The following is a 230,686-nucleotide window of genomic DNA, read 5'->3' as shown; positions in this document are numbered from 1 at the left end:
AGTCAACAATCACCGGGTTCAGCAAGTGATACTCTTTTACCAGACGAATCAGACGCCCAAGGTTGAACGGCTCTTTCGCCTGGGCCAGCTCTTCCTGCCAGTTATCCAGATTCAGGCCATGAATATTGGTCAGCAGAGCTTTCGAGTTCGCAATTCCACATACACGCAGATCGATATGCTTTTGCTTCAACCAGGCCTGCTGACGTTTCACCTGCTCAACTAATGCAGCACCCACTCCGCCCACGCCAATCAGGAACACTTCGATAACCTGGTCGGTATTGAATAGCATCTGGTGAGTCACACGCACACCCGTTGTCGCATCGTCGTTACTGACCACAACCGAGATAGAACGCTCGGATGAACCCTGCGCGATGGCGACGATATTGATGTTGGCGCGGGCAAGGGCTGCGAAGAACTTAGCGGAAATACCGCGCAGAGTACGCATACCGTCCCCGACGACAGAGATAATGGCCAGATGCTCCATGATCGCCAGTGGTTCAAGCAGACCCTCTTTGAGTTCGAGATAGAACTCATCATCCATCGCACGACGCGCACGTACGCAATCCGCCTGCGGCACACAGAAGCTAATGCTGTATTCAGAGGATGACTGAGTAATCAACACCACCGAAATTCCAGCGCGGGACATAGCAGCAAAGACGCGTGCCGCCATACCAACCATCCCTTTCATTCCTGGGCCTGAAACGTTAAACATCGCCATATTATTCAGGTTAGTGATGCCTTTAACCGGCAGATCATCTTCATCACTTTCTGCACCAATTAAAGTGCCAGGCGCTTGCGGGTTACCCGTGTTTTTAATCAGGCAAGGGATTTGGAATTGAGCAATCGGGGAAATAGTACGTGGATGAAGAACTTTGGCGCCGAAGTAAGAAAGCTCCATGGCCTCCTGATACGACATCGATTTTAGAAGCCTTGCATCCGGTACCTGACGTGGGTCGCAAGTATAAACGCCATCAACATCAGTCCAAATTTCACAACAGTCCGCGCGTAAACAGGCAGCCAGCACGGCCGCTGAATAGTCAGATCCATTACGACCCAGAACGACTAACTCGCCTTTTTCGTTCCCGGCAGTAAAGCCCGCCATCAGGATCATATGGTCAGCCGGAATACGGCTGGCAGCAATGCGACGAGTTGACTCAGTAATATCTACAGTGGATTCAAGGTAATGCCCGACAGCGAGAAGTTTCTCTACCGGATTGATAACCGTCACATTGTGACCGCGAGCTTTAAGCAATTCAGCCATGATAGCGATAGAGAGCTTTTCGCCACGGCAGATGATAGCGGCGTTGATGCTGTCCGGGCATTGCCCCAACAGGCTGATACCGTGCAGAACATGCTTTAGCTGCGCAAACTCCTTCTCAACAAATCCCTTGAGTTGCACGACAGGGAAACCCGGCTGTGCATCTGCGAGACCATTCAGAAGTTCGCTGAAAATGCGTTCTGCATCGCTGATATTCGGTAAGGCATCCTGGCCGCCAATTGTTTTTTCAATCATGGCAACGAGGTGATTGGTAATTTTCGCCGGGGCAGACAGCACGGTCGCAACCTGCCCCTGTTTGGCATTGCTTTCCAGGATATCGGCAACACGCAGAAAACGCTCCGCATTTGCCACTGAAGTACCACCGAATTTCAACACTCGCATTTATTATTACCCTTGAGTTTTTAGTCCAAAAAAAAGCCCGCACTGTTTAGGTGCGGGCTTTTTTCGTTTTTCCTGGTATGCGTCAGCCCGCACCGTTACCTGTGGTAATGGTGGTTGTAATAATTGTTGTCATTGGGCTGATGCGAATCATGGATGTTGTGTGCTCGTAATATGATTTACCTATATTGACTAAAGTATCCGGCAATCTAAGTCAATTTATTTTTAATTTTACCACTATTAGTGACACAGCTTCTGAACGCTGAAAAAGCAGCAAAAATCGCGCTTATTACGCTGAAAAAACGGGGGAATCACACCCCATCCTCACTGCTTTTAAAGCGGTTTCCAGCATTATTCTCTGGCAGTTTTTTTTCGATATCATGCAGCAAACGGTGCAACATTGCCGTATCTCGCTGCGCTAACAAGCCAAGACGCTGCTGTAACCAATCAACCATTTTTTGGTCGCTGCTCGCCTCAACACGCTCAAGCAAGGCAGTGATACGAGAACGTAATGCGCTTAGCTGTTTGGCATCCACCACATCATGTTCTGGCGCAGGGAGCTGCATAAGTGCTGAGAGCTGATAACAATAGACCATTACAGCCTGGCCAAGGTTAAGCGACGGATAATCCGCAACCATCGGTACGCCGGTCAGAACATCTGCCAGTTCGAGTTCTTCATTGGTTAGCCCCGAATCTTCACGACCAAACACCAGTGCCGCAGTCCCTACCCAGGTTCGCTTTTCTTCAAGTAATGGAACCAATTGTTGCGGTGTGGCGTAGTAATGAAATTTAGCGCGGCTGCGCGCAGTGGTTGCAATCGTAAAATCGACATCATGCAAGGCTTCCGCCAGCGTATTAAAATGCTGTGCATTATCCAGCACATCACCAGAACCATGCGCGACCCAGCGTGCTTCTGGTTGTCGATCGGCTTCGCTATCAACCACACGCAAATCAGCAAATCCCATGGTCTTCATCGCTCTAGCTGCTGCACCCACATTTTCAGCTCTGGCTGGTGCGACCAAAATAATTATAAAACGCATTAAAACTCTCTTTAAAAAAGTGCCCGTTATTGGACATTCACAAATTTCAAATGATAATACGCATCAAAAATTTACATTAAAGTAACATTCGTATATAAAATGCATGTAATACGAATCATAAGCACCTTGAATACATATTGGTGGTTTGACCAGCAAGCAAAGATGCAGTAAAAAGCATTATCTCATTGTTTTAAATAACAAAAAAACCATATTAACACCATCATCAATCTGATTTATGTTCTTTACTAATCAATTCATGTAACTATATATATTATTAAAATATTGTGATGAAATGTGGCAAAACGCTACGATGATTTCATCAAACTGTTAACGTGCTACAATTGAATTTGATATATGTCAACGAAGCGTAGTTTTATCAGATGTCTAAAGCGGTCCTGCCTGTTATGTTGCTGTTAAAATGGTATAGGATAACAACCGTTTTTGACACCGTCGGGTCCAGAGGGAAAAGTGCCCACGACCAAGCTAATGATGTTGTTGACGTTGATGGAAAGTGCATCAAGAACGCAATTACGTACTTTAGTCATGTTACGCCCAGCATGTTAATTTTTGGCATGTATTAGGCAGGTCAGGGACTTTTGTACTTCCTGTTTTGATTTAGTTGGCAATTTTAGGTAGCAAACATGCAGACCCCGCATATTCTTATCGTCGAAGACGAATTAGTAACACGCAACACGTTAAAGAGCATTTTTGAAGCTGAAGGTTATGATGTTTTTGAAGCGACTGATGGCGCTGAAATGCATCAAATCCTTTCCGATAATGACATCAACCTGGTCATTATGGATATCAATTTGCCAGGCAAAAATGGCCTGCTGCTGGCGCGTGAATTGCGTGAGCAAGCCAATGTGGCATTGATGTTCCTGACGGGTCGCGACAACGAAGTCGATAAAATTCTTGGCCTTGAAATCGGCGCAGATGATTACATCACTAAGCCATTCAATCCACGTGAATTGACTATTCGTGCACGCAACCTGTTGTCTCGTACTATGAACCTGGGTGCAATCAGCGAAGAACGTCGTTCCGTTGAAAGCTACAAGTTCAATGGATGGGAATTGGATATCAACAGCCGTTCATTGGTCAGTCCAAATGGTGAGCAGTACAAGTTGCCGCGTAGCGAATTTCGCGCCATGCTGCACTTCTGTGAAAACCCAGGGAAAATTCAGTCCCGTGCTGAATTGCTGAAGAAGATGACAGGTCGTGAGCTGAAGCCGCACGATCGTACCGTTGACGTCACAATTCGTCGTATTCGTAAGCATTTCGAATCGACCCCAGACACACCTGAAATCATCGCTACGATTCACGGCGAAGGTTATCGCTTCTGCGGCGATTTACAGGAATAAACCTGTAATCAAACATGAATGTGAAAGGGCGGATTTTTAATCCGCCCTTTTCTTTTGTCTCGATTATCTATCTATTTCCACAAGCGGAACCGCTCCGGATCTTTCTGCATCTCGCCATTTTCTGGCACCTGTACTTTTCTTCTCATTCCGTACCAGTCGATATTTCGTGTCAGTAACATAATGGCTGAGAGTGCTGCAAAAAGGACCCCAGTTCCGAGCAGCAGAGCACTGTCTTCAGACTGCAATAGCTGCCAGAGCACCGCATCCAGCATCAATAATCCCAGAGTGAACATTGCACTCGCTTTCCCGCTATTGAGTACAGCCTTAAGGTAAAAACCGCTAATTCCGGCACAAACCAGGCTCGCCAGCAGCCATGCTCCGTTAAATCCAATGTGCTCCGATACGGCCAGTAGAACGAGATAGAACATCACGAGCGATAGCCCAACCAGCAAATACTGCATCGGGTGAACACGCAGTCCGGTCAGTGTCTCCAGCAAGAAGAAGCTCATAAATGTTAGACCAATCAGAAGGATGGCATATTTTACTGCGCGGTCAGTCAGTTGATACTGGTCGACCGGGTTCGCTACCGTGACGCTAAAGGCTGGCAGACGGTCGACGTCAACCCGCTGACCATCATAGAAACTGGTATTCAGATTGTTAGCAAACCAGGTGCTTTGCCAGCTGGCGCTAAATCCACTATCAGTGACAGTCCGCTGCTGCGGCAAAAAATCGCCCATAAATCCAGGATGCGGCCAGTTGCTGGTTAAGTTGAACTGGCTATTACGACCAACAGGCACGACGGCAAGCTGTTTAGTTCCCATCAAATCCAGGTTAAAACGCAGCGTGAGTTTCTCATCCTGAAGACGTTTTACAGGGAGAATGGCATGTAGCCCCTGCCCCACTCCTGGTAGGTTGCTACCAGGTTCAATCGGATAAGACTCACCGTTGATATCAAGTTCACCCACTTTACCAATCCCGCGTGAGTCGCCGACTGCCAGCACCACGTATGGCGTACCAATAAGAGTATCGGGACCTATCTCGTTTGAGAGCAATTGGCGATTAAACGTGGCATCAAACGTGATAGCTGTGCGCCAGATTTGCCCCTCATAAATACCGATATGGCGTGGTTCAACGGTTTGCTTCCCCACAATACTCAAGTTCTCTGGCAGGTAGTAACGAATGAACCGGCGCTCTTTCTTAATCTCTTTATTGTCTTCCATAACGGTCGTCAGCTCCGTTATGGGGATGGCGATCAGTGGACCAGTAATGGTTTGCGGCCCACTGGCACTTTGGCGCAGTGACTGTTCAACATCATCCCGATAACTGCTGCGTTCATTAACTAACGAACTCAACATATTTAAGGGAATCAACAACACCACCATACATCCCAACAAGGTCATGACTTTCCAGAACAACGCAGATTTAAACATAATCCCCTCCATTTTTGATGGGCAGAGGATAGCGAGCGTTTGTGGGGGCTAAATGAAGTTATGTGAAGGGACGGTGAAGTGCGGGAGTTATTTTTCAGGCAGTGCCAATCGAACTTGCACACCACCTTCAGGACGATTCTCAAGAGTTATGGTTCCACGATGCAAACGTGCGACTTCATGAACAAATGCCAGCCCTAAGCCACTGCTTTTTTGCCCGTTGCTGCGCGGCAATGAGTAAAAACGTTCGAATACGCGTTCTTTTGCATAATCAGGTATCCCGCTTCCTGTATCAGAAACCAAAATAGTGATCTGTCCAATATGTTGTTCAACACTTAAAACCACCTCCCCAGCGGGCGGAGTAAAATCGAGCGCATTATCCAGCAAATTCCCAACAGCTTGCTCAAGCAAAGCCGGATCACCTTCCACGGTAAGATCTTCGGGAACATTTTTATCGATTCTTAACGAGATTTGTTTACTGCGGGCGAGCACTTCGCGGCTATCGCATAGCGAAGAAAATAACGCTGGCAGATTTATCGACTGAGCCGTAATTTCAACCCGGCTTTCCAGTTTTGCCTGGCGTAATAGATTATCGACCAGCTGTTGCATGCGCAGATTTTGCTGAAGAATGTTCGCAGAGAACTTCTCGACAATTTCTGGCGGCGGGCCTTCACGTAAAATTTCTGCCGCACCACGAATCGCCGCCATCGGGCTTTTCAACTCATGAGTCAGGGCATGAACGTACTGCTCTATATACGTTTTCCCTTCGAGTTTCAGCCGCATACTTTCCAGCGCCAACGCCAACTTACGCAATTCGCTACTGCCAGGTTTAGGTAGCGGTAAAGGGTGCTCGGTGGTGACCGAGTCTGCATAGCGAACCAGCTTTCCGATTGCCCTGTTAATCCACAACACAAACCCAAAACCAATCAGCAAAGCAATGCCCAGTAATGCCACGCCCGCCCACAGAATGCGCCGCTCACTGCGGCGTATAACCGGGTCCATAGCGCTGTTTGGCTTACCAACACTCAACACACCAATGATGTTTTGCCCGTCACGCACGGGTGCTGCCACATACATCACGGTGCTTTCAGGGTTGTTAGCGTTTACTGGAGTGCTGCGTGCACCGTATTTACCCTGTAGCGTCAGCCAGACATCGTTCCAGCGGGAGTAATCTTCACCTGTTGCATTGCCACTGGAATCAAATAAAACGATCCCTTTCGTATCAGTTAGATAAACACGGTATTCATTTTTGGATTTGGTAATGCCACTGATATTGGCCTTGAAGGAGTGTTGATTAAGCCGGGAGAATGCCTGCGCGAGCTGGCCGTTTTGTGCATTTCCCGCCAGCATATCGGCTTTAGCAAATTCGGCCAGTAGCGTAGCGGTATCAATTAACGTGCCTTCCGTTGCGCGCCGAACGCCTGGCTTCACTTCCTGTAAAAAGATCGACAGTACAAACCAGGCCGCAATCGCCACAATCAAAAAATAGCCCAGCAGCAGGCGCATCCCGATACGCATTAATTCACACCAAGACTGTAGCCTAAGCCACGATGCGTGTTGATCGGTGAAAGATCGGGGTTGATCGCCCGCAGTTTGGCACGCAGCGTTTTAATATGCGTGTCGACCGTGCGATCAAAACTTTCTTCGGCAGTACTCCACACCAGATCCATCAATTGTTGGCGGGAAAATACTCGACCAGGCCACTGTAAAAAAGTCTTTAATAACAAGTATTCATAGCGAGTCAGCTGCAACGACTGCTGGCACCAGGAGATCTGCGCGGCCATTTCATTGAACTCGAAAAGGCCAATCCGCTGGGTGCTCCCGGCTAAAGCCTGCCGTTGTTTTTGCAGGCGACGCAGTACCGTTCGAACCCTCGCGCAAACTTCACGTGGGGAAAACGGTTTGGCGATATAATCATCAGCGCCAATCTCAAGGCCAATCAGTCTGTCGACTTCTTCACTGCGCGCGGTAAGAAACAGCAGCGGAAGATCCGGGTAATCAGCCAGCAGGCGGCGACATAATTCAAAGCCGTTAATATCAGGCAGGCCAACATCCAGAATAGCCAGATCCGGGCGTTCTTCATGTGCAGCTTCCAGCACAGGCAAACCGCGATCGAAGGCACGCACCGAAAACCCCTCTTGCTGTAACGTGTAGATCAACGTATCAGCAATACTGGTTTCATCTTCAACTAACCAGATAGTGGCCTGGTTCATCGCATGCTCCCTGTTACTTCCACGGCATAATTGGCACCGCACTCAGCGCATTTTTTGGTGAGCCTTCAACCACTTTGTCGGAATACGCCAGATAGGCCAGAGTGTTACGTTTAGCATCATAGAAACGCACGACTTGCAGTTTCTTGAACACCAATGATGTCCGTTTCTGGAACACAACATCACCCTGAGTTTTGCCAGCTTTTATTTTTTCGCTTAGCTCTACTGGCCCAACTTGCTGGCAAGAAATCGCCGCATCTGAAGTATCTTCTGCTAGCCCTAGCCCACCTTTAATGCCACCCGTTTTTGCACGGCTAATATAGCAAGTGACGTTTTTAACATCCGGATCGTCAAATGCCTCAACAACAATTTTATGGTCAGGGCCAAACACCTTGAAAACGGTATCGACTGAGCCGATCACTTCTGCCCGAACACCCAGTGAAATAAACAGCAATGAACTCAGCGCGACTAAAACTTTATATTTCATATTGTTACCATTAGTTAATGATTGCCTTAAGCGACTATTCACACCCTGGACTAAAAAACCGTTAAATATCACGTTATTAATAAAATTGTTCGAATGAGTAACTGATTTTGGCACGTCTTGTTAAAAAAAACTCTGAATGTCATGACAACAAAAAGTGCTATCATCGCCCAAATTGACGGCACTCACCGTGTCAGGATGAGGATATTATATGGATCAGACAGGGATCATTCGCGATCTATTAACTTGGCTGGAAGGCCACCTGGATCAGTCACTGTCTCTGGATAATGTGGCGGCAAAAGCAGGTTATTCCAAGTGGCATCTACAACGGATGTTCAAAGATGTTACGGGTCATGCCATCGGTGCATACATCCGCGCACGTCGTTTATCAAAGTCAGCAGTGGCGTTGCGTCTAACCGCTCGACCTATCCTTGATATTGCTTTGCAGTATCGCTTTGATTCTCAGCAGACATTCACTCGCGCCTTCAAAAAGCAGTTTGCCCAAACACCGGCACTCTATCGTCGCTCACCTGACTGGAGCGCATTCGGTATGCGTCCACCGTTGCGTTTAGATGAGTTTACTCTTCCTCAAGCGCAATTTGTCACTCTGCCAAAAACCCATTTGGTGGGGGTCACGCAAAGTTACAGCTGTACGCTCGAGCAAATCTCTGATTTCCGTAATGAAATGCGTATCCAGTTCTGGACGCAATTCCTCGGGAATTCTCCGACACTGCCGCGCGTATTGTACGGTTTGCATGAGCCGCGCCCAAGCATCGAGAAAGACGACGAGCAAGAAGTCTTCTATACCACTGCGTTAACACCTGAAATGGCGAATGGGTTCTTACCCGACTCTCATCCGGTCAGCCTTGAAGGTGGGGATTACGTACAGTTCGACTACGAAGGGCCGGGCACGGGTTTGCAGGAGTTTATCCTGACCATTTACGGAACCTGCATGCCGTCCCTGAATCTGACTCGTCGCAAAGGCCAGGATATTGAACGCTTCTTCCCGCAAGAAGAAGCGCGTGTTCATGACCGTCCAATGCAGATCAGATGTGAGTATCTGATTCCTGTACGTCGCTAATTAACGCTGAAGTTCATCCAACGCAGGGGCATCTAAATGCGAGATATCCCCTGCTGTTTCAACCACCCAGCCGGAAGCCAACCACGGGCTTTGCTGGTGATCCACACGGGAAATTGAACAGTTTCTTAAACGTAAGCGACGTTCAGCCCAGGCCGGTAATCCCAGAATCGTACTCACCAGGCAGCCTAACGCCATACCGTGGCTCACCAGCAATGGGCGACTGCCAGCAGGTAAATTCAGGCAAGCATTTAAAGCCGCATGCATACGCTCACTCATCTCGAGCATGCTTTCCCCTTCGGGAATACGCCCATCAGCGGTGCCATTAACTAACTGACGACGCCAGCTCTCTTCTTCTTCGCTTAGCGTGTCCAGATTCCGGCGTTCTAGCACGCCCATATCCAGCTCACGTAAACGCGCATCCAGCGTGACATCCACACCACATGCATGCGCGATTATCTCAGCGGTGCGGCGCGTACGCCCCAGATCGCTGGCAATCACATGCGTAATGCCTAACGTTTTAACCCGCTCGGCCACCTGCTCGGCCTGACGTTCTCCTTTTTCAGTCAGCGCACTGTCTGACTGGCCCTGAATGCGGCGCTGCGCATTCCACTGCGTTTCGCCGTGGCGAACAAGGTATACCTGTAACATGCGTTTTTTCCGTTATACTGCGGCAACAATTTCTTGAGAGTTTCACTGATTATGTACCATGTCGTCTGCGCAACAACTAATCCAGCCAAAATTCAGGCAATTCACCAGGCATTCGACGATATCTATGGGGAGGGATGCTGCCATATTGAACCCGTCGCCGTCGATAGTGGTGTGCCTGAACAGCCATTTGGAAACCATGAAACGCGAACTGGCGCACGATGCCGAATTATGAACGCCCGTCAGGTGCGCCCGGAAGCTGATTTTTGGGTGGCGGTTGAGGCGGGAATTGATGATGACAGTACATTCAGTTGGGTTGTGATTGAAAACCAAAATAAGCGTGGTGAAGCCCGTTCAGCAACGCTCCCACTTCCTGCCATCATTCTTGAAAAAGTACGTGCAGGCGAAGCATTAGGGCCTGTGATGTCCGCCTATACTGGTATCGATAAAATTGGTAATAAAGAAGGCGCGATTGGCGTGTTTACTGCCGGAAAATTAACTCGCAGTAGCGTTTACCACCAGGCGGTTATTCTGGCCTTGAGCCCATTTCATAACGACGTTTATCGTTAATCTTTAGCACTCAATAATTCCTGCTCCAGCCACGCACGCAGCGCTGGTGGGGCAGATTTCAAGCTATTTGAGCCACGGGTAATAGTCGCAATCCCCGCACCCAGTTCATTTTTAAGCTCACGCTGGCTCATTTCGCCGCGCAGTAACTCTTCGACAATTCTGACACGAGTCCCAAGCGCTGTGCGTTCGTCTGGTGTCAGCAGCAACATAAGCAACGGCATATGCAGTTGCTTATCGAAAGATTGCTGGAGCAGCTCCACAAAGCGGAGCCACTCTTGATTGCTTTGTTCGGCGTGTTCTGCCGAGTATTGAGAGTGCTGAGTCATGTTATGCCACCCTACTTCATACTAATTAACTAGTACGATAGCATAACATGGACACCCCAAAATCAATAACGGCGTTGCCACTCAGTGTCCGTCAGCAACGGTGCGGATTTACCCATGAAGTATTGATAATACGCATCATAAGCCAGCACGTTTTTCACATATCCGCGCGTTTCTGAGAAGGGAATACTCTCAACAAACGCAACTGCATCGATGCGCCCTGCACTGTTACCAAGCCAGGTTCTGACTCGGCCCGGCCCCGCGTTATAAGCAGCTGACGAGAAGATCCTATTGTTCTCGAATTGCTGATAGACGGACTGCAAATACGTCGTACCAATATTGATATTGGTTTCAGGGTCGAGTAACTGAGAGGGGCTGCTGTAACCTGGAATGTTGAACACTTTCACAGTATGCGCAGCCGTAGCCGGCATAACTTGCATCAAGCCGCTGGCTCCAACAGGTGATTTCACTTTCGGGTTCCAGGCACTTTCCTGACGCGCAATCGCCATTGCATAGCTTTGCGAGATATCTTTATCGCTGACATAACGAGAGAAAACATCCTTATACGCCAGAGGGAAACGCTCTTCGAGATGATCCCAAAGCTTCCCGGCGATCGTTGCCTGCACGCTAAGATCCCACCAGTTTTGATCAAACGCATAACGCGCCAATCCTTCCTGCTCTGGTTTGCTGCGGCTGGTGATTAAATTCGCCCATTCGCTGCGCGCAGTGTTATCCATCTGCCAGTACATTAACTCGCGAACTCGCGCCATTTCTGGTCCCTGGACCAGCGCTGGATTGACCGCTACCGCTTTGTCTACCCGCAACGGGTATTCTTCCCCTAAACGCTGGGCTGCCACCATTGGGTAAAATCCGCGTTGCTGCATCAAAGAATGTAGGATCTCTTTGGCTTCCACATCACGGCCACGTTCCAACAATAGATCTGCCTGCCAGTAACGCCACTCATCTTTCTCTTTGGCTTCCATCGGTAAACGCGCAAGCCAGGTATTCAGGCCAGTACGATCGCCCGTTCCCAGCGCCATACGTACACGTCTTTCAACTAGCGTCGTTGATTCTGAACGCATAATGGCATCATCGCGCCATGCAGCCTGTTCGGCCGTAACATCATTGCCCATCAAGCGCCAGGCGACGGTATCTCTGAGCTCCTGAGCCTGAGAGTCATTAAGTTGCTGCGCTTGCACCAGTGACGGGATCATCATGCGCGCATTTTCTACGTCATCCCGGGCCACTCGGGTAAAAGCTATTGCCGCAGCCTGACGCGTAAAGTCTGTTGCACCCACAGTTTGGGCAAATGTCAGCACCGAATTGGGGTTATTTTGCAGATTTATTAGCGCGCTGGAGATGGTTTGGTAATCCGCAGGCATTTGGCTTGCGAGGCTATTGACCAACGAGGTATTGCCCTCTTTCATCGCCAGGCGAATACGCTCCAGATAGGCCAACGGATCTTGAGTCCCTGAAGAGCGCCACGCCGAGAATAAACGGTCACAGCTTGACGGCAGATTCTTCCCCGTCAGCCACAAATCTTTGGCTCCCACCCATGCGGCATCCGCCTGGCCGGTATTCCATTTTGCGTAGTAATAATTACATTTAGATTCGGTCGTACCCGGCTGCTCAGGGCTAAATGCCAGCAAGCCACGCCAGTCTTCACGACGGGCGAGTTCATTCACAAAGCGTGACTTCAGGGAGCGAGCTGGCGGCAGCGTTGGATTTGCCTCAATAAAGCGACTAACGACAAGCGTTGGCTCATTCATTAAGTCGTCTGTAATCTGGCGATATTCTAGATAAGGATAGAGAGGATAATCCTGCAACGTGGGCATCATTCGCTGCACCACATCCATTTGCTTGCTATCCCACGCTTGTTTGATTTGTGCGTATCGGCTGCGTTGCTCATCGAGCGAGTCCGCACGAACTGCATGAGTTAATGCCGCAAGGCTTACAATTGCCACCAGCAATTGTCCCGCGACTTGTTTGGCTTTCCCCACAAGTTCTCCTCACATATTTACAGGCAGCATCATGCCGCCATTGGTTACTTCATGCTAACTCTGCTATTGCTGTTTCGCCACGCCAGAGCACGTTATTTTGGGTATAACACTGTCCAGAGTGTTTCGGGTAACACATCCTACTTCCCCTGCTGGGATTACCTGCTGAAAACGGCTACACTTCGCCTTTGATACGAACCATCTTAAATCACGAAAAAGAGGCGAAGTCGCACTGTGGCTCAATTCGTTTATACCATGCATCGAGTCGGCAAAGTTGTTCCGCCGAAACGTCATATCCTGAAAAATATCTCTCTCAGTTTCTTCCCTGGCGCCAAGATTGGCGTACTGGGTCTGAACGGTTCCGGTAAATCCACGCTGCTGCGCATTATGGCCGGCATTGATACCGACATCGAAGGCGAAGCGCGCCCACAACCTGGACTAAAAATCGGCTATTTGCCGCAAGAACCGCAACTCAACCTTGAACATACCGTCCGTGAATCGGTTGAAGAAGCCGTAGCTGAAGTCGTTAATGCCCTGAAAGGCCTCGACGAAGTGTATGCCAAATACGCTGAGCCGGACGCCGATTTCGACAAGCTGGCTGCCCAACAAGGTAAGTTTGAAGAAATCATTCAGGCACACGACGGTCACAACCTGAACGTGCAACTGGAACGTGCTGCTGATGCGCTGCGTCTGCCAGATTGGGATGCGAAAATTGCTAACCTGTCCGGTGGTGAACGTCGCCGTGTAGCACTTTGCCGCCTGCTGCTCGAAAAGCCAGACATGCTGCTGCTCGACGAACCAACGAACCACCTGGATGCTGAATCCGTGGCGTGGCTCGAGCGCTTCCTGCACGACTTCGAAGGCACCGTTGTGGCTATTACCCACGACCGTTACTTCCTCGATAACGTTGCAGGCTGGATTCTGGAACTTGACCGCGGTGAAGGTATTCCGTGGGAAGGTAACTACTCCTCCTGGCTTGAGCAGAAAGACGAACGTCTGGCTCAGGAAGCCTCTTCGGAAGCGGCTCGCCGTAAATCCATCGAGAAAGAGCTGGAGTGGGTACGTCAGGGTGCGAAAGGCCGCCAGTCTAAGGGCAAGGCGCGTCTGGCTCGCTTTGAAGAGCTTAACAACACTGAATACCAGAAACGTAACGAAACCAACGAACTGTTTATTCCACCAGGCGCACGTCTGGGCGATAAAGTCGTTGAGGTTACCAATCTGCGTAAATCCTACGGCGACCGCCTGCTGATTGAAGATCTGACATTCTCTGTACCGAAAGGTGCAATTGTCGGGATCATCGGTCCTAACGGCGCGGGTAAATCTACCCTGTTCCGTATGATGTCCGGCCAGGAACAGCCAGATAGTGGCACCATTGAACTGGGCGAAACCGTCAAACTGGCGTCTGTCGATCAGTTCCGTGACGCAATGGACAACAGCAAAACCGTGTGGGAAGAAGTTTCCGGCGGCCAGGACATCATGCGCGTCGGTAACACCGAAATGCCAAGCCGTGCGTACGTTGGTCGCTTTAACTTCAAAGGCGTCGACCAGGGTAAACGTGTCGGTGAGTTATCCGGTGGTGAGCGTGGTCGTCTGCACCTTGCAAAATTACTGCAAGTTGGCGGCAACGTACTGCTGCTCGATGAACCAACCAACGACCTGGATATCGAAACCCTGCGCGCGTTAGAAAACGCCCTGCTGGAATTCCCAGGCTGTGCCATGGTTATCTCGCACGACCGTTGGTTCCTTGACCGTATCGCCACGCACATTCTGGATTACCAGGATGAAGGCAAAGTGGAGTTCTTTGAAGGCAACTTTACTGAGTACGAAGAGTACAAGAAACGCACCCTGGGTGCGGATGCGCTGGAACCTAAGCGTATTAAGTACAAGCGCGTAACGAAGTAATAAAAAAGGGGGCGCTTGATGCGCCCCCTTTTTTGACAAGCCCGATTATCCCCGCTCGCCAATCATGTTCTTCACCAAATCAACACAGCGCAAGAAGCGAGAATCGTAGTCAGGTTCTTCTACATGAACGTAGCTGATGTTGTTCTCATCAAGCATCGACACCAAAAGATTCTGGAACGATTTCCTGTCGGTATCACTGCCCAGGCTACGCAAGCCATCGGCTACCCACGGCGTGTTGTTTTCCAGCAAAATCACCAGATCAAAGCGGTACTCATCAATCAGCGCCTGCACAAAAGGGTGCTCACGCCCTTCATATTTTTTGCAGAATGCCTGAGTGGTAACAAAGTCAGTATCGATAAAAGCGACTTTATTGGCATATTTAACTGCAAAATCAACGTACTGCGCATGGCCGATGGCAATTTTATCGTAGTCAGAATATTGCAATGCCATCTCATCGCCACCCAGATGGGAAAAGACATAGTCACGCCCGTATTCCCAGGCGCTGGTCGTGTTGAAAATGTTGGCAAGCTTATTCACCATCCACGACTTACCGCTCGACTCACCGCCCAGAATCGCAACGGTTCGGACAAAGAACGGTTTCACTTCAGTTGGAATGTATTCCCAGTAGCGGAACGGGTTTTCGCGGATCTGCCCACCGCTGATATTCATGAAGGTGCGCTTCGGGTCTATCAGCACCGTTTCAATACCGAGCTGTTCGTTAAACCGTGGCGCATCATTCTCTTCAGAGGTGTAGATACAGTCAGGATTGATGCCTTTGCTTTCCATGAAAGCTTTGATGCCACGGCTCCAGACATCCCAACCATGTGGATACGGCTCCATCCCTTCTTCGTTAAACGAATGAATACGAATGTTTTTCTGGTACTTAAAGGTCTGAAGCAACCAGCGCAGACGGTCGCCGGTTGTCGGCTGTTGCGACATGGCACTGTCTTCAAACAGAAGACGATCGCGGGTTTCGTCATAGCCCATAATGATATGTAACTCATCAACCTGGCTTGCGGCGCGTTGAATCAAGTAGATATGGCCGGTATGCAGTGGATAAAACTTCCCGAATACAACACCGACCTTTTTCTCACGGCGGGGAAACTCCAGGCCGAGGAAACGGTGCAGGGCTTCAAGTTTTTGAGCGCTTGGGCTTTTGATTTTGGCGTTAAGTAGCTGGCTCAGATAGCCCTTGGTCATACCGCAGGATTCCGCAACTTGCTGCAGCGTAACGTTCTGCTGGCGAATTGCGGTTTTTAAATACTCAAATGACGACATGCTGCCTGCCTCCTGCAAAATTGGGCGAATATACAATTATAAGTCTTGTAAGTCGTCAAACACTGACAGCGCATCAGCAAGTTTTTTCACCCCGAAGACCTGCATCCCTTCCGGTAATTTTTTCGGCACATTGGCCTGCGGCACAATCGCACGTTTAAAACCGTGTTTTGCGGCTTCAGAAATACGCTCCTGCCCGCTTGGCACCGGGCGAATTTCACCTGCCAGCCCGACTTCACCAAACACCACTAAATCTTGTGGCAGAGCCCGGTTGCGCAGACTTGAAACCATCGCCAGTAAAAGCGCGAGGTCAGCACTGGTTTCGGTGACTTTCACACCGCCAACCACGTTCACAAATACATCCTGATCGGCCATTTGCAGGCCACCGTGGCGGTGCAAAACGGCCAGCAAAATCGCCAGACGGTTTTGCTCAAGACCAACAGCAACACGACGCGGGTTGGACATCATAGACTGATCCACCAGCGCCTGAATCTCTACCAGCAGCGGACGAGTCCCTTCCCACACCACCATCACTGAACTACCGGGAGTCACTTCATCACCACGGCTCAGGAAGATAGCTGAAGGGTTACTCACTTCGCGCAGACCTTGTTCCGTCATGGCAAACACACCCAGCTCGTTCACCGCGCCAAAGCGGTTTTTATGGCTGCGCAAGGTGCGGAAACGGGAATCGGCATCGCCATCAAGCATCACCGAGCAGTCGATACAGTGTTCGAGAACTTTTGGCCCGGCAAGTGAACCGTCTTTGGTGACGTGGCCGACCATGATAATTGCCACACCGCGCGTTTTGGCAAAGCGCGTCAGGTAAGCGGCAGACTCACGCACCTGCGCCACGCTGCCCGGCGACGATTGTACGTCGGCCATGTGCATCACCTGAATGGAGTCGATTACCATCAGCTTCGGCGCTTCTTCTTCGGCAATCATGCAGATTTGCTCGATACCGGTCTCCGAAAGCATATTCAGGTTGTTAGTCGGTAAGCCTAAGCGGTGGGCACGCATTGCGACTTGTTGCAGCGACTCTTCACCCGTGACATACAGCGTTTTCATCTGTTCGCTGAGTTTGCACAGTGTTTGCAGCAGCAGCGTGGACTTACCCGCTCCTGGGTTACCGCCAATCAGAATGGCGCTACCCGGCACAACGCCGCCGCCCAGTACGCGGTCGAACTCTTTAAAACCAGTGGAAAAACGCGGCAGCTCTTCGAGGCTGATATCAGAGAGTTTTTGTACTTTGCTGACGCCCGCACTGCCGGCATAACCAGACAAACGCTCGTTACGCGCAACTGTCGGCGAGGCGGCAATACGCACCTCAGTGATAGTGTTCCACGCCTGACAGGCGCTACATTGCCCTTGCCAGCGAGGATAATCTGCACCACATTCGTTGCAGACAAATGCACGTTTCGGCGCTTTCGCCATTAGCGTTCTTCCTGAATAAGACTGCCTGAAAGAATACAGAATACACCCATCAAATCAGCATGACGGATGGTGATTTCTGTTTTCTCATTAACCTTAGGTTTCGCGTGATAAGCGATACCCAGCCCGGCAGACAGAATCATTGGTAAATCATTCGCACCATCACCAATTGCCACAGTTTGCGCGACAGGGATTTCATATTTATCCGCAAGGCGCTTGAGCGTATCTGCTTTGAATTGGGCATCAACAATTTGACCAATGACTTCACCGGTCAGTTTGCCGTCGCAAATTTCCAGCTCATTTGCCACAACCGCATGTAAATGCAGTTTATCGCGCAGATACTCTGCAAAGAAGGTGAAGCCACCGGAAGCGATAGCCACTTTCCAGCCTAGCGATTCGAGCTTAAGCACCAGAGAAGTCAGCCCTGGCATCAGCGGCAGTTCATCACGCACCTGGCGCAAAATAGATGCATTTGCCCCTTTAAGGGTCGCAACGCGTTGCTTCAGGCTTGCCGCGAAGTCCAGCTCGCCACGCATCGCGCGCTCGGTCACTTCCGCTACCATTTCACCGGTGCCCGCCAGTTTAGCGATTTCATCGATACATTCGATTTGGATGGCGGTGGAATCCATGTCCATCACCAGCAGACCTGGCGTGCGCAAGTGTGGGATTTTACCCAGCGGCGCGACATCCAGCCCAGCATCGTGGGCAAGTTTGGTAGCTCGCGGCGTTAATGAACCCGCCAGGCGAATAACCTGATAGTCTTCAACACACCACGCGGTGACGATAACCATCGCCGCGCCTAGCTTTCGTTGATAGCGATTCAGGCACTCTTTATCCAGATTCCGACCATACAGAAGCCAGCCGCTGCGGCCAGCACGGTAATCGAGTGGCATAACTTCATCACCACTTAGCGATAGTGGCAACCCAGGCCAGAGGGAGACATCGGTCGGCAGGTCGCACCAGGTCAGACTATTTGGCATCACAGCTCCAGAAAAAAGATAAAGGCCAGAGTAAAAGATCGCATGAGGCTACCTTGTGAACGTTGCTTCTGGCAACATTAAAGTACGCAATTTTCCTAAGGTGCATTATGGCTCGGGCAAAAATGAAATTCAGGCTGCATCGTGCAGTGATTGTGCTTATCTGCCTCGCACTTTTAGTCGCGCTGATGCAGGGAGCATCATGGTTTAGCCAGGGGCATCAACAAGCCCGCAATGTGCAGCTTGAAGAGCTGGCCAAAACGCTGGCGCGTCAGGTGAGTTACAACCTGGCGCCACTGATGAAATCCGAAAACCCTGATGAGAAAAAGATTTCAGCCGCCCTCAAGTTACTGACCCAGGATAGCCGTATTCTTGATGCGGGCGTTTATGACGATAGCGGCGGCCAAATCGCGCGAGCAGGTGAAGGAATTGGCGTGCGTGACAGGCTGGCGCTGGATGGCAAAAAAGCAGGCAGTTATTTCAATCAGCAAATTGTTCAGCCGATTGAAGATAAAGACGGGACGGTTGGCTATCTGCGAATCACACTAGATACCCACACGCTCGCTACTGAAGCCAAACAGGTGGATAACACCACCAATATTTTGCGCCTGATGATGTTGCTGGCGCTGGCAATTGGCATTGTGCTGACGCGTACTCTTTTGCAGGGCAAACGCACCCGCTGGCAGCAGTCTCCTTTCCTTCTCACTGCGAATACCGAAGTGAAAGAAGATGAGGAAGAACAGGCTGACAATAAGCTATAAATAAGAAAGGATTTCTACGATGACGACCTTACGACTACTGATTTCTGACTCTTACGATCCCTGGTTCAACCTGGCCGTAGAAGAGTGTATTTTCCGCCAGATGCCTGCAACTCAGCGCGTGCTCTTTTTATGGCGTAACGCAGATACCGTAGTTATTGGCCGGGCGCAAAACCCCTGGAAAGAGTGCAATACCCGTCGAATGGAAGAAGACAACGTGCGGCTGGCGAGACGCAGCAGCGGCGGTGGCGCGGTGTTCCACGATCTGGGCAATACCTGTTTCACCTTCATGGCTGGAAAACCGGAATACGACAAAAGTGTATCTACCGCTATTGTGGTTAATGCACTCGATTCACTGGGAATTAGCGCGACTGCTTCCGGGCGCAACGATCTGGAAGTTGCCACTGCTGAAGGGCCACGCAAAGTTTCAGGTTCCGCGTATAAAGAAACCATGGATCGCGGCTTCCATCATGGCACACTGCTGCTCAACGCAGATTTAAGCCGCCTGGCTAACTACCTCAATCCAGATGAGAAAAAGCTGAAAGCCAAAGGGATAACGTCTGTGCGTGGACGCGTGGCAAACCTCAGCGACCTGCTACCTGGCTTAACCCATGAGCAAATATGCGATGCTGTGTGCGAATCATTCTTTGCCTGGTACGGCGAGCGCGTTGAAGCGGAACATATCTCGCCTGATGCCCTGCCCGACCTACCCGGATTTGCGGAAACCTTTGCCCGCCAAAGCAGTTGGGAATGGAACTTCGGCCAGGCTCCGGCGTTTAGTCATCTGTTGGACCAACGTTTTAGCTGGGGCGGCGTCGAACTGCATTTCGATGTCGAAAAAGGCCATATCACACGCACGCAAATCTTCACCGATAGCCTGAATCCGGCCCCGCTGGAAGCGCTGGCGGCGCGTTTGCAAGGTTGTGTGTATCGAAGCGACATGCTGCAACAGCAGTGCGAAACGCTGATTGCCGATTTCCCAGAGCAAGAAATGGAACTGCGTGAACTGAGCGCGTGGATTGCGCAGACGGTGCGCTAGGCAAGGCGCTTAACGCTGGCTTCAACCGCATCCAGTTCAGTTGACATTGCACGACTCAGCTCGCGAAAACCTTCGCTAATCCCTTGATTCTGGCTTGCATCAAGCCAGAACCGGCGAGCATAGGGCAGCATTTCCAACCACACCTCGCGCGGCACAACGGGATCAATCTGCGGTTTTACCGGTTCTCTGCGCATATTCCCGACGCTGTTCGGGGCAAAAGCCATGGGTAGCATGTCGTAGACAGGAGCCAGCCGCAGTGGCATATCAGACAGATAGAACGAAAGATTCCCTGCGTGCATATCGCTGTTGGCTATCAACCGACCAAATGCCCAGAGGCGTTGCGTCAGGCGCAAAGTTGCAGGTTCAACCGACTTTTGGACGAGTAATTTTTCCATCGTGACGGGCCAATGCTGTGCCCCGCTGGCAAACTCACTCTGTACGGCTTCAAGTGAGACAATTCCTCTGCGGCCCTGCTCACCAATGCAGTCAAAACGAATGACTTCAAGGAATGTTTGGCTTTGCGTATTGGTCAGAACTTTTGCCGTCGAGGCGGGGATACCGGCCTGAGCCAGAGTGTTGAGCGCTAAAGCTTCCGCATAAAGCAAATCAGACCAGCGCTGGCTATTCTCGTTTTGTAGCAACGGGGTAAATTTAACGATGACATGCGCCGGCCCGGTCGTAGTTTGTGCATAACAGGTAAATTTAGGCTGTTCGCCACCCGCTGACGACCCAACGATATCGCCCGCCAGTGCGCTACTCGCCAGTTCGCTATAAACCGATAATTTATCAGCATCCGCAATCACCGGAGGCAAAGGCGTATCAAACCAGCGCCGATAGCTTTCCTCGCCGACTAACCAGCCACCCAGGTTTTCCGCTACCTGCTGTGATAGCGCCAGTAGAACATCTTCCTCCTGCCATAAGCGGATATCTTCCGGTAGCCCCGCTTGCTGCGCTAATTTGCGCCCCCACGTTCTTCCCAAAAAACCCTGTGGGCGAAGGTCGGTCAAATACCATGGGATCCCGTCAAACCACTGCGCAACACCATTATTCAGAATGACCAGACAACTGCCCTGCGGCCAAATGGGATACAACTCACCAAAGCGCCATGCCTGCCCGAAATCATCAATTTGCCACAACGGGAACTGGTGAATCTGACGAACAGGGCGGCTCAGGGCGTAGCGAGTCGCTCTGGCGGCACCCGCTTTAATCACATTGCTCTGAGCATTTACAAGACGTGAAAACGTCGCCTGGCTGACACCCAAACGCTGCCGCAAGGAGTTTGCAGTTTGTGGCCCATGGAGTAATAAATCAGTCAAAGTGCTCATGTGAATAGATTTGTGAATAGATACTTGAATAGATTTATAGCGCTATATAGTTGAAAGGTAAAGTAGGTGAGTAGAATGAGGGAGTTTAAGTGAATAGATACTTCGAAGGATAAAGGGTGCCGAAGCACCCTTTAAAATCTTACTCTTTGTCGCCCAGTAACACAGATTCAAGAGCAATCTTGATCATGTCGTTAAAGGTGGTCTGGCGCTCTTCGGCAGTAGTCTGCTCGTGAGTACGGATATGGTCAGATACAGTACAGATAGTCAGTGCTTTAGCACCGAACTCTGCTGCCACGCCGTAGATACCTGCCGCTTCCATTTCCACACCCAGGATGCCGTATTTTTCCATTACATCAAACATGGTTGGATCTGGCGTGTAGAACAGGTCTGCGGAGAAGATATTGCCTACGCGAGCGTCTACGCCCAGCGCTTTAGCTGCATCAACAGCATTGCGAACCATATCGAAGTCAGCGATAGCTGCGAAGTCGTGGTCTTTGAAACGCAGACGGTTAACTTTAGAGTCGGTGCAAGCACCCATGCCGATAACCACGTCACGCAGTTTCACATCCGCACGAACCGCGCCGCATGAACCCACACGAATGATTTTCTTCACGCCGAAATCAGTGATCAGCTCTTTGGTGTAGATGGAGCAGGACGGGATACCCATACCGTGACCCATTACGGAGATTTTGCGACCTTTATAAGTACCGGTGAAGCCCAACATGCCACGCACGTTGTTCACTTCACGAACATCTTCAAGGAAAGTTTCTGCAATGTGTTTTGCACGCAGCGGGTCGCCAGGCATCAGTACTACGTCAGCGAAATCACCCATCTCTGCATTAATGTGTGGAGTTGCCATATCTATATCCTTGTTTTAAGAGGTAAACGTCTGGGCGGATAAAACATCTCACCCAAATCTGTAATCCATATACCCTAAATAATTCGAGTCGCAGGTAGGCGGCAAGAAAGCGAATCCCCAGGAGCTTACTTGAGTAAGTGACTGGGGTGAGCTTTTGCAGCCAACACCCCTGCGGCTCGAAGAATGACGAGTATCACAGCATGTTCTTACCGTAGTCCATCGGGGATGTACCGAAATAGCTAGCAACGGTCTGGCCGATGTCCGCGAAGGTTTCACGGTGGCCCAGAGATCCAGCTTTCACTTTCGGGCCGTAGACCAATACCGGAATGTGTTCACGAGTATGGTCTGTGCCTTGCCAGGTTGGGTCACAACCGTGGTCAGCGGTGAGGATCAGAATGTCATCCTCTTTCAGCAGTTCCATCAATTCAGGCAGACGGCGGTCAAACAGTTCTAGTGCTGCGGCATAACCCGCAACGTCGCGGCGGTGGCCGTAAGATGAGTCAAAATCAACGAAGTTGGTGAACACGATAGTGTCATCACCCGCTTCTTTCATCTCTTTAATGGTGGCATCAAACAGCGCATCCAGGCCCGTCGCTTTCACTTTTTTGGTGATACCGACTTCAGCGTAGATATCCGCAATTTTGCCCACGGAAACCACCTGGCCATTTTTCTCATCAACCAGTTTTTTCAACACGGTTGGTGCTGGTGGTTCAACAGCCAGGTCATGGCGGTTACCAGTACGCTGGAAGTTACCCGCTTTATCACCAACAAACGGACGCGCGATAACACGGCCAATGTTGTAGCCACCTTCGGTCAACTCTTCACGTGCGATTTCGCACAGCTCATAGAGTTTGTCCAGGCCGTAAGTTTCTTCGTGGCAAGCAATCTGGAACACAGAGTCAGCAGAGGTATAGAAAATCGGCTTGCCGGTTTTCATATGCTCTTCGCCCAGCTCATCCAAAATCACAGTACCGGAAGAGTGGCAATTACCGAGGTAACCTGGCAGGTTTGCACGCTCAACCAGTTTATCCAGTAACTCTTGTGGGAAGCTGTTTTGCGTATCGGAGAAGTAACCCCAGTCGAATAACACAGGAACACCAGCGATTTCCCAGTGACCAGACGGAGTGTCTTTACCTGATGACAGTTCATGCGCCCAGCCATATGCGCCGATAACTTCTGCATTACCGTCCATACCTGCTGGGATTTTGCCGGTAGAGCCTTCGGCGGCTTTTACCAGACCCAGGCGGGTCAGGTTTGGCAAATTCAGTGGTCCTTGACGACCTTTGTCTGCTTCGCCTTTGGCACAAGCCTCTGCAATGTGCCCGAAAGTATCAGAGCCAACATCGCCAAATTTTGCTGCATCTTCTGTTGCGCCGATACCGAAAGAGTCCAGCACCATAATAAATGCACGTTTCATAATTTCTCCTGCGTCGTTGCGCCTGAAACGCCCGGAGGCGTTTCAAAAAGTGATCAGATCAGTATGCCAGCAATTAGCTAATACGGCGATACACATCTGGCGTTTGTGCCGGTGCGGTCTCGTTAACTTTAATTGCCGCTTTAACAGCATGTGCCGCTTCCTGCCATTGAGCTTCACTTGCTGCATGAATCACTGCCAGTGGACGTGAGGTATCTACACTCTCGCCCAGACGAGCCATGTCGGTAAAGCCGACGCTGTAGTCGATGGTGTCAGAAGCCTGGCGACGACCACCGCCCATGGAAACGACCGCCATACCTAATGCACGAGTGTCCATCTGATTTACGAAACCAGCACGGTCTGCGAATACAGGTTTGCTCAGAACCGCGGTTGGCAGGTATTTCGCGTAGTTTTCGACGAAGTCTGCCGGCCCTTTTTGAGCTGCAACCATACGACCAAATACTTCTGCCGCTTTACCGTTATCCAGCACAGCTTGCAGTTTGGCACGCGCTTCAGCGTCGTCTTTCGCAAGGTTGCCGGAAAGTAACATTTCCACGCACAGCGCCATGGTCACTTCATGCAGACGTGGATTGACGTATTCGCCAGTAAGGAACTGCACCGCTTCACGAACTTCAACAGCATTACCCGCGCTGGATGCCAGCACCTGGTTCATGTCGGTGAGTAGCGCCGTGGTTTTAACGCCCGCGCCATTTGCCACGCCAACAATCGCTTCAGCCAGTAATTCAGAAAGCTCATAAGTAGGCATAAATGCGCCACTGCCCACTTTCACATCCATCACTAACGCATCCAGGCCTTCTGCGAGTTTCTTCGCAAGAATTGATGCGGTGATCAGCGGGATGGAGTCTACGGTCGCGGTAATGTCACGCGTCGCGTAGAAACGCTTGTCAGCAGGAGCCAATGAGTTTGTCTGGCCGATAATCGCCACGCCGACATTTTTAATAATGTCGCGGAAACGGTTATCGTCCGGGAAAATATCAAAGCCTGGGATCGCTTCAAGTTTATCGAGCGTACCGCCAGTGTGGCCTAAACCGCGGCCAGAGATCATTGGGATATAACCGCCGCATGCCGCCACCATTGGGCCAAGCATTAAGGACGTCACATCACCCACGCCGCCCGTTGAATGTTTATCAACGATTGGGCCATTTAGGTTAAGGCTCTTCCAGTCCAACACGGTTCCTGAATCTCGCATCGCCATGGTCAGTGATACGCGTTCAGGCATAGTCATGTCGTGGAAGAAGATAGTCATTGCCAGTGCGGCAATCTGCCCTTCGGAGATGGTGTTATCTCGAATACCATTAATGAAGAAACGAATCTCCTCATCGCTGAGAGCATGACCATCACGTTTTTTACGAATAATTTCTTGAGCGAGGAACAAGGTAACCCCCTGAGTTTATCAGGTGAAATGCGGCGGGGAGCCCGCCGCAAGGAAGAGATTAGTAAGCGCTTGTGCTTTTGCCGTCACCATGACCCAGCGCTTTTAACAAGCTTGCGAGCAGGCTGGAAGCACCAAAGCGGTAGTGACGGGAATCAGCCCAGTCAGAACCAAACAGATCATCAGCGATAGACAGGAACAGCGCTGCATCTTCAGCAGTACGCACGCCACCAGCTGGTTTAAAACCAACCGTTTTTTCAACGCCCATATCACGAATAACTTCCATCATAATGCGTGCGCTTTCAGGTGTTGCGTTGACTGGCACTTTACCAGTAGAGGTTTTGATGAAATCAGCGCCTGCTTTGATGGAGATTTCGGAAGCTTTACGAATCAGCGCTTCTTCTTTCAGCTCACCCGTTTCGATGATGACTTTCAGCAAAACGTTAGCCGCGGCACAGGCTTCTTTACAAGCTTTCACCAGTTCGAAACCAACTTGTTCGTTACCGGCGATCAGCGCACGGTATGGGAACACCACATCAACTTCGTCTGCGCCATAAGCGATAGCAGCACGAGTTTCAGCCAGCGCTATTTCGATGTCGTCGTTGCCATGTGGGAAGTTGGTCACCGTAGCGATGCGAATATCAGGAGTGCCCTGAGCATTCAGAGTTTTACGCGCGATTGGGATGAAACGCGGGTAGATACAAATAGCTGCGGTGTTGCCCACTGAAGTTTTTGCCTGATGACAAAGTGCGATCACTTTTTCATTAGTGTCATCGTCATTCAGAGTGGTCAGATCCATCAGTTTCAGGGCACGCAGGCTGCTTGCAGTTAAATCGGTCATAACATTCTCCAACAAAAGATATAGAATCAGTTGCGATGTTATAATTATAACATTCACAACCCTGATGGTTTTGCGGATAGCTTCACAAAAGCCACGATGAAATTACATAATTTGTACAGTATATGTGATTTAACAACGAGCGATAACGGAAAATTCATCGCCAGATATAAAAAATGGCCGACGCAAGCGCCAGCCATTGATTTCACAGAGATGTTATAATTTTAACATCTCTTTTTTATAATGACAGGAAGACCCCGGCAATTGTGGCACTCATCAGGTTTGACAATGTACCTGCTGCTACAGCCTTAAGACCTAACTGTGCAATATCATGACGACGGTTTGGAGCCATGCTTCCAAGTCCACCAATCAGGATAGCGATAGAAGAAAGGTTAGCAAAACCACACAGAGCGAAGGAGATAATTGCTTTGGTGTGATCTGACAGAACTTGCAGACCTGCTGCCGCTACAGTGGCGTCATCTTTCAGGTATTCCCCGAAGTTCAGGTAAGCAACAAATTCGTTGATGATTAACTTCTGGCCGATGAAGGAACCAGCAACGTTAGCTTCACTCCACGGTACACCGATAATCCATGCCAGCGGTGAGAACACCCAGCCGAGAATCAGTTCCATAGATAGTTGCGGATAGTTGAACCAACCACCAATGCCAGAAAGCATGCCGTTAAGCAGCGCTATCAAAGCAACAAACGCCAGCAGCATTGCACCCACGTTCAAAGCCAGTTGCATACCAGAAGCTGCACCTGATGCCGCCGCATCCAGCACGTTTGCCGGGCGGTCTGGATCGTTTTTCAAAGAGTCCAGTTCAGGTGAGTCGTTTGGCGTTTCTGTCTCAGGCAAGATAATTTTGGCGAACAGTAACCCGCCAGGGGCTGCCATGAATGAAGCGGCAATCAGGTACTCTAGTGGCACGCCCATTTGCGCGTAACCTGCCAGTACTGAACCTGCAACAGAAGCCAAACCACCACACATAACAGCGAACAGTTCTGAACGCGTCATAGTGGCGATATAAGGACGAACAACCAGCGGAGCTTCAGTCTGACCAACAAAGATGTTTGCTGTTGCAGAAAGAGATTCTGTACGAGAGGTTTTCAGAATCTTACGCAGACCACCGCCGAGAATACGAATAACAAACTGCATAATGCCAAGGTAGTACAGCACAGCAATCAGTGAGGAGAAGAAGACGATAATTGGCAGAACACGCAGTGCGAAAATAAAGCCACCGCCGCCAAAGACTTCGAACATTTTGTCTGAAACTAAGCCACCGAACAGGAAGGAAATACCGGCGTTACCGTAACCAATTACGTTAGCGACCCCTTCGGACATAGCGAGCAGAACCTGGCGACCGACCGGAACATACAGGATTAGCGCCCCGATACCGACCTGAATAATCCATGCACCTAAAACAGTACGCAGATTAATTGCTTTGCGATTACTGGAAAGTAAAACGGCGATCAGCAGCAGAACGATCATGCCGATCAATCCCATGAGTAGTTGCATACAGAATCCCTGTGTATTGAATGAAAAAGGAAAACGAACTAAAAAACGACAGCGGGCGGGATTATAACGGTAGGGAGGCCAGTAAATGGAATGGCAATCACGTATTTATAGACATCCACGGAAACGTTTGTCTTATTAAGTGAGCTAGGTCACATTTTGTTACTTACTATTTCATTTCAAATAATTCATTGCAGTTATTAATAATCGCATTCGCGATAACTTCGGGAGATTCTGAACGCAGCATAGAAAGTGTCTGAAACACATTAACTATGCGTTCCGGGCGATTCGGTTGCCCCTGCCAGCCGTTAAGCGGCATATCAGGTGCATCCGTTTCCAGCACCAGCGCGCTAAGGGGTAAGCGCGCCATTACATCGCGCGTTTTGCTGGCGCGTGGGTAAGTAATCGTTCCACCCACACCAATTTTGTAACCCATCGCCACAAAACGTTCGGCCTGTTGCAGGCTCCCCGAGAAGCCATGTACCACACCAGTGCGCGGTAAATTATGACGCTTCAAATGCGCGGCAAGTTTGTCGTGCGTACGACGGGAATGGAGAATGACAGGTAAATCATAACATTTTGCCAGTTTTAGCTGGGCATCCAGCACCGCTTCTTGTTTATCAAAAAGCGGATTTTCCATATAAAGATCGAGTCCTATCTCACCAATAGCCACTAATTTTCCCGGCCGCTGTTTCAGGTGATGTTCGAGCAACGCCAAAGACGCATCCTGATGCTTGTGAATCACTATCGGATGCAAACCTAACGCGGCATATAGCGCCGGATAGTTGTCTGCCAGCGCCAACACCGTGCTAAACCGCTCAGCCTCGATTGCCGGAACAATGATTTTTGTTACGCCCGCTTGCGCGGCGAGGGCAATGCTGTTGGCTTCATCATCGCTAAATGGCGGAAAGTCGAAGTGACAATGGGTATCGTAAAACGTCATCGTCACGCCGTATCTTCGTTATTGAAAGAGGAGTCGTTAGCTTCTGGTGTTTCAATCACCGCTTTAGACAATGGCTCAGTGACCACGGCCTGTGGAACGACCACCGGCCCCGGAACCACAATACGCGGATGATGACGTTTTATTGGCGGCTTATCCGACAGCCATTTCCCTACGGTTGCGAGAAAGTAACGCCCGCATAAACGTCCAGTTTTATAGTCGGTATTTAGCGCAGGTAATCGACTGCCCAATGCAGAGCTCATCAATGGTTTCGGCGGGTAAATCTCGAAGATACGCAGTTTACCTGGCGGCTTTTCAATGAAGTTTTGAATCTCGCGATAGCTGGCTTCATGGTGATGCACCAGGTTTAATAAGGGCTGCAGGCTACTGTCACCCAACCAACGCTCCATGCGTTTAAACCATTCAGGTGTGTAATACATTTGCGAAGGGACGGTGCGAATCACCACCAGTGTATCAGCCCCCAGGCGTACAGCTTCTCTCACCGGAACCGCATCGCTTATTCCACCGTCCTGGTAACCGATGCCGTCAATCTCCACCCCGCTACGGTAAAAACCTGGAATCGCGCTTGAGGCTTTCAGAAGATTCAGCCATGTGCCGCTGTCCGGGGAAAAATATCCCGGCGTGTAGTCGTCACTACGACAGGCGCACATATAAAATTCCTTACCAGATTCAAATAGCTTTTCGGCCGTCGTCATTGAAAGCGGGATTTTGGTGGAAGTGGATTCCACGAGCCAATCGAGGTCTATGAGATGCCCGCCACGCACAAAGCGCAGAGGATCAAAAAATTCGCGAGTTGTGGTAAATCGAGTAATGACTCTTCGAGCGTATCCCGGCTGGTGACAAACGTAAGCCGAAAGGTTTTGCGCACCGGCAGAAGTGCCTAAGAAGAGGTCAAACGGGTTGAAATTAGCGCGCATAAATTCGTCCAGCACGCCAGCTGTGAATATCCCACGCTGCCCGCCGCCTTCACAAACAATGGCGAGTTTTCCGGGACGAAACTTTGGAAGCGCAAGCGGCGAAATATTGCCGAGCGTTACGGGTATTCTTTGTCCCACCCTGCTTTCCTTGGTTCTTTATCCTTCATCTTTTAAGTCGCAGGGGTGTTGGCTGCGCTCAATCACCCCAGTCACTTACTTCAGTAAGCTCCTGGAGATGCTCTCCCTGGCCGCCTACCTGCAACTCGAAATCTAAAGGATAATTATTATTAGATATTGGTTATTTGATAGTCGCTTAAAAACGCGAGAGCCAGTCTAAATTAGACTGGCTCTCTGGTCTGTCTCAAAATGATTATATACCCAAATAATTCGAGTTGCAGGAAGGCGACCAGGCCGTAAGTCCCCAGGAGCATAGATTACTATGTGACTGGGGCGAACGGGTGCAGTCAACGCACCTGCGGCTCAAAGTATGACGGGTATGCTATGGGCGTTTTCGACCCATAAACAGGCTAACCAGGAACAGAATAATACCTACCACGAAGACAATTTTTGCTGCACCTGCCGCAGTACCCGCGAGAGTACCAAAACCCAGTGCTGCTGCAATCAACGCAATGACCAGAAAAATAATGCCCCAACGAAACATAAGCTTCTCCTTAACCATAATGAACCCGAATCGCTTCTGGATGAGTGCCAGATACACACTCATTGGCGATATTGAGTAACGATGTTGCTGACCTACTCCCCCGGCATTACACCGAAGGAGAAAGTTTCTATATGCCCTGTTACTTCACTTTCAGGTCGTTTTTGACGCTTTTCACGCCATCAACTGCTTTAGCGATACTCTCGGCTCGAGCAGACTGCGCATTCGATTCCACGGTACCGGATAGCTGTACAACACCTTCAGTGGTTTCCACTTTCACGTGACGTGAAGGGACGATGTCATCAGCTAAAAGTTTAGCTTTAATTTCGCTAGTGGTCGCAGTATCGCCTGCATAACCGCTGACAGATTTATCAGACCCGTTACGCACATGAAGTTTATCGCTCACGGAAGAAACCCCTTCCACGCCTTTTGCGACAGTGACGGCCTGTTCGGCCTGCGCCTGGCTTTCAACAAAGCCACTTAGCGTTACCACTTTCTTGTCCGTTTTCACTGAGATATCAGTGCTTTTGATGCTGTCGTGATCGACCAGTGCAGCTTTTACTTTCGCAGTAATTGCACTGTCATCCATGAAATTACCGACGTCTTTCACGGAGCTATCGATTTTTTCGCCTGCTGTGTCCGCTGTTGATTCGGTTTTGTTAAGCATCTTGTCTTCTGCTAAAGCGCTACCGCTTGCCAGCACAGAGCCAAGAACAACAGCTAACAGAGTTTTAGAAATCTTAGTCGTAGTCATAGTCATCGATTAATTCCTATAGTTTTGCTCACTATTTGAGCACAAGCCTTTACGTAACGGCTTTCCTTAAAAATTGGGCTAACGCTTACAGCCCAAAAATTTTCCGTTCAGTTTTTAATAGCGCCAGGAAAAATGAGTACAAATGAACTCGCCAGAAATCTTCATTTACGTGGCGTTTTCAACCAACCAATTTGTCACTGGTTTGTTAAATATAGACAACAATCACGGAATTGCATGGCGGAATGGGATGAACATGAGGGAAAAGCAGGAAATTAAGAACAATCCGTAAGGGATTAATAAGACGGGAAAAGTAGCAGGACGCGACGGCTGCCGCGCCCTGAGAGACGATTAGTGCTCGCGGGTTTTACGGAAGGTGACTTCCGGGTAGCGATCTTGCGTCAGGTTCAGGTTGACCATAGTTGGAGCGATATAAGCGAGGTTGTCGCCGCCATCGAGAGCCAACTGCATTTCGTTTTTCCGTTTGAATTCTTCAAACTTCTTAACGTCCGTGCTTTCTACCCAACGCGCCGTTGAGACGTTGACCGACTCGTAAATCGCCTCAACGTTGTATTCGCTTTTCAGGCGCGCCACAACCACGTCGAACTGCAGTACACCGACCGCACCAACAATCAGATCGTTGTTCGCGATTGGACGGAATACCTGTACCGCACCCTCTTCAGAAAGCTGTACCAGACCTTTAAGCAACTGCTTCTGCTTTAATGGATCACGCAGACGAATACGACGGAACAGTTCCGGTGCGAAGTTCGGGATACCGGTGAACTTCATCATTTCGCCTTGAGTAAAGGTATCACCAATCTGAATAGTGCCGTGGTTATGCAGGCCGATAATATCGCCTGGATACGCTTCTTCAACGTGTGAACGGTCACCCGCCATAAAGGTCAACGCATCAGAAATCACCACATCTTTACCGGTACGAACCTGGCGCAGTTTCATGCCTTTTTCATACTTGCCGGAAACCACACGCATAAAGGCAACGCGGTCACGGTGTTTCGGGTCCATGTTGGCCTGAATCTTAAATACGAAGCCGGTGAACTTATCTTCTTCCGCTTTCACTTCGCGGGAATCCGTTTTACGCGGCATTGGCGCTGGCGCCCAATCAACCAGGCCATCGAGCATGTGGTCAACACCAAAGTTGCCCAATGCAGTACCGAAGAAGACTGGTGTCAGCTCACCTTCAAGGAACAGCTCACGATCAAATTCGTGGGAAGCACCCTGAACCAGTTCCAGCTCATCACGCAGTTGCGCTGCCAGATCTTCACCGACAGCAGCATCCAGCTCTGGGTTATCCAGCCCTTTAACGATGCGCACTTCCTGAATGGTATGGCCTTTACCTGTCTGATAAAGATAAGTTTCGTCTTTATAAAGGTGGTAAACGCCTTTGAACAGCTTGCCGCAACCGATAGGCCAGGTGATTGGTGAACAGGCGATTTTCAGCTCGCGTTCAACTTCATCCATCACTTCCATCGGGTCGCGGATATCGCGGTCGAGTTTGTTCATAAAGGTGAGAATTGGCGTATCGCGCAGACGGGTAACTTCCATCAACTTACGGGTACGATCTTCTACACCTTTCGCGGCGTCAATAACCATCAAACAGCAGTCAACAGCGGTCAGAGTACGATAAGTATCTTCGGAGAAGTCTTCGTGCCCTGGGGTATCGAGCAGGTTAACCAGGCAGTCGTGATACGGGAATTGCATTACAGATGTGGTAATTGAGATACCACGCTGCTTTTCCATCTCCATCCAGTCAGATTTAGCATGCTGGCTGGAACCACGGCCTTTTACAGTACCGGCGGTCTGAATTGCCTGTCCGAACAGCAACACTTTTTCAGTGATGGTCGTTTTACCGGCATCGGGGTGAGAAATGATCGCAAAAGTGCGGCGTTTCCCCACTTCTTGCAAAAAAGGAGACAAAGTCATAATGAAATCTTCTGTGAATTGCGCACAGATATCACTGCGCGGCAAATGAACGTTACCTGACGGCTATTCTACCCATCAGGTGAGGTTTAACAATCGGCTGTAAGCAGTCATTAGTTACACAACAATCGCTCCAGTTCACTTAATGTGGTCACTTCCCAGGTCGGCGTGATGCCTTCCGGTAAGCTTCGTCCATGGGCATTGAGCCAGCAGGTGGCAATGCCTGCGTTCATGCCGCCTAAAATATCTGATTCCGCAGTGTCACCAACCATCATTACTCGGTCGCGTGGCGGCTGGCCCATTTGCTCAAAAGTGTAATCAAAAATCTTACGATCGGGTTTCGCGACGCCGACCTGTTCAGAAATCACCAGCAAATCGAAATAATCGCGCAGACCGGTACGCTCCAGGCGAATTTGCTGCAACGCAGTAAAACCGTTGGTGATAATACCGATTTTCACTTTATCTTTTAACGCATTAAGCAGCGAAACAGCACCAGGCAGCGGCACGCAAATTTCGGCCATAGCGTTAAGAAATGCTGCATTAAGGTCACCCGCAGGCACTGATAATCTTTCGGACCACCCCTGGAAACGCTGATGCTGTAAATGAAGCGCGCTAATGGTTCCATTCTGGTAATCGGTCCACAAAGGTTTGTTAACCGCCTGGTAATCCTGGAAATCTTCAGCGGTAAAGGTCACGCTATAATCGAGAAACATCCGCTGCAAGCCGCCGAAAGCGTCAAAGGTAAATAGCGTTTCGTCAGCATCAAATAAAATCCAGTCCCAGTTCATCAACACACCTTTTTCAAATTAGCCTAACGGTAACGCCATGATGATGGCGTCTTCGCGACCCTCTTTTGTGGGGTAGTAGTTACGGCGAATCGTCGCCTCGTTAAAGCCCAGACTTTCATAAAGTGCGATCGCTGCCGTATTTGAGGCGCGCACTTCAAGCCACAGGGTAAACACATCACGCTTTTCCAGTTCGCTGATTAAATGCTCCAGCAACTGGCGGCCCAATCCCTGACGTTGAAAATCAGGATCGACCGCAATATTAAATAATGTCGCTTCATCCAACACGACTTGCGTCACCGCAAACGCCGCCATTTTGCCGTCTACGTCGAGACGAAAATTCAAATAGCGTTCACCTTCGTTACTGGCGAAGGTTTTTTCACTCCATGGGAAAGCATGGCTGCGAAGTTCAATGGCGTATGCCGAGCTTAAGTCACTGGTGGTGAGGGAAGAAATCGTTTTCATGTTCGCAAATTTGCAGCCACAGCGCTTGTCGTGCCGCGCCATTTTCATAAAGCTCGTTTAATTCGGGAGTCGCCAACTGCGCACCGGGAATGGGGAGTTGTTCACTCACACCCAATCGCCAGCTATTACAGCGGCTGTCAGTTGGCAGCATCGCGGCTCGTTCAGGCGTCAGTTGCATCACTTGCTGTGCGCACAGATTCAAACTGCGCAAAACATCGTTAACCAACGGATCGCTTAAATCTGGAAGGTCTTCGGCAACCATCAGCAATTTGACGTTTTCATGCAGCGAGACGGCAATTTCGCCCTGTAACGCAGCCGGGCGTCGCAGCTCCCATTGAGTAATGCCCAGTTGTTGTAACAACCAGTCACGTCGCAAAGGTATTTGAGGCATAGCGAAACCTATTGAGAGTGCCAATTGGGGCGCAAATATAGCAAATTCATCGAATATGCGCCATTAAAGCTCTATAATCGCCGCTCTGTTTTATGAGGAGTGTTCTGATGTCTGCGTTAACCCCGGCAAGTGAAGTGCTGCTGCGCCATAGCGATGATTTTACCGAAAGCCGCGTGCTGTTTGCCGGTGACTTACAAGACGATCTGCCAGCCCGTTTCGAAACGGCAGCAAGTCGCGTTCATACCCAACAATTTCACCACTGGCAGGTATTGAGCGCTCAGATGGGCGAAGATGCACAATACGGCCTGGTGGCGGATGCCAGCACCCTTGGCGATTGCAACACCCTGATTTACTACTGGCCGAAGAATAAGCCAGAAGCGCAGTTCCAGCTGATGAACATTTTGTCTTTAATGCCGATTGGCAGTGACATTTTTGTGGTGGGTGAGAACCGTAGCGGCGTTCGTAGTGCCGAGCAAATGCTCGCCGAATTCTGCCCGCTGAATAAAATCGACAGCGCGCGTCGTTGCGGCTTCTATCACGGTCAACTGGAAAAACAGCCACAGTTTGATGAGAATTCCTGGTGGGATGAGTATCAGCACAATGATATGACCATCAAAACGTTGCCGGGCGTGTTCAGCCGTGATGGCCTGGATACCGGCAGTAAATTGCTGCTTTCCACGCTGACTGCGCACACCAAAGGTAAAGTGCTGGATGTAGGTTGTGGCGCTGGCGTGCTGGCGGTAACCCTGGCTAAACATTCTCCAAAAGTCCGTCTGACTTTGTGTGATGTTTCTGCTCCAGCCGTTGCAGCAAGCCGCGCAACGCTTGCAGCCAACGAGATCGCAGGCGAAGTCATCGCCAGTAACGTCTATTCCGAAGTGAATGGTCGTTTTGACATGATTATCTCAAACCCACCGTTCCATGATGGTTTGCAAACTAGCCTTGATGCAGCTCACCAGCTGATTCGCGGCGCAGTCCGCCATCTGAATATGGGCGGTGAATTGCGTATCGTAGCGAACGCCTTCCTGGCCTATCCGGACGTGCTGGACGAAACCTTTGGTAACCACGAAGTGATCGCTCAGACAGGGCGTTTCAAAGTTTACCGCTCAGTTGTGATGCGTGGCGTGAAGAAGCGTTAATACAACACAGTGCCGCTTTTTCCAGCGATTAGAAAAGCGGCACCAAATTAACTGTTGACGACGCGCAGAAAACATCTAGAATGCGCCTCCGTGGTTACAATACTTCGGTGTTGTGGGTATGCGAAGGTGGCGGAATTGGTAGACGCGCTAGCTTCAGGTGTTAGTGTTCTTACGGACGTGAGGGTTCAAGTCCCTCTCTTCGCACCATTAACCACGCAAGATATCGTTCGCACTGCGCGAAGGTGGCGGAATTGGTAGACGCGCTAGCTTCAGGTGTTAGTGTTCTTACGGACGTGAGGGTTCAAGTCCCTCTCTTCGCACCAATGCGAAGGCGATATCAGATAAGTTTTGAATTGCGAAGGTGGCGGAATTGGTAGACGCGCTAGCTTCAGGTGTTAGTGCTCTAACGGGCGTGAGGGTTCAAGTCCCTCTCTTCGCACCAATTCTTATCAACTTCCCAGCAGTACTCTTTTATCCCTCAGTTTTATCTCGCTATTTCATCGTTCCCATATTCATCATCACCAAAGCAAGCCCACTGGCAAATGCAACGCATGACGGTAGCAGCACAAAATGACGTAACCGTTTATGGTACAGCATGGCTGCGGTCACCAATAATCCTAATACAATCAAGACGCGCCACTGACTAAAAGAAAGATCTAGATACAGTAACGCGGCGACGATACCTGCCGGCACCAGCACACCCCATGCACTTTCTAACTGACGTTGTAACATCATCGCTATCTCATCAATTGGTAATGATAACCAATATCATATGATATTATTTCTCGTTTGTCAGCGATAGCGTATCGTCAGTTTTACATTAGAAATGTTAAGCTTTCTGTATCATCAGATGACATGTATTCAGTAAGGTGATAGATTGGCCCAGAATGTTAAATCTCTGATTAACACCGAATACATATATGAAGTAATCACTTTACGGATATATTTTCCTACTTCATTCCCAGCATAATGTCGGCATGAGTCGAAAGAACTATTTTTGATATGACAGCAACAAATTGGTCCACTTTACTCAAAGGGAAACATCAACTCTCTTTGCGTTTATTTTTATTATTGAATGCGTTTTCTGCCGGATTTAGCATGATATCCCCGGCAACTAATACGCAACATATTACAGTACCCATTGTTCTGGTGCTGGTGGTAAGCCTGTCCTGTCTACTCTGGCAGCTAGTAAATAAAAAGAAATTAATTAACATTAACTTCATTTCGTTAATAATTGGCTTACTCTGGGCGGGGCATATCTATATAAAAGTCTCTGCAATGCCAAATAAAGACGTTTCTTTTTTAATTATTGCCTTGTTGGCAATATTATTTATTGGCACAATCTCTTTTATTAATAATATACAAGCATTTATTGCCGCATGCCTGCCTGCCACCTTAATCATATTCTGGCTTGATCAAGGGGCCAACTGGCCGCGCCTGTTGTATTCAATTGTTCTGCCTAGCGTGGGGATTACCATTCAACATATCATTCATCAGCGTCATGATAACTTTACGCGTCGTTTGATGAATAAGCTGCTTGAAGAAAAAGAAACCCTTAACGATCTTAGTATGTTAGATCCGCTTACCGGTTTGAATAATCGCCGTGGGTTCCAGAACCGTTTTGACACTCTGCTCTCAGTCAGCAGCGGCCAGCATTATATACTGCTACTGGATATCGACCATTTTAAAGACTACAACGATAACTATGGTCATAACATGGGCGATAAGGCACTGACGCATGTCTCTGCGGCCATTCGTGACGCTGTTCGTTCACGTGATGTCGTCACGCGTTATGGTGGCGAAGAGTTTATGGTTTTACTGGTTGATGTTGATGCTGAACAAGCCCTGCAAACAGCAGAGCGCATTCGCCAACGCGTTTATGATTTAAATATTCAGCACATGTTTAATAAAAGCGTGGCGACCCATCTTACAATAAGCATCGGCCTTGCAGCACTTGAGCAGCACGACATTGAAGAAGCATTGCGCAAAGCTGACGGCGCACTTTATCGTGCCAAACGACAGGGCCGTAACAGCATCTTTGTCAGCGACACTCTCCTTCAAACACCAACAGAACCCGCTCATCTTTAACGGCTAAATACCTTGAACACAAAACAACCTTGCTAAAGGCATTATCTATAGATAGGATTGGCAATCATTATCATTTGTATTAGTGGTTCTGTTTGCCGATGTCGTTTCAGTCTTCACAGTTTATTAATGATTTTGCATGGCAGCCGCCATTTACGAGCTCGCAACCGCCGCTTGCAGATGAGCTACGCGCGCATTTTGCTGTGCATCGACCGTACTTCAACGACATCATCAAACTCAATGAACCTGTGCCTCACACCAGCCAGGCTCTGCATCAGTGGGCACAACCTGCGGCCTTAACTTCATTTCTCGCCTGCTACAGTGACCACATTTACCGGAACCAGCCGCAGCTTGCGCGTGAAGGGAAGCCGCTAAAATCGCTATGGGCACAATGGTATCTTGGTTTGTTGGTTCCACCGCTGGTCATGGCATTGATTACCCAACCTCGTGCACTGGATATCGACCCGCAACACATCCATGTTGAGTTTCATGAAACAGGCAGAGCTGCTACTTTCTGGCTAGACGTTCAGGAAGATAAGATGGCAACAACAATGCCGTTAACCCAACGCCTTGAAAAGCTGCTTATTAAAGGGTTAATGCCCGTCGTTGAGGCACTGGAAAAAAGTGGTGAAATCAATGGAAAACTCATCTGGAGTAATACGGGATATCTGCTGAACTGGTTTTTTGGCGAGCTCAGAGAGTTGCTGAATGAATCGACAATTGCCGAGTTGCGTCATGCCTGTTTCTTTGAAAAACAGCTGCAGGATGGTCAGGATAATCCCCTCTACCGTACCGTCATTCTCCGTGAAGGTTTGCTAGTACGTCGCACCTGCTGCCAACGCTATAAACTGCCAGATGTACAACGCTGCGGTGACTGCACGTTAAAGTAAAACGGTGGGTTTCCCCACCGTTTCATTGCACTCATCGCTCTACTGTTAAGCAGCCTGTTGGCTCTCTTCTCCAGATGATCTCTGTGCTTCTTCCGCTTCTTGTTCCAGCAACTGCTTCTCGTACACTTTGAAGAACGGGAAGTAGATGATGGCGGAAACGACAGCCAGCAGAATAACCAGAATCGCCGCGCGGAAATCCCAGCCCAGAGCCCATGCTGCACCAATTGGTGCAGGAGCAGTCCACGGCACAACTGAAATCACACGACCAATCAAGTCCATCTTCATTGCGCCCCACGCCAGCACTGCGTTAACCATTGGTGCCAGCAGGAACGGAATAAAGAACACTGGGTTCATAACAATTGGCGTACCGAAAATGACCGGTTCGTTAATGTTAAAGAAACTTGGAACCACGCTTAGTCGCCCAATAGAGCGCAGATGAGCTGATTTACTACGCAGATAGCAAATCACCAGCCCCATGGTTGCACCCGAACCACCAATCACGATAAAGAACGTCCAGAACGCTTCCATAAAGATGTGCGGCAGTGGTGCACCTTGTGCCAACGCGCTCTGGTTCATGCCGAGGTTGGTCAGCCAGAACATTTGCAGCATGCCAGAAATAATGGCCGCGCCGTGAATTCCTGCAAACCAAAGCAGATGGCCAATCAACACCGCCAGCAAAATAGCAGGTAGTGAGTCCGCCGCAGAAACCAGCGGTTTGAACAGTGACATAATGGCTTGTGGAATCAACATGCCAAACTCAGACTGAATGAACAGGCTCAGTGGGTAGAGCGTTAGCACCACAACCAGAACGGGGATCAGAAGATCAAAGGAGTTTTTGATCATCGGTGGAACCTGGTCCGGGAGTTTGATTCCGATATTGTGCGCTTTCAGGAAACGCATCATTTCGACACAGTAAATCGCCACCAGAATTGCAGTGAAAATCCCTGTCCCTCCCATACTGTCTACCGGCATCGTGCCTTTAGTTTTTGGTGCCGCCACCAGCAGAAAAGCCATGAGTGAAAGCATTGCGCACATGAATGGGTCCAGGCCGTGCGACTTCACATAGTGCTTACCGAGGTTGTAGGCAATAGCCGCACAAATGTAGATAGACATAATGCCCATCGTCATATCAAACGGCGTAAGAATTTGCCCTTCAAACTGTTTCGCCATATCCAGCCATGCGCGAGCAAACCCCCAGGTGGTGGTTGGCGAGAATGGAGGGTATGCAAACACCAGCAAGAACGAACCGACAATCATAAATGGCATCGCAGAGATAAACCCATCACGAATCGCCATAACATGGCGCTGTGAAGAGATTCGTCCCGCAACGGGACTAACGTAGTTTTCTACAAAACGGAAAATCAAATTAAAAGCTGCATGATTCGTAGACATATCGGAACTCCAGTCAGGCTATCAACGCGAATGTAGCCGCGGGAAAAGTATCGCCGCGCAACAGTCCGTAATTCATAGAATTCATCCCCGAAACCGGGACCTTTTTAGATACAGCTTTCAATTCGACATCAGTGGCACAGCATAAAAAAATCGGTTTCATAGGCTGCTCTTATTATTGGGTACAGGTGTGTGACCGTTTAAGTATTCATCGCTAATTCACGCACTGCAACCGGTTACTGAAACCGGTTGCAGTGAATGTGAAGAAGATCCAGAAATCACTGAAACTTTAGCTTCTTTAGGTATTTCACATCACAACGTCGCCCTTTCATTCGACACAATCAGGGTCGGTTTCACTGGTTTACATATAGCACATACTTATGCCAAATTATTTGCTGAACAGAATGGGAGAAAAGCATGAGCCTGCAGTCCGTCCGGCAATTCTTTGCCGAAAACGCCCCCGATATCGACATCATTGAATTGAATCAAAGTACAGCAACTGTTGCTTTAGCTGCGGTAGCCCATAACGTCGAGCCTGGGCAGATTGCTAAAACATTGTCGTTGAAAGTGAAGGATAGAGTGGTGTTGGTTGTCGCGAAAGGTGACGCACGCCTAGATAATAAAAAACTTAAAACTGTTTTTGGGGCCAAGGCCCGCATGCTTAGCAGCGATGAGGTTGTTACCTGGACAGGCCACCCCGTGGGCGGAGTGTGTCCTTTTGGACTCGAAAATCCGTTAGCAGTTTACTGCGATATTTCACTTAAACAGTACGAGGAGGTTTTACCTGCTGCCGGAGCCATCCATAGCGCGGTGCGCATTTCACCTGCTCGTTTGGCTGAACTCACCGCTGCACATTGGGTAGATGTGTGCCAATAATCAGGAGACTGAGGAAGGATTTGAGCTCCTCAGTCGTACCCCATTATTTTCATACTCACTGTTTATAAGGTGGAATATTTAACTCCCGCTTTCCATGTTCACTGAATAGCCAGGTATACATTTCGGCATCTGTTTTAATTTCCAATCGGCGCATAGCGCTTTTTTTTTGTGCACTAACGGTTTTATAGTTTTTTTCAAGTAGCGTCGCAATTTGCACCAACTTCCAGCCTTTACTGATCAGCCGTAAAACTCGGCATTCTGAAAAAGTTAACCTCGTTTTGACCATATCATTAACAGATGCCTGTGCAGCTCTATCTTGCAAAAGACAGTTGCTGATTCTTTCAACATCACTAGCGTTATTAAATACATGCTCGATAATGCTGTTCATTGGTTCATGTAAAGAAAGCAATGAAGTTTTGGTTGTCAGCAATCGTTCAATAGCGAGATTGAGCAGATGTTGAGGCATAATAAATATCCATCTTACATGCTGAGATTCATTTTTCAGATGGCTCAGAAAGTCACATTGCTCTATGAATTCCTGTTGCGAACTATCCAGCTCAAGCATGACAACATCCGCCTGATCGAGAATTTCTGAATTTAGCTCTAAATAATCTGCCAACAAAATCTGTGAAGATTCTGCCGCTTTTTCTTTCATAACGATCTGCACACCTTCTCTCATCAATGGCCGTTTACTAATAACTACTGCACGACAAAAAGGATTATGCAAAAAGATCGTTTCCTTGTTTTCCGTCATCAAAATATCCTTATAATAACAATTAATTGCCTGTTAGCTCACAGCGAAAAACATGTAGGTCTTTATCACAGTGAAATCCCAGCTTTTCCATTGCATGTCTTTTATGTGAGCTTACTGTTCTGATATCGCGCCCCAAACGCTTTGCTACCTGGGTAACGTTACGTCCTAAAAATAGTTGCTCGATTACCTCCATCTCGCATTCCGTCAATTCACCAGGTATCTGCTCCCGCAGAACAGTTTTAATCATTGGGCTGTGTAGGGTTATATTACTAGATAGTGATTTTATTAACAGCTCCATAAATATTGAGGCTGATTCATACTGAGATATAATAACTCGAACACCCAGAGATGAAATATACTTCAGAATGCTGACCTTATGATTATGAGTGTAAATAACAATATTTTTATTTGGTTTTGCCTTTCGATACCATTTAATAAACTTTATCTCCTCAGCCAATTGCTGTGATGATTTACTAATATTTAAGATGATAGTGGGATGGGGGATTTTTAACACTTCATCATAAGCGCCATGAATATCTTTAATAATATTAATTGAATTTTTAAATTCTGGTCTGGCATTTAGCTGATGAATTATCCCTTCCACCATTAATACACAAGGTATAACAACCATTACTTGACTCGATACATTATTTATAGTGATATTATTTTCCATATCATTCCCTTGATCAATATATCAAAAAACATAAAAACAAAGGATAATAGATATACATGAAAAGCAACATGCAACGCCAATTTAAATAGCATTCACCCCATTATATTTATTAGCAAAAATCCAATGGAGTATTGAAAGAGAAAACAATAATTTAATATAAACAATTCCTGTAAAACAGAAAACCGACTTAAAGATCCCGAATTGGATGTTTACGAAAATCTTTTGGCGTAGTTGCCATATGGCGACGGAAAAAACGTGAAAAGTAGGTTGAGTCACTAAAACCAAGATAATCAGAGATTTGACTGACTGTCATGCTGGTGTAGAGCAAACTGCGTCGGGCTTCAAGCAACAGCCTTTGATGCAATACGTTTAGTGCGCTGTAGCCATAAAACTCATGGCACAGATTATTTAAATGCACACTGGATAGCCCTACGGCACTTGCATAATGCGTTACCGAAAGTTGCTCACGATAATGTCGTTCAACGAGTTGGTTAAACTGATGAATCACTGAACGTTTTCGCTCAATACGCGAACTGCCACTCGGGGCTGGAGTACATTGCCGATTAAGCCAAACCAGCAAGGCGCTAATCAGTGAATGCAACATCATATCGCGCGCTTCACCCTGGCCTTCATACTCACTTTGCAGAGTGCTAAACAGAGTATTAATTTGCCTGCGAGAGCCTTTCACCGGCAGGCAGGTGGCTTGTGAGAGCACCTGCAAAGGGCGACCAAACTGTTGTTCAAACTGCGTTATTAAAGGCGCTGAAAAAGACAGTGAATAGCCTTGTGCTCCGGGCGAAAATTTAAAACCGTGCACGCACAAGGCCGGAACAACTTGAATGCAGGCATGCGTCACATGGTGAGTACAGCCCTCAATGTCTATCTCCACCTGCCCTTTATGCAAATAAAGCAGTTGAACTAAATCCGCATGTTGATGCGTACGAATATGCCATTCATAAAGGCTACTGCGGCTGTGGATGGACTCGCAATGCAGCAAATCAGATGCAGGCCAGTTCCGGCTTTCACCATAAAGTTTGAATACCGGAATGCTGGTGTTAAGGCTCATGACATCCTCTTTAATCCTACGCTGAATAAGTATAGTTTATTCAACAAGTTCGAATGGCAATCCAACATAGTTTTCAGCAATCGTTGTCAACCCTGCGCGCGAAGCCAAATAATATTCACGATCGGCCTGCTGCATCTTACGGTCAAACTCATCCATGCCTTCGAAATCATGAAGCAGATTAGTCATAAACCAGCTAAAACGCTCCCCTTTCCATACTCGACGCAATGCCATTGGTGAATAAGTCTCCAGCAAATCAGTTCGCCCTTCGTGATACACCTTGCTCAAAATCCGATACAGGTAATTCACATCAGATGCGGCAAGATTTAATCCTTTTGCTCCGGTCGGCGGCACAATATGAGCCGCATCGCCCACCAGGAAAAGATTGCCATATTGCATCGGCTCCACCACAAAACTACGTAACGGGGCGATACTTTTCTCAAGTGAGTGACCAGTCACTAACTTCTCAGCCAGCTCTTTAGGCAACCGCAGCTTTAGTTCGCCCCAGAAGCGTTCATCTGACCAGGATTCAACATTGTCACTAAGTGGGACCTGTAAATAGTAGCGGCTTCGAGTTAGTGAGCGCTGACTACACAAAACGAATCCCCGCTCATGATGAGCATAAATAAGCTCATGGTTAACTGGTGGCGTATCCGATAACAACCCAAGCCAGCCGAACGGATAAACACGTTCGTACTCACGAGTGACTTCTTCAGGAATAGCCTTACGGGAAACACCGTGAAAGCCATCGCAACCCGCAATATAGTCACAATCGATACGGCAAGTTTCACCCTGCTTCTCAAAAGTGACATAGGGACAATCACTTTTGACATCAAATAATTGCACGTTGCTAACGCCGTATATGGAAATAGCATCAGTTGCTCGCCGCGCTTCCATCAAATCATGAGTCACTTCCGTCTGGCCATACACCATCACCGTCTTCCCGCCAGTCAGTTCTTTTAGCGGAACAGGGATACGTTTTCCATCAACCAAAAACTCAACACCCTCATGGACTAACCCTTCCACATCCATTCTTTGACTGACCCCTGCCTCACGCAACAAATCTACGGTGCCGCTCTCCAGGATGCCCGCACGAATACGTCCTAAAACATGTTCGGGTGATTGTCGTTCAAGCACCACATTGCTGATGCCTGCGTTATGCAGTAATTGCCCCAACAGCAAACCCGATGGACCAGCACCAATAATCACTACCTGAGTTTTCATAGGATACGTTCTCTGATGTGCGTTATTAAAATGTTATTTTTATGTTTAACAATTGCTCGTTAATGCATTTTTAACGTCATCAGAGGGAAAAAGAAGGCCAATATCGGTCTAAAACGTGCACTTTTCGAAAGTCATGCAAAGAGTGTGGACGAGTTCATAGTTCGCCGAAAAAGTGTGCGAAATAGGTTATTTGGTTAAATGTTGATCTGGAGCGCCTGAGTCCTGGTAGTGGCATATGCTAATAATAAAGGATGTTAAAATTTGAGCGGCTATCGTCGCTTCTACCTTTCATAGGACAGGTATGTCGGAAGATGTAAACACGCAACGGGACGTGACTCGCCTTTGCATCCAGTGTGGGCTTTTTTTGCTGCAACATGGTGCCGAAAGCGCACTGGTAGAAGAACTTTCCTGTCGCCTGGGCATTGCCTTAGGTATGGATAGCGTTGAAAGCTCAATTTCAGCAAATGCTATTGTGCTAAGCACCATAAAAGATAATCAATGCCTTACCACCACGCGTAAAAACACTGACCGCGGCATCAACATGCATGTGGTGACAGAAGTGCAACACATTGTGATTATGGCCGAGCATAAGCTTCTGGATCATAAAGATGTTTTGAAACGTTTTGCGCATATAAAACCGCTGCGCTATCCACGTTGGCTAGTGGTGCTGATGGTTGGCCTATCTTGTGGCTGCTTCTGTAAGCTAAATAAAGGCGGTTGGGACGGTGCCTTCGTCGCCTTTCTTGCCAGTTCTGTAGCGATGTATGTTCGCCTGGTGTTTACCGCACGCCATCTACACCCGCAAATTAATTTCTGCATTACGGCGTTTGTTGCCACCACAATTTCTGGGTTACTCATTGCCAAAGGCCCATTTGCCACGACATCCAATATTGCCATGGCGGCAAGCGTGCTGCTGCTGGTGCCGGGCTTTCCGCTGATTAACGCCGTGGCCGATATGTTTAAAGGTCACGTCAACACGGGGCTTGCAAGATGGGCAATGGCGAGCCTACTAACGCTTGCTACCTGTATTGGTGTCGTGATGGCCATGTCACTATGGGGGCTGCGCGGATGGGAATAATCGATTTTTTACTGGCGTTGCTACAAGACATGGTACTTGCGGCGATTCCCGCACTAGGCTTTGCCCTGGTGTTTAATGTCCCGCAGCGTGCTTTGCCTTACTGCGCTCTGCTCGGCGCGATTGGCCACGGTTCCCGAATGGCAATGATGGCGGCGGGTATGAACATCGAATGGAGTACGTTTATCGCCTCCCTTCTGATAGGCACGATTGGAATACAGTGGTCGCGTTGGTACCTGGCGCATCCTAAAGTATTCACCGTGGCTGCGGTAATTCCCATGTTCCCAGGAATTTCTGCCTATACCGCGATGATTTCAGCGGTGAAACTCAGCCACTTTGGTTACACCGAAGACCTCATGATTCAGCTGCTCACCAACTTCCTGAAGGCCTCGTTTATCCTCGGTGCACTGTCAATTGGCTTATCTATTCCTGGCCTGTGGCTTTACCGTAAACACCCGCGAGTGTGATGTGTTTCAGGGCTTCGCTAACTCATCAGTGCTTTGCCCGCGCAAACTTGTTTTAATGTCATCAGGCCAGGTCTGTTACCCGCGGTCTGATGACATTAAGGAGCCTTGCGTGGAAACCCACGAAATTTATCTTCCTGAGCGTTTTGATGACGCCAGTCTGAAAGAAAAGATTTTCTTCAGCGCCATTAGTTTGTTCGCTGAATTTGGCCTTAACGGCGCACGCATGGAACAGATTGCCGAGAAAGCCAACACCACAAAGCGGATGGTCGTCTATCACTTCAAAAGCAAAGAGCTGCTCTATGTTCAGGTGCTTGAGTATGTGTATACCCAAATTCGCAGCTGTGAGCGCAAGCTCAATCTCTCAGACCAGCCGCCGGTAGAGGCAATGGTGGAACTGGTGGAATGGACATTTGATTTCCATGCCACGCACCCAGATTTTATTCGCATCATCTGTATGGAAAACATGCAGCGCGGGCGTTTCGTAAAAGAGTCCGCTTACCTGCGGGAAATTAACCGCAGCGCACTGGAATTACTGGAAGATGTGTTAACCCGTGGGCAAGAAAAACAGCTGTTCAATAAGCAGGTTTGCGCCAAAGACGTTCACCGCCTGATCAGTAGCTTTAGTTTCTACCATGTTGCTAACAGCTATACCTTCTCCAACTTCTTTGAAGACGGAGCCGAACCGACTGACAGCACCAGCCATTACCGTGAAATGGCGGTAAAAGTGGTACTGCGCTACATCGGGCCGTAAATAACCGTATTTTTGGATGCTTTAAGAACTCTCCGAACCTCAACAGGCCCAGAGAAAGCGGTATACTCGGCGGAAATTCTCCTGCAATGCAGGTTATCGAAAAAGAGTATAAAAGATGAAAGCAAGCAATCGTGTTATATGCGCTCTGGCGCTGGCAACGTCCGTGTTTACCGGCCAGGCGATGGCATCAAGCTGGCAAGATCAACTCTCCAGCGCGGCAACAGAGTTAAGCAAAACCACCACCTCCAGCAGTAGCACCGGAACAACCGGCAACTCTATGGCGTCATTGACCAGCCTGCTTGGCGGCGGCACTAAAGCCCTGAGTTCAGACAGCATGACGAATGCGGCAGGTATTTTGCAGTACTGCATGAAGAACAAACTGGTATCAGCAACCAACCCTGAAAACATCAAAAATCAGTTGATGGATAAATTAGGTTTAGATAGCGGCACAAAGCAAACTCCACCAGAAGATTACACTCAGGGTTTGATGGGCTTGCTGAACACCGGCAAAGGCCAGCAATTGGATCTGAAAACCATCGGTAATTCACCGCTGGCAGAAAAAGTGAAAACTCAGGCGTGTGATTTTGTCCTGAAGCAAGGCGTAAATTATCTGTCTTAATCAGATTACCTGCCCCTGATACCGGGGGCAGATTCAGGATTTCACATTAATTTCCAGCACCGCATAGACACCATCACTGGGTAACGTAACGGTGACATTTTTCAAATCGACACCCGCTGCAATAATAATATCTCTTAGCTCAGGCAATGTGCGCGGATAGAGTGTGGGCCAGCCGATACAGCGCAATAAAAAGGCAAGCTGTGGGCTAGTAGTCAGCATATTGGAAATAATCAACACGCCGCCTGGTTTAACTAAGCGCAACGCATGGCGAATAAAACTCACCGCTTCAGATGTCGAAAAATATTCGAAAATCCCCAGTCCATCAACGAGCTCAGCTGATTGTTCACCCAGTTCCTGAACCAGCTTGTCACTGAAAATCATCCGGTCGAATAAATTCCTCATTAACAGCTGAAAATGATGCCCTTCCACCAGGCCATATTGCGTCGCAAGTCCACGGGCAAATTTCAGCGACTGCCTGTCGTGATCAACCAGCAATATGGTGAATTTCTGCGCGCGTAATTTCGCACCACGCAATGCTCTGAGCACGGGTACCGCTGCACCACAGGCAAGACTTATCCAGTTGCCGGTAACATGATTATTGATATACACATCAGCAATCGCCGACATCACTTTCGCTCGTGAACGAACACCTTGAGCATCATTGGCATGTATAAACCATGCCCGGCTGTTGCTATCTATTTCCCTTCCGCTTATCAGGCGCTCAGCAAGCGGATGCTGCACAGACCATAGTGAAAGAGCGGTAGGAACCAACTGGCAACGCCACTCTTCAAGTGCGGGACGATTTATAAAAGCTTGTTCTGACAGCTTGTTTCGGTAGCGTATCCGTCGCATTCCCTGGCCATCCAGAAAAATTTCCGGGGCTTCGAGTGTCGGATCACCTTCTAACTGCTGGTTGATATCATCAATCTGCTCTAAAACCTGATCTTTCATCGGCCAGCTATCGCTTATATCACTGTAAGAGATATGTTTAATGGCCAGATCCGCAGGTACAGAGCCCGGGATCACTGAGAGAAAAGGCTGCCAGGACATGTTAAACCTCAACACACGTTTTCTTTCAGTCTAGAAAACCCAGGGTTATTCACCGTCAGCAGAAAGTTGTAATTTACGGGCACCCTCACCCTGCTTTACACAGGATGAGGGCTGGGAATTTAACGTAAAAATGACTCGGTCAGTTTGACCCAATATGTCGCGCCACCCGAAATGCAGGCATCGTTAAACTGATACAAAGGATGGTGAACCGAGTAATCATTATTGCCGGTTGCCGTACCAAGCCATAAATAGCAGCCCGGAACTTCTTCAAGCATGAATGAAAAGTCTTCACTGCCCATCGCACTTTTCACCTGCGCAGGATCGGCAACTTTATCGGATCCAAAAACGTCGCGTGCTATCTGGAGTGCAAACTCAGTCTGTTGAGGATCATTCACCGTCACCGGGTAGCCGAAGTCCACCGCGATTGACGCCTTCACTCCGAAGCTTTCCGCCTGAGCGTGCACCAACTTATCAATACGCAGCTTTACCGCCTCACGTACTTCAGCTTTGAAAGTACGCATATTCAGTTTTAGCACCGCACTGTGAGGGATGATGTTGTGCGTAGTACCGCTTTGCAGACTCCCCACCGTCACTACAGCAGAATCCTGCGGATCCACATTGCGCGACACAATGGTTTGCAACGCCATCACGATCGAGGCACCTGCTACGGTAGGATCAATACAATGTTCAGGCATCGATCCGTGGCCGCCTTTGCCTTCAAGAGTGATCGTCATGCTGTCTGACGAGGCCATCAAGGCACCGGGTTTGGTGGCGATCTCACCCGCAGGCAGCAATGGGAAGTTGTGCAGACCAAATACCGCATCACAAGGGAATAGCTTAAATAAACCATCATCAATCATGCGCTTAGCCCCACCGATGGACTCTTCCGACGGTTGGAAAATCAGGTGCAGCGTGCCGTTGAACGGGCGGTGTTCTGCCAGATACCGTGCCGCCGACAGCAAAATCGCGCAGTGCCCATCATGCCCGCAAGCGTGCATTTTCCCCTCGTTCACGCTCGCCCACGGCAACCCAGTTTGCTCCTGCATCGGCAGTGCATCCATATCGGCACGGATCCCCAGACGCTTACCGCCATTCCCGACTTTTAACGTCCCTACCACGCCTGTTCCGCCCAGGCCGCGATGCACCTCGTAACCCCATCCCGTCAGCAACTGGGCGATACGATCGCTGGTGCGGAACTCCTCAAAACCTAATTCCGGGTGTTGATGAAAATCACGGCGGATAGCAATCATCTCTTCTTCGTGGTCGAGAATTTCTTTAATCAGCATAGGGTTATTCCTTTTTATTCATCACAGAAAGTTTTGCGTTCATGCCAGGCAATCAATGCACCGAATGTCACTACCGCGCAGAACATCAAATACCAGGCCGGAGCCATCGGTTGCCCGGTGACTTTTAACAGCCAGGTCACGATCAATTGCGCGAATCCCCCAAACAGCGTGACACCAATGGCATAAACCATAGCCATACCAGAAGCACGAACCGCTTTCGGGAAGGCTTCGAGGATCAACAAGAAAAAGGCGGCGGAACTGATATTGGCGAGGATCTGATCCACGGCAATCAGCGCCAGGGTAATACCGAGCGGCGCACCGTGCAGAATGGTGGCAAAGATCGGCCAGATCAGGGCAAATGATCCTAATGCGCAGGCGATCAAAATCGGTTTGCGCTTAGGTAATCTATCTGCCAACTTGCCACCGAAGAATGGCACCACCAGCGTTAATGCCGCTGCCGTCAAACTCACCCACCACGACGTGCTGGCAGGCATATGCAGCGTGTTAACCATATAAGCGGGCATGTAGTAGATGATGATGTAAAACGTAGTGGTGCCTTTCATCACCAGCAAAATGCCCAGTAACAAAGCACGGCGGTGTTCACGCCATAATGTGAGAGTCGGGCTTTCTGCGCTAACGGTTGGCGTCACTGTGTGAGTTTCAGCAAGCTGGCGGCGGATATACAAGCCAATCGGCATAATCGCCAGGCCAACAATAAACGGGATGCGCCAGCCCCAGTCGTAAAGCTGCTGCTCGCTCAGGACATGGCTTAAGCCCGCGCCCATCGCCGCACCAAAAAGTGCCGCACCGCCCTGGCTTGTCATCTGCCAGCTGACACGCGCGCCGCGACGAGATTTGTCCCCGGCTTCCATCAACCATGAGGTCGCCGCCCCTACTTCCCCGCCTGCAGAGAAACCCTGCAGCATGCGCCCGGCAACCAATACGACAGGAGCTAAGATCCCCGCCTGGTTATAGGTCGGCGCAAAGGCCACCATCATTACCCCCAGGGACATGAGCCCGAGGATCAGCGTCATCGCCGATTTACGTCCATGTTTGTCGGCATAGCTCCCTAACACCATGCTACCTAGTGGGCGCATCACAAATCCAACCCCAAAGGTCCCCACCGCCAGCAGTAACGAGGTGTAGTCATTGGAGCTTGGGAAAAAGAGATGACCAATGATCACCGAGAAAAAGCTGTAAACCGCAAAGTCGTAAATCTCGAGGCCATTGCCGAGAGTAACTGCCACCAACGACTTAGCGTTAGCGCGCTCCGGGACCAACGGCGCATCATACGGAAGCGAGGCTGACATCTCGGCATCCACTTGGGCATAGCTGACACGCTGTTTCATGCTCACGTCCTTCTTTGTTACTCAGATGTAAACAACTGGGAGGGGTTGTTTTAACTATCTGCATAAAAAAAGAACATTACAATCATAAAAATTAGTTATGCCTTTGGTTATCTTATTTGTATTGTAAGAGAGCAAATTTTGCACCACGGTGATGATTCTGGCGGGACGGAAAATTGAAAATCAAACTAAATCAGTTAGATATTTTGTTGGAAGTTGCCGCGCAAGGCAGCATCGGTAAAGCGGCAAAGGCGTTACACCTCACACAACCCGCGATTTCTAAAACAATTCAGGAAATGGAAGCTGAAATCGGCATGCCGATTCTGCAACGCTCATCACGCGGCGTAACATTAAATGAGTATGGGCAGGTTTTGCTGCGTCATGCACGGGACATCGATCGTTCGCTACATCAGGCACGGGATGAAATCGACAATCTGCTTGGCAAAGCCATGCGCCAGTTACGGGTAGGTTTTACTTCTGCCGCATCCTACGGGCCATTTACCAACACGCTGATTCAATTTCAGGCGCGTTATCCCGGCGTGAAACTCATTGTGATGGAAGGTCGCCCGCAGCAAATTCACGACGCGCTTGAGAACCAGCGACTGGATATCGCAGTGATAACCACCGCCAGCAATGCGGTGCAAAACGGTATGTATTACGAAACGCTATACGCTTTGAGCAACACAGTGATTGCCGGAATTAAGCACCCCGTAACGCACACCACCTCTTTGAAGAAATTGATGGATTACCCGTGGCTGGACTGGGACGAACCCGGTGAGCATTCGATTCTTGGGCAAGTTTTTCGTCGTTATAACCTACCGCTACCGCAAAACATTATTCACTGCTCATCGCCGTGGATTATGGCCCGTATGATGGAACAGACGGATGCGGTAAGTATGTGGACGTCAGTGCGCCTGCGCTTTCCCGGCTACAGCCCGAACCTGCGTCCGCTGGTGTTACGCGAAGTGCTTCCCGCCAGCAGCATCTGCATTTTGTGCCCCAATATCGCTCGTCTCTCAACGGCTGGAAATACCTTTATGGAGATGCTACGGATTAATACACGCGACTGGTTGCAGGATAGCGATGCTCTGGAGATGGTGGTGCGGGTTTAAATGTTTTACTGCGGGCAGGCTACAAAGCCTGCCCGCATGACGCACAAGTTAGCTCAAATCAGAACCGTTACTGGCAATCACTTTCTTGTACCAGTAAAACGATTTTTTGCGCGTGCGGGCGAGCGTGCCGTTACCCTGGTCGTCGCGGTCAACGTAGATAAAGCCGTAACGCTTGCTCATTTCCCCGGTCGAAGCCGATACCAAATCAATGCAGCCCCAGGATGTGTAACCCATAACCGGGATACCGTCGTCGATAGCATCTGCCATCGCTTTGATGTGTTCACGCAAATAACTGATGCGATAGTCGTCGTTGATTTCACCCTGCTCGTTAATTTCGTCTTTTGCACCGAGTCCATTTTCCACCAGGAATAACGGTTTCTGGTAACGGTCGTACATCATGTTCATGGTGATGCGCAGACCCAGAGGATCAATACCCCACCCCCATTCACTCGCTTGAATATGCGGGTTTTTCAGGGATTTCACGATGTTTGCCGCATTGCTGTTTTGATCGTTCATATCAGCCGAAGCGCAACGCGAAGCGTAGTAACTGAATGAGACAAAATCGACGGTATTTTTAAGGATTTCGTCATCACCAGGCTGCACTTCAAGCTCAAAACCTTTCTCGCGGAACAAGCGTTTGGTATAAGCCGGATAAGCACCACGCGCCTGTACATCAATAAAGAACAAGTTCTCACGGTCTTTTTCCAGCGCCGCCCAGACATCTTCAGGCTTGCAGGAGTACGGGTAGAAATTCCCACCCGCTAACATACAACCCACTTGGTTGTTAGGATTCACTTCGTGGGCGATTTTAGTCGCCAGGGCGCTTGCCAGCAGTTCGTGGTGCGTCGCCTGGTACTTCACTTGTTCTTTATTATCGCCTTCTTCGAATACCAGACCTGCGCCAGAGTATGGGCTGTGCAGCAAGATATTTATTTCGTTGAAAGTGAGCCAGTATTTCACCAGGCCATCAAATGCTTCAAAACAGGTGCGCGCATAGCGGGTGAAAAACTCCACCATTTTGCGGTTACGCCAGGAACCATACTCTTTAACCAGATGCATTGGCACATCGAAATGGCACAGCGTGACCAGCGGTTCGATGCCCTGTCTTTTGCACTCGGTAAACATGTCACGGTAAAAAGCGATGCCTTCCGCATTAGGTGCTAACTCGTCACCATTCGGATAAATACGGCTCCAGGCAATGGAAGTACGAAATACGGTGAAACCCATTTCAGCCATCAGCGCGATGTCTTCTTTGTAACGATGATAGAAATCGATACCGACATGACTCGGGTAGTATTCGTCATCACGCAAGCTAAAACGCTTTTCGATACCCAGTTTTACCGACATTCGGTCTTTACCATGCGGGATGGTATCAACCGTGGTTAGCCCTTTACCGCCTTCAAGATATGCGCCTTCAGCCTGGTTCGCCGCAATCGCACCGCCCCATAAAAAATCCTTCGGAAATATAGATTCGCTCATGAGATTCCTCTTCTAAATTAATTAGCGCTTACGGATGCAACAACAGCGTTTTGCTGTACTTGTTCTTTCTCTTTACTTTGCTCTTGTTCAACCGGGATATCTTCGAAGCCCAGTAACAGTGTCAGGAAGAAAGAGAGCACAACCGCCAGGATCATCACGCCAAACACCCATACGATGCTCATTGGATTCGCCGGGTCAAAGAACTGCACGCTGGTAAATAAGCCTGGTGAGGCCATTGAATGGCTCGCAAGCCCGCCAATTCCGGCGACCGCACCGCATACAAAACCACTGATAAGTGCCGCAATCAGTGGACGTTTCAGACGCACCGCCACACCGTAAAGTGCAGGTTCAGAAATCCCCGCCACAATCGCCGATGCTGCTGCAGCCAGCGCCGTCTGGCGCAATTCCGGGTTTTTCGTTTTCCATGCCACAGCCAAAGATGAACCGCCGAGTGACAAGTTGGCACCGATTTCAGATGGCATAACCATCCCTTCTTTGCCTGTCTCTGCAATGGTTTGAATAATAGATGGTGTAAATACACGGTGCATACCGGTCATCACCAGCAGCGGCCACAGCGCGCCCATAATCGCAACCGACAGCCAGCCCAAATAGCTATGAATGGTGTAAACCAGTGATGAAATACCGGTACCAATCCAGATACCCAACGGACCAATTAGCATGATGGCAATCGGTGCGGAGATAAGCACAATCAGCATCGGCTTGAGGAAGTTTTTCGTTACTGCAGGTGTAATGCGATCAACCCATCTTTCGATATAAGAGAGAATCCATGTCATGCACAGCGCTGGGATAACGGTATAAGTGTATTTCACCGCAGTGACCGACATCCCCATAAATTCAACGTGTTGGCCTTGTGCTGCCTTCGCCATCAAATCAACAAAGTTTGGGTGAACCAGCACGCCAGCAATGGCGATAGCCAGCGACATATTGGTTTTGAATTTAACCGCCGCAGAAGCCGCGACCATGACTGGCAGGAAGAAGAACGCGCCATCACCAATCACATTCAGAATGACGAGTGTTGAGGAGCCTTTTTCAAAGACGCCCGTCATGTCCAGAATCATGGCGAGCAATTTCACCATCGAGCCACCAATAATGGCTGGAATCAGCGGTGACATGGTGCCAATCAATGCATCCAGAATCCCGGCACCAATGCGTTTCAGGGTGATTTTGCCTTTCCCTTGTGCAGGCTCGGCTGGCTGCATACCTTCTGGCAGGAGTTTTAGCACTTCAGCGTAGGCCTGAGAAACCGTGTTACCGATAATCACCTGGCACTGATTTTCACTACGAACAACACCCATCACGCCATTGATAGCTTTCAGTTTTGCAGTATCTACGATGCTGTCGTCATTGAGTACGAACCGCAAACGCGTCATGCAATGAGTCACCGCGCCAACGTTACCTGCGCCACCAATTGCGTCGACTATCGACTGAGATACTGCCGCATAATTCTTAGCCATGAGTTATCACTCTTTTTATTTAAATTCATGATGTTATGAATATATTTTCCGGTGACACCGCATCGACTTGTAGGGAGTCCGAGAAATAGGTAACCGGTTCCACATTAGATTGACCAAGCAAAACAAACATATCAAACACTAATTTTACATATTGTTAATTTTGTGATTACGATCGCCATAATCTGCCTTTTAAGGCCACTAACACCGCTTTCATACCCTAAATAATTCGAGTTGCTTCGAGGCGGCAAGGGAATGAGTCCCTGGGAGCTTACTTAAGTAAGTGACCCGGACGACATCACGCAGCCAACAAAGAAGCAGCTTGAAATATGACGGGTATGGGGCAGTATTTTGTCGCCGCGGAATGTGTAAAATGGCCGCATTCATAAAAGCCAGGAAGCTCCAATGTCGACAATGCTAGAAGTGGCAAAAAAAGCCGGTGTCTCAAAAGCCACCGTTTCACGTGTTCTGTCCGGGAAGGGATACGTCAGCGAAGCCACGAAAGAGCAAGTCTATAAAGCCATTGAGGAGGCGGGGTATCGGCCCAATTTACTGGCGCGTAATCTGGCGACGAATAAATCGGAATGCATTGGTTTAGTGGTCACCAACACGCTTTATCACGGCAGTTATTTCAGCGAAATACTTTCTCAGGCGGCGAAGAAATTAGAAGACAATGGTCGCCAGCTTATTCTGGTCGATGGTAAACACAGTGCGCACGAAGAACGGGAAGCTATTCAGTTTCTGCTCGATTTACGCTGCGATGCGGTCATTATTTACCCGCGTTTTTTAACCATTGATGAAATGGATTTGATTATTGAGCAGCATAAAAAACCCATTATGGTGGTTAACCGAAAATTAAGAAAAAACCAAAGCCACTGCGTTTTTTGTGATCATAAAGGCTCCAGTTTCCAGGCAACAAAATATCTTATTGAACGCGGGCATCGCGATATTGCCTTTATTACCGGCTCAATGGACTCCCCTACCGCTATTGAGCGTTTATCAGGCTATAAAGAAGCATTAAATCAATATGATATTGGTGTAAATGAAGATCTGATTGCACAAGGAAAATGGACGCCAGCCAGCGGAGTTGCGGCAGTTGAAACGTTGCTTGCGCGCAAAAACAAGATCAGCGCAATCCTCGCCAGTAACGATGAAATGGCGGTTGGTGCAATGAAACAATTAAACGATATGGGTATTTCTGTTCCTCATGAAATATCAATTATCGGTTTCGATAATATACCTACCGCACCTTATCTCTCACCTGCTTTAACCAGTATCAAAGATCCGGTGAGCGATATGATAAGCGAGGTGATCAACCGCTTAATATCGATGCTAGATGGTGGATATTTGTCGAAAGAGAATGTGTTCACATCGGATTTGTTAGCGAGAAATTCAGTGATTGACGGGCCATTTAAAGATAAATAAAAGCGGCGCGAACTGCGCCGCTTTATACATCACTCTGCGACTTTAACAATCACCTTGCCAAAGTTCTTGCCGCTCAACAGACCGCGGAATGCTTCCACGCTGTGTTCCAGGCCATCAACAATATCTTCGCGGAACTGGATTTTTCCTTCCGCCAGCCACTGGCTCATCTGCTTAAAGAATTGCGGGTAGCTGTCGCTGTAATCCTGAGAAATAATAAAGCCTTGCACGCGCAGGCGTTTTTTAAGGATCGTGCCCATCAGCAGCGGTAATCTGTCCTGTTCAAACGCACTATTAGCCCCGTTGTACTGGCTGATAACACCACATACCGGTACACGTGCTTTGGTGTTCAGCAGTGGCAGAACCGCATCAAACACGGCGCCGCCGACATTTTCAAAATAGACATCAATGCCTTTGTCACAGGCTTTTTTCAGCTGTTCGGCAAAATCCGGGGCTTTGTGGTCAATGCAGGCGTCAAATTTCAGCGTTTCAGTGACGTAACGGCATTTATCCGCGCCCCCTGCAATCCCTACGACTTTTGCGCCCAGCAGTTTTGCCACTTGCCCGACAACCGAACCCACTGCACCGCTGGCTGCCGCGACCACCACGGTTTCTCCGGCTTTTGGCTGGCCAATATCGGTCAGTCCCATATACCCGGTAAAACCAGGCATGCCGAGCAAACCAAGCGCATATGAAGGGTGCTGCATATTCGGATCGAGTTTTTGCACATCGCTGCCATCAGACAACGCGTAATCCTGCCAGCCGGTATAGGCCAGAACCAGGTCGCCATCTTTATAGTCCGCATGTTGAGATTTTTCGACACGGCAGACGGTGCCTGCACCAATGACATCGCCAATAGCCAGCGGTGCGGAATAAGACTCGGCATCATCCATACGCCCGCGCATATACGGATCAAGAGATAAATAGAGCGTACGCAGCAGTAATTGTCCTGCAGCGGGTTGCGGGACAGGCGCTTCTTCCAGCTTGATATCTTGACTGGTCGGCATGCCTTGCGGGCGTTTCGCCAGCACAAAGCGGCGGTTAATCTGGGACGACTGAGTCATAACGCTCTCCATTGATAGGGTCGTGAGTAAAAATTCAATTAGTCCCAGACTAGCTAATAATCCACCGACATGGGGTGAAAAATGTGCCATTTAACATCAATGCAAAACCGTCACGGCATCTTCCAGACGCGTTGCCCGATGTTTCACCATCGCCGACACTTCTGCGCTTTCTTCGACCAGCGCCGCATTTTTCTGCGTGATGGCGTCCAGTTCTGCGACCGCACGCGTTAAATCAGAAAGCCCTTCCGCCTGTTCGGAAGTGGCGTGGCTAATTTGCCCCAGCAACTGCGTGACGTTGCGCACCTGCTCCACAATGTCATTCATGGTGCGCCCCGCGGCGTGAACCTGAATGGTGCCGGACTGTACTTTACTGGCGCTGGCATCAATCAGTTTGCGGATATCGTTTGCCGCCGTGGCACTGCGTTGCGCCAGGTTTCTCACTTCTCCGGCAACTACAGCAAAGCCTTTGCCCTGCTCTCCGGCTCGTGCTGCTTCCACCGCCGCGTTAAGCGCCAGGATATTGGTCTGGAAGGCAATGTCATTGATAAGGCTGGTAATGGAGCCGATACGTTGCGTACTGTCGGCGATGTCATCCATGGTAGTCACAACAGTTTCCATCGCCTTGCCACCGTGGGCTGCGGCCTCGCTCGCGGAACTTGAAAGCTTATCAGCGGCTGCGGCAGTTTCTGAATTGTTCTGCACCGACACCGCCATCTGGCCCATAGTGGTAACGGTTTGCTGCACGTTGACCACCGACTGGCGCGTGCGCTCATTGAGCTCCACATTGCCCTGGGCCAGCGTTTCGCTGCCGCTGCGCACGTTCTCAACCTGATGGCTGACATCATGAATTAGCCAGCGGCACATCAAACCTAGCTGGCCAATGGCACGCAGCGTCATACCAATTTCATCCGTTCGCGCAAGATGCTGCACACGCTGTTGATTTCCGGTGGCGACTTCCAGCGCCTGGCGGGCGACATTTTCCAACGGGCGGGCAATTTGCCATTCGAGCAGCAAGCAAGCCACCACACTCGCCAGCGCGCTAATCAACACCGGAAGCGAACCCAGACCTAACGATAAAGAAGCGGCCATCATCAGCACAAACACGCAACTCATGATCATACGAATACGGCCCCGCAGCCGTAACGCGGGTAATTTCCCCAGCCAGCCTTTACGCAAAACCAGGCCTTTAAACAGGCTACGTTTGCAGCGCCCTTCTTTGAGCGCTTTATAGAGCGGCTCGACCGCGGCGATCTCTTCAGGCTTCGCTTTAGTGCGAATTGACATATAGCCCGTCGTCTTGCCATTGCGAACCACCGGCACAACATTCGCCCTTACCCAGTAATAGTCGCCGTTTTTGCGCTGATTTTTAACGATACCGGTCCAGGGTTCTCCTTTTTGCAGGGTGAACCACATATCGGCAAAGGCGGCTTTGGGCATATCGGGATGCCGCACGAGGTTGTGGGGCTGCCCGGTGAGTTCATGAAGCTGGTAACCACTCACCTGCACAAATGCGTCGTTCGCATGGGTGATTGTGCTTTTTAAATCGGTTGTCGACATCAATGTCGTGTCGTCATCAAGCAGGTATTCATGCTGTGTAGCAGCCGCGCGCGCAGTCATAGCAACTCCCTTGGCAGGTTATCCAATTGTTAATATTTTTAGTTGTATTGTTATTTCGGCGCTGCAAAATTTTACTTTAGCGGTTAAACTTGACGGCGATCACACTTTTTTAACTAAGCCATATTTTTTATAATGATTTTGGATGGGGAGCACATTTCCCATTAATTTCATGAAGTTATTAATGAAAATGTCATAGTGACGCTAAGTGCTGGAGTTTTGACCTTCAATTTGCAATCGGCACACTACACTTAGTACGGGGCCGTTTCGCCCCCGCAAGGAAAAAGAGGATAATAATGTTAAAAAGGAAAAAGAAAGTCAGACCTATTAAGGTCAGTGACGTCACCATCATCGACGATAGTCGCCTTAAAAAGGCAATTACCGCCGCCTCGCTTGGCAATGCGATGGAATGGTTTGATTTCGGCGTATACGGCTTTGTTGCTTACGCCCTCGGTAAGGTTTTCTTCCCGGATGCCAGCCCTAGTGTGCAGATGATTGCCGCACTGGGTACCTTCTCCGTTCCCTTCCTGATTCGCCCGTTGGGTGGCCTGTTCTTCGGCATGCTCGGTGACAAATATGGGCGCCAGAAGATCCTGTCCATTACCATCATCATTATGTCATTGAGTACCTTCTGCATTGGCCTGATTCCGTCGTACGCGACTATTGGTATCTGGGCGCCAATCCTGTTGTTACTTGCGAAAATGGCGCAAGGGTTCTCAGTGGGTGGTGAATACACTGGTGCTTCGATATTTGTCGCCGAATACTCACCAGACCGTAAACGCGGCTTTATGGGCAGTTGGCTGGACTTCGGTTCCATCGCCGGTTTTGTCTGTGGTGCGGGTGTCGTGGTGCTGATTACCGCTATCGTCGGTGAAGCTAACTTCCTTGAATGGGGCTGGCGTCTGCCGTTCTTCCTGGCGTTACCATTAGGGATTATCGGCCTGTATCTGCGCCATGCACTGGAAGAAACTCCAGCGTTCCAGCAGCACATCGAAAAGCTTGAACAAGGCGATAAAGAAGGTCTGACTGATGGCCCAAAAGTCTCGTTCAAGGAGATTGCGACCAAACACTGGCGCAGCCTGCTGACCTGTGTCGGTATCGTGATTTCGACCAACGTGACTTACTACATGTTGCTCACGTACATGCCGAGCTACCTGTCGCACAACCTGCATTATTCCGAAGAACACGGCGTGTTAATCATCATCGCCATTATGATTGGGATGCTGTTTGTGCAGCCGATGATTGGCCTACTGAGTGACCGTTTTGGCCGCCGTCCATTTATCGTCGTCGGTAGCCTGGCATTGCTTGTTCTGGCGATCCCGGCCTTTATTCTGATTAACAGTAATGTGCTGGGGCTGATATTCGCCGGGCTGCTGATTCTGGCAGTCGTGCTGAACTGCTTCACTGGGGTGATGGCTTCGACTCTGCCCGCCATGTTCCCGACGCATATTCGTTACAGTGCCTTAGCCAGTGCCTTTAATATTTCGGTGCTGGTTGCGGGTGTGACCCCAACGGTTGCGGCGTGGTTAGTGGAATCGACCGAAAACCTGATGATGCCAGCGTATTATCTGATGGTGGTGGCGGTTGTCGGTTTGATTACTGGATTGACGATGAAAGAGACGGCGAATAAACCGTTAAAAGGCGCAACACCTGCGGCCTCTGATATCGCCGAAGCGCGTGAAATTGTTCAGGAACATCACGATAACATCGAGCAAAAAATCGAAGATATCGACCGTGAGATTGAAGAATTACAGGCGAAGCGTACCAATCTGGTGGATCAGCACCCGCGCATCAACGAGTAATTTCTGACTGATACAATTTTGACTGCTATAAGGACGCCGGGTATATGCCCGGCGTTTTCATTTCTGCATTACCGCTTACACCTCTGTCTCTTAGTCACATCTCCGTGAGTCGTGAGACAGTTCCGTTCACCCGGTGTTCAGTGTTTCATGTGGCCACTGTACCGGTGAACGTCTTAGGGTGGCCACCGTCGCCACCCTAAGAACCCGGACTCCCGGCAAATCAATCACCGCAAGCGGTAAACACCGTTTTTCACCCAACATTCGCGGTCGTTCGCGACTCGTTTATTCGGCACATCCCTGTGCCGAACCACTTCGTGGCCAACGCAAGCGTTGTTCAAAAATGTTCCTGACATTTTTGTCCGACGATCGCTCACTCACGTGGCTCCCGGCCACGTGACCCCGACTGAAGGGTGAAAAACGGCGCGATTGAAGCCGGAACCTAAGGTCAACGTCAAAACCCAAAGACAGCACCGAGCCGGTTTTGACCTTGTTCCCGGTATAAATTGCCCCAGTGTTCCCCATAAGTCAGGGTTGAGCTGCCGGGAGCAGCGAAAGAGAGCGATCGTCGGGAACGAGTCGCGAACGACCGTGATGTTGGGGATAAGCTGGGGTTTACCGCGCAGCGGCAATTTAATGACCGGGCGCCTGGATTATCAAGGGATTGGCGTTAATCCCTTGATACGTTCACCGTGTGCAGGAATTAAAGAGATAACTGAACGCACGGGTGAACGGAAAATCAACGAGGCTTACAGATCTCACTCTGACAAAATTGCTCGAGTAAGTTGCGTATAAGAGACAGCTCATTCCTGGTGGGAATGGGTTATACCTTATGTTTATAAGCAAAGTATTATTTGGACTTTGTGAATATCCATTACTCACCTAACGTAACCCAGTCCGCGAATAACAACTCATAAAGAATTCCTCTCTTTTACGCAGGGTGCAATATGCAAAGAAAAATACTGCCGTTAATGCTCTTAGCTGCAATCTCCGCAAGCAGCTTTGCCGCCACACCGCCAAATACTTTAATTGTTGCCCAGGGACTGGACGATATCGTCAGCCTTGATCCTGCGGAAGCTAATGAGCTGTCGAGCATTCAAACTGTGCCAAGCCTTTACCAGCGCCTGGTGCAGGCTGACCGTGAAGACCCTGCCAAATTAGTCGCGGTGCTTGCAGAAAGCTGGCAGGGCGATGCGGCTAACAAAAAACTGACCATTAAACTGCGCCCGGATGCCAAATTCTCATCGGGTAATCCAGTGCGCCCGGAAGACGTGATCTTCTCTTATACCCGTGCAGTTACGCTCAATAAGTCCCCGGCGTTTATCCTTAACGTCCTGGGCTGGCAGCCAGACAATATCGCCAGCCAATTGAAAAAGGTCGATGACCACACGCTGGAATTGCACTGGACGGCTGATGTTAGCCCGGCGGTAGCACTGAATATTCTCTCCACGCCGATTGCCTCTATCGTCGATGAAAAAGCCGTTACCCCGAACGCGAAAGCGGGTGATTTCGGCAACGAATGGCTGAAAATGCACTCTGCGGGCAGTGGCCCATTCAAGATGCGTGTTTACCAACCGCATCAGGCCATTGTGTTAGACGCGAACCCAACCTCACCGGGCGACGCGCCAAAAGTTAAAAACATCATCATTAAAAACGTTCCAGACCCGGCAGCTCGCCGCTTGCTGATTCAGCAAGGTGACGCCGATATTGCCCGCGATCTGGGTGCGGATCAGACCAGCGCGCTGGAAGGAAAACCGGGCGTGAAAGTGCTGAGCATCCCTTCTGCCGAGCAGAACTATATGGTGTTCAATGCGGGTAACGATGCAAATCCGCTGTTGAAAAACCCTGCCCTCTGGGAAGCCTCTCGTTATCTGGTGGATTACCAGGGCATCACCAAAGATCTGTTGAAAGGCCAGTACTTTATTCACCAAAGTTTCCTGCCGGTTGGTTTCGCCGGGGCTCTGGACAACAATCCATTCAAATTTGACCCGGCAAAAGCGAAAGAGATCCTCGCCAAAGCAGGTATCAAAGACGCGCACTTCACGCTGGATGTAGAAAATAAACCACCGTTTATCACCATCGCGCAGTCTATGCAGGCAAGCTTTGCTCAGGGCGGTGTGAAGATTGATCTTCTGCCAGCCGCGGGCAGCCAGGTGTACGCTCGTGTTCGTGCTAAACAGCATCAGGCGGCAATTCGTCTGTGGATCCCGGATTATTTTGACGCCCACTCCAACGCCAGTGCCTTTGCTTATAACGATGGCAAAGCAAGTACCGTTGCAGGTTTAAACGGCTGGCAAATCCCGGAGTTGAGCAAGCAAACTCTGGCCGCAGTTGCGGAAGCTGACCCGGCGAAACGCCTGGATCTGTATAAAAAAATACAGGAAGAAGTTCAGCACAATTCGCCGTACGTATTTGTTGATCAGGGTAAAACCCAGATCGTGGTGCGTGAGAATGTGAAGGGCTACCAGCAAGGTTTGAATGCGGATATGGTGTATTACGATCGAGTGAGCAAATAACTGCTTTGTCTCCTTTCTCTTATAGGGGGAAGGAGACAATCCGCGAAATATGTTTAAGAAGAGTTCCGCATGTCAGACATCTCCACCCTTTCAGCCTCGAGTCGCTTAAGCCGCTCATTGTTGACGCTGCTCCAGGGGCTGTTTACCCTGGCGCTAACGATTATCGGTTTACTGCTTATCACTTTTGCCCTGTCGGCACTTTCTCCAGTGGATCGTGTACTGCAAATCGTTGGCGATCATGCAAGCCAGGCCACTTACGATCAGGTGCGCCACCAGCTTGGTCTGGACCAGCCCCTTCCCGTTCAGTTCTGGCATTACCTGACCAGTCTTGCTCATGGAGATTTAGGCACCGCCAGCGCCACTGGGCAGCCTGTATTACACGATTTACTCGCCGCCTTCCCGGCAACACTTGAGCTTGCGACCCTCGCGCTGATTATTGGCAGCGTTATGGGCGTTATTTTTGGTGTGCTTTGTGCTCGATTTGCCGGCTCACCATGGGATTTAGCAGTACGCACGTTCACACTGCTTGGCAATTCAGTCCCTATCTTCTGGTTGGGTCTACTGATGCTGGCATTTTTCTATGCGCGGCTTCAATGGAGTGCCGGGCCGGGGCGTCTGGACGATATTTATCAGTACAGCGTGGAAGCCAAAACTGGCTTTGTGTTGGTCGATACCTGGCTATCTGGCGATCGTGATGCCTTCCTGAATGCTATCAATCACCTCACGTTACCCGTGTTACTACTTGCCTATTATTCGCTGGCCAGTATTACCCGCCTCACACGTACCGCTTGTCTGAGCGAAATGAACAAAGAGTACATCACGCTGGCACGCGCCAAAGGCGCCGGGGAGATGGCGATTCTGGTGCGCCATGTGCTGCCCAATATTCGCGGCACATTGTTTACGGTTATTGCGTTGGCGTACACCAGCATGCTTGAAGGTGCGGTACTGACTGAAACGGTCTTCTCCTGGCCGGGTATTGGGCGCTATCTCACCACCGCTCTATTTGCGGGCGACACCACAGCGATTATGGGCGGCACACTGTTGATTGGCGTGTCGTTTGTCATTATCAACAATCTGACTGACGTGCTGGTGCGTGTCACCGATCCGAGGGTGCGCTAATGCCGTCTTATCTCTTTTTACGCCGCACATTGCGCTCACCGGCGGCACTGTGCGGGTTAATCATCATTACCCTGCTAGTGCTGATTGCCATCTTCGCTCCGCTACTCGCACCGTTTGATCCGAACTGGCAGGATGCCGCAGCACGTCTGCAGGCACCCAATGCTCAGCACTGGTTGGGCACCGATAGCTATGGTCGCGACCTGCTCTCACGTCTGATTTATGGCTCACGCCCTGCTCTTGGCCTGGTGTTGCTGGTCACAGTGATAACGCTCCCCGTTGGGCTGCTGATCGGTATTCTTTCGGGCTATTACGGCGGTTGGCTGGAGCGGGTGTTAATGCGTTTTACCGACGTCGTTATGTCGATGCCACGCCTGATTCTGGCCTTTGCTTTTGTGGCAATGCTTGGCCCAGGCCTTGTGAATGGCGCTCTGGCGCTGGCACTCACCACCTGGCCTGCCTATGCACGTCAGGCGCGCAGCGAAATTCAGCGTCTGCGCCATAGCGACTATCTCGCCGCCGCAGAAATGATGGGAATTCGTGGAGCGCGCCTTTTAGCAGGTCACATTCTGCCGCTGTGTTTACCTTCGGCGATTGTGCGCCTGGCGCTCGACTTAGCCGGGATTATTCTAGCCGCAGCCGGGTTGGGTTTCTTAGGCCTGGGAGCCAGACCGCCGATGGCAGAATGGGGTTCGATGATCGCTGACGGTATGCAGGTTATTTTCGATCAGTGGTGGATTGCCGCAATTCCAGGTACCGCCATTTTGATTAGCAGCCTGGCGTTTAACTTACTGGGTGATGGATTGCGCGACGTGCTGGAGCCTGGAAATGACTGAGAATCGTATTGAAGTCAGTGGATTAAACATTGATTATCCGGGCGCTCGGGTCGTGAATAATCTCTCATTCACGCTAGGTAACGAACGACTGGCATTGGTAGGCGAATCGGGATCGGGTAAATCGATGACCGCCAGAGCGTTAATGGGTCTGGTGCGTAAACCGGGCAAGGTAAGCGCAACTCAGCTCAAAGTATTAGATAACGATCTGCTCAGTATGCGTAACCGTGACTGGCAACGCCTGCGTGGTAATGATATCGCGATGGTTTTACAAGACCCGCGCTACGCACTCAACCCGGTGAAAAGCGTTGCACAGCAAATTGATGAAGCACTGCGCTTGCATCAAAAGCTATCTGGTTCACAGCGCCGTGAGCGGATCCATGAAGTGATCGGCGCTGTTGGGTTACAGGAAAATGTGCTGTCACGCTACCCGGCAGAACTCTCCGGCGGCATGGGGCAACGCGTGATGATCGCAATCGCTCTGGTCAACAATCCAAAAGTATTGATCGCCGACGAACCGACTTCTGCGCTGGATGCTCGTCTGCGCAACCAGATTCTGGAACTGCTGGTTGAACAGTGCGAGCAGCGCCAGATGGCAATGTTGCTGATAAGCCACGATCTGCCGCTTGTTGCACAGCATTGCCAACGTGTACTGGTGATGTATCAGGGACAAAAAGTGGATGAGATGGCTGCCAGTCAGCTTGCCGCAGCAACACATCCTTATACCCGTACGCTCTGGACATGCCGCCCTAACGCGGCAACTTACGGCATGATGCTACCGACTTTAGACCGCAGCCAGAATTTACAGGGAGAACATCATGGCGATCGTTGAAGTCAGTAATCTATGCGTGCAATTTAGCGCGAAAGGCCAGACCAAAACCGCCGTTCGCGATGCCAGTTTCGCTATTAACGCAGGGGAAACATTCAGTTTAATTGGCGCGTCGGGGTGTGGGAAATCTACTATTTTGCGCGTCCTTGCGGGTTTACAACGCGAGTGGCAAGGTGGCGTAAAACTGCTGGATGGGGTAATTAAACCCGGCGTGCGTTTTCAGGGTGATTTGCGCCGCAACGTGCAAATGGTGTTTCAGGACCCGTATGCCTCTTTGCATCCTAATCACAACATTTACCGCACGCTTGCTGAGCCGCTAATGATTCATGGGGAAGTGCAAATAGCCGATCGCGTGGAAGAGGCGCTCCTACAGGTAGGGCTACCAACGGATGCAATGAAGCGCTATCCGCACCAGCTTTCCGGCGGGCAGCGCCAACGTGTCGCTATTGCGCGAGCACTGCTGCTGCGGCCTAAAATTCTGCTGCTTGATGAACCCACTTCGGCACTCGATATGTCCGTGCAGGCCGAAATTCTCAATCTGTTAAATCGCCTCAAACAACAGTTCGGCATGACCTATCTACTCGTTAGCCATGATGCCGATGTGATCGCGCATATGTCGGACCGCGCAGCATATATGGCAGGCGGCGTCATTAAACATGAGTTTGACCGCGCCGCTCTGGTGCGAGGCGAGCACCGCATGGATGCCGCGTAAGCGGCAACCTGTAAACGCACCAATAAGCAGCATGACGCATGGTTATGGTGCAATAAAACCAGATATCACATAGCAAACTCGCCTCTGACCAGCATATTTAGCCGCAAAACGTGACTCTTTGTGATTAATTATTACGCAATCCCAAATCCTCCAGATCGTTTATCCTGATTTTTGTTAGGGGAAGCGAAGTGGCGTATTCCCTGCAATACTTGTTATGTGTATCGCGTGATACGCCATTCCCAGGAGCACATTTTGAACAGGTTACCGACTAGCGCTTCGGCTCTTGCCTGCACAGCGCACGCTTTGAACATCATCGAAAAGAAGACACTCACCCATGAGGAGATGAAAGCGCTAAACCGAGAGGTTATCGAAAACTTCCAACAGCATGTGAATCCGGGTTTTCTTGAGTATCGCAAATCAGTGACCGCCGGCGGGGATTACGGAGCCGTAGAGTGGCAAGCGAGTAGTTTAAATACGCTTGTCGACACCCAGGGTAAGGAATATTTAGATTGTCTGGGTGGGTTCGGCATTTTTAACGTGGGGCACCGTAATCCAACAGTGGTATCCGCCGTACAGCATCAGCTAGAAAAACAACCCCTGCACAGTCAGGAGCTGCTCGACCCTTTACGGGCGATGCTTGCCAAAACACTCGCGACCCTCACTCCGGGTAAACTCAAATACAGCTTCTTTAGCAACAGCGGTACAGAATCGGTTGAAGCCGCGATTAAACTCGCCAAGGCCTATCAATCTCCACGCGGGAAATTTACCTTTATCGCAGCCAGTGGCGCATTTCATGGCAAATCTCTCGGGGCGTTGTCAGCAACAGCAAAATCGGCTTTCCGTAAACCGTTTATGCCGTTACTTCCGGGTTTCAGGCATGTTCCATTCGGCAATATAGACGCGATGCGCACTATGTTAAGCGAATGCCGTAAAACCGGCGATGATGTCGCAGCCGTAATCCTTGAACCTATTCAAGGTGAAGGCGGCGTGATTATCCCACCAGCCGGGTATTTGCCTGCGGTGCGTAAGCTTTGCGACGAATTTGGCGCACTACTGATTTTTGATGAAGTGCAAACCGGTATGGGACGTACGGGCAAAATGTTCGCCTGTGAACATGAGAACGTGCAGCCTGATATTTTATGCCTCGCCAAAGCACTCGGCGGTGGCGTAATGCCGATTGGTGCCACCGTTGCGACAGAAGAAGTATTTTCTGTGCTGTTTGATAATCCTTTCCTGCACACCACAACATTTGGCGGCAACCCGCTGGCCTGCGCGGCTGCACTTGCAACCATTCATGTGCTGCTTGAGCAGAATCTACCGGCACAAGCGCAACAGAAAGGACAACTATTGGTGGATGGCTTCCAGGCTCTGAAACGCGAGTTTCCGGAACTGGTGGTTGATGCGCGCGGGCAAGGTTTGTTGATTGCCATCGAGTTTAGCGACAACGAAATTGGCTATAACTTTGCCAGCGAAATGTTCCGCCAGCAGGTGCTGGTCGCCGGAACGCTCAACAATTCGAAAACCATTCGTGTTGAGCCTCCACTGACTATCACGATTGAGCAGTGTGAACATGTGTTGGGCTGTGCGAGGAAGGCTTTGGAAAGCCTGAAAAGAGTTAACCCACAAAAAGACATTAATAATATGGCTTTCGGTTAACATAAGTTGTGGTCACGGTATTGGATGTTATTTATATCTGAAATCGTGACCACTACATTTTTCATGTTGAAAGAAAAGATCCCCAGATACGAGAAATATTTTATAGTACAATACCCTCTCATTTAAAGTGAGAGATGAATTTCAGATGCGTATCTTTTTTGTTGAGTGGAATGCAGAACATGGAAAGTTAATGATTGATAATTTATCGTCTCAATATGACACAGTAAAAATATCACGCGTACTGCACAGATATAAAACCATTCAAAAATATATTCATTTCAGCTTCTTGAAAAAACTACATACAAAAGCTCACGCAGCTTTGAAGTTCAAAAAAATAACCAAAAATGATCTTGTTATTTGTACAGGTTACAGTGCCCTGGCAATAATTGATATTGTAGCCACCATACCATGCAAGAAGATAATTATTGTCCGTGACACCATTGAAAAATTGAATTATCACATGCGTAAAAAAGGTTTACTCACTCAGCATGAGAGTTATTTAGGTAAAATCAGAACTGTATTTAACAATGTCTACAGCTTTGATCAACTTGATTGCATAAATCACAATATGAAATTTTTACCACAATTCATCAGCTTTACCTCTCAACAGTTTCTTTCTTACTTACCATGCAATATGGAAAATCACTCAAAAGAGTGTTTCTATGTAGGTGGATATGATACATACCGCGCTGACACACTAAATAAAATACATTCAATTATCAGCAAGTTATATTATAACACTGATTTTTATTTAGTGACTAAAAACAATGCGGAAAAATATCCAACTTGTTGTAAAAACGTAAGCCTATCTTATCAAGAAAACCTAGAAAAAATAAAGAACTGCGAAATACTGGTTGAAATAAATAGACTGGGACAGGCAGGACTTACACTACGTGCTCTTGAGGCATTATTTTTCAATAAAAAACTGATAACAACTAATGTTGAAATAAAAAAATGTGATTTCTACTCACCTGATCGGATTTTTATATGGGATGTAGATTCTATAGATAATCTTGCCACCTTTATGAACCAAACTTTGGCTCCTATAGATGCTAAGTTAATGAAAAGCTATACAGCAGACACCATGATAGAGAAATTAATAAACGACAACTCAATTTGAGTACTGTTCTGTTTAGCACTCGAAAAATCGCCGCAAAAATCTGCGGCGTTATACATTTTCATAGAAATTAGTTTTTTGGCAATAACCCCACAAAACTCCGCTTCTGACGCGGTTCTGACATCATCCCTTTAAGCTTATCAACACACGCTAAGTAATGCGGCGTTTGCTTATGCGCCAGCACGGCTTCATCGTTTTGATACGCCTCGTAGATAAAAAATCGCGTTGCGACTTCAGGGTCCTGCAACACATCAAAACGCAGATTCCCCGGTTCTTTGATTGAGCCTTCATGATTGGCGCGGAACACGTCCATAAACTCGTCCACACGCTCCGGTTTAATATTAATTTCCACCAGCGTCACGTTCATGCCTTGCCTCCATGGTGTTTTTCATCCAGCCAGAATTGATACGCTTCGCGGGCGGGAACATTTTCATGCACCACCTTTTTCACCGCTTTTAGCATGGCGAGCGGCGCGTCTGACTGGAAGATATTACGCCCCATATCCACGCCCGATGCGCCCTGATCGATGGCCCGGAAACACATATCCAGCGCCTCTTGTTCCGGCAATTTTTTACCCCCGGCGATAACAATTGGCACCGGGCAACTGGCAGCAACCTTCTCGAAACCCTCTTCGACAAAATAGGTTTTCACAAACTGCGCCCCAATTTCTGCAGCGATTCGGCTGGCGAGCGAGAAATAACGCGCATCACGCGCCATCTCCTTACCCACACCGGTTACAGCGAGAGTTGGAATGCCATAGCGTGTGCCTTCGTCCACCAGCTTGATGATGTTGTTGATCGACTGATGCTCGTATTCACTGCCGATATAAATCTGCGCCGCCACCGCACAGGCGTTGAGGCGCAGCGCATCCTCCATAGTCACAGCCACACTTTCACGCGACAATTCACTGAGAATCGAATTCCCGCCAGAGGCGCGTAACACCACCGGTTTGTTGGTAGCAGGCGGCACAACGCTGCGCAGTATTCCGCGTGTACACATCAGCACGTCCGTTTCCGGGAATAGAGGAGCGATAGATAAATCAATGCGCTCAAGGCCCGTCGTCGGCCCCTGGAAATAACCGTGATCAAACGCCAGCATCACGGTGCGCCCGGAATCAGGGTTAAAGATTCGCGCCAGGCGCGACTGCATTCCCCAGTCCAGCGCCCCGCTGCCCTTCAGGTAAAACGCTTTGTTCTCCTGAGGACGGCCAATGCCGTAATCTTTGCCTTCGCGGATATCATCAAGATCTGCCATTTTTCCCTCCTCAGAAGTCGTATTTACCGATGTTCTCTTTGGTGAACACTACGCGCTCCGGCAGCAGCACAATACCGTTGCCTTTCGCTTCATACTGATAGCCCTGTACGCTATTCGGCTCGACTTTCAGGCTGCCAATTTTAGCCACATCAACAGTGTCACCAACGTTAAGATCGCCCTTTTTCAGCAGCGTATTTGCGACGTTCACCGCAATTTCACCCTGTTGCACTACGTCCCACAGGCCAAAGGCTTTCACCGTTCCGCGTTCAACATACGGGCGCATGACGTTCGGCGTGCTGAAACCGACAATCGTCACATTGGTGCGTTTCAGGTTTTCAGCAGCCTGTGCGGCAGCAGGTAATGCGTTAGCATCGGGCGCAATGATCGCATCCAGATCCGGGTACGCTTTTAAGATCCCTTCGGCAGTTTGCAGAGATTTGGTGGCATCGTTATAGCCAAACTGTGTGGTGACGATTTCCCATTCTGGATGATCCTTCGCAATCTTCGCTTTTGCCTCTTTCACCCATTGGTTTTGATCCGTCACCGTTGGGCTCGAGTAGAAGAATGCAACTTTGGCAGCAGGTTTAGTAACTTGTTTGTCCGCCATATCCACCAGCATGCCACCGAGCTGTTGCGGCGTTCCCTGGTTGATGTAAATACTGCGGCATTCAGGTTTAGTATCAGAGTCCCAGGTCAGCACTTTTACCCCGCGCTGCATGGCGCGTTTAAGCGCAGGGCACAGCCCATCTGGCGAAACCGCTGAGACAATAATCGCGTTATAACCCTGATTGACGAAGTTGTTGATAAGCTGCACCTGGCCGGAGACGCTTGGTTCAGTTGGCCCATCGTAAGTCACCGGAACACCGAGATCTTTGCCCGCCTGCATCGCGCCATTGCCACCGCTGGTAAAGAAGCCCACGCCAACCAGTTTTGGAATAAAGGCAATCCTGTCGGCGGCTTGCACACTAAACACACCAAAGGCTAATGCCCATGCACTGAGTTGCAGGACGCGTTTTGTTGTCTGCTTCATAATCACACTCCCGTTAGTTTTCTTTTACCGCGCAAACGACGCCACGCCGCTTGTAGATATTCGCGGTGCAAACTCACCGAACGACCAATGACCACCACAATCAACAGCGCACCGGACAACGCACTCGATACCTGATTAGGCACGCCAGCCATCTGTAAACCTTGTTGCAAATACCCCACCAACAGAGCCGCCAGTGCTGTTCCCAAAATCGAACCGGAACCGCCATAAATATTCGCCCCACCCAGCACTGCCGCCGTTAAAGCAGGCATTAACAAATCGCGCCCTAAATCAGAACGCGCCGAGCCGAAATACGAAACCAGCACAATCGCCGCAATAGCTGACGCCAACCCCACCATGCCGTAGACGCCATACAGTGAGCCGTTCACCGGTAATGCCGCATAACGCGCCGCTCGCGGGTTTTGGCCAATCAGAAAAATATGGCGACCAAAGCGTGCGCGGTGGGTCAGTAGCCAGAAAATCAGCGTGATAACGGCAAACATCACCAGCGGAATGGGGAGACCGAAAAGCGTCAGATTGGCAAAGTTGGTAAATGCATCCGGAAAGCCACCAATACCTTCATAACCCGTCGCACCCGCCATACCGGAAAGCAGCAATGCCGCTCCGCCGAACAGATAAAGCGTGCCGAGCGTGATAACCAGCGGGCTGATGCCGGTGTAGTGAATCAATGCCGCATTAAACAATCCGCACAGCAGGCCGACTGCCAGGGTCAAAATTATGGCTACAGATATTGGCAAACCCGCCTGCAACATCACCCCCAGCGCAATAGCGCACAGGCCAATCGTTGAACCCAGCGAAATATCAATGCCACCGCTGATGATCACAAGCGTCAGCGGCAGCGCCACTATGCCGATGCAGATAAAATCGCTGGTGCTAAACAGCAGCATATTGATGTCTAACATGCGTGGGTTAATTGCACCGAACAGCAGAATTTCTGCCACCAGAATCAGCAATAGCGCCACTTCCCAGTTAAGTTTCAGCTTGCTCATTTACGCTACATCCTTCTTCTTGCGCGGAAAAGGCCGCACGTTTTTAGCCCCCGGTAATGGCGGTACAAAACGGCTGTATTTTTGCGCCCGCTGATGGCGCGCCAGTGCCTGGCGTAACCGCCCATCAAGCACTAGTACGCCGAGTAAAACCAGACCTGCAATAAAGTCATTCCACCAGGCAGGGAGTTTGAAGAGCACCAGAACAGTGTCGATTTGCGTGAGGAAAAATGCGCCGAGAAATGCACCAATGACCGTTCCAGTACCACCAAGCAGAGAGATACCGCCCAGCACACAAGCTGCGATAGCTTTCATCTCCAGCCCGCTGCCGGTTTGATTAGGTACAAAGCCAATTTGCGAAGCGAAGATAATCCCGGCGATAGCCGCCAGCATGCCATTGAAAGTGAATGCCATAAGACGGGTGCGGTTTACCGAAACACCAAGCTGGCGAGCAGCGGCCAGGTTGTCGCCAACAGCGTAAAAATCACGCCCGAAAGCGGTTCGTGCAAATACCCAGGCAGCGATAGCCACTAAAGCAAGAACCGTAAAACCAAGCGGGGAAATCCCCAAAGCGACGGGTTCGGAGAGCGATTTCAGATTAGGGGGCAGTCCTTCAATCCATTTGCCTCCTGTCCATAACAACATACCGCCGCGATAAAGCCCGAGCGTACCAAGCGTTGCTACAATCGCGGGAATGCGCAGCCAGACGACTAAAATCCCATTAAAGAAACCCGCCACCGCGCCAATCAACAAGGCAAAAAGCATCGATACCGGCAAGCTGAAGCCGCTGTTAAGCGCCACGCCGACAGCAATTGCACACAGCCCTACAGTAGACCCCACGGAGACGTCGATATTGCGCGTCAGCATCACCATCGAAGCCCCTACCGCCAGTAGGATCAGGATCTGAGCGCTGGTGAATATCATGCTTAGCGTTTGCAAGCTGAAGTAACTGTGATTGAGTCCGACCAACACGCCAAATAGGGCAACTATCGCCAGCAGCGCGCTGAGTTCACGGTTGCGCAGCAATGTTTTCATGCTTTACCTCCGCCAAACGCCATACTCATCATGCGATCCACAGTGATTGCTGGCTTACGTAGCTCACCATTCATGGCACCCTGGTGCATCACCAGCACGCGATCCGCAAGCCCGCTGAATTCATCAAGATCGGATGAGATCATCAGCACCGCAACATTTTGCGCCGCCACACTTTTGATCAGCTGATAGATATCCGCTCGCGCCGCCACATCCACACCGCGCGTTGGCTCATCAATGATGAGCAGCAGCGGATTGGCTTCAAGGCATCGCGCCAGCAGGACTTTTTGCTGGTTGCCACCGGAAAGCGTGCGCACCGTCTGCCCGGCATCGTTGAGTTTGATCCCTAGCGCCCGGTGGTAACGTTCCACTATCGCGGACTCCCGCCTGCTTTGTTGCCACAGGCCCGACTCATTCAGCACCACTGTATTCCAGCGGATCGGCGCATCAAGGAATAGCCCGGAAACCTGGCGATCCTCTGGCAAGTAAATCAGTCCACGATCTAGCCGTGATTTGGTACGATCTCCGCTGATTTCACGATTTTCTAAATAAATATGCCCACCGCGAACCGGGCGTAAACCATAGAGCGTTTCTGCCAGTTCAGTACGCCCGGAGCCCACCAGTCCGGCCAGGCCTACGATCTCACCTGCATACAGTTCAAAACTAAGATCGATAAATCCCTCACCGGTCAGCTCCTCTACGCGCAGTACCGGAAAATCCTGTGGTTCGGTGCGACGATTTCCCGGCAATGCCAGCCACAATTTTTGTGTATCGCTTAACGCGTGTTGGCGATCGTTCGGTGTCATGGCGTTGATCAGCTGCTCATCAAGAAGCTGTGCAGTTTCACCTTGTAACACTACGGCACCGTCACGCATCACTGAGATATGGCTGGCAAGCTGGCGAATTTCCGGCAATTTGTGGGAGATAAACACAATGCCCACTCCAAGACTTTGCAAAGCGCGGATCTGGCGAAATAGCCGTTCGGTTTCGCCAGGTGTAAGGGACGCGGTAGGCTCGTCCAGGATCAGGATCTTCGCCTCACGCATTAAACCACGCAGGATCTCGACCATCTGTTGATCGGCCACTTCCAGCGTGCTGGCTGTAGCGTTAAGTGGGATCTGACATTCAAGCTGCTGCATTTTCTCTTGCAGGCGCTTTTCCATATCGTTTAGCCGCGGCAGCCGAAAAAGGATGTTCTCGCGCACCGTCAGATTGGGGAACAGCATCGGTTCCTGTGGCACAAGGTAAATGCCTAACTCATGCGCCTGACCTGGTTTGAGCCGCCCAAATGCTTTGCCTTGTACCTTCAGTTCACCGCTATCTGGGGTTTCCACACCGGCAAAAATCTTCATCAGTGTGGATTTCCCTGCCCCATTACCGCCCAGCAATGCGTGGACTTGCCCTGCATACAGAGCAAAATCAATAGCTTTGAGCACGCTCACACCAGAAAACTGTTTGCTTATCTGTTGTGCTTCAAGCATTGCGGTGGTGTTTGGCATCGTCACTCCACAATTGAACAAAAGAGAAATTGAATTAATAATGTTCAAAAGCGTAGACGCCGGGTAATTTTTACAACAGGGCAGAGATCACAAAATTTTTAAATAGATCAGCTAAACCATTTGCATCTGAAAATGATCTTTTTGCCGTGTGCCTCACATTTTCTTACCCCGCACCTTCGAACATATGATCTAAATTTTAATAAGAGTTCACTTATGAGCGATAAACGAGCAGCAGATGAAGGGAAACTAGCAGCACTCCCAATGGCCGAAGAAGAGCTATTGGCACGCGTGGCCTGGTCTTACTACCACGACGGCCTGACACAGAATGACATTGGTGAGCGGCTAGGGCTGCCACGTTTAAAGATTTCACGCCTGCTGGAGAAAGGGCGTCAATCTGGGGTGATTCGCGTACAGATTAACTCGCGTTTTGAAGGATGCCTGGCACTGGAAACCCAGTTGCAGCAGCGATTCGGCCTCAAAATTGCGCGTGTACTTCCCGCGCATAACACCCCGCCGATGAACACGCGGTTAGGCATTGGCGCAGCACAATCACTGATGGGGATTCTGGAACCTGGGCAGTTGCTGGCGGTGGGATTTGGTGAGGCAACGATGAATTGCCTACAACATTTGAGTGGTTTTATCAGCTCGCAACAGATTCGTCTGGTGACGCTTTCCGGCGGTGTTGGGCCGTACATGACCGGCATCGGTCAATTGGATGCGGCATGTAGCGTTAGCATGATTCCGGCACCACTGCGGGTTTCATCGCCCCAAGTGGCAGAGATTTTACGCATGGAGTCGAGCGTGCGGGATGTCATTCTCGCAGCCACGGCTGCGGATGTCGCCGTGGTGGGTATCGGCGCTATCAACCAGAAGCGCGATGCGACCATCTTACGTTCCGGTTATATCAGCGAGGGAGAACAACTGATGTACGCCCGCAAAGGTGCTGTGGGCGATATTCTTGGCTATTTCCTGCAAGCGGATGGCGAACTGGTGGAAGCTCTGGAAATTCACCGCGAACTGCTTGGCGTAACGCTCGACGACCTGGCGCATCTCCCAACCATTGTGGGTGTCGCGGGAGGCGTGGACAAAGCGGACGCTATTTATGCCGCACTTCGAGGCCTGCGAATAAACGGCCTGGTGACGGAAGAAGAGACTGCGCGGGCGGTGTTAGCTTTGGCTGATTAACCTCTCGCCTTAGCTTGCGGGGATAATCAATGAGTTACTTGTTGGCATTAGACGCCGGGACGGGCAGTATTCGCGCCGTCATCTTTGATACTTCAGGCCACCAGATTGCCGTCGGCCAGGCTGAATGGAAACATCTAAGCATCACCGATGTCCCCGGATCGATGGAGTTTGATCTCTCAACCAACTGGCAGCTTGCCTGCCAGTGCATTCGTGAAGCTCTCCAAAAAGCACATCTTCCACCTGGTGCTATCAGTGCAGTTTCCTGCTGTTCAATGCGCGAAGGGATCGTGCTCTACGATCGTAACGGCGATCCTATCTGGGCATGTGCCAACGTTGATGCCCGCGCCAGCCGTGAAGTCAGCGAACTTAAAGAGATCCACGATTTCCAGTTTGAATCCGAGGTTTATCATGTTTCTGGTCAAACGCTGGCGCTAAGCGCGATGCCGCGCCTGTTGTGGCTTGCGCATCACCGTCCGGATATTTATCGCCAGGCCGCGACCGTGACCATGATCAGCGACTGGCTGGCAGCAAAACTCAGCGGCGAGCTGGCGGTTGATCCTTCTAATGCGGGTACAACAGGAATGCTCGATCTGGCGACTCGTGACTGGCAACCGTCACTGATGGATATGGCTGGATTGCGGGCAGATATTCTCTCGCCAGTTAAAGAAACCGGTACGGTACTTGGTGGTGTAACGCAAGAAGCGTCACAGCAGAGCGGTTTACTGGCTGGCACTCCGGTGGTTATGGGGGGTGGCGATGTACAGCTAGGTTGTGTCGGTCTTGGCGTAGTCCGCGCCGGACAGGCGGCAGTGTTAGGCGGCACGTTCTGGCAGCAGGTAGTGAATCTGCCAGCTATCAAAACCGATCCAGAGATGAATATCCGCATTAACCCGCATGTCATCAGCAACATGGTGCAGGCGGAATCCATCAGCTTCTTCACCGGCCTGACGATGCGTTGGTTCCGGGATGCCTTCTGCGCCGAAGAAAAACTGCTGGCAGAAAGGCTTGGCGTGGACACTTACTCCCTGCTCGAAGATATGGCTGCGCGAGTTCCTGCGGGCTCTCACGGCGTGATGCCGATTTTCTCCGACGCCATGCATTTCAAACAGTGGTATCACGCAGCACCGTCATTTATTAACCTCTCAATCGACCCCGAAAAATGCAATAAAGCGACACTATTCCGGGCATTAGAAGAGAATGCTGCGATTGTCTCTGCGTGCAATCTTGAGCAGATTTCCGGTTTTTCCGGCATCCAGTTTGAATCATTGGTATTTGCAGGCGGGGGTTCTAAAGGCGCGTTGTGGAGCCAGATCCTGAGTGATGTAACAGGGTTACCAGTGCGTGTGCCCGTCGTTAAAGAGGCGACGGCACTCGGTTGTGCTATTGCTGCGGGTGTCGGTGCTGGGTTGTTTAACGACCTTGCCGAAGCGGGTGAGCGTCTTGTGCAATGGCAACGCGAATTCACGCCAAATCGAGCGCACCGTGAGCTGTATGACGAGATGAAACGTAAATGGACGAAGGTGTATGCCGACCAGCTCACGCTGGTGGATAGCGGTTTAACCACTTCGATGTGGCAGGCTCCAGGTCTGGTGATGCGCCCTTCTCTTTGACGGAAAGGTCAGTTAGCTATGCCCTCTGGAATAAGAAGAAAATATCTTTTCCAGGGGGAAGATTTAAATCCTCTGCCCTTGCGGAAAACCTCATCGTTCTTTGAATCACGTCACAATCATCAGACAACTTTCCCACATTTACGCTACATCCCGCTAAATTACTAACTCATCCGACCACATAATAATAATGACCTTTTCAGGAAGAGAATATGAGCTATCCGTCGCTGTTTGCCCCGCTAGATCTGGGTTTCACCCAGCTTAAAAACCGTGTGCTGATGGGTTCGATGCATACCGGACTTGAAGAACATCCGAATGGTGCTGATCGTTTAGCCGCCTTTTATGCCGAGCGTGCGCGTCACGGTGTGGCATTGATTGTGACTGGCGGCATTGCCCCTTCCCCTTCAGGTGTTGGCGTGGAAAGCGGCGCTGTGCTCAACAATGAAAGCCAACTTGCTCATCACCAGGTCGTGACCGACGCCGTACACCGTGAAGGTGGGAAAATTGCCCTGCAAATCCTGCACACTGGGCGCTACAGCTACCAACCAAACCCAGTCGCCCCTTCCGCTATTCAGGCTCCAATTAACCGCTTTAAGCCGCATGCATTGACCCATGATGAAATCCTCACGCTGATTGAAGAGTTTGCTCAGTGCGCGAGCCTTGCGAAGCAAGCCGGATACGACGGCGTGGAAATCATGGGTTCCGAAGGTTATTTGATTAACCAGTTTCTGGCCGCAAGAACCAACCAGCGCGATGACGAGTGGGGTGGCGACTACACCCGACGCATGCGTTTTGCTATCGAAGTGGTACGCGCAGTTCGTGAAAGAGTTGGGATTAATTTCATAATTATTTACCGCCTGTCGATGCTCGATTTAGTAGAGGGTGGCGGTACTTTTGAAGAGGCTGTTCAGCTTGCCAAAGCCATTGAAAATGCAGGCGCGACGCTGATTAACACGGGTATTGGCTGGCACGAAGCGCGTATTCCAACCATTGCGACACCTGTGCCACGCGGTGCATTCAGTTGGGTCACGCGCAAACTAAAGGGCCAGGTTTCGATACCGTTGGTCACAACTAACCGAATTAACGATCCGCAAACAGCCGAAAAGATCCTTGCCGAAGGTGACGCCGATATGGTGTCGATGGCACGGCCATTCCTCGCCGATGCCGAGTTTGTTTCCAAAGCCGAGCAAGGGCGTGAAGATGAGATCAATACCTGCATCGGCTGTAATCAGGCGTGCCTGGATCAGATTTTCCTCGGCAAAGTCACTTCTTGCCTGGTGAACCCGCGCGCCTGCCATGAAACCAAAATGCCTGTTGTACCTGCCGCCGTGCTTAAAAACCTGGCTGTGGTGGGAGCCGGTCCCGCAGGACTCGCTTTTGCGATCAACGCCGCGGCACGTGGCCACAAAGTGACATTATTCGATGCCGCTTCAGAAATCGGTGGGCAGTTTAATATCGCCAAGCAGATCCCCGGCAAAGAGGAATTTTACGAAACGCTACGCTATTACCGCCGCATGCTGGGGCTGACGGGCGTTGAAGTTCGCCTTAATCAGTACGTCACCGCGCCAATGCTCAAAGAGTTCGACGAGGTTATTCTCGCCTGCGGCATCGAGCCACGCCTGCCGCTTATTGACGGCATCATGCATCCTAAAGTCCTCAATTACATCGATGTGCTACGCGAGAAAGCACCAGTGGGTAACCGTGTGGCAATCATCGGTGCTGGCGGGATTGGCTTTGATACCGCGATGTATTTAAGCCAGGAAGGGGAATCCACCAGCCAGAACATCGCAGAGTTTTGCGTGGAATGGGGTATCGATACTAGCCTGCAACATGCGGGCGGTTTACGCCCGGAAGGCGTACATCTGCATAAAAGCCCACGTCAGATTGTGATGCTACAACGCAAAACCAGTAAGCCTGGCGAAGGGTTGGGCAAAACAACAGGCTGGATCCATCGCACAACGCTGTTAGCGCGTGGCGTGAAAATGGTGGCGGGCGTGACTTACGAAAGAATTGACGATGAAGGGCTGCATATAACGGTCGGTGGAGAGCCGCAGACGCTGGCGGTCGATAACGTGATTATTTGTGCCGGTCAGGATTCGCGTCGTGAACTGGCAGAACCGTTACGCGAACTGGGGAAAACGCTGCATTTGATTGGTGGTGCGGATGTGGCGATGGAGCTGGATGCCCGGCGCGCAATCGCGCAGGGCACCCGTTTAGCGCTGGAAATTTAGCGAAGACGGCCTAGTTTCACGGCTTTTAATACGACGAATTTCTTGTTCGTAGCCACGGTGTCACAGTTACCGAAGATCTTCTTCAGTTTGTGGTAGTAATCCAGGTGGCGGTTAGCAACGATATACAGCTCGCCGCCATTTTGCAGGCAACGACGGGCGTGGTGGAACATTTCCCACGCAACCTGATCGGTCAGGGCATGCTGCTGATGGAACGGTGGGTTGCACAGAATGGTGTTAAAACGGTATGGCTCAACACCGGACAATGCGTTATTAATCATGAACTCGCAGCGTTCCAGGTTTTCTGGCATGTTGAATTCGATGTTCTTGCGGCTGGATGCCACGGCCATCGGTGATTCATCAACAAATACCACTTTTGCATCTGGGTTCTGCTCCAACAGGTGCAGGCCGACCACGCCGTTACCACAACCTAAATCAACAATTTCACCTTCAAGGCCTGTCGGCAGATTCTCAATAAAGAAGCGAGCACCAATATCCAGACCGGTACGGGAAAAGACGTTAGCGTGGTTATGAATCGTCCACGGCGTGCCTTCCAGTTTCCAGTTCAGCGTTTCGGGTACTTCTTTAATTGCCGGAGCATTGAACGTCGTGTTGATCAGACGCGCTTTTTTCCACGCAAGCGTCGTGGTGGTTGGCCCAAGAATCTTTTCAAACAACTCGATAGTTGAGTTGTGAATATCACGCGTTTTTGCACCCGCGATAATACGTGTTTCAGGGGTCACAACATGGCGCAACGCACGAAGCTGTTGCTCAAGCAGTGCCAGCGTTTTAGGGATCTTAATCAGAACCACGGCTGGCGCTTCCGGGTATTTAACGGTGCTATCAAGGAACGTTACGTTGGATTCAACGATGCCGTTCTCACGCAAGTTCTCACGGATAGCCAGTTCGCTAAGATATGAGTCACTGATGCTGTATGGCTTGTGTTCAGCCAGCACGCAAGACAGCGCCCCGAAAGTGTCGTTAAAAATCAGGACCGGGCCACTGATTTCGATTTCGTCCAGTTGCTGCAAAAGATAGTCATCGGCAGCTTCCCACGCCTGTAGTGGGTTAACGTCGTCCGTTTCTGGAAAACGTTTTAGTGTCAGTGAACGGAAACCGTCGTCTAATTGGCTCATCGGCCCTCCTGGATGGTAAAATTTCTGCTTATCCCCGAATGGGGGCGTGAGTATACCCTTTTTTTTCCTCAAACTGCGCAACTGCCTTTTGAAAGACGTCGAGCGAGCGAGATCTAATGAGCAATTTAACCTACCTTCAAGGCTATCCCGAGCATTTGCTCGCACAGGTCAGAACATTGATTGCGGAACAACGTCTGGGCGAGGTGCTGCAAAAACGGTATCCGGATACGCACAACATCACGACCGATAAAGCGCTATATGCGTGGACGCAAGATCTGAAGAACCAGTATCTGCGCAATGCGCCGCCGATTAATAAAGTCGCCTATGACAGCAAGATCCATGTTTTGAATAACGCGCTGGGTCTGCATACTGCGGTTTCGCGCGTTCAGGGGAACAAACTGAAAGCCAAAGCGGAGATTCGTGTCGCGACGGTATTTAAGAATGGGCCAGAAGCCTTTTTGCGCATGATTGTGGTTCACGAACTGGCGCACCTGAAAGAGAAAGATCACAACAAAGCATTCTATTCGCTGTGCTGCCATATGGAGCCGCAATATCACCAGTTGGAGTTTGATACTCGGCTTTGGTTAACGCAGATGGCATTGAACGGGCAGGCTTGAGCAACATCTATCTCCTGCCAAATCATGCAATTGTAGGTCGGATTAGCGCCAGCGACATCCGACACAATCACGATGCAATTACTTCAACCCGGCAAATACCGCCGCAATCGCCACCGCACCAGGATCTTTCACCCCTTTCAGGTTATCGCTGTTCACGTATGACGAGCGCCCGGCATTGGCTTTGTGCATTTGCGCCGTTGCCTCCGCACCATCTTGTGCAGCCTTCACAGCAGCGTTCAGGTCGCTATCTTTGAGCGCTTCAAGTGCAGGCTGCAAGGCATCAATTAAGGTACGATCTCCCAACTCGGCCCCACCGTAGCGCTTCATCTGCTCAAGGCCAAACAATAATGCATCTGCAATTTTTTTCTTTTTAGCGACTTTTTGCCCGGCTGCCGTGAAGAAAATAGACATCAGCACGCCGCTTGAACCCCCCATGACTGTTGCCAGGCGTTCTCCGACTAACTCCAGGAGTGCTGCGGTATCATTTAATGGCAGCTTTCCGTCATCGTTAAGCTGCGCGATATCTCGCGCCCCCAGTGCAAACGTGGAGCCGGTGTCACCATCGCCGACTTTAGCATCCAGGGCATTCAACACTTTTTCCTGCTCAATAAGCGTCTGCGTGATGTGGCCTACCAGTGCTTTAACCGTGTCGTTTTCCGACGGTTTTGCATGCGTTCCCTCGCGAATGACGCTGTGTTTTTGCATTGGCATCGCATGGAGTTTTACCATTGGGTGCCAGCCTGTGGTTTCGACATCCGCTTGCAGCGCTTTAATAAATGTCTCATTCAGAGCAATGGCCGAGAGCGAAAAACCTTTCATATCGAGCGCGGTAACCAGCGGTGCAGGGCCAATCAAATAATCGATTTGCTCTTTCATTTCTGAATGCATCAACTCTTTCGTCAGGATGGCCATTTCTAACGATGAAACTCCGCCCAGGTTGTTTACCAACACAGCCAGTCTTGCTTCTTTACCGATTTTCTTACGCAAATGTTTTACCAGCGTCGCCACTGTTTGCTGGCTGTTCTGGCTTGCAACGGTGCTTGCTCCGGGTTCGCCGTGAATACCCAGCCCTAACTCAACGTGACCGCCTTTGATGCGCCCTTCTTCCTCGTTTTGATCGGGAAGATTGCAGGTTTGCATGGCGACACCGATGCTGGCAATACTGTCGCAGGCACTTTGCGCGATGTCTCGAACATCACTCAATGATTTCCCCTGCTCTGCGGCAAAGCCCGCAATTTTATGGACCAGTACCGTCCCGGCAATTCCACGCGGCTGCTTGTTATCCGGCAACGAAATATCGTCACCAACAATAACCATCTCCACTTTCAGGCCGTGCTTTTTAGCTTTCTCGGCTGCCAGCCCGAAATTCAGGCGGTCACCGGTATAGTTTTTGACGATAAGCAGGCAACCACGGTCGCCGGTCACGGCCACAATGGCGTTTAATACCGCATCCACGCTCGGTGATGCGAACAGATCACCACATACCGCTGCGGTGAGCATCCCCTTACCAACAAAGCCTGCGTGCGCGGGTTCATGACCCGAACCACCGCCAGAAATAATCGCTACTTTGCTTTTGTTCCAGTCTTTACGCACCACCACGCGAATAGCGGGATCGGTATCTAACCGGGCCAGGTTATGAAAACGAGAGCTGATGATGACGCCTTCGATGGCATCGTTGACCATTTGCTGACGGTCATTAAAGAAGAATCTGGACATAGTTTCCCAACAATAAGTAATACATATGCAAAGCATAGCCTTTGCTGCGAGAGATGCCGCAAACCAGGATTTTTGAGTGATGACGTTCCCTATCCACTTGCTATGCTTATGGAAATGTTGCCACAGGAAAATCACCATGACTGCGCCACTCCTGATTGCCAGAACTACCGAACAAGAACTGCATCTGTTGCCCAACATGGCAAACCGTCACGGGCTAATCACCGGGGCTACAGGCACTGGTAAAACCGTGACGCTGCAAAAACTGGCCGAGTCATTTTCAGAAATCGGTGTGCCAGTATTTATGGCTGATGTAAAAGGCGACCTCACGGGTATTGCGCAAGAAGGTGCTGAATCCGAAAAGCTGCTCGCAAGGCTTGCCAAAATTGGCGTGACTGACTGGTCACCTCATAGCAATCCAGTTGTCTTGTGGGATATTTTTGGCGAAAAAGGCCACCCGGTGCGAGCAACGGTGTCCGATCTTGGCCCATTGCTACTTTCACGCCTGCTCAACCTCAATGAAGTACAGGCGGGCGTACTGCAAATCATCTTCCGCATTGCCGACGATCAGGGTCTATTGCTGCTCGATTTTAAAGATCTGCGCGCGGCGACGCAGTACATCGGCGATAACGCAAAATCGTTCCAGAATCAGTATGGCAACATTAGCAGTGCATCGGTGGGTGCCATTCAGCGTGGGCTGTTGCAGCTTGAACAACAGGGGGCCGAATATTTCTTTGGCGAACCGATGCTGGATATCAAAGACTGGATGCGCACTGATGCTAATGGTAAAGGAATTATCAATATTCTATCGGCCGAAAAGCTCTATCAGATGCCGAAACTGTACGCCGCCAGCCTGTTGTGGATGCTTTCGGAAATCTATGAGCAATTACCTGAAGCTGGCGACCTGGAAAAACCAAAACTGGTGTTCTTCTTCGACGAAGCGCATCTGTTGTTTAACGATGCCCCACAGGTATTGTTGGACAAAATCGAGCAGGTAATTCGCCTGATTCGTTCCAAAGGCGTCGGGGTCTATTTTGTTTCCCAAAACCCATCTGATATTCCGGATACCGTGCTCGGCCAGCTCGGTAACCGCATTCAACATGCGCTGCGTGCCTTTACGCCTAAAGATCAGAAAGCCGTTAAAACTGCCGCGCAAACCATGCGCGCAAATCCAAAGTTCGATACCGAAAAAGCGATCCAGGAGTTAGGCACTGGCGAGGCACTTATCTCATTGCTGGATGAAAAAGGCAGCCCGACGGTGGTTGAGCGAGCCATGGTTATCGCCCCTTGTTCACGCATGGGGCCGGTCACTGACGATGAACGCAACGGGCTTTTGAACCATTCACCGTTATACGGTAAATACGATGAAACGGTCGACAGGGAATCGGCGTATGAGCGCTTACAGCAAGGTGTTCAGGCGGCAGGTGAACAACAAAATGCACCACCAGCCAAAGGTGAAGCTGTAGCCGTTGATAGCGGTATTCTCGGCGGGCTAAAAGATATTCTGTTTGGCACTACGGGCCCGCGTGGCGGCAAGAAAGATGGCGTCGTGCAAACCATGGCGAAGAGTGCGGCACGCCAGGTAACTAACCAAATTATTCGCGGAGTTTTAGGCAGTATTATGGGTGGGCGGAAACGGTAATTTCTACACGTTAACTATCTATACCCAAAATAATTCGAGTTGCAGCCAACGCAGCTGCAACTCGAAGTATGAAGGGTATTATTAGCCGGAGCGCTTCATCATCATCCACAGACTGATAAGGAAGAACGTCGCACTTGGTAACAACGCACCCAAAATCGGCGGGATGCTGTAAACCAGACTTAGCGGGCCAAAGATTTGGTCAAGCACGTAGAAGACGAAACCAAAGCTGATACCAGTGACAACCCGCACACCCATTGGCACGCTACGCAGTGGGCCAAAGATGAATGACAGGGCCATCAGCATCATTACCGCAACGGAGAGTGGCGCAAAGATTTTGCTCCACATGTTGAGCTGGTAACGCCCGGCGTCCTGGCCACTGGATTTCAGGTACTTCACATAATTGTGCAGGCCGCTGATAGAAAGCGCGTCCGGGTCCAGCGCCACCACACCTAGTTTGTCTGGGGTCAGGTTGGTTTTCCACTCACCGCTAACGGTTTGAGCACCGGTAATTTGCTTCTCATTTGTCAGGTTTGACTCATCAACCTGTGACAAACGCCATACCTTATGTTCTACATCGTACTGGGCCGATGCCGCATAACGAACAGATTGCAGACGTCGCTCTTTGTTAAAACTATAAATACTCACGCCCGCCAAATCGTTATCGCCTTTAACGCGCTCGATATAGACAAAACTTTGGCCATCTTTAGCCCACAACCCTTGCTGAGTTGTCAGCAAAGAACCGCCATACATCTGTTGTGCACGATAGTTACGGGCCATTTGTTCGCCTTGCGGAGCAACCCATTCACCAATCGCCATGGTCAGTAACACCAACGGAATAGCCGTTTTCATCACTGACAGCGCAATTTGCATCCGCGTAAAACCAGAGGCTTGCATCACCACCAGTTCGCTACGCTGCGCCAGCATCCCCAACCCAAGTAGAGCACCAAGCAGTGCCGCCATCGGGAAGAAGATCTGGATATCTTTTGGAATGCTAAGGACGGTATATACACCTGCGCCCATTGCTGAATAGCTGCCCTGCCCGGCCTTTTTCAACTGGTCGACAAACTTAATAATGCCCGACAGCGACACCAGCATGAACAGCGTCATCATGATGGTGGTGAAGATGGTTTTACCGATATATCGGTCGAGAACACCAAACATTTATGCCGCTCCTCGTGTTCTGCTAAAGCTTGCACGTAGCCGGCGCATAGGCACCGTATCCCACACATTGAGGGCAATCGCGATGGCAAAATAGACCAGGTTAACCAACCATATCCAGATCATCGGATCGATTTTCCCCTTCGCCGCATTCGATTTCAGCGAGGTCTGAAGCAGGAAGAAAATCAGATATAACAACATCGCCGGAAGCATTGAAAGCACGCGCCCCTGCCGTGGGTTCACCACACTTAATGGCACCACCATCAACGCCATAATGACAACGGCCATAATGAGTGTCAGACGCCAATGCAGTTCAGCGCGAGCATTTGGCGCATCGTTAGTCCACAGAGCTTTCATGTACATCTGACTGGAATCTTCAGGGTCAAGCGCCACCGTCTGGTGCCCTACAACCGCCTGATAATCCTTGAAGTCAGTAATACGGAAATCGCGCAGCAATGCTGTACCTTCAAAACGCGTACCGGTATTGAGCGTCACAACCTGCGAACCGTCAGGGCGTTGAGATAAATGGCCGGAATCCGCAACCACTACCGATGGACGCGCATTTCCTTTCGGGCGCAACTGAGCGAGGAAAACGTCTTTAAAACTTGAGCCGTCAACGCTTTCAATGAACAAAACTGAGTTGCCGTCGGTCGCTTGCTGGAATTGCCCTTGAGCAAGTGCAGCCATACCAGGGTTAGCTTTGGCCTCAGCCAATACTTCGTCCTGATGACGAGAAGACCACGGCCCAAGCCACATTACGTTGACTGTTGCAATTGCACCGGTAAAGAGTGCGAGGATCATTGCAGCTTTGATCAGCACAGCTTTACTCAAACCGCAGGCATGCATTACCGTGATTTCACTTTCGGTATACAGTCGGCCAAGCGTCATGAGCAGCGCAAGGAAAAGGCTAAGTGGAAGGATGAGTTGCGCCATTTCAGGCACACCAAGTCCTAACAAAGAAAGTACGAGGTTTGTCGGAATATCGCCGTCAACCGCCGCCCCGAGAATCCTGACCAGCTTCTGACAAAAGAAGATCAGTAGCAGGATGAAGAGGATCGCAAGTTGGCTTTTGAGCGTCTCCCGAACCAGATATCTTATGATAATCACATTAAATACGCCTGTGAAAACGAGTCTTTTTGCAGGAAAATCGCTTGTTTCATCGCTTATACGTCATTTATTCTCTTGAGTCGTCGAAAACATCGCTAAGATTAAAAAGCCCGGCATAATACTGACGCAGGGTGATTTAAATGACGTTGCCGAAACCGTAAAAAAACATACTCGTAAGATTAACACGAAGTCATCGCAACCGCGGAGATGAGTTACGAAAGCTTGCAATTCTAGCTGTAGCCACCGCCGTTGTCTTTAAGATTCAGGAGCGTAGTGCATGGAGTTCAGTGTAAAAAGCGGTAGTCCCGAGAAACAGCGTAGTGCCTGCATCGTTGTGGGAGTCTTTGAACCGCGTCGCCTGTCCCCGGTCGCCGAACAACTCGATAAAATCAGCGATGGCTACATCAGCGCGCTTTTGCGCCGTGGTGAGCTCGAGGGGAAACCCGGTCAAACTTTGTTGCTCCACCACGTTCCAAACGTACTCTCAGAGCGCATTCTACTGATTGGGTGTGGAAAAGAGCGTGAACTGGATGAACGTCAGTATAAGCAGGTTATCCAGAAAACCATTAATACTCTGAACGATACCGGTTCAATGGAAGCCGTATGCTTCCTGACCGAGTTGCACGTTAAAGGCCGTAATACTTATTGGAAAGTACGCCAGGCAGTAGAAACGGCAAAAGAATCTTTGTATAGCTTCGACCAGTTAAAAACCAATAAAAGCGAGCCACGCCGCCCGCTGCGTAAAATGGTCTTTAACGTGCCAACCCGCCGCGAACTGACGAGTGGTGAGCGCGCCATTCAGCACGGTCTGGCGATTGCTGCTGGTATTAAAGCGGCAAAAGATCTAGGCAACATGCCACCAAACATCTGTAACGCGGCTTATCTGGCTTCCCAGGCGCGTCAGTTAGCTGATTCTTACAGCAAAAACGTTGTTACTCGCGTGATTGGCGAACAGCAGATGAAAGAACTGGGCATGCACTCATACCTCGCAGTAGGCGATGGTTCCCAGAACGAATCGCTGATGTCGGTTATCGAATACAAAGGCAGCACCGATCCTGATGTACGCCCAATCGTGCTGGTCGGAAAAGGCCTGACGTTTGACTCCGGTGGTATTTCTATCAAACCTGCCGAAGGCATGGACGAGATGAAATACGACATGTGCGGAGCGGCTTCCGTATACGGCGTAATGCGTATGGTTGCAGAGCTGAATCTGCCGATTAACGTTATTGGCGTACTGGCGGGTTGTGAAAACATGCCTGGTGGCCGTGCTTATCGCCCAGGCGACGTGCTGACGACAATGTCCGGTCAAACGGTTGAAGTGCTGAACACCGACGCTGAAGGCCGCCTGGTTCTGTGCGATGTGCTGACTTACGTTGAGCGCTTCGAACCTGATGTGGTTATCGATGTGGCGACGCTGACCGGTGCTTGTGTGATTGCTCTTGGCCATCACATCACCGGTTTGATGTCTAACCACAATCCACTGGCTCATGAACTGATCGGCGCGTCTGAACAGGCCGGTGACCGCGCGTGGCGTCTGCCGATTGCTGATGAGTATCAGGATCAGCTGGACTCCAACTTTGCGGATATGGCAAACATTGGTGGCCGCCCAGGTGGCGCAATCACCGCTGCCTGCTTCCTGTCGCGCTTTACCCGTAAGTACAACTGGGCGCACCTGGATATCGCAGGTACCGCATGGCGTTCTGGTAAAGCCAAAGGCGCAACCGGCCGCCCTGTTGCGCTGTTATCACAATTCCTGTTGAACCGTTCTGGGTTTAACGGCGAAGAGTAATTTAACACCCTCACTCTAACCCTCTCCTCAGGCGAGGGTTAGAGTGAAACACCATTCAATAGAAAAAGCTGGCTTAATGAAAAACGCGACGTTCTACCTGCTCGACAACGACACACCTTCCGGTGAGTTGAGTGCCGTTGAAGCGTTGGTGTGTGAACTGGCGGCAGAAAGCTTTCGTGCAGGAAAACGCCTGCTGATTGCTTGTGTTGATGAACAACAAGCTATCCGTCTGGATGAAGCACTCTGGCAGCGCGACGCGCACGCATTTGTGCCGCATAATCTTGCCGGTGAAGGGCCGCGTTATGGTGCCCCGGTAGAATTGGCCTGGCCGCAACGACGCGGTAGTTCTCCGCGCGATGTGCTGATTAGCCTGTTGCCACAGTTCGCAGATTTTGCCACCGCTTTCCATGAAGTGATAGACTTCGTACCTTACGAAGACACTCAAAAACAACTGGCCCGTGATCGCTATAAGGCGTACCGCGTTGCTGGTTTCCACTTGACTACGGCGACTCATACCCCGCCGGGAACGACATAGCAGACAATGGAAAAGACATATAACCCGCAAGATATCGAACAGCCGCTTTACGAGCACTGGGAACAGCAGGGCTACTTTAAGCCAAATGGCGACACTAGCCAGGAAAGCTTCTGCATCATGATCCCGCCGCCGAACGTTACCGGCAGCTTGCATATGGGTCACGCCTTCCAGCAAACGATCATGGATACCATGATTCGTTACCAGCGCATGCAGGGTAAAAATACTCTGTGGCAGGCGGGGACTGACCACGCCGGTATCGCGACCCAGATGGTCGTCGAGCGCAAAATTGCCGCCGAAGAAGGCAAAACACGCCATGACTATGGCCGTGATGCTTTCATCGACAAAATCTGGCAGTGGAAGGCAGAGTCTGGTGGCACCATCACCCGTCAGATGCGTCGTCTCGGCAACTCCGTAGACTGGGAGCGCGAACGCTTCACCATGGATGAAGGCCTGTCCAACGCAGTGAAAGAAGTGTTCGTCCGCCTGTACAAAGAAGATCTGATTTATCGTGGCAAACGCCTGGTAAACTGGGACCCGAAACTGCGCACCGCAATTTCCGATCTGGAAGTTGAAAACCGCGAATCTAAAGGTTCTATGTGGCACCTGCGTTATCCACTGGCTGACGGCGCAAAAACCGCTGACGGCAAAGATTACCTGGTTGTCGCCACCACCCGTCCAGAAACCGTGCTCGGTGATACCGGTGTGGCAGTGAATCCAGAAGATCCGCGTTATAAAGATCTGATCGGCAAATTTGTTGTTCTGCCGCTGGTTAACCGTCTGATTCCAATCGTGGGTGATGAACACGCCGACATGGAAAAAGGCACCGGCTGCGTGAAGATCACGCCTGCACACGACTTTAACGACTACGAAGTTGGCCGCCGTCATGCCCTGCCAATGATCAACATTCTGACCTTCGACGGTGATATCCGCGAAGCGGCAGAAGTGTTCGATACTAACGGCGAAGAAGCTGACGTTTACAGCAACGAGATCCCGGCTGAATTCCAGAAGCTGGAGCGTTTTGCCGCGCGTAAAGCTGTGGTCGCTAAGTTCGACGAAATGGGCCTGCTCGAAGAGATCAAACCACACGATCTGACCGTGCCTTACGGCGACCGTGGCGGCGTCGTTATTGAGCCAATGCTGACCGACCAATGGTACGTGCGCACCGCTCCGCTGGCGAAAGTCGCGGTTGAAGCGGTTGAGCAAGGCGACATTCAGTTCGTGCCTAAGCAGTACGAAAACATGTACTTCTCCTGGATGCGTGATATTCAGGACTGGTGTATTTCTCGCCAGCTGTGGTGGGGTCACCGCATCCCGGCCTGGTACGATGCCGAAGGCAACGTGTATGTTGGCCGTAATGAAGCGGAAGTTCGCGCTGAAAACAAACTTGGCGACGACGTTGCTCTGAACCAGGACGAAGACGTTCTGGACACATGGTTCTCCTCCGGTCTGTGGACATTCTCTACGCTCGGCTGGCCTGAGAACACCGAAGCGCTGCGCACCTTCCACCCAACCAGCGTGATGGTTAGCGGCTTCGACATTATCTTCTTCTGGATTGCGCGCATGATCATGCTGACCATGCACTTCATCAAAGATGAAGACGGCAAACCACAGGTTCCGTTTAAAACTGTCTACATGACCGGTCTTATCCGCGACGACGAAGGGCAGAAAATGTCCAAGTCCAAGGGTAACGTCATCGATCCGCTGGATATGGTTGACGGTATCTCCCTGGAAGATCTGCTCGAGAAGCGCACCGGTAATATGATGCAGCCGCAGCTGGCTGAGAAAATCCGTAAGCGCACCGAGAAGCAATTCCCGAACGGTATCGAACCGCACGGCACCGATGCGCTGCGCTTTACGCTGGCAGCTCTGGCGTCTACTGGTCGCGACATCAACTGGGACATGAAGCGCCTGGAAGGTTACCGTAACTTCTGTAACAAGCTCTGGAACGCCAGCCGTTTCGTGATGATGAATACCGAAGACCAGGATTGCGGCTTTAACGGCGGCGAAATGGTTCTGTCTCTGGCAGACCGCTGGATTCTGGCGGAATTCAACCGCACGGTGAAAGCGTACCGTGAAGCGCTGGACAGCTATCGCTTTGATATCGCTGCCAACATTCTGTATGAATTCACCTGGAACCAGTTCTGCGACTGGTATCTGGAACTGACCAAACCGGTTATGAACAGTGGCACTGAAGCGGAACTGCGCGGTACGCGTAATACGCTGATTAACGTGCTGGAAGGTCTGCTGCGTCTTGCGCATCCAATCATTCCATTCATCACCGAAACCATCTGGCAGCGCGTGAAGACCTTCAAAGGCATCACCGACGATACCATCATGCTGCAACCGTTCCCGGCGTATAACAGCGAGCAGGACGATGAAGCTGCGTTTGCAGATACCGAGTGGCTGAAGCTGGCGATCACCGCCGTGCGTAACGTTCGTGCTGAGATGAACATCTCTCCGGGCAAACCACTGCCAATCCTGCTGCGTAACGTGAGCGCGGAAGCGGAACGTCGTGTCAATGCGAACCGTACCTTCCTGCAAAACCTGGCGCGTCTGGAAAGCATTACCCTGCTGCCTGCTGATGATAAAGGCCCGGTTTCCGTGACCAAAATCATCGAAGGTGCAGAGCTGCTGATCCCAATGGCAGGCCTGGTCGACAAAGCGGCTGAACTTGCGCGTCTGGACAAAGAGATGGCGAAGCTGGATGTGGAAATTACATCCATCGAAAACAAGCTGTCTAACGAAGGTTTTGTGGCGCGCGCGCCAGAAGCCGTAGTTGCGAAAGAACGCGAACGTCTGGCGGCATGTGGCGAAGCTAAAGTGAAATTGGCTGAGCAGAAAGAAACTATCGCTGCGCTGTAATTGAGTGCTTTGATATGAGAAGGCCGGGACATTTCCCGGCCTTTTTTATGGTGCCATCAAGCTTGAATGCTATAAATTAAGATTCGGTACCAACCCACGTGAAATTCGGCTCACCACATCGGTGGCAATTTTATCGTCGTGATCCTGCAATTCCAGGTCGTCTAAATCGCCATCAACCCAGGTGTTTTTTGCCAGATAGCGGCAGTAACGAATACGTGCCCAAGGGTAGGCAATACCGAATGTGCAGAATGTGATTAAGCCATTAATAATAAGCTGCCCGACAAATCCAGCTAATGTCAAAGTGGAGCGGAAAGCTATTTTTTCACTCAGCGCTACGTGCTTATAGTAATAATTCCGCATCATTACATATAAATAGCTAAAGCTAACGATGAGTCCAAACAGATAAATCAAATAACAAATTAGGATTGTTCCTTGAACTGATGCCAGCTCGTCCGGTGACATCATGCCGCCAGATAAAACCACGTGTATAATAGTCGGCGCTATTAACTTCAACACCAGCAATAAGAACGGCGTCAAAAGAAGCATCCCGATAATACTGAACATCACACATTTTTTGACACTGACACTAGCCGCAAATTTTTGCGTTCCAAAGCTTAATCCATTGAATAATAAATTCAACCACATGCCGACGGCAACGCCCTGTACTGCGCCAAATCCCAGGATACCAACAATCATGGCAATAACAATCGTGATAACAATCCTGTCCATTTCAAACAAAGAGGCCGAACTTGCGGTATAGACAATCATCGAGCAGATTAAAAAAACACCTGCGAGCATTAATAATGGCGCACCCATCATCACCCACCAGGCTTTAAATCCTGATGCATTAAAATTGAACCGTACATTATTTAGCGTTGTTGATTGCATCTGATAACGCAGACTTTGAATAACTAAATAAGGCAAGAACAATATCAGTATCGCTAACAGGCAAAATGACAAAGGACTGCTTTGTTTAATGATTGCAAATTCTAAAGCCCCAAAGAAAACAAAAAGGCAAAGCCAGCTTATGAATAGTGATCCACCTTTCACGTTGTAAGAAAACCGTGAACCCGATAATTCGGTATTGCTGTAAATATAACGTTTACAACGCACGTAGGCCCACGGTGCAAAAATACCAAACGTGACAAGAGTGAGTAGAAAATTAACAACGCACACGCCAAAATAGCCGCTGCCTGTGCCATGAAAAGTAATATTCCTTGAGTGGCTAACTTCTGGAGTTCCCTGCTGATCAAACATATCCATCCTTATTGAAAATGAAATACTTAACGGTCAGCATTTAACCACAGCAAGCTACTTCGAAATAATCCGGTTCGGGATTTCCTCGCTACTTTAGGAACTTGCTTATTAACTTTCACAGTGGTATTTAAATATTCAATCTTTATCCCCATCATTAATGAGTCCACGCTATGAATCTTGCTGCTCCGGTCGAAATCGCACTGCGCCGGATAACCCCCCAGGACAATGCGGCCATCGCGCGCGTTATCCGCGAAGTCTCTGCTGAATATGGCTTAACCGCCGATAAAGGCTATACCGTGGCAGATCCAAATCTCGATGAGCTTTATCAGCTCTACAGCCAACCGGGTCATGCCTATTGGGTTGTGGAAGTGGATGGTGAAGTTGTCGGTGGTGGTGGTGTCGCGCCATTAACGTGCAGCGAACCGGACATTTGTGAATTGCAGAAGATGTATTTCCTGCCGGTAGTGCGTGGCAAAGGGTTGGCTAAACGCCTGGCGTTGCAGGCAATGGATTTTGCCCGCGAAAAAGACTTTAAGCGCTGCTATCTGGAAACCACAGCGTTTCTGACTGAAGCCATCGCGCTGTATGAGCGTCTGGGCTTTGAACATATTTCTGAGCCACTTGGCTGCACCGGCCATGTGGATTGCGAAGTGCGGATGATTAAGTCTCTGTAACCGCTTTAAATGGGTTTACTGAATCTATTCGATCCAGTAAACCCTGCAACTTTTATTGGGTAGCTAACCGTTGAATTCGCTTATCACGGCGGATTTTGCGCTCTTCCATCACCGCAACCATCGCCATTAGCACGATGCAACAGATTGCAGCGGCATCAAGTGCTGCGAAAGTCCCTGCCCAGCCAGTCAGACCAAAAATTGGCGTCCCGTCGGCTATCATCCCAAGCCCTAACTTAGCGAAGCTGTCGCCAATCAAATAGGCGAAGGTGCCTTTGATGCCGTCAGCCGCACCGATAGCTTTTTTCGGAACGAAGCCGACTGCCGCCACGCCAATCAGCAATTGTGGACCAAACACCAGGAAGCCCAGCACGAACAACGATGCCAGGTAGACATACTGGTTGCTGGCGTGCTGATAAACGCCGAGGGTCGCAATAATTAATGCCAGCGCAACGCAGGCGACCAGCGCACGGCGACCGTTCGCCAGATCCGACAACCAGCCCCACAGCAACGTGCCGACCAATGCCCCTACTTCAAACAGGGTAAAGCCCTGAATCGCCACTTCTTTGGAAAGATTCAGCTCCTGAAACGCGTAAACCGTGGACCACTGGTCAATACCGATGCGCACCACGTAGAGGAAGATATTGGAGAAGCACAGCAGCCAAATAACTTTGTTCTTCAGCACGTACTCCACGAAGATTTGCCATTTGGTCATCGACTCGTCTTCGGTCTCTTTATCTTCTTCGCTGATTTCTTCGCTAAACAACTCTTCAGCTTTGCCCAGGCCGTAAGACTCAGGGGAGTCGCTGCCATAGCGCAGGCCAATGAAGCCAACAACCAGCGCGATGATGGATGGGAAGATAAACATGCCAATGACGTGGCCGTCGAACAGGACGTTCGCGCCAATTAGCGCAACGCCTGCTGCACCCGCACCGCCAAGGTTATGGGAGATATTCCACAGCCCCAGATAGGTTCCACGCTTGCGGCGCGGTGTCCATTTGGTGATGGTGGAGTAGCTGCACGAGCCGCCCGCGCTCTGGAAAAAACCGCTCAGGGCGTAGAAGGCAATCATCATAAACAGGCTGACCGAGCCGGTCCCCATACTGGCGCTAAAGCCGAGCATACAGATAGCCGAGAGGATCAGCATAAACGGCAGGAACTGCTTGGTGTTTTTGCCGTCTGCGTAGTAGGAAACCAGGGTTTTACCCACGCCGTAGGTGATGGAGAAGCCCAGACCTATCATCCCCAGTTGCGTCATGCTCAACCCGTAAGTAGAGATCATGTCGTTCTGCGCAATGTTGAAGTTCTTACGGATCAGATACATGGTCAGGTAGCCAATAAAGACTACCAGGTAAGACTGCATGAACGGTTTGAACCACATCTTGCGCCGCACATCGAGCGGCAGATCCAGGGTCGGCTTGCGCACCTGATTTAATAAGGCCAGCATGGGTTACTCCTGATTTAAAAACCTGCGTGATAGCAGGCATTGTAAAAATCAGCAGCGGCTTTGGCCTGAGATGGCTTCCAGGAACAACCTGGAAAATTTCTTAGTTTTGCGCCATTCGAGGTAAAAAGGTGAGATGTATCACGCTTCGCTACGGACGCGTGAGGACTGGGCATTCAGGAACGGCAGCAACAGCAGCGCAGAAATGCCTGCCGCGATGGCAATAACCGCGAAGTAACCGTTCCAATGCCAGATATCGATCACACGCGCTAGCGGCCAGCCAGACAAAGATGCGCCGAGATAAGCGAACAGGCCAACAAAGCCGGTCGCGGCCCCCGCGGCCTCTTTGTGGGAACACTCCGCTGCCGCCATGCCGATAAGCATCTGCGGGCCAAACACAAAGAATCCTGTGGTGAAGAAACAGGCCGCCTGCATCACGTAGCTGGCAAACGGCATCAGCCATAGCGAGCCTACCGAGAGCAAAATCCCGGCGGCAAATATCAGGTTCATTGGCCCACGGTTGCCATTGAAGAGTTTGTCCGATCCCCAGCCTGCCACCAGTGCGCCGATAAACCCGCCGAGCTCAAACATGGTTACCGCCGAGTTCGCAGTGACCAGATCCACGCCCAGAGTCTCCGACATATAGAGATTACCCCAGTCGTTGATCGCCGCCCGTACCACGTAGACCAGGACATAGCACAGTGACAGCAGCCAGATATAGGGATTCCCCAGTACGTACTTGTAGAGGATTTCCCGGCGCGTCAGCCCTGCACCTTCCTGCTGCTGGGCGATTTCCAGTTCATCGTGCCGCCAGTCACCTATCGGCGGCAAGCCCACGGTTTGTGGGCGATCGCGCAGACGCCAGCAGAGAAATAACCCGGCCAGAATAGCCAGCGAACCGGCGATCATCATCCCTGCACGCCAACCGTAATGCAGCGCCGCCGCGCCGACCACCATAGGGATTAGCGCCCCGCCGACGTTATGCGCAGTGTTCCATACCGCCCACCAGCCACCGCGCTCGGTACGGGAGTACCATGCCGTGAGCAAACGGGCGCATACCGGCGAACCCCAGCCCTGGAAAAAGGCATTCAGCACCCACAACAAGGAGAATGCCCAAAGGGAGGTGGAAAAACCAAAAAGGATGTTAACAACACCAGTGGCGATAAGCCCCAACCCCATAAAATAACGGGCGTTTGAGCGGTCACTGACGATGCCGGAGAAAAATTTCGACAGCCCATAAGTTATGTAAAACAGCGTAGCCAACAGGCCGATATCGGTACGTGTCATCACGCCGCTGGCGAGAATTTCCGGCGCGGCGGCATTAAAGCTTTTACGGGTGAAGTAAAACAGCGCATAGCCCAGCCAGATGGTGATCAGAATATGCCGACGCCAGTAGCTATAGCGGGCGTCTATTTCGGCTTTATCGCTGACGGGCGTCGCCGCCGGTGGGGCTTTCAGGAAAGTAAACATCGTCAGTCCTTACGCGTATCGCAATGGCAAACTGACGCTGACGCGCGTGCCGTGAGTACAGGAAATAGTGAGGGTTCCGCCGAGCGCCGTGACCCGTTCGCGCATACCTGCCAGGCCAAAACCTTGATGCCCGGAGTCGGATGGCAGGCCGCTGCCGTCATCTTCAATTACCAACATCAGGCGCATGTCCTGCTGCCAGCCCTGGATCGTTACTGCGCTGGCACTGGCGTGTTTCACAATGTTGTTCAGCCCTTCCTGGCAGACGCGGAACAGCGTAACGCGCTGGCTTTCGCTCAGTAGCGGCTCGTCGATTTTCCAGTCGAGGTGGCTCACGATGCCACGGCTTTCCAGCTCCATTTCACGCATCAGCGAACGAATCGCCTGCTCCAGAGATAAATCATCCAGCTGACGCGGACGCAGCCGTCCCAGCAGGCGGCGTACCGAATCATAAATCCCAAGGGACAACTGTTCGATATGCGCCCCACCCAATTTGACCCCTTCGTTTCCCGGAGCCAGGCGCTGCACAATCCCCGCCTGGGTACGAATCGCGGTAATGGTCTGGCCAATGTCGTCATGGAGTTCACGCGCCACTTCACGCCGCACGCTCTCTTCGGTTTCCAGCAGGCGTTCAGCAAGGCGGTGATTGCGCGCAAGCTCAGTTTGCAGGGACTGGTTAAGCTCACGCAGGCGCTGGATCCCCGCACCCAGCAACAGCCCGGTCAGGCTTTGTGCCAGCAACGAAAGCAGCAGATCCACCGGGTGATCGTGCCAGGTTTGGCTGGCGATCAGCGCAATGGCGTTCATCAACGTCGCGATCAGCGCGCCCTGCCAGCCGTAATGCCAGGCCAGGGCGATAATCGGCAACGCCAGGCAAAATGGGGTAAAGCGGGAAAGTTCGGCTGGTAGTCCAAGTTGTAGCCACAAGCTGACCACAAACAGCAGCAGATACCAGATAAGGTGACGAGCACGCCAGTTCACCGGCTGTGAAACCAGTCCCGGCCCCAGCGGCTGCCAGACGGTACTGGTGAGGTAATGCCAGATAACCAGGCAGGTTGGGGCCAGGGTTAACCCGCCGGTCAGCGTGAGCAACAGCGCGTTCAGGGTCTCCTGCCCTTGCCCGAGCCACGGTAACGACTGTAATAGTGCGGCAGCAATCAGCGCCCCACCCTGACGCAGCAAGGTGCGCCAGTCGCGCTGATGGCGGTAGCGGGAAATCAGCGCCACGGGCAGGAGGGTTAGCACACCGCCGACCATTAACAACGGAAGATGCGCCAATGCGACTTCCTGCGCCAGCCAGACGAGCATCAACCACTCCGCACCGAGCAATACTGGCCAGTAGCCGCGCGGGCATTGCAGCATCAGCCCTAAACGCAGGCCGAAGGGAAACAGCAGTACTGCAAGCTCAGGCCGTTCCACCAGGTGCAAGCTGATGCTCCACAGGCAAAACCAGCTGGCTGTGAAGATAAAAAAACTGGCGACGACGGAGATAAGCCGGGAGAAAAAGGGTTGCATCACCATCCGTCAAACAGGCGATGAGCCAGTCCGACATCGTTGCTGACGTCGAGTTTTTCCATCAGATTGGCGCGATGCACGTGAACCGTCTTCGGCGACAGCCCAAGTTCGGTGGCAATCTCTTTGACCGCCATGCCCTGGGCCAGTTTTTCCGCCACCTGGCGCTCGCGTTTGGTTAGCGGATCCTGCCGTCCGGCCGCCAGTTTAATGGCAATGTCTGGCGTCAGGTAGCAGCCACCTGTCGCCACGGTATGGACGGCGGCAATCAGCTCATCCGGGCTGCAGCGTTTTGACAGAAAGCCACGCGCACCGGCGTTTAAAGCCTGCTCCACCAGCGCCGGGCTGTCGTGAACCGACAACATAATCGTCGCCATCCCTTTTGGTAGCTGGCTGAGTAGTTCCAGCCCGGAAATATCCGGCATCGAGATATCGCAAATACACACCTGCACGCCACGCCCCGGCAGCCCGGCCAGCGCTTCGCGCCCGGAGCCGAACTCAACCACAATCTGAAAATCTGGCTCCAGCCCCAACAGCTGTGCAAAGCCAGAGCGGACGATAAGGTGGTCGTCAATAAGGGCGATGGTTATCATGATACTTTCCAGGAAGGTAAAAACGCGCTTACCTTAGCGATAAGCGCGAAGCTGTTCAAGCCTTAAGCAATTCCAGTGAAGCCACAGGCAGGGGCAATTCACGACCCTGCTGTTTTAGAGAAAGGTATGCCGCTGTGAAAACGAAACTCTTCGTCCGGGCTGCTAATCAATGCCGCTTCGACCTCGCCAAAGAAACGCACACGATCGCTGATGTCCCCACCTGCAATCTGTTCTGCCAGCGCTAGATAATCCTGATAATGCCGTGCTTCCGAACGCAGCAGCGACAAATAGAATTTCTGTAATTCATCATCCAGGTGCGGAGCCAGAGAGGCGAAACGCTCACAGGATCGCGCCTCGATATACGCCCCACAAATCAGTTTATCCACCAGCATAACCGGCTCATGAGTACGCGTTTGGCTCAGCAGCGCTTTGGCGTAACGGCTGGCGGTCATTTTCACGTAAGGAATATTGCGGGCGATCATGATCTCGCGCACCTGCCAAAAGTGGTGCAGCTCTTCTTTAATCAACAATACCATGCTGTCGATAAGTTGCTGGCCCCAGGCACTCTGCGTTTGCGGCATGACGTTCTTGCTCAGGGTTTTATGCAGCGCGACAAAATCAGGTTCGGCTCCCTCACGGAAAGCGAAATCTTCATAGGGTTTTAGCCAATCAAGTAAAAACTGCGCACTGCTTTTATCGGCAACATATTTGCGAATCAAAAACATCGCCGTTTGCGCAGCCTTGAGTTCGCACACCAGATGGTCAGTCAGCAGCAATGGCAAATGCTCCGGCTGGCAGGCTTTTTCAATCCATGCATCAGGCGTTGGGCAGTGCAGAAAATTCAGTACCGGGGAGAGTAGTTGCGGGTAGTTCATAATGGGGAGTTATCTTTCCTTGATGTGCAGCGGCAATCGCCGCTGCACAGAAGAGATTAGTGGCGTACGCCGTCGTCGTCTTCGTCAGCTAAATCTTCGTCGTCATCACCTTCTTCACCGTCTTCGCCATTCGGATCTTCGTAGTAAGTGCCCCAACCGTCATACTCCACACCGAATTTCTCAGCGAGGTTCAGCAGTTGTTCTACTTGCTCATCCAACAGCTCAGCTTTTAACGCACTTTCACTCAGCACGTCACAGCAGATAACGGTATCACCCTCTTCCACTTCGAGCTCTTCCGGGTCAGTAACTTCGTAACCCATTTTGAAAGCTTCAACAGCTGCTTTTTCAAGAGTTTCGAAATCGTCTGCGGAAAGGTGATGCTCGATTGTGTACAGCGCGTCAGGATCGCTGCCGTCTTCCAGTAATTCTTCAATAATCAAACGCGTTTCTTCGCGTTGCTCTTCGAGTAGTTCTGGATTTGCCATGGCCCTTTCCTCAATTTGTAGGCAGATACTTCTATTTTCACACACGGCTGAGTTTGCCTCCACCTTTCCCGATAAAGATTTATCCGTCGGGGGTTGCAAATGAATATTCATACATATAAATTGAATATTAATTCAATAAATGGCTTGTGCCATGCGAGGAAAATATGAGTCATTTCTATCAAAAGCATTTTCTTAAATTACTGGATTTCACACCTGCACAGCTTCATGAGTTACTTACCCTGTCTGCCAAACTAAAAAACGATAAGAAAAAAGGCACTGAAGTTCAGCATCTTACTGGAAAAAATATCGCGCTCATCTTCGAAAAAGACTCGACTCGTACGAGGTGCTCTTTCGAAGTTGCCGCATTTGACCAGGGCGCTCGCGTCACTTATCTCGGCCCAAGCGGAAGCCAGATTGGGCATAAAGAATCAATTAAAGATACGGCGCGTGTACTAGGCCGTATGTATGACGGTATTCAGTATCGCGGGTTTGGTCAGGAAATCGTTGAAACACTGGCGCAGTTTGCCGGTGTACCGGTATGGAATGGGCTGACGAACGAGTTTCATCCTACGCAATTACTGGCAGACCTACTGACAATGCAGGAACAACTGCCTGGCAAAACCTTTCAGCAGATGACGCTGGTCTATGCAGGTGATGCACGTAATAACATGGGCAATTCCATGCTCGAAGCCGCCGCACTTACCGGGCTGAATTTGCGCCTTGTGGCTCCACAAGCCTGCTGGCCTGATGAAAATCTGGTGGCAGAGTGCCAGGCTATGGCCGCTCACAACGGCGGGAAAATAACGCTGACTGAAGATGTTGCCGCAGGCGTTAAAGGAGCTGACTTCATTTATACCGATGTGTGGGTATCTATGGGTGAGGCCAAAGAGAAATGGGCCGAGCGTATTAACTTGCTGCGGGCTTATCAGGTTAATAGCGCGATGCTGGCGCTGACCGGCAATCCGCAGGTGAAATTCCTGCACTGCCTACCTGCATTCCATGATGACCAGACGACGCTGGGCAAGCAGATGGCAGAACAATATGACCTGCATGGCGGTATGGAAGTGACGGACGAGGTGTTTGAGTCGGCAAACAGCGTGGTGTTCGATCAGGCGGAAAACCGGATGCACACCATTAAAGCGGTGATGGTGGCGACGCTTACGAAGTAACTACAGCCTTCCCTCTCCCGTGGGAGAGGGTTAGGGAAAAATTTCGTTATCCAACCAGCATCTTAACCACGACTTTACGCACAGTCGCCGGTTTCCCCACAGCGCACAGCGGTTTGTGAACTTCGCCTGGATAAAACACCACGAAATCCCCTTCATTTAACACGATGGTTTTTTCCTGCTCGCCTTCTGGCAGGAACGCAATGTCCTTATCAGCCAGCCAGTCAGTTTCCGGCGTACCAGCTGGCAGGCAGCTAAACGTCATACCTTCCAGGCCGCGCATCACAATCTGGATATCCAGATAGCGCTGGTGAAACTCTGCCGGGCGCTCTTCAATAGGTTGCGTAGAGTCTTCAGAAACCAACATAAACAGACGGTTACCGTCGATGTCATGCTTGCCTAATGAGGTTTCTGGAGTGATGTGCTGTTTAACATGCTCAATCGCCTGACGCAGTTCTTCAGGAAGCCAGGATTGCAAAGAATGAATGTTGCCAATAATCATGATTAATACCTTTTTGAAACGATGTTTTATTACGGTATTTATACGAGCATTCACCTTTTGCCGCCATGAGTTTTTTAAGAAAACCTGTGCTGGCGCATGTTTAGCGCAAAACATGTTACAGCTTTGTATCAGCCATGAGGTTTTTATGCATAAAAAAAGCATAACCTCAAAATAGATCCCGCTGGGATAGTTCGTAACCTTCTGTTTAAAAAACAAAATTATTTAAAACTAACCACCAGTCACATTTTAAACCTGGTAAGTAAGCGCAAATTTAGTCATAACTATTTTGTTTATTTTCCCATGCTGTGGATGAAAAATACGGCTTTATGCATAGTTATATTTAAATTTCAAAATACTGCTAAATTTCAACAAGTTAAAAAACATCAGTTTGTTCACCCAATAACATTGGGTTAACACTAATAAAATAGAATATGCATAATTTCGCGTAGTTATTCAGACTGCTCAATTGCTTTATTTATAATTCCATGACAGCTATCAATTAATTAACAGAGAATTTAAATGTCCCTTGAGCGCGTGATTAAGCTCACATTAAATATCCTTCATGAAATTAACATAAGCCTCGAAGACATTTCGAAAGCCTATTTAACTTGCGGTAATAGCTAACTATTACCACTGATATTTTCATCTCAGGATTAATGCAAAGGAATAGTCATGGACAAGCACTATGTTGGTTCCGAAATTGGACAACTTCGCAGTGTAATGCTGCACCGCCCTAATCTGAGCCTGAAAAGACTCACCCCATCTAATTGCCAGGAATTATTATTTGACGACGTTTTATCTGTAGAACGTGCTGGCGAAGAACACGATATATTTGCTAATACATTACGCGGTGAGGGGGTTGAGGTTTTATTACTGACAGACCTTCTCACTCAAACGCTGGATGTCAGCGATGCCAAGGCATGGCTGCTGGCAACACAGATTTCTGACTACCGCCTTGGCCCAGCATTTGCCTCCGACATTCGCAGCTGGCTTGCAGATATGTCACATCGTGAATTGGCTCGCAGGCTGAGCGGCGGCCTGACTTATGGTGAAATTCCAACTTATATTCAAAATATGGTTGTCGATACCCATGAAGTCACCGACTTTATTATGAAACCGCTCCCTAACCATTTATTCACCCGCGATACTTCCTGCTGGATTTATAATGGCGTATCTATTAACCCAATGGCGAAAGCCGCACGCCAACGTGAAACAAATAACCTGCGAGCGATTTACCGTTGGCATCCATTATTTACCGATGGAAACTTTATTAAATATTATGGCGACGACAATATTAATTATGACCACGCAACATTAGAAGGCGGTGATGTATTAGTCATTGGCCGTGGTGCGGTATTAATTGGTTTGTCTGAGCGCACCACTCCGCAAGGTGTCGAGTTCCTCGCTGAATCATTATTCAAACATCAACAAGCCACTCGCGTTATTGCCGTTGAACTGCCTAAACACCGCTCCTGTATGCACCTCGATACCGTGATGACACACATCGATATCGACACCTTCTCCGTCTACCCGGAAGTGGTCCGCAAAGACGCCCAGTGCTGGACGCTAACCCCGGATGGTCGTGGCGGCATCAAACGCCATCAGGAGCCAAACCTGCTGCATGCGATTGAACAAGCGCTGGGTATCGATCAGGTCCGTTTAATCACCACTGGCGGTGATGCGTTTGAAGCTGAACGTGAGCAATGGAATGACGCCAATAACGTGTTAACCGTGCGCCCAGGTGTGGTCATTGGCTATGAACGCAATATCTGGACCAACGAGAAATACGACAAAGCGGGCATCAAGGTCTTGCCGATTCCTGGTGACGAACTGGGCCGTGGCCGCGGTGGTGCACGCTGCATGAGCTGCCCACTAGAACGTGACGGTATTTAATCCAGGGAGAGATGAAATGGAACACAAACCGACACTGGTTGTAGCACTGGGCGGCAACGCGCTATTGAAACGCGGCGAGCCTCTGGAAGCAGAAATACAACGTAAGAACATTGATTTAGCGGCTAAAACCATCGCACAGCTCACCTCCTCCTGGCGTGTCGTGCTGGTTCATGGCAATGGCCCACAAGTCGGGTTGCTGGCACTACAAAACAGTGCCTATGAAAAAGTGACGCCATATCCACTCGACATTCTTGGAGCCGAAAGTCAGGGAATGATTGGCTACATGCTACAGCAGTCGCTGAAAAATCAGCTGCCAAACCGGGAAGTCAGCGTATTGCTGACTCAGGTAGAAGTGGACGCCAACGACCCCGCATTCGAAAGCCCAACGAAGTACATCGGCCCGGTGTATGACAAGGCGCAAGCCGACATGCTGGTTGCGGAAAAGGGCTGGACAGTTAAAGCCGACGGCCAGTATTTCCGCCGCGTAGTGCCATCCCCACAACCAAAACAGATTGTGGAAAGCGATGCGATCACAGCCCTTATTCAGCGCGATCACCTGGTGATTTGCAACGGTGGCGGCGGTGTTCCGGTAGTCGAAAAAGCCGACGGCTACCACGGTATCGAAGCGGTGATTGATAAAGATCTTTCCGCCGCATTGCTGGCGCGCCAGATCGAAGCCGATGCGCTGTTGATCCTCACCGATGCCGACGCCGTCTATCTCGATTGGGGCACGCCAACTCAGCGACCAATTTCTCATATTACGCCGCAGGAACTGGATGCCATGAAATTCGACGCCGGTTCGATGGGCCCGAAAGTCGCTGCCTGTAGCAAGTTTGTGGCGCAGTGCCATGGTATTGCCGGGATTGGAGCGCTTGAGGATGGCCCGGCAATTCTGGCGGGTGAGAAAGGTACGCTGATTCGTATTGCTTAATAATTTCAAAAGGATAAAAAAATGACTATCAATCTGAAAAACCGCAACTTTTTGAAACTGCTGGACTTCAAACCTGTAGAAATCCAGTACCTGATCGACTTGTCTCGCGAACTGAAAGCCGCCAAAAAAGCAGGTACTGAGAAGAAAACCCTGGTGGGCAAAAACATCGCGCTGATTTTCGAAAAAACCTCCACCCGCACGCGCTGCGCATTTGAAGTAGGCGCGTTCGATCAGGGTGCGCTGGTGACGTACCTCGGCCCAAGCGGCTCGCAAATCGGCCATAAAGAATCCATGAAAGATACCGCCCGCGTTTTAGGCCGCATGTACGACGGCATTGAATACCGCGGCTACGGCCAGGATATCGTCGAAGAACTGGGCGAGTACGCAGGTGTTCCGGTGTGGAACGGCCTGACCAATGAATACCACCCAACTCAAATTCTCGCGGATTTGATGACCATGCTTGAGCACGCGCCGGACAAAAAACTTCAGGATATCGCCTTCGCTTATCTGGGTGATGCTCGCAATAACATGGGCAACTCCCTGATGGTGGGTGCTGCGAAAATGGGTATGGATATTCGCCTGGTCGCGCCAAAAGCCTTCTGGCCTGAACCTGCCCTGGTTGAGCAATGCCGCGCGATTGCTAAAGAAACCGGTGGTCGCATCATGTTGACCGATAGCGTCGAAGAAGGTGTGGCAGGCGTTGATTTCCTCTACACCGATGTGTGGGTTTCTATGGGCGAGCCTAAAGAAGCCTGGGCTGAGCGCGTCAGTATCATGACCCCCTATCAGGTTAACCAAAATGTCATCAATGCTACTGGCAACCCGAATGTGAAATTCATGCACTGCCTGCCAGCCTTCCATAACGAACACACCAAAGTCGGTAAAGAGATCGAGCAGGAATACGGCCTGAAAGGGCTGGAAGTGACTGAAGAAGTCTTTGAATCAGCGCATTCCATTGTCTTTGATGAAGCCGAAAACCGTATGCATACGATTAAAGCCGTCATGGTTGCCACGCTCGGAGAGTAATTCGCACTGGCGGCGGGGATGCCCTCGCCGCCACCCGTGCATTCATGCTGCATCCCACAGCAAGAGGAAAGGAAAATGGCCGATGCTACCCACGGAGATGTCGCCGAGACATCCACAACAAAAGAAACAAAATTAGGGCTTAGCGCGCTGGTTGCGCTGGTAATTGGTTCAATGATTGGCGGTGGGGTATTCAGCCTGCCGCAAAACTTTGGCTCCGTCGCCTCACCGGGCGCGTTACTCATTGGTTGGGTAATTACCGGAGTCGGGATGTTATGTCTCGCCTTTATCTATCAAAACCTCAGCTCCCGTTGCCCGGAACTTGAAGGCGGCGTCTATAGCTACGCTCGCGCTGGATTCGGCGATTTCATCGGCTTCCAGTCTGCCTGGGGATACTGGTTCTCCGCCTGGCTGGGCAACGTTTCCTACGCGGTATTACTGTTTAGCGCGATGAGCTTTTTCATCCCGGTATTCGGCGATGGTAATAACCTGCCGTCGATAATCGGCGCATCTATAGTGTTGTGGCTGGTACACGCACTGGTTCTGCGCGGCGTACGTGAAGCGGCTTACATCAACACGATCCTCACCGTCGTCAAAGTGGTTATCCTGCTGGTGTTTATCGTCGCGGTGTTGATAGCCTTTAAGATCGGTGTCTTCACAGCCGACTTCTGGGGCCGCATGATGCTCGTCAACGGCACCGCGCCTGAGCTGTTCGATCAGGTGAAAAATACTATGCTGGTGACCACATGGGTGTTTATCGGTATTGAAGGGGCAACCGTCGTTTCTGCTCGTGCCGCAAATCGTAGCGATATCGGTAAGGCTACAGTGATTGGTTTGCTGGGCGCACTGGCAATCTATGTGCTGGTCAGCGTGCTGTCGATGGGGATTTTGGATCAGGCATCCCTTGCCGGGCTGAGAAACCCTTCTATGGCAGGCGTGCTGGAGAGTGTAGTTGGGCCATGGGGTGCTAAATTTGTTGCCGGTGGCGTTATTCTTTCTGTTGCCGGCGCCCTGCTCGCCTGGACGCTTTTTGCCGCAGAACTGCCTCGCGTTGCCGCCAAAGACGGGATCTTCCCGAAAATCTTCGCCAGGGAGAACGCCAGACATTCACCTTCGTTCTCATTGTGGATAACCAACGGCCTGATCCAGTTATTCCTGATTCTCACTCTGTTTTACCAGGCGGGTTATCAGGCGCTGTTCTCTATCGCAACCGCCGCCATTCTGCCGCCGTACCTGTTTAGCGCCGCCTATGGTTTGAAACTTGCCTGGACGGGTGAACGCTATGCGAAAGGAGAATCACGCACCAGCGGTTTAATACTCGGCGTTATCGCCACCGTTTACGGTTTCTGGCTTTGCTACGCCGCTGGCGACTCAATGCTACTGAGTTCGTTGCTATTCACCCCAGGGCTTGTGGTCTTCCTGTGGCAGAAGAAACAGCAAGGGCAACAAATGCTGAAGGGTTATGAATGGGCAATCGCTGCGGCAATTCTACTGTTAGCAGCCTGGACGTTAAAACTGGTTGTTTCCGGTTCTATTCAGATTACCTGATAACTATGACGCCCCGAAAGGGGCGTTAAATTCTAATAATAATACATTTAGCAACATTATTTGTTGGTTAGATTGGAAAAATCTGATCGAGAAAACGGTTTGGATTTATAAGCAGCGTAAATTAGTCGCCTGATAAATCAAGGAATGGTGAATGCAATGAGCGTATCCCACGCACCCTCGGAGAAGGATCATAATCAGCTAACACTCTGCCAAAGACTCATTGTCCATAAAAGCTATCAATCGCAAGAAGAACTGCGCCGCGATATGCAGCTCCACGGATTTGAAAACATTAGTCAGTCTACGGTGTCCCGTCTGCTGAAATTGCTTGGCGTTATCAAAATACGTAACGCCAAAGGTCAGAAAATTTATGCATTAAATCCGCAATCTCAACCCGCACCGGATGCAGCACGTTCAATAGCGGAGATGGTAATTAGCGTCGAGCATAATGCTGAGTTTGTCATGATTCATGCCGTTCATGGATACGGGCGGGCCATAGCAAGAATTCTCGATTATCGTGCCGTGCCAGAAATTTTAGGCGTAGTAGCGGGCAGCAGCATTGTATGGATTGCACCACGCGAGGTACAAAAAACCGCACAGGTCCATCGGCGAGTTATGCAAACCCTTGGATTACATTAGAGTCGGATAAATATTCACAGCAACCGATTGCTAATGGCCAAAATATGTGAATTTATCCCTTGAAGTGTCCTCCCACATGCGTATAATGCGCCACAATTTGCCGGAGGAAGCATGGTCCAGTGTGTTCAAAAAATTGCCACACCACGTCGTCTAAAAGACGGCGCTAACCTGTTTTTTTCTCCGTTGCAGCAATCAATTCCAAAGGCCCCTCATTGAGGGGCTTTTTTTTTGCCCGACGCCCGAGAACAGGAGATAAACATGGCTAACCCCCTATATCAAAAACATATCATTTCCATAAACGATCTCAGTCGTGAAGAACTTGAACTGGTGTTGTCTACGGCGGCAAAACTGAAGGCCAATCCGCAACCTGAACTGTTGAAACACATCGTTGTTGCCAGTTGCTTCTTTGAGGCTTCAACGCGTACTCGTCTCTCTTTTGAGACCGCGATTCACCGCCTGGGTGCATCGGTTGTCGGCTTCTCCGACAGCAGCAATACTTCGCTGGGTAAGAAAGGCGAAACACTGGCCGATACTATTTCAGTTATCAGCACCTATGTTGATGCAATCGTAATGCGCCATCCGCAAGAAGGTGCTGCACGCCTGGCAACGGAGTTCTCAGGCAATGTACCGGTGTTGAACGCAGGTGATGGTGCCAACCAACACCCGACGCAAACGCTGCTGGATCTGTTCACCATCCAGGAAACGCAGGGGCGTCTGGAAAACCTGAATATCGCCATGGTCGGTGACCTGAAATATGGCCGCACCGTGCACTCTCTGGCACAAGCTCTGGCGAAATTTGAAGGTAACCGCTTCTACTTTATCGCGCCAAATGCGCTGGCAATGCCGAAATACATTCTCGATATGCTGGATGAAAAAGGCATCGTCTGGAGCTGCCATGAAGCTATCGACGACGTTGTAGGCGAGCTGGATATTCTGTACATGACTCGCGTACAGAAAGAGCGCCTGGACCCGTCTGAATACGCCAACGTGAAGGCGCAGTTTGTCCTGCGTGCAGCAGACCTTGTCGATGCCCGCGAGAACATGAAAGTGCTACACCCGCTGCCACGCGTTGATGAAATCACTACGGATGTCGATAAAACCCCGCACGCCTGGTATTTCCAGCAGGCAGGCAACGGTATTTATGCCCGCCAGGCTCTACTGGCGTTAGTTTTGCAACCTGAACTGGTTTGAGTGAGAGGAAGATTAAGATGACACACGACAACAAATTACAAGTTGAAGCGATTAAACGCGGAACAGTTATCGATCATATTCCTGCACAGGTGGGCTTTAAGTTACTGACTCTGTTCCAGTTAACTGAAACCGACCAGCGCATCACCATCGGCCTGAACTTGCCTTCAAAAGAACAGGGCCGTAAAGACCTGATTAAAATAGAAAATACCTTCCTGACCGATGAGCAAGTTAACCAACTGGCGCTGTATGCACCGCATGCGACAGTAAACCGTATCGATGAATATGAAGTGGTCGGCAAGAGCAAACCGAGCCTGCCTTCACGCATTGATAGAGTGTTGGTTTGCCCAAATACCAACTGCATCAGCCGCAGCGAACCGGTTCACTCTTCGTTCGCAGTGAAAAAACGCGACGAGAACATCAGTCTCAAATGCAAATATTGTGAGAAGGAGTTCTCACATTACGTTGTGCTGGCAGATTAATCATTGCCGCTAAAGCTCTCGTCCCTATAATGGACGGGAGCTTTTTTGTTTGCCTACTCATCACGATTAATAACCTTTAGATTTCGAGTTGCAGGTAGGCGGCAAGGGATCTCATCCCCAGGAGCTTATATTAATAAGTGACTGGGGTGGGAGCACGCAGCCAACACCCCTGCGACTTGAAAGATATGGTTATTCTAAGGAGAAAGAATGTCTCGTATTATCAGCACCGAAAATGCCCCAGCAGCAATCGGCCCATATGTTCAGGGTGTCGATCTTGGCAGCATGATTATCACTTCTGGCCAGATCCCGGTTGACCCAAAAACAGGCACCGTACCGGAAGACGTGGCAGCACAAGCGCGCCAGTCTCTGGAAAACGTGCAGGCGATTGTTGAAGCCGCTGGCCTGAAAGTGGGCGATATCGTTAAAACGACTGTTTTCGTAAAAGATTTGAATGACTTTGCGACCGTAAACGCAACTTACGAAGCATTCTTTAATGAGCACAAAGCGACTTTCCCAGCGCGTTCTTGCGTGGAAGTAGCTCGTCTGCCTAAAGATGTGAAGATTGAGATCGAAGCGATTGCCATTCGCCGCTAACGATTGAATTTAAGGCCGCTTTCGCGGCCTTTTGTTTTGTCGGATGGCGCTTCTGTACGACCTACTTAACACTCGCCCGCAACAATTTCTGCAACGGATACACCGCCGCAATCACCACTTCATCCTGCGTTTGCGCCGCTTCATCGAGCTGTTTTTGAATCCCCTGAACTTCATCAGCGCTCAATGTTCCCTGTTTCGCCACTAAGTCCGTTAATCGCAAGCCAATTCCCGCCAGTTTATCGACATTTTCAGCCACTGGTTTCAGCTCTTTAAGCTGGTAATTGCCATCGATAAGTTCCAGCACATCTGGCGTGTTACTTTGCCAGCGAGCAAAAGTACGGTGCAAAGACTCCGCACTGTTACTGTCCTCCGGGTCGGCTATTAGTTTATCGGCCCAGAGATCCAGCGCACGCACCTGGCTGCTTTCTGCACCCAATGCATCAGCAAAACGGTTTAGCGGCTCGAAATGATGGTAATTACCCGCCTTGAATTTCAGATGCTGCCGCGTGTAGTACTGCGCCGGTTCAACCGCCTGAGCGAGGATCTGCAACGGCATAATTTCCGTCGAACCCGCAAGGCGCGTCATTTGTAGAGCTGCAGCAGCGTGCTGCTGTAGGCCAACTGAAACGGTTGACCACGCATCTATCGCCTGCAAACGCTGATACATATTATCGATATCTTTCACATCTTCGGCGGACCACAAACGTTCAGCGACCGCAAAGGCACGCGGCCACAGCTTGATATCCAGTAATGGAGATGCCACGTTTTCAGCCCACAGAGCCGCCTCGCCACCGAGGATATTGCTCATCTGCTCAGGGGTTGGCACCACAGGCTGGATGCCATCAGGCACGTCATCTAATTTCTGGCCAGTTGCAGGGTAACGCACATTGCCCACCAGCATATATCCGCTCAATTTGTCTTTATCGAGCGTTAATACCGGGCGTGTTTCTCCCATCCAGGTATCGACGGTGAACGTCACCTGGGTTGGGCTCAGCCATTCAATATCGCGTACCGCGCGGCGGGATTTACCTTTAAAGTCGATAAAGCCACGCCATGCCGTTTGGCTGCTCACCAGAGTGAAACTGCCTTCCACCGCACTGCCTTTCAGGCGCGGCATATTGAAGAACCAACTTTGGGCGCTGTCAGCTTCGGTAATTTTGTCGATGCCGTTCAGGCCCTGGGGCAGGATCTCGTTGCGATAGTGGTAAGCGGTAGACTGCGGCTGATCCAGATAGAAGCCGGTGGAGAGAATGCCTTTGTACCCGTTCGCGGCGACGGTCCCCAGCGCATCCTGTCCCTGCCATGATTGGATCAAAATACTTTTCGGCAGATCCGGGTGATAGATCTCATCCCAGCCCATCATGTGACGGTGATGTTTTTCGAGGATCTTCTCCAGGCGCTGGTTGAAGTACGTCTGCAATGCGTGGGTATCCGCCAGATTGTTCTGCTTCATAAACGTCTGGATTTCTTTCGAATTTTGCCAGTGTTCAGCATCAACTTCATCGCCGCCGATGTGCAAATAGCCGTCCGGGAAAATCGCCGTCAGCTCGCCAATCATGGTATCGACAAATTTATAGGCCGCGTCTTTGGTCGGGTTAAGCAGCGGTTTCAACACGCCCCAATGGCGCTCCATTTGATATGGCCCCGGCGCGCTCATCAGTTCAGGATAAGCCACCGCAATCGCCGATGCGTGTCCTGGCAAGTCCATTTCTGGCACCACGCGGATGCCAAGAGAAGTCGCGTAGCGCACCACTTCTTTCATCTGCGCCTGGGTGTAAAAATCACCGTCGCTCGCCAGTTGCTGCAATTTTGGATACGCAGTGGAAGCAAAGCGCCAGCCCTGATCGTCGGTTAAATGCCAGTGCAGCACGTTCATTTTGGCGGCGGCCATGCCATCTAACTGACGCAGAATATCTTTGATTGGCATGAAGTGGCGGGCGGAGTCGATTAACAATCCACGCCACGGGAAGCGAGGCTGGTCTTTGATGGCGACAAACGCAATGGCGGTGTTTTCCGGGCCATTTTGAATCAGCTGCAACAGGGTTTCCATGCCGCGCATCGCGCCAAATCGCGTGTTTGCCGTGAGCTTCACGCCGTCTGTAGTGACGCTTAATTCGTAGCTCTCATCGCTGTCGAGTTTTGGCAGTGGGGCAACAGCTTTTTTGATTTGGATATCAATAGTCGGTTTAGCGGGATTCGCCTGAGCGGGCTGGAGCTGCCAGCCCGTTTGCTGAGAAATTCGCTGCCGCCAGCGTTCGGTGGCACCGGGCAGTTTGTCGCCGCTGATTTTTATGGAAATGGCGTTATCAATTTGCAGCATGCCTTCCGCTGCCGGACGGTTAACTTCCTGCGGCCAGGGCATCAGTGGCAAATCACCAGCTGGTGCGGCCCAGGCCGGGCAAGTTGCAGCGATGCAACCTGCCAGCAGGCTCAAACGTATGGATTTAAACATGAATATTCCTTTAACAATGACGGGCCAGAAAAAAGCAAAAACAATCTGGTAACACGTGCGGAAATATTCATCAAGGTTATGGAGAAAACTGACGGGATGTAGATCACATCCCGCTCATATTTACTATATCCATTAGCATTCGAGTTGCAGCCAGGCGGCCAGGACGCTCACCCCAGGAGCTTACTTGAGTAAGTGACTGGGGTGAGCGTCTGCAGCCAACGCCGCTGCAGCTTGAAGGATGATGGGTATATTATTGCCAGCCGTAACGACGGCTGTAGAACCCTTTCATACACTGAGTCAGCGTCATGTATCCGGCGAGGATCGCAATCAGCCATGGGAAATAGCTCAGCGGCAGCGCCTGAAGTTGCAGGTAGCTTGCCAGCGGAGTGAACGGCAGGCTGATGCCAACTACCATCACCACCAGCGTCATGATCATCAACGGCCAGGCGGCACGGCTCTGAATGAACGGGATGCGACGGGTGCGAATCATATGCACAATCAATGTTTGCGACAGTAAACCGACCACGAACCAGCCGGTCTGGAACAGGGTTTGCGCTTCCGGCACGTTCGCCTTGAACACCCACCACATCACACAGAACGTCAGGATGTCGAAGATGGAGCTGATTGGCCCGAAGAACACCATAAAACGGCCTAAGTCTGACGGGTTCCAGCGCTGCGGTTTCTTGATTTGCTCGTCGTCAACGTTGTCGAACGGAATCGCCACCTGGGACACATCATACAGCAGGTTCTGAATCAGTAAGTGCAACGGCAGCATCGGCAAGAACGGCAGGAAGGCGCTCGCCACCAGTACGCTGAACACGTTACCGAAGTTAGAACTGGCGGTCATTTTGATGTATTTCAGCATGTTGGCGAAAGTACGGCGACCTTCGATAACGCCCTGTTCCAGCACCATCAGGCTTTTTTCCAGCAAGATGATATCTGCGGCTTCGCGGGCGATATCCACTGCGCCATCGACGGAAATACCGATGTCTGCGGCACGCAAGGCCGGGGCATCGTTAATGCCGTCGCCCATGAATCCAACCACGTGGCCTTCGCCGCGCAACAGACGCACGATGCGTTCTTTATGCATTGGCGTCAGGCGGGCAAACAGCGTGGTACGCAATGCCAGCGCCGCCAGCTCTTCGTCGGCCATGTTTTCGATATCGCTACCGATGACCAGTTCACCGACGTCCAGCCCCACTTCACGGCACACTTTCGCCGCCACCAGCTCGCTGTCACCGGTAAGGATTTTCACCGTAATCCCACTGGCTTTCAGCGCTTTGAGCGCAGGCGCCGTGGTTTCTTTCGGTGGATCGAGGAACGCGATATAGCCTTCGAGGATCAGATCAGATTCATCCACACGACCATAATCTTCACAACGCGCTGGCAGGAATTTGGTCGCCACCGCTACCACACGCAAACCCTGGCGGTTCAGATCGTCGGTCACGCGGCGAATACGCGCCAGCATGGATTCGCTCAGCGGCACGATTTCATCGCCATAACGCACTTGCGTGCAGACGTTGAGGATCTCCTGCAACGCGCCTTTGCAGATCAACTGGTGCACATCCGGCTGCTCAGAAACCACTACCGACATACGGCGGCGTTCAAAGTCGAACGGGATTTCGTCCACCTTTTGCCAGCGGGCTGCAGCGTTTCGAGCATGATCTTCTTCCACACCTTCCAGTACCGCGACATCCAGCAGGTTTTTCAGCCCGGTTTGATAATGGCTGTTGAGCCACGCGGTGTGCAGAACGTGGTTGCTTACCGCGCCAAGAATGTCGGTGTGAGTTTCCAGAACAATGCGGTCTTGCGTCAGCGTGCCGGTTTTATCGGTGCACAAAATGTCCATCGCGCCGAAGTTCTGAATCGCGTCGAGGTGTTTGACGATCACTTTCTGTTTCGAGAGTTTTACCGCCCCGCGAGCCAGCGTTGAAGTGACGATCATCGGCAGCATTTCAGGCGTCAAACCCACCGCAACGGAGAGCGAGAACAGCGCCGCTTCCCACCAGTCGCCTTTGGTGAAGCCGTTGATCAGCAGCACAATCGGCGTCATCACCAGCATAAAGCGGATCAGCACCCAGCTTACGCGGCTGATGCCTTTCTGGAATGCGTTCGGCTCGCTTTCTTGTTGGGTGACACGCCCGGCGAGTTGCCCAAACCAAGTGTTGCCGCCGGTAGAAATAATCATTGCCAGCGCCGTGCCGCTCACTACGTTGGTGCCCATAAAGCACAGCGTGTCGCATTCCAGCGGGTTGTTGTGCGACATGTCGCGGCTGACTGCCACCTTTTCAACTGGCAGCGATTCACCGGTTAGCGACGCCTGGCCGACGAAGAGATCGCGAGCCTGAATGACGCGCAAATCCGCAGGGATCATGTCGCCCGCCGCCAGTTTGACGATATCGCCCGGCACCAGTTGGTCGAGGGAGATTTCGACAAACTCGTTTTCACCGTTTTCATTCACCACACGGAGCACGGTGGCGGTGTTGCTGACCATCGCTTTTAGCGTGTCCGCCGCTTTGGTGGAACGCGCTTCCTGCACAAAATTCAGCAGCGTGGCAATCACCACCATCAGCGCAATGACGCCTGCGGCAAACAGGTCTTCAGTGGAATAGGAAACAATGCCGAGGATTGTCAGCAAGATGTTGAAAGGGTTGCGATAGCACAGCCACAAATGAACCCACCACGGCGACGGTTTTTGCGCCGGGATTTGGTTCGGGCCGTGGCGTTCGAGAGCGTTTTCAACTTCACGCGCGTTCAGCCCTTCCGGATGGCTTTGGAAATCGCGATACAGTTGTTCTTCAGATGCTTGCGCATATTTCAGGCAGGATTCGCTCAGTGAAGCCGGAACTTCTTGTGCGTGAGCAACAGTGTTGTCATCAGGCATCAGGTCGCGCTGGATCAGGCGACGAGGCAGGTGACGGCTCAGTTGTGCGAACAACTGCCGGGTGAGATTTTTTAACAGCATAAAAGAGTCCCTCGGCCCCACATAATATGGAGCCTGGTGACATGCAGGCGCGGCTCAGCCGACCTTACAGATCAAATTTTTTCATCAGCAGGGACAAATCGAAAAGGACGATTGAAGCCGCTGCCTTACGCTATCCGGTAAGGCTGCCACTTCTTATTGAGAAGGGTTTTTTACCGGATTATTCCTGTCATTACAGGGTCTGGACTGGGATCAGGTTCCATGTCGCCTCCGGTTAAAAGAAAAGTCATCACATTAGTCGCGGGCATTCTACGCCTAGAAACATCAACCTAACGTAAACCAGAATTTTTTCCCTTGTGATATTGTTTCGCCGCCGTACTCTAATGAGCAATTGATTGCCGGGAATAAGGATTGTTATGCAAAGCCGCCTCACGATAAAAGATATCGCCCGCTTGAGCGGTGTGGGTAAATCGACCGTCTCTCGTGTATTAAACAATGAAAGCGGAGTGAGTGCTCGCACACGTGAACGGGTTGAAGCGGTGATGCAGCAAGAAGGGTTTTCTCCTTCCCGTTCGGCGCGCGCCATGCGTGGCCAGAGTGATAAAGTGGTCGCCATTATTGTGACGCGTCTGGATTCGTTGTCGGAAAACCTCGCAGTGCAAACCATGCTGCCGGCACTTTACGAGCAGGGTTACGACCCGATTATGATGGAAAGCCAGTTCGACCCGGAGCTGGTTGAAGAACACCTCGGCATGCTCAAGCGGCGCAATATCGACGGCGTAATCCTGTTCGGTTTTACCGGTATTAATGAAAAAATACTCGCCCCGTGGCAATCAACGCTGGTACTGATGGCGCGGGATGCCAAAGGGTTTGCCTCGGTTTGTTATGACGATGAAGGGGCCATCAATATTTTAATGTCGCGCCTTTATGAACAAGGCCATCGTCACATCAGTTTCCTCGGCGTACCGCATAGCGATGTGACCACCGGTTTACGCCGCCATGAAGCCTATCTCGCCTTCTGCAAACAACATCAGTTGGCGCCAAATGTAGCCCTGCCGGGGCTGGCGATGAAACAGGGTTACGAACACGTCGACGAAGTTTTGCTGCCGGAGACCACCGCCCTGTTATGCGCCACCGATACCCTCGCTCTGGGTGCCAGCAAATATCTGCAAGAACACCAGAGCAACACGCTGCAACTGGCGAGCGTCGGTAATACGCCTCTAATGAAGTTCCTGCATCCGGAGATTATTACCGTCGATCCCGGCTATGCGGAAGCAGGCCGCCAGGCGGTATTGCAGTTGATCGGGCAAGTCACACAAGCACGCGATCTGCGCCAGATCGTTATCCCCAGCACCCTCCAGTAAATCACCACGATGACGGTTTATTGTGATCGTCGCTGGATTTCGGGAACGTTCCCATTTTCGTTGGGAAGATTAAAAGATAACCTTGCGGCAGATAAAAACTCTCTCCTTACTCTGGAACCTCATCATGGCCAAAGTGAAACAACAGGATATCGATAAGCTGATAGAACTGGTCGGCGGGCGTGAAAACATTGCTACCGTCAGTCACTGCATCACCCGCTTACGCTTTGTATTGAACAACACCGCAATTGCGAAACCGAAAGATATTGAAGAGCTGCCGATGGTTAAAGGCTGCTTTACCAACGCCGGGCAGTTCCAGGTGGTGATTGGTCCGGAAGTGGGCGATTACTACCAGGCATTGATCGCCGCCACAGGGCACAGCACCGCAGATAAAGAACAAGCGAAACTTGCCGCGCGTCAGAACATGAAATGGCACGAACAGCTTATTTCCCACTTTGCAGAGATCTTCTTCCCTTTATTACCGGCGTTGATCAGCGGTGGTTTGATCCTCGGGTTCCGTAATGTGATTGGCGATTTGCCAATGAGCAACGGGCTTACGCTCGCGCAAATGCACCCTTCCCTGCAATCGATCTACGACTTCTTGTGGCTGATTGGCGAGGCGATTTTCTTCTATCTGCCGGTCGGTATTTGCTGGTCTGCCGTGCGAAAAATGGGTGGGACACCTATCCTTGGGATTGTGCTCGGCGTCACGCTAGTATCACCACAGCTGATGAATGCCTATGAATTAGGTAGCAAAATTCCAGAAGTGTGGAACTTTGGCTGGTTCACTATCGAGAAAGTCGGCTACCAGGCGCAAGTGATTCCAGCGTTGTTAGCGGGCCTGGCTTTGGGCTTTATTGAGACGCGTCTGAAACGCATTGTTCCAGATTACCTCTATCTTGTAATAGTGCCTGTGTGTTCGCTGATTCTGGCGGTATTCCTGGCTCACGCGTTTATCGGCCCGTTTGGCCGCTGGATTGGTGATGGCGTGGCCTTTGCGGTTCGCCATTTGATGACGGGAAGTTTTGCGCCAGTTGGTGCCGCGCTGTTTGGCTTCCTGTACGCCCCGCTGGTGATTACCGGTGTCCACCAGACGACGCTCGCCATCGATATGCAGATGATTCAGAGCATGGGCGGAACGCCAGTGTGGCCGCTGATTGCGCTGTCTAACATTGCGCAGGCGTCTGCGGTTGTCGGCATCATTATTTGCAGCCGTAAGCATAACGAACGTGAGATTTCCGTTCCGGCAGCGATTTCCGCCTTCCTCGGCGTGACCGAACCGGCGATGTACGGCATCAACCTGAAATACCGCTTCCCGATGCTGTGCGCGATGATTGGATCAGGTATCGCAGGCTTGTTGTGTGGCTTGAGCGGCGTGATGGCGAACGGGATTGGCGTCGGCGGCTTGCCGGGCATTTTGTCCATCCAGCCGCGTTACTGGGAAGTATATTCTCTGGCGATTCTGATTGCCGTAATCGTGCCAATTGTACTGACCAGCGTGATGTACAAGCGCAAGCATCGTCAGGGCACATTGTTGGTGGTGTAGTTTTTTATAATTTGGTTTTCAAAATATGCCCTAAATAATTCGAGTTGCAGCAAGGCGGCAAAGGAGTGAATCCCCAGGAGCTTACTAGAGTAAGTGACTGGGGTGAACGAGAGCAGTCAACACAGCAGCAGCTCGAAGTATGACGGGCATTTAGGAATGATTTATGAATACAACTCCCTGGTGGCAACATGGTGTCATCTACCAGATCTACCCGAAGAGTTTTCAGGATACGACCGGCAGCGGTACCGGCGATCTTGCAGGGGTCATTAAACGCCTCGACTACTTAAAACTGCTGGGCGTTGACGCCATTTGGCTGACCCCTTTTTATATCTCCCCGCAGATTGATAATGGCTATGACGTTGCCAACTACTGCGCGATTGATCCGACTTACGGCACCCTGGATGATTTCGACAAGCTTGTCGCTGAAGCGCATGACCGCGGCATCCGCATCATTCTGGATATGGTGTTTAACCACACCTCCACGCAACACGCCTGGTTCCATGAAGCGCTAAACAAAGAAAGCCCATACCGCGAGTTTTATATCTGGCGCGACGGTACGCCAGATCTGGTGCCTAACAACTGGCGCTCTAAATTTGGGGGTAACGCCTGGCGCTGGCATGCGGAAAGCGGCCAGTATTATCTGCATCTGTTTGCGCCTGAGCAGGCGGATCTAAACTGGGAAAATCCGCAGGTACGCGCGGAACTGAAGAAAGTCTGCGAGTTCTGGTCAGATCGCGGTGTTGATGGTTTACGCCTTGATGTGATCAACCTGATATCGAAAGATCAAGATTTCCCAAGCGATATTGATGGTGGTGACGGGCGTCGTTTTTATACCGACGGGCCACGCATTCACGAATATCTGCAAGAATTCAGCCGCGATGTGTTTAAGCCACGCGGATTGATGACTGTTGGTGAAATGTCGTCAACCACGCTTGATAATTGCCAGCAATACGCGGCGCTTAACAGCGATGAACTGTCGATGACGTTCAACTTCCATCACCTGAAAGTGGATTATCCCAACGGCCAAAAATGGGCGCTGGCGGCTCCAGATTATGTGGCACTGAAAGCTATTTTCAGCCACTGGCAGCAAGGTATGCACAACGTGGCGTGGAATGCGTTGTTCTGGTGTAACCACGACCAGCCGCGCATTGTGTCGCGCTTTGGTGATGAAGGCGAACTGCGCGTTCCGGCAGCAAAAATGCTGGGCATGGTGCTGCACGGTATGCAAGGCACGCCATATATTTACCAGGGCGAAGAGCTGGGGATGACCAATCCACACTTTAAACGCATCGTTGATTATCGCGATGTGGAAAGCCACAACATGTACGCGGAACTGCGGGCGCAAGGCCGGGATAGCGATAATCTGCTGGCTATTCTTGCCAGCAAATCACGCGATAACAGCCGCACACCGATGCAGTGGGACGATGGCGAAAACGCAGGTTTCACCCAGGGAACACCGTGGATTAACCTTTGCGATAACTATCAAACCATCAATGCTAAAACAGCAGTGGATGACCCGGACTCGGTATTTTATGCCTACCAGCAACTGATTAAGCTGCGTAAAGCAAACCCTGTTTTCACCTGGGGTAGTTATCAGGATTTGCTGCCGGAGCACCCGTATTTATGGTGTTATCGCCGCGAGTGGCAAGGGCAAACATTGATTGTCGCAGCCAATCTCAGCCGTGAAAACCAGTGGTGGATGCCGGAAGCCTTCGAAGGTGACTGGGATGTACTGATGAGCAACTATTCTGATGCTGTAGGTAAACCTGGCGAGATAAGTTTACGGCCATTCGAGGCTGTCTATTGGTTGCAAGGTTAATCCTTACCCGATTTCTCCCTCATATTTGAGGGAGATCTCCTCCTTCAAATTTAAAGATTTTCCCTCACCGCCCATCCTTCCTGCTACGCCTGATTTACTTTGTTCTGCATCAATAAAATCGCAAACATCTTTGATGCAAATCACTACATATAGACCTTAAAATGCACCCCGCCCCAACATGTTGTAGTTATCGACTATTATAACAACATGTTCCACAGATGATTCTGGGGATTATCTGTGGATAAACGTAGGCCAGAAAACAGAAAGCCTATGACAGCCCGAGCAATTACAGCCCGTAGGCAATTCTAATCCTTTGTGGATAACATTTTTAAATATGGAGAAACCATGACACCGCATGTGATGAAAAGAGACGGGTGCAAAGTACCTTTCACTTCAGAGCGCATAAAAGAAGCTATTCTTCGTGCAGCTAAAGCAGCGGGAGTCGATGACGCAGACTATTGCGCCACCGTAGCAGATATTGTCCGTGCGCAGATGGAAGGTCGTAACCAGGTTGATATTGGTGAAATCCAGACCGCCGTCGAAAACCAATTAATGGCCGGTGACTACAAGCAACTTGCACGTGCATACATTGAATATCGCCACGACCGCGATATCGAACGTGAGAAGCGTGGCCGCCTGAATCAAGAAATTCGTGGTCTGGTAGAACAAACCAACTCCGCTTTGCTCAATGAAAACGCCAATAAAGACAGCAAAGTTATCCCGACCCAGCGCGACCTGTTAGCCGGTATTGTGGCTAAACACTATGCCTCACAGCACCTGTTACCACGCGATGTGGTTCTGGCGCATGAACGTGGTGATATTCACTATCACGATCTTGATTACTCGCCGTTCTTCCCGATGTTTAACTGCATGCTTATCGATCTGAAAGGCATGCTGACGCACGGCTTTAAAATGGGTAATGCGGAAATTGAGCCGCCAAAATCTATCTCAACAGCAACAGCGGTTACCGCACAAATCATTGCCCAGGTTGCCAGCCACATTTATGGCGGCACCACTATTAACCGTATTGATGAAGTGCTGGCGCCATTTGTTACAGAAAGCTTTGAGAAACACCGCAAAACCGCCGAAGAATGGCAGATCCCGGACGCTAAAGGTTATGCGCTTTCACGCACTGAAAAAGAGTGCTACGACGCTTTCCAGTCGCTGGAATATGAAGTGAACACGCTCCATACCGCTAATGGCCAAACGCCATTCGTGACCTTCGGTTTCGGTCTGGGAACTAGCTGGGAATCACGCCTGATTCAGACCTCTATTCTGCGTAATCGCATCGCGGGTCTGGGTAAAAACCGTAAAACTGCGGTGTTCCCGAAACTGGTTTTCGCCATTAAAGATGGCCTGAACCACAAGGCTGGCGATGCGAACTACGACATCAAACAGCTCGCTCTGGAATGTGCCAGCAAACGCATGTATCCGGACATTCTGAACTACGACCAGGTCGTTAAAGTCACTGGTTCGTTCAAAACGCCAATGGGTTGTCGCAGTTTCCTGGGTGTGTACGAAGAAAACGGTGAGCAGATTCATGATGGTCGTAACAACATCGGCGTTATCAGCCTGAACCTGCCACGTATTGCGCTGGAAGCAAAAGGTGATGAAGCTACCTTCTGGACGCTGCTCGATGAGCGCCTGGAACTGGCTTATAAAGCTCTGATGACGCGTATCGCTCGTCTGGAAGGTGTGAAAGCGCGTGTTGCACCGATCCTATATATGGAAGGGGCTTGCGGTGTGCGTCTGAAAGCAGACGACGACGTTTCTGAGATCTTCAAAAATGGCCGTGCATCGATTTCACTGGGTTACATCGGCATCCACGAAACGGTGAATGCCCTGTTTGGTAACCAGCACGTTTACGACAGCGAAGAATTACGCGCGAAAGCTGTAGCGATTGTGGAACGCCTGCGCCAGGCAACCGACAGCTGGAAAGAAGAGACTGGCTACGGTTTCAGCCTGTACAGCACACCAAGTGAAAACCTGTGTGACCGCTTCTGCCGTCTTGATACCGCTGAGTTTGGCGTGGTTCCAGGCGTGACCGACAAAGGTTACTACACCAACAGCTTCCACCTGGATGTTGAGAAGAAAGTTAACCCGTACGACAAAATCGACTTTGAAGCGCCGTACCCGCCGGTCGCAAACGGTGGTTTCATCTGTTACGGCGAATACCCGAACATCCAGCACAACCTGCAAGCGCTGGAAGACGTCTGGGATTACAGCTACAAGCACGTTCCGTATTACGGCACCAATACACCAATTGATGAGTGCTATGAGTGTGGCTTTACCGGTGAGTTTGAATGCACCAGCAAAGGTTTTACCTGCCCGAAATGTGGCAACCACGATGCCGCTCGTGTATCGGTAACACGCCGTGTTTGTGGTTATCTCGGTAGCCCGGATGCACGTCCGTTTAACGCTGGCAAGCAGGAAGAAGTGAAGCGCCGCGTGAAGCATTTGGGTAACGGGCAGTTAGATTCTTCGCAAAGCAATTAACGTCAGAGCAAAGCGAAAATGAATGTGCATCAATACTATCCGGTAGACATTGTTAACGGGCCGGGAACACGCTGCACGCTGTTCGTTTCCGGCTGCGTACATGAATGCCCAGGCTGCTATAACAAAAGCACCTGGCGGTTAAATTCAGGTATGCCGTTCACCCAGGAAATGGAAGATCGGATCATTAACGATCTGAACGATACACGTATCCGCCGCCAGGGGTTGTCGCTTTCGGGCGGCGATCCGCTTCATCCGCAAAACATCGCGGATGTGCTGAAGCTGGTGCAGCGAGTGCGGGCTGAATGCCCTGGCAAAGACATCTGGATGTGGACAGGTTACACACTTGATGAATTAACCGAAGCTCAGCGCGAAGTAGTTGATTTAATTAACGTGCTAATCGATGGCAAGTTCGTTCAGGATTTGAAAGATCCAGCGCTGGTCTGGCGTGGCAGCAGCAACCAGGTCGTACATCATTTGCGATAAAGCCCCTTATGGGGCTTTTGCTATTTCACGTAACTGACTTGAGTCCAGAATATTCACACCCTCGCCTGCAGGTTTAAGCGCCTCATGCAGCATTGCTTTCGCCACATCCCTTGCTTCAATGGACTTCCACTTCCCAGGCATGATTTTGAACAAAGGTGCAAACAGCGACTCATTTAAACGCTGTGATTCCCGATGGCCGAGCAGCATGGATGGACGAGCAATCGTCAGACGCGGCCACTGTTGCGCTATCAATGCCTCCTCCATCTCCCCTTTTACCCGGTTATAAAAGAATGGCGATTTGCTATTCGCGCCAATGGCGCTAACCACCAGCATCTGCTTAGCTCCCAGACGCAGCCCGGTGATTGCGGTATCCACCACCAGCGTGTAATCCGCCAACACAAAAGCTTCTTTGCTGCCTGCTTCTTTCATCGTGGTACCGAGGCAGCAAAAGACTGTATCAATCGACTCGCTTAATTGTGTAAGTGCATCACTCAACTGAGGATCATAGGGATTGGTGACTTTATTCATTGCAGGCAAGGGGCGCCGTGTCGCAGCAACGATATGACTGATTTGTGGCTCATCAATCAACATTCGCAATAAGTGCCCGCCAATCAGGCCTGTAGCTCCTGTTATCAAAACCCGGTTCATAAGATCTCCTGTAGCTTATTAACCAAGTTTAGTGTCATCTCGCAGCCAGTGGAGCTTTTTACCAAAACCGAGCGTGTTGTCGGTCATTTTTATTTCATCAAGGCGAATTTCCCACACTGGCGCCTTCATCACTCGCGCTACTGGGAAGCGCTTGCAGTAACGAGCACGAAGGCTGTCGGCTTCTTGCTCTGCAACCAGCGTGATTTCACCGCGAAACTGTACGCCACGAATTAACGCCACGGTTTTGGGCTGCCCATTAACCGTTCCGGCTACATTGGCGTGGTTTCCAATCAACTCTCCGTGACGAGTGTGACTTTCGCTTAACAGGTAGAAAGCGACGCGTTGTTCATCAAATAAGTAGAACGCATTTGCGCACCATAAATCACCATTGGTGCCTGCGCAGTAAGTCAGTACATGCTGTTTGTTCAGCCAACGACTAATGGCATTGAGAGTTTCCATGTGCAACCTGAAGAGTGATATTCTGCGGAAAACATCAATTATGCGCCCGACCTATGTCCCCCTGGTATCTCTATTTAGTCCGCACCCTCGATAACCGTTTATATACGGGCATTACTACCGATGTGGAGCGCCGTTTCTCTCAGCATCAAGCAGGTAAAGGTGCGAAAGCATTGCGGGGGAAAGGTGAGTTAACATTGGCCTTTAGCCATCTGGTGGGAGATCGCTCAAGCGCGTTGCGCCTGGAGTATCGCATCAAGCAGCTAACTAAAGCGCAGAAAGAGATGTTGGTGGCCGGGATTTTGCCTTTTGAAGACCTGTTGGCAGGCATCTTAACTCAATCCCCAATAGATTTCGTATCGCAGCAAGGCGGCAAGTGAGTAAATCCCCAGGAGCTTACTCAAGTAAGTGACTGGGGTGCATGAACGCAGCCAACACCGCTGTGATACGAAAGATGAAGGGGATTAAAACTCCCGGTTGAAATGCTCGTGATAGTCCACTAAACCACTCACGCCATTGAGCGCATCATCGGCCAGTGGATGAATCAGAAAATAGGCTTCGGTATCAGGCCAGGCACAACGTAAACCGTGTTGAGCTGCCGGAACAAAACCAAAGCGGCTATACAGCGCGGGTTCGCCCAATGTCACAACGGCGGCATAACCAAATTCATTGAGTGAATCGAGTCCTTCGTAAACCAGTTTTTTCGCCAGCCCCTGGCCGCGATAAGTTTCGTCTACAGCCAGTGGTGCCAGACCAACCCACTGTAGTTCTTCACCTTCAACTGCAACCGGACTGAATGCGGCATAACCAACGACCTGACCTTCGTCATCCGTGGCAACAACACCCAGTGTTAACAGACCATCTTCTCGTAAATCCTTTACCAAATCTGCTTCACCATTACCATTAAAGGAGCGGCGAAGTAATGCGTCGATGCCTGGAGCATCAATAGGTATTTCTACACGAATTAGCATGGCTCACCTACCGAGTTACTTTCTGGAGCAGGTTTATGCTTCATCCCCGCTTCGACAAAATCAGCCAGTTGCAGCAGCAGCATGCGTAGTGGTTTTGGCATCGCATCCAGCTCAATGGCATCCATTAAATTTTTGACGTACAGACCCAGCTCAGTGTCACCTTCAATCATCAGGCGGCGTTGGAAAAACAGGGTATCGGGATCTTGTTTACGTGCAGCGATCATCAACAAATCGTTGGCTGTCGCACTGAAACTCACATCAGCCGGAGCATCTTCACGCACAACCAGTTTATTATCTTGTACCGAAGTAAACCATTTTAGACCGAGATCGCGTACTTCAATACTTAACCAGCGTCCCTCAAGAAATTCGAGTTCACCTTCTTCCATTGCCTGACGGAACTGCCAGCCAAGAACCTGTTCAAGCACCTGGCGCTTTAGAGCAAAGGGCGTCAGTTTAACCGGTGTTCTTAACAGTGACGGGCCAAGATGGATCAGGCGTGAACGCAATTTATCCAACACAAGCTTTACTCCTTGAGAAATTTAACCACCATTTTGCCACACCAGCCATTCTCCGTAGCGGTGTAAATCAACAAGTTTGCGGGTTATCAATACCATCATATTGATTTCATCAATACCATCATATTGATTTCATCAATACGCCATTAGCTGCCTTAAATCAAAATTTGTCGTGGACGGGTTAACTAAAATCCCAGTTCGTTAACAATTTTGCTGTCCGACACTGGGCCGCATGGGTTTCCTTTAAGGTTACCCAATGATTCAGGATAAATTATGGAGTTGCTTTGCCCAGCTGGAAACTTACCGGCGTTGAAAGCGGCCATCGATAATGGTGCCGATGCGGTTTACATTGGTCTTAAAGATGACACCAACGCCCGCCATTTTGCTGGACTAAATTTCACGGAGAAGAAACTGCAAGAAGCGGTGAGTTACGTGCATCAACATGGCCGTAAACTGCACATCGCTATCAATACGTTTGCGCATCCGGACGGCTACGTGCGTTGGCAACGTGCAGTCGATATGGCAGCGCAACTCGGAGCCGACGCTTTAATTCTGGCCGACCTCGCCATGCTTGAATATGCGGCTGAACGTTACCCACATATTGAGCGCCACGTATCGGTACAAGCCTCCGCCACCAATGAAGAAGCTGTCCGCTTTTATCATCGCAACTTCGACGTTGCACGCATTGTTCTCCCACGCGTGTTATCCATTCATCAGGTAAAACAGTTGGCTCGGGTCACTCCGGTTCCGCTGGAAGTGTTTGCTTTCGGTAGCCTGTGCATTATGGCTGAAGGGCGTTGTTATCTTTCTTCGTATCTGACCGGTGAATCACCGAATACCGTTGGCGCGTGCTCGCCTGCGCGGTTTGTTCGCTGGCAGCAAACGCCACAGGGCCTCGAATCACGCCTCAACGATGTGCTGATCGACCGCTATCAGGACGGCGAAAACGCCGGTTATCCAACGCTGTGCAAAGGTCGCTATCTGGTTGACGATCAGAAATATCACGCTCTTGAAGAGCCAACCAGCCTGAACACACTTGAACTGCTGCCTGAATTATTAGCCGCAAATATTGCGTCGGTGAAAATCGAAGGCCGCCAGCGTAGCCCGGCCTATGTCAGCCAGGTGGCGAAAGTCTGGCGCCAGGCAATCGATCTGTGTATGGCTGATCCGGAAAACTACCGTGCGAAACCTGCGTGGATGGAAGATCTGGGAGCGATGGCCGAAGGCACGCAAACCACTCTCGGTGCCTATCACCGTAAATGGCAGTAGGGATGACCATGAAATATTCATTAGGGCCGGTTCTGTACTACTGGCCAAAAGAGACCCTGGAAAAATTTTACCAGGCTGCGGCAAGCAGCAGTGCCGAAACGATTTATCTTGGCGAGTCAGTGTGTAGCAAGCGCCGCGCAACCAAAACCGGTGACTGGCTGGATATGGCGAAGAGCCTCGCGGGCCAGGGCAAACAAGTGGTGCTTTCCACGCTCGCGCTGGTTCAGGCACCGTCTGAATTAAACGAGCTCAAACGCTACGTCGAGAATGGTGATTTCCTGATTGAAGCCAATGACCTTGGTGCTGTGAATATGGCGGCAGAACGCAAACTACCCTTTGTCGCAGGCCACGCGCTTAACTGCTATAACGCGGTTACGCTACGCTTGCTGTACAAACAAGGCATGATTCGCTGGTGTATGCCTGTTGAGCTATCTCGCGACTGGCTGGCAAACATGCTGACTCAGTGTGATGAGCTAGGTATCCGCAATAAGTTTGAAGTCGAAGTACTGAGCTACGGCCACTTGCCTTTGGCTTATTCCGCACGCTGTTTCACCGCGCGTTCCGAAGACAAGCCAAAAGATGAATGTGAAACCTGCTGCATTAAATATCCTGTCGGCCGCAACATGTTGTCTCAGGAAAACCAGCAAGTATTTGTGCTTAATGGCATTCAGACCATGAGCGGCTATGTTTACAACCTCGGAAATGAACTGGCGTCGATGGAAGGCTTAGTCGATATGGTGCGTTTATCACCGATGGGTATGGAAACACTTCGCGTTCTGGAAGCCTTCCGCAAAAATGAAAATGGCAATGCGCCGTTATCTCTGGCACAGCAAACCGATTGTAATGGTTACTGGCGACGTGTCGCTGGCTTAGAACTGGTTACTCAGAGCTGAGAAAAGGCTCACTTTGTTACTTAATTGTTGATGATTTTGCGTAATACTGAAAAGTAATCAGCAGAAAACAAAGTGAGCCGTTATGACTTCAGTCCCGTTCTCTCTACTCGATTTAGCCCCGATTCCACTAGGCTCTCAGCCTCGTGATGCATTCCATCGTTCTTTAGATTTAGCTCGCCTGGCCGAAAAACGTGGTTACCACCGCTATTGGCTGGCTGAACACCACAATATGACCGGCATCGCGAGTGCTGCAACCTCCGTGCTTATTGGCTATCTGGCGGCGAATACCGAGACTTTGCGCCTGGGCTCTGGTGGCGTAATGTTACCAAACCATTCACCGCTAGTGATTGCAGAACAGTTTGGTACGCTGGAAACACTTTATCCCGGACGTATTGATTTGGGATTAGGCCGCGCGCCGGGAAGCGACCAGCGCACTATGATGGCGTTGCGCCGCCATATGAGTGGTGATATCGACAACTTCCCACGCGATGTCAGCGAACTGGTGTCATGGTTTGATGCTACTGACCCAAACCCGGCAGTGCGCCCGGTTCCTGGCTACAACACTAAAATCCCTGTCTGGCTTCTGGGATCAAGCTTGTATAGCGCCCAACTGGCGGCCCAACTTGGGCTGCCGTTTGCTTTTGCTTCACACTTTGCACCCGATATGTTGTTCCAGGCGCTGCAACTTTATCGTGCCCAGTTCAAACCTTCTGCACGCCTGGAAAAACCGTATGCAATGGTATGCATCAATATTATTGCCGCTGACAGCAACCGCGATGCCGAATTCCTGTTTACCTCGATGCAGCAAGCTTTCGCTAAATTGCGTCGTGGCGAAACGGGCCAGTTACCACCGCCGATTGAAAACATGGATAACTTCTGGAGCCCGGCTGAGAAATATGGCGTGCAGCAGGCATTGAGCATGTCTCTGGTGGGAGATATTGCAAAAGTCCGCCACGGTCTGATCTCATTGCTGCGTGAAACGCAGGCTGATGAAATTATGGTTAATGGCCAGATTTTTGATACCCAAGCTCGCCTGCATTCCTTTGATCTGGCGATGGATGTGTACGAGAGCTTGTAAAGTTTTCGCCCCTCGGTCGAGGGGCGAATTTTTAGTGATAAACCGGCAGTAAATCGAAGCTTGAAAGGATATGGATGGTGGCGTTAGTCACACCAAAGATAAGAATCAGCACAATCATTTTATTCCCGCCCCACACCCGGTAAATTGGACTACCGAATTTCTTGCGAGAAGCTTTTGCCAGAAGAGCAGGAACAATTGCCGCCCAGATAGTCGCCGCCAGCCCCGCACATCCAATCGCGTAGATAAATCCGTCAGGCCAGATAACACCCCCTAACATTGGCGGGATGAAAGTCACTAACGCGGTTTTCAAGCGACCAACTGGTGAGTCATCAAATTTAAACAGATCGGCCAGATAATCGAATAAGCCCAGGGTCACGCCCAAAAAGGAACTCGCAACGGCGAAATTAGAGAACACGATCAGCAGCAACTCCAACGCACGGCTATTCAACACACCGCTCAACGCGCCTACCAGCACATCAATATTTCCGCCTTTGTCGGCAATGGCAATAAAATCACTGCGCGGAATATTTCCCATACTGCCCACCAACCAAATGATGTACAGCACTAACGCCATTAACGTCCCCCAGACAAGGCAACGCTTAATGGTCTGTGGATCTTTGCCGTAATACTTCATCAGGCTCGGCACATTACCGTGGTAGCCAAACGATGCCAGACAGAAAGGTAGCGTCATGAATAAATACGGCAGATAACTTGGATTAATCGCTTTGCTATCCAGAAGCGTTGCAGGTTCGACATGCCACATCAGGCCGCCAAACGTCATAAAGAAAGTCAGAATTTTTGCGCCAAGAACTATCGTCGTCATGCGGCTTACTGCACGGGTGCTGAGCCAAACAATAAAAGCGACGATAAAGGCAAAAATTAACCCGGCAAATCGCGCAGGGAAATCGACAGACATTTTACCGAGCGTGTGGTGAATCACCGAACCGCTTGCCGAAATGTAGGCGTAGGTCAGGATGTACAGAACAAATGCAATGGAAAGGCCGTTAATCAGGTTCCAGCCTTTGCCAAGCAAATCTTTGGTCACGGTGTCAAAACTTGAGCCTACGCGGTAGTTGAGGTTTGCTTCCAGAATCATCAATCCGGAGTGCAGCATACAAAACCAGGTCACTAATAACGCTGCAATAGACCAGAAGAACCACGCCCCAGACATCACCACCGGCAGAGAGAACATTCCTGCGCCAATAATAGTGCCGCCAATAATCATTACCCCACCGAAAATAGACGGCGAAGCGTGGGTGGTTTCTAAAGTTGCCATACGAATTCCTGAGACAATGAACGACTGTCGAAGCGACAGGTTTACTGCGCTACATTGTACCAGTACATGAGTACAATTTGGATAAAAAAAATCCCGGTTGCATTAACCAGGATTTTTATCACTGCCTGCTGATTAACAGCAGGCATAAACTTCTGTCAATTAAGCTTCAGTTGTACGACGACGAGTTGGAGCTGCGCCATCTTCACGACGTGGGCCACGACCGCCTTCACGACGTTCGCCGCTGAAGCTACGTGGTGCACCAGCACCTGCAGGGCCATCACGACGTGGACCGCGACCGCCTTCACGACGCTCACCACCACCACCGAAGCTACGGCCAGCGCCTGCACCAGCACCGCCGCCACGACGTTCGCCGCCACGGTCAGTACGAGGTTGTGCATCACCCATCAACTGCATATTCATTGGTTTGTTCAGAATACGAGTACGGGTAAAGTGCTGCAGGATTTCGCCCGGCATGCCTTTTGGCAGTTCGATAGTAGAGTGAGTTCCGAACAGCTTGATGTTACCGATGTAACGGCTGCTGATATCACCTTCGTTAGCGATAGCGCCAACGATATGACGAACTTCAACACCATCATCACGGCCAACTTCAATGCGGTACAGTTCCATATCGCCAACATCACGACGTTCGCGACGTGGTGCATCGCCATCACGCTGTGGACGATCTGAACGCTCTGGACGGTCACCGCGTGGTGCACGATCCGGACGATCGCCACGTGGAGCACGGTCTGAACGTTCGAAACGCTCATCACGCTCACGGAATTCACGCTTAGGACGCATTGGTGCATCTGGTGGCAGGATCAGAGGACGTTCGCCCTGTGCCATTTTCAGCAGTGCTGCAGCCAGTGTTTCCATATCCAGCTCTTCATCAGCCACAGGCTGAATTTTTGCCAGCAGGCCACGGTACAGATCCAGATCGCTGCTTTCCAGTTGCTGCTGAACTTTAGCTGCGAACTTAGCCAGACGGCGCTCGCTCAGCAGATCACGGTTTGGCAGTTCAACTTCAGGAATAGTCAGCTTCATGGTACGTTCGATGTTACGCAGCAGACGGCGCTCGCGGTTCTCAACGAACAGCAGAGCACGGCCAGCACGACCCGCACGACCGGTACGACCGATACGGTGAACGTAAGACTCGGAGTCCATCGGGATGTCGTAGTTAACAACCAGGCTGATACGCTCAACGTCCAGGCCACGAGCCGCAACGTCGGTTGCAATCAGGATATCCAGACGACCGTCTTTCAGACGTTCCAGAGTTTGCTCACGCAGCGCCTGGTTCATGTCACCGTTCAGTGCAGCACTGTTGTAGCCGCTCTGTTCCAGCGCTTCTGCCACTTCCAGAGTTGCGTTTTTGGTACGTACGAAAATGATCGCCGCATCAAAATCTTCAGACTCAAGGAAACGAACCAATGCTTCGTTCTTACGCATACCGTGCACAGTCCAGTAGCTCTGGCTGATGTCCGGGCGAGTAGTAACGCTAGATTGAATGCGAACTTCCTGCGGATCTTTCATGAAACGACGGGTAATACGACGAATCGCTTCTGGCATAGTTGCAGAGAACAGAGCGGTCTGATGACCTTCTGGGATCTGAGCCATGATGGTTTCAACGTCTTCGATGAAGCCCATACGCAACATTTCATCAGCTTCATCCAGTACCAGACCTTTCAGGCTGGACAGGTTCAGCGTACCGCGTTTTAAGTGGTCAAGCAGACGACCTGGGGTACCAACAACAATTTGTGGTCCCTGACGCAGGGCGCGCAGCTGCACGTCATAACGCTGGCCACCGTAAAGGGCTACAACGTTTACGCCGTGCATATGTTTAGAGAAATCCGTCATGGCTTCAGCAACCTGAACCGCCAGTTCGCGGGTCGGTGCCAGCACCAGGATTTGTGGTGCTTTCAGCTCTGGATCAAGGTTGTGCAGCAGCGGTAAAGAGAACGCTGCAGTTTTGCCGCTACCCGTCTGGGCCATACCCAGTACATCGCGGCCAGCCAGCAGCTGTGGGATACACTCTGCCTGGATTGGAGATGGTTTTTCGTAACCCAGATCGTTCAGGGCTTTAAGGATGGAGTCGTTAAGACCCAGATCAGAAAAAGTAGTTTCGATAGTAGTAGTCTCGATGATGTCAGTCATGTAGTACACGTGCCTCGTAGATGGCGGCCAGTCTACATAACTCATCGTGAAATTGACCTGCAATTTTCATTGAAAAGTGTGAACCGGCTCAAATTTGGTTGATTAACGAACAAAAACGCCCTCACCCGTTAAGGTGATGACTTTAATAAAAAAGTTTATGGGCTGATCGATGTTCGTCAGCTATTGCTGGTCCGATTCTGCCAGGTCATCTTGCTCCTGGCCCAAGAGCGCTAATTCCAACAATGCATAACGATGCTCAACGTAGTTGTGTACGTTGTTAGCGACCGCTAACTTGAACAGTGCCGTGGCGCTGTCCTTTTCCCCCAGACTTAGGTAGTACTTACCTAAATAGAAGTTGGTTTCACTGAGATGCTCAGCGAGCGAGGTGTTATCCGTTGCGTCCGCCTCGAGGCGTTCCATTAACGTTTTTTCGTTAATGTTCCCCAGGTAGAACTCGACAATGTTCCATCCCCATTGCTCTTTGTCCGATTTATCGAGGCGCTGTTGTAACGCCACTTTAGCCTGCTTTGCATCTAAATTGCTTTCAGCAATGTAGAGCCACAGACTACGGAAAGGATCATTGGGATCGTCTTGATAAAACGCTAGCAGATCATCTTGCGCTAAACGATAACGACCACCGTAGTAGAGGGCGATACCGCGATTTAAATGCGCATAGTTGTAAGTTGGATCAAGCTCAAGTACAGAATCAAACGCTTCATAGGCAGCATCAAAATTGCCTGCCTGCGTTAAATATATACCTAAGTAATTGAATACTTCAGGCATATCGGGGCGGATTGCCAACGCTTGTGAAAAATCATTTCGCGCCAGAGCCCGCAAGCCGAGGCTATCATACAACACTCCGCGCTCATATAAAAGCTGCGCGCGCTCATCATCGGTTAAAGCCCGGCTGGCAAGTATCTGTTCCATGCGTGCAAGAATGACTTCTTGCTGCAAAGTCGGCTGCAATGGCACCGCCAGGACTTCACGTTCACGCCAGGAGGAGTTGCTGCATCCTGCCAGCGCGAGAGCTGTCGCAACGAAACACCAGCGCAAAAAAGGCTTCATTTCCCACTCCCGAAGACAACATATGGATGACGTCCTGTCCGCCGGCTCTAAAACGAGACTCCCTGCCCCGTAATAAATAGCTCTCCATGTCGCCATGGAGAGCTTAATCGGTATAGCTTACTCAGCTTCTGGTGCAGCTGGTGCTGCGTTTTCCACTGGAGACTGCTCAGTTGCTTCTTTGATGCTCAGACGAACACGGCCCTGGCGGTCAACTTCCAGTACTTTAACTGGAACTTCTTGACCCATCTGCAGGTAGTCAGTCACTTTCTCTACGCGCTTGTCAGCGATTTGAGAAATGTGCACCAGACCTTCTTTGCCGCCGCCGATAGCAACGAATGCACCGAAATCTACGATACGAGTAACTTTACCCTGGTAGATACGGCCGACTTCGATTTCAGCAGTGATCTCTTCGATACGACGAATAGCAAACTTCGCTTTCTCGCCATCGGTCGCCGCAATTTTCACGGTGCCGTCATCTTCGATTTCGATAGTTGTACCGGTTTCTTCGGTCAGCGCACGAATCACAGAACCACCCTTACCGATCACGTCTTTGATCTTATCTGGGTTGATTTTGATTGTGTGAATACGTGGAGCGAACTGAGAGATATCGCCACGCGGAGCGTTGATAGCCTGTTCCATCACGCCAAGGATATGCAGACGCGCACCTTTAGCCTGGTTCAGAGCCACCTGCATGATTTCGCGGGTGATACCTTCGATTTTGATATCCATCTGCAGTGCAGAGATACCTTCACGGCTACCAGCAACTTTAAAGTCCATGTCGCCCAGGTGATCTTCGTCACCAAGGATGTCAGACAGAACAACAAAGTTCTCGCCTTCTTTAACCAGACCCATCGCAATACCGGCTACAGCGGCTTTGATTGGCACGCCTGCATCCATCAGTGCCAGAGAAGCACCACATACGGAAGCCATGGAAGAAGAACCGTTAGATTCAGTGATTTCAGACACTACACGTACGGTGTACGGGAAGCGGTCAGCTTCTGGCATAACAGCCAGTACGCCACGCTTAGCCAGACGACCATGACCAATCTCACGACGCTTAGGAGAACCGACCATGCCGGTTTCGCCTACGGAGTACGGAGGGAAGTTGTAGTGGAACAGGAAGTTGTCGGTACGTTCGCCCATCAACTCATCCAGGTTCTGTGCGTCACGTGCGGTACCCAGAGTTGCTGTAACCAGCGCCTGAGTTTCACCACGGGTGAACAGTGCAGAACCGTGAGTACGTGGCAGAACGCCAGTACGCACATCCAGACCACGGATCATGTCTTTTTCGCGACCATCGATACGCAGTTCACCAGCCAAAATACGGCTACGAACAACATTTTTCTCGATAGCATGCAGGATGTCGCTGATTTCGCCAGCATCAATTGAATCGTCTTCAGCTGACAGTGCAGCGATAACGTCAGATTTGATGATGTCGACTTGTGCGTAACGCTCTTGCTTATCAGTAATACGGTAAGCATCGCTCAGACGGGATTCAGCAAGTGCAGCAACGCGCGCATTCAGCGCTTCGTTAGCGGCTTCTGGCTGCCAGTCCCAACGTGGTTTGCCAGCTTCAGCAACCAGAGAGTTGATGTTCTGAATAACAACTTGCTGTTGTTCGTGGCCAAATACTACCGCGCCCAGCATCTGGTCTTCGCTCAGCAGTTCAGCTTCGGATTCAACCATCAGCACAGCACCTTCGGTACCGGCAACAACCAGATCCAGCTTGCTGGTTTTCAGTTCGTCAGCAGTTGGGTTCAGAACATACTGGTCATTGATATAACCAACACGTGCAGAGCCAATTGGGCCGTTGAATGGAATACCAGACAGGCTCAGAGCGGCAGAAGCACCGATCATTGCAACGATGTCTGGGTGAACTTGTGGGTTCACGGAAACAACGGTCGCGATAACCTGAACTTCGTTCACGAAACCTTCCGGGAACAGCGGACGCACTGGACGGTCAATCAGACGCGCGATCAGTGTTTCGCCTTCGCTTGGACGGCCTTCACGACGGAAGAAGCTACCTGGGATGCGACCAGCAGCGTAAGTACGCTCCTGATAGTTAACAGTCAGAGGGAAGAAGTCCTGGCCTGCTTTCGCTTTTTTCTGACCGACTACGGTCACGAATACAGCGGTGTCGTCCATGCTTACCATTACTGCTGCGGTAGCCTGGCGAGCCATCATACCGGTCTCTATTGTGACCGTATGCTGACCGTATTGAAATTTACGGACAATCGGAGTTAGCAAAATAATATCCTTAATAATCTTTGGTAGCAGGTGATTGCACTTGCTCCGTTTAACCCGATCTCTATCGCATCCTCGCGACTAATGACAACCCTAACCCGCCTATGCGGATAAAGCCTCTCATTAGCCGCGCGAACCTCTGCAACAAAGATCACACACTGCAACAATACATTAGTTTCCATAGAATTGCTGCCATCTGGTTGAAAAAAGGGGCCTTAAAAGGCCCCTTTTTCTGAAACTCGCAAGACTTAGCGACGCAGACCCAGACGCTCGATCAGGCTGGTGTAACGTGCTACATCTTTACGCTTCAGGTAGTCGAGCAGTTTACGACGCTGAGAAACCATACGCAGCAGACCACGACGGCTGTGGTGATCTTTTTTGTGCTCAGAGAAGTGACCCTGCAGGTGGTTGATCTGAGCAGTCAGCAGTGCAACCTGAACTTCGGTAGAACCGCTGTCGTTAGAACCACGACCGAACTCGGAAACGATTTTTGCTTTAGCTTCAACGCTTAGAGACATTTTAAACTCCAAAATTATAGATAAAAAGATAGAGTGCCGATCTCTAATTCAGCAACCCCAGTGCACTTTCACAACAATGTTAAACAAAGGTATGAAAGTTAAGCCGCGCCATTTTACCTGTAGCCACCTCTTATCGCAAGGCAACTCCAGGTGTCAGAGCGGATACTCAACAACCAGACGACGAGGCGCTACGCGTCCATCATCATCAATTTCAGCCATGCCGATAAATTTGCCTTCATCACCTTCGGTGACGCGGACTAGCCCTTCTGCCGGGCTACCCGCCACTTGCACTGGCTGCCCATTCTTGAAGTAACCCGCAACAGCAGGTAATAAATTCACGATTGGGAAGTCTGAAGCCGGACTGTCCATTGGCATCAATAATGGATCTAACAGCACCGATGGCTCAATTTCTTCCGCTTGTGCTTGCTCAAGCAATGCATGCAATTGCTCAAGTGTCACCATGCGTTCAACAGGATACTTGCTCACCGCAAGACGGCGCAGGAAAGTCACATGAGCACCACAACCGAGTTTTTCACCTAAATCATCAGTGATAGTTCGGATGTATGTTCCCTTAGAACAGTGAATTTCCAACTCAAGTTCATTGCCTTCATGGCGAATAAACAGAAGTTCGTAAACCGTGATAGACCGCGCTTCACGCGGCACTTCGATACCCTGGCGCGCATACTCATAAAGTGGCTTGCCTTGATATTTCAGTGCGGAGTACATCGATGGAACTTGCTGCGTTTCACCACGAAAACTCTCTAACGCTGCCACCAACTCTTGCTCGGTAAAGGTTACCGGACGCTCCTGAACGATTGTGCCATCAGCATCAGAAGTATCAGTGCGCTGCCCAAGGCGGGCAATAACACGGTAACGCTTATCGGAGTCGAGCAGATAACGCGAGAACTTTGTCGCTTCACCGAGGCAAATCGGCAGCATGCCAGTTGCAAGTGGGTCAAGCGCTCCAGTATGGCCGGCACGGTTAGCGTTATAAATACGCTTCACTTTCTGCAATGCATCGTTCGAAGATAAACCCTGAGGTTTATCTAACAACAGTACTCCGTGGATATCACGACCACGACGACGAGGACGACTCATTAATCCTCCTTGCTGTCATCCGTATCGTTTACACGGCGCTCATCATCGTTTCTGATGACGTTAGATACCAGATTCGACATGCGCATACCTTCAACCAACGAGTTATCGTAGAAGAAAGTCAGTTCAGGTACGATACGCAGGCGCATTGCTTTGCCCAGCAAAGAACGAATGTAGCCAGAAGCATCCTGTAAAACCTTGATGCCTTCTTTCACTGCTTGTTCGTCTTTATCGTTCAGGAAGGTTACAAACACTTTGGCATAAGCCAGATCGCGTGACACTTCGACACCAGAAACGGTGGTCATCATGCCCAGACGCGGGTCTTTAATTTCGCGCTGCAGGATGATTGCGATCTCTTTCTGCAATTCCTGGGAAACACGCTGTGGGCGACCAAATTCTTTCGCCATAATAAATTCTCCATAAAATCAGGGGGCGCTCGGCCCCCTAAAGATATTAGCTATGTACCCGGCTGATATCAGGCGATGGTACGTTGGATTTCGATGATTTCGAATACTTCGATCACATCACCAACACGCACATCGTTGTAGTTCTTCACGCCGATACCACATTCCATACCATTACGAACTTCGTTAGCGTCATCTTTGAAGCGGCGCAGGGATTCCAGCTCGCCTTCATAGATAACAACGTTGTCGCGCAGAACACGGATTGGGTTGTGACGTTTGACCACACCTTCGGTAACCATACAACCTGCGATTGCGCCAAATTTCGGTGATTTGAACACGTCGCGAACTTCGGCCAGGCCGAGGATCTGTTGTTTCAGTTCCGGAGACAGCATGCCGCTCATTGCTGCTTTAACTTCGTCAATCAAATGGTAGATGACGGAGTAGTAACGCAGATCCAGGCTTTCTGACTCGATAACGCGGCGTGCAGATGCATCAGCACGAACGTTGAAGCCAACCAGAATAGCGTTAGAAGCTGCAGCAAGCGTTGCGTCAGTCTCAGTGATACCACCAACACCGGAACCGATGATTTTAACTTTAACTTCATCAGTAGACAGTTTCAGCAGGGAATCGCTGATCGCTTCAACAGAACCCTGAACGTCCGCTTTCAGCACAACGTTAACTTCAGACACTTCGCCTTCGGTCATGTTGGCGAACATGTTTTCCAGTTTAGATTTCTGCTGGCGAGCCAGTTTAACTTCGCGGAATTTACCCTGACGATACAGAGCAACTTCACGAGCTTTTTTCTCGTCACGAACAACTGTTACTTCATCACCCGCTGCCGGAACACCAGACAGACCAAGGATTTCAACAGGAATAGACGGACCCGCTTCAGTAACTTCACGCCCCATTTCGTCACGCATTGCACGAACACGGCCATATTCGAAGCCACAAAGAACGATGTCGCCTTTGTTCAGCGAACCTTCACGAACCAGAACAGTTGCTACCGGGCCACGACCTTTATCCAGGAAGGATTCGATAACTACACCGCTCGCCATACCATCACGCATTGCTTTCAGTTCGAGAACTTCAGCTTGCAGCAGGATTGCGTTCAGAAGTTCGTCAATACCAGTACCTGCTTTAGCAGATACGTGGATGAACTGGCTTTCACCGCCCCACTCTTCTGGCATGATGCCGTACTGAGACAGTTCCTGCTTAACGCGGTCTGGATCAGCTTCTGGCTTATCGATTTTGTTCACGGCAACCACTACCGGCACCTGCGCCGCTTTCGCGTGCTGGATAGCTTCGATAGTTTGTGGCATCACGCCATCGTCTGCAGCAACAACCAGAACGACGATATCCGTTGCCTGAGCACCACGAGCACGCATAGACGTAAACGCTGCGTGGCCCGGGGTATCCAGGAAGGTAACCATACCGTTTTCAGTTTCTACGTGGTATGCACCGATGTGCTGGGTAATACCACCCGCTTCGCCAGACGCTACTTTAGTAGAACGAATGTAGTCGAGCAGGGAAGTTTTACCGTGGTCAACGTGACCCATGATGGTAACAACTGGAGCACGTGACTCAGCAACTGCGTCAGTGTCACGGTCACTCATCAGCGCTTCTTCCAGCTCGTTTTCACGACGCAGGATAACTTTGTGGCCCATCTCTTCGGCAACCAGCTGTGCGGTTTCCTGGTCGATGACCTGGTTAATGGTCGCCATAGCACCCAGTTTCATCATCGCTTTGATGACCTGAGAGCCTTTAACAGCCATTTTGTTAGCCAGTTCTGCAACAGTCACTGTTTCGCCGATAACGACGTCACGGTTAACTGCCTGCGCAGGCTTGTTGAAGCCTTGCTGCAGAGAACTTGGTTTACGCTTGCCTTTACCACCACGAACTGCAGCACGCGCTTCTTCACGGTCAGCTTTAGACTCGCCGTGTTTGCCGCCTTTCTTCTGGCGTGGTGCTTTAGTTGTCGCAGTACGAGCACGAGTACGGCCAGCTTCAACTTCGCGGTCGTTTTCGTCTTCAGCCTGGCGAGCGTGTTGAGAAGTGGTTACATGGTAATCAGATTTATCGTCTTCCACTTTCTCTTCTTCCGTCCATACACCTGCGTTAGCTTCAGCCATTTTACGGGCCTCTTCAGCTACACGACGGGCGTCTTCTTCTAATTTGCGACGGGCTTCTTCTTCAGCTTTGCGCTTAAGCTCTGCAGCTTCAGCTTCGCGACGGGCTTTATCTGCCTGGGCGCTTTTCGTCATATCGTCTTGTTGATTGCTCACTTTGTCTTTTTCCGCAGCTTCACGTTTCGCTTTATCAGCGGCTTCACGCTTAGCTTTATCTTCAGCTTCACGTTTAGCTTTTTCTTGCGCCTGACGATTGGCAGCTTCCTGCGCCTCACGTTGGGCTTGCTCTTCCGCTTCACGCTGCGCCTGTTCTTCCGCGGCAAGACGTTCTGTCTCTTGCGGATCACGTTTCACAAAGGTGCGCTTCTTGCGGACTTCGATTTGTACCGATTTACTTTTCCCACCGGTACCTGGAATGTTTAAAGTACTGCGCGTTTTGCGCTGTAATGTCAACTTATCTGGCGCAGAACCGTGTTCACGATTCAGGTGCGCCAGTAATGTCTGTTTTTCCTGGGCCGAGACAGAATCATCAGCAGCCTTAGGGATCCCTGCATCAGCAAATTGCTGTACCAGGCGGTCCACGGAGGTCTGAATCTCTGCGGCCAGCGCTTTTACGGTTACATCTGTCATGCTGTTCCTTCCTGCTACAGTTTATTACGCTTCGCCGCCAAACCAGCAGATATTGCGAGCAGCCATAATCAATTCCCCGGCTTTCTCGTTGGTTAAACCTTCAATATCTGACAGATCGTCGACACCTTGCTCAGCCAAATCTTCCAGCGAGCTCACACCGCGTGAAGCGAGTTTAAAGGCCAGGTTGCGATCCATACCTTCGAGGTTCAGCAGATCCTCTTGAGGTTTGTTATCGCCCAGGCTTTCTTCCTGCGCCAATGCCAGTGTGGTGAGGGCGTTTTTGGCGCGATCACGTAATGCTTCCACTGTATCTTCATCAAGGCCGTCAATTTCCAGCAACTCTTTCATCGGCACGTATGCCAACTCTTCGAGGGTGGAGAAGCCTTCTTCTACCAATACAGTGGCAAAATCCTCGTCGATCTCGAGGTATTTGGTAAAGGTATCAATGGCAGCATGTGCTTCAGCCTGATGCTTGGCTTGCAGGTCATCAACAGTCATAACGTTGAGTTCCCAGCCGCTCAGCTGTGCAGCCAGACGAACGTTTTGTCCGTTACGACCGATTGCTTGTGCCAGATTGCCTGCCTCTACCGCGATATCCATTGTATGTTTGTCTTCGTCAACAACAATGGAAGCCACGTCAGCCGGAGCCATAGCATTGATAACGAATTGTGCCGGGTTATCGTCCCATAGCACGATATCAATACGCTCACCGCCCAGTTCAGTAGAAACTGCCTGAACACGCGCACCGCGCATGCCAACACAAGCACCTACTGGGTCGATACGCTTGTCGTTGGTTTTCACGGCGATTTTCGCACGAGAACCAGGATCACGAGCAGCGGCTTTGATTTCAATAACTTCTTCGCCAATTTCCGGCACTTCAATGCGGAACAATTCGATCAGCATTTCTGGCTTGGAACGGCTAACAAACAGTTGAGCACCACGAGCTTCCGGACGCACAGCATAAAGCACACCGCGAATACGGTCACCTGGGCGGAAGTTTTCACGTGGCAGCATATCTTCGCGAAGAATTACAGCTTCAGCGTTGCTACCGAGATCAAGAGAGATGTTGTCACGGTTAACTTTCTTCACCACTCCGGTGATGATTTCACCTTCGTGCTCGCGGAACTGATCAACCACCATTGCACGTTCAGCTTCACGTACTTTTTGTACGATAACCTGTTTTGCAGTTTGAGTAGTGATACGGTCAAAGGTTACAGATTCAATCTGATCTTCAACATATCCGCCAACATTCAGCTCTGGATCTTCGAATTGAGCTGCATCAAGAGTGATTTCACGCGTAGGTTGAGTAACTTCTTCTACAATGACCCAACGGCGGAAAGTATCAAAGTCACCACTTTTACGATCGATGCTAACGCGCACATCAATCTCTTGTTCGTATTTTTTCTTGGTCGCTGTTGCCAGTGCACTTTCCAGCGCTTCGAAAATCTTCTCACGCGGCAGTGATTTTTCGTTGGAAACTGCTTCTACAACAGCCAAAATTTCTTTGTTCATCCTGGGTTTTCACCTCAATCCAAACTATTAAAAGTGGGGTACCAGGTTCGCTTTCTGGATGTTGCTCAGCGCGAACACTTCATCTTTGCCTTCCACCGTAACCGTGATCATCTCACCTTCTACGGCTTTAATAATACCCTGCCATTTACGACGGTTTTGCACGGCCATTCGCAATACAATGCTTACTTCTTCACCGGTAAAACGGACGTAATGCTCGGCGGTAAACATCGGGCGATCAAGGCCTGGTGAGGAAACTTCCAGGTTGTAAGCCACAGTGATTGGGTCTTCGACATCCATAACTGCACTTACCTGGTGACTGACATCAGCACAATCATCAACATTGATGCCATCTTCACTATCAATATAGATGCGCAGCGTGGATTGGCGACCTCGAACAAATTCGATTCCTACCAATTCATAGCCCAGCGCCTCGACCGGTGCTGAAATCATCTCTGTTAATTTTTGCTCTAATGTGGACAAGCCCACCCCCAAGAAATAAAAAAAGGGCATATAGCCCAGTTATTCTAAAGTCAGATAACAAAAAACCCCGATAAATCGAGGCTTTATATAACTGAACCCTGTACACCGCGAATGCGGCTCGGACAATATCCAGGAGAATTTTTTTCTAAATTCTTCGCGAGGCACCATCTGGTGTTCACAGTATATTTGAAAAAGAACTCTCAGGGAAAGTGGTTGCGGGGGCCAGATTTGAACTGACGACCTTCGGGTTATGAGCCCGACGAGCTACCAGGCTGCTCCACCCCGCGTCCGAAAACGTGGCAAATATTACGCCGATATTGCATAAAATGCAAGAAATGCAGATATTTTGGTACCGAGGACGGGACTTGAACCCGTAAGCCCAATCGGGCACTACCACCTCAAGGTAGCGTGTCTACCAATTCCACCACCTCGGCACTTTGAACACGGTAATCACTTCTTACCGTATTGAAGCTTACTACTTACTGCGGGATATCGCTGCTCGGCTTGGTAGGTGCCGCTGGCTGTGACTCAGTTTTTGTTGGCTGAGTTAAATTATCCCACACACTTCCTTTATCGGTTTTGTTGGTATTGAGGTTACCCAGTACCAGGCTGATGATAAAGAACAGCGTTGCTAACACAGCGGTCATGCGGGTCATGAAATTACCAGAACCACTTGAACCGAACAGCGTAGCGGAAGCGCCTGCTCCGAAGGAGGCTCCCATATCAGCGCCTTTACCTTGTTGCAGCATGATAAGACCTACAAGGCCCAGGGCTACAATAAGGAAAACAACTAAAAGAGCTTCGTACATATTATCAACCTGTTCCTTGCGGTATTACCGCATACCAAAGCTTCAAACCAGTCAAGCGGATACGTTTAAGTTTACCCACTGAAGCGGGTGAGAATACTAACCAAAGCCGGGGTCACGCGCAAGGGCAATTTATTCACATTTCACTGACTGGAGAAAAAAACAGCAATATATTTGGATTTGTTTATAAAAAAGGCGGCAAGTGCCGCCTTTTTACACAACCATAGCGATAATAAATTAAACCGCTTTTACAGCATCAGCGATGCGGTTGGCATACTCAATAACCAGCGCTTCATCTTCACCTTCTACCATCACACGGATTAAAGGCTCAGTTCCCGATTTACGCAGTAGCACACGACCACGGCTACCCAGTGCTTCTTCAACTTCAGCGGTCACTTTTTTCACGGTGTCGTGCTCAAGCGGATCGCCACTGCCCGCAGTAAAGCGTACGTTAACCAAAACCTGTGGGAATAATTTCATTCCGCTACACAAGTCATGAAGGCTCATATGGTTACGCACCATAGCGGTAAGTACTTGCAAACCTGCAACGATACCGTCACCAGTGGTAGTTTTGTCCAGCAAGATCACATGGCCTGAGTTTTCAGCACCAATTCTCCAGCCTTTTTCCTGCAGTTTTTCCAGCACATAGCGGTCACCCACTTTTGCACGAGCAAACGGAATACCCAGCTGTTTCAACGCCAGCTCCAGACCCATATTGCTCATCAGTGTACCGACGGCACCGCCGCGCAGCTGGCCCTGACGAAGCCCTTCGCGAGCAATGATGTAAAGGATCTGGTCGCCATCAACTTTATGGCCCAGGTTGTCGACCATGATGACACGGTCGCCATCACCATCCAGTGCAATACCAATGTCAGCTTTCTCAGCCAGCACGCGCTCTTGCAGCATACGCACGTCAGTGGCACCACATTTTTCGTTGATGTTGACGCCGTTCGGTTCACAACCCACGGTAATGACCGTAGCACCCAGCTCACGCAGCACATTTGGCGCGATGTGATAAGTCGCTCCATTGGCGCAATCGACAACAATTTTGAGGCTGCTGAGACTTAACTCATTTGGGAATGTGCCTTTGCAGAATTCGATATAGCGACCAGCCGCATCAACAATACGGCTGGCTTTGCCCAGTTCCGCAGAATCAACACAGGTGATCTCTTTTTCCATTTCCGCTTCAATGGCTTCTTCAACTTCATCCGGCAGTTTTGTGCCGTCGATTGAGAAGAATTTGATCCCGTTATCATAGAACGGGTTATGCGATGCAGAGATAACGATCCCTGCTTCAGCACGGAATGCACGGGTCAGATAAGCAACGGCAGGCGTTGGCATCGGGCCGGTGAATGAAGCAGACAAACCCGCAGCAGCGAGGCCCGCCTCGAGAGCAGATTCCAGCATGTATCCAGAGATACGAGTATCTTTGCCGATAATAATTTTACGCGAGCCGTGGCGTGCTAAGACTTTACCCGCAGCCCAGCCAAGCTTCAGCACAAAGTCAGGGGTAATTGGGGAATCGCCTACACGACCGCGGATGCCATCTGTGCCAAAATATTTACGGTTACTCATAGCGTTTTTTTTCCTTCGCTGAAAGTGTGGCTTCCACCACGCGCATCGCTTCGACTGACTCTTTTACATCGTGAACTCGAATGATGTTAGCCCCTTGCATCGCAGAAATTACTGCACACGCAATACTGCCACTCAGGCGTTGATCCGGCCCGACATTAAGCAGTTGGCCAACCATTGATTTACGCGACATCCCCACCAATAGCGGTAAGCCAAAGTGATGGAATTCGGAAAGTCGGGCTAAAAGTTGATAATTGTGGGTCAGATTTTTACCGAAACCGAAGCCGGGGTCGAGCAACAATTTTTCTTTTGCGATGCCCGCCGCTTCACAGCGTGCTATTTGGTCGATAAAAAAGCGATTCACATCTGCAAAAACATCATCGTAACGTGGAGCCTGCTGCATATTCTTAGGTTCGCCCTGCATGTGCATCAGGCAAACGGGCAAACCACTTTCAGCGGCTGCTTCAAGCGCGCCAGGTTCCTGCAACGAGCGAATATCGTTGATGATATGCGCCCCAACCCGTGCCGCTTCGCGAATCACTTCAGGTTTGGATGTATCGACTGAAATCCAGATCTCAAAGCGCTGTGCAATTGCTTCCACGACCGGAATCACACGCGACAGCTCCTCATCTACACTCACGTCAGCCGCCCCTGGGCGCGTCGACTCACCACCAATATCAATAATCGTCGCACCAGCGTTAATCATCGCGTTAGCGTGTTTTAAGGCTTCCACTAACGAATTGTGCTTTCCACCATCGGAAAAAGAGTCTGGCGTGACGTTCAAAATACCCATGATATGAGGATGAGAAAGATCGAGCGTAGTGCCCTGAGCGGTGAGTTTCATCAAAATTCCCTGCATAGACTTTGGTTAAGACAAAAACAAAAACCCCGGGACAAGCCCAGGGTTTTATAGATTACTGCAGTAACATCCGGCAGAGACGACTTATTTATCGCCCAACTGCTCTGACATAGTATTACCAGGATTTGGCGTACGCGGTTCGTCGACCGGACGCGGTGCTCGTGGTGTACCATTGTTATCAGAATTGTTGTTGCCGTTATTTGATTCTTCCCAGCCCGCTGGCGGACGCACATCACGACGATTCATCAGATCATCAATCTGTGGCGCATCGATGGTTTCATACTTCATCAGTGCGTCTTTCATGGTGTGAAGAATATCCATATTTTCATTCAGGAGCTGACGAGCACGAGCGTAATTACGCTCAATCAACAGCTTCACTTCCTGATCGATGATACGTGCAGTTTCATCGGACATATGTTTTGCTTTCGCCACGGAGCGGCCCAGGAACACTTCACCGTCCTCTTCCGCATATAGCAACGGACCGAGTTTCTCAGAGAAGCCCCATTGGGTGACCATGTTACGAGCGATAGATGTTGCTACTTTGATGTCGTTAGACGCACCGGTAGAAACATGCTCAGCACCGTAAATAATTTCTTCAGCAAGACGACCACCGTACAGCGTAGAAATCTGGCTTTCCAGTTTCTGACGGCTGGCACTGATTGCATCACCTTCTGGCAGGAAGAACGTCACACCCAGCGCACGACCGCGCGGAATGATAGTTACTTTATGCACAGGATCATGCTCTGGAACCAGGCGACCAATAATTGCGTGACCCGCTTCGTGGTATGCGGTGGATTCTTTTTGCGCTTCAGTCATCACCATGGAGCGACGTTCCGCACCCATCATAATTTTGTCTTTCGCTTTTTCGAATTCAACCATGGAAACCACACGCTTGTTGCCACGGGCAGCAAACAGAGCAGCTTCGTTCACCAGGTTTGCAAGATCTGCACCGGAGAAGCCTGGAGTACCACGTGCAATGATTGCTGGATCGACATCTGGAGCCAGTGGCACACGGCGGCTATGCACCTTCAGGATTTGCTCACGACCACGCACGTCTGGCAGGCCAACAACAACCTGACGGTCAAAACGGCCTGGACGCAGCAACGCTGGGTCAAGTACGTCTGGACGGTTAGTCGCAGCGATAACGATGATACCTTCGTTACCTTCGAATCCATCCATTTCAACCAGCATCTGGTTCAGTGTCTGTTCACGCTCATCGTGACCACCACCAAGACCCGCGCCACGCTGACGGCCTACGGCGTCGATTTCATCGATGAAGATGATGCATGGTGCCGCTTTCTTAGCTTGTTCAAACATGTCACGAACACGAGATGCACCCACGCCCACGAACATTTCAACAAAGTCAGAACCGGAAATGGTAAAGAATGGTACTTTCGCTTCGCCTGCAATGGCTTTCGCCAGCAAGGTTTTACCGGTACCCGGAGGGCCAACCATCAGCACACCTTTCGGGATTTTACCGCCCAGTTTCTGGAAACGGCTTGGCTCACGAAGGTACTCAACCAGCTCAGCAACCTCTTCTTTTGCTTCGTCACAACCAGCAACGTCAGCAAAAGTGGTCTTAATTTGGTCTTCGGTGAGCATACGCGCCTTGCTCTTACCGAACGACATGGCACCTTTGCCTCCGCCGCCCTGCATTTGACGCATAAAGAAGATCCAGACCCCTATCAGCAATAGCATTGGGAACCAGGAGATGAAAATAGAAGCCAGCAGGCTTGGCTCTTCAGGCGGTTCGCCTACTACTTTCACATTTTTGGTCAGCAGATTATCAAGCAGCTTAGGATCGTTAACGGGGATGTAAGTCGTGTATCGGTTACTATCTTTCTTGGTAACTTTGATTTCACGTCCATTGATACTCGCTTCGCGAACCTGGTCTTGATTTACTTCAGACAGGAAAGTGGAGTAATCCACCCTACGGCCGTTTGACTCGCTGGGCCCAAAGCTCTGGAACACAGACATCAGCACAACCGCGATGACCAGCCAGAGTATTAGGTTTTTCGCCATGTCACTCAAGGGATTAACCTCATATTACAACTGTGTTAACAAACAGCGTCAGGGGACTATACTTTTCGCCCAGTCGCTACAATGTACACTTCACGTGAGCGGGCACGAGAAGAGTCCGGTTTACGAACTTTAACTGTCGTAAACAGGGAGCGAATTTCCCGCAGATACTCATCGAAACCTTCGCCCTGAAACACTTTCACTAAAAAACTACCACCCGGTGCAAGAACATCACGACACATTTCCAGTGCCAGCTCTACTAAATACATAGACCGAGGAATATCAACTGCCGGTGTCCCGCTCATATTTGGAGCCATATCTGACATGACAACCTGAACTTTACTGTCACCAACACGATCCAACAGAGCTTTCACGACTAATTCATCACGAAAGTCACCCTGAAGGAAATCAACACCAACGATAGGATCCATTGGTAAAAGATCGCAAGCAATGATTCGCCCCTGATTCCCGATTTGAGTCACCACATACTGTGACCAGCCTCCGGGAGCAGCGCCAAGATCAACAATAGTCATTCCTGGCTTAAAAAGTTTGTCACTTTGCTGTATTTCATCAAGTTTAAACCAGGCACGGGAACGTAACCCTTTTTTCTGCGCCTGAATTACATATTTATCGCTAAAGTGTTCCTGCAGCCAGCGACTAGAGCTGGCAGAACGCTTTTTACCTGTCATCTCAAATTCCAACTTTGTTCATCGTGAATAGCAGGCTGTAAGAGTTATCAGCACAGCCGATTGGCGATACGGGAGATATGGCGGTAGAATGAACCGTTTTCAATCCCAACGTAAGCAAAAAATACGATGAATCTGAGTACTAAACAAAAACAGCACCTGAAAGGTCTTGCTCATCCGCTCAAGCCAGTAGTTATGCTTGGCAATAACGGTTTGACCGAAGGGGTACTGGCCGAGATTGAACAAGCGCTTGAACATCATGAGTTAATCAAGGTGAAAATCGCAACGGAAGATCGCGAAACTAAAACCTTGATCGTGGATGCCATCGTGCGTGAAACCGGCGCCTGTAATGTACAGGTTATCGGTAAAACGCTGGTGCTCTATCGCGCGTCTAAAGAGCGCAAAATTTCTCTGCCAAAATAAGCAGAGAGTGTGCAAAATGCCACGCTCTGTTAGTTGATAAAAGGCCGCGGTGCGGCCTTTTTCCTTTCTTTACAATACGCCACGCTATAAAAAAGCGTAGCAGATATTATAAATATTCCACTTTTAGTATCTCGAACTCAACATCACCGCCCGGCGTGCGGATAACAACAACATCCTCCTGCTCTTTGCCCACAAGGCCACGAGCAATCGGTGAGTTCACTGAAATAAGATTCTGTTTAAAATCAGCTTCATCATCACCAACAATGCGATAAGTCTGCTCTTCGTCGTTATCCAGATTCAAAACCGTAACGCTCGCGCCAAAAATGACACGGCCATTGTTTGGCATTTTGGTGATATCGATAATCTGAGCGTTGGACAGCTTCGCTTCGATATCCTGGATACGGCCTTCACAAAAACCCTGTTGCTCACGTGCGGCATGGTACTCAGCGTTTTCTTTCAGATCGCCATGTTCGCGAGCATCAGCAATCGCGGCAATAATTTGTGGGCGACGCACAGACTTCAGGAAATCCAGCTCTTCACGTAATCTTTCTGCGCCACGTAGGGTCATCGGAATAGGTTGCATTGTTATACCTCTTCAAAACTTTCCTGTTCAGAATTACCAAACGGCATTCCTGAATCCAGAGCCTGGTTTGCTTTAAATAAGCCAAACCCCTGGCACTAAGCAAAATAAAACTGACCCGGAGCAAAGCACCAGGTCAGGAACGGTTTCCAAATTGACCTGTATTTTACCCTGGAGTTCACTAAGGGTCATCGTTTACTTTGCACTGCGATGCACCGTAGTATGACGATACGTTTCCAGGTTGTTACCGCGAGATTATGCGATTTTTTAGATTTGTCATTGGATTGACCAGCGCTGTGGTGTTTACCGTCCAGGCCGCCAACGTTGAAGACTATACTTCCCAGCTCCCCGCTGGCGCGAACCTGGCTTTGATGGTGCAAAAAATTGGTGCGCCGGCCCCATTGATTGACTATCACAGTCAACAGATGGCGCTGCCCGCAAGTACCCAAAAAGTCATCACGGCTCTGGCAGCATTATTACAATTGGGCCCAGATTTCAGGTTTAACACCACGCTTGAAAGTAATGCACAAGTCAGTAACGGTGTATTACAAGGTGACCTTATTGCCCGATTTGGTGGCGATCCTACGCTAAAACGTCAGGATATTCGCAATATGGTCGCTGTCCTGAAAAAATCAGGCGTACAGCAAATTCAGGGTAATGTACTGATCGACACATCCATATTCGCCAGTCATGACAAAGCGCCTGGCTGGCCGTGGAATGATATGACTCAGTGTTTTAGCGCCCCGCCTGCTGCTGCAATTGTCGACCGAAACTGTTTTTCTGTTTCGCTCTATAGTGCCCCAAAAGCTGATGATTTAGCCTTCATCCGCATCGCTTCCTACTATCCTGTGGTTATGTTCAGCCAGGTTAGAACTCTCGCCAAAGGCTCACCAGATGCACAATATTGTGAACTGGATGTGGTGCCAGGCGACCTGAATCGCTTTACGCTTACCGGCTGCATGACACAACGTGCAGACCCCCTCCCGCTAGCCTTCGCAATACAGGATGGAGCCAGTTACGCAGGCGCGATTTTGAAAGCCGAACTGAAAGAGGCCGGGATAAGCTACAGCGGGACCTTATTGCGTCAGACGCAATCCAATACCCCAGGAACGGTAATTGCCAGCAAGCAATCTGCACCACTGCACGATTTGCTAAAGGTAATGCTGAAGAAATCAGACAACATGATCGCCGATACTGTTTTTCGAACCATCGGCCATAACCGTTTTGGCGTCCCAGGGACCTGGCGTTCAGGTGCTGACGCAGTACGACAAATCCTGCGACAAAAAGCGGGTGTCGATTTAGGTAATAGTATCGTGGTAGATGGTTCGGGGTTGTCTCGACATAATCTGATTTCACCCGCCACCATGATGCAGGTGTTGCAATACATCGCCCAGAATGACACTGAGCTTAACTTTATCTCAATGTTACCGTTGGCCGGTTATGACGGCTCGCTGCAGTATCGTGCAGGCCTACATCAGGCGGGTGTTGACGGCAAAGTTTCGGCTAAGACAGGCTCACTGCAAGGTGTATATAACCTTGCAGGATTTATCACCACTGCCAGCGGCCAGCGCATGGCCTTTGTGCAATATTTGTCAGGCTATGCTGTTGAGCCTGCCGATCAACGTAACCGTCGTATCCCATTAGTGCGCTTTGAAAGTCGTCTCTATAAGGATATCTACCAGAATAATTGAGTTATGAAACTGCTGATTGTTGAAGACGATTTACTGTTACGGGAAGGCTTGGTGCTGGCATTAAACAACGAGGGTTATGCTCTCGATTGTGCAACGACAGCCGCCGAAGCGGATGCACTGATAGAAAGTGGCGAATATGGCATGATCATCCTCGATCTTGGCCTACCAGACAAAGATGGTGCCACCCTTTTGAGGCAATGGCGACGCCGTAGTATCAGTACACCAGTGTTGATATTAACAGCACGTGACGCTCTTGAAGATCGAGTTAACGGTCTGGACTCTGGTGCCGATGATTATCTGGTCAAACCCTTTGCTCTAGCTGAATTACAAGCTCGTACGCGGGCATTGATTCGCCGTTATCAAGGACATAGCGATAACCTTCTTCAGCATGATGATCTGACACTCAACCTGCAGACTCAGCAAGTACTTCTACAAGACCTGGCCGTTGAAATCACGCCAAAAGAGTTCGCGTTACTCACACGATTGATGATGCGAATCGGGCAGACGGTGCACCGTGAAACATTACAACAAGATATCTACAGTTGGCAGGATGACCCTGGCTCAAATACGTTAGAAGTGCATATCCACAATCTTCGACGCAAGCTAGGCAAAGACAGAATAAAAACCGTGCGTGGTGTTGGCTATCGACTGGAGAGCCGAACATGAACAGCATGCGCCAGCGTTTGATGATTCTTCTCGCTCTTATTCTTTTGTTTTTCCAGCTAATTAGTGTCATTTGGTTATGGCATGAAAGTCGTGAGCAAATCAGTTTCCTGGTCAGTGAAACGCTGTCTGCCAAGGCACGAAATCAGCATGTAGAGAAGGAGATCCGCGAAGCTATTGCTTCATTGCTGGTTCCTTCTCTGGTGATGATTGGTTTCACATTGTTCTTCTCTTTCTGGGCGATCACCTGGATTACCCGTCCATTGAATCGACTGCGCACCAGCCTTGCTAATCGTTCCGCTGATAATCTTACCCCTCTGCCAATGTATTCAGACATGGAAGAGATGGTTGCCGTCACCAATTCACTGAATCAATTGCTGGCAAGGCTTGACCATACTATTCAGCAAGAACGCTTATTTACTGCCGATGCTGCCCACGAGCTTCGTACGCCATTGGCTGGCATTCGACTGCACCTTGAGTTGATGGCAAACTCAGGCGTTCAGCAAGCTCCTATGCTGTTGGAGCGAATAGATCAGCTGATGCATACCATAGAGCAGTTGCTAATGCTCTCGCGTGCAGGGCAAGCTCTGGCGAGTGGGCATTACGATACGCTGAACTGGCAACGCGACATTATTTCGCCGCTCAAAATGGAAATGGAAGAAATGGTCGCCTCGCGTGAACAATCGATCATCTGGCCAAAGGAAAGTGAAAACATCGTTCAGGGGGATGCCGTACTACTGCGTCTGATGCTGCGTAACCTGCTGGAAAACGCATCCCGTTATAGCCCGGTCAAAAGTAACATTACGGTGTCATTAACTGCTGAGGGTAATGGCGCAACACTTGCGGTGTCCGATCAAGGGCCAGGTATAGACGAAGAACATCGCCAGACGATTACCGATCCTTTCCGCCGTATGGATCAACGTTATGGCGGCAGTGGCTTAGGTTTGAATATTGTTCAGCGTATCGTTCAGCTACATCACGGGAAATTAGCGTTAGAGAGTGGCCCTAAAGAGATTGGTCTTCAGGCGAGCTGCTGGATCCCTGCGCAAAGCCAGTGACTCCCAAATAAAAAAAGGCCGGAAAATTTCCGGCCCCTTCAAAGATAACGTCTTATTTCTGGTAGATGATCTCGACACCTTCGTCGTCATCTTCATCCCAATCGTCATCCCAGTCATCATCTTCTTCTGCTTCTACTGCATCGAGTTGCTGCTGATGATAATCATCCCACATAAACTCGACTTTCTCAGGAGCAACAGGCTGAAGCTCAGTGATTTTCGGGTTAGCAATGATGAAGTCCATTACATCCCAGCACAGCGCGTTAACGCCTTCGCGGTTAACTGCAGAGATCAGGTAGTATTTCTCTTCCCAGCCCATTGCGGTCGCAATTTCTTTTGCACGCGCTTCGGCGTCTTCTTTGCTCATCAAATCGCATTTGTTGAAGACCAACCAGCGTGGCTTCTCAGCAAGTTTCTCGCTGTATTTTTCCAACTCACCAATGATGACTCGGCCATTTTCAACCGGATCTGATTCGTCAATTGGTGCGATATCGATGAGGTGCAATAACACGCGGCAACGCTCAAGGTGTTTCAGGAAGCGGATGCCGAGGCCTGCGCCATCAGCGGCACCTTCGATAAGCCCTGGAATATCGGCAACCACAAAGCTCTTCTCGTTATCCATACGGACAACGCCAAGGCTTGGGATCAGGGTAGTAAACGGATAATCCGCTACTTTTGGTTTTGCCGCAGAGACAGAACGAATAAAGGTAGATTTACCCGCATTTGGCAAACCAAGCATACCCACGTCTGCCAGCAGCAGCAGCTCAAGTTGGATATCACGCTTCTCACCTGGGGTACCCATGGTTTTCTGGCGTGGTGTACGGTTTACAGATGACTTGAAACGGGTATTACCCAAACCGTGCCAGCCGCCTTTAGCAACCATCAGCTTCTGACCATGCAGGGTCATGTCACCCATAGTCTCGCCAGTGCCTTGATCGATAACACGCGTCCCTACAGGGACTTTAACGGTAATGTCTTTACCACGTTTACCGGTACAGTCACGGCTCTGGCCATTTTGACCACGTTCAGCGCGGAAAGATTTCTCAAAGCGATAGTCGATAAGGGTGTTGAGGTTTTCGTCAGCCTCAAGCCACACATCACCGCCATCACCGCCATCACCACCGTCCGGGCCACCTCTGGGAATATATTTTTCACGACGGAAGCTAACGCAGCCGTTACCGCCATCACCTGCTACGACCAGGATCGTTGCTTCATCAACAAACTTCATTTCACTTCTCCGTAAATCATTCGCCCGAACGTTGTACTGGAAGAACAGCTTCGGTTTTGCGCCAGCGTCCCCAAAGACGGTGACCAATGGCTGAATACATCGCACCTGCAACCACGATAAACGCGCCGCAATAACCCACAAGGTTAAGTAACGGCATGGCGAAGAAATCGGGCCAGGCTAACGCTAATAAATCTGAAAATAGCAAAGTAAACAGAGGAGTTAGCGTAATAATGGCGCTAACCTGTGCCGCCTGCCACCGTGCCATGGCTTCTGCCAGTGCCCCATACCCAACCAGTGTATTCAGGCCACAGAAAACTAAACACGCCAGTTGCCAATTACTGAGTTGGAAGATTTTATCCAACTGAGCCAATGGGAAAAGCGCAAGAGTACATAAAGTGTACAGCAAAAAGAGGATCTGTTGCGAGGCCAGGCGGCGTAATAATACCTTCTGCGCCACACCATAGGTGACCCACACTGTCGCCGCCAGAACACCGAAAATCACCCCAAGGGTGTAATCTGTCAGGCGGGTAAAAATTTCTATCAGGCTGGTATTAAAAAACATCACCAACCCGCAAAGAAGCATTGTGGCCCCGATGACCTGCGTACCGCGCATTTTTTCTTTCAGCACAACAACGCTTGCCACCATCATTCCCACTGGGGAAAGCTGGCCAATAACCTGTGATGCCGTCGGGCTTAAATACTGTAGTGATGAACTAAACAGCAAAAAGTTACCGAACAAGCCACCCGTTGCAATCGCGAGTAAGCCCAACCAACGTGGCTTTCTGAACAACGCCAACGGAGGCAATTTTCCGCGTATAGCAAGAATGCTACCCAAACCCAGGCTTGCCATCAGGAAGCGATAAAAAACAACTGTTGGCGGTTCCATTACCGTCAGCACCTGTTTCATCGCTATTGGCAATGCACCCCAGCAAATTGCTGTTGTAAGCGCCAGGAGAATGCCAATCCCTGCCTGCTGTTTCATGATCTAATCCTGCAACCCGAAATCTGAAGAAAATACTTCATTGATTTACCGGTCGCAGAATGTAAAAAGCCCCGCAACGTGTTGCGGGGCTTCTATCCGTTACCGGGACGCGAAAAACTTATTCAGCAACGATGCTGATGAACTTACGGTTTTTCGGACCTTTAACTTCGAACTTAACTTTACCGTCAGTCAAAGCGAACAGAGTATGATCTTTGCCGCAACCTACGTTAGTACCAGCGTGGAATTTAGTACCACGTTGACGAACGATAATGCTGCCTGCCAGAACTGCTTCTCCGCCGAAACGTTTTACGCCCAGACGTTTAGCTTCGGAATCGCGACCGTTACGAGTAGAGCCGCCAGCCTTTTTATGTGCCATTTAATATGCTCCCCTGTATTAAGCGCTGATGCCGGTGATTTTCACATCAGTGAACCACTGACGATGACCCTGCTGCTTACGGTAGTGTTTACGACGACGAAACTTAACAATCTTAATTTTCTCGCCACGACCATGAGCAACAATTTCAGCTTTAACTACGCCGCCATCGACGAAAGGAACGCCGATTTTGATTTCTTCACCATTAGCGATCATCAGAACTTCTGCGAACTCAACTGCTTCGCCAGTTGCGATGTCCAGCTTTTCCAGGCGAATGGTTTGACCTTCGCTTACTCGGTGTTGTTTACCACCACTTTGGAAAACCGCGTACATATAAAACTCCGCTTTCCGCACGCACCCTACGTATGTTTCAGGTGGCGCTATAAATATTCACAATAGGGCGCGAATATTACGCAAAACGAGAGCCTTTGACAAGCCCTGTCATTAAACAGAGTAGAAAAAAAACGCAACATCACACCAGCCGTTTATCTGCCTCGTTTTTTCAGTACAATCTGTACTACATTATTACTCCTCTACCCTCACGTGATTCCATAAAGACATGTGGTAAACAGGACTTTAAGCCAGACTTTTGCGATGAATTTAGAAAAAATTAACGAGTTAACCGCGCAAGATATGGCGGGAGTCAATGCGGTCATCCTTGAACAGTTGAATTCAGATGTCCAATTGATCAATCAGTTAGGGTATTACATCGTCAGTGGCGGTGGTAAACGTATCCGTCCAATGATTGCTGTTCTTGCTGCTCGCACGCTTGGTTATCAGGGAAGCGCGCATATCAATATTGCGGCGCTCATTGAATTTATCCATACCGCGACACTGCTTCATGATGATGTCGTTGATGAGTCAGATATGCGTCGCGGGAAAGCAACGGCTAACGCCGCATTTGGCAATGCCGCTAGTGTATTGGTTGGTGATTTTATTTATACCCGCGCCTTCCAGATGATGACTCAACTAGGCTCGCTCAAGGTTCTGGAAGTGATGTCCGAAGCAGTGAATGTCATTGCCGAGGGTGAAGTTCTGCAATTGATGAATTGTAATGACCCTGATATTACTGAAGAAAGCTATATGCGGGTGATTTACAGCAAAACAGCGCGCTTGTTCGAAGCTGCAGCTCAGTGCTCAGGTATTTTAGCTGATGCAACTGCGGAACAAGAACTCGCACTTCAGGATTATGGCCGCTATCTCGGGACGGCTTTCCAGCTTATCGACGATCTTCTGGACTATAGTGCCGATGGCCAAACGCTTGGTAAAAATGTGGGGGATGACCTGAACGAAGGTAAGCCAACTCTCCCTTTACTGCACGCAATGCGTAACGGTAATGCTGAGCAAGCCAAAATGATTCGTGAGGCTATTGAGCAAGGCAACGGGCGTCATTTACTGCAGCCGGTGTTAGATGCTATGGCGGCCTGTGGCTCGCTGGAATGGACTCAACTACGTGCAGAACAAGAAGCTGACAAAGCTATTTCAGCTCTGAATGTTCTGCCTGAAAGCGAGTACAAAGAAGCTTTAATTGCTCTGGCCCGCATGGCTGTTCAACGCGATCGTTAATCTCTATTTAGTGCGCCGTTCAAAGGCGCACTAAGTTTCCAATAAATTCATTCCAGCCCTCAAAACCACTCTCCCTAGCATCCTGTATTCATTGGTTTCATTCACTTTGTGTGTGTTAACACAAATTTGAATTTTTACGCCATTTATTGGAGTCTTTTGGATTAATGCTGTGCTATAACCGCAATTGAGTAAACCGGTAAATAGAAGCGGTTACAGGGAGAAACATGGAAAGTAACAATACTGACTGGCACCCGGCAGATATCATTGCAGGGCTACGCAAACGCGGAACATCACTTGCGGCTGAATCACGGAAAGCAGGTCTAAGCTCTTCTACTTTAGCTAATACGTTGACACGCCCTTGGCCAAAAGGTGAATTAATCATCGCGCAGGCACTGGAAACTTCACCTTGGGTGATTTGGCCTTCACGCTACTACGATCCGCAAACTCATCAGTTCATTGACCGAATGAGCCTTATGCGGAAAAGATAAAAAAAACCGGGCAAGCCCGGTTTTTCTTTTTAACAACGAATTTTATTCGCCGCTATTACCTTTCACACGTTCAATCTTCGCACCTAACGCCTGAAGTTTATCTTCAATGCGCTCGTAGCCACGATCGATGTGGTAAATACGATCAACCACGGTGGTACCTTCTGCGATACAACCCGCCAGAACGAGGCTTGCTGACGCGCGCAGGTCGGTTGCCATTACTTGTGCACCAGACAGCTTCTCAACGCCGTGGCAAATCACTGTATTGCTCTCAATCTCTGCATGTGCGCCCATACGGATAAGTTCCGGGACGTGCATGAAGCGATTTTCAAAAATAGTTTCAGTGATAACACCAGTACCTTCCGCCACGAGGTTCAACAAAGTGAACTGAGCCTGCATGTCAGTAGGGAAGCCTGGGTGCGGCGCAGTACGGATTGTCACGCCTTTCGGACGCTTACCGTGCATATCGAGGCTAACCCAATCTTCGCCAACTTCAACATCGGCACCCGCTTCGCGCAGTTTCGCCAACACAGCATCAAGCGTGTCTGGTTGAGCATTGCGGCAAACAATTTTCCCACCAGAAATCGCAGCTGCTACCAGGAAAGTACCGGTTTCGATACGATCCGGCACCACACGATAAACACCGCCACCCAGGCGTTCAACACCCTGGATAGTAATGCGATCGGTGCCTGCACCAGTGATTTTCGCACCCAGCGTGTTGAGGAAGTTCGCTGTATCAACGATCTCCGGCTCACGGGCTGCGTTTTCAATGATAGTTGTACCTTCAGCAAGAGTTGCAGCACTCATGATGGTGACAGTGGCACCTACGCTCACTTTATCCATCACAATATGCGCGCCCTTCAGACGGCCCTGAACAGAAGCTTTAACGTAGCCTTCTTCCAGTTTGATTTCCGCACCGAGCTGTTCAAGACCTGTAATGTGCAAATCAACCGGACGTGCGCCAATGGCACAGCCGCCAGGTAAAGAAACCTGACCCTGGCCAAAGCGTGCGACCAGCGGACCAAGCGCCCAGATAGAAGCACGCATGGTTTTAACCAGATCATAAGGCGCACAGAAGATATTTACTTCACTGGCATCAATCCACACTGAACCGTTACGTTCAACTTTGGTACCCAACTGGCTTAACAGCTTCATTGTGGTATCAATGTCTTTCAGTTTTGGAACGTTTTGAATCTCAACTGGCTCTTCGGCCAACAGTGCTGCGAAGAGGATCGGCAGCGCGGCGTTCTTCGCCCCGGAGATCGTCACTTCACCACTCAGTCGGGTTGGCCCCTGAACTCGAAATTTATCCATTGCAACTGCTCTCTATTAAATTCAAATCGTTACAACCCGCCGTGGCGAATTGCTCAAAGACCATTAAGTTTACGATCGCGATCCCACTCTTGCGGAGTATAGGTCTTGATGGAAACCGCATGGATACGGTTATCAGCAATCAGCTCCATCAATGGCGCATAAACTGTTTGTTGCTTCTTCACGCGACTTAACTCGGCGAATAACTCACCCACCGCAATCACCTGAAAATGGCTGCCATCGCCTGAGACGTGGACTTCCTGGAGGGGCAGTGCGTTCATCAGCACTGTCTGAATTTCATGATTTTCCATGGGATATAATTCGTCGGTTAAGGAAACAAGCCACACATCTTAGAGGAAAGTGGCGCAGGCTTAAATAAGCAAAAAGCCCCTGATCCAATTAGATCAGGGGCAATGATAGTAACGTTATGAAAACACTAGCCTGCAAATGCAGGAAGGATGTCTTCTGGCAGGTTATAAAGTTTAGTCAGCGTCTGTAAGTTCTCGCTGGCGCCCTGGAGTTCTATCTCGACATTTTGACACCTGGCGAAATCCACAAGATGAATCAAAAGCGCTAAACCTGAAGTATCAACACGCGATAAACCAGAGAGGTTCAACACTTTGATACCTGCCATGATTTGCTCACGCTGGCGCCATACTGACCCCACCGTATCGCTATCTAACTCACCCGCCAGGTGCAACGTTGCGGCTTCACGCTGCCAGTTAAGTTCGTCAGCCATTACTTTTTATTTTCCAGGGTAATTGGCAGTTTAGAGATTGATTGCAGCTGAGAAGTCAAACCATCAATCCCTTTGGTACGCAGGATATCGCTCCACTCGTTTTGCTTAGTGGTAATCATGCTGACACCTTCAGCAATCATGTCGTAAGCCTGCCAGTTACCAGTTTGTGTGTTTTTGCGCCACTGGAAATCAAGACGCACAGGTGGACGGCCGTTCGGATCAACGATCGTTACACGAATCGCCACAATGGTGGCATCACCCAGAGGCTGCTCAGGTGCGATTTGGTAGGATTGCCCGTTATACATCGCAAGCGCCTGGCCATAGGCCTGTTTCAGATACGCTTCGAACGCTTTGAAGTAGGCATCACGCTGTGCAGGGGTTGCATCTTTGTAGTAACGGCCCAGTACCAGTGCACCCGCGTATTTCACCTGCACATATGGCAGAAGTTCTTGCCCAACAACTTCACGCAAATAATCGGGATTTTGACGAATTTTAGGCTGCTCATTTTTCAATCGGTCAAATGTTTTTTGCGCCGCTTCGCCCATCAGTTTGTATGGGTTGCTTTGATCCGCAGCATTCGCCAGTGGTGCAATAACCAACATGGCAATCATAATAAGTCTTTTAAACATAAAACTTTTCCTCTTAGATTAGTGCGTCGTGCCAGGCTGTGGCGCTGCACTATTATTCTCTGAATCCTGCGATGAGGAATCCTCTGATTTCTGATTATCGCCATTACCGCTCTTATACAAGAATTGGCCAATCAGATCTTCCAGCACCAGGGCTGATTTAGTGTCCTGAATCGTGCCGCCCTCTTTAAGGATAGATGAACCGAGTTCAGGGTCATCAAAACCAAGGTTCAGTGCGAGGTATTGCTCACCGAGTAAACCTGAAGTGCGGATAGCCAACGAACTGGTGTCAGGAATATGGTTATAGCGTTCTTCGATATCCAGAGTGACTCGCGGTAAGTAAGTTTTTGGATCAAGCGTAATGTCATCAACGCGTCCAATCACCACGCCGCCAAGGCGTAATGGAGAACCGGTTTTCAGGCTACCGATGTTATCAAACGTCGCGTAAACCCGATACGTTGGCTCACTGCGCAGCGAAGTGACATTAGCCACTTTCAGACACAAGAAGACGATGGCTGCCAATGCAATAATTAAAAATGCCCCAACCCCAGTTTCAAATTTCTTAGTTTGCATGAACTTAATTCCCAAACATCAGTGCAGTGAGCACAAAATCCAGCCCTAAAACGGCCAATGAAGCGTGCACAACGGTTCGTGTTGTTGCCCGGCTAATCCCTGCGGACGTAGGAATAGCATCGTAGCCATTGAATAACGCAATCCAGGTCACGGTTATCGCAAACACTACGCTCTTGATAACACAGTAAATCAGATCGGTACGCCAGTTGACGGCATCTTGCATGGCAGACCAGAAGAACCCAGAGTCGATTCCCTTCCAGTTCACACCAACCAGTGCCCCTCCCCATACCCCTACTGCGACAAAGATAAGCGTCAGTAATGGCAAGGAAATTACACCAGCCCAGAAACGAGGAGAAACGACACGGCGCAAAGGATCAACCGCCATCATCTCCATACTGGAAAGCTGTTCTGTTGCTTTCATCAGGCCAATTTCTGCGGTCAAAGCCGAACCTGCGCGTCCGGCAAACAACAGCGCTGCCACGACAGGCCCAAGCTCACGCAATAGAGACAAGGCAACCAGCATCCCCAGGCTTGATTCCGCACTATAAGTAGTCAGAACTAAGTAGCCCTGCAAGCCAAGAACCATGCCGATAAACAGACCAGAAACGATAATAATCAGCAGCGACAATACGCCGACGTTATACAGCTGGCGAATCAGCAATGGCGCATGTTTGCGGAATTCCGGTTTCCCCACCAGCGCATTAAAAAGCATTATCCCGGCCCGGCCGAATGACGCGCAGGTTTTCAGTCCCCGCTGCCCGAACGATGCCAGTGCATTAAAGAGCATGAGTAACTTAACTCCCTGTTTTTGATAATAAGTCATTCCGATAATCCGTTGCCGGATAGCGGAACGGTACTGGCCCATCGGCTATACCATCAAGGAACTGACGAACCCGAGGGTCACAATTTTCGCGCAAGGCGGTTGGAGTCCCTTCAGCGACGATATGCTGATCTGCTGCAATATAGGCGTAATCCGCGATGCTCAGCACTTCAGGTACATCATGCGAAACCACAATACAGGTCACACCCAGTGCGCTGTTTAATTCTGAAATCAGTTTAACCAGCACACCCATTGTAATAGGGTCCTGACCAACGAATGGCTCATCAAACATAATAAGGTCAGGTTCGAGTGCTATGGCACGCGCAAGTGCGGCTCGTCGAGCCATACCGCCAGAGAGTTCGTTTGGCATCAGTTTAGCGGCCCCACGTAATCCCACCGCCTCAAGCTTCATCATAACGGTGCTATGCAGCAACTCCTCCGGTAAGCGGCGATGTTCGCGAAGCGGATACGCCACATTTTCGAAGACATTGAGATCGGTAAATAACGCGCCGGATTGAAACAGCATGCTCATACGTTTACGCACGTTATATAGTCGTGAGCGCGACATTGCCGGCACGTTTTCACCGTCGAACAGGATTTCGCCATTGTCAGGCTGAATTTGACCACCAATCAGCCGCAGCAATGTCGTTTTACCAATGCCCGATGGCCCCATGATGGCTGTAATTTTGCCACGGGGCACGTTCAGGGAAATATTGTCAAAGATGCGCCGACTGCCGCGAGTAAAACTAACATCGCGAATTTCGACCAGATTCGTCTGCGTCTGGCTCATCATCTTTCCTTTTATCAAGTTCACGGACGAAGCATTGGATAGCAACTCAGTTCCAACCCAACATTTTCACAGAATGTTATCAGCCCTGATTAGCGAAAACTGGCATTTGTTTTACTTTTCTGCCACATAAAGTCAGAATTAAGAATTCATCATGGCCTACAGATCTGTATGCTCTGCCGGTACTTTCACAGCAAGAGACCGGCGATTATACCTGAATAAAGGATTTTGCATGCTGTTAGCTACAGCTCTGTTAATTATCGGTTTGCTTTTGGTCGTCTATGGCGCGGATCGTCTGGTGTTCGCCGCCTCGATACTTTGCCGTAGTTTCGGCGTTCCGCCACTCCTTATCGGTTTAACCGTTGTTAGCATCGGGACATCCTTACCTGAACTGCTCGTCGCAAGCTCTGCTGCTCTAAATGGCCAATTGAATTTAGCGGTGGGGACAGCATTAGGTTCGAATATCACCAATATCTTACTGATTCTCGGCTTAGCGGCACTTTTGCATCCATTTACCGTGAATTCCGATATTCTACGGCGTGAATTACCCCTAATGTTAGTCGTCAGTGGCGTGATCGGCTGGCTTCTTTTTGATAACCAGCTTAGCCGTATTGATGGCGTAATACTGATTGCTGTCGCAGTAGCTTATCTGCTGTTTACGATTAAAATAGCTCGCCTTGCCGGAAATGAAGGTGCTGACAACCTGACCCGCGAGCAGCTGGCAGAGCTTCCTCGTGAAGGGAGCCGTCCCGTCGCATTTTTATGGCTCGCCGTGGCTTTAATTATTATGCCGATGGCCACTCGCATGGTTATCGATAACGCCAGCGTACTGGCACATTACTTTGGCATAAGCGAGTTAGTGATTGGCCTGACGATTATTGCAGTGGGCACGAGCCTGCCTGAACTTGCAACGACCATCGCAGGTGCACGTAAAGGTGAAGACGATATTGCGATTGGCAATATCATCGGCTCGAACATATTCAATATTGTTTTGGTATTGGGTATTCCTGCCTTGATTGCACCGGGTGAAATTGACCCACATGCCTTTGCTCGTGACTATTGGGTCATGTTGGTAGTCAGTGCCATTTTTGCAGTACTTTGCTGGCGTAAATCACGCTCTATCGGCAAGGCAGCAGGTGCTCTGTTAACATGTAGTTTCTTCGTATGGATTGTGATGCTGTGGTTTATTGCATCACCTGTCGTAGGGTAAAGCGGAACGGAAATTATGTCACAGATAGAATTACAACCGGGTTTTGACTTTCAGCAAGCAGGTAAAGAAGTACTGAAGATCGAACGTGAAGGCCTGGATCAGCTTGGGCAATACATCAACACAGACTTCTCTGCGGCCTGTGAAAAAATGTTTTATTGCCAGGGCAAAGTCGTTGTCATGGGTATGGGCAAATCCGGTCACATCGGTAAAAAGATGGCGGCAACTTTTGCAAGTACCGGTACACCTTCGTTTTTCGTTCACCCAGGTGAAGCAAGCCATGGCGACCTCGGCATGGTTAGCACGCAAGATATTGTTATCGCTATCTCAAACTCTGGCGAATCTAACGAAATTCTGGCGCTGATTCCGGTTCTTAAACGATTGCAGGTGCCACTGATTTGCATCACAAGTCGCCCGGAAAGCTCAATGGGCAAAGCGGCCGACGTCCATCTTTGTGTCAAGGTTCCCCAGGAAGCTTGTCCGTTAGGACTGGCTCCAACGTCCAGCACCACGGCAACGCTTGTGATGGGTGACGCACTTGCTGTTGCTCTGCTGAAAGCTCGTGGCTTTACTGCAGAAGATTTTGCTCTTTCTCACCCAGGCGGTGCATTGGGACGTAAACTGTTATTACGTGTCAGCGATATTATGCACACTGGCGATGAGATCCCGCATGTCAGTAAAGATGCTTCATTGCGCGATGCATTACTGGAAATAACGCGCAAAAATATGGGTATGACCGTAATCTGTGACTCCCTGATGAAAATTGAAGGGATCTTTACTGATGGTGATTTACGTCGGGTCTTTGATATGGGCGTTGATCTCCACTCCCTGAATATCGCAGATGTCATGACTGTCGGCGGAATTCGTGTTCGCCCAACGTTATTGGCGGTTGATGCACTGAACTTGATGCAGTCCCGCCATATAACCTCAGTACTGGTTGCAGATGGCGAGCAACTACTGGGTGTGGTACATATGCATGACATGCTACGCGCAGGCGTGGTTTAACAAAGGATTAGCCTTAATGAGTAACCATGAAGCGTCTCTTGCCACTTGTTATGGGCCGGTAAGCACGCGCGTGATGGAGCAGGCAGCAAACGTGCGCCTGCTTATTTTAGACGTTGACGGTGTAATGTCTGACGGCCTGATTTATATGGGTAATAGCGGCGAAGAGCTGAAAGCATTCAACGTCCGTGATGGCTATGGAATTCGCTGTGCACTAACCTCTAATATCGAAGTGGCGATTATTACTGGCCGGAAAGCAAAACTTCTTGAGGACAGGTGCGAAACGCTTGGCATCACCCATCTTTATCAAGGGCAATCTGACAAGCTGCTGGCTTTTCAGGATCTATTAGATAAGCTCGCCATTCCAGCTGAGCAAGTGGCTTATGTCGGGGATGATTTAATCGACTGGCCTGTAATGGCTAAAGTAGGTTTGAGTGTCGCGGTAGCGGATGCTCATCCTTTACTTATTCCTCGTGCCGACTACGTTACACGTATTGCTGGCGGACGAGGAGCAGTACGCGAAGTCTGCGATCTCCTTTTACTGGCTCAAGGAAAGCTTGATGAGGCCAAAGGGCTATCTATATGAGTAAGACCAGACGTTGGGTTATCATCCTGCTTTCATTGCTGGTACTGGTATTGATTGGTGTAAATCTGGTCGATAAAGACACTGTTGCGCCACAAACAGTGAACAGTAACGAGCCAACCTATAAAAGTGAACATTCTACGACCCTCGCCTACAGTCCTGAAGGGGCTTTAAATTACCGGCTGGTCGCAGAACACGTTGAATACTTTTCCGATACCGCTGTTTCGTGGTTCACCAATCCGGTGATGACACAGTACGACGAAAACAAAGTAGCAACCTGGTCATTACGGGCAGATCGCGCCAAACTGACTAACGATCGGATGCTGTATTTGTACGGAAATGTGGTGCTGACAGCCCTGACACCAGATTCACAGCTACGCAAAATTACCACGGACAATGCGCAGGTTAATTTAGTCACTCAGGATGTTGCCTCTGATGACCAGGTAACCTTGTACGGAACCAGCTTTAACTCTACCGGCCTCAAAATGCGTGGAAACTTACGCAGCAAAAATGCCGAGCTGATTGAAAAGGTTAGAACATCCTATGAAATCCAGAATAAACAAACTCAGCCGTAATTTAGTACTGACCAGTACGCTTTTAGCCGCCAGTTTTTCGGCATTTGCGCTGACCGGTGATACCGATCAGCCGATTCACATTGAATCTGACCAACAGTCGCTGGATATGCAAGGCAACGTCGTCACCTTCACCGGCAATGTGATCGTGACGCAAGGCAGTATCAAAATTAACGCCGATAAAGTCGTTGTGACTCGCCCGGGCGGTGAGCAAGGCAAAGAAGTGATTGATGGTTATGGTAACCCCGCCACTTTCTATCAGATGCAGGATAGCGGTAAGCCTGTAAGCGGCCACTCAGCGACTATGCACTATGAGTTGCAAAACGACTTTGTGGTTCTGACCGGTAATGCATATCTGGAACAGGTAGATAGCAATATCAAGGGTGACAAAATTACCTATCTGGTTAAAGAACAGAAGATGCAGGCCTTTAGCGAAAAAGGTAAACGTGTCACCACCGTTCTGGTTCCTTCTCAATTGCAGAAGAAAGACGGCAAAGCTGCTCCAGCACCTGCCCCGAAAAAGAGTAACTAATTCGTTATGGCTACTTTAATTGCAAAACATCTCGCCAAAGCCTACAAAGGCCGCCGCGTTGTTGAAGATGTCAGCCTGACCGTTAAATCAGGTGAAATTGTCGGTTTACTTGGACCTAACGGTGCAGGCAAAACCACGACTTTTTACATGGTTGTTGGCATTGTTCCGCGTGATGCTGGCAACATCATTATTGATGACGAAGACATTAGTCTTCTGCCGCTCCATGCTCGCGCCCGTCGTGGGATTGGATATTTACCGCAAGAAGCGTCAATTTTCCGTCGCTTGAGCGTGTTCGATAACTTGATGGCAGTCCTGCAAATTCGTGATGACCTCAGCGCTGAACAGCGTGAAGACCGCGCGAATGAGTTGATGGAAGAGTTTCACATTGAGCATTTGCGCAATAACCTCGGGCAGTCTCTGTCTGGTGGTGAGCGCCGTCGTGTTGAAATTGCCCGCGCTTTGGCTGCAAACCCGAAATTTATTCTTTTGGACGAACCTTTTGCAGGTGTTGACCCAATCTCCGTCATCGACATCAAGCGGATTATCGAGCACTTGCGCGATAGCGGGCTTGGTGTGCTGATTACTGACCATAACGTACGCGAAACGTTGGCCGTGTGTGAACGAGCTTACATCGTAAGCCAGGGCCAGTTAATTGCCCATGGCACGCCTGCGGAAATCCTGGAAGATGAGCATGTTAAGCGCGTCTATCTGGGCGAAGAGTTCAGACTCTGATAGGGTAGGAAGTATAATTATTAATACTCTGGGTAATTCGAGTTGCCCACGTTCCTGCAACTTGAAGTATGCCGGGTATATACCTGAGGAAGCTCGCTCTGAATATGAAGCAAGGTTTGCAATTACGGCTTAGCCAACAACTTGCTATGACTCCACAGTTACAGCAGGCAATTCGCCTGTTGCAGCTGTCAACGTTAGAGCTGCAGCAAGAACTCCAACAAGCCCTGGAAAGTAACCCACTGCTTGAGCAAACCGATCTGCATGAAGAAATTGAAACTCAGGAAGTTCGTGAAAATGAAGCTTTAGACACTCGTGAGGCGCTTGAACAAAAAGAGATGCCTGACGAATTGCCGTTAGATACCAGCTGGGACGAAATCTATACCGCCGGTTCCCCATCGGGCGCCGGTTCAGATTATAGTGACGATGAGTTGCCGATTTATCAGGGGGAAACGACTCAGTCACTCCAGGATTACCTGATGTGGCAGGTCGATTTAACCCCGTTCTCTGATACCGACACTGCCATTGCGACATCTATTGTTGATGCCGTTGACGAAATGGGCTATCTCACGGTTTCGCTGGAAGAAATTCTGGAAAGCATGGGCGATGAAGAAATCACCATCGACGAAGTGGAGGCGGTACTTAAACGCGTCCAGCGTTTTGATCCTGTTGGAGTTGCCGCACGCGATCTACGCGATTGCTTACTCATCCAGCTTTCTCAATTTGCCCGTGAAACACCGTGGCTGACCGAGGCACGACTGATTGTCAGCGATCATCTGGATCTGCTCGCCAATCATGATTTCCGTAGCCTGATGCGCGTCACTCGCCTGAAAGAAGAAGTTCTGAAAGAGGCAATGTGCCTGATTCAGTCTCTTGATCCACGCCCAGGCCAATCGATTCAAACCAGTGAACCCGAATATGTCATTCCCGATATTCTGGTCAAAAAGATTCAGGGGCGCTGGACGGTAGAATTAAACGCCGACAGCATTCCACGCCTTAAAATCAATCAGCAGTACGCTGCGATGGGTACCAATGCCCGCAATGACAGCGACTCGCAATTTATTCGCAGTAACCTGCAAGAAGCGAAGTGGTTGATTAAAAGTCTTGAAAGTCGCAACGATACGCTGCTGCGCGTCAGTCGCTGTATCGTTGAGCAGCAACAAGGTTTTTTTGAGCACGGCGAAGAGCACATGAAACCGATGGTTCTTGCTGATATCGCCCAGGTAGTCGAGATGCATGAATCGACTATTTCCCGTGTGACCACGCAAAAATATTTGCACAGTCCACGCGGCATTTTTGAATTGAAGTATTTCTTCTCCAGCCATGTGAATACCGAAGGCGGAGGCGAAGCCTCCTCTACGGCGATTCGGGCACTGGTGAAGAAATTAATTGCTGCGGAAAACCCAGCGAAACCTCTGAGTGATAGCAAGTTAACGACTATGCTATCCGATCAGGGGATCATGGTGGCACGCCGCACTGTTGCGAAGTACCGAGAGTCTTTATCCATACCACCGTCAAATCAGCGTAAACAGCTGGTATGACTTAACCGATAAGGAAGACACTATGCAGCTCAACATTACAGGACATAACGTCGAAATCACTGACGCACTGCGCGATTTTGTGAGTACGAAGTTTGCCAAACTGGAGCAGTACTTCGATAGAATTAACCAAGTCTACATTGTGTTAAAAGTGGAAAAAGTCACGCATATTGCCGATGCAACGCTTCATGTGAATGGTGGTGAAATCCATGCAAGCTCTGATGGCCAGGATATGTATGCGGCAATTGATGGCTTAATTGATAAACTGGCGCGCCAGTTAACCAAACATAAAGATAAACTAAAACAACACTGATAATCCGGGCAACTGTTCCAGCATAGACGGCTCGTTACTTAACGGGCCGTTAGCATAACAGGGTGCTTAGGTGAACTTATGATGAACAACGATTCTGCTCTACAACTTAGTAATGTCCTGAACAAGGAATGTACTCGTACCAACGTACATTGCCAGAGTAAAAAACGTGCACTGGAAATCATCAGTGAGCTGGCAGCAAAGCAACTCGGCCTGCCACCACAAGTGGTTTTTGAAGCCGTGCTGACGCGCGAACGTATGGGGAGCACCGGTATCGGTAACGGTATCGCTATACCTCATGGGAAGCTGGAAGAAGATACCACCCGCGCCGTTGGGGTGTTTATTAAACTGGAGACCCCGATCGCATTTGATGCGATTGATAACCAGCCTGTAGACCTCATGTTTGCGCTGCTTGTACCTGCGGATCAAACAAAAACGCATTTGCACACTTTATCTCTGGTGGCAAAGCGTCTGGCAGACAAAACAATTTGTCGACGCCTGCGTTCTGCGCAAAGCGATGAAGAGCTTTATCAGATCATTACCGAAACAGAAAATGGTAGTGAAAGTGAATAATCTGGCTGTGGTTGTGTTGACATCACAGCAAGAGAAGTTGGGGGAGTGAAAAAATGGTGCTGATGATCGTCAGCGGCCGCTCTGGTTCAGGGAAGTCTGTAGCCTTGCGTGCACTAGAAGATATGGGATTCTACTGTGTAGATAATCTACCAGTGGTGCTGTTACCTGATCTTGCCAAAACTCTCGCAGAGCGAAAAATTTCTGCGGCAGTGAGCATCGACGTGCGTAACATGCCGGAAAACCCGGAAATTTTTGAACAGGCGATGAGTAATCTGCCTGACTCATTCTCGCCACAATTGTTATTCCTCGACGCCGATCGCAATACGCTGATCCGTCGTTACAGCGACACGCGTCGATTGCATCCACTTTCCAGCAAAAATCTTTCATTAGAAAGTGCTATTGATGAAGAAAGTGACCTGCTGGAACCACTGAAATCCAGAGCTGATCTGATTATTGATACCTCTGAAATGTCAGTGCACGAACTTGCGGAAATGTTGCGTACACGTCTGCTCGGCAAGCGTGAGCGCGAATTGACTATGGTGTTCGAGTCCTTCGGCTTTAAACACGGTATTCCAATCGATGCTGACTACGTGTTCGACGTGCGCTTCCTGCCAAACCCGCACTGGGATCCTAAGCTCCGTCCGATGACCGGTCTCGACAGACCCGTCGCTGCGTTCCTTGACCGTCACACTGAAGTGCACAATTTTATCTACCAGACACGCAGCTATCTTGAGCAGTGGTTACCAATGCTGGAGACCAACAACCGCAGCTATTTGACTGTGGCAATTGGTTGTACAGGCGGTAAACACCGTTCAGTTTATATTGCTGAGCAACTGGCAGATTATTTCCGTTCGCGCGGCAAAAATGTGCAATCCCGTCACCGTACGCTGGAAAAACGCAAAACATGACCGTAAAACAGACCGTTGAGATCACCAACAAACTGGGCATGCATGCACGCCCAGCAATGAAGCTGTTCGAACTGGTGCAAAGCTTTGATGCCGAGGTGATGCTGCGTAACGAAGCAGGCACGGAGGCGGAAGCCAACAGCGTGATTGCATTGCTGATGCTGGATTCCGCTAAAGGTGGACACATCGAAATTGAAGTTACCGGGCCTGAAGAAGAGCAAGCCTTGAATGCGGTTATCGCCCTGTTTAATTCAGGTTTTGACGAAGACTAATTTACTTCAGCTCATTGTGCGCCATGAATGACTCGCCACCCAACTGGCGCATCTGGCGCAATATCCATTGCTGCCGCTGGCGTACATAGCCAGAAGGTGCATTCGCTTTAAAGCGAATCGGATTGGGCAATACAGCAGCCAGTAATGCCGCTTCTGATGCCGTCAGACGGCTTGCTGGTTTGTGGAAATAGCGCTGTGAAGCGGCTTCGACACCAAAAATCCCCTCGCCAAATTCCGCGATATTTAGATAAACCGTGAGAATGCGGCGTTTAGTCCAGACGGCTTCCATTCCCAGCGTTAACCCAGCCTCAAGACCTTTACGGACATAGCTACGTCCATCCCATAAAAACAAGTTCTTGGCAGTTTGCTGAGAAAGTGTCGATGCGCCGCGAACGCGATTTTCATTACGTTCATTATGGGCAATGGCCTTTTCGATAGCATTAACGTCAAACCCCCAGTGGTCGGGAAATTTCTGGTCTTCTGCCGCAATAACTGCAAGCCCCATCAATGGTGAGATCTCATCCATGCTCACCCAATCCGAGTGAGCGACGTAACCAAAATCACCGCTAAACCAGGCGCTGAGCTGCCGCTCTACCATTACGGCTGAAAACGGCACAGGCAAAAAGCTAAACAGAATAATCCCCGCCAGCCAGACTCCAGCGAAAGCCAGTACACCGCGCAACAACCAGCGCTTCAGGGTACTCAAGAGCGCAATTCGCCCTTTCTTCATGCAGTCATATCCACAACGCGAGCGACCAATTTCTCGATGCCCAATGCGGCTTCATCAATACGTGTTGCCAACATATAAGCTGGCGTAGTCACTACTTTTTGCTCTTCATCAACCACGATATCATCCACCGGGCAAGGGACATGTTCTGCCCCCATCTCTTCAACGATTTCTGCGGTGTCGATATCCGTGCCAATGGTCAAACGCACTGGTACATCAAGAATCTTTGGCAACATCACAGGAGCAATACAGATAAAACCAAGAGGCTTACCCTGCGCGTGACAATCCCTGGCAAGGCGGCGTAAATCGCCATCAATCTGGCACTCACTACCTTTACTGGCAAAATCGCACAGATTTTTTGCCGCACCAAAGCCACCCGGAACAATCAACGCATCCAGTTCGTTGGCATCGGCCTGCTCCAGAGGGGTAATAGCCCCACGGGTAATTCGAGCAGCTTCAACCAGTACATTACGATGCTCATTAGACTTATTATTAGTCAGGTGATTAATAACATCTGCTTGAGGTTTATCAGGTGCAAAACAAACAGCTTCAGCGCCAGAGCGAGCGATTGCCAATAGAGTTATAACAGCTTCTTGAATCTCGCTACCGTCGTAAACCCCACTGCCACTAAGCACCACACCAATCTTCTTCATTCGCCATTCCTATTGATCATGCGATAATTATCATCAGTTATTATGATTTGATCGCTATGCTTCACACATTTTACTGATTCACGTAACAAATCATTTAAGATTTGCTATCTTAATGCCTGAGCAGCATACGAGATTATCGGCTGCGCCGACTGGATAAAAACTTATAACTTACGGCGCAACCGGGCTTTTCCCTGGTGTTGGCGCAGAATTCGCGCACCCCGGTTTATCCGGGGTCATTTTTTGGGGGCGTTCGCAACCCAGGTTTTCAGAACATCAACATCGTGTTGCCATTCCTGCTTCAATTCTTCAATCCACTCACCCACATTTTCTGACCATGCTGGTAAGTCCGGCGACTGAATTTGCTGAGCAACTTGCTGCAAATGGCGTAGCCCAATAGAACCCGCAGCACCTTTAATTTTATGGCCTTCTTCCACCACACCTTTCTGGTCGCGAGCGGTCATATTGGAATCCAGCACACTCAGGTAACCCGGCATCATTTTTTCAAACATCGCCAGTCCATCAGTAATCAGTTTTGGTCCTACTAAGTCCATGTACTGCTCAAGCATCGGAATATCGAGCAAGGCTTGTTGCTTTTCACTATTAACTTGAGACATTGGAGACTCCTTTTCAGACTCTGACTTTTGGTTGTCCCAGAATTTTTGGATCATCGCCATCAACGCCGGAACTGCGAGTGGTTTGCTCAGCACGTCATCCATGCCAGCATCCAGATACTCTTTTTTATCTTTCAATACGTTAGCCGTCAAGGCCACCAGCGGCGGTAAATCTTCGCGGGGGTAACGAGTTGTCAGCTGACGGGAAATATCCAGCCCCGTCATATCAGGCAACTGAATATCCAACAGCACCAGGTCATATTCTCCTGGGGTGAATTTTTCTAACGCCTCTTTGCCCGTCATTGCGACATCTACGCTATTACCGAGCTTCTCAAGCACCGAGCGTGCAACAATCACGTTGAGCTCAATGTCTTCCACCAGCAACACGTGCAACGCTGGCAGCGGCATTTCGTCGTCTTCGAGGGTATCTTCAACTTCATCCGCCACACGCGGTGCCTGAATAGTCAGGGTAAACAGAGAGCCTTCACCCGGCTTACTGCTAACGGTAATATCGCCACCCATGCTCTTAGCCAGACGGCGCGATACCGCAAGACCAATCCCCGTACCGGTTGCTGGTTTACCACCGTGGCTATCTTTCACCTGATAATACATGGCGAAGATCTTGTCCTGCTCATCCTGAGGAATACCAATGCCGGAATCCTGCACTTCAAAGCGCAGCGTATTTTCTTCTTCATAACGCACACGAACCGCCACCAGTCCGCCTTTCGGCGTAAACTTCACCGCATTGCTAATCAGGTTCCAGAGAATCTGGCGCAAACGCGTACCGTCCGTCACCACTTTATGCGGCAACGGCAAGGTTGGGTTCATTTCGAGCGTCAGCCCCTTTTGCTGCGCCTGCAAGCCTGAGAGGTTTTCAAGATCAGCAAGGAAGCTGGTGAAATCAATCGGTTGGTTATCAAGCTGAACCTTACGGCGCTCAAGCTTATCCATATCAATGATATCGTTGAAAATATTACCAAGCGTAATCGCGGATACGTGGATGGTTTTAAGGTAGTTCGTTTGTTCAGGATTGAGCTCGGTATCAAGCAAGATACGGCTTAAACCGACTATACCGTTCAACGGTGTACGTAGTTCGTGGCTGATCGTAGAAATGAAGGTAGTTTTGTCACGGCTGGCGCGCTCAAGCGCATCCTGATAACGCTTACGCTCAGTAATATCGCGACCAAAGCCCATCAAGCCATGGCGTTTGCCGACACGGTCGTAGTAGGGAACTTTACGGATTTCAAAACAGGCTTTACGCCCATCAGGGTAATCCAGCCATTGTTCGTAGGTGAGGGAAACATTATGACGGAATACTTTCTCGTCGGTTTCGATAACCTTCTGCGCCGCTTCTGGCGAATAAACATCTTCCGGTTTCAGGCTAATCAGCTGTTTTTCGCTTTTGCCCGTCAACAGTTCCATCGCACGGTTACAACCGGAAAACTCTTTGTCTTCATTACGATAAAAAACAAGGTCAGGAGATGCATCGAGAAATGAGCGTAAAAACGACGATTGCTGCTCAAGCTGTAGTTGCGTCTCTTCACGCTCCTGCATCTCAACTTTAAGTTGCTCCAGCATCGTCTGGCGTTCATCTTCCGCTTTAACGCGATCGGCGATTTCCTGGTTCAGTTGGGCAATATTGTCTTTGAGCTGCACATTGAGTTTTAGATCTCGTTCGCGCATCTCCTCGAGTTTTTGCACAAGCTTTGAAAGCCGCTGGCGCGACTCTTCAAGTTGCTCAACCACCACAGAAAGGAAATAGACGGCCCAGGGAGTAATTAGCAGGCCAAAGAAGATAGAACGGACGACATCAATACTTTCAACCTGGCCGCGTAATAACATCGTCACGGCCATTTGTACCACGATAGCCAACACCACCAGGGCTGAGGCCAGTAACAAAGAGAAGCGCACTAATCCGAGCTTCACCATCAAATCAACGTAATATTGCGCCAGTAACCGGATTTGCTTCATGGAACGTTTCCCTCGTCATCAATCAGCTAAATATACCGCACGCTTAGGGATTACAACAGAATTGCCGGGCTCCATGGTGTACCTATCGCCGAACCTTGTGTGCCATGCTCAGTCAGATACTTATCGATAGCGCCCATCCCGGCCCAACGATTCTCACACCACAGTGGTGCCAACAGGGTTGGTTGCCGAGCGTTAGCCGAAATTCGGTGGAACACGACATCAAGCGGGGTATGGCGAATCATTTCACCGGCCGTTGTCGCATACTCTTCTAATTCAATCGCCTGCAAGCGCCCTGCCTGCCAGCTTTTGGCCATCGTGCTGCCGTTGACGATATGCAATGGGTGGAGTTTGATACCGTCCACGCCTGTCTCAACGACTTTTTCCAGCGTCTCCATGGAGTGTGATTTCGTTTCACCCGGCAAGCCGACAATAAGATGACTGCAAACTTTCAACCCACGTGCTCGTGCTCGGCGTGTGGTTTCCTGGTAACAGCCAAAATCATGCCCACGATTAATACGATGCAATGTTTTGTCATGAGCCGTCTGTAAACCTAACTCCAGCCAAACTTCGTAGCCTTTATCGTGATACTCACTTAACAGATCCAGCACACTATCCGGTACGCAGTCAGGACGAGTCCCCACGCATAAACCAACGATACTGGCCTTGCTGACCGCTTGTTGGTACATCGAACGTAGAACCTGAACTTCAGCCCATGTGCTGGTGTACGCCTGGAAATAGGCCAGATAATGTTGAGCACGATTCACTAACTGTGATTGGCGCTCCAGTTGGTCGGCGATAGAGTGGTTTTGTTGGGTTTCATCGGCAAAAGAGGCAACATTGCAAAAAGTACACCCCCCACGCCCAATGGTGCCGTCGCGGTTTGGGCAACTGAAACCGCCATGCAGCACGAGTTTATGGACCTTATGGCCATAACGACGCTGAAGATCGCCACCAAACATATTGACTAATTTTTGTAACTGCATAATCTGATGGGCCGCCCTGTAAAAGGGACGTAGCCTGCCATTATCTGCCCAATTTAGCGATGACCTGGATCAATCGCTTTGGCGCAGCTTTATCCATTGCATAACAATGCAAAATTAGTGCAAGTTTACGCACGCAAAAGATGATTACTTTTCCTTATGTTGACTCCCTATTTTTAAAGAATATGTGACCTTGTGAAAAACAGTGTCATACAACACGCCAACCCGCATTGATAGCACAAGATCCTGCCAACTTAGACATTGCCAGCACGGTCTGGAATTTTGCAGCCCGCCAGATAGTGAGAGAGATCACAATACCCAAGCGATTCCCCTGCCGCTTAAATACGATAAAAATGATAATAAAATGTTTACATTCATGATGTTAAATACCATTTAGCACATAATCGTATAAATAAGAATGCCATTTGACCTGTGTGCGCTTTCCCGATAACTTGGAAATCCGCTGGAAGCTTTCTGGATGGGTTCTGTGCCCATCATATTTATGCAGTAATTTAGATTCCCTCTAAAGCAAGTCCTCAACACTTGTGAAACCGGATGCGTTAGACATCAAGAGGGCGACACACGCGGTAAGCGTAGATTCGCAAACCCCGTCGCCATGCCCTTGCTGCGTCTGGACGCAAACGGTATCGGGAATCACGTAGAGCCTGGGGAGGTTCACTGATATGTTGTACGATAAATCCCTTGAGAAGGATAACTGTGGTTTCGGCCTGATCGCCCACATAGAAGGCGAACCTAGCCACAAGGTAGTGCGTACTGCTATTCACGCACTGGCCCGAATGCAGCACCGTGGTGCAATCCTCGCCGATGGTAAAACCGGTGATGGTTGTGGCCTGCTGTTGCAAAAACCTGACCGTTTCTTCCGAATCGTTGCGGAAGAACGTGGTTGGCGTTTGGCAAAAAATTATGCGGTAGGCATGATTTTCTTAAACAAAGACGACGCGCTGGCAAGTGCAAGCCGCCGCATCGTTGAAGAAGAGTTGCAAAACGAGACCTTGTCGATTGTCGGCTGGCGCGAAGTGCCAACCAATGAAGACGTACTCGGTGAAATCGCCCTCTCCTCAAAACCTCGCATCGAACAAATTTTTGTTAATGCTCCGGCTGGCTGGCGCCCACGTGATATGGAACGTCGCCTGTTTATCGCCCGTCGCCGCATTGAGAAACGCATCCAGGATAAAGAATTCTACGTTTGTAGTCTCTCCAACCTGGTTAACATCTATAAAGGTCTGTGTATGCCGGCAGACTTGCCGCGCTTTTACCTGGACCTGGCGGACTTACGTCTGGAATCAGCTATTTGCCTGTTCCACCAACGTTTCTCCACCAACACAGTGCCACGCTGGCCGCTGGCCCAGCCGTTCCGCTACCTGGCGCACAACGGTGAAATCAACACCATCACCGGTAACCGCCAGTGGGCACGCGCCCGTACCTACAAGTTCCAGACTCCATTGATTCCGGACTTGCATGACGCAGCACCATTCGTGAACGAAACCGGTTCCGACTCAAGCTCCATGGATAACATGCTCGAGCTGCTATTAGCTGGCGGTATGGACATCGTTCGCGCCATGCGTTTACTGGTTCCACCAGCCTGGCAGAACAACCCGAACATGGACCCAGAGTTGCGCGCCTTCTTCGACTTTAACTCCATGCATATGGAGCCATGGGATGGCCCGGCCGGTATCGTTATGTCCGATGGGCGCTATGCGGCTTGTAACCTGGACCGTAACGGTCTGCGTCCAGCACGCTACGTCATCACTAAAGATAAGCTGATCACTTGTGCTTCTGAAGTTGGGATCTGGGATTACCAGCCTGACGAAGTCATCGAGAAAGGCCGTGTCGGTCCTGGCGAGTTGATGGTTATCGATACGCGTATTGGCCGAATTCTGCATTCAGCTGAAACCGATGCCGATTTGAAGAGTCGCCACCCGTATAAAGAGTGGATGGAAAACAACGTCCGTCGCCTGGTGCCGTTTGAAGATTTACCAGACGAAGAAGTTGGCTCCCGTGAAATGGATGACGATACCCTCGCAAGCTTCCAGAAACAGTTTAACTACAGCGTAGAAGAGCTGGATTCTGTGATTCGTGTGCTGGGTGAGAATGGCCAGGAAGCTGTGGGTTCAATGGGTGACGATACCCCGTTTGCCGTACTTTCTAGCCAGCCACGCATCATTTATGACTACTTCCGTCAGCAGTTTGCGCAGGTAACTAACCCGCCAATCGACCCGCTGCGTGAAGCGCACGTTATGTCACTGGCAACCAGCATTGGCCGTGAAATGAACGTCTTCTGTGAAGCAGAAGGCCAGGCACACCGCCTGAGTTTCAAATCGCCAATTCTGTTGTGGTCTGATTTCCAGCAGCTGACAACGCTTGAAGAAGAGCATTACCGCGCTGACACGCTGGACATCACTTACGATGCATCCACCCAGTCGCTACACGAAACCGTCAATGCACTGTGCGACGAAGCTGAACGCATGGTTCGCAACGGCACCGTTTTGCTGGTGCTGTCTGACCGTAACATCGCGAAAGATCGCCTGCCAGTTCCGGCTCCGATGGCGGTTGGCGCGATACAGACTCGCCTGGTCGAGAAAAATCTGCGTTGCGATGCGAACATTATCGTCGAAACGGCAAGTGCGCGTGACCCGCACCACTTCGCTGTTCTACTCGGTTTTGGCGCAACGGCGATCTATCCATACCTCGCCTACGAAACACTGGCGAAGTTAGTCGACAGCACGGCTATCGAAAAACCGTACCGTGAAGTGATGCAGAACTACCGCAACGGCATCAACAAAGGGCTGTACAAGATCATGTCCAAAATGGGCATCTCGACTATCGCCTCTTATCGTTGCTCGAAACTGTTTGAAGCGGTCGGCCTGCATAAAGAAGTTTCTGAGCTGTGCTTCCAGGGCGTTGTCAGCCGTATTGGTGGCGCAGGCTTTAATGACTTCCAGCAAGATTTGCTGAACCTGTCCAAGCGCGCGTGGTTAGCTCGTAAACCTTTGGATCAGGGTGGTCAACTCAAATACGTCCACGGTGGCGAATATCACGCTTACAACCCTGACGTGGTTCAGACGCTGCAAAAAGCGGTAAACAGCGGCGAGTACAAAGATTATCAAGAATACGCGAAGCTGGTGAACGAGCGTCCGGTGGCAACGCTGCGCGATATGCTTACTCTGGATCCGCAAGGCGAAACCGTTCGTATTGAAGACGTTGAACCAGCAACTGAGTTGTACAAACGCTTTGATACCGCGGCGATGTCTATCGGTGCGTTAAGCCCGGAAGCACACGAGTCGCTGGCAGAAGCAATGAACAGCATCGGTGGCAATTCCAACTCCGGTGAAGGTGGCGAAGATCCTGCGCGTTATGGCACCAATAAAGTGTCGCGTATCAAACAGGTGGCTTCTGGCCGCTTCGGTGTGACCCCGGCTTACCTGGTGAACGCTGATGTTATCCAGATTAAAGTCGCTCAGGGTGCTAAGCCTGGCGAAGGTGGTCAGTTACCGGGTGATAAAGTCACGCCGTATATCGCAAAACTGCGTTATTCCGTACCTGGCGTTACGCTGATTTCACCTCCGCCGCACCACGATATTTACTCTATCGAAGACCTGGCGCAGCTGATTTTCGACCTGAAACAGGTCAACCCTAAAGCAATGATCTCCGTCAAACTGGTTTCCGAACCAGGCGTTGGCACCATCGCAACGGGTGTGGCAAAAGCTTATGCCGACCTGATTACTATCGCCGGTTACGACGGTGGTACAGGTGCAAGCCCACTGTCATCAGTGAAATATGCTGGCTGCCCATGGGAACTGGGTCTGGTGGAGACACAACAGGCACTGGTTGCGAACGGCCTGCGTCATAAGATTCGCCTGCAAGTTGATGGCGGCCTGAAAACTGGCTTAGACATTATCAAAGCCGCGATTCTTGGCGCAGAAAGCTTTGGTTTCGGTACTGGTCCAATGGTTGCATTGGGTTGTAAATACCTGCGTATTTGCCACCTGAACAACTGCGCAACCGGTGTTGCAACTCAGGATGAAAAACTGCGTAAAAACCACTATCACGGCCTGCCATTCAAAGTGACAAACTACTTTGAATTTATTGCCCGTGAAACGCGTGAGTTGATGGCGCAGTTAGGCGTGAAGCGCCTGGTTGACTTGATTGGCCGTACTGACTTGCTCAAAGAGCTGGACGGTTTCACTGCCAAACAACAAAACCTGGATCTGTCGAATCTGCTGAAAACAGCTGAGCCTATGCCGGGCAAAGCAGTCTACTGGACCGAAACGAACCCACCATTTGATAAAGGTGACCTGAATGCTCAACTGCTCGCTCAGGCGAAGCAGTATGTGGATGACAAGCAGAGCAAAACGTTCTGGTTTGATATCCGCAACACTGACCGTTCAGTCGGTGCCACATTGTCTGGTTATATTGCACAGCACAATGGCGACCAGGGGCTTGCAGCGGATCCGATTAAAGCGCATTTCAGCGGTACAGCCGGGCAAAGCTTTGGTGTATGGAACGCCGGTGGCGTTGAGTTACACCTTACTGGCGATGCCAACGACTATGTCGGTAAAGGTATGGCTGGCGGTTTGATCTCACTGCGTCCTCCGGTCGGTTCATTCTTCCGCAGCCACGAAGCATCCATCATAGGCAACACCTGCTTGTACGGTGCAACAGGCGGCAAACTTTATGCTGCAGGTCGTGCGGGTGAGCGTTTCGCTGTGCGTAACTCCGGTGCGATTACCGTTGTAGAAGGCATTGGCGATAACGGTTGTGAATACATGACTGGCGGTATTGTCTGTGTCATCGGCAAGACGGGCGTGAACTTTGGTGCAGGTATGACCGGTGGTTTCGCATACGTGCTTGATGAAGATGGTGATTTCCGTAAACGCGTTAACCCTGAGTTGGTTGAACTGCTCAACGTTGATGAGCTGGCTATTCACGAAGAACACCTGCGCGGGATGATTACCGAGCATGTGCAACTGACGGGTTCCCAGCGCGGCGAAGAAATACTGGCTAACTGGCCGGAATTTGCCTCAAAATTCACGTTGGTTAAACCGAAGTCCAGTGATGTTAAAGCATTGTTGGGTCACCGCAGTCGTTCCGCAGCTGAGCTGCGGGTGCAGGCGCAGTAAGAGGTCACGATGAGTCAAAACGTTTATCAATTTATCGACTTACAGCGCGTTGATCCGCCAAAGAAACCGCTCAAGATCCGTAAAATTGAATTTGTGGAAATTTACGAGCCGTTCTCAGAAGGCCAGGCCAAAGCACAGGCAGACCGCTGCTTGTCTTGCGGCAACCCGTACTGTGAATGGAAATGCCCGGTTCATAACTACATTCCAAACTGGCTGAAGCTTGCCAACGAAGGGCGCATTATTGAAGCGGCTGAACTGTCTCACCAGACAAACAGCCTGCCGGAAGTGTGTGGCCGAGTTTGCCCACAAGACCGTCTTTGCGAAGGTTCTTGTACGCTGAACGACGAGTTTGGTGCTGTCACCATCGGTAACATCGAGCGCTATATCAACGATAAAGCGATTGAGATGGGCTGGAAACCAGACCTGACGGGCGTTAAGCAAACCGGCAAACGTGTTGCTATCATCGGTGCTGGCCCTGCTGGGCTGGCATGTGCTGATGTGCTGGCACGTAACGGTGTGAAAGCTGTGGTTTATGACCGTCACCCAGAAATTGGTGGCCTGCTGACCTTCGGTATTCCAGCGTTCAAGCTGGAAAAAGAAGTGATGACCAAACGTCGCGAGATCTTCAGTGGCATGGGCATCGAATTCAAGCTGAACACTGAAGTGGGCCGTGACGTTCAGATCGACGAGCTGCTGAAAGAGTATGATTCCGTGTTCCTGGGTGTTGGCACTTATCAGTCAATGCGCGGTGGTTTAGAGAATGAAGATGCGACAGGCGTATTCGACGCACTGCCGTTCCTCATCGCTAATACCAAAAAGATCATGGGCTTCGGCGACTCGCCAGAAGAGCCGTATGTGAATATGGAAGGCAAACGCGTTGTGGTGCTTGGCGGTGGTGATACCGCGATGGACTGCGTACGTAGTTCTATTCGCCAGGGTGCAACGCACGTCATCTGTGCTTACCGCCGTGATGAAGAGAACATGCCGGGCTCTAAACGCGAAGTGAAAAACGCGCGTGAAGAAGGAGTCGAGTTCCAGTTCAACGTGCAGCCACTGGGTGTCGAAGTGAATGGCAACGGTCGCGTATCGGGTGTGAAAGTGGCTCGTACTGAACTGGGTGCGCCGGATGCAAATGGCCGCCGTCGCCCGGAAATCGTTGCGGGTTCCGAGCACGTAGTGCCTGCCGATGCGGTGATTATGGCGTTTGGTTTCCGCCCACATGCCATGCAGTGGCTGGAAAAACACAGCGTTGAGCTGGACAGCCAGGGCCGTATTCTGGCACCGGAAGGTAGCGATAATCCATTCCAGACCAGCAACCCGAAAATCTTTGCTGGCGGTGACGCCGTTCGTGGTTCCGACCTGGTGGTTACAGCGATTGCTGAAGGCCGTAAAGCGGCTGACGGGATCCTGAACTTCCTCGAAGTGTAATTTGTCTGTCAGGTAGCTATCCGCTTACCTGACTTATCAATACGAAAAGCCCGGTGATATGAAAATCACCGGGCTTTTTATGTTTTATCAGACTGCTTTATTTCACTGCTTTGTGCATCATCGGCCCCTTAACCGGCCCTTCTTTAACAATACCAGCCCCACTAAACGGCTTCCCATCTATGGCATCGTGAGTCCGTACTGCTTCAGGGTGAATCCAGCGCTGAATCCGTGATGGCATATCCAGGCCAATCAACAGAATGACTACAAAGGTCAGGCTAAATGAGAGCGACGCCAGTGCAGTGCCTAAATCGAGACGCTGAGCGATAGTGGCGCCAATTATCGGAGCCAGTGCACCACCCAGCGCACCAACGTTATAGGTAAAGCCCAGACCCGCGGCACGCTGTTCGGTATCGAAATAACCACCAATCAGTTTTGGTAAAATCCCCGCGATCCCTTGCCCCAACATCTGCTGTAAGAACAACAGCAGACCCAGCACCCAAATGTTACCGCCACCGATGGCAAATACCGGAATAATCAGTAATTGCGACGCCAGGAGGCTGCAGACATAAGCTTTGCGTGTTCCTAACCAATCACCGAGGAAACCACCTACACAACAACCAACTGCAGCACCAAAACCGCTAAAGAACAGAATATGTGCAACGGTTTTTGGGTCGTAGGCCAGCTCAGTTTTAAGATATGTTGGTAACAATGCCTGAATAGGCCATGAATAAAGGAAGGCAAAGAACACCACGACCATCAGTGTGACACCTGTTGGCCAGCGCTTACCGCTGCTTTGCACCATAAAGCTGATGAACACCGCAGCACATATCAAACCCAGTACAGCAATAAGTACCGCGTTGCCAAGGTTACCGGCAAAGCAGAAGTAAAGCGCCGTTGCGACGACAACTGTCAGGCCAATATTGATAAGCCGATGCTCGCCGCGGTACAAAATATCCACCATGGTTTTGGTTGGTTTTGTATCAGCAAACTTCTCTTTCCAGTCTTCTGCTTCCGGAATATTTTTACGCAGCCAGAGCGCAAAGATAATAGGCAAAATGCCGATGAAGAACAGCGCACGCCAGCCCCATGCCGGTACCACAACGCTATATACTTGAGCTGCAATCACTGCTCCTACAGAGAAGCCTGAGATAAGAAAGCCACTCGCCTTATTACGCATATGTTTCGGCCAGCTTTCGATGACATAGGTGGCACTAGACCCATATTCGCCAGCCATCCCCATGCCAATCAGCAGACGAGCAAGAAACATCGTCGTAAAACCCGGAGCAAAGCCACACGCCAGCGTACCGAACGAAAACAACACGATGCTGGTTATCATCGCAAGCTTGCGACCATAACGATCGCCCATTGCACCTAGAACAAGGCCACCAAACCAGCGCGAGATAAAGGCCGCAGAGATCAAGCTCGCCGCCTGAACAGTTGTCAGGCCAAATTCACTTTGAATTTCAGTTAGTACTAATGCTATCAAGACAAAATCAAAACCATCCAATAAGTAGCCAATCCAGGCAGCTGAAAATGCTTTCCATTGCGGCTTAGTCAAATGGCGATACCACGGGATCCGTTGGGCAGTGTTGTTCATAAAGCACTCCCGGTACGAGTTCGTTAAAACCCGTCCTTTTGTTGGGTCTGATTAGGTATGGTTTACAGCACCATGGTTTATTTATGTCATTCAGAACGCTGCACGTTCTTCCTGAAGCTGGACTGCGAGTGCTTTAAGCTCTGGCAGATAATGCTCTTCCACTGGCGAGAATGGTTTGCGACACAGCGGTACAGCAACAACATCCATGTAATGCAGTAAAGTTTTCAGTCCACGGAAAACACCCACTTTAATCAGTACATCAATAACTTTATTACATTCACTTTGAAGCAGGCTGGCACGTTGCATATCCCCGCTCTGAACCGCTTGCTTAATTGCCTGGTAGCGCCACCCCATTACGTTGTAAGTACTACCAATCCCACCATCGGCTCCTGCAACCAGCCCAGATGCGAAGATCTCGTCATAGCCGTTGTAGAGCACAAGATCCGGATGAGCGCGACGGATCTGTTCCATTTGGTAGAGATCGCCAGAAGTCTGTTTTAATGCTCCCACACCCGGTAAATTGATTAAGGTATCAATTTGCTCGAGAGTGAGTTTCACGCCACTTAATGCAGGTATGTTGTAAACCACCATTGGCAAACCGTCAGATGCATCAATTACTGCGCGGTAGTGATCGCAATGTTCATTGAAACTAAACGGATAATAGAATGGTGTTACGGCAGAGACAGCATCAAAACCGTAGCGGTGTGCGGCACTCGCCAGCACCTGGCTCTCATGAGTACTGATACTGCCTACGTGCGCAATCAGAGTTACTTTCCCTCTGGCTTCTTCAGCAACGATTTCCAGCACTTGCTCACGTTCCTGTGCACTTTGTAGAAAGGCCTCTCCGGTCGAACCACCTACGTAGATACCATCAATACCCTGCTCAATATTGAAACGAACCAGACGGCGCAAGCTGTCGGTATCTACCTGTTGTTGCTTATTGAATGGAGTAAGCAGTGCGGGCATCACACCGCGAAGATTCTGTGTCATATACGCCTCTATTGTTGTCTGGTTTCTTAACATAACGATATACCTTTATACCTGTTATACCAGATCAAAAAGTAAACACCACATCACTAAGCGCTCAGGATGCGATCTTGGTCATATGAAATTATGATGGCTAATGAGACGTACTAAAAATTCGTGCGAGGGATCTCAGATTAAAGTTGGCTACTTTTTGGAAGTGCGTTTGCGCGGCGTGGGATAGTAGGAGGCGAATACGCTTTTCAAATGAGCTTTTAATGCCGCGTCAGCAGCATCAGGATCACGAGCCTGAATCGCGTTATAAATCTCAATGTGCTGTTGATAGCTAATATTGTTGTGAGCATGAAGAACGTCCTGAGAAACCGTTGGGCGTGCCGCAATCAACCAGTCTAGCAATGCGACATGTACTGCCATAAAGATCGGATTATCAGGGATCTCCGCTAATTCCCGGTGGAATTCGATATCGGATCGAATAAACAGATCGTTATCATCCAGGGCCTGGTTGTTCATCTCCAGCGCTTTCCCAAGCCGAGCGATTTGCTCGTCTGTGGCAAACTCAGCGGCATAGCGAACCAGGCTAGATTCAAAGAACATACGCAGTTGTTCAAAGTGCGCAATCCCGCCTGGGCGCGAAAGGAAATCTTTTGCTACCCCAGACAACTCACCAATGATGGTATCTGCAGAAGGACGAGAAACGCGAGCGCGCTCTCCGTTACTAATTTGCACCAGACCTTTTCTTTTAAGTGCCGCCAGTGCTTCACGAACTGAAGGACGACCAACATTGAAAAAGGCCATAAGTTCGCGTTCGGAAGGCAGTTGTTCACCTTCAGCAAACTCTCGTCTGCGAATCATTTGCTCAAGCTCTTCTTCCACCATTTCAGAGAGTTTTTTACGTGCAAGCGGGCGACGTCGCATCGTATGTCCGATGGTTTCAGTCGTCTCAGGTGGTTGCTCGTCAAATGTACTCATAGCGTCAGAATCGGCCGTTTATGGAAGAAGCATCGCAAATAATATAGCCGAATCATAACACAGCAAATCATGTCTTACGTAAAGATGCAGTCTGTCGGCTTGTTTAAGACAATAAAAAGCCAGTCATAAGACTGGCTTCGATTTGCTCTTTGACGGGCATGATTTCGCGAGTTACTTCACTACGCGTAATGCCGGACGGCCACCACGTGGAGGGGGTTCGTCATCCGGACCATCGTCATCTTCATCATGATCGGGGCGTGAGCCATCGATCACCTGCATCACCATTTCTGAATCCGATGGTTGCTGCTCATTATCGTTATGACTTTCGCCATCTTCGTCATAGCTGGCTTCCGGCTCGAACATGGTGCCAGCACCATTTTCACGCGCGTAAATAGCCAGAACCGCAGCCATAGGAACAAACACCTGACGTGGCACACCACCGAAACGCGCATTAAAACGCACATCACTGTTGGCTAACTCCAGGTTTCCTACCGCACGCGGCGCGATATTGAGGACAATTTGCCCGTCACGTGCATATTCCATAGGCACATGCACGCCTGGCAATGTCACATCCACAACCAAGTGCGGTGTGAGCTGGTTATCCAGTAGCCACTCGTAAAAAGCACGAAGCAGATACGGACGACGTGGTGACAATTGCGACATTTCCATCAATTAGCCCCGGGTCTGAAGACGCATTTCGCGCTCAGGTTCGGTCAAAGAAGCGAGGAATGAATCACGCTCAAACACGCGAGTCATATAACCTTTCATCTCTTTAGAACCCGCGCCTGTCAACTCAATACCCATCTGCGGCAAACGCCACAGCAACGGTGCCAGGTAGCAATCTACCAGGCTGAATTCATCACTCAGGAAGAACGGTTTCTGAGTAAATACAGGTGCGATGGCCAGCAGTTCTTCACGTAATTGCTTACGTGCAGCATCAGCTTCTTGAGCAGAACCGTTCATCACAATGTGCATCAGTGAATACCAGTCTTTCTGGATACGATGCATGTACAGGCGACTTTCACCACGTGCAACCGGATAAACCGGCATTAATGGTGGGTGCGGGAAACGCTCATCAAGATATTCCATGATGATGCGGGATTCCCACAGGGTAAGTTCGCGGTCAACCAGGGTCGGTACGCTGTGATTTGGGTTGAGGTCAATCAGATCCTGAGGCAGGTTATCCGTTTCCACATGCTCAATTTCAACGCTAACACCTTTTTCAGCCAGTACGATACGCACCTGGTGGCTATAGATGTCAGTAGGACCGGAAAACAGCGTCATCACCGAACGTTTGTTGGCAGCGACAGCCATGAAAACCTCCAAGTTTATCAGAAAATTACTGCTAATAGCCGCAAGCGGCAACTAACCTGACCGTTTGATACCCAACGACGCCGGAACACCACCAGTTGCCAGAAAACAAGGCGAAAACAAACTGATGCCGACATGAGGGCAGAAAATTGGTTGATAGTTTACCAGATTTTACGGGTTTTGTGGGGGACGGATCTGGATTTTGAATGAAAAGCTAGTGCTATCAAAAAGTTAGCAACACTAAATATAATTTTCAGGCATAAAAAAACCCGGTACAAGACCGGGTTTTTTCGCAAATTGTATTCTGCAAAAGCAGAGGACAATTAACGTTTGGAGAACTGAGGACGACGACGTGCTTTACGCAGACCGACTTTCTTACGTTCAACTTCACGAGCATCACGAGTAACGAAACCAGCTTTACGCAGTTCGCCACGCAGGGACTCGTCGTACTCCATCAGAGCGCGGGTGATACCGTGACGGATCGCACCAGCCTGACCAGAAGTACCACCACCTTTAACAGTGATGTACAGATCGAATTTCTCAACCATATCAACCAATTCCAGCGGCTGACGAACTACCATGCGGGCAGTTTCACGACCGAAGTACTGTTCCAAAGAACGTTGGTTGATGATGATTTTACCGCTGCCCGGTTTGATAAAAACGCGAGCTGCAGAACTTTTGCGGCGACCAGTGCCGTAGTATTGATTTTCAGCCATTGCCATAATCCCGATTAAATGTCCAGAACTTGCGGTTGCTGTGCCGCGTGGTTGTGCTCGGTGCCCGCGTAAACTTTCAGTTTACGGAACATAGCACGGCCCAGCGGGCCCTTTGGCAGCATGCCTTTAACCGCGATTTCAATCACACGCTCAGGATGGCGAGCAATCATCTCTTCAAAGGTCGCTTGTTTGATACCACCGACGTAGCCGGTGTGGCGGTAATACACTTTGTCAGTACGCTTGTTGCCGGTTACAGCAACTTTTTCTGCGTTCAGAACGATAATGTAATCACCAGTATCAACGTGCGGAGTGTATTCCGCTTTGTGCTTACCGCGCAGACGGCTAGCCAATTCAGTAGCCAGACGACCTAAGGTCTTACCGTCAGCGTCAACAACGAACCAGTCGCGCTGTACGGTTTCTGGTTTAGCTGTAAAAGTTTTCATTAAAAGCTTACCCAATATATAGTTACACGTAGGTGTTCACCCAAACGTTTAAAATCAGTTCAAGGTTCACACGACAAAGTCCGGCAAACCTACCCCTTCGAATAGCCAATGCCAGCACGACCAAGTTTTGGGAAAAAAACTTTGGTTGTAACGTGGGGTCGCAAGATTATAGGGAAGTCGCCCCTAAAGGTCGAACCTTTTTGTCGTTTTTGTCTCACTTTGTAGTTAGCCCCGGCCTCAATTGTGGTTTAAGGCATATGCGACAAACGCAAATATTCCTCACTTTGCATTTCCTGCAAGCGCGACAGGCAGCGCTGGAACTCAAAGCGCAATCTTTCTCCCTGATAAATCTCGAATAGAGAAACTTGCGCTGATACCACCAGCTTGACGTGACGTTCGTAAAACTCATCTACCAGTGCGATGAAGCGACGCGCTTCATTTTCATTACGCGTATTCATTATCGGTACATTAAACAACATTACGGTATGGAATAGACGCGAAAGTGCGATGTAGTCATGCTGACTGCGAGCATCGACACACAACGTATTGAAATCAACTGCAAGCGTCTGATTAGCAATACCTAAAGTGGCTAATGGACGATGATTAATTTCCAGCACTGGCTCCCCTTCCCGCACCGCACCGGCCAGAGCTGAGTAGAGTTTTTCCATTTGCCCTGCTGTTTCGTCGTTAAGTGGAGAAAGCCATAAATGGGCCTGGGTCAGTGTTCTCAAGCGGTAATCGATACCCGCATCAACGTTCATGATTTCACAGTTGCGCTTTATCGCGTCAATCGCAGGGATAAATCTCGGCCTCTGTAGACCGTTACGATACAGATCATCCGGCGGAATATTGGATGTAGCCACAAGCGTAATACCGCGAGCAAACAGCGCTTGCATTAGCGTGCCAAGCAACATCGCATCGGTGATATCCGACACGAAAAACTCATCAAAACAAAGAATGTCCGTCTGGGATTTGAAGCGGTCTGCAATGACTTCCAGTGGATCTATTTGCCCCTGTAACTCAGCCAGTTCTTCATGTACGCGCAGCATGAATCGATGAAAGTGCAACCGCAGCTTGCGTTCGCCAGGTAAACTCTGAAAAAACATGTCCATTAACCAGGTTTTCCCTCGCCCCACTCCACCCCACATATAGAGTCCACGGACAGGCTCCTGATTTGCCGAAACGCTACGTTTACTAAAGAGCTTGCCAAAGAAACTACCGCTTGCTGCCGCAACTGACGTTTGACTGGTTAATGCCTGCCAAATGGCGTCCAGTCTGGCGACAGCCTCACGTTGCACATCATCCGGTTGATAGCTGCCCTCGGTCAGGGCTTGTTGGTAGCGCGATGCAGGGGAGAGATTTTGCATGGTATTATGGTATTCCCTTAAAAATCGGATTGCCGTTTACTTAATGCTCAAAAAAGGACGGTTGTCGAAAAAAAGGCCGTTCTACCCTAAGCGATGCTGCGTCAGGATTCCACTTCTCTTAGGTTAACGGTTATAGTGGCTACATTACCCTACGGAAACACAATACAACGGGAGAAGTTCATGACCTGGGAATATGCGCTAATTGGGTTAGTTGTTGGCATCATCGTTGGTGCAGTTGCTATGCGTTTCGGCAACCGCAAGCTGCGTCAGCAGCAAGCTATGCAGTACGAGATTGAGAAAAACAAAGCAGAACTTGAAGAGTATCGTGAAGAGTTAGTTAGCCATTTTGCACGTAGTGCCGAATTGCTCGATAACATGGCTGATGATTACCGCCAGCTTTATCAACACATGGCAAAAAGCTCCAGCAGCTTGTTGCCAGAAATGTCAGCAGAAGCGAATCCATTCCGTAACCGCCTCGCTGAGTCTGAAGCCAGCAACGATCAGGCACCGGTGCAAATGCCGCGTGACTATTCTGATGGCGCATCCGGTTTGCTGCGTACCGAACGCGCAAAACGCGACTAATCACAATTCTGTATTTTTTTCCTGGGGTACGGTTTTCGTACCCCAATCTCTCTCACGCACAGCTATCATTTACTAGTATCTCATCACTCTATAACAACATTGTTACCCGGTTGATATTTCAATAACATCGGAGTGTCACCCCCTGTAGCTTGATAGATGACAGGTCGGTCGGGTTTTCCTTTTTCCAGGTTACGAGAGCAAGCCACCAATGAAGAAACAAACACTGTTGTTGAGTGCATTAGCGATAAGTGTCGGACTAACGTTCGGTATTGCATCGCAGGTAAATGCGGCGTTGCCAGCACAAGTTCCGGGCCAGGCAGCAATACCAAGCCTTGCACCAATGCTGGAAAAAGTATTACCCGCTGTAGTTAGCGTGCAGGTAGAAGGCACAGCTGCAGCACCGAGCCAGAAAGTCCCAGAAGAGTTTAAAAAGTTCTTTGGTGATGACATGCCACCATCGGAAGCTCAGCCATTTGAAGGTCTGGGCTCTGGCGTCATTATTAATGCAGAGAAAGGCTATGTGTTAACCAATAATCACGTCATCAACCACGCCGAGAAAATCAGCGTGCAGTTAAATGATGGGCGTGAGTTTGATGCCAAATTAATTGGCGGTGATGACCAAAGTGATATCGCACTGATTCAAATCCAGAATGCGAGTGGCCTGACGCAAATCGCCGTGGCTGATTCAGACAAGTTGCGCGTTGGTGATTTCGCGGTAGCCGTAGGTAACCCATTTGGCCTCGGGCAAACAGCCACATCAGGTATCGTTTCAGCACTGGGTCGTAGTGGCCTTAATCTTGAAGGATTGGAAAACTTTATCCAGACAGATGCTTCCATTAACCGTGGTAACTCCGGTGGCGCGTTGCTGAACCTGAACGGCGAGCTTATCGGCATAAATACCGCGATTCTCGCGCCAAGCGGCGGTAGTGTCGGTATCGGTTTTGCTATTCCAAGTAATATGGCGCAAACCCTGGCTAAACAACTGATGGAATTTGGTGAAATCAAACGCGGCTTGCTCGGTATTAAAGGTACTGAGATGAGTGCGGATATCGCTAAAGCCTTTAACCTCACAACTCAGCGTGGCGCGTTTATCAGCGAAGTCTTACCGCAATCAGGTTCAGCAAAAGCAGGCGTGAAAGCCGGTGATGTGATTACCAGTTTGAATGGCAAAGCCATCAACAGTTTTGCAGAGCTGCGAGCAAAAATCGCCACAACTGAACCTGGAACTGTAGTGAAACTGGGCTTGCTGCGCGATGGGAAACCATTGGAGGTGAGCGTGACGCTGGATAAAAGCACGGCATCATCAGCTAACGCAGAACTGATTATGCCAGCCTTACAAGGCGCAACCCTGAGTGATGGCCAGCTAAAAGATGGCACCAAGGGCATTAAACTCGACAGCGTTGAAAAAGGTACGCCTGCGGCACAAGCCGGCTTACACAAAGATGATTTCATCATTGGCGTGAACCGCGAGCGGGTCTCAAGTATCGCGGAAATGCGTAAGGTTCTGGAAAGCAAACCAGACGTCATTGCATTGCATGTGGCGCGTGGTGAAGAGAGCATATATCTGTTAGTTCGTTAATCTGCTCAGTAATCGGACATCTGTGTACGATGTCCGATTAACTCATGCTATTCTGCTTCCGGCTTATTATTAACTAATTCAAATCCATGTTTCTAAAGATATTACGCTCGGTGGTAATTGGCCTGATTGTGGCTGGATTGTTGTTGGTTGCATTACCAACGCTGCGCCAGAAAATCGTCCCTTTAGCCCCCTCAAAGTTTGACAGTGCTGATGAAACTCCGGTGAGCTACAACTCTGCGGTGCGACGCGCTGCGCCTGCTGTGGTGAACGTATACAACCGCAGCATCGGTAACAATTCACAAAATCAGCTAGAAATTAAAACTCTCGGTTCAGGCGTCATCATGGACGAGCGTGGTTATATCATTACCAATAAACACGTCATTAATGATGCCGAACAAATTATTGTTGCACTGCAAGATGGCCGTGTGTTTGAAGCGCTACTGGTTGGCTCCGACAGCCTTACCGACCTGGCTGTATTGAAGATCAATGCCACCAGCCTCCCCGTTATTCCTATCAACAATAAGCGGGTGCCGCATATTGGTGATGTCGTAATGGCGATTGGTAACCCGTATAACCTTGGGCAGACCATTACGCAGGGGATAATCAGCGCGACAGGTCGTATTGGCCTTAGCCCTTCAGGCCGCCAGTCATTCCTGCAAACTGACGCCTCAATTAACCACGGCAATTCCGGCGGTGCGCTGGTTAACTCACTCGGTGAGTTAATGGGTATTAACACATTGTCGTTTGATAAAAGTAATGATGGCGAAACCCCGGAAGGTATCGGCTTTGCAATCCCGACTCAGCTTTCCACCAAAATCATGGATAAGCTTATTCGCGATGGCCGCGTGATTCGTGGCTACATTGGTATCGGCGGGCGTGAGATAACACCATTGCATGGCCCGGCTACCGGCATTGATCAGATTCAGGGGATTATCGTTAACGAAGTTTCACCTGGCGGTCCGGCAGCGAAAGCAGGTCTTCTGGTTAATGACGTGATTATTTCGGTGAATAATAAACCAGCCATTTCAGCATTAGGCACGATGGACCAAGTGGCAGAAATTCGCCCAGGGTCAGTCATTCCGGTTGAAGTGATGCGCGATGATAAGAAGCTAATATTACAAGTGACGATTCAGGAATATCCAGCCACTAACTGATAAATGCTGAATCGCAGGCAATAAAAAACCGGAACTTAGTTCCGGTTTTTTTATCTCTGAAGCCTGGTGTTTACTTGTTAACGAACTCTTCACCAAGAGTAATATCTTTCTTCAGGGTATCCAGCATACCTTCCAGCGCCTGGTGCTCAAACGCACTCAGTTTGCCGTAAGATTTGATCTCTGCAATACCGTTTTTACCCAGCAGCAGCGGCTGAGAGAAGAAACGAGCGTGCTCGCCATTCCCTTCAACATACGCACATTCAACCACATTGCTTTCGCCTTGCAGCGCGCGAACCAGAGACAGACCAAAGCGTGCAGCCGCCTGACCCATTGACAGGGTTGCAGACCCGCCACCAGCCTTCGCTTCTACAACTTCAGTACCCGCATTCTGAATACGCTTAGTTAAATCAGCAACTTCCTGCTCAGTGAAGCTTACGCCTGGGATCTGAGACAGCAGTGGCAGAATAGTCACGCCAGAGTGTCCGCCAATAACAGGGACTTCGATATCGGTCGGCAGTTTACCTTTCAGTTCCGCAACAAAGGTGTTGGAGCGGATGATGTCCAGCGTAGTTACGCCAAACAATTTGTTTTTATCGTACACACCTGCTTTTTTCAGCACTTCCGCTGCAATAGCAACGGTGGTATTCACAGGGTTTGTGATAATACCGATACAGGCTTTAGGGCAAGTTTTAGCAATCTGTTGAACCAGATTCTTCACGATTCCCGCATTGACGTTAAACAGGTCAGAACGGTCCATACCTGGTTTACGTGCTACACCGGCAGAGATAAGCACCACATCCGCACCAACCAGTGCAGGAGTTGCATCTTCACCACAGAAACCTTTGATTTTTACATCTGTCGGGATATGACTCAGATCGACTGCAACACCTGGGGTTACAGGTGCAATATCATACAGAGAGAGTTCTGAACCTGAAGGCAGCTGGGTCTTGAGTAGAAGGGCAAGCGCCTGGCCGATTCCGCCTGCTGCGCCGAGGACTGCAACTTTCATCCTAAACTCCTTATTATGGTTAGCAAATAGGTGCCGTAACTCCATGCGGTGGCGACCATAATCCAGAGAAGGGGTAATTACAATATTCCCGCTCAAGGTTTGCGAAGTTACGCAATCCTGAAACGTTACTGCTGCATTTACTCGCCGGGTGGAAACGACGCCTTAGCGCCCGGTCACAACCTGATGTTGTCACATCAACAGGCGGTTACATTACCCCTCCCTACGCAGCAAAACAACATCATTTTGATAACATTTAATTTACCTAACAACTTATTTTCGAGTCGTGACGAAGGCATGTTTCTCGATAACAAAATTTGATAAAATCAGCCCCTTTCATAACATTATTTCAAGCTTACACCCAGCCATTGATTTGCATAAAAATTCATTTAAATGCATAATAATGTTATCTTTGTTGACCTGAATATGGGTGACCTATGCGTGTTTCCTCAAAACAAGAAGAATTAGTCAAAGCATTCAAAGCATTATTGAAAGAAGAGAAATTTAGTTCTCAAGGCGAGATCGTCCATGCCTTGCAAAATGAAGGTTTCGAAAACATTAACCAGTCCAAAGTATCCCGCATGCTGACCAAGTTTGGTGCGGTGCGTACTCGCAATGCAAAAATGGAAATGGTGTATTGTTTGCCTGCTGAATTGGGCGTGCCGACCACATCAAGTCCGTTAAAAAATCTGGTACTGGATATTGATTACAACGATGCCGTTGTCGTTATCCACACAAGCCCGGGTGCTGCACAGTTGATTGCACGCCTACTGGATTCTTTAGGTAAAGCTGAAGGGATTCTGGGCACGATTGCCGGAGACGACACTATCTTTACTACGCCTGCCAAAGACTTCACCGTTAAAGAGCTTTATGAAGCGATTCTGGTGCTCTTCGAACAAGAGCTTTAAGTCTTAACACGGCTGTTCCCCGCTGTTATTGAACGGCGGGAACACCGTACTGATAACATCCTTCTATTTCCTTATGCCTGCCTGCAAATCTCATTCTTCACATCTACTCCTGCTTTAAAAACCGAACCCATCAGCAAGTTATGTGATGAACCGCACAAAAAGTCAAATTCTGATATCTCATTGTTTTTACTTATATTTAACATATATAAAGCAATAAAAGATCATTTTTAATAACTTTACGTAATAAAGAAAACCTCTATTATTGTAAAGTTTCATAGAGAATAATTAGCGTGGTATTAATTTTCCACGTTATTAGTGTATACTTGATTTTGTGATGAGGGTCACGGAATGAGGACCCAAATAAAAGAATACGACGAGGTAAAAATTATGAACATGAAATCAACAGTAGTAGCCGCCAGCCTGCTTTCAATGCTGTCATTTGGTGCTTTCGCAGCCACATCTGTTAACGCAGAACAGGCGCAGAATCTTCAGCCGATGGGCACAGTTTCTGTAAGCCAGATAGGTAGTGCACCAATGGATATGCACCAAATGCTGAATGAAAAAGCTGAAGCGAAAGGGGCATCTTCTTATCGCATCGTTGAAGCACGTTCTGGTGATGCATGGCACGCCACAGCTGAGCTGTATAAATAAGCCTGGCAGGTATAAGTAATAACGATTAATCAACACGACGGCCCCAAGAACAATAAAAGCAGTTAAGCCCTTCCGGTCGTTGAGAACATAATTCAGGAGTAGACATCATGAAAACCAAATTAACCATCGCAGCACTGAGCCTTTTCTCTGTTATCTCTTTCGGCGCTAACGCAGCCGCGCATCAGGTAAACAGTGAACAAGCACAAAACATGCAGTCTATGGGTAGCATTTCTGTCAGTCAGACTGGCAGTGCGCCAATGGATATGCGTCAGGAATTATCACAGAAGGCGACTAAAGAAGGTGCATCGGCTTATCGCATAACCGAAGCACGTACTGGCGATACCTGGCACGCAACCGCTGAACTGTATAAATAAACCCTCGTCGTCAAATTCTGACGACTTTGCCCCCGCTCGCGGGGGCTTTTTTATATCTAAAATAGCGTTAGCCGCGCACGTTAAAGCGCAACTGCCCTTCCAGCTCTTCCTCTGCTTCGTCAAAAAGCAAAATCAAAGCCCCATAACGCCGCCTTTGCATTTCTGGTAAATGAACAAACTCGATTTCCGCCGGGAGCGGTAAAGTGCCCCCGACGACCACATCCCATAAACTATCGAGATCGTGAATCTGTTTTTTCTCGAGTTGAAATGCCTGGGTAAAGTGACGATAGAATCCAGGCTGGTCTTCTATCTGACTAAAATCAAAGGTGTATTTTTTCATTGCTTGCCACCTTAACCAGAACGAATCGTTCTACAAACCACCAATATGCAAGGTTTTGACTTCCAGAAACTCATCCAGACCCAATACCGAACCCTCACGGCCAAGCCCGGACTCTTTCACGCCACCAAATGGCCCCAGCTCAGTCGAAACTGCGCATTCGTTAATCCCTATCATCCCGCTTTCAAGCTCCTGAGAGACACGGAATACGCGCGATAGATTCTGAGTATAGAAGTAGGCTGCCAAACCAAATGGCGTATTGTTCGCCCGCTCAATCACTTCCTCTTCCGTATTGAAACGGAAGCAGGCGGCTACCGGGCCAAAAGTTTCTTCCTGTGCCAGTTTCATGCCGTCATTAGCATCGACAATCACCGTGGGCTGCCAAAAGTTGCCACCCAGCTCATGACTCTTGCCACCAACCAACACTTTGCCACCTTTCGCCTGTGCATCTTCCACGTGTTCACGGACCTTATCGACTGCGGATTTCTCAATTAATGGCCCGACGACGACGCCCGCTTCCAGGCCATTCCCAACTTTCAGGGCTTTGACCGCCTCCGCCAGCTTGTTGACGAACTGGTCGTAAACCTTTTCCTGAATGAAGAAACGGTTAACGCTTACACACACCTGGCCTGCGTTGCGGAATTTGTTAGCAATCGCACCTTTCACGGCTTCGTCGATATCAGCATCATCAAAGACGATATAAGGCGCATTACCACCTAATTCCATGGAGACTTTTTTCATGGTTTCAGCGGCATTGCGTACCAGCGTTTTGCCGACGGCGGTGGAGCCAGTGAATGAAATTTTCCGCACTTCGTGGCTCGCCATAATGGCGTCGCTGATTTCTTGCGTATTACCGGCTACAGCATTTAGCACGCCATCAGGCACGCCTGCTTTTTTCGCCAGCGCCAGTAAAGCAAATGCCGATAGCGGCGTGTTATTAGCAGGCTTGATAACACCGGTACATCCCGCAGCAAGTGCCGGACCGAGTTTACGAGTCAGCATCGCCATCGGGAAATTCCACGGCGTGATAGCGGCGACAACGCCAATAGGTTCCCGCGTGGCCAAAATACGGGAGCCAGGTTTCGCCGGAGGAATGATTTCACCGTTGGCCCGTTTGGCCTGCTCGGCGAACCACTGGATAAAACTCGCGGCGTACTCGACTTCCCCTTCCGCCTCTTTCAGTGGCTTGCCTTGTTCGGTTGTCATCAAGCGCCCGAGCCAGGCTTTGTTCTCAATAATTAACTGGAACCAGCGATAGAGAATGGTTGAACGCTCTTTGGCGGTTTTTGCACGCCATGCAGGGAAGGCTTTAGCGGCAGCGGCGATAGCTTCTTCAGCCTCTTTTTTACCAGCCTTTGCGACTTTGGCGACAACCTCGCCCGTTGCGGGGTTAAGAACATCGAAAGTTTCACTCAGCTTGCGCCATTCCCCATTAACCAGATAACCGGTGTTAAATAATTCACTGTCCTGGAGTGCCTGATTTGTCATTGTTTTCTCCTGTTATGAATTGGGCATCTGATATACCCAAAATAATTCGAGTTGCAGGCAGGCGGCAAGCGAGTGAATCCCGATGAGCTTACTCTGGTAAGTGATTCGGGTGAGCAAACGCAGCCAACGCATCTGCAAGTTGAAGTATGACGGGTATAAGTATAGATACAAAAAAGCCGACGCATTGCGTCGGCTCGGGTCAGGCAGTGATGAAAGCGTGCTGGTATTTATGCAGCACCTCCGCTAGCCGTTTCACCGGTTCGGTGACCTGCAACGGCGCCTCCCATATTCGTAATTTCTCTTGGTAAACCTCGAGTTCTTCCAGTAATTGCTTAAAGTAACGCTGTTTCTTGTCGTCGCTGGAGGCTGATGTCACTTTATCTGCGGTTTTTCGCAGTTGGCGATGGTATGCCGAGAGATCGTCGTTCACCGGTATCGGCGCATCTCGCAGACGCTGGTGAGCAATAATTAAGGTCAGCGCCAGGCGATAACGAGGGATATCACCGGGGAACATATTCAGCAGCAGGAAAAGTTGCTGATAGAGCGCGGGCAAATGGTTTTCTTTGCGACGCGCTTTATTGGTTGTGAGCGCGGAAACTGCGGCGGAAACAAACTGGTTCAGCAAGGTACGACCGGTACGCTCTTTGGAATTATCGCGAATCAGCAGGATCACCATCATGGCCAGGAAGCAGCCCACGAGCTGGCCGAGGGCGCTGTCGAGGAAAGAGCTGAAGTGGAATGTCATTGGGTTGTCTAACACGATGACATTGATGGTTCCCGCCAGGGCGCTCATTGAACCCAGACGCCGTTTCTGTACTTCTATACCAATAAAGAACGCCAGAAGCGCGAGACTAATAGAGAGCAACACCATACTTTGTTGGGTGTTCGGCAGGATAACTAAAAAATAGAAAGCGCCAATCGGCAAGGCGGCAATCATGCCGTAGAGGAAATCAACAGCCACCATACGCGGGTTCGGCAGACGCATCGCCAGAGAAGTAACAACAGCAATCATCACCATTGCGCCACTGCCGGATGTCCAGCCAGTTGATAACCAGAACAAGCTACCCAGCAAGCAAGCTACCGTCGTGCGCCAGAAGTTAATCATCGCGTGATGGCCTTCAGCGGATTGCACTTTTACCACGACTTCCTGGTTTAAAATCTCTTCTTCAATCGCGCTGATACGGGTATTGCTGATCACGCCCCGTTTCAAAACTAAATAACGTGTCGCTTCATTGACCCAGCTACGAATAGTCACCGGGGTGTATTTTTCACCGGAAAACGACATCACTTTTCGGATAATCTTTAGCTGTTGATGCACATCAGCAGCGGTTTCTACCGGAGCGTCGAATAACTCGCGAAATTCTGGAGTCACAAATTCAGGGCGCGTGTTTTGAATCAGGAAGGTTTCACACGCCTGGGTAATTAACGCCAGAGAAACGGTGTTAAGTGCTTTGAGGCGACGGTTCGCACGACTCCAGCGAGCCGATTCAATCTTCAGGTTATTACGCATTCCTTCCAGCACAGTGGTGCGCTGAACCAGGCTTGCCCAGGCTTTATCCACCTCTTCTTTATCACCATGCGCAATACACAACTGCATCAAGCGATAGTGATCCACCAACAGGCTATCGAGTTGCCTGTCGATCTCTTTCTTGATGGAACGTGGGGAGAAAAGTAAGTCCGCAATGATAGCGCAGACAATACCGATGACAATTTCGCTACAACGCTCGACGGCGAATTGAGGAGCAACTAGCGGGTTGGCCTGAATGGTGACGATAATAATCAACGCCGTGTAGCCAGAAAGCCCCCAGGCGTAAGAGTTTTCGACCTTAACCAGCGAGGAGATCCAGGTACAAAATCCCGCCCATATGCAGCACACCAACAACATAACGACCGGTGCACGGATAAACGTGGTGATAATGAATAACGCGGCAAAACAGCCAATAAATGTACCGACAATTCGCAGCATGCCGCGATAACGAATCGCGCCAGAATACGGCTCGCCACCTGCCGCAAAAGCAGGGCCAGCGGCAACTAACACTGAAGTCAGCACCGCCCAGCGAGGGGTTTCAAGCTCAAAATGGAAACCGACCCACAACGCCAGCACGATGGCAAAAGCCAGTTTGAAGGCGAAGCGTAAATGTAACCGCGAAATATAATACATATCGACCTACGCTTAACCGAATTCACGCAGGCGATGCATGAGTTTAATAAATACTGATTCGTGGTCAGTATCCCTGTCTTTTTCCCCTGTCACCACGACGGTCGCCGTTGTCCCGGCGGGATAAAGATTGGCTTGTTGCTCATCAAGGTGAATTCGCACCGGCACACGTTGCGCCAGACGCACCCATTCCAGATTGGAGTCGACGGTCGCCATCCCTTTGCTGTCTCGGGTGCTGCTGGCATTAGTCACACCGGCAGAAAGGCTGTCGACGGTTCCACGTAATACACGGTTACTACCCAGCGGCGTGATTTGCACCCGGTAACCTGGACGAATACCGTCGAGCTTGGTTTCTTCCATATAGGCCAGGATGTAGAACGTACCGCGTTTGACCAGCGCCACAGCGGTTGATCCACGAGTAATAAACTCACCGGTATAGACATTCAGGTTGGTGACCCAACCTTCTGCGGGTGCACGAATAACGGTACGTTGTAGGTCCAGTTGAGCTAAATCACGTGTCGCTTCAGCCTTTGATAATTGATGCATGACCGTCTGCAACACATTGTTGGACTGTTCAATTTCTTCACGCGACATGGCCTGCGTACCCAACGAATTGCGGCGTCCGGCTTCACGACGTTTTTCCCCGGCCAGAGCCTGGTAGTAGGCAACATCGGCCTGTGCTTGCTCGAGCGCTTTCTGATAACGCGGCTGGTCGATGGTGAATAGGATCTGATCTTTCTTCACCAGTTGGTTGTCATGCACCTTCACGTCGGTAATTAAACCGGACACGTCCGGCGCAATCGCGACCACATCAGCGGTAAAACGAGCGTCACGCGTCCACGGGGATTCGGTATAAAACACCCAGGCACGGTAGATAGCGATGAAAGCCAGCAGCACAAGAATTAGCGTGATGGCCGTGCGGATCATTTTTGTTGTAAGTGCTTTCACATCAACCTCAAACAAACAGGCGCGAGATCAGATAAAACAGACAGCAATAAAGCGCTGTATTAAATAATGCCGGGTGCCAGACAAAATCATAAATTCCCGTCGGAGTCAGCAGACGGCGAACCAACCAGAACAGCGCCAGCGATAGAATTAGCTCGAAGAATATCGGCGGAAAAGAAAGACCGAATATCACGATAACGGGAAATAGACTCATGTTAACCTTGCAGAAAATACAGAAGACACAAACCCTGGTTCAGCCAGAAACGCTGAGCTAACGAGTGGTACAGGTTGTGCTGAGAATAATATATTACCGTAATTGTTAGCCGGTTATCTATAATATGTGATCTAAATCACTTTTAAGCCAGAGTGAACAATGGAAAGACTTAAACGCATGTCAGTTTTTGCAAAAGTTGTCGAACTCGGTTCTTTTACCGCCGCCGCCAGACAGCTAGAAATGAGCGTATCGTCTATAAGCCAAACCGTTTCCAAATTAGAAGACGAGTTACAGGTCAAGCTGCTAAACCGCAGTACTCGCAGCATTGGGCTCACTGAAGCCGGTAAAATCTACTATCTGGGCTGCCGCAAAATGCTGCACGAAGCGAAAGAGGTGCATGAGCAACTTTACGCTTTTAACAACACGCCCATTGGCACACTGCGAATAGGTAGTTCTTCAACTATGGCACAAAATGTCCTCGCGTCCATGACGGCGGACATGCTCAAAGAATACCCGGAGTTGACCGTAAACCTGGTCACCGGCATCCCCGCGCCGGACTTGATTGCCGATGGTCTGGACGTGGTAATTCGTGTCGGCGCTTTGCAGGATTCAAGCCTCTTCTCAACACGCCTCGGCTCGATGCCGATGGTGATTTGCGCCGCGAAAAGTTACCTGCAACAAAACGGCACGCCAGAAAAGCCTGCCGATCTTGCCAGCCATTCCTGGCTTGAATACAGCATTCGCCCGCACAATGAATTTGAGTTGATCGCCCCGGAAGGCCTCACCACGCGCATGATCCCGCAAGGTCGTTTCGTCACAAATGATCCTATGACCTTAAGCCGCTGGCTAAAAGTCGGCGCCGGGATCGCCTATGTTCCACTGATGTGGGTGATCGATGAGATCAATGACGGAACGCTTGAGATCTTATTGCCGAGCTATCAATCCGATCCGCGTCCGGTATACGCGCTGTATACCGAAAAGGACAAATTGCCTTTGAAAGTGCAGGTTTGTATAAACTACCTGACCGAATATTTCGTGAAGGTTTCGCATCTTTTTCAAGGAGTTCGCGAGAACAAAGGACGTGTAAAAGATATCGAATAAATGGCGAGAAATTGAAACAAAACAGCCGGGATTTACCCGGCTGTTGGACTGTAGGAATGAGTTGTTAAGCTGTGCCGCCAACGGTCAGATTGTCGACTTTAAGCGTTGGCTGGCCAACTCCGACTGGCAGACTCTGCCCTTCTTTTCCACAAACGCCGACGCCGTTATCCAGCGCCAGGTCATTACCGACCATGGAAACTTGCTGCATGGCTTCGATACCGGAACCAATTAACGTTGCGCCTTTTACCGGCTTAGTCACTTTTCCATTTTCGATGAGATAGGCTTCGGAAGTTGAGAACACAAACTTACCAGAAGTGATGTCTACCTGACCGCCACCAAAGTTAGGAGCATAGATACCGTACTCAACGGATTCGATGATCTCTTGCGGAGTAGACTTACCGGCCAGCATATAAGTATTGGTCATGCGCGGCATTGGCAGGTGCGCATAAGATTCGCGACGCCCATTACCTGTTGGCGCAACACCCATCAAGCGAGCATTAAGCTTATCCTGCATGTAGCCTTTCAGGATGCCGTTTTCGATAAGCACATTGTACTGACCCGGCACACCTTCATCGTCAATAGCCACTGAACCACGGCGGTTTGCCATGGTGCCATCATCGACAATTGTACAAAGTTCAGAAGCAACTAACTGGCCCATTTGACCGCTAAATACCGAAGTACCACGACGGTTAAAATCACCTTCCAGACCGTGACCGACTGCTTCATGCAGCAGCACGCCCGGCCAACCTGCACCCAGCACCACCGGGAACGTACCAGCAGGAGCAGCAACGGCAGAAAGAGTCACCAGCGCCATACGCACAGCTTCTTTAGCCCAGGCATCTGCACGAACTTCGCCATCAATTGTTTCGAGGAAATAGTCATAACCGAAACGACCGCCACCACCGCTTGAACCGCGCTCGCGTTTGCCGTTATCTTCAACTTGAACGCTGACAGAAAGACGAACCAATGGGCGAACATCTGCCGCCAGAGTGCCGTCAGTTGCCGCCACGAGAATCAATTCATAAACGCCAGTCAGGCTGGCAGTCACTTCCTGAACACGCTTATCTGCCGCACGAGCAACGCTATCTACACGTTTCAGGATGTCGAGTTTCTCTTCACGGGTCATGCTTTGTAGCGGGTCAGCACTGGTATAAAGCGCGCTATGTTGCACAGCACCTAACGTCTGTACACGGCCATTTCCTTTATCCTGCACGATACTTCTTGCCGCATGAGCACTTTGTTCTAGTGCCAGTAAGCTGACCTGGTCGGCATAAGCAAAACCGGTTTTCTCACCGCTGACCGCACGCACGCCAACACCCTGATCGATGTTGTAAGAACCATCTTTAATGATGCGGTCTTCCAGCACCCAGGATTCGTGATAACTGGACTGGAAATAAAGATCACCATAGTCGAGTCGGCGCTCAGACAATTGCCCCAAAATGGAAAACAGATCTTGATGGGTTAAGCCATTCGCAGACAGCAACTGCTCACTTACCAGGTTCAGACTCATCGTTTCGCTACTCTTAATTGTCTATCGATTGGAGATATCTATTGAGCTTGAGGTAATTCAAGACTCCCGTCAAATCACTTAGCGTCGTTAACTCTCGGCTGACGAAGCACTTCGTTGATTTGTGGTTGGTCGACCGGCCCAGTTATGTGGTAGCGCAACACGGAGATTTTGCTCCACAAAGGCCCTAACACTTTGCTGGCCGCAAACACAGCGGCACCAATAATTGGGTTAACCACAAAGGCTGTTGCCACCCCGACAGTCGCGGAAATTTCAGGTGCTATAACTGCTTCAACATCGACGCGGCGTCTAACCAAATCGACAGAACCTTTCAAGCCGATGTCGGCTTCCAGGCCATCCACCAGCGTATCGTCGCTATGCAGCACGCCATCTTTGATCCAGGCCGTACTGCGAATGGAGTCAAAATAGAAACCATCACCGAAGGTATCGCTGAAATCGAAACGCAGCTTACGCATAAGCGCGTCAACACTCACCAACCGCAGCAATTGCCCGGCGTGCCCCGTGCCCAGATCCGCAATCTGACCTTTACCCAATTTGGTATGCAGGATTCCGTTAAGTGAAGCAAAGTCTGGCTGCCAGGGTTTATCACGCCAGTGCAAATCATAATCCGCATCAAATGATGAACCCTGAATTGGCGTTTTAACCCCAAAGAAATTGGTTGCGGCATCAAGCTTACTACCATGAAGTTTACCTTTTATGGAGGTACGCTCTTCTGCTGGACTGTTAACCCATTGACCACTGCCGGTTAGTCTTGCAAACCCTGAATCGACTAAGCCATTTTCTAATTCCAGCGTGTTCCCTTTAACAGCGAGATCACCTTCAATACGGCCATATTTTTGCCCCCACAGCCAACATTCGGCACAACGCAGTTGCAGATCAGGCCAGCTGCGGAAATCAATTGAAGTATTGTCTCCCAGTGGAGAAGCGCTGGTCGTTTTGGCAGTGCTATTACCCCAATCAGGGTTGAAATAGAGGTATTTGATTGCTGCACGCCACGGCGCATTATCTTGCATCGTCAACGAGCCATTCACTTCACGACCCTGTGCTTCAACACGCGTACCGCCAGGTATCGCGTGGGAAACGAGACTCAGGTTATTCCACTGCTGCCCAGCGAAAGTCAGCGAAGGCGTGCGTAACGTAATATCTGATGGGAATGATGCAGAGTTACCAACACTTTCCGCCGCCCCCTGGCTAAAGAGCGCTAACCATTGCGCACCGTCCATCGCAGGGAGATCAAGCTCAACACCCGGATTGTCAGGTAACGGTGGAATTGTGTGGCTGTTCGTTGCCCAAATAGCGCGATCCAGCGTCAGTTTCTTATTCAGTAGCCAGCGGCTGGAGAAGTGATTTGTCGGCCCGGCATTACCCGTCAAATTAAAGCTATTGAGGTCGCCTTTCACTGCGATTTTCAATGGCAGTGCCTGGCCCGCTGATTTATTCACTGGGGCAGGTAAGTGGCTACTCACATTTTTGAGATCTGCATCCACATTGACCTGATAATTTGCCTCTCCATGGTAAGGCAGCGTAATCGCTACATCACCTTTCCATGGGACGTTACCGCTCAACTCTTTATTAACCGGCTCAGGCAAAACACCCATTTTTGTTGGCTGCCAGTCGCCCAGCAAATTGACGCCAATCTTGTAATCTTTCTCACCAGTTTTGGTATTAAAATCAATACCTACGGGTTGGTTAAACCAGGTGGCTTTTAATGGTTCGCTTTTCAAATCGCCGTTCACAAAACTGAATTTACCCGTCAGGTTGTTCAGAGTGCTGGAGAGCGGTTTTATCAGCAGCGTATTGTTGTGAAGCTGGACGTCACCTGAAGCGGTGGTCATATCGCCATTGAATGGGATATCCAGATGTAAGCGAGCATTCACATCCCCACCAATCTGGAGTTCATCAAGAGCAGCAGACAGCGAATCTTTTAGAGGTGTTTCTTTGAAATACGGACCAACTGCACTTCCAGGGCCGCTGATATCAGAATCAATCAACAGTTTTTCTTTCGAGTAATCCGGGATAATCGCCGTGAGGTTGCGCCCAGTAACCCCCCCGAGTTTCACCTCATCAGACTTCATCCATAAACCGTCATTGATGAAATCAAGCGTGATATTCAGGTTCTCTAATGCCGGCCAGTCAGGCTGGAAAGCAAATTTAGCATTGCGTAGCGGAACGTAGACCTCAAACTGCCCTTCGTTATGCAGATACGGGAAGAGATGAGGATTACCGCCGTAGACCAGCGTCGCGTTTTCAGCTTCACCGCCCTGAATAGCGCCACTGAGGTAATCAACCAGTTCTTTGCCCATCAGATTTTCAGGGAAATAACGCCAGGCATCAGCACCGTTGTTAGTACTGATTCCGGCTAAAATACCTAACCATGGGTCACCACCCTCAGGCTGGTAATAACGGAAATCGCCTGCCGCCCATACCGAGCGAGCTTTTACATCAAGATTTTTGCCATCAAGCTGGAAACCAGAAGCATTTTTCCGCCACTCAAGCGTTGCGGCGCCATGTTCAATCTCCAGCGGCGCGCGGAATACACCTTCATAAGGCATTTTAGCATCGAGGATCTGTGCATTAAGCTGCCCGTGGGCAACGCTACCGGTAATTGAACCTGCGAAGTGTTCGACACCGGGAAGCATTTTCCATTGATTCCAACTCACATCTTTCCAGCGCCCTTGCATACGGGTGTTTTCCGTTTGCTGGAGCGGGATATCCAGTGCCAGCACATCAATGTGCCCGCGAGGTTGCAAGGAGGTCCAAATATCGCCTATATCAGGTGAGATTTTCTCGGCAATCGGCAGTAAACCAGTGAAGCTTTCCAGTTCCATATTTGTGGCGCGTACCCGCAATTCGTCACCACGAGTATTCCCTTTCCCCCCCACATCCTGCGGAGCAATCCACGCTAACGATAGCGAACCTTTTGGCCAGGTTTTACCATCAAGGGTGATATTGGTTGAGGGAATAGCAAGATTCCAGCCTGCTTCTGAACGTTCGACACGGGCCATCAAATTATCTACTGATAACTGGTGTGCAGCGCTTTTCCCCGCCCAGCTTGCACCGCCTTGCTTCAGCCAGATATTACCACCAGCAATATCGCCCTCTTTGACATCCATCCATGCTTCGAGGGTGAATTTGGCAGTCTGTAAATTAACATTGTCCTTCATCCAGCGGCCGAGCCACGGTTTTACGTCAACGTTATCAGCCTGTAGCCAGACTTTGCCGATATTCAGTAGGCCATTTTCATCCCGTAAATCCATCCGTACTTTTGCCAGACCGTGCTGTCCGGTAAAGCTCGACAGACTGACCAGTCCTTCAGCACGGTGACGGTTTTTGGTGTTAAGCCAGGTAAGTTGTGGGATCGTGAGTTCGGCACGTTGGCCAGATAGAGTCAGGAAACTAAGGGAGCTGTCGCGCAGATCAAAGTGATCGAACTGCCGTAAAAAGAGATCGCTGATTTTACCCGGCTCAAACTTACCGTCCCCCTGATTCTGGCTCAGTGGGGTATTGGTGCGCATCTGTAACTGGTAAAAAGTGAGGTCGCGGAATTGCCAGCGCGCATGCAAAATACTTTGCCAAAGGTCGAGCGCCAGCGTCACGCGCTTAACGCTCAACTCACCGCCGTCTTTCAGACCAGCTTTAACATCGCGCACATCCAGAGTAGGGCCAAAGTTTTCCCAACTTGCCTTTATCTGGCTGGCATCGACAGGCGTGCCAGTCATCGCTTCAATTTTATCTAACAAAGCCGGGCGCCAGGCATCGAGATGCGGCAAAACCAGCCGCAAACCACTCACCAGCAGTGCGACGATAACGATAAGCGTTGCGCCAGTGAGTAGCAGAATGCCGGGCAGTCGCCTCACGTATATCTCCTTGTTAGCCGCCGGAGCGGAACTCGAACCTGCGCCAACCGCACAGAGAGCTACATCATAACGACGTCAAACTGCTCCTGATTATAGAGCGGTTCGATCTGTACTTTGACTTGCTTGCCGACGAAAATTTCAACTTCGGCCAGTGAATGGGACTCTTCACTTTTCAGTGCTTCCCCCACAGCGGGTGAGGCATAAACCAGGAAGCGGTCAGAATCGTAAGCATGATGCACGCGGACAATTTCACGCATAATTTCATAACAGACCGTTTCAACCGTTTTCACGGTACCGCGACCGTGGCAAGTTGGACAATCGTTGCACAGCACATGTTCAACGCTTTCGCGCGTGCGTTTACGTGTCATTTCAACCAGGCCAAGCTGCGAGAAACCATTGATACTGGTTTTCACCCGGTCTTTGCTTAACGCTTGCTCAAGAGAATGCAACACACGACGACGATGATCTTCATTACTCATATCAATGAAATCAATAATGATAATGCCGCCCAGGTTACGCAAACGTAACTGACGGGCAATCGCCTGAGTCGCTTCAATATTAGTATTGAAAATAGTATCGTCGAGATTGCGATGACCAACAAATGCACCCGTGTTGATATCCACGGTAGTCATCGCTTCAGTCTGATCGATGACCAAATAGCCACCCGACTTCAGTTCAACTTTTCGTTCCAGCGCCCGCTGAATTTCATTTTCAACATCGAAAAGGTCAAAAATTGGCTGGCGACCGCTGTAGTGTTCGATCTTGTTGTGTATTTCCGGCATGTATTCTGCGGTGAACTCCAGCAGCATGTCGAAAGTCAGGCGTGAGTCGACACGAATTCGATCGAGTGCCTCATCAGCAAAATCACGCAATACACGTTGTGCCAGCGCGAGTTCACCGTAAAGCTGACAACGAGTTTTATTACGCTTTTTGCGTTCGCTGACTTTTGTCCAGACACGCTTTAGGTAAGCTGCATCTGCGGCCAAATCATCTTCACATACACCTTCTGCCGCAGTACGGATGATGAATCCGCCTTGCTCGTCGCAATATGCGTTAACCACGCGTTTAAGGCGTTCACGCTCAGCTTCACTTTCAATGCGTTGCGAAACACCCACATGCGAGGCTCCTGGCATAAAGACCAGGTAACGAGACGGCAGTGTGATATCAGTAGTCAGGCGCGCACCTTTAGTACCCAGCGGATCTTTCACCACTTGGACCATCAGGTCTTGCCCCTGGCGCACCAGTTCGGAGATATCGCGTACTGTGAAGTTTTTTCGCTCTTCACCAGCCACACATTCGGTATGGGGCATGATGTCAGAAGCGTGAAGAAACGCTGCCTTATCAAGGCCAATATCTACAAATGCCGCCTGCATTCCCGGAAGTACCCGGCTTACACGACCTTTGTAGATATTCCCTACGATCCCGCGACGTGCTTCGCGTTCAATATGGATCTCTTGCAGTATTCCACCATCAATGTAAGCCACCCGAGTTTCCGATGGGGTCACGTTGACTAATAATTCAGCCGTCATGTTTTCCTCGTCCATCACGCAAAGCGTGAAAATTACTCAGCAATTCATAGGTTTCAACTAGCGGTAAACCGACTACAGCATGGTAGCTGCCATTAATCTTCCTGACAAAACAACCACCAAGCCCTTGAATACCGTATGCACCTGCTTTATCCATGGGTTCACCGCAGGCCACGTAGCCGGCGATATCCTGTTCTGATAATGCGCGAAATGTCACTTCGGTCGTCACCAGGCAATCCAGTAACGATTCGCGAGCGGCTAACGCAACTGCCGTCATCACTTGATGCTGATTCCCGGACAACATGCGCAGCATCTGCGCAGCATGTTGTTCATCTTTAGGTTTTTCCAACACGTTGCCATTGTAGATAACAATAGTATCTGCACCTAAAACCGGTAAGTCATGTTGCGCTAATGCAACACCTGCTCGCGCTTTATCTCGCGCCAGGCGCACAACATATTGTTGCGCACTCTCGCCGCTAAAACGCTGTTCTTCTACATCGGTAATAATGCGCTCAAATGACACACCCAACTGAGTCAGAAGCTCCTGACGGCGTGGAGAACCCGATGCCAGATACAAAGATGTCATGTTAAATCCTATTGCACAGCAAATTGTTGGCGAATTTTACGCATCAGCAAAAATATCCATGGCCACAGCACGCCGTTAACCACGCTACTCCAGAAAATTTCCGGACGGAAAGATACGTTGATGACTAAAAATTCAGACCAGAAAACAATGACATCTGTCATCAATGACAACAGCATAACCACTAAAGCCTGTTGCCAAAGCGCGAGATTGCGGAATAGCTGGTATTTCAACGCCACCAGGTAAGCAACGATACTCAGAGATAACGCTCGCACGCCCAGGGTGGAACCGCTGATCAGATCCAGTATGGCACCCACCACAAAACCTGTGCCAACATTTACGCGATGGGGCAACGCCAGAATCCAGTACAGCAGAATAAGTAAAACCCAGTCCGGACGATAGATTTTTAAATCGTCAGGCCAGGGCATTACCTGTAACAACAAGGCGACAAGGAAAGAGAGCCAGATTACCCAACGACCCTGACTACGGTAACTCCCCACTACTGCCCTCCCTGGGTAGCAGATGCAGGAGAAGCGGAGTTCCCTGCAGGAGCCTGAGTCATTCCCGTTGCCGGAGGTGGAATCGGAGCTGGGGCTGGCGGGCCAACAGAATCAGCTGGAGGCAATACCTGCGGCATCATTTGCATCAAACGCTCATTAGCTACACGATGAACCTCTTCCGGTGGCATTGGGGTTTTGCCTTCACGATCCGCTCCCCACAGCAGCAGCAAATAACGCAGACGTTGTAAGCCAGCGGTTGGGCGAGCCTGAATAACTGTGTACGCACGTTGAGTATCAAGTTTCACAGAGGAAACGACACCCACCGGATAACCTTCAGGGAAGCGACCACCTAAACCAGACGTCACCAATACATCGCCTACGCGAATATCGGTATTTGCGGGTAAATGTTCCAGTTGCAGATCGTCAGTACAGCCGTTGCCCGCCGCGATAACGCGGATGTCATTGCGCAGTACCTGGATCGGTAGCGCATGAGTCGCATCACAGATCAGCAAAACACGGCTGGTGAGTTTAGCCACCGCAATGACCTGACCTACGACACCTTTATCACTGATGACTGGCTGACCTTCATAGACCCCATTCACGCTCCCTTTATCAATGACAACCTGGTCACTGTAAGGATCGTTAACGGTAGAGATAACCTGAGTCACCATTTTTTGCTCGTCCTGACGCAACGGTGAGCCAAGCAATTCGCGCAGACGTGCGTTTTCCTGACGATATTGACCCATCATCAGTAATTCGCTGTTTTTCAGGATCAGTTCCTGACGCAGTGCACGATTTTCGAGTTCTAGCTGATCGCGTGATGCCAGTGTTTGCGAGACGCTGTCGAGCAATTCACGGGGACCATTTGAGACAAAATAGAAAGGGCTGACGGCAGTATCCATATACGTTCGGATCTGACTAAACGTACCCAGACGGCTATCGGCAATAATGACACCAATCGCCACCAGCACCGCCAGAATGAGGCGAAACTGCAACGAAGGGCCACGGCTAAAAATTGGCTTCATAGGCTATGCGTATTCCAGGGCCAGCAAGGAAAAGGCAGTGATAGTCACTGCCTTTTACGTGTGGCTGATTACTCTTCGCTGAACAAGTCGCCGCCGTGCATGTCGATCATTTCCAGTGCCTTGCCACCACCACGGGCTACGCAAGTCAATGGATCTTCTGCAACTACTACCGGAATGCCTGTTTCTTCCATCAGCAGACGGTCGAGGTTACGCAGCAATGCGCCACCACCAGTCAGAACCATACCGCGCTCAGAAATGTCAGAAGCCAATTCTGGTGGGCACTGCTCCAGTGCAACCATTACCGCACTCACGATACCGGTCAAAGGCTCTTGCAGGGCTTCGAGGATTTCATTGGAATTCAGAGTAAAGCCGCGTGGAACACCTTCAGCCAGGTTACGACCACGAACTTCGATTTCACGCACTTCATCGCCTGGGTAAGCAGAACCGATTTCGTGTTTGATACGTTCAGCGGTTGCTTCACCAATCAGTGAACCGTAGTTACGGCGCACATAATTAATGATGGCTTCATCAAAGCGGTCACCACCAATACGAACGGAAGAGGAGTAAACCACGCCGTTCAGAGAGATAACGGCAACTTCAGTAGTACCACCACCGATATCCACAACCATAGAGCCGGTTGCTTCAGAAACTGGCAAGCCTGCACCGATAGCTGCAGCCATTGGCTCTTCAATCAGGAATACTTCACGAGCACCTGCACCTTGCGCAGATTCACGGATAGCACGGCGTTCAACCTGAGTTGCGCCAACTGGCACACAAACCAGAACACGCGGGCTTGGGCGCATAAAGCTGTTGCTATGCACTTGTTTGATGAAGTGTTGCAGCATTTTTTCGGTCACGAAGAAATCGGCAATAACGCCATCTTTCATCGGACGGATAGCTGCGATATTGCCAGGGGTACGACCCAGCATCTGTTTAGCATCATGACCTACGGCCGCAACACTTTTAGGTGAACCGGCACGATCCTGGCGGATGGCCACGACAGATGGCTCATTCAGTACGATGCCTTGTCCTTTTACATAAATCAGGGTATTCGCGGTACCCAGGTCAATGGACAGGTCATTGGAAAACATGCCACGAAATTTTTTCAACATACTAAGGGATAATCCTGAAAGCTGGGGCGGAAACAAAATCCGCTTACTTTACCAACCACTCATTGCAGCGACAAGGCGCATAAATGTTCTGCAATGGTGAAAAATTGTGCAGTTTACTACGACCGTTACACTTTCGGCACGTCTATCCTCGAACCGCAGAGGAATTAAACAAACGCTGTAGGTTAAACGAACAGTGCAAGGAAGCAAACTGGGTTCATTCGTGCTTTAACAATCTGGTCAGCAGGCGTATCCGCCCCCTTGAGATGCAGCGCGCGTTATTCTACGTGAAATATTTATAAACGGCAGGTTAAACCGAGTATCTTTGCGAATATTTTTTCACGTTGCTATCGAGCGGTTCAGAGGCCGCAAAAAAATCCCCCTGAGCACCCGCCACGCCTTTCTCTACCAGTGTCTGCCATTCACTTCGCGTTCTTACACCGACCGCAAAAACTTGTGTCTGAGTCCCGTTACAAGCCTCAACCAGACTCTGTACAAACAGCTGATTTTCGGTTCGTTTCTCAATGTTACGCACAAGCCCTGGATGCAGTTTTATCAACTCTACATCCAACTCTTTAATATAAGACGCACTCACTACGGTTAAACCTGCCTGGGAAACTGCAATACGTACGCCCAATGCTTTGATCAAACGAATCACAGGTTGCAAACGGCTGATGTGTTGACAAACATCTGCCTCTGCAAGTTCAAAAAGAATACGTCGTCGAAGTGATTTTTCAGATTGCATTAACGCATCACGCAACCAACGCTGGAAAGGTGCCCGAATCAATGATTCAACCGACACTTGAATGGCTAGCGTTTCTTCAGGCCAGAATCCTGCTAACGGCAATAGCCGAGCGATGATTTGTCGGTCATATTGCTCCGATAAACCAAACTGCTTAACCATCGGCAAATACTCTGCCGCCAATACTTCTTGTTGACCGTCGAAAATCCGACACATAATTTCACGATGATGCACATAACCATCGCGCTTCACGGACGGTTTTTGGTAGAAGCGTGGACCGCCGCGTTGCAACACCTGCTCAATGAGCGTACGCCATTTAACGTTACCACGCCCTTTTTCCGGCAAACTATCGTCATATACCGACCAGCCGTTGGTTCCTTGCAGGGAAGCATTACGCGTCGCCACCTCTGCATTCTCCATAACTTGCTCTTTGCTTTGCCCGCTACGCCATGCACAAATACCGATATGCATCATGTCATTACGATCAAGCATCCGCGTTGGAGGCAGCGAATCGACAGCCTTCAGTAATTGATTAGCAATGCTATCGGCTTCTTTCAATGTGCGGTGCGGCAACAAAACGGCAAAGTCACTACGGAAATAGCGTGCCAGCAAAGCCCCCGGATAGCGCATCACAAATGTCGATAACATATTAATAATCGTAAACAAATACTCTTCTACCGCGTTGCGCCCCCACGTTTCGTGCAGCGTTTCAAAATCCGGTAAACGAATAATCATCACCACACCATGCGCGCCAACTTGCTCCTGCTCATCGAGTAAAGTTGCCAATTGGTTATCAAAGAACAGGCGATTATTCAGACCCGTTTTCGCATCTTGCGCGGCGAAAGCACGAATCAGTGTATCCATTCGGCTACGTTGTTCGCTGGCGTTTTGCAGATCTGAAAGCAACACATCAAGCGCACTACTGGCTTGAGGAGGCCATTCCAGAACTGAACCGCGTATATCTACACCTCTTTCACCATTCAGAATGCGACGCGCGCGACTTTCCAGTAACTCTTGCCCGGCGAGCTGTTTTTTCATCCAGCGGATCGCAAAGAACAGCACGATAAGCATGAGTCCAATCGTGATAGAAAGAGGTACCGTCGCGAAAAGAGAGTTGTAGTAATCCGCTACCGGATCGCGATAGGTCAAACTGAGAAACATGCCGGGATACTTCATTAATTCAACAGTCACGGTGCGGAAACTGTAGCTGTTTCCCAGCAAGCGATAGGTTTGGGTCAATTGGTGCTGATAAACGGTGTTATCGCCAATTTTGAAATCGACCGCGATGATATCAATCGGAACCATCACTTCATTCAGGCGCTTGATCAGAGCTTCTGGTGAGCTGGAAACTAAATCGTTATCAATAATGGTGGCAACAGCAACCACACGCTGATGCACTTTATAATGCATCGCATTAAAGAAGCTTAATGAACAACCAACGAGTGTCACAAAAATAGCGAGCCCCGTCAGCAATGTCATAAAAGCAGAAAGTTTCGTCGTTAATCGCATCCTTGTGTTAACTCCGTTTGGTGAAGATATACCAAGCCTGACCTGATGCGGCATTACATAGCAAAAGAGGTGCCCTGGCAAACACAGTGAACATATTCTCACCCTTTGTTGCAAAGCGAGTGTTTTGCACACTGAAACTCAAGTATAGCCGCTGACAACTCTTCCCTTATTAACAAATATTCAACAAGCCTGGAACTATGTTTAAGTTTCAATTTTTCGTGACAAATTCGCAGGGTTTAGCGTTCTCCGTCATGCTTACGGAATAAAGCCACGCTGGAGTATAAGATGAAGAAGGTCACCCGCTTCACAGAAGCTGATGTCACAGCTGAATCCGTTTTTATGATGAAACGCCGCCAGGTACTGAAAGCACTAGGTATCAGTGCGGCTGCCCTCACACTTCCTCAGACTGCAAATGCAGATATTCTTTCCTGGTTTAAAGGTAATGACCGGCCACCAGCACCTTCAGGGAAACCTTTGCAATTTAGTAAACCCGAACAATGGCAGGCTAAGCTCGCCATGACCCCGGAAGATAAAGTCACTGGCTACAATAACTTCTACGAGTTTGGTCTGGATAAAGCCGACCCTGCGGCAAACGCCGGGGGTCTGAAAACCGATCCGTGGAAAATCACAATTAGTGGCGAAGTGGCAAAGCCATTGACACTGGATTACGACGATCTCTACAAAAAATTTCCGCTGGAAGAGCGGATTTATCGCATGCGTTGTGTTGAAGCCTGGTCAATGGTCGTGCCGTGGATTGGTTTCCCGCTCAGTAAGTTGCTGGCTTTGGTTGAACCCACCAGCAATGCGAAATATGTCGCCTTCGAAACAATTTACGACCCGGAGCAAATGCCCGGACAGAAAGATCGATTTATTGGCGGCGGTTTGAAATATCCCTACGTTGAAGGACTTCGACTTGATGAAGCGATGCATCCGCTAACTTTGCTGACTGTAGGTGTTTATGGCAAAGCGCTACCGCCGCAAAACGGCGCGCCAATCCGCCTGACCGTACCGTGGAAATATGGGTTTAAAGGGATAAAGTCGATTGTCAGTATCAAACTCGTTAGTGAACTACCTCCCACCACCTGGAATATGGCTGCACCGAATGAATATGGGTTTTATGCCAACGTGAACCCGAATGTTGATCACCCACGCTGGTCGCAGGCGAGTGAACGATTCATTGGTTCAGGTGGCGTGCTTGACGTAAAACGCCAGCCTACATTGCTGTTTAATGGTTATGCCGATCAGGTTGCTTCGCTGTACCGCGGTTTAAATCTTAAGGAGAATTTCTAAGTGAGATTAACTGCGAAGCAAATCATGTGGCTTAAAGTGGGGTTACATCTCGCGGCGTTCTTACCTTTTGCCTGGCTATTTTATGCCGCAAACCAGGGCTTTTTGAGCGCCGATCCGGCGAAGGATATCCAGCATTTTACCGGCAGGATGGCGCTCAAGTTACTGCTGGCGACTCTCCTGGTCACACCTTTAGCGCGATACGGTAAACAGCCACTGCTGATTCGTACCCGTCGTCTGCTGGGGTTGTGGTGTTTTGCCTGGGCCACTCTTCATTTAACTAGCTATGCCATGTTGGAACTGGGAATCAGCAATCTGGCACTGCTTGGCAAGGAGTTGGTCACGCGCCCCTATTTGACTTTAGGAATAATCAGCTGGCTGGTGCTGCTATCATTGGCGGCAACCTCGACCCAATCTTTACAACGAAAATTAGGTTCACGCTGGCAAAAACTGCATAACTTCGTCTATCTGGTCGCAATTCTCGCCCCCATACATTATTTATGGTCGGTAAAGGTTATTTCCCCGCAACCGTTGCTGTATGCTCTGGGCGCATTCATCCTTTTGGCCTTGCGCTATAAGAAATTCCGGATGTGGCTGCGTTAACACCAGATATGTGTTCTTCTCCGCAGAAAAGTGATCAACCGTGCCCCTAAAAAGGATATGAGTTGATCATCTTCCCTGATAAGACCAGTATTTAGCTGCCAAATGCTACGAAATCGTTATAATGTGCGACTTTGGTTTTTCTGACAGGCCATTTTCTGGATCTGAAGGTGACAACCGAGCAACTTAGGTATATTTTGTAAAATACCTACAAATTGCAGGAGATGGCAGCACGATGTCGGCTAATTTTCACATTTTGCTTTTGAACGGCCCGAATCTTAACATGCTGGGAACACGCGAGCCTGAGAAGTACGGCACGCTGACTCTAGCGCAAATTGTTAACTCTCTCGAAGAAGAAGCAAAAACGCTAAATGTCTCGTTCAGCCACCTGCAATCTAATGCTGAATATGAGTTGATCGACCGAATTCATCAGGCTAAAGACACTGTTGATTTTATTCTGATTAATCCGGCCGCGTTTACGCATACCAGCGTTGCGCTGCGTGATGCCTTGTTAGCGGTGGATATTCCGTTTATCGAGATTCATCTGAGCAATGTGCATGCGCGCGAACCGTTCCGCCATCATTCATATCTTTCTGATAAAGCGGTTGGTGTCATCTGCGGATTAGGCGCTGACGGCTATTCATATGCACTACAGACGGCGGTAAAACGCTTGTCAAAATCCATCTAAACAAGAGTACGGAACCCACTCATGGATATTCGTAAGATTAAAAAACTGATCGAGCTGGTTGAAGAATCAGGCATTTCTGAACTGGAAATTTCTGAGGGCGAAGAATCTGTACGCATCAGTCGTGCACCGGCAAACACCGGTTACCCGATGATGCAACAGGCTTATGCTGCGCCAATGTACCAGCCACAGCCGCAAGCTGGCCTGTCTAACGTTGTTGCACCTGCCGCTCCGGCAGAAGCACCGGCGGCTGCTGAAATCAGTGGTCACATCGTGCGTTCCCCAATGGTAGGTACTTTCTACCGCACCCCAAGCCCGGATGCTAAGTCATTTGTTGAAGTTGGCCAGAAGGTTAACGTTGGCGACACCCTGTGTATCGTTGAAGCAATGAAAATGATGAACCAGATCGAAGCTGACAAAGCCGGTGTGGTGAAAGCCATCCTGGTTGAAAATGGTCAACCGGTTGAATTTGACGAGCCGCTGGTCGTCATCGAGTAACGAGGCGAACATGCTGGATAAAATTGTTATCGCTAACCGTGGTGAGATTGCATTGCGTATTCTTCGTGCCTGTAAAGAACTGGGCATCAAGACTGTCGCTGTGCACTCCACTGCCGACCGCGATCTAAAACACGTATTGCTGGCGGACGAGACTGTTTGTATCGGTCCTGCTCCGTCTGTAAAAAGCTATCTGAATATCCCGGCAATCATCTCTGCGGCAGAAATTACTGGCGCCGTTGCGATTCACCCGGGTTATGGCTTCCTGTCTGAAAATGCCAACTTTGCTGAGCAGGTTGAGCGTTCAGGCTTTATCTTCATTGGCCCACGTGCTGAAACTATCCGTCTGATGGGCGATAAAGTTTCTGCAATCAACGCAATGAAGAAAGCTGGCGTACCTTGCGTACCTGGTTCTGACGGCCCTCTTGACGGCGATATGGATAAAAACCGTGCCCATGCTAAACGCATCGGTTATCCGGTAATTATCAAAGCGTCCGGCGGCGGCGGCGGTCGTGGTATGCGTGTCGTGCGTAACGATGCCGATCTGGAACAATCCATCAATATGACCCGTGCGGAAGCAAAAGCTGCTTTCAACAACGATATGGTCTATATGGAGAAGTACCTGGAAAACCCACGCCACATCGAGATTCAAGTTCTTGCTGATGGCCAGGGTAAAGCGATCTATCTGGCTGAACGTGACTGCTCTATGCAGCGTCGTCACCAGAAAGTTGTGGAAGAAGCGCCAGCACCAGGCATCACGCCTGAGCTGCGTAAATTCATCGGTGAGCGCTGTTCTAAAGCGTGTATCGATATCAACTATCGCGGTGCAGGTACATTCGAGTTCCTGTTCGAAAACGGTGAGTTCTACTTTATCGAGATGAACACCCGTATTCAGGTTGAACACCCGGTAACAGAAATGATCACCGGTGTTGATCTGATTAAAGAACAGCTTCGTATTGCTGCAGGACAGCCACTGTCTATCAAGCAAGAAGATGTTCAGGTTAAAGGCCACGCGGTTGAATGCCGTATTAACGCCGAAGACCCGAATACCTTCCTGCCAAGCCCTGGCAAAATTACTCGCTGCCATGTGCCGGGTGGTTTTGGTGTACGTTGGGAATCGCATATCTATTCCGGCTACACCGTTCCTCCATACTACGATTCAATGATCGCGAAGCTCATCTGTTACGGTGAAACTCGTGAAGTGGCAATCGCTCGTATGAAGAACGCCCTGGCGGAACTGATCATCGATGGCATCAAAACCAACGTTGATTTGCAGACTCGCATCATGAACGATGAAAACTTCCAGCACGGTGGGACTAACATCCACTATCTGGAGAAGAAACTGGGTCTTCAGGACTAAGTTTCCGCAGTCAACATCGCTAAAAGGCCGGTTATCCGGCCTTTTCCTTTTTTGGCTATGCGTTACAATCGCGGCTTTCTGCCAACTCAAGGGACAACAATGGACGCGCGTTTTGTTCAGGCCAATAAAGAAGCCCGCTGGGCGCTTTGGCTCACCCTTCTCTACCTCGCAGCATGGTTAGTGGCTGCTTACTTACCTGGTAACGATATTGGCCCAACAGGTCTCCCACACTGGTTTGAAATGGCGTGCCTGCTGGTACCTTTGCTGTTCATTTTGCTGTGTTGGGCCATGGTGAAGTTCATCTTCCGCGATATCCCACTGGAGGATGATCATGCAGCTTGAAGTCATACTGCCGCTGGTAGCCTATCTGTTAGTCGTTTTTGGCATTTCCATGTATGCCATGAGGCGTCGCACAACAGGAAATTTCCTTAACGAGTATTTCCTCGGTAGCCGTTCAATGGGTGGCTTCGTATTAGCGATGACGCTCACCGCTACCTATATCAGTGCCAGTTCATTTATTGGCGGGCCTGGCGCTGCTTATAAATATGGCTTGGGCTGGGTTTTGCTGGCAATGATTCAGCTTCCCGCGGTGTGGTTATCACTGGGGATTTTGGGTAAAAAGTTTGCCATTCTGGCGCGTCGCTATAACGCCGTTACCCTGAACGACATGCTGTATGCGCGCTACCAAAGCCGTCTGCTGGTGTGGCTGGCAAGTATTAGCTTATTGGTGGCATTTATCGGTGCCATGACCGTGCAGTTCATTGGCGGGGCTCGCTTACTGGAAACCGCTGCGGGTATTCCTTACGAAACTGGCCTGCTGATTTTTGGTATCAGTATCGCGCTTTACACTGCATTCGGTGGCTTCCGTGCCAGCGTTCTCAACGATGCTATGCAGGGAATGGTGATGCTGGTTGGAACGATTCTGCTGTTGGTGGGTATCGTTCACGCTGCTGGTGGCTTACACAACGCGGTCGATACGCTACAGCATATCGACCCTAAACTTGTTTCACCGCAGGGCGCAGACGATATTCTTTCACCAACGTTTATGACGTCGTTCTGGGTGCTGGTCTGTTTCGGCGTGATTGGTTTGCCACACACGGCAGTGCGTTGCATCTCTTATAAAGACAGCAAAGCCGTGCACCGTGGGATTATCCTCGGCACGATTGTAGTGGCGATTTTGATGTTTGGTATGCACCTGGCGGGAGCTTTAGGCCGCGCGGTCATACCCGATTTGAAAGTACCGGATTTAGTTATCCCAACGTTAATGGTCACAGTGTTACCACCGTTTGCCGCCGGGATCTTCCTTGCTGCACCGATGGCAGCAATCATGTCGACAATTAATGCCCAACTGCTTCAATCATCAGCTACGATCGTCAAAGATCTTTATCTGAATATGAGACCGGATCAGATCACTAACGAAAAGCGGCTGAAAAGAATGTCATCGGTGATCACGCTGATTTTAGGTGCGTTACTGCTACTTGCAGCATGGCGTCCGCCTGAGATGATCATCTGGCTGAATTTGCTGGCGTTTGGTGGATTAGAAGCGGTGTTCCTGTGGCCTTTAGTGCTCGGTCTTTATTGGGAACGAGCTAATGCCGCGGGCGCGTTAAGCGCGATGATTGTCGGTGGCGGGTTGTATGCCGTGCTGGCGAGCTTCAAAATCCAGTTCCTGGGCTTCCACCCAATTGTGCCATCCTTATTATTAAGTTTGCTGGCGTTCCTGGTAGGCAACCGTTTTGGTCAGCCTCTACCTGTTCCAGCACTCGTTTCAACTACTGATAAATAAAGAGTTTCGCTATGCCATGGATTCAACTAAAAATTAATACCTCAGGCTCAAATGCTGAAGAGCTCGGCGATGCGCTGATCGAAAGCGGTGCGGTTTCCGTAACCTTTCAGGATACCCATGACACACCGGTATTCGAACCGTTACCTGGTGAAACCCGTCTATGGGGCGATACCGATGTCATTGGTCTGTACGATGCAGAAACTGACATGGAAGAAGTGGTCGCGATTCTTGAAAACTGCCCTCTCCTGAGCATCGGTTTCCCACATAAAATCGAACAGCTTGAAGACAAAGATTGGGAGCGTGAGTGGATGGATAACTTCCACCCGATGCGCTTTGGTCAACGCCTGTGGATTTGCCCAAGCTGGCGCGATGTGCCAGACGCTAGCGCGGTGAATGTGATGCTGGATCCTGGCCTTGCATTTGGTACCGGCACTCACCCAACGACCTCTTTGTGTCTTGAGTGGCTTGATAGCTTAGATCTGGCGGGCAAAACCGTTATCGATTTTGGCTGCGGCTCCGGCATTCTTGCTATTGCTGCACTGAAATTGGGTGCAGTGAAAGCAATTGGTATTGATATCGACCCGCAGGCGATTCAGGCCAGCCGCGATAACGCAGAACGCAATGGTGTTTCTGATCGCCTGGAACTGTATCTGCCAAAAGACCAGCCAGAAGTCATGAGCGCCGATGTGGTCGTTGCTAACATCCTGGCAGGCCCTTTGCGTGAGCTAGCTCCGTTAATCAGCGTACTGCCTGTTCAGGGCGGTTTCCTTGGACTTTCTGGCGTTCTGGCAAGCCAGGCCGAAGGTGTTTGCGAAGCATATCAGGATAAATTCACGCTCGACCCAGTCGCAGAAAAAGAAGAATGGTGCCGAATTACCGGTATCAAACTCTAAAGTTCTCCTCTCAGTAACGTGGTATCAAGCCACGTTACTGACCTCTAAACTCCCTGAGCAACACTCCGTTTACAACAATTCATCCCAGTGATAACTCGCAGCAAAATGAGATGCCGATCGCAGAAAAACACTAAGTTTGGTGATTTAAGCAGCACTTTATCTGGTGTCTTATACGTAAAAAATAATGAATTACCCCTGAATGTGGTGAAAAAATAAAAGCGCACAAATCAACCAATAATTCATAACAAACTGAAAAATATAGTTAATTTATTTTTGTCACTGCACGAGATAAGGATTCATTGATCTACGACAGCTGATTGTTCAAAGTTTGGCCTTTCATCTCAGGCTAAAAATGCGTAATATACGCCGCCTTGCAGGCAAGTATGGTCATTTCTTAACTCATGCGCATTGGACAACACCAGCTCAGAAATCGACTGATAGCAGCACCTATGGCTGGCATCACTGACAGGCCATTCAGGACGCTGTGTTACGAGATGGGAGCCGGACTGACTGTTTCCGAGATGATGTCCTCCAACCCTGAAGTTTGGGCGAGTGATAAATCACGTTTACGAATGGTGCACGTGAATGAACCAGGTATCCGTACCGTGCAAATTGCCGGTAGTGACCCTGATGAGATGGCAGAGGCCGCACGCATTAACGTGGCTAATGGCGCCCAGATTATTGATATCAATATGGGATGCCCTGCTAAGAAAGTGAATCGTAAACTCGCAGGCTCTGCATTGCTGCAATACCCAACTCTGGTGAAGTCTATCCTGACGACGGTAATTAACGCAGTTGACGTACCTGTAACGTTGAAGATTCGCACTGGCTGGGATACGGCGCACCGTAACTGTGAAGAGATTGCCCAACTGGCTGAAGACTGTGGCATTCAGGCTCTGACAATTCATGGACGCACACGCGCCTGTTTATTTCAGGGAGATGCTGAATACGACAGCATTCGGGCAGTTAAGCAGAAAGTTTCCATTCCGGTAATCGCGAATGGTGACATTACTGACCCGCTTAAAGCCAGAGCTGTGCTCGACTACACAGGGGCTGATGCTCTTATGATAGGACGCGCGGCTCAGGGAAGACCCTGGATCTTTCGGGAAATCCAGTATTATCTGGACACTGGAGAGCTGCTTCCTCCACTGCCTCTGGCAGAGGTGAAGCGCTTACTTTGTGGGCATATTGGAGAACTTCATGACTTTTATGGTCATGCTAAGGGATACCGAATTGCTCGCAAACACGTCTCCTGGTACTTACAGGAACACGCTCCAAATGACCAGTTTCGGCGCACATTCAACGCCATTGAGGATGCAAGCGAACAGCTTGAGGCGTTGGAGGCATACTTCGAAAATCTTGCGTAATTAGAAATAAAGAGCTGACAGAACTATGTTCGAACAACGCGTAAATTCTGACGTACTAACCGTTTCTACCGTTAACTCACAGGATCAGGTTACCCAAAAACCTCTTCGTGACTCCGTGAAACAAGCACTGAAGAACTATTTTGCTCAACTGAATGGTCAAGATGTTAACGATCTGTATGAGCTGGTATTGGCTGAAGTAGAGCAGCCATTGTTGGACATGGTGATGCAATACACCCGTGGCAACCAAACCCGCGCTGCCCTGATGATGGGCATCAACCGTGGCACGCTGCGTAAAAAATTGAAAAAATACGGCATGAACTGATATTAATCAGTTAAGTTGTTGTTTAAAAAGGCGCTACTCGGCATGGGGAAGCGCCTTTTTTAACGTTTGTAATCTGCCTGGTGAAAGGCTAATTTGCTAACGAATGGGTCAGGTAAACTTACTCGGTATGCGAATATTCAGCTTCCGCTAACGCACGGAGTTGCTCTTGCATATATGAAGAAAAGTATTCAGGATTTTTAATAAGAACGCGGTTACCAGACTCAATTTTATCAGCCCAGCCTGCGACTTTTTTCGTGAATTCAGCGTTCCATCCCTCCTGATTAGCTCTTGCCGTAACATCTTCTGCGCTAACCGGTACCCCCAGCTCTTTCAGATACTTAAATATCCCCTTAGCTGTACTCTCATCCATAGAATGTGGTGTTGATGCGGATGTATTCATACCGCCAATGTAGTCCAATGCTTTTTCAATGACAGCTGGCATATTCTTATCCTTAATATTAACCATGTATTAAACGAGCCTGTAGCACGCACTGACAACCACCAGTTGACCATATGATTTAAATGGTTACTACCCTTGGTAATGCACCCTTTTTAATAGTTGTGACGCGGACTGGTTATCTGAAAATGTTTAACTTCACTTTTTCTCCACACTTTCTTGTCTATGCCCGCTTTTCTCCACTTTGTTTACACTGCACATGAATTGCAATTATTCCTCTCTGCTCTCCATGCCCACTGCGGTGATAAAATCACCACATTCACACCGGTTCAGGTTATTAGATAATTGTAGCCTTAACGCACGAATTATCCCTGAACGGGGTTTGGTTTAATGAGGTTCCATATGAAAAAGCTAATTGCCGCTGCGTTGCTTTCTACACTTCTGGCAGGTTGTGCAACCAACTCACCTTGCGTGCCAGTCTATGACGATCAGGGCCGCCTGGTGCACACCAACACCTGCATGAAAGGGACAACTCAGGATAACTGGGAAACCGCAGGTGCAATTGCCGGTGGTGCCGCAGCGATTGCCGGCCTAACGCTGGGTATCGTTGCATTAACTAAATAAAGTACATTCCGTATTTAATAAGCGCGCCCATATCGGGCGCGCTTTTTTATTGGAAAATCCGCAGTCATTTTCCTTTGCTTTATTAAAGTGCATCCATTCCCACAACTTCATTTTTTTAGTTTCGCTGGCTTGTATCCCCAATCTTTTTTGGCGTGAAACAAATCACTTACTTCTTTCAGATTTTGTTTTATTGCAGCAGCAGATGTGACTCCTTCCACAAACCAATACAGGTGCTATTCACGCTAATTTTCACGCCAGAAATTACTTCTTTTCATATGATCAAAAACTGAAACTTTTTTGCGCTGAAATGTGGCGTAGGTTTCAATTTTGCCCCGTTGTGGGGCGCTGCAAGTAATTTTTCCTGTCTACACTCAGCTTACTGCGACGGGAGGCACACGCATGCCGTCTCTTGCAACCTTGGCACTCCCTTTGCTTTAACCACATTGGCAGATGCCACAGACAGGAAAATGGCGTCATCCAGATGCCTACACTTATAACGATAATTTCGCCACACAGGATGCATTATGAAAAAGACACTGATCTCCACTCTGGTCGCTGCCGGTGCATTATTCGCGGTAGTCAATCAGGCTCATGCTGGCACCACGTTTGACGCGGTAAAGAAGAAAGGCTTTGTGCAATGCGGGATAAGTGACGGCTTGCCTGGTTTTTCTTATGCCGATGCAAACGGTAAGTTTACCGGCATTGATGTGGACGTTTGCCGTGGCGTTGCCGCTGCGGTATTTGGGGATGCCTCGAAAGTTAAATATACCCCGCTGACCGCAAAAGAGCGTTTTACAGCTCTCCAGTCAGGCGAAGTGGACATTCTGTCACGTAATACCACCTGGACTTCATCACGCGATGCTGGCATGGGAATGATGTTTACCGGCGTCACTTATTACGATGGCATCGGCTTCCTGACACACAACAAAGCAGGCCTGAAGAGCGCTAAAGAACTAGATGGCGCGACCGTTTGTATTCAGGCAGGTACTGATACCGAACTGAACGTCGCCGATTACTTCAAAGCAAATAATATGAAATACACCCCAGTAACGTTCGATCGCTCTGATGAATCTGCTAAAGCGCTGGAATCAGGCCGCTGCGATACTCTGGCTTCCGACCAATCTCAACTCTATGCACTGCGCATCAAACTAAGCACACCAGGTGAATGGATTGTTCTGCCGGAAGTCATTTCAAAAGAGCCTTTAGGCCCAGTCGTACGCCGTGGTGATGAAGACTGGTTCTCTATCGTACGCTGGACGTTGTTCGCCATGCTCAATGCTGAAGAGATGGGGATTGACTCTAAAAACGTTGATCAGATGGCTGCTAACCCAACAACACCGGATATGGCACACCTGCTAGGTAAAGAAGGTGATTTCGGTAAAGACCTGAAGCTCGATAATAAATGGGCCTATAACATCGTCAAACAAGTCGGCAACTACGCCGAAATCTTCGAACATAACGTCGGTTCTGATAGCCCGCTGAAGATCAAACGTGGACAAAACAACCTGTGGAACAAAGGCGGTATTCAGTACGCACCGCCTGTTCGCTAAGCGAGATGTCAGAAATGGGCACTACTGCGGTAGTGCCCAAAGTTTGAGTTTATGTTACTGAGGTTCGCTTATGTCCCATCGCCACCCAATCGTAAAAGGTGATATTTCCTTATCTAACCCAGCGGTTCGTGCCTGGCTGTTTCAGATTATCGCGGTCGCCATTGTGGTTGGCATTGCTGTTTACCTGATACACAACACCGTCACTAACCTTAGCAATCGTGGCATTACCTCAGGTTTTGCATTCCTTGATCGAGCCGCAGGCTTCGGTATCGTTCAGCACCTCATTGATTATGAGCAGGGTGATACTTATGGCCGCGTGTTTGTTGTCGGCCTGCTGAACACCTTATTGGTTTCCGCATTGTGTATTGTGTTTGCATCATTTATCGGCTTCTTTCTTGGACTTGCCCGCCTTTCCGATAACTGGTTGCTACGCAAACTATCCACTTTTTACATTGAGACATTCCGCAATATCCCACCTTTATTGCAGATCTTCTTTTGGTATTTTGCCGTTCTTCGCAACCTGCCGGGTCCTCGTCAGGCAGTCAACGCGTTCGACCTTCTCTTTCTAAGTAACCGCGGGCTCTATATTCCCTCCCCGCAGATTGGTGAAGGTGTACTGGCTTTTATCGGCGCCATTTTGTTAGCACTGATAATTTCGGCAGGCTTGTATCGCTATAACAAAATGCATCAGATAAAAACGGGGCAATTGCGCCGTACCTGGCCCTATGGTCTGGGGTTACTGATCTTGTTACCGCTACTCGCACATTGGCTATTTGGTGCAGCATTGCACTGGGATGTTCCCGCGTTGCGTGGTTTTAACTTCCGTGGGGGGATGGTTCTCATTCCTGAACTGGCGGCATTAACTTTAGCGTTGTCGGTTTATACATCCGCTTTTATTGCCGAAATTATCCGCGCGGGAATTCAGTCTGTACCTTACGGCCAACACGAAGCGGCGCGTTCACTGGGGATACCGAACCCTGTTACATTGCGCCAGGTGATCATTCCTCAGGCAATGCGCGTCATCATCCCGCCACTCACCAGCCAATACCTCAATATCGTCAAAAACTCATCACTGGCAGCCGCTATTGGTTATCCGGATATGGTTTCATTGTTCGCAGGAACGGTGCTCAATCAGACTGGTCAAGCCATTGAAACTATTGCGATAACAATGTCGGTCTACCTGATTATCAGCCTGACTATTTCGTTACTGATGAATATCTATAACCGGCGAATTGCCCTGGTTGAGCGCTAAGGAATCACGATGACAAAAGCATTAGTGTCACATCACACGCGCCCAAAAGCTGTTCGCTCAAGTACCGCGCAATGGGCTCGTAAGAATCTTTTTTCCAGCTGGTCTAATAGCTTACTGACTATTTTCTGTTTGTGGATGATGTGGGTGCTGATTCCACCCTTGTTAAACTGGACGATTTTCCAGGCTAACTGGATTGGTGAAACCCGTGCGGACTGCACAAAAGAAGGGGCATGCTGGGTGTTTATCCACGCACGTTTCGGACAGTTTATGTATGGGCTCTACCCGCATGATCAACGCTGGCGCATTAACCTTGCACTGCTTATTGGTCTGGTTTCCATCATTCCAATGTTCTGGAATGCGATGCCTCGCCGTGGCCGTTATATCGCCGCATGGGCAGTTATCTATCCGCTGGTTGTTTGGGGTTTATTGTACGGTGGGTTTTTAGGGCTGGATCGCGTCGAAACACGTCAGTGGGGTGGCTTAACTTTAACGCTAATCATCGCATCAGTAGGGATCGCCGGGGCGTTGCCATTAGGGATCTTACTGGCCTTAGGTCGCCGTTCGACGATGCCGGTAGTCAGAATCTTGTCAGTGATATTTATCGAGTTCTGGCGAGGTGTTCCGCTAATCACTGTGTTGTTCATGTCATCCGTCATGCTGCCGCTATTTCTTTCTGAAGGAACAAGCATAGACAAACTTATCCGCGCATTGGTCGGCGTGATCCTTTTCCAGTCGGCTTATGTCGCTGAAGTGGTTCGCGGAGGTTTGCAGGCACTACCAAAAGGGCAATACGAAGCCGCAGAATCTCTGGCGTTGGGATACTGGAAAACCCAGGGATTAGTGATCCTCCCGCAGGCATTAAAGATGGTCATTCCAGGCCTGGTTAACACCATTATTGCTCTGTTCAAAGACACCAGTCTGGTGATCATTATTGGCTTGTTTGATCTGTTTAGCAGCGTACAGCAAGCCACTGTCGATCCTGCCTGGCTTGGAATGTCGACCGAAGGCTACGTCTTTGCAGCCCTCATCTACTGGATTTTCTGTTTCAGCATGTCGCGCTACAGCCAGCATCTTGAAAAACGTTTTAACACCGGAAGAACACCGCACTGAGGATGAATAAATGAGCCAGATTACTATGCAACCCGCTGATGCGATGATCATGCTGGAGAACGTTAATAAATGGTACGGACAATTTCACGTACTCAAGGATATAAATCTGAAGGTTAAGCAAGGAGAACGCATTGTCCTGTGTGGCCCTTCTGGTTCAGGAAAATCCACAACTATTCGCTGTATTAACCATCTGGAAGAACATCAGCAAGGGCGTATTGTCGTTGATGGAACCGAACTCAACGATGATTTACGTAATATAGAGAAGGTTAGGACTGAGGTCGGGATGGTTTTCCAACACTTTAACCTGTTCCCACACCTGACCGTTTTGCAGAACTGCACGCTCGCACCAATTTGGGTACGTAAAATGCCGAAGAAAGAAGCGGAAACGCTAGCTATGCATTACCTGGAAAGGGTACGCATCGCAGAGCATGCGCATAAATTCCCGGGGCAAATATCTGGCGGACAACAGCAGCGTGTGGCGATTGCGCGTTCCCTATGCATGAAACCTAAGATTATGCTGTTTGATGAGCCAACTTCTGCACTTGATCCAGAGATGGTTAAAGAAGTACTGGATACGATGATTGGCCTGGCAGACTCTGGTATGACGATGCTGTGTGTGACACATGAAATGGGCTTTGCGCGGACGGTTGCTGATAGAGTGATCTTTATGGATAGAGGTGAGATCGTGGAGCAGGCACCACCAAATGAGTTCTTTGCTCACCCTAAGTCGGAGCGTACTCGTGCATTCTTGTCTCAGGTTATTCATTGATATTTAAAGAGAAAGGCCACGTAAGTGGCCTTTTATTTCACTGGAAATACAAAAACAAAAAGGCCATCCGTAAGGATGGCCTTTTTGTTTATTTGAAGCCTGGCAGTTCCCTACTCTCGCATGGGGAGACCCCACACTACCATCGGCGCTACGGCGTTTCACTTCTGAGTTCGGCATGGGGTCAGGTGGGACCACCGCGCTACTGCCGCCAGGCAAATTCTTTATCCAGCGCCGAACTTTAAACCTAAAAACTGGTGCTGATACCCAGAGTCGAACTGGGGACCTCACCCTTACCAAGGGTGCGCTCTACCAACTGAGCCATATCAGCACACTTTAATTTGGAGCCTGGCAGTTCCCTACTCTCGCATGGGGAGACCCCACACTACCATCGGCGCTACGGCGTTTCACTTCTGAGTTCGGCATGGGGTCAGGTGGGACCACCGCGCTAGTGCCGCCAGGCATATTCTG

At 49.9% G+C, this 230,686-nt stretch carries 212 protein-coding genes, 6 tRNA genes, 2 rRNA genes, 1 pseudogene and 1 other annotated feature (1 of these 222 cut by a window edge); of the genes and pseudogenes, 96 read left to right on the top strand and 125 right to left on the bottom strand.

All coding sequences use genetic code 11. From position 1 onward, the window contains the following. The 4 genes and pseudogenes from thrA to yjjY all read right to left on the bottom strand — a co-directional run. Positions 1 to 1,660 carry the 5' portion of a bifunctional aspartate kinase/homoserine dehydrogenase I gene (gene thrA / locus LVQ77_RS11965; protein ID WP_232904522.1) on the bottom strand. It extends 803 nt beyond the left edge of the window, so the window shows 1,660 of its 2,463 coding nt (coding positions 1–1,660); it begins with the start codon at positions 1,658 to 1,660; its stop codon lies off the left edge, out of view. 26 nt (positions 1,661 to 1,686) lie between these two features. Then, positions 1,687 to 1,804: a sequence feature (Thr leader region), on the bottom strand. After that, on the bottom strand, positions 1,743 to 1,811 hold the full coding sequence (thrL, locus tag LVQ77_RS11960) for a thr operon leader peptide (protein ID WP_072009468.1): 69 nt from the start codon (positions 1,809 to 1,811) through the stop codon (positions 1,743 to 1,745). (Overlaps the previous feature by 62 nt.) Positions 1,812 to 1,968: 157 nt before the next feature. Further along, positions 1,969 to 2,697: a tRNA/rRNA methyltransferase gene (locus LVQ77_RS11955; RefSeq protein WP_232904521.1), complete on the bottom strand. Its 729-nt coding sequence runs from the start codon at positions 2,695 to 2,697 to the stop codon at positions 1,969 to 1,971. Positions 2,698 to 3,099: 402 nt separating this feature from the next. After that, a pseudogene (gene yjjY, locus LVQ77_RS11950) lies at positions 3,100 to 3,242 on the bottom strand (YjjY family protein). A gap of 96 nt (positions 3,243 to 3,338) precedes the next feature. Here yjjY and arcA (LVQ77_RS11945) point away from each other — a divergent pair. Further along, entirely contained in the window at positions 3,339 to 4,055 is a 717-nt protein-coding gene (gene arcA / locus LVQ77_RS11945) for a two-component system response regulator ArcA (protein WP_034459438.1), read from the top strand. Between the two features lie 71 nt (positions 4,056 to 4,126). On the opposite strand, the gene creD is transcribed toward arcA (LVQ77_RS11945), so the two are convergent. The 4 genes from creD to creA all read right to left on the bottom strand — a co-directional run bounded on the left by creD (position 4,127) and on the right by creA (position 8,179). Next, entirely contained in the window at positions 4,127 to 5,485 is a 1,359-nt protein-coding gene (gene creD / locus LVQ77_RS11940; protein ID WP_232904520.1) for a cell envelope integrity protein CreD, read from the bottom strand. A gap of 87 nt (positions 5,486 to 5,572) precedes the next feature. Then, positions 5,573 to 7,000, bottom strand: a complete 1,428-nt coding sequence (gene creC / locus LVQ77_RS11935; protein WP_232904519.1) for a two-component system sensor histidine kinase CreC — start codon at positions 6,998 to 7,000, stop codon at positions 5,573 to 5,575. Further along, complete coding sequence (creB, locus tag LVQ77_RS11930; RefSeq protein WP_232904518.1) at positions 7,000 to 7,695, bottom strand: two-component system response regulator CreB; 696 nt, start codon at positions 7,693 to 7,695, stop codon at positions 7,000 to 7,002. Before creB ends, creC begins: the two co-directional genes overlap by 1 nt. 13 nt (positions 7,696 to 7,708) lie before the next feature. Continuing rightward, complete coding sequence (creA, locus tag LVQ77_RS11925) at positions 7,709 to 8,179, bottom strand: protein CreA (protein ID WP_232864625.1); 471 nt, start codon at positions 8,177 to 8,179, stop codon at positions 7,709 to 7,711. A 208-nt stretch (positions 8,180 to 8,387) separates the two neighbouring features. Here creA and robA point away from each other — a divergent pair, with 208 nt between their 5' ends. Beyond that, positions 8,388 to 9,257 carry an MDR efflux pump AcrAB transcriptional activator RobA gene (robA, locus tag LVQ77_RS11920; protein WP_034459448.1) on the top strand — a complete coding sequence of 290 codons (870 nt, stop codon included), beginning with the start codon at positions 8,388 to 8,390 and terminating at the stop codon, positions 9,255 to 9,257. Here robA and gpmB read toward each other — a convergent pair whose 3' ends face one another. Continuing rightward, positions 9,258 to 9,905, bottom strand: coding sequence for a 2,3-diphosphoglycerate-dependent phosphoglycerate mutase GpmB (gene gpmB, locus LVQ77_RS11915; protein ID WP_232864626.1), 648 nt, complete (start codon positions 9,903 to 9,905; stop codon positions 9,258 to 9,260). A gap of 51 nt (positions 9,906 to 9,956) precedes the next feature. Between gpmB and yjjX the strand changes: the two genes are divergently transcribed. Continuing rightward, on the top strand, positions 9,957 to 10,472 hold the full coding sequence (yjjX, locus tag LVQ77_RS11910) for an inosine/xanthosine triphosphatase (protein WP_232864627.1): 516 nt from the start codon (positions 9,957 to 9,959) through the stop codon (positions 10,470 to 10,472). Here the strand turns inward: yjjX and trpR are convergent. Beyond that, positions 10,469 to 10,798: a trp operon repressor gene (trpR, locus tag LVQ77_RS11905; protein WP_034459454.1), complete on the bottom strand. Its 330-nt coding sequence runs from the start codon at positions 10,796 to 10,798 to the stop codon at positions 10,469 to 10,471. The two genes, yjjX and trpR, sit on opposite strands and share 4 nt — an antisense overlap. Before the next feature lie 62 nt (positions 10,799 to 10,860). After that, positions 10,861 to 12,795 (bottom strand): murein transglycosylase, encoded by a 1,935-nt coding sequence (sltY, locus tag LVQ77_RS11900; protein WP_232904517.1) that lies wholly within the window; start codon positions 12,793 to 12,795, stop codon positions 10,861 to 10,863. Positions 12,796 to 13,026: 231 nt separating this feature from the next. Here sltY and ettA point away from each other — a divergent pair, with 231 nt between their 5' ends. Beyond that, entirely contained in the window at positions 13,027 to 14,694 is a 1,668-nt protein-coding gene (gene ettA, locus LVQ77_RS11895) for an energy-dependent translational throttle protein EttA (RefSeq protein ID WP_064513850.1), read from the top strand. Positions 14,695 to 14,739: 45 nt separating this feature from the next. On the opposite strand, the gene nadR is transcribed toward ettA, so the two are convergent. The 3 genes from nadR to serB are packed head-to-tail and all read right to left on the bottom strand — an operon-like array spanning position 14,740 to position 18,377. After that, a complete protein-coding gene (nadR, locus tag LVQ77_RS11890) occupies positions 14,740 to 15,972 on the bottom strand; it encodes a multifunctional transcriptional regulator/nicotinamide-nucleotide adenylyltransferase/ribosylnicotinamide kinase NadR (protein WP_232864629.1) in 1,233 nt (410 codons plus the stop codon). A gap of 36 nt (positions 15,973 to 16,008) precedes the next feature. Further along, positions 16,009 to 17,400, bottom strand: a complete 1,392-nt coding sequence (gene radA / locus LVQ77_RS11885) for a DNA repair protein RadA (protein WP_232864630.1) — start codon at positions 17,398 to 17,400, stop codon at positions 16,009 to 16,011. Next, a complete protein-coding gene (gene serB, locus LVQ77_RS11880; protein WP_232864631.1) occupies positions 17,400 to 18,377 on the bottom strand; it encodes a phosphoserine phosphatase in 978 nt (325 codons plus the stop codon). Before serB ends, radA begins: the two co-directional genes overlap by 1 nt. 107 nt (positions 18,378 to 18,484) lie before the next feature. On the opposite strand from serB, the gene LVQ77_RS11875 reads away from it, so the two are divergent. Then, positions 18,485 to 19,135, top strand: coding sequence for a YtjB family periplasmic protein (locus LVQ77_RS11875; RefSeq protein WP_232864632.1), 651 nt, complete (start codon positions 18,485 to 18,487; stop codon positions 19,133 to 19,135). 19 nt (positions 19,136 to 19,154) lie between these two features. Then, on the top strand, positions 19,155 to 20,171 hold the full coding sequence (lplA, locus tag LVQ77_RS11870; RefSeq protein WP_232904516.1) for a lipoate--protein ligase: 1,017 nt from the start codon (positions 19,155 to 19,157) through the stop codon (positions 20,169 to 20,171). On the opposite strand, the gene yjjJ is transcribed toward lplA, so the two are convergent. The 14 genes from yjjJ to LVQ77_RS11800 all read right to left on the bottom strand — a co-directional run bounded on the left by yjjJ (position 20,168) and on the right by LVQ77_RS11800 (position 34,379). Then, positions 20,168 to 21,496, bottom strand: a complete 1,329-nt coding sequence (gene yjjJ / locus LVQ77_RS11865) for a type II toxin-antitoxin system HipA family toxin YjjJ (RefSeq protein ID WP_232904515.1) — start codon at positions 21,494 to 21,496, stop codon at positions 20,168 to 20,170. The two genes, lplA and yjjJ, sit on opposite strands and share 4 nt — an antisense overlap. 139 nt (positions 21,497 to 21,635) lie before the next feature. Then, positions 21,636 to 22,355 (bottom strand): purine-nucleoside phosphorylase, encoded by a 720-nt coding sequence (deoD, locus tag LVQ77_RS11860; RefSeq protein WP_034459469.1) that lies wholly within the window; start codon positions 22,353 to 22,355, stop codon positions 21,636 to 21,638. 193 nt (positions 22,356 to 22,548) lie between these two features. After that, positions 22,549 to 23,772: a phosphopentomutase gene (deoB, locus tag LVQ77_RS11855; protein WP_232864635.1), complete on the bottom strand. Its 1,224-nt coding sequence runs from the start codon at positions 23,770 to 23,772 to the stop codon at positions 22,549 to 22,551. 73 nt (positions 23,773 to 23,845) lie between these two features. Then, on the bottom strand, positions 23,846 to 25,165 hold the full coding sequence (deoA, locus tag LVQ77_RS11850; protein ID WP_232864636.1) for a thymidine phosphorylase: 1,320 nt from the start codon (positions 25,163 to 25,165) through the stop codon (positions 23,846 to 23,848). A gap of 58 nt (positions 25,166 to 25,223) precedes the next feature. Then, the gene (gene deoC / locus LVQ77_RS11845; protein ID WP_232904514.1) at positions 25,224 to 26,003 is read right to left on the bottom strand and encodes a deoxyribose-phosphate aldolase; all 780 of its coding nucleotides are present in this window, start codon (positions 26,001 to 26,003) and stop codon (positions 25,224 to 25,226) included. A 235-nt stretch (positions 26,004 to 26,238) separates the two neighbouring features. Continuing rightward, on the bottom strand, positions 26,239 to 27,516 hold the full coding sequence (locus LVQ77_RS11840) for a NupC/NupG family nucleoside CNT transporter (RefSeq protein ID WP_232904513.1): 1,278 nt from the start codon (positions 27,514 to 27,516) through the stop codon (positions 26,239 to 26,241). A 166-nt stretch (positions 27,517 to 27,682) separates the two neighbouring features. Next, positions 27,683 to 28,462 (bottom strand): TatD family hydrolase, encoded by a 780-nt coding sequence (locus tag LVQ77_RS11835; RefSeq protein ID WP_232864638.1) that lies wholly within the window; start codon positions 28,460 to 28,462, stop codon positions 27,683 to 27,685. After that, the gene (locus LVQ77_RS11830) at positions 28,459 to 29,529 is read right to left on the bottom strand and encodes a patatin-like phospholipase family protein (protein WP_232904512.1); all 1,071 of its coding nucleotides are present in this window, start codon (positions 29,527 to 29,529) and stop codon (positions 28,459 to 28,461) included. The genes LVQ77_RS11835 and LVQ77_RS11830 overlap by 4 nt, the downstream gene beginning before the upstream one ends. Positions 29,530 to 29,890: 361 nt before the next feature. Further along, on the bottom strand, positions 29,891 to 30,052 hold the full coding sequence (locus LVQ77_RS11825; protein WP_064513877.1) for a DUF1328 domain-containing protein: 162 nt from the start codon (positions 30,050 to 30,052) through the stop codon (positions 29,891 to 29,893). A 139-nt stretch (positions 30,053 to 30,191) separates the two neighbouring features. After that, a complete protein-coding gene (gene osmY, locus LVQ77_RS11820; RefSeq protein WP_151993071.1) occupies positions 30,192 to 30,809 on the bottom strand; it encodes a molecular chaperone OsmY in 618 nt (205 codons plus the stop codon). Positions 30,810 to 31,151: 342 nt separating this feature from the next. Then, the gene (gene prfC, locus LVQ77_RS11815; protein WP_232864640.1) at positions 31,152 to 32,741 is read right to left on the bottom strand and encodes a peptide chain release factor 3; all 1,590 of its coding nucleotides are present in this window, start codon (positions 32,739 to 32,741) and stop codon (positions 31,152 to 31,154) included. A 110-nt stretch (positions 32,742 to 32,851) separates the two neighbouring features. Continuing rightward, positions 32,852 to 33,526 (bottom strand): pyrimidine 5'-nucleotidase, encoded by a 675-nt coding sequence (gene yjjG / locus LVQ77_RS11810; protein ID WP_232864641.1) that lies wholly within the window; start codon positions 33,524 to 33,526, stop codon positions 32,852 to 32,854. 18 nt (positions 33,527 to 33,544) lie between these two features. Further along, complete coding sequence (gene rimI, locus LVQ77_RS11805) at positions 33,545 to 33,988, bottom strand: ribosomal protein S18-alanine N-acetyltransferase (protein WP_120064756.1); 444 nt, start codon at positions 33,986 to 33,988, stop codon at positions 33,545 to 33,547. Next, positions 33,957 to 34,379 (bottom strand): DNA polymerase III subunit psi, encoded by a 423-nt coding sequence (locus tag LVQ77_RS11800; protein WP_233337906.1) that lies wholly within the window; start codon positions 34,377 to 34,379, stop codon positions 33,957 to 33,959. The genes rimI and LVQ77_RS11800 overlap by 32 nt, the downstream gene beginning before the upstream one ends. A 107-nt stretch (positions 34,380 to 34,486) precedes the next feature. Between LVQ77_RS11800 and rsmC the strand changes: the two genes are divergently transcribed. The 4 genes from rsmC to LVQ77_RS11780 all read left to right on the top strand — a co-directional run bounded on the left by rsmC (position 34,487) and on the right by LVQ77_RS11780 (position 35,960). Then, positions 34,487 to 35,518, top strand: a complete 1,032-nt coding sequence (gene rsmC / locus LVQ77_RS11795) for a 16S rRNA (guanine(1207)-N(2))-methyltransferase RsmC (protein WP_232904511.1) — start codon at positions 34,487 to 34,489, stop codon at positions 35,516 to 35,518. Positions 35,519 to 35,638: 120 nt separating this feature from the next. Then, positions 35,639 to 35,725: transfer RNA gene (locus LVQ77_RS11790), tRNA-Leu, on the top strand. Positions 35,726 to 35,754: 29 nt separating this feature from the next. Further along, positions 35,755 to 35,841: transfer RNA gene (locus LVQ77_RS11785), tRNA-Leu, on the top strand. Positions 35,842 to 35,873: 32 nt separating this feature from the next. Continuing rightward, positions 35,874 to 35,960 (top strand) — tRNA-Leu (locus LVQ77_RS11780). Between the two features lie 50 nt (positions 35,961 to 36,010). On the opposite strand, the gene LVQ77_RS11775 is transcribed toward LVQ77_RS11780, so the two are convergent. Beyond that, positions 36,011 to 36,250 (bottom strand): DUF1435 domain-containing protein, encoded by a 240-nt coding sequence (locus LVQ77_RS11775; RefSeq protein ID WP_151993283.1) that lies wholly within the window; start codon positions 36,248 to 36,250, stop codon positions 36,011 to 36,013. A gap of 270 nt (positions 36,251 to 36,520) precedes the next feature. Here LVQ77_RS11775 and LVQ77_RS11770 point away from each other — a divergent pair, with 270 nt between their 5' ends. Together LVQ77_RS11770 and fhuF are read left to right on the top strand one after the other, a co-directional pair. Next, entirely contained in the window at positions 36,521 to 37,606 is a 1,086-nt protein-coding gene (locus LVQ77_RS11770; RefSeq protein WP_232904510.1) for a GGDEF domain-containing protein, read from the top strand. Positions 37,607 to 37,704: 98 nt separating this feature from the next. Then, the gene (gene fhuF / locus LVQ77_RS11765; RefSeq protein WP_232904509.1) at positions 37,705 to 38,493 is read left to right on the top strand and encodes a siderophore-iron reductase FhuF; all 789 of its coding nucleotides are present in this window, start codon (positions 37,705 to 37,707) and stop codon (positions 38,491 to 38,493) included. Between the two features lie 45 nt (positions 38,494 to 38,538). Here fhuF and LVQ77_RS11760 read toward each other — a convergent pair whose 3' ends face one another. After that, positions 38,539 to 39,885 carry a PTS sugar transporter subunit IIC gene (locus LVQ77_RS11760; protein WP_064513892.1) on the bottom strand — a complete coding sequence of 449 codons (1,347 nt, stop codon included), beginning with the start codon at positions 39,883 to 39,885 and terminating at the stop codon, positions 38,539 to 38,541. Between the two features lie 414 nt (positions 39,886 to 40,299). On the opposite strand from LVQ77_RS11760, the gene LVQ77_RS11755 reads away from it, so the two are divergent. Then, on the top strand, positions 40,300 to 40,758 hold the full coding sequence (locus LVQ77_RS11755; protein ID WP_232904508.1) for a YbaK/EbsC family protein: 459 nt from the start codon (positions 40,300 to 40,302) through the stop codon (positions 40,756 to 40,758). A gap of 55 nt (positions 40,759 to 40,813) precedes the next feature. Here LVQ77_RS11755 and LVQ77_RS11750 read toward each other — a convergent pair whose 3' ends face one another. The 4 genes from LVQ77_RS11750 to pobA form a co-directional block, all read right to left on the bottom strand. Next, entirely contained in the window at positions 40,814 to 41,512 is a 699-nt protein-coding gene (locus tag LVQ77_RS11750) for a helix-turn-helix transcriptional regulator (protein WP_232904507.1), read from the bottom strand. A 22-nt stretch (positions 41,513 to 41,534) separates the two neighbouring features. Next, positions 41,535 to 42,185: a LuxR C-terminal-related transcriptional regulator gene (locus LVQ77_RS11745; protein ID WP_232864646.1), complete on the bottom strand. Its 651-nt coding sequence runs from the start codon at positions 42,183 to 42,185 to the stop codon at positions 41,535 to 41,537. A gap of 187 nt (positions 42,186 to 42,372) precedes the next feature. Beyond that, complete coding sequence (locus tag LVQ77_RS11740) at positions 42,373 to 43,251, bottom strand: helix-turn-helix domain-containing protein (RefSeq protein ID WP_232904506.1); 879 nt, start codon at positions 43,249 to 43,251, stop codon at positions 42,373 to 42,375. Between the two features lie 36 nt (positions 43,252 to 43,287). After that, positions 43,288 to 44,472 carry a 4-hydroxybenzoate 3-monooxygenase gene (gene pobA, locus LVQ77_RS11735; RefSeq protein ID WP_232904505.1) on the bottom strand — a complete coding sequence of 395 codons (1,185 nt, stop codon included), beginning with the start codon at positions 44,470 to 44,472 and terminating at the stop codon, positions 43,288 to 43,290. 301 nt (positions 44,473 to 44,773) lie between these two features. Between pobA and LVQ77_RS11730 the strand changes: the two genes are divergently transcribed. The 4 genes from LVQ77_RS11730 (at position 44,774) to LVQ77_RS11715 (ending at position 47,384) form a co-directional block, all read left to right on the top strand. Continuing rightward, the gene (locus tag LVQ77_RS11730) at positions 44,774 to 45,550 is read left to right on the top strand and encodes a threonine/serine exporter family protein (RefSeq protein WP_034459513.1); all 777 of its coding nucleotides are present in this window, start codon (positions 44,774 to 44,776) and stop codon (positions 45,548 to 45,550) included. Continuing rightward, positions 45,541 to 46,014, top strand: coding sequence for a threonine/serine exporter (locus LVQ77_RS11725; protein ID WP_151993058.1), 474 nt, complete (start codon positions 45,541 to 45,543; stop codon positions 46,012 to 46,014). The genes LVQ77_RS11730 and LVQ77_RS11725 overlap by 10 nt, the downstream gene beginning before the upstream one ends. A 109-nt stretch (positions 46,015 to 46,123) precedes the next feature. Beyond that, entirely contained in the window at positions 46,124 to 46,765 is a 642-nt protein-coding gene (locus tag LVQ77_RS11720) for a TetR/AcrR family transcriptional regulator (protein ID WP_226811976.1), read from the top strand. A gap of 115 nt (positions 46,766 to 46,880) precedes the next feature. Beyond that, positions 46,881 to 47,384, top strand: coding sequence for a YjjA family protein (locus LVQ77_RS11715; protein ID WP_232864650.1), 504 nt, complete (start codon positions 46,881 to 46,883; stop codon positions 47,382 to 47,384). Positions 47,385 to 47,417: 33 nt separating this feature from the next. Here LVQ77_RS11715 and LVQ77_RS11710 read toward each other — a convergent pair whose 3' ends face one another. The 3 genes from LVQ77_RS11710 to LVQ77_RS11700 form a co-directional block, all read right to left on the bottom strand. Further along, entirely contained in the window at positions 47,418 to 48,434 is a 1,017-nt protein-coding gene (locus LVQ77_RS11710) for a class I SAM-dependent methyltransferase (RefSeq protein WP_232864651.1), read from the bottom strand. A gap of 119 nt (positions 48,435 to 48,553) precedes the next feature. Continuing rightward, complete coding sequence (locus LVQ77_RS11705; RefSeq protein ID WP_232864652.1) at positions 48,554 to 49,720, bottom strand: M20 aminoacylase family protein; 1,167 nt, start codon at positions 49,718 to 49,720, stop codon at positions 48,554 to 48,556. Positions 49,721 to 49,734: 14 nt separating this feature from the next. Next, a complete protein-coding gene (locus tag LVQ77_RS11700; RefSeq protein ID WP_232864653.1) occupies positions 49,735 to 51,069 on the bottom strand; it encodes an MFS transporter in 1,335 nt (444 codons plus the stop codon). Positions 51,070 to 51,242: 173 nt separating this feature from the next. Between LVQ77_RS11700 and LVQ77_RS11695 the strand changes: the two genes are divergently transcribed. Continuing rightward, complete coding sequence (locus tag LVQ77_RS11695; protein WP_151993053.1) at positions 51,243 to 52,178, top strand: LysR family transcriptional regulator; 936 nt, start codon at positions 51,243 to 51,245, stop codon at positions 52,176 to 52,178. Positions 52,179 to 52,226: 48 nt separating this feature from the next. Here LVQ77_RS11695 and LVQ77_RS11690 read toward each other — a convergent pair whose 3' ends face one another. Together LVQ77_RS11690 and ascF are read right to left on the bottom strand one after the other, a co-directional pair. Next, the gene (locus LVQ77_RS11690; RefSeq protein ID WP_232904504.1) at positions 52,227 to 53,657 is read right to left on the bottom strand and encodes a 6-phospho-beta-glucosidase; all 1,431 of its coding nucleotides are present in this window, start codon (positions 53,655 to 53,657) and stop codon (positions 52,227 to 52,229) included. A 17-nt stretch (positions 53,658 to 53,674) separates the two neighbouring features. Continuing rightward, positions 53,675 to 55,132 (bottom strand): PTS cellobiose/arbutin/salicin transporter subunit IIBC, encoded by a 1,458-nt coding sequence (gene ascF, locus LVQ77_RS11685; protein ID WP_232904503.1) that lies wholly within the window; start codon positions 55,130 to 55,132, stop codon positions 53,675 to 53,677. Between the two features lie 402 nt (positions 55,133 to 55,534). Here ascF and LVQ77_RS11680 point away from each other — a divergent pair, with 402 nt between their 5' ends. Then, a complete protein-coding gene (locus LVQ77_RS11680) occupies positions 55,535 to 56,554 on the top strand; it encodes a LacI family DNA-binding transcriptional regulator (protein ID WP_232904502.1) in 1,020 nt (339 codons plus the stop codon). 29 nt (positions 56,555 to 56,583) lie between these two features. Here LVQ77_RS11680 and curA read toward each other — a convergent pair whose 3' ends face one another. Both curA and LVQ77_RS11670 read right to left on the bottom strand, forming a co-directional pair. Further along, positions 56,584 to 57,615, bottom strand: a complete 1,032-nt coding sequence (gene curA / locus LVQ77_RS11675) for an NADPH-dependent curcumin/dihydrocurcumin reductase (protein WP_232904501.1) — start codon at positions 57,613 to 57,615, stop codon at positions 56,584 to 56,586. 96 nt (positions 57,616 to 57,711) lie between these two features. Continuing rightward, on the bottom strand, positions 57,712 to 59,232 hold the full coding sequence (locus tag LVQ77_RS11670) for a methyl-accepting chemotaxis protein (protein ID WP_232904500.1): 1,521 nt from the start codon (positions 59,230 to 59,232) through the stop codon (positions 57,712 to 57,714). Between the two features lie 293 nt (positions 59,233 to 59,525). Between LVQ77_RS11670 and proP the strand changes: the two genes are divergently transcribed. The 8 genes from proP to LVQ77_RS11630 all read left to right on the top strand — a co-directional run bounded on the left by proP (position 59,526) and on the right by LVQ77_RS11630 (position 69,810). Next, positions 59,526 to 61,031, top strand: a complete 1,506-nt coding sequence (gene proP / locus LVQ77_RS11665) for a glycine betaine/L-proline transporter ProP (protein WP_151993047.1) — start codon at positions 59,526 to 59,528, stop codon at positions 61,029 to 61,031. A 944-nt stretch (positions 61,032 to 61,975) separates the two neighbouring features. Beyond that, the gene (locus LVQ77_RS11660) at positions 61,976 to 63,544 is read left to right on the top strand and encodes an ABC transporter substrate-binding protein (RefSeq protein ID WP_232904499.1); all 1,569 of its coding nucleotides are present in this window, start codon (positions 61,976 to 61,978) and stop codon (positions 63,542 to 63,544) included. Between the two features lie 69 nt (positions 63,545 to 63,613). Beyond that, a complete protein-coding gene (locus tag LVQ77_RS11655) occupies positions 63,614 to 64,663 on the top strand; it encodes an ABC transporter permease (RefSeq protein WP_232904498.1) in 1,050 nt (349 codons plus the stop codon). After that, a complete protein-coding gene (locus LVQ77_RS11650) occupies positions 64,663 to 65,496 on the top strand; it encodes an ABC transporter permease (protein ID WP_232864661.1) in 834 nt (277 codons plus the stop codon). The genes LVQ77_RS11655 and LVQ77_RS11650 overlap by 1 nt, the downstream gene beginning before the upstream one ends. After that, positions 65,489 to 66,325: an ABC transporter ATP-binding protein gene (locus tag LVQ77_RS11645; RefSeq protein WP_232904497.1), complete on the top strand. Its 837-nt coding sequence runs from the start codon at positions 65,489 to 65,491 to the stop codon at positions 66,323 to 66,325. Before LVQ77_RS11650 ends, LVQ77_RS11645 begins: the two co-directional genes overlap by 8 nt. Beyond that, entirely contained in the window at positions 66,312 to 67,034 is a 723-nt protein-coding gene (locus tag LVQ77_RS11640; RefSeq protein WP_232904496.1) for an ABC transporter ATP-binding protein, read from the top strand. The genes LVQ77_RS11645 and LVQ77_RS11640 overlap by 14 nt, the downstream gene beginning before the upstream one ends. Positions 67,035 to 67,286: 252 nt before the next feature. After that, the gene (ygjG, locus tag LVQ77_RS11635) at positions 67,287 to 68,690 is read left to right on the top strand and encodes a putrescine aminotransferase (RefSeq protein WP_232904495.1); all 1,404 of its coding nucleotides are present in this window, start codon (positions 67,287 to 67,289) and stop codon (positions 68,688 to 68,690) included. A gap of 145 nt (positions 68,691 to 68,835) precedes the next feature. Then, on the top strand, positions 68,836 to 69,810 hold the full coding sequence (locus LVQ77_RS11630) for a WaaS/CpsH family glycosyltransferase (RefSeq protein WP_232904494.1): 975 nt from the start codon (positions 68,836 to 68,838) through the stop codon (positions 69,808 to 69,810). Positions 69,811 to 69,877: 67 nt separating this feature from the next. Here the strand turns inward: LVQ77_RS11630 and lsrG are convergent, their stop codons facing one another. The 6 genes from lsrG to lsrA are packed head-to-tail and all read right to left on the bottom strand — an operon-like array spanning position 69,878 to position 75,608. After that, complete coding sequence (gene lsrG, locus LVQ77_RS11625) at positions 69,878 to 70,174, bottom strand: (4S)-4-hydroxy-5-phosphonooxypentane-2,3-dione isomerase (protein ID WP_232904493.1); 297 nt, start codon at positions 70,172 to 70,174, stop codon at positions 69,878 to 69,880. After that, complete coding sequence (lsrF, locus tag LVQ77_RS11620) at positions 70,171 to 71,061, bottom strand: 3-hydroxy-5-phosphonooxypentane-2,4-dione thiolase (protein ID WP_232904492.1); 891 nt, start codon at positions 71,059 to 71,061, stop codon at positions 70,171 to 70,173. The genes lsrG and lsrF overlap by 4 nt, the downstream gene beginning before the upstream one ends. Before the next feature lie 10 nt (positions 71,062 to 71,071). Continuing rightward, a complete protein-coding gene (gene lsrB / locus LVQ77_RS11615) occupies positions 71,072 to 72,091 on the bottom strand; it encodes an autoinducer 2 ABC transporter substrate-binding protein LsrB (protein ID WP_232904491.1) in 1,020 nt (339 codons plus the stop codon). A 2-nt stretch (positions 72,092 to 72,093) separates the two neighbouring features. Beyond that, positions 72,094 to 73,098: an autoinducer 2 ABC transporter permease LsrD gene (gene lsrD / locus LVQ77_RS11610; RefSeq protein ID WP_232904490.1), complete on the bottom strand. Its 1,005-nt coding sequence runs from the start codon at positions 73,096 to 73,098 to the stop codon at positions 72,094 to 72,096. Then, entirely contained in the window at positions 73,099 to 74,130 is a 1,032-nt protein-coding gene (lsrC, locus tag LVQ77_RS11605) for an autoinducer 2 ABC transporter permease LsrC (RefSeq protein ID WP_232864668.1), read from the bottom strand. Further along, positions 74,127 to 75,608 carry an autoinducer 2 ABC transporter ATP-binding protein LsrA gene (gene lsrA / locus LVQ77_RS11600; RefSeq protein WP_232904591.1) on the bottom strand — a complete coding sequence of 494 codons (1,482 nt, stop codon included), beginning with the start codon at positions 75,606 to 75,608 and terminating at the stop codon, positions 74,127 to 74,129. Before lsrA ends, lsrC begins: the two co-directional genes overlap by 4 nt. A 231-nt stretch (positions 75,609 to 75,839) precedes the next feature. On the opposite strand from lsrA, the gene lsrR reads away from it, so the two are divergent. The 3 genes from lsrR to LVQ77_RS11585 all read left to right on the top strand — a co-directional run bounded on the left by lsrR (position 75,840) and on the right by LVQ77_RS11585 (position 80,649). After that, positions 75,840 to 76,811: a transcriptional regulator LsrR gene (gene lsrR / locus LVQ77_RS11595; protein ID WP_232904489.1), complete on the top strand. Its 972-nt coding sequence runs from the start codon at positions 75,840 to 75,842 to the stop codon at positions 76,809 to 76,811. A gap of 29 nt (positions 76,812 to 76,840) precedes the next feature. Beyond that, positions 76,841 to 78,421, top strand: a complete 1,581-nt coding sequence (lsrK, locus tag LVQ77_RS11590; protein ID WP_232904488.1) for an autoinducer-2 kinase — start codon at positions 76,841 to 76,843, stop codon at positions 78,419 to 78,421. A 209-nt stretch (positions 78,422 to 78,630) separates the two neighbouring features. Next, complete coding sequence (locus tag LVQ77_RS11585) at positions 78,631 to 80,649, top strand: oxidoreductase (protein ID WP_232904487.1); 2,019 nt, start codon at positions 78,631 to 78,633, stop codon at positions 80,647 to 80,649. On the opposite strand, the gene rlmG is transcribed toward LVQ77_RS11585, so the two are convergent. Next, positions 80,646 to 81,782, bottom strand: a complete 1,137-nt coding sequence (gene rlmG, locus LVQ77_RS11580; protein ID WP_232904486.1) for a 23S rRNA (guanine(1835)-N(2))-methyltransferase RlmG — start codon at positions 81,780 to 81,782, stop codon at positions 80,646 to 80,648. The genes LVQ77_RS11585 and rlmG overlap by 4 nt on opposite strands. Before the next feature lie 116 nt (positions 81,783 to 81,898). Between rlmG and LVQ77_RS11575 the strand changes: the two genes are divergently transcribed. After that, complete coding sequence (locus LVQ77_RS11575; RefSeq protein ID WP_151993030.1) at positions 81,899 to 82,399, top strand: M48 metallopeptidase family protein; 501 nt, start codon at positions 81,899 to 81,901, stop codon at positions 82,397 to 82,399. A 78-nt stretch (positions 82,400 to 82,477) separates the two neighbouring features. Here the strand turns inward: LVQ77_RS11575 and LVQ77_RS11570 are convergent, their stop codons facing one another. Then, a complete protein-coding gene (locus LVQ77_RS11570; protein ID WP_232904485.1) occupies positions 82,478 to 84,115 on the bottom strand; it encodes a glycerone kinase in 1,638 nt (545 codons plus the stop codon). A 136-nt stretch (positions 84,116 to 84,251) separates the two neighbouring features. Between LVQ77_RS11570 and LVQ77_RS11565 the strand changes: the two genes are divergently transcribed. Then, on the top strand, positions 84,252 to 85,754 hold the full coding sequence (locus LVQ77_RS11565) for a helicase HerA-like C-terminal domain-containing protein (protein WP_232904484.1): 1,503 nt from the start codon (positions 84,252 to 84,254) through the stop codon (positions 85,752 to 85,754). An 81-nt stretch (positions 85,755 to 85,835) separates the two neighbouring features. On the opposite strand, the gene lptG is transcribed toward LVQ77_RS11565, so the two are convergent. Then, the gene (lptG, locus tag LVQ77_RS11560) at positions 85,836 to 86,915 is read right to left on the bottom strand and encodes an LPS export ABC transporter permease LptG (protein WP_151993027.1); all 1,080 of its coding nucleotides are present in this window, start codon (positions 86,913 to 86,915) and stop codon (positions 85,836 to 85,838) included. Continuing rightward, positions 86,916 to 88,019, bottom strand: a complete 1,104-nt coding sequence (gene lptF, locus LVQ77_RS11555; RefSeq protein ID WP_232864673.1) for an LPS export ABC transporter permease LptF — start codon at positions 88,017 to 88,019, stop codon at positions 86,916 to 86,918. A 277-nt stretch (positions 88,020 to 88,296) separates the two neighbouring features. Between lptF and pepA the strand changes: the two genes are divergently transcribed. From pepA to LVQ77_RS11540, 3 genes are all read left to right on the top strand, one after another. Next, positions 88,297 to 89,808, top strand: a complete 1,512-nt coding sequence (pepA, locus tag LVQ77_RS11550) for a leucyl aminopeptidase (RefSeq protein WP_064513975.1) — start codon at positions 88,297 to 88,299, stop codon at positions 89,806 to 89,808. A gap of 76 nt (positions 89,809 to 89,884) precedes the next feature. Further along, positions 89,885 to 90,343 carry a DNA polymerase III subunit chi gene (locus tag LVQ77_RS11545; RefSeq protein ID WP_034459595.1) on the top strand — a complete coding sequence of 153 codons (459 nt, stop codon included), beginning with the start codon at positions 89,885 to 89,887 and terminating at the stop codon, positions 90,341 to 90,343. A gap of 6 nt (positions 90,344 to 90,349) precedes the next feature. Then, complete coding sequence (locus tag LVQ77_RS11540) at positions 90,350 to 93,205, top strand: valine--tRNA ligase (protein ID WP_232904483.1); 2,856 nt, start codon at positions 90,350 to 90,352, stop codon at positions 93,203 to 93,205. A 69-nt stretch (positions 93,206 to 93,274) separates the two neighbouring features. Here the strand turns inward: LVQ77_RS11540 and LVQ77_RS11535 are convergent, their stop codons facing one another. Next, complete coding sequence (locus LVQ77_RS11535; protein ID WP_232904482.1) at positions 93,275 to 94,462, bottom strand: YjgN family protein; 1,188 nt, start codon at positions 94,460 to 94,462, stop codon at positions 93,275 to 93,277. A 170-nt stretch (positions 94,463 to 94,632) separates the two neighbouring features. Here LVQ77_RS11535 and LVQ77_RS11530 point away from each other — a divergent pair, with 170 nt between their 5' ends. Further along, positions 94,633 to 95,136 carry a GNAT family N-acetyltransferase gene (locus LVQ77_RS11530; protein WP_232864677.1) on the top strand — a complete coding sequence of 168 codons (504 nt, stop codon included), beginning with the start codon at positions 94,633 to 94,635 and terminating at the stop codon, positions 95,134 to 95,136. 52 nt (positions 95,137 to 95,188) lie between these two features. Here LVQ77_RS11530 and uhpT read toward each other — a convergent pair whose 3' ends face one another. From uhpT to rraB, 6 genes are all read right to left on the bottom strand, one after another. After that, on the bottom strand, positions 95,189 to 96,580 hold the full coding sequence (uhpT, locus tag LVQ77_RS11525; RefSeq protein ID WP_232864678.1) for a hexose-6-phosphate:phosphate antiporter UhpT: 1,392 nt from the start codon (positions 96,578 to 96,580) through the stop codon (positions 95,189 to 95,191). Between the two features lie 138 nt (positions 96,581 to 96,718). Further along, positions 96,719 to 98,047, bottom strand: a complete 1,329-nt coding sequence (locus LVQ77_RS11520; protein ID WP_232904481.1) for an MFS transporter — start codon at positions 98,045 to 98,047, stop codon at positions 96,719 to 96,721. 9 nt (positions 98,048 to 98,056) lie between these two features. Beyond that, entirely contained in the window at positions 98,057 to 99,559 is a 1,503-nt protein-coding gene (gene uhpB / locus LVQ77_RS11515; RefSeq protein ID WP_232904480.1) for a signal transduction histidine-protein kinase/phosphatase UhpB, read from the bottom strand. Next, a complete protein-coding gene (uhpA, locus tag LVQ77_RS11510) occupies positions 99,559 to 100,149 on the bottom strand; it encodes a response regulator transcription factor UhpA (RefSeq protein WP_232864681.1) in 591 nt (196 codons plus the stop codon). Before uhpA ends, uhpB begins: the two co-directional genes overlap by 1 nt. A gap of 98 nt (positions 100,150 to 100,247) precedes the next feature. Further along, positions 100,248 to 101,024: a tRNA isopentenyl-2-thiomethyl-A-37 hydroxylase MiaE gene (gene miaE / locus LVQ77_RS11505; RefSeq protein WP_232904479.1), complete on the bottom strand. Its 777-nt coding sequence runs from the start codon at positions 101,022 to 101,024 to the stop codon at positions 100,248 to 100,250. Between the two features lie 56 nt (positions 101,025 to 101,080). After that, positions 101,081 to 101,509 (bottom strand): ribonuclease E inhibitor RraB, encoded by a 429-nt coding sequence (rraB, locus tag LVQ77_RS11500; RefSeq protein WP_064513995.1) that lies wholly within the window; start codon positions 101,507 to 101,509, stop codon positions 101,081 to 101,083. A gap of 99 nt (positions 101,510 to 101,608) precedes the next feature. Here rraB and argL point away from each other — a divergent pair, with 99 nt between their 5' ends. After that, entirely contained in the window at positions 101,609 to 101,677 is a 69-nt protein-coding gene (gene argL / locus LVQ77_RS22475; protein WP_407643460.1) for a putative translational regulatory protein ArgL, read from the top strand. Beyond that, positions 101,674 to 102,678, top strand: coding sequence for an ornithine carbamoyltransferase (argF, locus tag LVQ77_RS11495; protein ID WP_232904478.1), 1,005 nt, complete (start codon positions 101,674 to 101,676; stop codon positions 102,676 to 102,678). Before argL ends, argF (LVQ77_RS11495) begins: the two co-directional genes overlap by 4 nt. 46 nt (positions 102,679 to 102,724) lie before the next feature. Here argF (LVQ77_RS11495) and LVQ77_RS11490 read toward each other — a convergent pair whose 3' ends face one another. Then, positions 102,725 to 103,177, bottom strand: coding sequence for a NanQ anomerase/TabA/YiaL family protein (locus tag LVQ77_RS11490; protein ID WP_232904477.1), 453 nt, complete (start codon positions 103,175 to 103,177; stop codon positions 102,725 to 102,727). Between the two features lie 672 nt (positions 103,178 to 103,849). Between LVQ77_RS11490 and arcA (LVQ77_RS11485) the strand changes: the two genes are divergently transcribed. The 8 genes from arcA (LVQ77_RS11485) (at position 103,850) to ridA (ending at position 111,472) form a co-directional block, all read left to right on the top strand. Next, positions 103,850 to 105,070 (top strand): arginine deiminase, encoded by a 1,221-nt coding sequence (arcA, locus tag LVQ77_RS11485; protein WP_232864685.1) that lies wholly within the window; start codon positions 103,850 to 103,852, stop codon positions 105,068 to 105,070. Between the two features lie 16 nt (positions 105,071 to 105,086). Next, positions 105,087 to 106,001 carry a carbamate kinase gene (locus LVQ77_RS11480; protein WP_232904476.1) on the top strand — a complete coding sequence of 305 codons (915 nt, stop codon included), beginning with the start codon at positions 105,087 to 105,089 and terminating at the stop codon, positions 105,999 to 106,001. A 21-nt stretch (positions 106,002 to 106,022) separates the two neighbouring features. After that, positions 106,023 to 107,027: an ornithine carbamoyltransferase gene (gene argF / locus LVQ77_RS11475; RefSeq protein WP_151993014.1), complete on the top strand. Its 1,005-nt coding sequence runs from the start codon at positions 106,023 to 106,025 to the stop codon at positions 107,025 to 107,027. 75 nt (positions 107,028 to 107,102) lie between these two features. Beyond that, positions 107,103 to 108,572, top strand: coding sequence for an arginine-ornithine antiporter (arcD, locus tag LVQ77_RS11470; protein WP_151993013.1), 1,470 nt, complete (start codon positions 107,103 to 107,105; stop codon positions 108,570 to 108,572). A 156-nt stretch (positions 108,573 to 108,728) separates the two neighbouring features. Continuing rightward, positions 108,729 to 109,208 (top strand): arginine repressor, encoded by a 480-nt coding sequence (locus tag LVQ77_RS11465; RefSeq protein WP_226811972.1) that lies wholly within the window; start codon positions 108,729 to 108,731, stop codon positions 109,206 to 109,208. Between the two features lie 258 nt (positions 109,209 to 109,466). After that, positions 109,467 to 110,399 (top strand): aspartate carbamoyltransferase, encoded by a 933-nt coding sequence (gene pyrB, locus LVQ77_RS11460; RefSeq protein WP_154150851.1) that lies wholly within the window; start codon positions 109,467 to 109,469, stop codon positions 110,397 to 110,399. Positions 110,400 to 110,416: 17 nt separating this feature from the next. Beyond that, positions 110,417 to 110,878, top strand: coding sequence for an aspartate carbamoyltransferase regulatory subunit (gene pyrI, locus LVQ77_RS11455; RefSeq protein ID WP_151993011.1), 462 nt, complete (start codon positions 110,417 to 110,419; stop codon positions 110,876 to 110,878). Between the two features lie 207 nt (positions 110,879 to 111,085). Beyond that, positions 111,086 to 111,472, top strand: coding sequence for a 2-iminobutanoate/2-iminopropanoate deaminase (gene ridA / locus LVQ77_RS11450; RefSeq protein ID WP_232904475.1), 387 nt, complete (start codon positions 111,086 to 111,088; stop codon positions 111,470 to 111,472). Between the two features lie 61 nt (positions 111,473 to 111,533). Here the strand turns inward: ridA and LVQ77_RS11445 are convergent, their stop codons facing one another. After that, the gene (locus LVQ77_RS11445) at positions 111,534 to 113,924 is read right to left on the bottom strand and encodes a beta-N-acetylhexosaminidase (protein WP_232904474.1); all 2,391 of its coding nucleotides are present in this window, start codon (positions 113,922 to 113,924) and stop codon (positions 111,534 to 111,536) included. A gap of 250 nt (positions 113,925 to 114,174) precedes the next feature. Continuing rightward, positions 114,175 to 116,886 (bottom strand): magnesium-translocating P-type ATPase, encoded by a 2,712-nt coding sequence (gene mgtA / locus LVQ77_RS11440; RefSeq protein WP_232904590.1) that lies wholly within the window; start codon positions 116,884 to 116,886, stop codon positions 114,175 to 114,177. Between the two features lie 377 nt (positions 116,887 to 117,263). On the opposite strand from mgtA, the gene treR reads away from it, so the two are divergent. The 5 genes from treR to nrdG all read left to right on the top strand — a co-directional run bounded on the left by treR (position 117,264) and on the right by nrdG (position 124,552). Then, positions 117,264 to 118,211, top strand: a complete 948-nt coding sequence (gene treR, locus LVQ77_RS11435; RefSeq protein ID WP_232904473.1) for a trehalose operon repressor TreR — start codon at positions 117,264 to 117,266, stop codon at positions 118,209 to 118,211. A gap of 124 nt (positions 118,212 to 118,335) precedes the next feature. Next, positions 118,336 to 119,754 carry a PTS trehalose transporter subunit IIBC gene (gene treB / locus LVQ77_RS11430; RefSeq protein ID WP_232904472.1) on the top strand — a complete coding sequence of 473 codons (1,419 nt, stop codon included), beginning with the start codon at positions 118,336 to 118,338 and terminating at the stop codon, positions 119,752 to 119,754. A 163-nt stretch (positions 119,755 to 119,917) separates the two neighbouring features. Continuing rightward, the gene (treC, locus tag LVQ77_RS11425) at positions 119,918 to 121,573 is read left to right on the top strand and encodes an alpha,alpha-phosphotrehalase (RefSeq protein ID WP_232904471.1); all 1,656 of its coding nucleotides are present in this window, start codon (positions 119,918 to 119,920) and stop codon (positions 121,571 to 121,573) included. A 345-nt stretch (positions 121,574 to 121,918) separates the two neighbouring features. Next, positions 121,919 to 124,069 (top strand): anaerobic ribonucleoside-triphosphate reductase, encoded by a 2,151-nt coding sequence (gene nrdD, locus LVQ77_RS11420; protein ID WP_232904470.1) that lies wholly within the window; start codon positions 121,919 to 121,921, stop codon positions 124,067 to 124,069. Between the two features lie 18 nt (positions 124,070 to 124,087). Further along, entirely contained in the window at positions 124,088 to 124,552 is a 465-nt protein-coding gene (nrdG, locus tag LVQ77_RS11415) for an anaerobic ribonucleoside-triphosphate reductase-activating protein (protein ID WP_232904469.1), read from the top strand. 6 nt (positions 124,553 to 124,558) lie between these two features. Here nrdG and LVQ77_RS11410 read toward each other — a convergent pair whose 3' ends face one another. Together LVQ77_RS11410 and LVQ77_RS11405 are read right to left on the bottom strand one after the other, a co-directional pair. Next, entirely contained in the window at positions 124,559 to 125,200 is a 642-nt protein-coding gene (locus LVQ77_RS11410; RefSeq protein WP_232904468.1) for an NAD(P)H-binding protein, read from the bottom strand. Between the two features lie 18 nt (positions 125,201 to 125,218). Then, entirely contained in the window at positions 125,219 to 125,659 is a 441-nt protein-coding gene (locus LVQ77_RS11405; RefSeq protein WP_232904467.1) for a YhbP family protein, read from the bottom strand. Between the two features lie 53 nt (positions 125,660 to 125,712). Here LVQ77_RS11405 and LVQ77_RS11400 point away from each other — a divergent pair, with 53 nt between their 5' ends. Next, positions 125,713 to 126,036 carry a GIY-YIG nuclease family protein gene (locus LVQ77_RS11400; protein WP_151993001.1) on the top strand — a complete coding sequence of 108 codons (324 nt, stop codon included), beginning with the start codon at positions 125,713 to 125,715 and terminating at the stop codon, positions 126,034 to 126,036. An 84-nt stretch (positions 126,037 to 126,120) separates the two neighbouring features. On the opposite strand, the gene LVQ77_RS11395 is transcribed toward LVQ77_RS11400, so the two are convergent. Together LVQ77_RS11395 and ubiT are read right to left on the bottom strand one after the other, a co-directional pair. Further along, complete coding sequence (locus tag LVQ77_RS11395) at positions 126,121 to 126,627, bottom strand: GNAT family N-acetyltransferase (protein WP_232904466.1); 507 nt, start codon at positions 126,625 to 126,627, stop codon at positions 126,121 to 126,123. Continuing rightward, complete coding sequence (gene ubiT / locus LVQ77_RS11390; protein ID WP_232904465.1) at positions 126,621 to 127,145, bottom strand: ubiquinone anaerobic biosynthesis accessory factor UbiT; 525 nt, start codon at positions 127,143 to 127,145, stop codon at positions 126,621 to 126,623. Before ubiT ends, LVQ77_RS11395 begins: the two co-directional genes overlap by 7 nt. Before the next feature lie 270 nt (positions 127,146 to 127,415). On the opposite strand from ubiT, the gene ubiU reads away from it, so the two are divergent. The 3 genes from ubiU to LVQ77_RS11375 all read left to right on the top strand — a co-directional run bounded on the left by ubiU (position 127,416) and on the right by LVQ77_RS11375 (position 130,382). Beyond that, on the top strand, positions 127,416 to 128,411 hold the full coding sequence (ubiU, locus tag LVQ77_RS11385; protein WP_232904464.1) for a ubiquinone anaerobic biosynthesis protein UbiU: 996 nt from the start codon (positions 127,416 to 127,418) through the stop codon (positions 128,409 to 128,411). Positions 128,412 to 128,419: 8 nt separating this feature from the next. After that, complete coding sequence (locus tag LVQ77_RS11380) at positions 128,420 to 129,304, top strand: U32 family peptidase (RefSeq protein ID WP_232904463.1); 885 nt, start codon at positions 128,420 to 128,422, stop codon at positions 129,302 to 129,304. Between the two features lie 82 nt (positions 129,305 to 129,386). Continuing rightward, the gene (locus LVQ77_RS11375; protein WP_232864698.1) at positions 129,387 to 130,382 is read left to right on the top strand and encodes a luciferase-like monooxygenase; all 996 of its coding nucleotides are present in this window, start codon (positions 129,387 to 129,389) and stop codon (positions 130,380 to 130,382) included. Positions 130,383 to 130,413: 31 nt separating this feature from the next. Here LVQ77_RS11375 and mtr read toward each other — a convergent pair whose 3' ends face one another. From mtr to rlmE, 18 genes are all read right to left on the bottom strand, one after another. After that, positions 130,414 to 131,658: a tryptophan permease gene (mtr, locus tag LVQ77_RS11370; protein ID WP_232904462.1), complete on the bottom strand. Its 1,245-nt coding sequence runs from the start codon at positions 131,656 to 131,658 to the stop codon at positions 130,414 to 130,416. A gap of 159 nt (positions 131,659 to 131,817) precedes the next feature. Then, positions 131,818 to 133,806, bottom strand: coding sequence for a DEAD/DEAH family ATP-dependent RNA helicase (locus LVQ77_RS11365; protein ID WP_232904461.1), 1,989 nt, complete (start codon positions 133,804 to 133,806; stop codon positions 131,818 to 131,820). After that, positions 133,799 to 133,876 (bottom strand): protein YrbN, encoded by a 78-nt coding sequence (gene yrbN / locus LVQ77_RS11360; RefSeq protein WP_110510645.1) that lies wholly within the window; start codon positions 133,874 to 133,876, stop codon positions 133,799 to 133,801. The genes LVQ77_RS11365 and yrbN overlap by 8 nt, the downstream gene beginning before the upstream one ends. 110 nt (positions 133,877 to 133,986) lie before the next feature. Next, entirely contained in the window at positions 133,987 to 134,871 is an 885-nt protein-coding gene (nlpI, locus tag LVQ77_RS11355; RefSeq protein ID WP_064514048.1) for a lipoprotein NlpI, read from the bottom strand. Between the two features lie 117 nt (positions 134,872 to 134,988). Beyond that, positions 134,989 to 137,118 (bottom strand): polyribonucleotide nucleotidyltransferase, encoded by a 2,130-nt coding sequence (pnp, locus tag LVQ77_RS11350; RefSeq protein WP_232904460.1) that lies wholly within the window; start codon positions 137,116 to 137,118, stop codon positions 134,989 to 134,991. Positions 137,119 to 137,363: 245 nt separating this feature from the next. Further along, a complete protein-coding gene (rpsO, locus tag LVQ77_RS11345) occupies positions 137,364 to 137,633 on the bottom strand; it encodes a 30S ribosomal protein S15 (RefSeq protein WP_064514052.1) in 270 nt (89 codons plus the stop codon). 153 nt (positions 137,634 to 137,786) lie between these two features. Beyond that, positions 137,787 to 138,731 carry a tRNA pseudouridine(55) synthase TruB gene (gene truB / locus LVQ77_RS11340; RefSeq protein ID WP_232904459.1) on the bottom strand — a complete coding sequence of 315 codons (945 nt, stop codon included), beginning with the start codon at positions 138,729 to 138,731 and terminating at the stop codon, positions 137,787 to 137,789. Then, complete coding sequence (gene rbfA / locus LVQ77_RS11335) at positions 138,731 to 139,135, bottom strand: 30S ribosome-binding factor RbfA (RefSeq protein WP_034459684.1); 405 nt, start codon at positions 139,133 to 139,135, stop codon at positions 138,731 to 138,733. Before rbfA ends, truB begins: the two co-directional genes overlap by 1 nt. Positions 139,136 to 139,203: 68 nt before the next feature. Beyond that, the gene (infB, locus tag LVQ77_RS11330; protein ID WP_134184799.1) at positions 139,204 to 141,888 is read right to left on the bottom strand and encodes a translation initiation factor IF-2; all 2,685 of its coding nucleotides are present in this window, start codon (positions 141,886 to 141,888) and stop codon (positions 139,204 to 139,206) included. 24 nt (positions 141,889 to 141,912) lie between these two features. Further along, positions 141,913 to 143,400, bottom strand: coding sequence for a transcription termination factor NusA (gene nusA / locus LVQ77_RS11325; protein WP_064555429.1), 1,488 nt, complete (start codon positions 143,398 to 143,400; stop codon positions 141,913 to 141,915). Positions 143,401 to 143,427: 27 nt separating this feature from the next. Continuing rightward, positions 143,428 to 143,880, bottom strand: coding sequence for a ribosome maturation factor RimP (gene rimP, locus LVQ77_RS11320; RefSeq protein WP_151992992.1), 453 nt, complete (start codon positions 143,878 to 143,880; stop codon positions 143,428 to 143,430). 210 nt (positions 143,881 to 144,090) lie between these two features. Then, positions 144,091 to 144,167, bottom strand: a tRNA-Met gene (locus LVQ77_RS11315). Positions 144,168 to 144,227: 60 nt separating this feature from the next. Beyond that, positions 144,228 to 144,314: transfer RNA gene (locus LVQ77_RS11310), tRNA-Leu, on the bottom strand. 45 nt (positions 144,315 to 144,359) lie between these two features. After that, positions 144,360 to 144,689, bottom strand: a complete 330-nt coding sequence (gene secG / locus LVQ77_RS11305) for a preprotein translocase subunit SecG (protein ID WP_034459692.1) — start codon at positions 144,687 to 144,689, stop codon at positions 144,360 to 144,362. Positions 144,690 to 144,923: 234 nt separating this feature from the next. Then, entirely contained in the window at positions 144,924 to 146,261 is a 1,338-nt protein-coding gene (gene glmM, locus LVQ77_RS11300; RefSeq protein ID WP_232904458.1) for a phosphoglucosamine mutase, read from the bottom strand. Further along, the gene (folP, locus tag LVQ77_RS11295; protein ID WP_232904457.1) at positions 146,254 to 147,102 is read right to left on the bottom strand and encodes a dihydropteroate synthase; all 849 of its coding nucleotides are present in this window, start codon (positions 147,100 to 147,102) and stop codon (positions 146,254 to 146,256) included. The genes glmM and folP overlap by 8 nt, the downstream gene beginning before the upstream one ends. A gap of 99 nt (positions 147,103 to 147,201) precedes the next feature. Continuing rightward, on the bottom strand, positions 147,202 to 149,139 hold the full coding sequence (ftsH, locus tag LVQ77_RS11290) for an ATP-dependent zinc metalloprotease FtsH (protein WP_232864705.1): 1,938 nt from the start codon (positions 149,137 to 149,139) through the stop codon (positions 147,202 to 147,204). Between the two features lie 56 nt (positions 149,140 to 149,195). Then, entirely contained in the window at positions 149,196 to 149,825 is a 630-nt protein-coding gene (rlmE, locus tag LVQ77_RS11285) for a 23S rRNA (uridine(2552)-2'-O)-methyltransferase RlmE (RefSeq protein WP_064514064.1), read from the bottom strand. A gap of 126 nt (positions 149,826 to 149,951) precedes the next feature. On the opposite strand from rlmE, the gene yhbY reads away from it, so the two are divergent. Then, positions 149,952 to 150,245 carry a ribosome assembly RNA-binding protein YhbY gene (yhbY, locus tag LVQ77_RS11280; protein WP_064514066.1) on the top strand — a complete coding sequence of 98 codons (294 nt, stop codon included), beginning with the start codon at positions 149,952 to 149,954 and terminating at the stop codon, positions 150,243 to 150,245. Between the two features lie 106 nt (positions 150,246 to 150,351). On the opposite strand, the gene greA is transcribed toward yhbY, so the two are convergent. After that, the gene (gene greA, locus LVQ77_RS11275) at positions 150,352 to 150,828 is read right to left on the bottom strand and encodes a transcription elongation factor GreA (RefSeq protein WP_034459707.1); all 477 of its coding nucleotides are present in this window, start codon (positions 150,826 to 150,828) and stop codon (positions 150,352 to 150,354) included. A gap of 254 nt (positions 150,829 to 151,082) precedes the next feature. Between greA and dacB the strand changes: the two genes are divergently transcribed. From dacB to pmrB, 3 genes are read left to right on the top strand one after another with little or no spacing between them, the layout of a single operon-like run. Further along, entirely contained in the window at positions 151,083 to 152,516 is a 1,434-nt protein-coding gene (gene dacB, locus LVQ77_RS11270; RefSeq protein ID WP_232904456.1) for a serine-type D-Ala-D-Ala carboxypeptidase, read from the top strand. A gap of 3 nt (positions 152,517 to 152,519) precedes the next feature. After that, positions 152,520 to 153,182 (top strand): two-component system response regulator PmrA, encoded by a 663-nt coding sequence (gene pmrA / locus LVQ77_RS11265; protein ID WP_064514070.1) that lies wholly within the window; start codon positions 152,520 to 152,522, stop codon positions 153,180 to 153,182. Continuing rightward, the gene (gene pmrB, locus LVQ77_RS11260) at positions 153,179 to 154,237 is read left to right on the top strand and encodes a two-component system sensor histidine kinase PmrB (protein ID WP_232864708.1); all 1,059 of its coding nucleotides are present in this window, start codon (positions 153,179 to 153,181) and stop codon (positions 154,235 to 154,237) included. Before pmrA ends, pmrB begins: the two co-directional genes overlap by 4 nt. 52 nt (positions 154,238 to 154,289) lie before the next feature. Here pmrB and cgtA read toward each other — a convergent pair whose 3' ends face one another. The 4 genes from cgtA to rplU form a co-directional block, all read right to left on the bottom strand. Next, on the bottom strand, positions 154,290 to 155,462 hold the full coding sequence (cgtA, locus tag LVQ77_RS11255) for an Obg family GTPase CgtA (RefSeq protein ID WP_232864709.1): 1,173 nt from the start codon (positions 155,460 to 155,462) through the stop codon (positions 154,290 to 154,292). A gap of 16 nt (positions 155,463 to 155,478) precedes the next feature. Then, entirely contained in the window at positions 155,479 to 156,444 is a 966-nt protein-coding gene (locus LVQ77_RS11250) for a DMT family transporter (protein ID WP_064514076.1), read from the bottom strand. A gap of 118 nt (positions 156,445 to 156,562) precedes the next feature. Further along, positions 156,563 to 156,820 carry a 50S ribosomal protein L27 gene (gene rpmA / locus LVQ77_RS11245; RefSeq protein WP_024549632.1) on the bottom strand — a complete coding sequence of 86 codons (258 nt, stop codon included), beginning with the start codon at positions 156,818 to 156,820 and terminating at the stop codon, positions 156,563 to 156,565. A gap of 18 nt (positions 156,821 to 156,838) precedes the next feature. Next, positions 156,839 to 157,150 carry a 50S ribosomal protein L21 gene (rplU, locus tag LVQ77_RS11240; RefSeq protein ID WP_034498836.1) on the bottom strand — a complete coding sequence of 104 codons (312 nt, stop codon included), beginning with the start codon at positions 157,148 to 157,150 and terminating at the stop codon, positions 156,839 to 156,841. A 261-nt stretch (positions 157,151 to 157,411) separates the two neighbouring features. On the opposite strand from rplU, the gene ispB reads away from it, so the two are divergent. Together ispB and sfsB are read left to right on the top strand one after the other, a co-directional pair. Further along, complete coding sequence (gene ispB, locus LVQ77_RS11235; RefSeq protein ID WP_064514078.1) at positions 157,412 to 158,383, top strand: octaprenyl diphosphate synthase; 972 nt, start codon at positions 157,412 to 157,414, stop codon at positions 158,381 to 158,383. 224 nt (positions 158,384 to 158,607) lie between these two features. Then, the gene (gene sfsB, locus LVQ77_RS11230; RefSeq protein ID WP_151992984.1) at positions 158,608 to 158,871 is read left to right on the top strand and encodes a DNA-binding transcriptional regulator SfsB; all 264 of its coding nucleotides are present in this window, start codon (positions 158,608 to 158,610) and stop codon (positions 158,869 to 158,871) included. A gap of 42 nt (positions 158,872 to 158,913) precedes the next feature. Here sfsB and murA read toward each other — a convergent pair whose 3' ends face one another. The 7 genes from murA to mlaF all read right to left on the bottom strand — a co-directional run bounded on the left by murA (position 158,914) and on the right by mlaF (position 163,727). Then, a complete protein-coding gene (gene murA / locus LVQ77_RS11225; RefSeq protein ID WP_034459732.1) occupies positions 158,914 to 160,182 on the bottom strand; it encodes a UDP-N-acetylglucosamine 1-carboxyvinyltransferase in 1,269 nt (422 codons plus the stop codon). A gap of 53 nt (positions 160,183 to 160,235) precedes the next feature. Continuing rightward, entirely contained in the window at positions 160,236 to 160,490 is a 255-nt protein-coding gene (gene ibaG / locus LVQ77_RS11220; protein ID WP_151992983.1) for a BolA family iron metabolism protein IbaG, read from the bottom strand. A gap of 125 nt (positions 160,491 to 160,615) precedes the next feature. Next, positions 160,616 to 160,918, bottom strand: a complete 303-nt coding sequence (gene mlaB / locus LVQ77_RS11215; protein WP_232866286.1) for a lipid asymmetry maintenance protein MlaB — start codon at positions 160,916 to 160,918, stop codon at positions 160,616 to 160,618. Continuing rightward, positions 160,918 to 161,547 carry a phospholipid-binding protein MlaC gene (mlaC, locus tag LVQ77_RS11210; RefSeq protein ID WP_232866288.1) on the bottom strand — a complete coding sequence of 210 codons (630 nt, stop codon included), beginning with the start codon at positions 161,545 to 161,547 and terminating at the stop codon, positions 160,918 to 160,920. The genes mlaB and mlaC overlap by 1 nt, the downstream gene beginning before the upstream one ends. 18 nt (positions 161,548 to 161,565) lie before the next feature. Beyond that, complete coding sequence (gene mlaD, locus LVQ77_RS11205; protein WP_134184814.1) at positions 161,566 to 162,117, bottom strand: outer membrane lipid asymmetry maintenance protein MlaD; 552 nt, start codon at positions 162,115 to 162,117, stop codon at positions 161,566 to 161,568. Positions 162,118 to 162,121: 4 nt separating this feature from the next. Beyond that, complete coding sequence (gene mlaE / locus LVQ77_RS11200) at positions 162,122 to 162,904, bottom strand: lipid asymmetry maintenance ABC transporter permease subunit MlaE (protein WP_064514217.1); 783 nt, start codon at positions 162,902 to 162,904, stop codon at positions 162,122 to 162,124. 7 nt (positions 162,905 to 162,911) lie between these two features. Further along, a complete protein-coding gene (gene mlaF / locus LVQ77_RS11195; protein WP_064514090.1) occupies positions 162,912 to 163,727 on the bottom strand; it encodes a phospholipid ABC transporter ATP-binding protein MlaF in 816 nt (271 codons plus the stop codon). A 229-nt stretch (positions 163,728 to 163,956) separates the two neighbouring features. Between mlaF and LVQ77_RS11190 the strand changes: the two genes are divergently transcribed. From LVQ77_RS11190 to npr, 11 genes are all read left to right on the top strand, one after another. Continuing rightward, complete coding sequence (locus tag LVQ77_RS11190) at positions 163,957 to 164,934, top strand: calcium/sodium antiporter (protein ID WP_232866289.1); 978 nt, start codon at positions 163,957 to 163,959, stop codon at positions 164,932 to 164,934. Positions 164,935 to 164,949: 15 nt separating this feature from the next. Further along, entirely contained in the window at positions 164,950 to 165,936 is a 987-nt protein-coding gene (kdsD, locus tag LVQ77_RS11185) for an arabinose-5-phosphate isomerase KdsD (protein WP_151992978.1), read from the top strand. Between the two features lie 16 nt (positions 165,937 to 165,952). Further along, a complete protein-coding gene (gene kdsC, locus LVQ77_RS11180; RefSeq protein ID WP_232866291.1) occupies positions 165,953 to 166,519 on the top strand; it encodes a 3-deoxy-manno-octulosonate-8-phosphatase KdsC in 567 nt (188 codons plus the stop codon). Next, entirely contained in the window at positions 166,516 to 167,091 is a 576-nt protein-coding gene (gene lptC / locus LVQ77_RS11175) for an LPS export ABC transporter periplasmic protein LptC (protein ID WP_232904455.1), read from the top strand. Before kdsC ends, lptC begins: the two co-directional genes overlap by 4 nt. Beyond that, the gene (gene lptA, locus LVQ77_RS11170) at positions 167,060 to 167,620 is read left to right on the top strand and encodes a lipopolysaccharide ABC transporter substrate-binding protein LptA (RefSeq protein ID WP_151992975.1); all 561 of its coding nucleotides are present in this window, start codon (positions 167,060 to 167,062) and stop codon (positions 167,618 to 167,620) included. Before lptC ends, lptA begins: the two co-directional genes overlap by 32 nt. Positions 167,621 to 167,626: 6 nt before the next feature. Beyond that, positions 167,627 to 168,352 (top strand): LPS export ABC transporter ATP-binding protein, encoded by a 726-nt coding sequence (gene lptB, locus LVQ77_RS11165; protein WP_034459758.1) that lies wholly within the window; start codon positions 167,627 to 167,629, stop codon positions 168,350 to 168,352. Positions 168,353 to 168,456: 104 nt separating this feature from the next. Beyond that, positions 168,457 to 169,890: an RNA polymerase factor sigma-54 gene (gene rpoN, locus LVQ77_RS11160; protein ID WP_232866293.1), complete on the top strand. Its 1,434-nt coding sequence runs from the start codon at positions 168,457 to 168,459 to the stop codon at positions 169,888 to 169,890. Positions 169,891 to 169,912: 22 nt separating this feature from the next. Further along, positions 169,913 to 170,200, top strand: coding sequence for a ribosome hibernation promoting factor (hpf, locus tag LVQ77_RS11155; RefSeq protein WP_151992972.1), 288 nt, complete (start codon positions 169,913 to 169,915; stop codon positions 170,198 to 170,200). A gap of 78 nt (positions 170,201 to 170,278) precedes the next feature. Next, on the top strand, positions 170,279 to 170,770 hold the full coding sequence (gene ptsN / locus LVQ77_RS11150; RefSeq protein ID WP_151992971.1) for a PTS IIA-like nitrogen regulatory protein PtsN: 492 nt from the start codon (positions 170,279 to 170,281) through the stop codon (positions 170,768 to 170,770). Between the two features lie 53 nt (positions 170,771 to 170,823). Then, positions 170,824 to 171,678: an RNase adapter RapZ gene (gene rapZ / locus LVQ77_RS11145; RefSeq protein ID WP_034459766.1), complete on the top strand. Its 855-nt coding sequence runs from the start codon at positions 170,824 to 170,826 to the stop codon at positions 171,676 to 171,678. Beyond that, a complete protein-coding gene (gene npr / locus LVQ77_RS11140; RefSeq protein ID WP_034459769.1) occupies positions 171,675 to 171,947 on the top strand; it encodes a PTS phosphocarrier protein NPr in 273 nt (90 codons plus the stop codon). The genes rapZ and npr overlap by 4 nt, the downstream gene beginning before the upstream one ends. Before the next feature lies 1 nt (position 171,948). On the opposite strand, the gene mtgA is transcribed toward npr, so the two are convergent. From mtgA to mnmL, 4 genes are all read right to left on the bottom strand, one after another. Then, positions 171,949 to 172,677: a monofunctional biosynthetic peptidoglycan transglycosylase gene (gene mtgA / locus LVQ77_RS11135; protein ID WP_232866295.1), complete on the bottom strand. Its 729-nt coding sequence runs from the start codon at positions 172,675 to 172,677 to the stop codon at positions 171,949 to 171,951. Then, positions 172,674 to 173,327: an isoprenoid biosynthesis glyoxalase ElbB gene (gene elbB, locus LVQ77_RS11130; RefSeq protein WP_232904454.1), complete on the bottom strand. Its 654-nt coding sequence runs from the start codon at positions 173,325 to 173,327 to the stop codon at positions 172,674 to 172,676. The genes mtgA and elbB overlap by 4 nt, the downstream gene beginning before the upstream one ends. A gap of 233 nt (positions 173,328 to 173,560) precedes the next feature. Further along, entirely contained in the window at positions 173,561 to 175,909 is a 2,349-nt protein-coding gene (arcB, locus tag LVQ77_RS11125; protein WP_232904453.1) for an aerobic respiration two-component sensor histidine kinase ArcB, read from the bottom strand. Between the two features lie 50 nt (positions 175,910 to 175,959). Continuing rightward, positions 175,960 to 176,892, bottom strand: coding sequence for a tRNA modification radical SAM protein MnmL/YtqA (gene mnmL / locus LVQ77_RS11120; RefSeq protein ID WP_232904452.1), 933 nt, complete (start codon positions 176,890 to 176,892; stop codon positions 175,960 to 175,962). Positions 176,893 to 177,572: 680 nt separating this feature from the next. Between mnmL and gltB the strand changes: the two genes are divergently transcribed. Both gltB and LVQ77_RS11110 read left to right on the top strand, forming a co-directional pair. After that, the gene (gene gltB, locus LVQ77_RS11115) at positions 177,573 to 182,030 is read left to right on the top strand and encodes a glutamate synthase large subunit (RefSeq protein ID WP_232904451.1); all 4,458 of its coding nucleotides are present in this window, start codon (positions 177,573 to 177,575) and stop codon (positions 182,028 to 182,030) included. 9 nt (positions 182,031 to 182,039) lie between these two features. Further along, positions 182,040 to 183,458, top strand: coding sequence for a glutamate synthase small subunit (locus tag LVQ77_RS11110; RefSeq protein ID WP_232904450.1), 1,419 nt, complete (start codon positions 182,040 to 182,042; stop codon positions 183,456 to 183,458). A 97-nt stretch (positions 183,459 to 183,555) separates the two neighbouring features. Here LVQ77_RS11110 and LVQ77_RS11105 read toward each other — a convergent pair whose 3' ends face one another. The 8 genes from LVQ77_RS11105 to zapE form a co-directional block, all read right to left on the bottom strand. Then, positions 183,556 to 185,055 (bottom strand): MFS transporter, encoded by a 1,500-nt coding sequence (locus LVQ77_RS11105; protein ID WP_232904449.1) that lies wholly within the window; start codon positions 185,053 to 185,055, stop codon positions 183,556 to 183,558. Between the two features lie 90 nt (positions 185,056 to 185,145). Continuing rightward, positions 185,146 to 186,045 carry an N-acetylneuraminate lyase gene (gene nanA, locus LVQ77_RS11100; RefSeq protein WP_232866307.1) on the bottom strand — a complete coding sequence of 300 codons (900 nt, stop codon included), beginning with the start codon at positions 186,043 to 186,045 and terminating at the stop codon, positions 185,146 to 185,148. A 180-nt stretch (positions 186,046 to 186,225) separates the two neighbouring features. Next, positions 186,226 to 187,008 (bottom strand): transcriptional regulator NanR, encoded by a 783-nt coding sequence (locus tag LVQ77_RS11095; RefSeq protein ID WP_151992962.1) that lies wholly within the window; start codon positions 187,006 to 187,008, stop codon positions 186,226 to 186,228. Between the two features lie 171 nt (positions 187,009 to 187,179). After that, entirely contained in the window at positions 187,180 to 187,677 is a 498-nt protein-coding gene (gene sspB / locus LVQ77_RS11090) for a ClpXP protease specificity-enhancing factor (protein ID WP_151992961.1), read from the bottom strand. Between the two features lie 3 nt (positions 187,678 to 187,680). After that, positions 187,681 to 188,322, bottom strand: a complete 642-nt coding sequence (gene sspA / locus LVQ77_RS11085) for a stringent starvation protein SspA (RefSeq protein WP_034498882.1) — start codon at positions 188,320 to 188,322, stop codon at positions 187,681 to 187,683. Positions 188,323 to 188,642: 320 nt separating this feature from the next. Next, entirely contained in the window at positions 188,643 to 189,035 is a 393-nt protein-coding gene (gene rpsI / locus LVQ77_RS11080; RefSeq protein WP_034459799.1) for a 30S ribosomal protein S9, read from the bottom strand. Between the two features lie 14 nt (positions 189,036 to 189,049). Then, positions 189,050 to 189,478: a 50S ribosomal protein L13 gene (gene rplM, locus LVQ77_RS11075; RefSeq protein WP_064514126.1), complete on the bottom strand. Its 429-nt coding sequence runs from the start codon at positions 189,476 to 189,478 to the stop codon at positions 189,050 to 189,052. Between the two features lie 248 nt (positions 189,479 to 189,726). Then, positions 189,727 to 190,845 (bottom strand): cell division protein ZapE, encoded by a 1,119-nt coding sequence (zapE, locus tag LVQ77_RS11070; RefSeq protein WP_232904448.1) that lies wholly within the window; start codon positions 190,843 to 190,845, stop codon positions 189,727 to 189,729. Positions 190,846 to 191,025: 180 nt separating this feature from the next. Between zapE and zapG the strand changes: the two genes are divergently transcribed. From zapG to degS, 3 genes are all read left to right on the top strand, one after another. Next, positions 191,026 to 191,427: a Z-ring associated protein ZapG gene (zapG, locus tag LVQ77_RS11065; RefSeq protein ID WP_064514130.1), complete on the top strand. Its 402-nt coding sequence runs from the start codon at positions 191,026 to 191,028 to the stop codon at positions 191,425 to 191,427. Between the two features lie 208 nt (positions 191,428 to 191,635). After that, positions 191,636 to 193,006, top strand: a complete 1,371-nt coding sequence (gene degQ / locus LVQ77_RS11060; RefSeq protein WP_232866310.1) for a serine endoprotease DegQ — start codon at positions 191,636 to 191,638, stop codon at positions 193,004 to 193,006. Positions 193,007 to 193,092: 86 nt separating this feature from the next. After that, positions 193,093 to 194,160 carry an outer membrane-stress sensor serine endopeptidase DegS gene (gene degS, locus LVQ77_RS11055; RefSeq protein WP_232866311.1) on the top strand — a complete coding sequence of 356 codons (1,068 nt, stop codon included), beginning with the start codon at positions 193,093 to 193,095 and terminating at the stop codon, positions 194,158 to 194,160. A 70-nt stretch (positions 194,161 to 194,230) separates the two neighbouring features. On the opposite strand, the gene mdh is transcribed toward degS, so the two are convergent. Continuing rightward, positions 194,231 to 195,169 carry a malate dehydrogenase gene (mdh, locus tag LVQ77_RS11050; RefSeq protein ID WP_232866313.1) on the bottom strand — a complete coding sequence of 313 codons (939 nt, stop codon included), beginning with the start codon at positions 195,167 to 195,169 and terminating at the stop codon, positions 194,231 to 194,233. A 434-nt stretch (positions 195,170 to 195,603) separates the two neighbouring features. On the opposite strand from mdh, the gene argR reads away from it, so the two are divergent. The 3 genes from argR (at position 195,604) to yhcN (LVQ77_RS11035) (ending at position 197,099) form a co-directional block, all read left to right on the top strand. Continuing rightward, positions 195,604 to 196,074 carry a transcriptional regulator ArgR gene (gene argR, locus LVQ77_RS11045; protein ID WP_154150925.1) on the top strand — a complete coding sequence of 157 codons (471 nt, stop codon included), beginning with the start codon at positions 195,604 to 195,606 and terminating at the stop codon, positions 196,072 to 196,074. A gap of 387 nt (positions 196,075 to 196,461) precedes the next feature. Beyond that, on the top strand, positions 196,462 to 196,725 hold the full coding sequence (yhcN, locus tag LVQ77_RS11040; protein WP_034459813.1) for a peroxide/acid stress response protein YhcN: 264 nt from the start codon (positions 196,462 to 196,464) through the stop codon (positions 196,723 to 196,725). 107 nt (positions 196,726 to 196,832) lie between these two features. Continuing rightward, positions 196,833 to 197,099 carry a peroxide/acid stress response protein YhcN gene (gene yhcN, locus LVQ77_RS11035; RefSeq protein ID WP_064555458.1) on the top strand — a complete coding sequence of 89 codons (267 nt, stop codon included), beginning with the start codon at positions 196,833 to 196,835 and terminating at the stop codon, positions 197,097 to 197,099. Between the two features lie 67 nt (positions 197,100 to 197,166). Here the strand turns inward: yhcN (LVQ77_RS11035) and LVQ77_RS11030 are convergent, their stop codons facing one another. The 5 genes from LVQ77_RS11030 to aaeX all read right to left on the bottom strand — a co-directional run bounded on the left by LVQ77_RS11030 (position 197,167) and on the right by aaeX (position 202,241). After that, complete coding sequence (locus LVQ77_RS11030) at positions 197,167 to 197,439, bottom strand: barstar family protein (protein WP_064561030.1); 273 nt, start codon at positions 197,437 to 197,439, stop codon at positions 197,167 to 197,169. Between the two features lie 30 nt (positions 197,440 to 197,469). Continuing rightward, positions 197,470 to 198,924: an NAD-dependent succinate-semialdehyde dehydrogenase gene (locus LVQ77_RS11025; RefSeq protein WP_232904447.1), complete on the bottom strand. Its 1,455-nt coding sequence runs from the start codon at positions 198,922 to 198,924 to the stop codon at positions 197,470 to 197,472. Between the two features lie 199 nt (positions 198,925 to 199,123). Beyond that, entirely contained in the window at positions 199,124 to 201,085 is a 1,962-nt protein-coding gene (gene aaeB, locus LVQ77_RS11020; protein ID WP_232904446.1) for a p-hydroxybenzoic acid efflux pump subunit AaeB, read from the bottom strand. Positions 201,086 to 201,097: 12 nt separating this feature from the next. Then, a complete protein-coding gene (aaeA, locus tag LVQ77_RS11015) occupies positions 201,098 to 202,009 on the bottom strand; it encodes a p-hydroxybenzoic acid efflux pump subunit AaeA (RefSeq protein WP_233338178.1) in 912 nt (303 codons plus the stop codon). Positions 202,010 to 202,037: 28 nt separating this feature from the next. Beyond that, complete coding sequence (aaeX, locus tag LVQ77_RS11010) at positions 202,038 to 202,241, bottom strand: p-hydroxybenzoic acid efflux pump operon protein AaeX (RefSeq protein ID WP_034498893.1); 204 nt, start codon at positions 202,239 to 202,241, stop codon at positions 202,038 to 202,040. Between the two features lie 159 nt (positions 202,242 to 202,400). Between aaeX and aaeR the strand changes: the two genes are divergently transcribed. Further along, entirely contained in the window at positions 202,401 to 203,342 is a 942-nt protein-coding gene (gene aaeR, locus LVQ77_RS11005) for an HTH-type transcriptional activator AaeR (protein WP_232866319.1), read from the top strand. Positions 203,343 to 203,406: 64 nt separating this feature from the next. Here aaeR and tldD read toward each other — a convergent pair whose 3' ends face one another. The 8 genes from tldD to csrD all read right to left on the bottom strand — a co-directional run bounded on the left by tldD (position 203,407) and on the right by csrD (position 215,721). Continuing rightward, positions 203,407 to 204,852, bottom strand: a complete 1,446-nt coding sequence (gene tldD, locus LVQ77_RS11000; RefSeq protein WP_232866321.1) for a metalloprotease TldD — start codon at positions 204,850 to 204,852, stop codon at positions 203,407 to 203,409. Between the two features lie 74 nt (positions 204,853 to 204,926). Then, positions 204,927 to 208,727 carry an AsmA2 domain-containing protein YhdP gene (gene yhdP, locus LVQ77_RS10995; RefSeq protein ID WP_232904445.1) on the bottom strand — a complete coding sequence of 1,267 codons (3,801 nt, stop codon included), beginning with the start codon at positions 208,725 to 208,727 and terminating at the stop codon, positions 204,927 to 204,929. Between the two features lie 59 nt (positions 208,728 to 208,786). Further along, complete coding sequence (gene rng, locus LVQ77_RS10990) at positions 208,787 to 210,256, bottom strand: ribonuclease G (RefSeq protein ID WP_151992950.1); 1,470 nt, start codon at positions 210,254 to 210,256, stop codon at positions 208,787 to 208,789. Next, the gene (locus LVQ77_RS10985; RefSeq protein WP_232904444.1) at positions 210,246 to 210,839 is read right to left on the bottom strand and encodes a Maf family protein; all 594 of its coding nucleotides are present in this window, start codon (positions 210,837 to 210,839) and stop codon (positions 210,246 to 210,248) included. Before LVQ77_RS10985 ends, rng begins: the two co-directional genes overlap by 11 nt. An 8-nt stretch (positions 210,840 to 210,847) precedes the next feature. Next, positions 210,848 to 211,336: a rod shape-determining protein MreD gene (gene mreD / locus LVQ77_RS10980; RefSeq protein ID WP_034459838.1), complete on the bottom strand. Its 489-nt coding sequence runs from the start codon at positions 211,334 to 211,336 to the stop codon at positions 210,848 to 210,850. Then, on the bottom strand, positions 211,336 to 212,361 hold the full coding sequence (gene mreC / locus LVQ77_RS10975; RefSeq protein WP_151992948.1) for a rod shape-determining protein MreC: 1,026 nt from the start codon (positions 212,359 to 212,361) through the stop codon (positions 211,336 to 211,338). Before mreC ends, mreD begins: the two co-directional genes overlap by 1 nt. A 68-nt stretch (positions 212,362 to 212,429) precedes the next feature. Beyond that, positions 212,430 to 213,473, bottom strand: a complete 1,044-nt coding sequence (mreB, locus tag LVQ77_RS10970; protein WP_000913396.1) for a rod shape-determining protein MreB — start codon at positions 213,471 to 213,473, stop codon at positions 212,430 to 212,432. Positions 213,474 to 213,780: 307 nt separating this feature from the next. Beyond that, entirely contained in the window at positions 213,781 to 215,721 is a 1,941-nt protein-coding gene (csrD, locus tag LVQ77_RS10965; protein WP_232866327.1) for an RNase E specificity factor CsrD, read from the bottom strand. A 285-nt stretch (positions 215,722 to 216,006) separates the two neighbouring features. Here csrD and msrP point away from each other — a divergent pair, with 285 nt between their 5' ends. The 10 genes from msrP (at position 216,007) to fis (ending at position 224,516) form a co-directional block, all read left to right on the top strand. Further along, on the top strand, positions 216,007 to 217,011 hold the full coding sequence (gene msrP, locus LVQ77_RS10960; protein WP_232904443.1) for a protein-methionine-sulfoxide reductase catalytic subunit MsrP: 1,005 nt from the start codon (positions 216,007 to 216,009) through the stop codon (positions 217,009 to 217,011). Next, on the top strand, positions 217,012 to 217,611 hold the full coding sequence (gene msrQ, locus LVQ77_RS10955) for a protein-methionine-sulfoxide reductase heme-binding subunit MsrQ (RefSeq protein ID WP_232904442.1): 600 nt from the start codon (positions 217,012 to 217,014) through the stop codon (positions 217,609 to 217,611). A gap of 232 nt (positions 217,612 to 217,843) precedes the next feature. Then, the gene (gene aroQ, locus LVQ77_RS10950) at positions 217,844 to 218,296 is read left to right on the top strand and encodes a type II 3-dehydroquinate dehydratase (RefSeq protein WP_034459855.1); all 453 of its coding nucleotides are present in this window, start codon (positions 217,844 to 217,846) and stop codon (positions 218,294 to 218,296) included. Between the two features lie 21 nt (positions 218,297 to 218,317). Continuing rightward, positions 218,318 to 218,791, top strand: a complete 474-nt coding sequence (gene accB, locus LVQ77_RS10945) for an acetyl-CoA carboxylase biotin carboxyl carrier protein (protein ID WP_034459857.1) — start codon at positions 218,318 to 218,320, stop codon at positions 218,789 to 218,791. A gap of 10 nt (positions 218,792 to 218,801) precedes the next feature. After that, on the top strand, positions 218,802 to 220,148 hold the full coding sequence (accC, locus tag LVQ77_RS10940; RefSeq protein WP_151992944.1) for an acetyl-CoA carboxylase biotin carboxylase subunit: 1,347 nt from the start codon (positions 218,802 to 218,804) through the stop codon (positions 220,146 to 220,148). A gap of 99 nt (positions 220,149 to 220,247) precedes the next feature. Further along, positions 220,248 to 220,490 (top strand): YhdT family protein, encoded by a 243-nt coding sequence (locus tag LVQ77_RS10935; RefSeq protein ID WP_232866333.1) that lies wholly within the window; start codon positions 220,248 to 220,250, stop codon positions 220,488 to 220,490. After that, positions 220,480 to 221,934: a sodium/pantothenate symporter gene (gene panF, locus LVQ77_RS10930; RefSeq protein ID WP_151992943.1), complete on the top strand. Its 1,455-nt coding sequence runs from the start codon at positions 220,480 to 220,482 to the stop codon at positions 221,932 to 221,934. Before LVQ77_RS10935 ends, panF begins: the two co-directional genes overlap by 11 nt. 11 nt (positions 221,935 to 221,945) lie before the next feature. Then, a complete protein-coding gene (prmA, locus tag LVQ77_RS10925; protein ID WP_151992942.1) occupies positions 221,946 to 222,827 on the top strand; it encodes a 50S ribosomal protein L11 methyltransferase in 882 nt (293 codons plus the stop codon). A gap of 401 nt (positions 222,828 to 223,228) precedes the next feature. Further along, positions 223,229 to 224,194 carry a tRNA dihydrouridine synthase DusB gene (gene dusB, locus LVQ77_RS10920; protein WP_232866335.1) on the top strand — a complete coding sequence of 322 codons (966 nt, stop codon included), beginning with the start codon at positions 223,229 to 223,231 and terminating at the stop codon, positions 224,192 to 224,194. Positions 224,195 to 224,219: 25 nt separating this feature from the next. Further along, a complete protein-coding gene (fis, locus tag LVQ77_RS10915) occupies positions 224,220 to 224,516 on the top strand; it encodes a DNA-binding transcriptional regulator Fis (protein ID WP_000462905.1) in 297 nt (98 codons plus the stop codon). A 118-nt stretch (positions 224,517 to 224,634) separates the two neighbouring features. On the opposite strand, the gene LVQ77_RS10910 is transcribed toward fis, so the two are convergent. Further along, complete coding sequence (locus LVQ77_RS10910; protein WP_232866336.1) at positions 224,635 to 224,982, bottom strand: DUF1889 family protein; 348 nt, start codon at positions 224,980 to 224,982, stop codon at positions 224,635 to 224,637. A gap of 333 nt (positions 224,983 to 225,315) precedes the next feature. On the opposite strand from LVQ77_RS10910, the gene LVQ77_RS10905 reads away from it, so the two are divergent. The 5 genes from LVQ77_RS10905 to LVQ77_RS10885 all read left to right on the top strand — a co-directional run bounded on the left by LVQ77_RS10905 (position 225,316) and on the right by LVQ77_RS10885 (position 230,218). Then, complete coding sequence (locus LVQ77_RS10905) at positions 225,316 to 225,537, top strand: hypothetical protein (protein WP_034459881.1); 222 nt, start codon at positions 225,316 to 225,318, stop codon at positions 225,535 to 225,537. Positions 225,538 to 226,061: 524 nt separating this feature from the next. Beyond that, entirely contained in the window at positions 226,062 to 227,087 is a 1,026-nt protein-coding gene (locus LVQ77_RS10900; protein WP_151996152.1) for an amino acid ABC transporter substrate-binding protein, read from the top strand. 70 nt (positions 227,088 to 227,157) lie between these two features. Next, positions 227,158 to 228,339: an amino acid ABC transporter permease gene (locus LVQ77_RS10895; RefSeq protein WP_232904441.1), complete on the top strand. Its 1,182-nt coding sequence runs from the start codon at positions 227,158 to 227,160 to the stop codon at positions 228,337 to 228,339. 9 nt (positions 228,340 to 228,348) lie between these two features. Next, positions 228,349 to 229,449 (top strand): amino acid ABC transporter permease, encoded by a 1,101-nt coding sequence (locus tag LVQ77_RS10890; RefSeq protein WP_232904440.1) that lies wholly within the window; start codon positions 228,349 to 228,351, stop codon positions 229,447 to 229,449. Between the two features lie 10 nt (positions 229,450 to 229,459). Continuing rightward, complete coding sequence (locus LVQ77_RS10885) at positions 229,460 to 230,218, top strand: amino acid ABC transporter ATP-binding protein (protein WP_232866340.1); 759 nt, start codon at positions 229,460 to 229,462, stop codon at positions 230,216 to 230,218. A 97-nt stretch (positions 230,219 to 230,315) separates the two neighbouring features. Here LVQ77_RS10885 and rrf (LVQ77_RS10880) read toward each other — a convergent pair. From rrf (LVQ77_RS10880) to rrf (LVQ77_RS10870), 3 genes are all read right to left on the bottom strand, one after another. Next, a 5S ribosomal RNA gene (gene rrf, locus LVQ77_RS10880) occupies positions 230,316 to 230,431 on the bottom strand. Positions 230,432 to 230,470: 39 nt separating this feature from the next. Then, positions 230,471 to 230,546: transfer RNA gene (locus LVQ77_RS10875), tRNA-Thr, on the bottom strand. Between the two features lie 15 nt (positions 230,547 to 230,561). After that, positions 230,562 to 230,677 (bottom strand): 5S ribosomal RNA (rrf, locus tag LVQ77_RS10870). Positions 230,678 to 230,686: the final 9 nt, after the last annotated feature.

It is taken from the genome of Buttiauxella cochleicola (assembly GCF_021282435.1).
Classification (GTDB): domain Bacteria; phylum Pseudomonadota; class Gammaproteobacteria; order Enterobacterales; family Enterobacteriaceae; genus Buttiauxella; species Buttiauxella massiliensis.
The sequence above is the reverse complement of the archived record's forward strand: the minus strand, read 5'-3'. Positions and strand labels throughout refer to the sequence as shown.

Bases quoted from the DNA above. Each gene is read 5' to 3' on its own strand.
- zapG (WP_064514130.1), top strand. From the start codon at position 191,026: ATGACCTGGGAATATGCGCTAATTGGGTTAGTTGTTGGCATCATCGTT.
- LVQ77_RS11540 (WP_232904483.1), top strand. From the start codon at position 90,350: ATGGAAAAGACATATAACCCGCAAGATATCGAACAGCCGCTTTACGAG.
- LVQ77_RS11700 (WP_232864653.1), bottom strand. From the start codon at position 51,069: ATGAAACAGCGTGTCAGCTATGCCCAAGTGGATGCCGAGATGTCAGCC.
- nlpI (WP_064514048.1), bottom strand. From the start codon at position 134,871: ATGAAGCCTTTTTTGCGCTGGTGTTTCGTTGCGACAGCTCTCGCGCTG.
- rsmC (WP_232904511.1), top strand. From the start codon at position 34,487: ATGTCTGCGTTAACCCCGGCAAGTGAAGTGCTGCTGCGCCATAGCGAT.
- greA (WP_034459707.1), bottom strand. From the start codon at position 150,828: ATGCAACCTATTCCGATGACCCTACGTGGCGCAGAAAGATTACGTGAA.
- yhcN (WP_034459813.1), top strand. From the start codon at position 196,462: ATGAACATGAAATCAACAGTAGTAGCCGCCAGCCTGCTTTCAATGCTG.
- aaeA (WP_233338178.1), bottom strand. From the start codon at position 202,009: ATGATCCGCACGGCCATCACGCTAATTCTTGTGCTGCTGGCTTTCATC.
- deoC (WP_232904514.1), bottom strand. From the start codon at position 26,003: ATGACCGATTTAACTGCAAGCAGCCTGCGTGCCCTGAAACTGATGGAT.
- lsrD (WP_232904490.1), bottom strand. From the start codon at position 73,098: ATGAGCAAGCTGAAACTTAACTGGGAAGTGGCGCTATTGCTGATTCTG.
- pyrB (WP_154150851.1), top strand. From the start codon at position 109,467: ATGGCTAACCCCCTATATCAAAAACATATCATTTCCATAAACGATCTC.
- sspB (WP_151992961.1), bottom strand. From the start codon at position 187,677: ATGGAAATGTCGCAATTGTCACCACGTCGTCCGTATCTGCTTCGTGCT.
- LVQ77_RS11490 (WP_232904477.1), bottom strand. From the start codon at position 103,177: ATGATTATTGGCAACATTCATTCTTTGCAATCCTGGCTTCCTGAAGAA.
- LVQ77_RS11630 (WP_232904494.1), top strand. From the start codon at position 68,836: ATGCGTATCTTTTTTGTTGAGTGGAATGCAGAACATGGAAAGTTAATG.
- yjjX (WP_232864627.1), top strand. From the start codon at position 9,957: ATGTACCATGTCGTCTGCGCAACAACTAATCCAGCCAAAATTCAGGCA.
- murA (WP_034459732.1), bottom strand. From the start codon at position 160,182: ATGGATAAATTTCGAGTTCAGGGGCCAACCCGACTGAGTGGTGAAGTG.
- degQ (WP_232866310.1), top strand. From the start codon at position 191,636: ATGAAGAAACAAACACTGTTGTTGAGTGCATTAGCGATAAGTGTCGGA.
- aaeB (WP_232904446.1), bottom strand. From the start codon at position 201,085: ATGTATTATATTTCGCGGTTACATTTACGCTTCGCCTTCAAACTGGCT.
- treC (WP_232904471.1), top strand. From the start codon at position 119,918: ATGAATACAACTCCCTGGTGGCAACATGGTGTCATCTACCAGATCTAC.
- lsrF (WP_232904492.1), bottom strand. From the start codon at position 71,061: ATGGCAGATCTTGATGATATCCGCGAAGGCAAAGATTACGGCATTGGC.
- LVQ77_RS10935 (WP_232866333.1), top strand. From the start codon at position 220,248: ATGGACGCGCGTTTTGTTCAGGCCAATAAAGAAGCCCGCTGGGCGCTT.
- kdsD (WP_151992978.1), top strand. From the start codon at position 164,950: ATGTCACAGATAGAATTACAACCGGGTTTTGACTTTCAGCAAGCAGGT.
- npr (WP_034459769.1), top strand. From the start codon at position 171,675: ATGACCGTAAAACAGACCGTTGAGATCACCAACAAACTGGGCATGCAT.
- pmrB (WP_232864708.1), top strand. From the start codon at position 153,179: ATGAACAGCATGCGCCAGCGTTTGATGATTCTTCTCGCTCTTATTCTT.
- ubiU (WP_232904464.1), top strand. From the start codon at position 127,416: ATGGAGTTGCTTTGCCCAGCTGGAAACTTACCGGCGTTGAAAGCGGCC.
- degS (WP_232866311.1), top strand. From the start codon at position 193,093: ATGTTTCTAAAGATATTACGCTCGGTGGTAATTGGCCTGATTGTGGCT.
- LVQ77_RS11405 (WP_232904467.1), bottom strand. From the start codon at position 125,659: ATGGAAACTCTCAATGCCATTAGTCGTTGGCTGAACAAACAGCATGTA.
- uhpT (WP_232864678.1), bottom strand. From the start codon at position 96,580: ATGCTGGCCTTATTAAATCAGGTGCGCAAGCCGACCCTGGATCTGCCG.
- LVQ77_RS10905 (WP_034459881.1), top strand. From the start codon at position 225,316: ATGAAAAAGCTAATTGCCGCTGCGTTGCTTTCTACACTTCTGGCAGGT.
- LVQ77_RS11570 (WP_232904485.1), bottom strand. From the start codon at position 84,115: ATGTCCAGATTCTTCTTTAATGACCGTCAGCAAATGGTCAACGATGCC.
- creD (WP_232904520.1), bottom strand. From the start codon at position 5,485: ATGTTTAAATCTGCGTTGTTCTGGAAAGTCATGACCTTGTTGGGATGT.
- lsrG (WP_232904493.1), bottom strand. From the start codon at position 70,174: ATGAACGTGACGCTGGTGGAAATTAATATTAAACCGGAGCGTGTGGAC.
- prfC (WP_232864640.1), bottom strand. From the start codon at position 32,741: ATGACTTTGTCTCCTTTTTTGCAAGAAGTGGGGAAACGCCGCACTTTT.
- lptG (WP_151993027.1), bottom strand. From the start codon at position 86,915: ATGTTTGGTGTTCTCGACCGATATATCGGTAAAACCATCTTCACCACC.
- proP (WP_151993047.1), top strand. From the start codon at position 59,526: ATGTTAAAAAGGAAAAAGAAAGTCAGACCTATTAAGGTCAGTGACGTC.
- LVQ77_RS11365 (WP_232904461.1), bottom strand. From the start codon at position 133,806: ATGACTGACATCATCGAGACTACTACTATCGAAACTACTTTTTCTGAT.
- LVQ77_RS11565 (WP_232904484.1), top strand. From the start codon at position 84,252: ATGACTGCGCCACTCCTGATTGCCAGAACTACCGAACAAGAACTGCAT.
- LVQ77_RS11535 (WP_232904482.1), bottom strand. From the start codon at position 94,462: ATGTTTGATCAGCAGGGAACTCCAGAAGTTAGCCACTCAAGGAATATT.
- deoB (WP_232864635.1), bottom strand. From the start codon at position 23,772: ATGAAACGTGCATTTATTATGGTGCTGGACTCTTTCGGTATCGGCGCA.
- yjjJ (WP_232904515.1), bottom strand. From the start codon at position 21,496: ATGAGCACTTTGACTGATTTATTACTCCATGGGCCACAAACTGCAAAC.
- yhcN (WP_064555458.1), top strand. From the start codon at position 196,833: ATGAAAACCAAATTAACCATCGCAGCACTGAGCCTTTTCTCTGTTATC.
- treR (WP_232904473.1), top strand. From the start codon at position 117,264: ATGCAAAGCCGCCTCACGATAAAAGATATCGCCCGCTTGAGCGGTGTG.
- rlmG (WP_232904486.1), bottom strand. From the start codon at position 81,782: ATGAGCCAATTAGACGACGGTTTCCGTTCACTGACACTAAAACGTTTT.
- LVQ77_RS11530 (WP_232864677.1), top strand. From the start codon at position 94,633: ATGAATCTTGCTGCTCCGGTCGAAATCGCACTGCGCCGGATAACCCCC.
- argF (WP_232904478.1), top strand. From the start codon at position 101,674: ATGAGTCATTTCTATCAAAAGCATTTTCTTAAATTACTGGATTTCACA.
- LVQ77_RS11465 (WP_226811972.1), top strand. From the start codon at position 108,729: ATGAGCGTATCCCACGCACCCTCGGAGAAGGATCATAATCAGCTAACA.
- argF (WP_151993014.1), top strand. From the start codon at position 106,023: ATGACTATCAATCTGAAAAACCGCAACTTTTTGAAACTGCTGGACTTC.
- dacB (WP_232904456.1), top strand. From the start codon at position 151,083: ATGCGATTTTTTAGATTTGTCATTGGATTGACCAGCGCTGTGGTGTTT.
- rplM (WP_064514126.1), bottom strand. From the start codon at position 189,478: ATGAAAACTTTTACAGCTAAACCAGAAACCGTACAGCGCGACTGGTTC.
- sfsB (WP_151992984.1), top strand. From the start codon at position 158,608: ATGGAAAGTAACAATACTGACTGGCACCCGGCAGATATCATTGCAGGG.
- rapZ (WP_034459766.1), top strand. From the start codon at position 170,824: ATGGTGCTGATGATCGTCAGCGGCCGCTCTGGTTCAGGGAAGTCTGTA.
- rplU (WP_034498836.1), bottom strand. From the start codon at position 157,150: ATGTACGCGGTTTTCCAAAGTGGTGGTAAACAACACCGAGTAAGCGAA.
- LVQ77_RS11250 (WP_064514076.1), bottom strand. From the start codon at position 156,444: ATGAAACAGCAGGCAGGGATTGGCATTCTCCTGGCGCTTACAACAGCA.
- LVQ77_RS11745 (WP_232864646.1), bottom strand. From the start codon at position 42,185: ATGGAAAATAATATCACTATAAATAATGTATCGAGTCAAGTAATGGTT.
- LVQ77_RS11710 (WP_232864651.1), bottom strand. From the start codon at position 48,434: ATGTCCTGGCAGCCTTTTCTCTCAGTGATCCCGGGCTCTGTACCTGCG.
- LVQ77_RS11740 (WP_232904506.1), bottom strand. From the start codon at position 43,251: ATGAGCCTTAACACCAGCATTCCGGTATTCAAACTTTATGGTGAAAGC.
- LVQ77_RS11640 (WP_232904496.1), top strand. From the start codon at position 66,312: ATGGCGATCGTTGAAGTCAGTAATCTATGCGTGCAATTTAGCGCGAAA.
- LVQ77_RS11660 (WP_232904499.1), top strand. From the start codon at position 61,976: ATGCAAAGAAAAATACTGCCGTTAATGCTCTTAGCTGCAATCTCCGCA.
- radA (WP_232864630.1), bottom strand. From the start codon at position 17,400: ATGGCGAAAGCGCCGAAACGTGCATTTGTCTGCAACGAATGTGGTGCA.
- rraB (WP_064513995.1), bottom strand. From the start codon at position 101,509: ATGGCAAATCCAGAACTACTCGAAGAGCAACGCGAAGAAACGCGTTTG.
- LVQ77_RS11395 (WP_232904466.1), bottom strand. From the start codon at position 126,627: ATGCTAATTCGTGTAGAAATACCTATTGATGCTCCAGGCATCGACGCA.
- LVQ77_RS11545 (WP_034459595.1), top strand. From the start codon at position 89,885: ATGAAAAACGCGACGTTCTACCTGCTCGACAACGACACACCTTCCGGT.
- glmM (WP_232904458.1), bottom strand. From the start codon at position 146,261: ATGAGTAACCGTAAATATTTTGGCACAGATGGCATCCGCGGTCGTGTA.
- argR (WP_154150925.1), top strand. From the start codon at position 195,604: ATGCGTGTTTCCTCAAAACAAGAAGAATTAGTCAAAGCATTCAAAGCA.
- lsrA (WP_232904591.1), bottom strand. From the start codon at position 75,608: ATGCTTGAAGCACAACAGATAAGCAAACAGTTTTCTGGTGTGAGCGTG.
- arcA (WP_034459438.1), top strand. From the start codon at position 3,339: ATGCAGACCCCGCATATTCTTATCGTCGAAGACGAATTAGTAACACGC.
- panF (WP_151992943.1), top strand. From the start codon at position 220,480: ATGCAGCTTGAAGTCATACTGCCGCTGGTAGCCTATCTGTTAGTCGTT.
- nrdD (WP_232904470.1), top strand. From the start codon at position 121,919: ATGACACCGCATGTGATGAAAAGAGACGGGTGCAAAGTACCTTTCACT.
- LVQ77_RS11445 (WP_232904474.1), bottom strand. From the start codon at position 113,924: ATGTTTAAATCCATACGTTTGAGCCTGCTGGCAGGTTGCATCGCTGCA.
- uhpB (WP_232904480.1), bottom strand. From the start codon at position 99,559: ATGCAACCCTTTTTCTCCCGGCTTATCTCCGTCGTCGCCAGTTTTTTT.
- rpoN (WP_232866293.1), top strand. From the start codon at position 168,457: ATGAAGCAAGGTTTGCAATTACGGCTTAGCCAACAACTTGCTATGACT.
- yjjG (WP_232864641.1), bottom strand. From the start codon at position 33,526: ATGAACTGGGACTGGATTTTATTTGATGCTGACGAAACGCTATTTACC.
- LVQ77_RS11725 (WP_151993058.1), top strand. From the start codon at position 45,541: ATGGGAATAATCGATTTTTTACTGGCGTTGCTACAAGACATGGTACTT.
- LVQ77_RS11840 (WP_232904513.1), bottom strand. From the start codon at position 27,516: ATGCAACTACTCATGGGATTGATCGGCATGATCGTTCTGCTGCTGATC.
- lptB (WP_034459758.1), top strand. From the start codon at position 167,627: ATGGCTACTTTAATTGCAAAACATCTCGCCAAAGCCTACAAAGGCCGC.
- ascF (WP_232904503.1), bottom strand. From the start codon at position 55,132: ATGGCTAAGAATTATGCGGCAGTATCTCAGTCGATAGTCGACGCAATT.
- mreC (WP_151992948.1), bottom strand. From the start codon at position 212,361: ATGAAGCCAATTTTTAGCCGTGGCCCTTCGTTGCAGTTTCGCCTCATT.
- robA (WP_034459448.1), top strand. From the start codon at position 8,388: ATGGATCAGACAGGGATCATTCGCGATCTATTAACTTGGCTGGAAGGC.
- cgtA (WP_232864709.1), bottom strand. From the start codon at position 155,462: ATGAAGTTTGTTGATGAAGCAACGATCCTGGTCGTAGCAGGTGATGGC.
- elbB (WP_232904454.1), bottom strand. From the start codon at position 173,327: ATGAAGAAGATTGGTGTGGTGCTTAGTGGCAGTGGGGTTTACGACGGT.
- nadR (WP_232864629.1), bottom strand. From the start codon at position 15,972: ATGTCGTCATTTGAGTATTTAAAAACCGCAATTCGCCAGCAGAACGTT.
- yrbN (WP_110510645.1), bottom strand. From the start codon at position 133,876: ATGAAAATTGCAGGTCAATTTCACGATGAGTTATGTAGACTGGCCGCC.
- LVQ77_RS10985 (WP_232904444.1), bottom strand. From the start codon at position 210,839: ATGACATCTTTGTATCTGGCATCGGGTTCTCCACGCCGTCAGGAGCTT.
- LVQ77_RS11095 (WP_151992962.1), bottom strand. From the start codon at position 187,008: ATGAGTACATTTGACGAGCAACCACCTGAGACGACTGAAACCATCGGA.
- LVQ77_RS11105 (WP_232904449.1), bottom strand. From the start codon at position 185,055: ATGAACAACACTGCCCAACGGATCCCGTGGTATCGCCATTTGACTAAG.
- mlaC (WP_232866288.1), bottom strand. From the start codon at position 161,547: ATGTTTAAAAGACTTATTATGATTGCCATGTTGGTTATTGCACCACTG.
- arcA (WP_232864685.1), top strand. From the start codon at position 103,850: ATGGACAAGCACTATGTTGGTTCCGAAATTGGACAACTTCGCAGTGTA.
- mlaD (WP_134184814.1), bottom strand. From the start codon at position 162,117: ATGCAAACTAAGAAATTTGAAACTGGGGTTGGGGCATTTTTAATTATT.
- curA (WP_232904501.1), bottom strand. From the start codon at position 57,615: ATGACTCAGTCGTCCCAGATTAACCGCCGCTTTGTGCTGGCGAAACGC.
- lptA (WP_151992975.1), top strand. From the start codon at position 167,060: ATGAAATCCAGAATAAACAAACTCAGCCGTAATTTAGTACTGACCAGT.
- rpmA (WP_024549632.1), bottom strand. From the start codon at position 156,820: ATGGCACATAAAAAGGCTGGCGGCTCTACTCGTAACGGTCGCGATTCC.
- LVQ77_RS11770 (WP_232904510.1), top strand. From the start codon at position 36,521: ATGACAGCAACAAATTGGTCCACTTTACTCAAAGGGAAACATCAACTC.
- rbfA (WP_034459684.1), bottom strand. From the start codon at position 139,135: ATGGCGAAAGAATTTGGTCGCCCACAGCGTGTTTCCCAGGAATTGCAG.
- LVQ77_RS11410 (WP_232904468.1), bottom strand. From the start codon at position 125,200: ATGAACCGGGTTTTGATAACAGGAGCTACAGGCCTGATTGGCGGGCAC.
- mlaB (WP_232866286.1), bottom strand. From the start codon at position 160,918: ATGGCTGACGAACTTAACTGGCAGCGTGAAGCCGCAACGTTGCACCTG.
- LVQ77_RS11030 (WP_064561030.1), bottom strand. From the start codon at position 197,439: ATGAAAAAATACACCTTTGATTTTAGTCAGATAGAAGACCAGCCTGGA.
- nusA (WP_064555429.1), bottom strand. From the start codon at position 143,400: ATGAACAAAGAAATTTTGGCTGTTGTAGAAGCAGTTTCCAACGAAAAA.
- LVQ77_RS10890 (WP_232904440.1), top strand. From the start codon at position 228,349: ATGACAAAAGCATTAGTGTCACATCACACGCGCCCAAAAGCTGTTCGC.
- LVQ77_RS11705 (WP_232864652.1), bottom strand. From the start codon at position 49,720: ATGCTGATTAAAGAAATTCTCGACCACGAAGAAGAGATGATTGCTATC.
- LVQ77_RS10900 (WP_151996152.1), top strand. From the start codon at position 226,062: ATGAAAAAGACACTGATCTCCACTCTGGTCGCTGCCGGTGCATTATTC.
- dusB (WP_232866335.1), top strand. From the start codon at position 223,229: ATGCGCATTGGACAACACCAGCTCAGAAATCGACTGATAGCAGCACCT.
- lsrR (WP_232904489.1), top strand. From the start codon at position 75,840: ATGAGCGATAAACGAGCAGCAGATGAAGGGAAACTAGCAGCACTCCCA.
- fhuF (WP_232904509.1), top strand. From the start codon at position 37,705: ATGTCGTTTCAGTCTTCACAGTTTATTAATGATTTTGCATGGCAGCCG.
- accC (WP_151992944.1), top strand. From the start codon at position 218,802: ATGCTGGATAAAATTGTTATCGCTAACCGTGGTGAGATTGCATTGCGT.
- aaeR (WP_232866319.1), top strand. From the start codon at position 202,401: ATGGAAAGACTTAAACGCATGTCAGTTTTTGCAAAAGTTGTCGAACTC.
- LVQ77_RS11715 (WP_232864650.1), top strand. From the start codon at position 46,881: ATGAAAGCAAGCAATCGTGTTATATGCGCTCTGGCGCTGGCAACGTCC.
- LVQ77_RS11750 (WP_232904507.1), bottom strand. From the start codon at position 41,512: ATGACGGAAAACAAGGAAACGATCTTTTTGCATAATCCTTTTTGTCGT.
- arcD (WP_151993013.1), top strand. From the start codon at position 107,103: ATGGCCGATGCTACCCACGGAGATGTCGCCGAGACATCCACAACAAAA.
- msrP (WP_232904443.1), top strand. From the start codon at position 216,007: ATGAAGAAGGTCACCCGCTTCACAGAAGCTGATGTCACAGCTGAATCC.
- LVQ77_RS11680 (WP_232904502.1), top strand. From the start codon at position 55,535: ATGTCGACAATGCTAGAAGTGGCAAAAAAAGCCGGTGTCTCAAAAGCC.
- mdh (WP_232866313.1), bottom strand. From the start codon at position 195,169: ATGAAAGTTGCAGTCCTCGGCGCAGCAGGCGGAATCGGCCAGGCGCTT.
- fis (WP_000462905.1), top strand. From the start codon at position 224,220: ATGTTCGAACAACGCGTAAATTCTGACGTACTAACCGTTTCTACCGTT.
- rlmE (WP_064514064.1), bottom strand. From the start codon at position 149,825: ATGACAGGTAAAAAGCGTTCTGCCAGCTCTAGTCGCTGGCTGCAGGAA.
- LVQ77_RS11875 (WP_232864632.1), top strand. From the start codon at position 18,485: ATGGCTCGGGCAAAAATGAAATTCAGGCTGCATCGTGCAGTGATTGTG.
- LVQ77_RS11730 (WP_034459513.1), top strand. From the start codon at position 44,774: ATGTCGGAAGATGTAAACACGCAACGGGACGTGACTCGCCTTTGCATC.
- LVQ77_RS11585 (WP_232904487.1), top strand. From the start codon at position 78,631: ATGAGCTATCCGTCGCTGTTTGCCCCGCTAGATCTGGGTTTCACCCAG.
- LVQ77_RS11480 (WP_232904476.1), top strand. From the start codon at position 105,087: ATGGAACACAAACCGACACTGGTTGTAGCACTGGGCGGCAACGCGCTA.
- LVQ77_RS11190 (WP_232866289.1), top strand. From the start codon at position 163,957: ATGCTGTTAGCTACAGCTCTGTTAATTATCGGTTTGCTTTTGGTCGTC.
- LVQ77_RS10885 (WP_232866340.1), top strand. From the start codon at position 229,460: ATGAGCCAGATTACTATGCAACCCGCTGATGCGATGATCATGCTGGAG.
- LVQ77_RS11760 (WP_064513892.1), bottom strand. From the start codon at position 39,885: ATGTCTACGAATCATGCAGCTTTTAATTTGATTTTCCGTTTTGTAGAA.
- ispB (WP_064514078.1), top strand. From the start codon at position 157,412: ATGAATTTAGAAAAAATTAACGAGTTAACCGCGCAAGATATGGCGGGA.
- creC (WP_232904519.1), bottom strand. From the start codon at position 7,000: ATGCGTATCGGGATGCGCCTGCTGCTGGGCTATTTTTTGATTGTGGCG.
- lplA (WP_232904516.1), top strand. From the start codon at position 19,155: ATGACGACCTTACGACTACTGATTTCTGACTCTTACGATCCCTGGTTC.
- aaeX (WP_034498893.1), bottom strand. From the start codon at position 202,241: ATGAGTCTATTTCCCGTTATCGTGATATTCGGTCTTTCTTTTCCGCCG.
- creA (WP_232864625.1), bottom strand. From the start codon at position 8,179: ATGAAATATAAAGTTTTAGTCGCGCTGAGTTCATTGCTGTTTATTTCA.
- nrdG (WP_232904469.1), top strand. From the start codon at position 124,088: ATGAATGTGCATCAATACTATCCGGTAGACATTGTTAACGGGCCGGGA.
- ibaG (WP_151992983.1), bottom strand. From the start codon at position 160,490: ATGGAAAATCATGAAATTCAGACAGTGCTGATGAACGCACTGCCCCTC.
- LVQ77_RS11775 (WP_151993283.1), bottom strand. From the start codon at position 36,250: ATGTTACAACGTCAGTTAGAAAGTGCATGGGGTGTGCTGGTGCCGGCA.
- nanA (WP_232866307.1), bottom strand. From the start codon at position 186,045: ATGACACAGAATCTTCGCGGTGTGATGCCCGCACTGCTTACTCCATTC.
- miaE (WP_232904479.1), bottom strand. From the start codon at position 101,024: ATGAACTACCCGCAACTACTCTCCCCGGTACTGAATTTTCTGCACTGC.
- ptsN (WP_151992971.1), top strand. From the start codon at position 170,279: ATGATGAACAACGATTCTGCTCTACAACTTAGTAATGTCCTGAACAAG.
- LVQ77_RS11645 (WP_232904497.1), top strand. From the start codon at position 65,489: ATGACTGAGAATCGTATTGAAGTCAGTGGATTAAACATTGATTATCCG.
- LVQ77_RS11380 (WP_232904463.1), top strand. From the start codon at position 128,420: ATGAAATATTCATTAGGGCCGGTTCTGTACTACTGGCCAAAAGAGACC.
- LVQ77_RS11670 (WP_232904500.1), bottom strand. From the start codon at position 59,232: ATGACTGCGCGCGCGGCTGCTACACAGCATGAATACCTGCTTGATGAC.
- rpsO (WP_064514052.1), bottom strand. From the start codon at position 137,633: ATGTCTCTAAGCGTTGAAGCTAAAGCAAAAATCGTTTCCGAGTTCGGT.
- lsrB (WP_232904491.1), bottom strand. From the start codon at position 72,091: ATGAAGCAGACAACAAAACGCGTCCTGCAACTCAGTGCATGGGCATTA.
- aroQ (WP_034459855.1), top strand. From the start codon at position 217,844: ATGTCGGCTAATTTTCACATTTTGCTTTTGAACGGCCCGAATCTTAAC.
- LVQ77_RS11655 (WP_232904498.1), top strand. From the start codon at position 63,614: ATGTCAGACATCTCCACCCTTTCAGCCTCGAGTCGCTTAAGCCGCTCA.
- mlaF (WP_064514090.1), bottom strand. From the start codon at position 163,727: ATGAGCCAGACGCAGACGAATCTGGTCGAAATTCGCGATGTTAGTTTT.
- LVQ77_RS11690 (WP_232904504.1), bottom strand. From the start codon at position 53,657: ATGAGCGAATCTATATTTCCGAAGGATTTTTTATGGGGCGGTGCGATT.
- hpf (WP_151992972.1), top strand. From the start codon at position 169,913: ATGCAGCTCAACATTACAGGACATAACGTCGAAATCACTGACGCACTG.
- serB (WP_232864631.1), bottom strand. From the start codon at position 18,377: ATGCCAAATAGTCTGACCTGGTGCGACCTGCCGACCGATGTCTCCCTC.
- ftsH (WP_232864705.1), bottom strand. From the start codon at position 149,139: ATGGCGAAAAACCTAATACTCTGGCTGGTCATCGCGGTTGTGCTGATG.
- mlaE (WP_064514217.1), bottom strand. From the start codon at position 162,904: ATGCTCTTTAATGCACTGGCATCGTTCGGGCAGCGGGGACTGAAAACC.
- infB (WP_134184799.1), bottom strand. From the start codon at position 141,888: ATGACAGATGTAACCGTAAAAGCGCTGGCCGCAGAGATTCAGACCTCC.
- creB (WP_232904518.1), bottom strand. From the start codon at position 7,695: ATGAACCAGGCCACTATCTGGTTAGTTGAAGATGAAACCAGTATTGCT.
- yhbY (WP_064514066.1), top strand. From the start codon at position 149,952: ATGAATCTGAGTACTAAACAAAAACAGCACCTGAAAGGTCTTGCTCAT.
- kdsC (WP_232866291.1), top strand. From the start codon at position 165,953: ATGAGTAACCATGAAGCGTCTCTTGCCACTTGTTATGGGCCGGTAAGC.
- pepA (WP_064513975.1), top strand. From the start codon at position 88,297: ATGGAGTTCAGTGTAAAAAGCGGTAGTCCCGAGAAACAGCGTAGTGCC.
- pmrA (WP_064514070.1), top strand. From the start codon at position 152,520: ATGAAACTGCTGATTGTTGAAGACGATTTACTGTTACGGGAAGGCTTG.
- deoD (WP_034459469.1), bottom strand. From the start codon at position 22,355: ATGGCAACTCCACACATTAATGCAGAGATGGGTGATTTCGCTGACGTA.
- LVQ77_RS10895 (WP_232904441.1), top strand. From the start codon at position 227,158: ATGTCCCATCGCCACCCAATCGTAAAAGGTGATATTTCCTTATCTAAC.
- prmA (WP_151992942.1), top strand. From the start codon at position 221,946: ATGCCATGGATTCAACTAAAAATTAATACCTCAGGCTCAAATGCTGAA.
- LVQ77_RS11650 (WP_232864661.1), top strand. From the start codon at position 64,663: ATGCCGTCTTATCTCTTTTTACGCCGCACATTGCGCTCACCGGCGGCA.
- mtgA (WP_232866295.1), bottom strand. From the start codon at position 172,677: ATGAAGAAAGGGCGAATTGCGCTCTTGAGTACCCTGAAGCGCTGGTTG.
- pobA (WP_232904505.1), bottom strand. From the start codon at position 44,472: ATGAAAACTCAGGTAGTGATTATTGGTGCTGGTCCATCGGGTTTGCTG.
- LVQ77_RS11520 (WP_232904481.1), bottom strand. From the start codon at position 98,047: ATGTTTACTTTCCTGAAAGCCCCACCGGCGGCGACGCCCGTCAGCGAT.
- rimI (WP_120064756.1), bottom strand. From the start codon at position 33,988: ATGAAAACGATTTCTTCCCTCACCACCAGTGACTTAAGCTCGGCATAC.
- lsrK (WP_232904488.1), top strand. From the start codon at position 76,841: ATGAGTTACTTGTTGGCATTAGACGCCGGGACGGGCAGTATTCGCGCC.
- LVQ77_RS10910 (WP_232866336.1), bottom strand. From the start codon at position 224,982: ATGGTTAATATTAAGGATAAGAATATGCCAGCTGTCATTGAAAAAGCA.
- pyrI (WP_151993011.1), top strand. From the start codon at position 110,417: ATGACACACGACAACAAATTACAAGTTGAAGCGATTAAACGCGGAACA.
- ridA (WP_232904475.1), top strand. From the start codon at position 111,086: ATGTCTCGTATTATCAGCACCGAAAATGCCCCAGCAGCAATCGGCCCA.
- lsrC (WP_232864668.1), bottom strand. From the start codon at position 74,130: ATGAAAACATTGCTGCGCAACCGTGAACTCAGCGCGCTGCTGGCGATA.
- gpmB (WP_232864626.1), bottom strand. From the start codon at position 9,905: ATGTTACAGGTATACCTTGTTCGCCACGGCGAAACGCAGTGGAATGCG.
- csrD (WP_232866327.1), bottom strand. From the start codon at position 215,721: ATGCGATTAACGACGAAACTTTCTGCTTTTATGACATTGCTGACGGGG.
- LVQ77_RS11955 (WP_232904521.1), bottom strand. From the start codon at position 2,697: ATGCGTTTTATAATTATTTTGGTCGCACCAGCCAGAGCTGAAAATGTG.
- LVQ77_RS11575 (WP_151993030.1), top strand. From the start codon at position 81,899: ATGAGCAATTTAACCTACCTTCAAGGCTATCCCGAGCATTTGCTCGCA.
- folP (WP_232904457.1), bottom strand. From the start codon at position 147,102: ATGAAACTCACCGCTCAGGGCACTACGCTCGATCTTTCTCATCCTCAT.
- trpR (WP_034459454.1), bottom strand. From the start codon at position 10,798: ATGACTCAGCACTCTCAATACTCGGCAGAACACGCCGAACAAAGCAAT.
- sspA (WP_034498882.1), bottom strand. From the start codon at position 188,322: ATGGCTGTCGCTGCCAACAAACGTTCGGTGATGACGCTGTTTTCCGGT.
- osmY (WP_151993071.1), bottom strand. From the start codon at position 30,809: ATGACTATGACTACGACTAAGATTTCTAAAACTCTGTTAGCTGTTGTT.
- rpsI (WP_034459799.1), bottom strand. From the start codon at position 189,035: ATGGCTGAAAATCAATACTACGGCACTGGTCGCCGCAAAAGTTCTGCA.
- LVQ77_RS11400 (WP_151993001.1), top strand. From the start codon at position 125,713: ATGTCCCCCTGGTATCTCTATTTAGTCCGCACCCTCGATAACCGTTTA.
- mtr (WP_232904462.1), bottom strand. From the start codon at position 131,658: ATGGCAACTTTAGAAACCACCCACGCTTCGCCGTCTATTTTCGGTGGG.
- zapE (WP_232904448.1), bottom strand. From the start codon at position 190,845: ATGCAAAATCTCTCCCCTGCATCGCGCTACCAACAAGCCCTGACCGAG.
- uhpA (WP_232864681.1), bottom strand. From the start codon at position 100,149: ATGATAACCATCGCCCTTATTGACGACCACCTTATCGTCCGCTCTGGC.
- truB (WP_232904459.1), bottom strand. From the start codon at position 138,731: ATGAGTCGTCCTCGTCGTCGTGGTCGTGATATCCACGGAGTACTGTTG.
- LVQ77_RS11800 (WP_233337906.1), bottom strand. From the start codon at position 34,379: ATGCCTCAAATACCTTTGCGACGTGACTGGTTGTTACAACAACTGGGC.
- mreB (WP_000913396.1), bottom strand. From the start codon at position 213,473: ATGTTGAAAAAATTTCGTGGCATGTTTTCCAATGACCTGTCCATTGAC.
- LVQ77_RS11755 (WP_232904508.1), top strand. From the start codon at position 40,300: ATGAGCCTGCAGTCCGTCCGGCAATTCTTTGCCGAAAACGCCCCCGAT.
- arcB (WP_232904453.1), bottom strand. From the start codon at position 175,909: ATGAAGCAAATCCGGTTACTGGCGCAATATTACGTTGATTTGATGGTG.
- mnmL (WP_232904452.1), bottom strand. From the start codon at position 176,892: ATGCAGTTACAAAAATTAGTCAATATGTTTGGTGGCGATCTTCAGCGT.
- treB (WP_232904472.1), top strand. From the start codon at position 118,336: ATGGCCAAAGTGAAACAACAGGATATCGATAAGCTGATAGAACTGGTC.
- rng (WP_151992950.1), bottom strand. From the start codon at position 210,256: ATGACGGCTGAATTATTAGTCAACGTGACCCCATCGGAAACTCGGGTG.
- LVQ77_RS11110 (WP_232904450.1), top strand. From the start codon at position 182,040: ATGAGTCAAAACGTTTATCAATTTATCGACTTACAGCGCGTTGATCCG.
- accB (WP_034459857.1), top strand. From the start codon at position 218,318: ATGGATATTCGTAAGATTAAAAAACTGATCGAGCTGGTTGAAGAATCA.
- tldD (WP_232866321.1), bottom strand. From the start codon at position 204,852: ATGAGTCTGAACCTGGTAAGTGAGCAGTTGCTGTCTGCGAATGGCTTA.
- lptC (WP_232904455.1), top strand. From the start codon at position 166,516: ATGAGTAAGACCAGACGTTGGGTTATCATCCTGCTTTCATTGCTGGTA.
- LVQ77_RS11375 (WP_232864698.1), top strand. From the start codon at position 129,387: ATGACTTCAGTCCCGTTCTCTCTACTCGATTTAGCCCCGATTCCACTA.
- gltB (WP_232904451.1), top strand. From the start codon at position 177,573: ATGTTGTACGATAAATCCCTTGAGAAGGATAACTGTGGTTTCGGCCTG.
- LVQ77_RS11025 (WP_232904447.1), bottom strand. From the start codon at position 198,924: ATGACAAATCAGGCACTCCAGGACAGTGAATTATTTAACACCGGTTAT.
- secG (WP_034459692.1), bottom strand. From the start codon at position 144,689: ATGTACGAAGCTCTTTTAGTTGTTTTCCTTATTGTAGCCCTGGGCCTT.
- LVQ77_RS11825 (WP_064513877.1), bottom strand. From the start codon at position 30,052: ATGTTTCGTTGGGGCATTATTTTTCTGGTCATTGCGTTGATTGCAGCA.